This window comes from Amycolatopsis kentuckyensis (assembly GCF_041679295.1).
Classification (GTDB): domain Bacteria; phylum Actinomycetota; class Actinomycetes; order Mycobacteriales; family Pseudonocardiaceae; genus Amycolatopsis; species Amycolatopsis kentuckyensis_A.
On sequence record NZ_JBGDMD010000007.1, the window covers coordinates 170,420 to 398,745 of the forward strand.

General features: G+C 71.8%; 207 protein-coding genes and 1 pseudogene (1 of these 208 cut by a window edge). 102 read left to right on the top strand and 106 right to left on the bottom strand.

What is annotated here, in order from left to right:
- Positions 1-692 carry the 3' portion of an ATP-dependent DNA ligase gene (locus ACERZO_RS29675; protein WP_372668069.1) on the top strand. It extends 388 nt beyond the left edge of the window, so only the last 692 of its 1,080 coding nucleotides appear in the window; its start codon lies off the left edge, out of view; its stop codon occupies positions 690-692.
- 69 nt (positions 693-761) lie between these two features.
- Positions 762-2,309 carry an alpha/beta hydrolase gene (locus ACERZO_RS29680; RefSeq protein WP_372668070.1) on the top strand — a complete coding sequence of 516 codons (1,548 nt, stop codon included), beginning with the start codon at positions 762-764 and terminating at the stop codon, positions 2,307-2,309.
- Positions 2,310-2,360: 51 nt separating this feature from the next.
- Here ACERZO_RS29680 and ACERZO_RS29685 read toward each other — a convergent pair whose 3' ends face one another.
- The gene (locus ACERZO_RS29685; protein ID WP_372668071.1) at positions 2,361-2,603 is read right to left on the bottom strand and encodes a DUF2630 family protein; all 243 of its coding nucleotides are present in this window, start codon (positions 2,601-2,603) and stop codon (positions 2,361-2,363) included.
- A gap of 84 nt (positions 2,604-2,687) precedes the next feature.
- Here ACERZO_RS29685 and trxA point away from each other — a divergent pair, with 84 nt between their 5' ends.
- Entirely contained in the window at positions 2,688-3,059 is a 372-nt protein-coding gene (gene trxA / locus ACERZO_RS29690) for a thioredoxin (protein WP_364446342.1), read from the top strand.
- A gap of 49 nt (positions 3,060-3,108) precedes the next feature.
- On the opposite strand, the gene ACERZO_RS29695 is transcribed toward trxA, so the two are convergent.
- Entirely contained in the window at positions 3,109-4,038 is a 930-nt protein-coding gene (locus ACERZO_RS29695) for a proline dehydrogenase family protein (RefSeq protein ID WP_372668072.1), read from the bottom strand.
- A gap of 14 nt (positions 4,039-4,052) precedes the next feature.
- Entirely contained in the window at positions 4,053-5,681 is a 1,629-nt protein-coding gene (gene pruA / locus ACERZO_RS29700) for an L-glutamate gamma-semialdehyde dehydrogenase (RefSeq protein ID WP_372668074.1), read from the bottom strand.
- Positions 5,682-5,798: 117 nt separating this feature from the next.
- On the opposite strand from pruA, the gene ACERZO_RS29705 reads away from it, so the two are divergent.
- Both ACERZO_RS29705 and ACERZO_RS29710 read left to right on the top strand, forming a co-directional pair.
- Entirely contained in the window at positions 5,799-7,352 is a 1,554-nt protein-coding gene (locus tag ACERZO_RS29705) for a PucR family transcriptional regulator (RefSeq protein WP_372668076.1), read from the top strand.
- Between the two features lie 19 nt (positions 7,353-7,371).
- A complete protein-coding gene (locus tag ACERZO_RS29710; RefSeq protein WP_372668078.1) occupies positions 7,372-8,016 on the top strand; it encodes a maleylpyruvate isomerase N-terminal domain-containing protein in 645 nt (214 codons plus the stop codon).
- 30 nt (positions 8,017-8,046) lie between these two features.
- Here ACERZO_RS29710 and ACERZO_RS29715 read toward each other — a convergent pair whose 3' ends face one another.
- From ACERZO_RS29715 to ACERZO_RS29730, 4 genes are all read right to left on the bottom strand, one after another.
- Positions 8,047-8,262 (bottom strand): S1 RNA-binding domain-containing protein, encoded by a 216-nt coding sequence (locus ACERZO_RS29715; RefSeq protein ID WP_372668080.1) that lies wholly within the window; start codon positions 8,260-8,262, stop codon positions 8,047-8,049.
- Positions 8,263-8,476: 214 nt separating this feature from the next.
- The gene (locus ACERZO_RS29720) at positions 8,477-9,442 is read right to left on the bottom strand and encodes an MsnO8 family LLM class oxidoreductase (RefSeq protein WP_372668082.1); all 966 of its coding nucleotides are present in this window, start codon (positions 9,440-9,442) and stop codon (positions 8,477-8,479) included.
- Between the two features lie 48 nt (positions 9,443-9,490).
- Positions 9,491-9,883 (bottom strand): DUF6221 family protein, encoded by a 393-nt coding sequence (locus tag ACERZO_RS29725; RefSeq protein WP_003068867.1) that lies wholly within the window; start codon positions 9,881-9,883, stop codon positions 9,491-9,493.
- Positions 9,884-10,124: 241 nt separating this feature from the next.
- Complete coding sequence (locus tag ACERZO_RS29730; protein ID WP_372668084.1) at positions 10,125-11,144, bottom strand: DNA polymerase domain-containing protein; 1,020 nt, start codon at positions 11,142-11,144, stop codon at positions 10,125-10,127.
- A gap of 313 nt (positions 11,145-11,457) precedes the next feature.
- On the opposite strand from ACERZO_RS29730, the gene ACERZO_RS29735 reads away from it, so the two are divergent.
- The 8 genes from ACERZO_RS29735 (at position 11,458) to ACERZO_RS29770 (ending at position 17,801) form a co-directional block, all read left to right on the top strand.
- Entirely contained in the window at positions 11,458-12,171 is a 714-nt protein-coding gene (locus ACERZO_RS29735; RefSeq protein WP_372668086.1) for a TVP38/TMEM64 family protein, read from the top strand.
- Between the two features lie 114 nt (positions 12,172-12,285).
- The gene (locus ACERZO_RS29740) at positions 12,286-13,893 is read left to right on the top strand and encodes a serine/threonine-protein kinase (protein WP_372668088.1); all 1,608 of its coding nucleotides are present in this window, start codon (positions 12,286-12,288) and stop codon (positions 13,891-13,893) included.
- Positions 13,894-13,946: 53 nt separating this feature from the next.
- The gene (locus ACERZO_RS29745) at positions 13,947-14,252 is read left to right on the top strand and encodes a hypothetical protein (protein WP_372668090.1); all 306 of its coding nucleotides are present in this window, start codon (positions 13,947-13,949) and stop codon (positions 14,250-14,252) included.
- A 19-nt stretch (positions 14,253-14,271) separates the two neighbouring features.
- Positions 14,272-14,694: a peptide-methionine (R)-S-oxide reductase MsrB gene (gene msrB, locus ACERZO_RS29750; RefSeq protein ID WP_372668092.1), complete on the top strand. Its 423-nt coding sequence runs from the start codon at positions 14,272-14,274 to the stop codon at positions 14,692-14,694.
- An 89-nt stretch (positions 14,695-14,783) separates the two neighbouring features.
- On the top strand, positions 14,784-15,692 hold the full coding sequence (locus ACERZO_RS29755; protein ID WP_372668094.1) for a TIGR04222 domain-containing membrane protein: 909 nt from the start codon (positions 14,784-14,786) through the stop codon (positions 15,690-15,692).
- 66 nt (positions 15,693-15,758) lie between these two features.
- Positions 15,759-16,673 carry a TIGR04222 domain-containing membrane protein gene (locus tag ACERZO_RS29760; protein WP_372668096.1) on the top strand — a complete coding sequence of 305 codons (915 nt, stop codon included), beginning with the start codon at positions 15,759-15,761 and terminating at the stop codon, positions 16,671-16,673.
- A complete protein-coding gene (locus tag ACERZO_RS29765) occupies positions 16,666-17,466 on the top strand; it encodes a DUF692 domain-containing protein (RefSeq protein ID WP_372668098.1) in 801 nt (266 codons plus the stop codon). Before ACERZO_RS29760 ends, ACERZO_RS29765 begins: the two co-directional genes overlap by 8 nt.
- Positions 17,463-17,801, top strand: coding sequence for a hypothetical protein (locus tag ACERZO_RS29770; protein ID WP_372668100.1), 339 nt, complete (start codon positions 17,463-17,465; stop codon positions 17,799-17,801). Before ACERZO_RS29765 ends, ACERZO_RS29770 begins: the two co-directional genes overlap by 4 nt.
- 167 nt (positions 17,802-17,968) lie before the next feature.
- On the opposite strand, the gene ACERZO_RS29775 is transcribed toward ACERZO_RS29770, so the two are convergent.
- Genes ACERZO_RS29775 through hemE form a run of 4 tightly spaced genes read right to left on the bottom strand, consistent with a single transcriptional unit; the run spans position 17,969 to position 22,526 of the window.
- Positions 17,969-19,309, bottom strand: coding sequence for a CoA transferase (locus ACERZO_RS29775; RefSeq protein ID WP_372668102.1), 1,341 nt, complete (start codon positions 19,307-19,309; stop codon positions 17,969-17,971).
- Positions 19,309-20,001 carry a hydrogen peroxide-dependent heme synthase gene (hemQ, locus tag ACERZO_RS29780; RefSeq protein WP_372668104.1) on the bottom strand — a complete coding sequence of 231 codons (693 nt, stop codon included), beginning with the start codon at positions 19,999-20,001 and terminating at the stop codon, positions 19,309-19,311. The genes ACERZO_RS29775 and hemQ overlap by 1 nt, the downstream gene beginning before the upstream one ends.
- A 57-nt stretch (positions 20,002-20,058) precedes the next feature.
- A complete protein-coding gene (gene hemG / locus ACERZO_RS29785; RefSeq protein WP_372668106.1) occupies positions 20,059-21,459 on the bottom strand; it encodes a protoporphyrinogen oxidase in 1,401 nt (466 codons plus the stop codon).
- Positions 21,456-22,526 (bottom strand): uroporphyrinogen decarboxylase, encoded by a 1,071-nt coding sequence (hemE, locus tag ACERZO_RS29790; RefSeq protein WP_372668108.1) that lies wholly within the window; start codon positions 22,524-22,526, stop codon positions 21,456-21,458. Before hemE ends, hemG begins: the two co-directional genes overlap by 4 nt.
- Positions 22,527-22,614: 88 nt before the next feature.
- Between hemE and ACERZO_RS29795 the strand changes: the two genes are divergently transcribed.
- The 4 genes from ACERZO_RS29795 to ACERZO_RS29810 all read left to right on the top strand — a co-directional run bounded on the left by ACERZO_RS29795 (position 22,615) and on the right by ACERZO_RS29810 (position 27,210).
- Positions 22,615-23,178: a DUF3000 domain-containing protein gene (locus tag ACERZO_RS29795; RefSeq protein WP_372668110.1), complete on the top strand. Its 564-nt coding sequence runs from the start codon at positions 22,615-22,617 to the stop codon at positions 23,176-23,178.
- A gap of 724 nt (positions 23,179-23,902) precedes the next feature.
- Complete coding sequence (locus ACERZO_RS29800) at positions 23,903-24,619, top strand: response regulator (protein ID WP_033261886.1); 717 nt, start codon at positions 23,903-23,905, stop codon at positions 24,617-24,619.
- 98 nt (positions 24,620-24,717) lie between these two features.
- Positions 24,718-25,941 (top strand): HRDC domain-containing protein, encoded by a 1,224-nt coding sequence (locus ACERZO_RS29805; protein ID WP_372668968.1) that lies wholly within the window; start codon positions 24,718-24,720, stop codon positions 25,939-25,941.
- A gap of 111 nt (positions 25,942-26,052) precedes the next feature.
- A complete protein-coding gene (locus ACERZO_RS29810) occupies positions 26,053-27,210 on the top strand; it encodes a toll/interleukin-1 receptor domain-containing protein (protein WP_372668112.1) in 1,158 nt (385 codons plus the stop codon).
- Here ACERZO_RS29810 and ACERZO_RS29815 read toward each other — a convergent pair.
- Complete coding sequence (locus ACERZO_RS29815) at positions 27,207-27,872, bottom strand: TetR/AcrR family transcriptional regulator (RefSeq protein WP_372668114.1); 666 nt, start codon at positions 27,870-27,872, stop codon at positions 27,207-27,209. The genes ACERZO_RS29810 and ACERZO_RS29815 overlap by 4 nt on opposite strands.
- A gap of 181 nt (positions 27,873-28,053) precedes the next feature.
- Between ACERZO_RS29815 and ACERZO_RS29820 the strand changes: the two genes are divergently transcribed.
- The 9 genes from ACERZO_RS29820 (at position 28,054) to ACERZO_RS29860 (ending at position 41,521) form a co-directional block, all read left to right on the top strand.
- On the top strand, positions 28,054-29,523 hold the full coding sequence (locus ACERZO_RS29820; protein WP_372668116.1) for an amino acid permease: 1,470 nt from the start codon (positions 28,054-28,056) through the stop codon (positions 29,521-29,523).
- A gap of 12 nt (positions 29,524-29,535) precedes the next feature.
- A complete protein-coding gene (locus ACERZO_RS29825; protein ID WP_372668118.1) occupies positions 29,536-30,369 on the top strand; it encodes an urea amidolyase associated protein UAAP1 in 834 nt (277 codons plus the stop codon).
- A complete protein-coding gene (locus tag ACERZO_RS29830) occupies positions 30,366-31,001 on the top strand; it encodes an urea amidolyase associated protein UAAP2 (protein ID WP_372668120.1) in 636 nt (211 codons plus the stop codon). Before ACERZO_RS29825 ends, ACERZO_RS29830 begins: the two co-directional genes overlap by 4 nt.
- Positions 30,998-34,525, top strand: coding sequence for an urea carboxylase (uca, locus tag ACERZO_RS29835; RefSeq protein WP_372668123.1), 3,528 nt, complete (start codon positions 30,998-31,000; stop codon positions 34,523-34,525). The genes ACERZO_RS29830 and uca overlap by 4 nt, the downstream gene beginning before the upstream one ends.
- Positions 34,522-36,111 carry an allophanate hydrolase gene (locus ACERZO_RS29840; RefSeq protein WP_372668125.1) on the top strand — a complete coding sequence of 530 codons (1,590 nt, stop codon included), beginning with the start codon at positions 34,522-34,524 and terminating at the stop codon, positions 36,109-36,111. Before uca ends, ACERZO_RS29840 begins: the two co-directional genes overlap by 4 nt.
- 40 nt (positions 36,112-36,151) lie before the next feature.
- Positions 36,152-37,402 (top strand): hypothetical protein, encoded by a 1,251-nt coding sequence (locus ACERZO_RS29845; protein ID WP_372668127.1) that lies wholly within the window; start codon positions 36,152-36,154, stop codon positions 37,400-37,402.
- A gap of 59 nt (positions 37,403-37,461) precedes the next feature.
- Positions 37,462-38,091 carry a DUF998 domain-containing protein gene (locus ACERZO_RS29850; RefSeq protein WP_372668129.1) on the top strand — a complete coding sequence of 210 codons (630 nt, stop codon included), beginning with the start codon at positions 37,462-37,464 and terminating at the stop codon, positions 38,089-38,091.
- Between the two features lie 128 nt (positions 38,092-38,219).
- A complete protein-coding gene (locus tag ACERZO_RS29855; protein WP_372668970.1) occupies positions 38,220-39,410 on the top strand; it encodes a thiolase family protein in 1,191 nt (396 codons plus the stop codon).
- The gene (locus tag ACERZO_RS29860; protein ID WP_372668131.1) at positions 39,410-41,521 is read left to right on the top strand and encodes a 3-hydroxyacyl-CoA dehydrogenase NAD-binding domain-containing protein; all 2,112 of its coding nucleotides are present in this window, start codon (positions 39,410-39,412) and stop codon (positions 41,519-41,521) included. The genes ACERZO_RS29855 and ACERZO_RS29860 overlap by 1 nt, the downstream gene beginning before the upstream one ends.
- Here ACERZO_RS29860 and ACERZO_RS29865 read toward each other — a convergent pair.
- Positions 41,518-41,946, bottom strand: coding sequence for a hypothetical protein (locus ACERZO_RS29865; RefSeq protein WP_372668133.1), 429 nt, complete (start codon positions 41,944-41,946; stop codon positions 41,518-41,520). The two genes, ACERZO_RS29860 and ACERZO_RS29865, sit on opposite strands and share 4 nt — an antisense overlap.
- Positions 41,947-42,015: 69 nt before the next feature.
- Here ACERZO_RS29865 and ACERZO_RS29870 point away from each other — a divergent pair, with 69 nt between their 5' ends.
- Together ACERZO_RS29870 and ACERZO_RS29875 are read left to right on the top strand one after the other, a co-directional pair.
- Entirely contained in the window at positions 42,016-43,542 is a 1,527-nt protein-coding gene (locus ACERZO_RS29870) for a twin-arginine translocation signal domain-containing protein (protein ID WP_372668135.1), read from the top strand.
- Entirely contained in the window at positions 43,536-44,597 is a 1,062-nt protein-coding gene (locus tag ACERZO_RS29875) for an alpha/beta hydrolase (protein WP_372668137.1), read from the top strand. The genes ACERZO_RS29870 and ACERZO_RS29875 overlap by 7 nt, the downstream gene beginning before the upstream one ends.
- A 4-nt stretch (positions 44,598-44,601) precedes the next feature.
- Here ACERZO_RS29875 and ACERZO_RS29880 read toward each other — a convergent pair whose 3' ends face one another.
- Genes ACERZO_RS29880 through ACERZO_RS29890 form a run of 3 tightly spaced genes read right to left on the bottom strand, consistent with a single transcriptional unit; the run spans position 44,602 to position 47,941 of the window.
- Positions 44,602-45,726 carry a sensor histidine kinase gene (locus ACERZO_RS29880; RefSeq protein WP_372668139.1) on the bottom strand — a complete coding sequence of 375 codons (1,125 nt, stop codon included), beginning with the start codon at positions 45,724-45,726 and terminating at the stop codon, positions 44,602-44,604.
- Positions 45,723-46,400: a response regulator transcription factor gene (locus ACERZO_RS29885; protein ID WP_372668141.1), complete on the bottom strand. Its 678-nt coding sequence runs from the start codon at positions 46,398-46,400 to the stop codon at positions 45,723-45,725. Before ACERZO_RS29885 ends, ACERZO_RS29880 begins: the two co-directional genes overlap by 4 nt.
- 35 nt (positions 46,401-46,435) lie before the next feature.
- Entirely contained in the window at positions 46,436-47,941 is a 1,506-nt protein-coding gene (locus ACERZO_RS29890) for a PucR family transcriptional regulator (protein WP_372668143.1), read from the bottom strand.
- A gap of 97 nt (positions 47,942-48,038) precedes the next feature.
- On the opposite strand from ACERZO_RS29890, the gene ACERZO_RS29895 reads away from it, so the two are divergent.
- The 5 genes from ACERZO_RS29895 to ACERZO_RS29915 are packed head-to-tail and all read left to right on the top strand — an operon-like array spanning position 48,039 to position 54,861.
- Positions 48,039-49,484: a sodium:solute symporter gene (locus tag ACERZO_RS29895; RefSeq protein ID WP_372668145.1), complete on the top strand. Its 1,446-nt coding sequence runs from the start codon at positions 48,039-48,041 to the stop codon at positions 49,482-49,484.
- Complete coding sequence (speB, locus tag ACERZO_RS29900) at positions 49,477-50,421, top strand: agmatinase (protein ID WP_372668147.1); 945 nt, start codon at positions 49,477-49,479, stop codon at positions 50,419-50,421. The genes ACERZO_RS29895 and speB overlap by 8 nt, the downstream gene beginning before the upstream one ends.
- Complete coding sequence (locus ACERZO_RS29905) at positions 50,418-52,061, top strand: thiamine pyrophosphate-binding protein (protein WP_372668149.1); 1,644 nt, start codon at positions 50,418-50,420, stop codon at positions 52,059-52,061. The genes speB and ACERZO_RS29905 overlap by 4 nt, the downstream gene beginning before the upstream one ends.
- Complete coding sequence (locus ACERZO_RS29910) at positions 52,058-53,416, top strand: aminobutyraldehyde dehydrogenase (RefSeq protein WP_372668151.1); 1,359 nt, start codon at positions 52,058-52,060, stop codon at positions 53,414-53,416. Before ACERZO_RS29905 ends, ACERZO_RS29910 begins: the two co-directional genes overlap by 4 nt.
- A complete protein-coding gene (locus tag ACERZO_RS29915; protein WP_372668153.1) occupies positions 53,413-54,861 on the top strand; it encodes a purine-cytosine permease family protein in 1,449 nt (482 codons plus the stop codon). Before ACERZO_RS29910 ends, ACERZO_RS29915 begins: the two co-directional genes overlap by 4 nt.
- Positions 54,862-55,032: 171 nt before the next feature.
- Here the strand turns inward: ACERZO_RS29915 and dxs are convergent, their stop codons facing one another.
- Positions 55,033-56,949: a 1-deoxy-D-xylulose-5-phosphate synthase gene (gene dxs, locus ACERZO_RS29920; protein WP_372668155.1), complete on the bottom strand. Its 1,917-nt coding sequence runs from the start codon at positions 56,947-56,949 to the stop codon at positions 55,033-55,035.
- Positions 56,950-57,134: 185 nt separating this feature from the next.
- Here dxs and ACERZO_RS29925 point away from each other — a divergent pair, with 185 nt between their 5' ends.
- Together ACERZO_RS29925 and ACERZO_RS29930 are read left to right on the top strand one after the other, a co-directional pair.
- Positions 57,135-58,604, top strand: coding sequence for an aldehyde dehydrogenase family protein (locus ACERZO_RS29925; RefSeq protein WP_372668157.1), 1,470 nt, complete (start codon positions 57,135-57,137; stop codon positions 58,602-58,604).
- A gap of 84 nt (positions 58,605-58,688) precedes the next feature.
- On the top strand, positions 58,689-59,111 hold the full coding sequence (locus ACERZO_RS29930) for a hypothetical protein (protein WP_372668158.1): 423 nt from the start codon (positions 58,689-58,691) through the stop codon (positions 59,109-59,111).
- A gap of 405 nt (positions 59,112-59,516) precedes the next feature.
- Here ACERZO_RS29930 and ACERZO_RS29935 read toward each other — a convergent pair whose 3' ends face one another.
- From ACERZO_RS29935 to ACERZO_RS29945, 3 genes are read right to left on the bottom strand one after another with little or no spacing between them, the layout of a single operon-like run.
- Complete coding sequence (locus ACERZO_RS29935) at positions 59,517-60,074, bottom strand: TIGR03086 family metal-binding protein (protein WP_372668160.1); 558 nt, start codon at positions 60,072-60,074, stop codon at positions 59,517-59,519.
- A 33-nt stretch (positions 60,075-60,107) separates the two neighbouring features.
- Positions 60,108-61,295, bottom strand: coding sequence for a class I SAM-dependent RNA methyltransferase (locus tag ACERZO_RS29940; RefSeq protein WP_372668162.1), 1,188 nt, complete (start codon positions 61,293-61,295; stop codon positions 60,108-60,110).
- On the bottom strand, positions 61,292-63,325 hold the full coding sequence (locus ACERZO_RS29945; RefSeq protein WP_372668164.1) for an APC family permease: 2,034 nt from the start codon (positions 63,323-63,325) through the stop codon (positions 61,292-61,294). Before ACERZO_RS29945 ends, ACERZO_RS29940 begins: the two co-directional genes overlap by 4 nt.
- A gap of 93 nt (positions 63,326-63,418) precedes the next feature.
- On the opposite strand from ACERZO_RS29945, the gene ACERZO_RS29950 reads away from it, so the two are divergent.
- Both ACERZO_RS29950 and ACERZO_RS29955 read left to right on the top strand, forming a co-directional pair.
- A complete protein-coding gene (locus ACERZO_RS29950) occupies positions 63,419-64,084 on the top strand; it encodes a potassium channel family protein (protein ID WP_372668166.1) in 666 nt (221 codons plus the stop codon).
- Positions 64,081-64,737: a potassium channel family protein gene (locus ACERZO_RS29955; protein ID WP_372668168.1), complete on the top strand. Its 657-nt coding sequence runs from the start codon at positions 64,081-64,083 to the stop codon at positions 64,735-64,737. The genes ACERZO_RS29950 and ACERZO_RS29955 overlap by 4 nt, the downstream gene beginning before the upstream one ends.
- A gap of 724 nt (positions 64,738-65,461) precedes the next feature.
- On the opposite strand, the gene ACERZO_RS29960 is transcribed toward ACERZO_RS29955, so the two are convergent.
- Both ACERZO_RS29960 and ACERZO_RS29965 read right to left on the bottom strand, forming a co-directional pair.
- Positions 65,462-66,184, bottom strand: coding sequence for a DUF3159 domain-containing protein (locus ACERZO_RS29960; RefSeq protein WP_372668170.1), 723 nt, complete (start codon positions 66,182-66,184; stop codon positions 65,462-65,464).
- A gap of 9 nt (positions 66,185-66,193) precedes the next feature.
- On the bottom strand, positions 66,194-66,574 hold the full coding sequence (locus ACERZO_RS29965; RefSeq protein ID WP_072480405.1) for an OB-fold nucleic acid binding domain-containing protein: 381 nt from the start codon (positions 66,572-66,574) through the stop codon (positions 66,194-66,196).
- Positions 66,575-66,709: 135 nt separating this feature from the next.
- On the opposite strand from ACERZO_RS29965, the gene ACERZO_RS29970 reads away from it, so the two are divergent.
- Positions 66,710-67,393, top strand: coding sequence for an alpha/beta fold hydrolase (locus ACERZO_RS29970; RefSeq protein WP_372668972.1), 684 nt, complete (start codon positions 66,710-66,712; stop codon positions 67,391-67,393).
- Positions 67,394-67,436: 43 nt separating this feature from the next.
- Here the strand turns inward: ACERZO_RS29970 and ACERZO_RS29975 are convergent, their stop codons facing one another.
- Together ACERZO_RS29975 and dut are read right to left on the bottom strand one after the other, a co-directional pair.
- On the bottom strand, positions 67,437-68,099 hold the full coding sequence (locus ACERZO_RS29975; protein WP_372668172.1) for a DUF3710 domain-containing protein: 663 nt from the start codon (positions 68,097-68,099) through the stop codon (positions 67,437-67,439).
- Positions 68,099-68,602 carry a dUTP diphosphatase gene (gene dut / locus ACERZO_RS29980; protein WP_372668174.1) on the bottom strand — a complete coding sequence of 168 codons (504 nt, stop codon included), beginning with the start codon at positions 68,600-68,602 and terminating at the stop codon, positions 68,099-68,101. The genes ACERZO_RS29975 and dut overlap by 1 nt, the downstream gene beginning before the upstream one ends.
- A gap of 24 nt (positions 68,603-68,626) precedes the next feature.
- On the opposite strand from dut, the gene ACERZO_RS29985 reads away from it, so the two are divergent.
- Positions 68,627-69,109 (top strand): DUF3093 domain-containing protein, encoded by a 483-nt coding sequence (locus ACERZO_RS29985; protein WP_364446236.1) that lies wholly within the window; start codon positions 68,627-68,629, stop codon positions 69,107-69,109.
- Between the two features lie 150 nt (positions 69,110-69,259).
- On the opposite strand, the gene ACERZO_RS29990 is transcribed toward ACERZO_RS29985, so the two are convergent.
- Complete coding sequence (locus tag ACERZO_RS29990) at positions 69,260-69,568, bottom strand: DUF4193 domain-containing protein (protein WP_013224476.1); 309 nt, start codon at positions 69,566-69,568, stop codon at positions 69,260-69,262.
- Positions 69,569-70,085: 517 nt separating this feature from the next.
- Here ACERZO_RS29990 and cei point away from each other — a divergent pair.
- On the top strand, positions 70,086-70,769 hold the full coding sequence (cei, locus tag ACERZO_RS29995; protein WP_372668176.1) for an envelope integrity protein Cei: 684 nt from the start codon (positions 70,086-70,088) through the stop codon (positions 70,767-70,769).
- 345 nt (positions 70,770-71,114) lie between these two features.
- Here cei and ACERZO_RS30000 read toward each other — a convergent pair whose 3' ends face one another.
- Complete coding sequence (locus ACERZO_RS30000) at positions 71,115-71,933, bottom strand: inositol monophosphatase family protein (protein WP_372668178.1); 819 nt, start codon at positions 71,931-71,933, stop codon at positions 71,115-71,117.
- 64 nt (positions 71,934-71,997) lie between these two features.
- On the opposite strand from ACERZO_RS30000, the gene ppgK reads away from it, so the two are divergent.
- Together ppgK and ACERZO_RS30010 are read left to right on the top strand one after the other, a co-directional pair.
- On the top strand, positions 71,998-72,765 hold the full coding sequence (gene ppgK, locus ACERZO_RS30005; protein WP_372668973.1) for a polyphosphate--glucose phosphotransferase: 768 nt from the start codon (positions 71,998-72,000) through the stop codon (positions 72,763-72,765).
- A 185-nt stretch (positions 72,766-72,950) separates the two neighbouring features.
- Positions 72,951-74,357 carry an RNA polymerase sigma factor gene (locus ACERZO_RS30010; RefSeq protein WP_372668180.1) on the top strand — a complete coding sequence of 469 codons (1,407 nt, stop codon included), beginning with the start codon at positions 72,951-72,953 and terminating at the stop codon, positions 74,355-74,357.
- A gap of 66 nt (positions 74,358-74,423) precedes the next feature.
- On the opposite strand, the gene ACERZO_RS30015 is transcribed toward ACERZO_RS30010, so the two are convergent.
- The 12 genes from ACERZO_RS30015 to ACERZO_RS30070 form a co-directional block, all read right to left on the bottom strand.
- Entirely contained in the window at positions 74,424-74,816 is a 393-nt protein-coding gene (locus tag ACERZO_RS30015; RefSeq protein WP_372668181.1) for a hypothetical protein, read from the bottom strand.
- A 251-nt stretch (positions 74,817-75,067) separates the two neighbouring features.
- Positions 75,068-77,302, bottom strand: coding sequence for a 1,4-alpha-glucan branching protein GlgB (gene glgB, locus ACERZO_RS30020; RefSeq protein ID WP_372668183.1), 2,235 nt, complete (start codon positions 77,300-77,302; stop codon positions 75,068-75,070).
- A gap of 4 nt (positions 77,303-77,306) precedes the next feature.
- The gene (locus tag ACERZO_RS30025; RefSeq protein WP_372668185.1) at positions 77,307-78,680 is read right to left on the bottom strand and encodes a maltokinase N-terminal cap-like domain-containing protein; all 1,374 of its coding nucleotides are present in this window, start codon (positions 78,678-78,680) and stop codon (positions 77,307-77,309) included.
- 5 nt (positions 78,681-78,685) lie between these two features.
- Positions 78,686-80,494: a maltose alpha-D-glucosyltransferase gene (gene treS, locus ACERZO_RS30030; protein WP_372668187.1), complete on the bottom strand. Its 1,809-nt coding sequence runs from the start codon at positions 80,492-80,494 to the stop codon at positions 78,686-78,688.
- 38 nt (positions 80,495-80,532) lie between these two features.
- Complete coding sequence (locus tag ACERZO_RS30035; RefSeq protein ID WP_372668189.1) at positions 80,533-82,515, bottom strand: maltotransferase domain-containing protein; 1,983 nt, start codon at positions 82,513-82,515, stop codon at positions 80,533-80,535.
- 328 nt (positions 82,516-82,843) lie between these two features.
- Positions 82,844-84,991 carry a glycogen debranching protein GlgX gene (gene glgX, locus ACERZO_RS30040; RefSeq protein ID WP_372668191.1) on the bottom strand — a complete coding sequence of 716 codons (2,148 nt, stop codon included), beginning with the start codon at positions 84,989-84,991 and terminating at the stop codon, positions 82,844-82,846.
- Positions 84,992-85,043: 52 nt separating this feature from the next.
- Positions 85,044-86,765 carry a malto-oligosyltrehalose trehalohydrolase gene (gene treZ / locus ACERZO_RS30045; RefSeq protein WP_372668193.1) on the bottom strand — a complete coding sequence of 574 codons (1,722 nt, stop codon included), beginning with the start codon at positions 86,763-86,765 and terminating at the stop codon, positions 85,044-85,046.
- Positions 86,762-89,038: a malto-oligosyltrehalose synthase gene (gene treY, locus ACERZO_RS30050; protein WP_372668194.1), complete on the bottom strand. Its 2,277-nt coding sequence runs from the start codon at positions 89,036-89,038 to the stop codon at positions 86,762-86,764. Before treY ends, treZ begins: the two co-directional genes overlap by 4 nt.
- Positions 89,035-91,161, bottom strand: a complete 2,127-nt coding sequence (glgX, locus tag ACERZO_RS30055) for a glycogen debranching protein GlgX (protein ID WP_372668196.1) — start codon at positions 91,159-91,161, stop codon at positions 89,035-89,037. The genes treY and glgX (ACERZO_RS30055) overlap by 4 nt, the downstream gene beginning before the upstream one ends.
- Before the next feature lie 93 nt (positions 91,162-91,254).
- A complete protein-coding gene (malQ, locus tag ACERZO_RS30060) occupies positions 91,255-93,216 on the bottom strand; it encodes a 4-alpha-glucanotransferase (protein WP_372668198.1) in 1,962 nt (653 codons plus the stop codon).
- A 92-nt stretch (positions 93,217-93,308) separates the two neighbouring features.
- Positions 93,309-93,509, bottom strand: coding sequence for a hypothetical protein (locus ACERZO_RS30065; RefSeq protein ID WP_372668200.1), 201 nt, complete (start codon positions 93,507-93,509; stop codon positions 93,309-93,311).
- On the bottom strand, positions 93,506-94,078 hold the full coding sequence (locus tag ACERZO_RS30070) for a hypothetical protein (protein WP_372668202.1): 573 nt from the start codon (positions 94,076-94,078) through the stop codon (positions 93,506-93,508). The genes ACERZO_RS30065 and ACERZO_RS30070 overlap by 4 nt, the downstream gene beginning before the upstream one ends.
- A 109-nt stretch (positions 94,079-94,187) precedes the next feature.
- On the opposite strand from ACERZO_RS30070, the gene ACERZO_RS30075 reads away from it, so the two are divergent.
- From ACERZO_RS30075 to ACERZO_RS30090, 4 genes are all read left to right on the top strand, one after another.
- Positions 94,188-95,360, top strand: coding sequence for a histidine kinase (locus ACERZO_RS30075; RefSeq protein ID WP_372668203.1), 1,173 nt, complete (start codon positions 94,188-94,190; stop codon positions 95,358-95,360).
- Between the two features lie 185 nt (positions 95,361-95,545).
- Positions 95,546-95,668, top strand: a complete 123-nt coding sequence (locus tag ACERZO_RS30080) for a hypothetical protein (RefSeq protein WP_372668205.1) — start codon at positions 95,546-95,548, stop codon at positions 95,666-95,668.
- A complete protein-coding gene (locus ACERZO_RS30085; protein ID WP_372668207.1) occupies positions 95,665-96,330 on the top strand; it encodes a response regulator in 666 nt (221 codons plus the stop codon). Before ACERZO_RS30080 ends, ACERZO_RS30085 begins: the two co-directional genes overlap by 4 nt.
- A 41-nt stretch (positions 96,331-96,371) precedes the next feature.
- Positions 96,372-97,811, top strand: coding sequence for an APC family permease (locus tag ACERZO_RS30090; protein ID WP_372668975.1), 1,440 nt, complete (start codon positions 96,372-96,374; stop codon positions 97,809-97,811).
- Here ACERZO_RS30090 and ACERZO_RS30095 read toward each other — a convergent pair.
- The 3 genes from ACERZO_RS30095 to ACERZO_RS30105 form a co-directional block, all read right to left on the bottom strand.
- Entirely contained in the window at positions 97,789-98,571 is a 783-nt protein-coding gene (locus ACERZO_RS30095; protein ID WP_372668209.1) for a DUF6885 family protein, read from the bottom strand. The two genes, ACERZO_RS30090 and ACERZO_RS30095, sit on opposite strands and share 23 nt — an antisense overlap.
- 31 nt (positions 98,572-98,602) lie before the next feature.
- Positions 98,603-99,955, bottom strand: coding sequence for a glutamine synthetase (locus ACERZO_RS30100; protein ID WP_372668211.1), 1,353 nt, complete (start codon positions 99,953-99,955; stop codon positions 98,603-98,605).
- Positions 99,956-100,235: 280 nt separating this feature from the next.
- Positions 100,236-101,042, bottom strand: coding sequence for an EamA family transporter (locus tag ACERZO_RS30105; RefSeq protein WP_372668213.1), 807 nt, complete (start codon positions 101,040-101,042; stop codon positions 100,236-100,238).
- Between the two features lie 341 nt (positions 101,043-101,383).
- On the opposite strand from ACERZO_RS30105, the gene ACERZO_RS30110 reads away from it, so the two are divergent.
- Positions 101,384-101,563: a DUF7455 domain-containing protein gene (locus tag ACERZO_RS30110; protein WP_086862682.1), complete on the top strand. Its 180-nt coding sequence runs from the start codon at positions 101,384-101,386 to the stop codon at positions 101,561-101,563.
- Between the two features lie 130 nt (positions 101,564-101,693).
- On the opposite strand, the gene ACERZO_RS30115 is transcribed toward ACERZO_RS30110, so the two are convergent.
- The 5 genes from ACERZO_RS30115 to ACERZO_RS30135 form a co-directional block, all read right to left on the bottom strand.
- On the bottom strand, positions 101,694-102,875 hold the full coding sequence (locus ACERZO_RS30115; protein WP_372668215.1) for an ROK family protein: 1,182 nt from the start codon (positions 102,873-102,875) through the stop codon (positions 101,694-101,696).
- Positions 102,876-102,886: 11 nt separating this feature from the next.
- Positions 102,887-104,353 (bottom strand): sugar ABC transporter permease, encoded by a 1,467-nt coding sequence (locus tag ACERZO_RS30120; RefSeq protein WP_372668217.1) that lies wholly within the window; start codon positions 104,351-104,353, stop codon positions 102,887-102,889.
- A gap of 20 nt (positions 104,354-104,373) precedes the next feature.
- Positions 104,374-105,147 carry an ATP-binding cassette domain-containing protein gene (locus tag ACERZO_RS30125; protein ID WP_160698781.1) on the bottom strand — a complete coding sequence of 258 codons (774 nt, stop codon included), beginning with the start codon at positions 105,145-105,147 and terminating at the stop codon, positions 104,374-104,376.
- Positions 105,148-105,237: 90 nt separating this feature from the next.
- Positions 105,238-106,377, bottom strand: a complete 1,140-nt coding sequence (locus ACERZO_RS30130; protein ID WP_372668219.1) for a sugar ABC transporter substrate-binding protein — start codon at positions 106,375-106,377, stop codon at positions 105,238-105,240.
- Positions 106,378-107,084: 707 nt separating this feature from the next.
- Positions 107,085-108,821: a DEAD/DEAH box helicase gene (locus ACERZO_RS30135; RefSeq protein WP_372668221.1), complete on the bottom strand. Its 1,737-nt coding sequence runs from the start codon at positions 108,819-108,821 to the stop codon at positions 107,085-107,087.
- A 213-nt stretch (positions 108,822-109,034) separates the two neighbouring features.
- Between ACERZO_RS30135 and ACERZO_RS30140 the strand changes: the two genes are divergently transcribed.
- Together ACERZO_RS30140 and ACERZO_RS30145 are read left to right on the top strand one after the other, a co-directional pair.
- Positions 109,035-110,180, top strand: coding sequence for a YihY/virulence factor BrkB family protein (locus ACERZO_RS30140; RefSeq protein WP_372668223.1), 1,146 nt, complete (start codon positions 109,035-109,037; stop codon positions 110,178-110,180).
- Positions 110,181-110,268: 88 nt separating this feature from the next.
- Positions 110,269-113,409 (top strand): efflux RND transporter permease subunit, encoded by a 3,141-nt coding sequence (locus ACERZO_RS30145; RefSeq protein WP_372668225.1) that lies wholly within the window; start codon positions 110,269-110,271, stop codon positions 113,407-113,409.
- A gap of 52 nt (positions 113,410-113,461) precedes the next feature.
- Here the strand turns inward: ACERZO_RS30145 and ACERZO_RS30150 are convergent, their stop codons facing one another.
- Positions 113,462-114,298, bottom strand: coding sequence for a hypothetical protein (locus ACERZO_RS30150; protein WP_372668227.1), 837 nt, complete (start codon positions 114,296-114,298; stop codon positions 113,462-113,464).
- Between the two features lie 166 nt (positions 114,299-114,464).
- On the bottom strand, positions 114,465-114,707 hold the full coding sequence (locus ACERZO_RS30155) for a DUF3039 domain-containing protein (protein WP_167379801.1): 243 nt from the start codon (positions 114,705-114,707) through the stop codon (positions 114,465-114,467).
- Positions 114,708-114,765: 58 nt separating this feature from the next.
- On the opposite strand from ACERZO_RS30155, the gene ACERZO_RS30160 reads away from it, so the two are divergent.
- The 5 genes from ACERZO_RS30160 to ACERZO_RS30180 are packed head-to-tail and all read left to right on the top strand — an operon-like array spanning position 114,766 to position 118,443.
- A complete protein-coding gene (locus tag ACERZO_RS30160) occupies positions 114,766-115,554 on the top strand; it encodes a sporulation protein (protein ID WP_372668229.1) in 789 nt (262 codons plus the stop codon).
- The gene (locus tag ACERZO_RS30165) at positions 115,554-116,045 is read left to right on the top strand and encodes a pyridoxamine 5'-phosphate oxidase family protein (protein ID WP_372668231.1); all 492 of its coding nucleotides are present in this window, start codon (positions 115,554-115,556) and stop codon (positions 116,043-116,045) included. The genes ACERZO_RS30160 and ACERZO_RS30165 overlap by 1 nt, the downstream gene beginning before the upstream one ends.
- Positions 116,042-116,659 (top strand): HD domain-containing protein, encoded by a 618-nt coding sequence (locus ACERZO_RS30170; protein ID WP_372668233.1) that lies wholly within the window; start codon positions 116,042-116,044, stop codon positions 116,657-116,659. Before ACERZO_RS30165 ends, ACERZO_RS30170 begins: the two co-directional genes overlap by 4 nt.
- Positions 116,660-116,668: 9 nt before the next feature.
- Positions 116,669-117,574 carry a pseudouridine-5'-phosphate glycosidase gene (locus ACERZO_RS30175; RefSeq protein ID WP_372668235.1) on the top strand — a complete coding sequence of 302 codons (906 nt, stop codon included), beginning with the start codon at positions 116,669-116,671 and terminating at the stop codon, positions 117,572-117,574.
- Complete coding sequence (locus tag ACERZO_RS30180) at positions 117,571-118,443, top strand: carbohydrate kinase family protein (RefSeq protein WP_372668237.1); 873 nt, start codon at positions 117,571-117,573, stop codon at positions 118,441-118,443. The genes ACERZO_RS30175 and ACERZO_RS30180 overlap by 4 nt, the downstream gene beginning before the upstream one ends.
- Before the next feature lie 3 nt (positions 118,444-118,446).
- Here the strand turns inward: ACERZO_RS30180 and ACERZO_RS30185 are convergent, their stop codons facing one another.
- Positions 118,447-118,761, bottom strand: coding sequence for a DUF3099 domain-containing protein (locus ACERZO_RS30185; RefSeq protein WP_372668238.1), 315 nt, complete (start codon positions 118,759-118,761; stop codon positions 118,447-118,449).
- Positions 118,762-118,798: 37 nt separating this feature from the next.
- Positions 118,799-120,064, bottom strand: a complete 1,266-nt coding sequence (locus ACERZO_RS30190) for an amidohydrolase (RefSeq protein ID WP_372668240.1) — start codon at positions 120,062-120,064, stop codon at positions 118,799-118,801.
- A gap of 28 nt (positions 120,065-120,092) precedes the next feature.
- Between ACERZO_RS30190 and ACERZO_RS30195 the strand changes: the two genes are divergently transcribed.
- From ACERZO_RS30195 to ACERZO_RS30210, 4 genes are all read left to right on the top strand, one after another.
- Entirely contained in the window at positions 120,093-121,595 is a 1,503-nt protein-coding gene (locus tag ACERZO_RS30195; protein WP_372668242.1) for a DUF7782 domain-containing protein, read from the top strand.
- Positions 121,592-122,017: a D-aminoacyl-tRNA deacylase gene (dtd, locus tag ACERZO_RS30200; protein WP_372668244.1), complete on the top strand. Its 426-nt coding sequence runs from the start codon at positions 121,592-121,594 to the stop codon at positions 122,015-122,017. The genes ACERZO_RS30195 and dtd overlap by 4 nt, the downstream gene beginning before the upstream one ends.
- A gap of 289 nt (positions 122,018-122,306) precedes the next feature.
- Positions 122,307-123,341, top strand: a complete 1,035-nt coding sequence (locus ACERZO_RS30205; protein WP_086681614.1) for a sigma-70 family RNA polymerase sigma factor — start codon at positions 122,307-122,309, stop codon at positions 123,339-123,341.
- A gap of 705 nt (positions 123,342-124,046) precedes the next feature.
- Positions 124,047-125,708: a fumarate hydratase gene (locus tag ACERZO_RS30210; protein ID WP_372668246.1), complete on the top strand. Its 1,662-nt coding sequence runs from the start codon at positions 124,047-124,049 to the stop codon at positions 125,706-125,708.
- A 57-nt stretch (positions 125,709-125,765) separates the two neighbouring features.
- Here the strand turns inward: ACERZO_RS30210 and ACERZO_RS30215 are convergent, their stop codons facing one another.
- From ACERZO_RS30215 to ACERZO_RS30275, 13 genes are all read right to left on the bottom strand, one after another.
- Positions 125,766-126,446: a hypothetical protein gene (locus tag ACERZO_RS30215; RefSeq protein ID WP_372668247.1), complete on the bottom strand. Its 681-nt coding sequence runs from the start codon at positions 126,444-126,446 to the stop codon at positions 125,766-125,768.
- A 229-nt stretch (positions 126,447-126,675) separates the two neighbouring features.
- Entirely contained in the window at positions 126,676-128,079 is a 1,404-nt protein-coding gene (locus ACERZO_RS30220; RefSeq protein WP_372668249.1) for an MFS transporter, read from the bottom strand.
- Between the two features lie 66 nt (positions 128,080-128,145).
- Positions 128,146-128,583, bottom strand: a complete 438-nt coding sequence (locus tag ACERZO_RS30225) for an SRPBCC family protein (RefSeq protein ID WP_372668251.1) — start codon at positions 128,581-128,583, stop codon at positions 128,146-128,148.
- A 23-nt stretch (positions 128,584-128,606) separates the two neighbouring features.
- The gene (locus tag ACERZO_RS30230; protein ID WP_372668253.1) at positions 128,607-129,104 is read right to left on the bottom strand and encodes a hypothetical protein; all 498 of its coding nucleotides are present in this window, start codon (positions 129,102-129,104) and stop codon (positions 128,607-128,609) included.
- A gap of 161 nt (positions 129,105-129,265) precedes the next feature.
- Positions 129,266-129,754, bottom strand: a complete 489-nt coding sequence (locus ACERZO_RS30235) for a hypothetical protein (RefSeq protein WP_372668255.1) — start codon at positions 129,752-129,754, stop codon at positions 129,266-129,268.
- Between the two features lie 36 nt (positions 129,755-129,790).
- Positions 129,791-130,588 carry an ABC transporter permease gene (locus ACERZO_RS30240; protein ID WP_372668256.1) on the bottom strand — a complete coding sequence of 266 codons (798 nt, stop codon included), beginning with the start codon at positions 130,586-130,588 and terminating at the stop codon, positions 129,791-129,793.
- Positions 130,566-131,414 carry a 2-aminoethylphosphonate ABC transporter permease subunit gene (locus tag ACERZO_RS30245; RefSeq protein ID WP_372668258.1) on the bottom strand — a complete coding sequence of 283 codons (849 nt, stop codon included), beginning with the start codon at positions 131,412-131,414 and terminating at the stop codon, positions 130,566-130,568. The genes ACERZO_RS30240 and ACERZO_RS30245 overlap by 23 nt, the downstream gene beginning before the upstream one ends.
- On the bottom strand, positions 131,411-132,460 hold the full coding sequence (locus tag ACERZO_RS30250) for an ABC transporter ATP-binding protein (RefSeq protein WP_372668260.1): 1,050 nt from the start codon (positions 132,458-132,460) through the stop codon (positions 131,411-131,413). The genes ACERZO_RS30245 and ACERZO_RS30250 overlap by 4 nt, the downstream gene beginning before the upstream one ends.
- A complete protein-coding gene (locus tag ACERZO_RS30255; protein ID WP_372668262.1) occupies positions 132,457-133,464 on the bottom strand; it encodes a 2-aminoethylphosphonate ABC transporter substrate-binding protein in 1,008 nt (335 codons plus the stop codon). Before ACERZO_RS30255 ends, ACERZO_RS30250 begins: the two co-directional genes overlap by 4 nt.
- Complete coding sequence (locus ACERZO_RS30260; protein WP_372668264.1) at positions 133,461-134,126, bottom strand: phosphonatase-like hydrolase; 666 nt, start codon at positions 134,124-134,126, stop codon at positions 133,461-133,463. The genes ACERZO_RS30255 and ACERZO_RS30260 overlap by 4 nt, the downstream gene beginning before the upstream one ends.
- The gene (locus tag ACERZO_RS30265; RefSeq protein ID WP_372668265.1) at positions 134,123-135,235 is read right to left on the bottom strand and encodes a TIGR03364 family FAD-dependent oxidoreductase; all 1,113 of its coding nucleotides are present in this window, start codon (positions 135,233-135,235) and stop codon (positions 134,123-134,125) included. The genes ACERZO_RS30260 and ACERZO_RS30265 overlap by 4 nt, the downstream gene beginning before the upstream one ends.
- Before the next feature lie 472 nt (positions 135,236-135,707).
- Positions 135,708-136,088 carry a DoxX family protein gene (locus tag ACERZO_RS30270; protein WP_372668267.1) on the bottom strand — a complete coding sequence of 127 codons (381 nt, stop codon included), beginning with the start codon at positions 136,086-136,088 and terminating at the stop codon, positions 135,708-135,710.
- A 58-nt stretch (positions 136,089-136,146) separates the two neighbouring features.
- Positions 136,147-136,920 carry a GntR family transcriptional regulator gene (locus ACERZO_RS30275; protein ID WP_372668269.1) on the bottom strand — a complete coding sequence of 258 codons (774 nt, stop codon included), beginning with the start codon at positions 136,918-136,920 and terminating at the stop codon, positions 136,147-136,149.
- A gap of 80 nt (positions 136,921-137,000) precedes the next feature.
- Between ACERZO_RS30275 and ACERZO_RS30280 the strand changes: the two genes are divergently transcribed.
- Both ACERZO_RS30280 and ACERZO_RS30285 read left to right on the top strand, forming a co-directional pair.
- Entirely contained in the window at positions 137,001-138,212 is a 1,212-nt protein-coding gene (locus ACERZO_RS30280; RefSeq protein ID WP_372668271.1) for an APC family permease, read from the top strand.
- 126 nt (positions 138,213-138,338) lie between these two features.
- Complete coding sequence (locus ACERZO_RS30285; RefSeq protein ID WP_372668273.1) at positions 138,339-139,139, top strand: S1 family peptidase; 801 nt, start codon at positions 138,339-138,341, stop codon at positions 139,137-139,139.
- Positions 139,140-139,181: 42 nt separating this feature from the next.
- Here the strand turns inward: ACERZO_RS30285 and ACERZO_RS30290 are convergent, their stop codons facing one another.
- Positions 139,182-140,282, bottom strand: a complete 1,101-nt coding sequence (locus tag ACERZO_RS30290) for an NAD(P)H-dependent flavin oxidoreductase (protein ID WP_372668275.1) — start codon at positions 140,280-140,282, stop codon at positions 139,182-139,184.
- A gap of 13 nt (positions 140,283-140,295) precedes the next feature.
- Positions 140,296-141,912, bottom strand: coding sequence for an acyl-CoA synthetase (locus tag ACERZO_RS30295; protein ID WP_372668277.1), 1,617 nt, complete (start codon positions 141,910-141,912; stop codon positions 140,296-140,298).
- A 61-nt stretch (positions 141,913-141,973) separates the two neighbouring features.
- Here ACERZO_RS30295 and ACERZO_RS30300 point away from each other — a divergent pair, with 61 nt between their 5' ends.
- The 5 genes from ACERZO_RS30300 to ACERZO_RS30320 all read left to right on the top strand — a co-directional run bounded on the left by ACERZO_RS30300 (position 141,974) and on the right by ACERZO_RS30320 (position 146,629).
- Positions 141,974-142,762, top strand: a complete 789-nt coding sequence (locus ACERZO_RS30300) for a crotonase/enoyl-CoA hydratase family protein (protein WP_372668279.1) — start codon at positions 141,974-141,976, stop codon at positions 142,760-142,762.
- Between the two features lie 75 nt (positions 142,763-142,837).
- Positions 142,838-143,821 carry a Zn-ribbon domain-containing OB-fold protein gene (locus ACERZO_RS30305; protein ID WP_372668281.1) on the top strand — a complete coding sequence of 328 codons (984 nt, stop codon included), beginning with the start codon at positions 142,838-142,840 and terminating at the stop codon, positions 143,819-143,821.
- A 7-nt stretch (positions 143,822-143,828) separates the two neighbouring features.
- Positions 143,829-144,842: a thiolase domain-containing protein gene (locus tag ACERZO_RS30310; RefSeq protein ID WP_372668283.1), complete on the top strand. Its 1,014-nt coding sequence runs from the start codon at positions 143,829-143,831 to the stop codon at positions 144,840-144,842.
- Positions 144,839-146,002 carry a thiolase domain-containing protein gene (locus tag ACERZO_RS30315; protein WP_372668285.1) on the top strand — a complete coding sequence of 388 codons (1,164 nt, stop codon included), beginning with the start codon at positions 144,839-144,841 and terminating at the stop codon, positions 146,000-146,002. Before ACERZO_RS30310 ends, ACERZO_RS30315 begins: the two co-directional genes overlap by 4 nt.
- A 15-nt stretch (positions 146,003-146,017) precedes the next feature.
- A complete protein-coding gene (locus tag ACERZO_RS30320) occupies positions 146,018-146,629 on the top strand; it encodes a TetR/AcrR family transcriptional regulator (RefSeq protein ID WP_372668287.1) in 612 nt (203 codons plus the stop codon).
- On the opposite strand, the gene ACERZO_RS30325 is transcribed toward ACERZO_RS30320, so the two are convergent.
- Together ACERZO_RS30325 and ACERZO_RS30330 are read right to left on the bottom strand one after the other, a co-directional pair.
- Positions 146,604-147,623, bottom strand: coding sequence for a YhjD/YihY/BrkB family envelope integrity protein (locus ACERZO_RS30325; protein ID WP_372668289.1), 1,020 nt, complete (start codon positions 147,621-147,623; stop codon positions 146,604-146,606). The two genes, ACERZO_RS30320 and ACERZO_RS30325, sit on opposite strands and share 26 nt — an antisense overlap.
- Positions 147,624-147,679: 56 nt before the next feature.
- On the bottom strand, positions 147,680-148,471 hold the full coding sequence (locus ACERZO_RS30330; RefSeq protein WP_372668291.1) for a transglutaminase-like domain-containing protein: 792 nt from the start codon (positions 148,469-148,471) through the stop codon (positions 147,680-147,682).
- A gap of 216 nt (positions 148,472-148,687) precedes the next feature.
- On the opposite strand from ACERZO_RS30330, the gene ACERZO_RS30335 reads away from it, so the two are divergent.
- Entirely contained in the window at positions 148,688-149,038 is a 351-nt protein-coding gene (locus ACERZO_RS30335; protein ID WP_372668293.1) for a dienelactone hydrolase family protein, read from the top strand.
- Here ACERZO_RS30335 and ACERZO_RS30340 read toward each other — a convergent pair.
- Positions 149,010-150,236: a cytochrome P450 gene (locus ACERZO_RS30340; RefSeq protein WP_372668295.1), complete on the bottom strand. Its 1,227-nt coding sequence runs from the start codon at positions 150,234-150,236 to the stop codon at positions 149,010-149,012. The two genes, ACERZO_RS30335 and ACERZO_RS30340, sit on opposite strands and share 29 nt — an antisense overlap.
- A 233-nt stretch (positions 150,237-150,469) precedes the next feature.
- Between ACERZO_RS30340 and ACERZO_RS30345 the strand changes: the two genes are divergently transcribed.
- Positions 150,470-151,627 carry a steroid 3-ketoacyl-CoA thiolase gene (locus ACERZO_RS30345; RefSeq protein WP_372668297.1) on the top strand — a complete coding sequence of 386 codons (1,158 nt, stop codon included), beginning with the start codon at positions 150,470-150,472 and terminating at the stop codon, positions 151,625-151,627.
- Between the two features lie 43 nt (positions 151,628-151,670).
- Entirely contained in the window at positions 151,671-152,468 is a 798-nt protein-coding gene (locus ACERZO_RS30350) for an alpha/beta fold hydrolase (protein ID WP_372668299.1), read from the top strand.
- A 144-nt stretch (positions 152,469-152,612) separates the two neighbouring features.
- On the opposite strand, the gene ACERZO_RS30355 is transcribed toward ACERZO_RS30350, so the two are convergent.
- The 4 genes from ACERZO_RS30355 to ACERZO_RS30370 are packed head-to-tail and all read right to left on the bottom strand — an operon-like array spanning position 152,613 to position 156,620.
- The gene (locus tag ACERZO_RS30355; protein ID WP_372668301.1) at positions 152,613-153,815 is read right to left on the bottom strand and encodes a metal-dependent hydrolase family protein; all 1,203 of its coding nucleotides are present in this window, start codon (positions 153,813-153,815) and stop codon (positions 152,613-152,615) included.
- A complete protein-coding gene (locus tag ACERZO_RS30360) occupies positions 153,812-155,227 on the bottom strand; it encodes a sodium:solute symporter family protein (RefSeq protein ID WP_372668303.1) in 1,416 nt (471 codons plus the stop codon). Before ACERZO_RS30360 ends, ACERZO_RS30355 begins: the two co-directional genes overlap by 4 nt.
- Positions 155,224-155,421, bottom strand: coding sequence for a hypothetical protein (locus tag ACERZO_RS30365; protein WP_372668305.1), 198 nt, complete (start codon positions 155,419-155,421; stop codon positions 155,224-155,226). The genes ACERZO_RS30360 and ACERZO_RS30365 overlap by 4 nt, the downstream gene beginning before the upstream one ends.
- A 5-nt stretch (positions 155,422-155,426) precedes the next feature.
- Positions 155,427-156,620 carry a M20 metallopeptidase family protein gene (locus ACERZO_RS30370; RefSeq protein ID WP_372668307.1) on the bottom strand — a complete coding sequence of 398 codons (1,194 nt, stop codon included), beginning with the start codon at positions 156,618-156,620 and terminating at the stop codon, positions 155,427-155,429.
- A gap of 86 nt (positions 156,621-156,706) precedes the next feature.
- On the opposite strand from ACERZO_RS30370, the gene ACERZO_RS30375 reads away from it, so the two are divergent.
- Positions 156,707-157,753, top strand: coding sequence for an Lrp/AsnC family transcriptional regulator (locus ACERZO_RS30375; RefSeq protein WP_372668308.1), 1,047 nt, complete (start codon positions 156,707-156,709; stop codon positions 157,751-157,753).
- A 663-nt stretch (positions 157,754-158,416) separates the two neighbouring features.
- Here ACERZO_RS30375 and ACERZO_RS30380 read toward each other — a convergent pair.
- The 4 genes from ACERZO_RS30380 to ACERZO_RS30395 all read right to left on the bottom strand — a co-directional run bounded on the left by ACERZO_RS30380 (position 158,417) and on the right by ACERZO_RS30395 (position 162,553).
- Complete coding sequence (locus ACERZO_RS30380; RefSeq protein WP_372668310.1) at positions 158,417-159,337, bottom strand: SCO0930 family lipoprotein; 921 nt, start codon at positions 159,335-159,337, stop codon at positions 158,417-158,419.
- Between the two features lie 43 nt (positions 159,338-159,380).
- Positions 159,381-160,868, bottom strand: a complete 1,488-nt coding sequence (locus ACERZO_RS30385; RefSeq protein WP_372668312.1) for a DUF1996 domain-containing protein — start codon at positions 160,866-160,868, stop codon at positions 159,381-159,383.
- A gap of 325 nt (positions 160,869-161,193) precedes the next feature.
- Entirely contained in the window at positions 161,194-161,985 is a 792-nt protein-coding gene (locus ACERZO_RS30390; protein ID WP_372668314.1) for a zf-HC2 domain-containing protein, read from the bottom strand.
- Positions 161,986-161,992: 7 nt separating this feature from the next.
- Positions 161,993-162,553 (bottom strand): sigma-70 family RNA polymerase sigma factor, encoded by a 561-nt coding sequence (locus ACERZO_RS30395; RefSeq protein ID WP_364446058.1) that lies wholly within the window; start codon positions 162,551-162,553, stop codon positions 161,993-161,995.
- A 265-nt stretch (positions 162,554-162,818) separates the two neighbouring features.
- Here ACERZO_RS30395 and ACERZO_RS30400 point away from each other — a divergent pair, with 265 nt between their 5' ends.
- From ACERZO_RS30400 to ACERZO_RS30420, 5 genes are read left to right on the top strand one after another with little or no spacing between them, the layout of a single operon-like run.
- Positions 162,819-163,379: a hypothetical protein gene (locus tag ACERZO_RS30400; RefSeq protein ID WP_372668316.1), complete on the top strand. Its 561-nt coding sequence runs from the start codon at positions 162,819-162,821 to the stop codon at positions 163,377-163,379.
- Entirely contained in the window at positions 163,363-164,148 is a 786-nt protein-coding gene (locus ACERZO_RS30405) for a DUF4142 domain-containing protein (protein ID WP_372668318.1), read from the top strand. The genes ACERZO_RS30400 and ACERZO_RS30405 overlap by 17 nt, the downstream gene beginning before the upstream one ends.
- Positions 164,141-164,758: a ferric reductase-like transmembrane domain-containing protein gene (locus ACERZO_RS30410; protein ID WP_372668320.1), complete on the top strand. Its 618-nt coding sequence runs from the start codon at positions 164,141-164,143 to the stop codon at positions 164,756-164,758. Before ACERZO_RS30405 ends, ACERZO_RS30410 begins: the two co-directional genes overlap by 8 nt.
- A gap of 1 nt (position 164,759) precedes the next feature.
- Positions 164,760-164,990: a ferredoxin gene (locus ACERZO_RS30415; protein ID WP_310974825.1), complete on the top strand. Its 231-nt coding sequence runs from the start codon at positions 164,760-164,762 to the stop codon at positions 164,988-164,990.
- Entirely contained in the window at positions 164,983-166,422 is a 1,440-nt protein-coding gene (locus tag ACERZO_RS30420) for an NAD(P)/FAD-dependent oxidoreductase (protein ID WP_372668322.1), read from the top strand. The genes ACERZO_RS30415 and ACERZO_RS30420 overlap by 8 nt, the downstream gene beginning before the upstream one ends.
- Positions 166,423-166,843: 421 nt before the next feature.
- Here ACERZO_RS30420 and ACERZO_RS30425 read toward each other — a convergent pair whose 3' ends face one another.
- Positions 166,844-168,178, bottom strand: coding sequence for an MFS transporter (locus ACERZO_RS30425; RefSeq protein WP_372668977.1), 1,335 nt, complete (start codon positions 168,176-168,178; stop codon positions 166,844-166,846).
- A gap of 114 nt (positions 168,179-168,292) precedes the next feature.
- Here ACERZO_RS30425 and ACERZO_RS30430 point away from each other — a divergent pair, with 114 nt between their 5' ends.
- The 9 genes from ACERZO_RS30430 (at position 168,293) to ACERZO_RS30470 (ending at position 176,475) form a co-directional block, all read left to right on the top strand.
- On the top strand, positions 168,293-169,177 hold the full coding sequence (locus ACERZO_RS30430) for a LysR family transcriptional regulator (protein WP_372668323.1): 885 nt from the start codon (positions 168,293-168,295) through the stop codon (positions 169,175-169,177).
- 130 nt (positions 169,178-169,307) lie between these two features.
- Entirely contained in the window at positions 169,308-169,751 is a 444-nt protein-coding gene (locus tag ACERZO_RS30435) for a helix-turn-helix transcriptional regulator (protein ID WP_372668325.1), read from the top strand.
- 10 nt (positions 169,752-169,761) lie between these two features.
- Entirely contained in the window at positions 169,762-170,172 is a 411-nt protein-coding gene (locus ACERZO_RS30440) for a VOC family protein (protein WP_372668327.1), read from the top strand.
- Positions 170,173-170,219: 47 nt separating this feature from the next.
- Positions 170,220-171,407, top strand: coding sequence for an MFS transporter (locus tag ACERZO_RS30445; protein WP_372668328.1), 1,188 nt, complete (start codon positions 170,220-170,222; stop codon positions 171,405-171,407).
- Complete coding sequence (locus ACERZO_RS30450) at positions 171,392-171,631, top strand: AraC family transcriptional regulator (protein WP_372668330.1); 240 nt, start codon at positions 171,392-171,394, stop codon at positions 171,629-171,631. The genes ACERZO_RS30445 and ACERZO_RS30450 overlap by 16 nt, the downstream gene beginning before the upstream one ends.
- The gene (locus ACERZO_RS30455) at positions 171,628-173,985 is read left to right on the top strand and encodes an ATP-binding cassette domain-containing protein (RefSeq protein ID WP_372668332.1); all 2,358 of its coding nucleotides are present in this window, start codon (positions 171,628-171,630) and stop codon (positions 173,983-173,985) included. The genes ACERZO_RS30450 and ACERZO_RS30455 overlap by 4 nt, the downstream gene beginning before the upstream one ends.
- A 151-nt stretch (positions 173,986-174,136) precedes the next feature.
- Positions 174,137-175,153: a fatty acid desaturase family protein gene (locus ACERZO_RS30460; protein ID WP_372668333.1), complete on the top strand. Its 1,017-nt coding sequence runs from the start codon at positions 174,137-174,139 to the stop codon at positions 175,151-175,153.
- Positions 175,154-175,162: 9 nt separating this feature from the next.
- A complete protein-coding gene (locus ACERZO_RS30465) occupies positions 175,163-176,224 on the top strand; it encodes an MBL fold metallo-hydrolase (RefSeq protein ID WP_372668335.1) in 1,062 nt (353 codons plus the stop codon).
- Complete coding sequence (locus tag ACERZO_RS30470; RefSeq protein WP_372668337.1) at positions 176,221-176,475, top strand: Smr/MutS family protein; 255 nt, start codon at positions 176,221-176,223, stop codon at positions 176,473-176,475. The genes ACERZO_RS30465 and ACERZO_RS30470 overlap by 4 nt, the downstream gene beginning before the upstream one ends.
- Positions 176,476-176,477: 2 nt before the next feature.
- Here the strand turns inward: ACERZO_RS30470 and ACERZO_RS30475 are convergent, their stop codons facing one another.
- The 8 genes from ACERZO_RS30475 to ACERZO_RS30510 all read right to left on the bottom strand — a co-directional run bounded on the left by ACERZO_RS30475 (position 176,478) and on the right by ACERZO_RS30510 (position 184,243).
- Positions 176,478-177,221 carry a hypothetical protein gene (locus ACERZO_RS30475; RefSeq protein WP_372668339.1) on the bottom strand — a complete coding sequence of 248 codons (744 nt, stop codon included), beginning with the start codon at positions 177,219-177,221 and terminating at the stop codon, positions 176,478-176,480.
- Positions 177,222-177,326: 105 nt separating this feature from the next.
- A complete protein-coding gene (locus tag ACERZO_RS30480) occupies positions 177,327-177,926 on the bottom strand; it encodes an Rv1733c family protein (RefSeq protein WP_372668341.1) in 600 nt (199 codons plus the stop codon).
- Positions 177,927-178,048: 122 nt separating this feature from the next.
- A complete protein-coding gene (locus ACERZO_RS30485) occupies positions 178,049-179,095 on the bottom strand; it encodes a hypothetical protein (RefSeq protein WP_372668343.1) in 1,047 nt (348 codons plus the stop codon).
- A gap of 59 nt (positions 179,096-179,154) precedes the next feature.
- The gene (hsaB, locus tag ACERZO_RS30490; protein ID WP_372668345.1) at positions 179,155-179,694 is read right to left on the bottom strand and encodes a 3-hydroxy-9,10-secoandrosta-1,3,5(10)-triene-9,17-dione monooxygenase reductase subunit; all 540 of its coding nucleotides are present in this window, start codon (positions 179,692-179,694) and stop codon (positions 179,155-179,157) included.
- Complete coding sequence (gene hsaC / locus ACERZO_RS30495; RefSeq protein WP_372668347.1) at positions 179,691-180,602, bottom strand: iron-dependent extradiol dioxygenase HsaC; 912 nt, start codon at positions 180,600-180,602, stop codon at positions 179,691-179,693. Before hsaC ends, hsaB begins: the two co-directional genes overlap by 4 nt.
- Entirely contained in the window at positions 180,602-181,447 is an 846-nt protein-coding gene (gene hsaD / locus ACERZO_RS30500; protein WP_372668348.1) for a 4,5:9,10-diseco-3-hydroxy-5,9,17-trioxoandrosta-1(10),2-diene-4-oate hydrolase, read from the bottom strand. The genes hsaC and hsaD overlap by 1 nt, the downstream gene beginning before the upstream one ends.
- Positions 181,447-182,610: a 3-hydroxy-9,10-secoandrosta-1,3,5(10)-triene-9,17-dione monooxygenase oxygenase subunit gene (gene hsaA, locus ACERZO_RS30505; RefSeq protein ID WP_372668350.1), complete on the bottom strand. Its 1,164-nt coding sequence runs from the start codon at positions 182,608-182,610 to the stop codon at positions 181,447-181,449. Before hsaA ends, hsaD begins: the two co-directional genes overlap by 1 nt.
- Positions 182,611-182,644: 34 nt before the next feature.
- The gene (locus ACERZO_RS30510; protein WP_372668352.1) at positions 182,645-184,243 is read right to left on the bottom strand and encodes an FAD-binding protein; all 1,599 of its coding nucleotides are present in this window, start codon (positions 184,241-184,243) and stop codon (positions 182,645-182,647) included.
- Positions 184,244-184,342: 99 nt separating this feature from the next.
- On the opposite strand from ACERZO_RS30510, the gene kstD reads away from it, so the two are divergent.
- From kstD to ACERZO_RS30540, 6 genes are read left to right on the top strand one after another with little or no spacing between them, the layout of a single operon-like run.
- Positions 184,343-186,007, top strand: a complete 1,665-nt coding sequence (gene kstD, locus ACERZO_RS30515; protein ID WP_372668354.1) for a 3-oxosteroid 1-dehydrogenase — start codon at positions 184,343-184,345, stop codon at positions 186,005-186,007.
- Positions 186,004-187,140: a Rieske 2Fe-2S domain-containing protein gene (locus tag ACERZO_RS30520; RefSeq protein WP_372668356.1), complete on the top strand. Its 1,137-nt coding sequence runs from the start codon at positions 186,004-186,006 to the stop codon at positions 187,138-187,140. The genes kstD and ACERZO_RS30520 overlap by 4 nt, the downstream gene beginning before the upstream one ends.
- A complete protein-coding gene (locus ACERZO_RS30525; RefSeq protein WP_086674992.1) occupies positions 187,137-187,394 on the top strand; it encodes a hypothetical protein in 258 nt (85 codons plus the stop codon). The genes ACERZO_RS30520 and ACERZO_RS30525 overlap by 4 nt, the downstream gene beginning before the upstream one ends.
- Positions 187,387-188,418, top strand: coding sequence for a 2Fe-2S iron-sulfur cluster-binding protein (locus ACERZO_RS30530; protein ID WP_372668358.1), 1,032 nt, complete (start codon positions 187,387-187,389; stop codon positions 188,416-188,418). The genes ACERZO_RS30525 and ACERZO_RS30530 overlap by 8 nt, the downstream gene beginning before the upstream one ends.
- A 10-nt stretch (positions 188,419-188,428) precedes the next feature.
- Complete coding sequence (locus ACERZO_RS30535) at positions 188,429-189,277, top strand: MaoC/PaaZ C-terminal domain-containing protein (protein WP_372668360.1); 849 nt, start codon at positions 188,429-188,431, stop codon at positions 189,275-189,277.
- A gap of 34 nt (positions 189,278-189,311) precedes the next feature.
- The gene (locus ACERZO_RS30540; protein ID WP_372668362.1) at positions 189,312-189,782 is read left to right on the top strand and encodes a riboflavin kinase; all 471 of its coding nucleotides are present in this window, start codon (positions 189,312-189,314) and stop codon (positions 189,780-189,782) included.
- A 522-nt stretch (positions 189,783-190,304) separates the two neighbouring features.
- Here ACERZO_RS30540 and ACERZO_RS30545 read toward each other — a convergent pair.
- The 6 genes and pseudogenes from ACERZO_RS30545 to ACERZO_RS30570 all read right to left on the bottom strand — a co-directional run.
- Positions 190,305-190,790, bottom strand: a pseudogene (locus tag ACERZO_RS30545) (DUF5134 domain-containing protein); the annotation flags it as partial.
- A 155-nt stretch (positions 190,791-190,945) separates the two neighbouring features.
- Positions 190,946-192,118 carry a lipid-transfer protein gene (locus ACERZO_RS30550; protein ID WP_372668364.1) on the bottom strand — a complete coding sequence of 391 codons (1,173 nt, stop codon included), beginning with the start codon at positions 192,116-192,118 and terminating at the stop codon, positions 190,946-190,948.
- On the bottom strand, positions 192,115-192,501 hold the full coding sequence (locus ACERZO_RS30555) for a MaoC family dehydratase (protein ID WP_372668366.1): 387 nt from the start codon (positions 192,499-192,501) through the stop codon (positions 192,115-192,117). The genes ACERZO_RS30550 and ACERZO_RS30555 overlap by 4 nt, the downstream gene beginning before the upstream one ends.
- A complete protein-coding gene (locus ACERZO_RS30560; RefSeq protein WP_372668367.1) occupies positions 192,498-193,409 on the bottom strand; it encodes a bifunctional MaoC family dehydratase N-terminal/OB-fold nucleic acid binding domain-containing protein in 912 nt (303 codons plus the stop codon). Before ACERZO_RS30560 ends, ACERZO_RS30555 begins: the two co-directional genes overlap by 4 nt.
- Positions 193,406-194,560 carry an acyl-CoA dehydrogenase family protein gene (locus ACERZO_RS30565; RefSeq protein WP_372668369.1) on the bottom strand — a complete coding sequence of 385 codons (1,155 nt, stop codon included), beginning with the start codon at positions 194,558-194,560 and terminating at the stop codon, positions 193,406-193,408. Before ACERZO_RS30565 ends, ACERZO_RS30560 begins: the two co-directional genes overlap by 4 nt.
- Positions 194,561-194,564: 4 nt before the next feature.
- Positions 194,565-195,614 carry an acyl-CoA dehydrogenase family protein gene (locus ACERZO_RS30570; RefSeq protein WP_372668371.1) on the bottom strand — a complete coding sequence of 350 codons (1,050 nt, stop codon included), beginning with the start codon at positions 195,612-195,614 and terminating at the stop codon, positions 194,565-194,567.
- Between the two features lie 90 nt (positions 195,615-195,704).
- Here ACERZO_RS30570 and ACERZO_RS30575 point away from each other — a divergent pair, with 90 nt between their 5' ends.
- Both ACERZO_RS30575 and ACERZO_RS30580 read left to right on the top strand, forming a co-directional pair.
- Positions 195,705-196,556 carry an alpha/beta fold hydrolase gene (locus ACERZO_RS30575; RefSeq protein WP_372668372.1) on the top strand — a complete coding sequence of 284 codons (852 nt, stop codon included), beginning with the start codon at positions 195,705-195,707 and terminating at the stop codon, positions 196,554-196,556.
- A 13-nt stretch (positions 196,557-196,569) separates the two neighbouring features.
- Complete coding sequence (locus ACERZO_RS30580; protein ID WP_372668374.1) at positions 196,570-197,067, top strand: nitroreductase family deazaflavin-dependent oxidoreductase; 498 nt, start codon at positions 196,570-196,572, stop codon at positions 197,065-197,067.
- On the opposite strand, the gene ACERZO_RS30585 is transcribed toward ACERZO_RS30580, so the two are convergent.
- On the bottom strand, positions 197,051-198,436 hold the full coding sequence (locus tag ACERZO_RS30585) for a WS/DGAT/MGAT family O-acyltransferase (RefSeq protein WP_372668376.1): 1,386 nt from the start codon (positions 198,434-198,436) through the stop codon (positions 197,051-197,053). The two genes, ACERZO_RS30580 and ACERZO_RS30585, sit on opposite strands and share 17 nt — an antisense overlap.
- 65 nt (positions 198,437-198,501) lie before the next feature.
- Between ACERZO_RS30585 and ACERZO_RS30590 the strand changes: the two genes are divergently transcribed.
- Positions 198,502-199,737, top strand: coding sequence for an alpha/beta hydrolase (locus ACERZO_RS30590; RefSeq protein WP_372668377.1), 1,236 nt, complete (start codon positions 198,502-198,504; stop codon positions 199,735-199,737).
- 20 nt (positions 199,738-199,757) lie between these two features.
- Here ACERZO_RS30590 and ACERZO_RS30595 read toward each other — a convergent pair whose 3' ends face one another.
- From ACERZO_RS30595 to ACERZO_RS30605, 3 genes are all read right to left on the bottom strand, one after another.
- On the bottom strand, positions 199,758-200,918 hold the full coding sequence (locus ACERZO_RS30595) for an SWIM zinc finger family protein (protein ID WP_372668379.1): 1,161 nt from the start codon (positions 200,916-200,918) through the stop codon (positions 199,758-199,760).
- Positions 200,918-204,016, bottom strand: coding sequence for a DEAD/DEAH box helicase (locus ACERZO_RS30600; RefSeq protein ID WP_372668381.1), 3,099 nt, complete (start codon positions 204,014-204,016; stop codon positions 200,918-200,920). Before ACERZO_RS30600 ends, ACERZO_RS30595 begins: the two co-directional genes overlap by 1 nt.
- An 86-nt stretch (positions 204,017-204,102) precedes the next feature.
- Positions 204,103-206,148, bottom strand: a complete 2,046-nt coding sequence (locus tag ACERZO_RS30605; RefSeq protein WP_372668383.1) for an acyl-CoA dehydrogenase family protein — start codon at positions 206,146-206,148, stop codon at positions 204,103-204,105.
- A 250-nt stretch (positions 206,149-206,398) separates the two neighbouring features.
- Here ACERZO_RS30605 and kstR point away from each other — a divergent pair, with 250 nt between their 5' ends.
- On the top strand, positions 206,399-207,019 hold the full coding sequence (gene kstR / locus ACERZO_RS30610; RefSeq protein WP_091389771.1) for a cholesterol catabolism transcriptional regulator KstR: 621 nt from the start codon (positions 206,399-206,401) through the stop codon (positions 207,017-207,019).
- Entirely contained in the window at positions 207,016-207,708 is a 693-nt protein-coding gene (locus tag ACERZO_RS30615) for a maleylpyruvate isomerase family mycothiol-dependent enzyme (RefSeq protein WP_372668385.1), read from the top strand. The genes kstR and ACERZO_RS30615 overlap by 4 nt, the downstream gene beginning before the upstream one ends.
- Here the strand turns inward: ACERZO_RS30615 and ACERZO_RS30620 are convergent.
- Positions 207,662-208,492 (bottom strand): LLM class F420-dependent oxidoreductase, encoded by an 831-nt coding sequence (locus ACERZO_RS30620; protein ID WP_372668387.1) that lies wholly within the window; start codon positions 208,490-208,492, stop codon positions 207,662-207,664. The two genes, ACERZO_RS30615 and ACERZO_RS30620, sit on opposite strands and share 47 nt — an antisense overlap.
- Positions 208,493-208,568: 76 nt before the next feature.
- Here ACERZO_RS30620 and ACERZO_RS30625 point away from each other — a divergent pair, with 76 nt between their 5' ends.
- On the top strand, positions 208,569-209,252 hold the full coding sequence (locus tag ACERZO_RS30625) for a class I SAM-dependent methyltransferase (protein WP_372668389.1): 684 nt from the start codon (positions 208,569-208,571) through the stop codon (positions 209,250-209,252).
- Here ACERZO_RS30625 and icmF read toward each other — a convergent pair.
- Positions 209,249-212,482, bottom strand: coding sequence for a fused isobutyryl-CoA mutase/GTPase IcmF (icmF, locus tag ACERZO_RS30630; protein WP_372668391.1), 3,234 nt, complete (start codon positions 212,480-212,482; stop codon positions 209,249-209,251). The genes ACERZO_RS30625 and icmF overlap by 4 nt on opposite strands.
- A 140-nt stretch (positions 212,483-212,622) precedes the next feature.
- On the opposite strand from icmF, the gene ACERZO_RS30635 reads away from it, so the two are divergent.
- The 4 genes from ACERZO_RS30635 to ACERZO_RS30650 all read left to right on the top strand — a co-directional run bounded on the left by ACERZO_RS30635 (position 212,623) and on the right by ACERZO_RS30650 (position 214,646).
- Entirely contained in the window at positions 212,623-212,949 is a 327-nt protein-coding gene (locus ACERZO_RS30635) for an ArsR/SmtB family transcription factor (protein ID WP_372668979.1), read from the top strand.
- Positions 212,942-213,373: an SRPBCC family protein gene (locus ACERZO_RS30640; RefSeq protein WP_372668393.1), complete on the top strand. Its 432-nt coding sequence runs from the start codon at positions 212,942-212,944 to the stop codon at positions 213,371-213,373. The genes ACERZO_RS30635 and ACERZO_RS30640 overlap by 8 nt, the downstream gene beginning before the upstream one ends.
- Complete coding sequence (locus ACERZO_RS30645) at positions 213,370-214,020, top strand: DUF899 domain-containing protein (RefSeq protein ID WP_372668395.1); 651 nt, start codon at positions 213,370-213,372, stop codon at positions 214,018-214,020. The genes ACERZO_RS30640 and ACERZO_RS30645 overlap by 4 nt, the downstream gene beginning before the upstream one ends.
- Before the next feature lie 65 nt (positions 214,021-214,085).
- Positions 214,086-214,646, top strand: coding sequence for a dihydrofolate reductase family protein (locus tag ACERZO_RS30650; RefSeq protein WP_372668397.1), 561 nt, complete (start codon positions 214,086-214,088; stop codon positions 214,644-214,646).
- 40 nt (positions 214,647-214,686) lie between these two features.
- Here the strand turns inward: ACERZO_RS30650 and ACERZO_RS30655 are convergent, their stop codons facing one another.
- From ACERZO_RS30655 to ACERZO_RS30670, 4 genes are read right to left on the bottom strand one after another with little or no spacing between them, the layout of a single operon-like run.
- Positions 214,687-215,250, bottom strand: coding sequence for a GTP-binding protein (locus tag ACERZO_RS30655; protein ID WP_091389756.1), 564 nt, complete (start codon positions 215,248-215,250; stop codon positions 214,687-214,689).
- Positions 215,251-215,278: 28 nt separating this feature from the next.
- Positions 215,279-215,995: a DUF742 domain-containing protein gene (locus ACERZO_RS30660; protein WP_372668399.1), complete on the bottom strand. Its 717-nt coding sequence runs from the start codon at positions 215,993-215,995 to the stop codon at positions 215,279-215,281.
- A gap of 7 nt (positions 215,996-216,002) precedes the next feature.
- Entirely contained in the window at positions 216,003-216,455 is a 453-nt protein-coding gene (locus tag ACERZO_RS30665; RefSeq protein WP_372668400.1) for a roadblock/LC7 domain-containing protein, read from the bottom strand.
- Positions 216,452-220,750 (bottom strand): sensor histidine kinase, encoded by a 4,299-nt coding sequence (locus ACERZO_RS30670; protein WP_372668981.1) that lies wholly within the window; start codon positions 220,748-220,750, stop codon positions 216,452-216,454. Before ACERZO_RS30670 ends, ACERZO_RS30665 begins: the two co-directional genes overlap by 4 nt.
- 1,003 nt (positions 220,751-221,753) lie before the next feature.
- Here ACERZO_RS30670 and ACERZO_RS30675 point away from each other — a divergent pair.
- Both ACERZO_RS30675 and ACERZO_RS30680 read left to right on the top strand, forming a co-directional pair.
- Positions 221,754-222,191: a DUF485 domain-containing protein gene (locus ACERZO_RS30675; RefSeq protein ID WP_372668402.1), complete on the top strand. Its 438-nt coding sequence runs from the start codon at positions 221,754-221,756 to the stop codon at positions 222,189-222,191.
- Positions 222,188-223,780: a solute symporter family protein gene (locus ACERZO_RS30680; RefSeq protein WP_372668403.1), complete on the top strand. Its 1,593-nt coding sequence runs from the start codon at positions 222,188-222,190 to the stop codon at positions 223,778-223,780. Before ACERZO_RS30675 ends, ACERZO_RS30680 begins: the two co-directional genes overlap by 4 nt.
- A 19-nt stretch (positions 223,781-223,799) precedes the next feature.
- On the opposite strand, the gene ACERZO_RS30685 is transcribed toward ACERZO_RS30680, so the two are convergent.
- Positions 223,800-224,360, bottom strand: coding sequence for a TetR/AcrR family transcriptional regulator (locus ACERZO_RS30685; RefSeq protein WP_372668405.1), 561 nt, complete (start codon positions 224,358-224,360; stop codon positions 223,800-223,802).
- 135 nt (positions 224,361-224,495) lie between these two features.
- Between ACERZO_RS30685 and ACERZO_RS30690 the strand changes: the two genes are divergently transcribed.
- The gene (locus ACERZO_RS30690) at positions 224,496-225,920 is read left to right on the top strand and encodes an MFS transporter (RefSeq protein WP_372668407.1); all 1,425 of its coding nucleotides are present in this window, start codon (positions 224,496-224,498) and stop codon (positions 225,918-225,920) included.
- Here ACERZO_RS30690 and ACERZO_RS30695 read toward each other — a convergent pair.
- From ACERZO_RS30695 to ACERZO_RS30710, 4 genes are all read right to left on the bottom strand, one after another.
- Positions 225,898-226,242 carry a DUF3817 domain-containing protein gene (locus ACERZO_RS30695; RefSeq protein ID WP_372668409.1) on the bottom strand — a complete coding sequence of 115 codons (345 nt, stop codon included), beginning with the start codon at positions 226,240-226,242 and terminating at the stop codon, positions 225,898-225,900. The two genes, ACERZO_RS30690 and ACERZO_RS30695, sit on opposite strands and share 23 nt — an antisense overlap.
- Before the next feature lie 13 nt (positions 226,243-226,255).
- Positions 226,256-226,648, bottom strand: a complete 393-nt coding sequence (locus ACERZO_RS30700) for a hypothetical protein (protein ID WP_372668411.1) — start codon at positions 226,646-226,648, stop codon at positions 226,256-226,258.
- Between the two features lie 65 nt (positions 226,649-226,713).
- The gene (locus ACERZO_RS30705; protein ID WP_372668412.1) at positions 226,714-227,622 is read right to left on the bottom strand and encodes a lytic transglycosylase domain-containing protein; all 909 of its coding nucleotides are present in this window, start codon (positions 227,620-227,622) and stop codon (positions 226,714-226,716) included.
- A 123-nt stretch (positions 227,623-227,745) separates the two neighbouring features.
- Positions 227,746-228,228 (bottom strand): helix-turn-helix transcriptional regulator, encoded by a 483-nt coding sequence (locus tag ACERZO_RS30710; protein WP_372668414.1) that lies wholly within the window; start codon positions 228,226-228,228, stop codon positions 227,746-227,748.
- Between the last annotated feature and the right edge of the window lie 98 nt (positions 228,229-228,326).

The following is a 228,326-nucleotide window of genomic DNA, read 5'->3' on the forward strand; positions in this document are numbered from 1 at the left end:
TCGACGAGCCGACGTCGGCGCGGCGCGACCGGCTCGTCGAGCTGGCCGGCGACGCCTTCCCGCTGACGCCGGCGACCACCGACCCGGACACCGCGCGGCACTGGTTCGAGCTCTTCGAGGGCGCGGGCCTCGACGGCGTCATCGGCAAGCCCCTCGACGAGCCGTACACGCCCGGCAAGCGCGTGATGGTCAAGTACAAGCACCTGCGCACCGCGGACTGCGTCCTCGCCGGACTGCGCTGGCACGTCGACGGCGGCCCCGGCGACCTGGTCGGGAGTTTTCTGCTGGGCCTGTTCGACGACGCCGGTGTGCTGCACCACGTCGGCACGGTCGGGTCGTTCCCGAAGGACCGCCGTCGCGAACTCGCCGAGGAACTGGCGCCCCTGGTCACCGACGGCGAAGACCACCCGTGGGGCGGCCGCGCGACCGGCGAGGCCCAGCGGATCCCCGGCGGGGTCACGCGCTGGCGCGCCACCGAACACGAATGGGTGCCGCTGCGGCCCGAGCGGGTCGTCGAAGTGGCCTACGAGAACACCGAAGGCGGGATGCCGTCGCGCTTCCGGCACAACGCGCGGTTCAAGCGCTGGCGGCCCGACCGCGAACCCGCGTCGTGCGACTACAGCCAGCTCGAGGAGCCCGCGCGCTACGACCTCGACGCCGTGTTCCGCGGCCAGGTCGTGCGGACCCGCTAACCCGCGTCCCACACCGGCCGTGCGAAGCTCGGCACCACCCTGCCTGTGATCTACGTGAGGACCTCGCCCGTGCGCCGCCGCCGTACCCGTCTCCTGGTCGCGCTGCTCGCCCTGGCCTCCGCCGCGGGCTGCGCCGCGGGGCCGTCGGTCCGCCCGGCGCTGGTCGAGAACGACGGCAAGACGACCACGGCGGCGCCCACCGGCACCCCGCCGGTGCCGCTGCCCCCGCTGGCCGAGCCGCAGTCGCCGTCGCTGCGGTGGGCCGACTGCGACGACGACACCCGGCAGCGGATCGGCACCCCGCCGGTGCCCGACAACCTGCACTTCACCTGCGCCCGGGTCACCACGCCGCTCGACGCGCCCGGCGAGGCCCGGCGGTCGGTGGTGCGGCTGCTGGCGCTGAAGGTCGGCACCGGGCCGATCCCGCTGGTCGTGGTCAACGACGTCGACGGCGACCCGGGCACGGTGTACGCCGCGCGGCTGGCCGCGACGCTGCCGCCGGCGTTCCTGGCGAAGTTCTCGCTGATCGGCCTGGACCGCCGCGGCACCGGGCTCTCGGCCCCCGTCCAGTGCGTGCCGCCGGACATCCGGCACGACCTGATCGACGCCGACCCGGGCCAGGGCGACCTGCAGGACGTCCTGGACGCGGCGCGCAAGGCCGGTCAGCAGTGCGCGATCGAGCTGGACGACTCCCAGACCGCGCTGGACAGCTGGCGCGGCGCGGGCGACCTGGAGGAGCTGCGCAAGGCGCTGGGCTCGGACCGGCTCAACGCGCTCGGCCGCGGCGACGGCTCGAAGCTGCTGTCCGAGTACGCGGTGCGCTTCCCGGGCCAGGTCGGCCGGATGGTGCTCGACGGCGTCCCCGACCCGGGCCCGGACACGGCGGCGGTGCTCGACGCGGTCGCCGCCGGCGCCCAGACGACGTTGGACGCGTTCGCCGCGGACTGCGCGGCCCGCAAGTGCGCCCTCGGCGATCCGAAGGCGGCCCTGACGGCGCTCACCCAGCAGCTGCGGGCCGCGCCCCCGATGACCGAGGACGCCGTCGCGTTCGGGCCGGGAGTGGCGATGTACGCGGTCTATGCGGGGCTTTCGCAGCGCTCGCGCTGGCCGGAGCTGGCCGACGCGATCACGGCGGCGCGCGGCGGCAACATCACCCCGCTGGCGGCGTTCGCGGCGCCGGTGCTGCACGACACGCGCGCGCAGCCCTCCCGCCTCGACGCGACGATCGCGACCCGCTGCAACGACAGCCAGACGCGGCTCTCGGCCGACCAGCTCGACCAGGTCGCGGCCGGGATGCGGACGAAGTACCCCCAGTTCGGCACGGTCGTCGCGCAGCAGCTGGCGTGGTGCGGGCCGTGGCCGGTCCGCACCGAGCCGCTGCCCCCGGCGGGCGCGACGGGAGCCCCGCCGATCCTGGTGACGGCCACGGCGGCCGACCCGCTGACCCCGCAGGTGGGCAGCACCCGGGCAGCCGACCAGATGCCGACGGCGGTGACGCTCACGTGGCAGGGCGCGGGCCACGGCGCGGTGGGCACGTCCCCGTGCGTCACGGAGGCGGCGCGGGCGTTCCTGGTGGACGGCAAGGTCCCGGTGGACGGCACCCTCTGCCCCGCCTGACCCCTCGTGAGTGGGAAACAGTGTTCCAACCCTGTTTCCCACTCACGAGCGTCACTGGCGGTAGGACTCCACCTCGGAGACCGGGCGGGCCTGCGCGTCGTCCGGGTTCTCGTGGAACTCCGACTTCGCGCGGCGCTGGCGGAGCAGGTCCCAGCACTGGTCGAGCTGCTGCTCGACCGCGGTGAGGCGGTCCTTGTCGCCGCCGCTCAGCCCCACGCCGACCGAGCGCGACCGGAGTTCGTGCTCCTCCGCGATCAGCTCGTCGATCCGGCCCAGGATTTCGCCGTCGGCCATGTGTCCTCCTCTTCACGGGTGCTCGGGTGCAGACGCTACCCCGGACCCGGGAATTCCCGCCGGGCCCACGTCGTTGACCAGGGCATGAGCACCGTTGAGCTGACCGCCGAGAACTTCGACCAGACGGTTAACGACCACGAGTTCGTCCTGATCGACTTCTGGGCGAGCTGGTGCGGGCCGTGCCGCCAGTTCGCGCCGGTCTACGAGAAGGCGTCCGAGAAGCACGACGACATCGTGTTCGCGAGCGTCGACACCGAAGCGCAGCAGCAGCTCGCCGCCGCGTTCGACGTCCGCTCCATCCCGACGCTGGCCATCATCCGCGACAAGACGCTGATCTACGCCCAGCCCGGCGCGCTGCCCGAGCCCGCCCTCGAAGAGCTCATCAAGCAGGCTCGCGAGGTCGACATGGCCGAGGTCAAGCGCAAGGCCGCCGAAGCCGAGGCCGAACAGGCCTGACCACCACCACACGCGAAGGCCGCCCCCTCGGGGGCGGCCTTCGCGTGTCTCAGGAGCGAGTCGCGAGCCCGCGCAGGAAGAACGCCAGGTTCGCCGGCCGCTCGGCCAGCCGCCGCATGAAGTAGCCGTACCACTCGTCGCCGTAGGGGACGTAGACGCGCATGCGCGCGCCCGAGGCCGCGATCCGCGCCTGCTCCTCCGGCCGGATGCCGTAGAGCATCTGGAACTCGTGGTCGTCGTCCTTCCGGCCGTTCTCCTCGGCCAGCGCGGCGGCGATCCCGATCATCCGCGGGTCGTGCGACGCGACCATCGGGTAGCCCTGACCGGCCATCAGGACGCGCAGGCAGCGGACGTAGGACTTGTCCACTTCGGACTTCTCCTGGAACGCCACCGGCTCCGGCTCGGCGTACGCGCCCTTGCACAGCCGCACGCGCGAGCCCGGGCCGGACAGCTCCCGGCAGTCCTGCTCGGTGCGTCGCAGGTACGCCTGCAGCACCGCGCCCACCCACGGGTACTCGCCACGCAGCTCGCGCAGGATGCCGAGCGTCGAGTCCGTGGTGGTGTGGTCCTCCATGTCGAGCGTCACGGTGGCGCCGACCGCCTCGGCCGCCGCGCAGATCTTCCGCGCGTTCTCCAAGGCGACGTCCTCGCCGTTCGACGGCAGGAACTGGCCCACCGCCGACAGCTTCACCGAGACGTCGGCGCCCTCGGCCAGCCCTTCCGCGGCCAGCGCCGACAACACGGCTTCGTAGGCCGCGACGGTCGCCGCCGCCTGCGCGGCGTCGGTCGTGTCCTCGCCGAGGTGGTCGAGGGTGATCCGCCGGCCGTCCGCGGCCAGTTCCCGGGCCACGCGGACGGCGTCGGCGGTCTCGGACCCGGCCACGAACCGGCGCACCACGGACCGCGTGGCGGGCACGGCCTCCACGAGCCGCCGGATGCCCTTCGAGCGGGCGGCGGCGAGCAACGGGGCACGCAACATGACGGTCTCCCCTCTCAGCCCTGGTGCGGGTAGCGCACGGAGGTCGGCGGCACGAACGTCTCCTTGATGGAGCGGGGGCTCGTCCAGCGCTGCAGGTTGAAGATCGAGCCGGCCTTGTCGTTGGTGCCCGAGGCCCGCGCGCCGCCGAACGGCTGCTGGCCGACGACGGCACCGGTCGGCTTGTCGTTGACGTAGAAGTTGCCGGCGGCGAACCGCAGCGCCTCGGCCGCCTTCGCCACGGCCCCGCGGTCGTTGGCGATGATCGCGCCGGTCAGCGCGTACGCCGCCGTCTCATCGACGAGCTTGAGGACGGCGTCGAAGTCGCCGTCCTCGTAGACGTGCACCGAGAGGATCGGGCCGAAGTATTCGGTCGAGAAGATCTCGTGCTTCGGGTTGTCCGAGACGAGGATCGTCGGCTTGACGAAGTACCCGACGCTGTCGTCGGCAGTGCCGCCGGTCAGGACCTCGACCGAGGCGTCGTTCTTCACGCTCTCGAAGAGGTTGGTGTGCTTCGCGAACGCACGAGCGTCGATGACCGCGCCGCCGAAGTGCGACAGGTCGGTGACGTCGCCGTAGGACAGCGCCTCGGTCTCGGAGACCAGGCCGTCCTTCAGCTGGTTCCAGACGCTGCGCGGGATGTAGGCGCGCGAAGCGGCGGAGCACTTCTGGCCCTGGTATTCGAAGGCGCCGCGGACCAGCGCGGTGCGCAGGACGTCGACGTCGGCCGACGGGTGCGCGAGCACGAAGTCCTTGCCGCCGGTCTCGCCGACCAGCCGCGGGTACGAGCGGTAGCCCGCGATGTTCGCGCCGACCGTGGCCCAGAGGTGCTGGAACGTCGCGGTCGAGCCGGTGAAGTGGATGCCGGCCAGGTCGCGGTGGGTCAGGGCGACCTCGGAGACGGCCTTGCCGTCGCCCGGCAGCAGGTTGATGACGCCCGGCGGCATACCGGCCTCTTCGAGCAGCCGCATGGTCAGGTGCGCGGCGAACGACTGCGTCGGCGACGGCTTCCAGAGGACCGTGTTGCCCATCAGCGCGGGCGCGGTCGGCAGGTTGCCGGCGATCGCGGTGAAGTTGAACGGCGTGATCGCGTAGACGAAGCCTTCCAGCGGGCGGTGCTCCATCCGGTTCCACACGCCCGGCGAGCTGACCGGCTGCTCGGCGAGGACGCGGCGGCCGAACTCGACGTTGAAGCGCCAGAAGTCGGCGAGCTCGCAGGCGGAGTCGATCTCGGCCTGGGTCGCGGTCTTGGACTGGCCGAGCATGGTGGCGGCGTTGAGGGTGGCGCGCCACTTGCCGGTGAGCAGGTCGGCGGCGCGCAGCAGGATGGCGGCGCGGTCGTCGTAGGACAGCGCGCGCCACTCGGGCGCGGCCTTCGCGGCGGCCGCGATGGCGTCGGTGGCGTCCTGCCGGGTGGCGCTGTGGATGGTGCCCAGGACGTGCTGGTGGTTGTGCGGCTGGACGACGTCGATCTTCTCGCCGCCGCCGGGACGCTGCTCGCCCCCGACGGTGACCGTGAGGTCGACGGGTTCCGCCTGGCCCAGCCGCTTGAGCGCACCCTCGAGTTCGGCGCGCTCAGCGCTGCCCGGCGCGTACGTGAGCACCGGCTCGTTCTTCGGGGCGGGGGTCTGGGTCACGGCGTCCACGGCGGCTCCTCTGCTTTACGTCCTGATGCCCCGAACGGTAACCCCGGACACGTCGTGGCGGCTTGTCCGAGCGGCTAAAATCGCTCGTATGATCTTGGCCGATCGAATAACCCCGTCGTGACCTCCCTGCGCCACGTCCTGGCGACGCTCGGCGAGCCGCTCGTCGAGGTCGTCGTGGCCCCGCACGGGCTCGGCGTCCCGGTCGCCGACGTCGTGATCCTCGACCCCGAGGACCCCCTGGAAGCCTCCCCCGGCGACCTCGTGCTGGTGATCGGCGCGCGCGGCCGGGCGGCGGCCCCGGCGATCCGCGCGGCCGGGCGCGGCGGGGCGGCCGCGGTGGCGGTCAAGGGCGCGACGGGCGCCGACGTCGCCGCCGACGCGGGCGTCGCGCTGCTGACGGTCGGTGCGGAGGCGCGCTGGGAGCAGGTGGAGTCGCTGGCCCGCGGGGTCGTCGACGCGGCCCGCGCGGGTGGTGAAGCGGCCAGCGGCGAGGTCCTCGGCGACCTGTTCGCCCTGGCCCAGACCATCGCGACGCTCACCGGTGGCCTGGTCAGCATCGAGGACACGGCCAACCGCGTCCTCGCGTATTCGCGGGCGGGCGACGAGGTCGACGAGCTGCGGCGGCTGTCGATCCTCGGCCGCGAAGGCCCGGAACGCTACCTGGCGATGCTGCGCGAATGGGGCGTCTACCAGCGGCTGCGCGCCGGCGAGGGCATCGTCCGGATCGACGAGCGGCCCGAGCTGGGCATCCGCCGGCGCATCGCGGCCGGCATCCACGCGGGCAAGCAGCCGCTCGGCACGATCTGGGTCCAGGAAGGCGCCCAGCCGCTCACCGAACGCGCCGAGACGGCCCTGCTCGGCGCCAGCCGAGCTCTGGCACCGCAGCTGATCCGCGCCCGCACACTCCCGAGCCCGGAGCTGCGCCTGCGGGAGGACCTCCTCGCGAGCCTCCTGGAAGGGCGGCTGGACGCGGAGTCCGTCGCGGACGACATCGGCGCGGACCCCGCACGGCCCGCTCAGGTGCTGGCGTTCTCGCTGGACCGGTCGGACCACCGGCAGCTGCGGCGTGCGGAACTGGTCCACCTGATCGCCGTGCACACGGCGGCCTACCGGCGCAGCGCGCTGGTGAGCGTGATCGGCGGCCGCGTCTACGCGCTGCTGCCGGACCTGCCCGAGCACTCGGACGCGGCGGTGCTGGCGCTGGCGCGCGAGATCACCGGTACCGCGCGCCGCCACCTGGACGTCCCGGTCCGGGCGGCGCTGGGCGGCGTCGTGCCGCGCCTGTCCGACGCGGCCGCGTCCCGGGGCGACGCCGACCGCGTCCTGGCGGCGATGGCCCGCGGGCACTGGGCCGCCGACGTCGCCTCGCTGGCCGACGTCCGCGCCGAAGTCCTGCTGTCGGAGGTGCTGGCGTTCCTGGGCGGGCAGCCCCGCATCCGCGACCCGCGGCTGGTTTCGCTCGTGGAGCACGACACCGAGCACGGCGGCATCCTGGTCCCGGCGGTCCTGGCCTGGCTCGACGCGTTCGGCGACGTCCGCGCGGCGGCGCGGGTGCTGAACATCCACCCGAACACCGTCCGGTACCGCGTCCGGCGGGCGGCCGAAGTGTCCGGAGTGGACTTCGACGACCCCGCCCAGCGGATCCTTACTCAGCTGCAGCTGAGGCTGTGATCCTGCTAGCTTCGCCGGCGTGGATCTCTTCTCGCGCACGTGGGCGGCGTTGCGGGCCGCGGTCGCCGCGCTTCCCGGCTCGTCGTTCGCCGAGCCGTCGGGCTGCCGGGGGTGGCTGGTCCGGGACCTGGTGTGCCACCTGGTGATCGACGCGCAGGACGTGCTGATCACGCTGGTGACCCCGACCTCGTCGGCGGTGACGCACGACGCGGTGACGTACTGGGCGGTCGCCTCCGAGCTGCCGTCGGGCGACGACCCGCTGGACGCCCTGATCGTCCGCCTGGCGGCGGCGTACGAGGACCCGGCGCTGCTGAAGTTCCACTTGGCCGACGTGGGCGCGGCGGCGGGCCGCGCGGCCGACCTGGCGGACCCGGGGATGCGGATCTCGACGCAGGACATGGTCCTGACCGCGGGCGACTACCTGTCGGCGTACGTGCTGGAGTGGACGCTGCACCACCTCGACCTGCCTGCTGCCGCGCCCCCGCCTCCCGAGGGTTTGGCGCGAGCGCGCGAGCTGGTCGAGCAGATCGCGGGGACGGCGTTCCCGGCGGCGTTCTCGGACACGGACGTGCTGCTGGTGGCGACGGGCCGCCGCGCACCCACGGACGCCGAGCGCGCTTCGCTGGGCGACTTGGCCGGGCGGCTGCCGTTCGTGCTCGGGTGAGGCAGGGCGCCCTGCCTCACCCGGCTCACGTCACGCCTTCACCAGGCTGAACCGGCGGCGTTCCACGTCGATGCGGTCGATGCGGACGCGCACCCGGCTGCCCGGTCCGGGGGCGGCGTCGGTCACCAGGAGCCCTTGCCGGCCGTGGACGTCGACGAACGCGCCGAACGGGACCACCCGGGCCACGACGCCGTCGAGCACCCCGCCCTCGGCGTGGGCCGCGACGAACTCTTTCCAGTCGGACATGCGATTCACCTCCTTCCCGCGCACGTTCCGATGCCGGAAGACGTGCGGGAGGCGGCGGGCCACGGGCCCGCCCGGAGGTCAGGGTTCAGCCGGGAACCCCGTCTGCGCACGGCTCGAGGCCGACCCGGCAGTCACCCGGAAACCGTAGCGCCGGAGCACGGAATTGCGCCAGCGGTAATTCTCTTTCCCGATCTCCGGCTATCGGGAAATCGACTCACGCAAGCGCGTGAAGATCGGCCAACCGCGCGAGAGAATCCAGCCGCGCGGATTGGTCGTGGGCGGCCGTCGTCACCAAAACCTCGTCGGCTCCCGCGGCGTCGATCAATGCGCCGAGGCGGTCCTCGACTTCGGCCGGCGTGCCGGAAATCTGGCCGTCCAGGGTCTCTTCGAGGCGCCGGCGCTCGCGGTCGGTCATCGGCAGCGCCAGGACCTCCGCGGGCGGCGACAGCGGCGGGAAGACACCGTGGGAGCGCGAATACACCGTCGCCCAGGCTTCCGACACGAGCAGGCGGCGCGCGTCGGCCGCCGAGTCCGCCACGGCGACCGCCGAGGACACCACGACGTACGGCTCGCTCGCCCACGCGCCGGGCCGGAAGCCGTCCCGATAGCGCGTCACGGCTTCGGCGAGCGCGCGTTCGCCGCGAACGGGCGCGATCACCAGCGGCAGGCCGAGCTCGGCGGCGAGGTCGGCGCCGGACCCGGTGGCCAGCAGGAACGGCGGCACGCGCAGCCCCTCGGCCGGGTAGGCGTGGACGCCGGGGTGCTCGCCCGCGAAGAACCCGAGCAGTTCCCGCACCTGGGCGCCGAAGCCGTCGGCGGCCTCCTTGCCGTGGCCGAGCGCGTCGCGGACGCCGGCGGTGAAGCCGACCGACCGGCCCAGCCCCATGTCGATCCGCCCGGGGTACAGCGCTTCCAGCACGCCGAACTGCTCGGCGACGACCAACGGCCGGTGGTTCGGCAGCATGACGCCCCCGGTGCCGACGCGGATCCGGCTCGTGGCGCTCGCGACGGCGGCGGCCAGCACGGTCGGCGCGGACCCGGCGACCCCGGGCACGCCGTGGTGTTCGGAAACCCAGAACCGGTGGTAGCCCAGCCGTTCGACGTCGGCGGCGAAGGCGACGGTGTCCCGCAGGGCCCGCGCGGTGCCGCCGTCCCGCCGCACGGGCGAGCGATCGAGCACGGAAAACCTCACGCCGGGTGCAACGCCCGCCGTGCGCCGGGATTCCCGTCAGGGACGCCAGCGCTCGCTGTACTCCGGGTGGTCGGCGTAGGGCAGGGCCAGCAGGCGCAGGGTGAGGCACCAGTTGGAGCCGGCCTCGTCGGCGGGCACGTGGCAGGTCTCACACCAGTATTCGCTGCCGTAGAGCGGAAACCCCGGGACCTTCTCCGACACGGTGGTGCGGTGGGCGAGCAGGATCCGCCGCGTGGCTTCGATCTCGTTGATCATCTGGTTGACGACATCGAGCTCGAGATCGGTCAGCCCGCGGATCTTCTGCTCGACGGCGACCTTGGTCTCGCCGCGGTTCATCGCCTCGCCGGCCTTCGCCTTGTTGACGGCCTGCATGATCAACGCCTGCCGCGCGCCGACGCGCGCGGCGAGGAATGCGATCAGGTCGTCCACGAAGGGCCTCCCTAGAACTCGCCCCTGGACTTGTCGCCGGAGGATCGTCGATTCGGGACCGCACGTTACGCCGATCGTGCCGGTGGTCGAGACCACCGAGGACGCTGTACGACATTTGTGACCCGAAAGGCGACAGCGGGCAGCGGGGTGATCACTCCCCGTTTTCCGCGGTGACGTTCCGATTGGTTTCCGGCCCCCGGAAGTGGCGCGGAGCACCGTTGTGGCGCCGCGCACAAACAGCTCAAGCTTCGGGTCTCGCCTTGCTGGGCTGGACCCGCTTGGGCTCCCCCGGCATCTTGGGGTAGTCCGGCGGGTACGGCATGTCCCCCAGCCCGTGGTCGGTCAGGTCCCGCTCGTACCACTCCAGCGCCGTCTCCAGGCCGAATGCCTCGGCGTCCATCCCCGCGTGCAGGTCGCCGTGGGCCTCCAGAAACGCCGGGATCGTCAGCACGTCGAAGTCGTCCGCGTCGACCTCCGGCAGCAAGTCCCACGTCAGCGGCGTCGACACCGTCGCCCTCGGGGTGCCGCGGACCGACCAGCTGGAGGCCACCGTCCGGTCGCGGGCGGCCTGGTTGTAGTCCAGGAACACGCGCCCTTCGCGCTCCTCCTTCCACCACGCGATCGTCGCCTTGTCCGGGATGCGCCGCGAGACCTCGCGGCCCAGCGCGATCACCGCGTGGCGGACCTCGACGAAGTCCCACTCCGGGCGGATCCGGACCAGCACGTGGACCCCGCGGCCGCCGGACGTCTTCGGGTAGCTCGTCAGCCCCGCGTCCGCCAGCACCTCGCGGACCACCAGCGCCACCTCGACCGCGTCCGCGAAGCCGGCGCGGTCCGGCGGGTCGACGTCGATGCGCAGCTCGTCCGGGTGGTCGACGTCGGGACGGCGGACCGGCCACGGGTGGAAGTCGAACGTCCCCAGGTTGGCCGCCCACGCGAACACCGCAGGCTCGGTCGGGCACACCTCGGCCGCCTTGCGGCCCGACGGGAACGTGATCTCGGCCGTCTCCAGCCACGCCGGCGCGCCCTTGGGCACGCGCTTGGCGTAGAACCACTCGCCCTCGACGCCGTCGACGTACCGCTTCAGCGTCGTCGGCCGCTCGCCGATCGCGCGCAGCAGCGGCCCGCCGACCGTGATGTAGTGCTCGACGACCTGCCGCTTGGTGATGCCGCGCTGGGGGAAGTACACCTTGTCCGGGCTCGAGACGCGGACGGTGCGCCCGCCCACCTCGTACTCGACCGGGTCACCGTGCTTGGGCATGCGGCCACGCTAGCGGTGATCCGGCACCGCGGCGCCCGCGAAACGGCCCGCCCGGCTGTCTTGAATGAGTCATTCAGGGCGCCGGAGGTCTTGAATGACTCATTCAAGACACGCGGCGAGGGTGGCGAGAGGCCGGGGTCGGCGCAGCGGAAACGGCCGGAGCCCGGGAAAGACACGCGGCGAGGGCCCGGGATGGGGGCGGCGGGATGCTCGGGCGGGCCGGCGAGCCCCACCAGTCCGGCCTTGGGAGCGGCGAGAGCCCGAGCGGACCGGCCCCGAGGGAGCCACCGACCCGGCCGGTAGGCTGGAGCGGGTGTCCGGCCGCACCAAGCTGATCGTCGCGCTCGCCGTCGTCGCCCTCTTCGTGGCCGCCGCGGTGCTGTTGCCGATCCCCGGTCCCGCCGAGCTGCGCGCCTGGGCCGCCGCCACCGGGCCCGCCACCCCGCTCGTCCTCTTCGCCGCCTACTCGCTGCTCACCGTCGCGCCGATCCCGCGCACGGTCTTCAACCTCGCCGCCGGCCTGCTGGTCGGCACCGCCGCCGGGATCGCCATCGGCCTGGCCGCCACCACCGTCGCGGCCGGTCTCTCCTTCGGGCTGGCGCGGCTGCTCGGCCGGGACCTGGTCACCCGGCACCTGCACCGGTCGGCCGTGCGGACCGTCAACGACCGGCTCTCCGGCGGCGGCGTCCTCGCGATCACCTCGCTGCGGCTGATCCCGGTCGTGCCGTTCGCGCCCTTCAGCTACCTCTGCGGGGTGTCCTCGGTGCGGCTCGTCCCCTACCTGGCCGGTACGCTGCTCGGAAGCGTGCCCGGCACCGTCGCCGTGGTCGTCCTCGGCGACGCCCTGACCGGCGACACGCCGCCCGCGCTGCTCGCCTGCTACGGCGTGTTCGCGCTGGCCGGGGCGATCGGGCTGGTCAAGGTGTTCAAGAAGCGGGCACCGGCCGAACCGGGTCCGCCGGACCTGCTGGCTGACGCGAACAGCACAGGGCCGACCGCTACACTCGATCGGGTGCGCGAAGCGTAAACGCGCTGAGCAGGGCCACCATCACCGGGAATTTCGTCAGGAGCAGCCGCCATCGACACCGGTCAGCTGATCGCGGGGCACTACCGCCTCGTCGAGCACATTGGTAGCGGTGCCATGGGAGTCGTGTGGCGCGCGACCGACGTGCGCCTCGAGCGCACCGTCGCGATCAAGCAGATCCTCCCCCAGCCGGGCGTCTCCGAGACCGAACGCGACAACATGCGCCAGCGCGCCATGCGCGAGGCGAAGAACGCGGCCCGGTTCCAGCACCCGAACGCGATCGTCGTGTTCGACATCGCCGAGCACAACGGCGACCCGTGCCTGGTGATGGAGTACCTCGACGGGCCCAGCCTCTCCACGATCCTGTCCGAGGAAGGCACGCTCCCGCTCGGGCGCGTCGCCCGGATCGGCGAGCAGGTCGCGTCCGCGCTGGTGGCCGCGCACCGCGCCGGGATCGTCCACCGCGACGTCAAGCCCGGCAACATCCTCATCGACGAGACCGGCACCGCGAAGATCACCGACTTCGGCATCTCGCGCGCGGCGGGCGACATGACGCTCACCGCCACCGGCCTCATCGGCGGCACCCCCGCCTACCTGGCGCCCGAACTGGCCCGCGGCGCCGACCCGGTGCCCAGCTCCGACGTCTTCGCCCTCGGCGCGACCCTCTACCAGGCGATCGAGGGCACCACGCCGTACGGCAACACGACCAACCAGCTCGCGCTGCTCTACGCGGCCGCGAACGGCCAGATCAACCCGCCGGTGCAGGCGGGCGCGGCCACCGCGCTGCTGATGAGCCTGCTGCGCAGCGAGCCGGGCGAGCGGCCCAGCATGGCCGAGGCGCGCGAGCGGCTGGCCGCGCTGGCCCGCACCGAGCCGGGCGGCATGTCGGCGTCGCCGCCGCTGCTGTCGGGTGGCGGGGGCCGCAAGCCCGCCGCGCCCGCCGACGGCGGCGAGCGCCCGCCGTGGCAGCGCACCGACCAGAAGGCGCCGTCGTCGCCGCCGGTCGGCACGCCGGTGCCCGCGAACAAGGCGTCGAACCCGCCGCGCCCGACCGCGGCGTTCATGCCGATGCGCTCGCCCGCCGCGCCGCCGAACACGCCGCCCAGACCGATGCCCGCGGCCGCGCCGACGGCCAGGGCACCCCAGTACTCGTCGAACGCCCCGAAGCCGGACAACAAGCGCAAGTACGCGCTGCTGGCCGGGGGAGGCGCCGCGGTCGTCGTGGTCGCGGTCATCGTCTTCCTGGTGCTGAACTCGGGCAGCGGCGGCGGCACGGGCGGCAGCACGAACGCCCAGTCGCCGGGCAACCAGCCGACCGCGGGGCAGAGTTCGCCCGGGACGACCGGTTCCAGCAGCAACTCGAACGTCACGGCCAAGCTGGGCCAGACGCCCACCGAAAGCCGGGTCAGCAACTTCAGCTCGGCCGGCAAGATGGTCATCGACTACTTCGGCGACCCGGCCGCCCACTGGAACCAGCTCACCCCCGCGGCCCAGCAGGTCTACGGCAGCGAGCAGAAGTACCAGGAGTACTGGGCCGAGAACAAGGGCAACATCGGTCAGGTGAACACCGCGCACGCCGACTCGGGCGGCAACGAAAGCGACGGCTCGCTGATCATGAACGTCAACGTCGCGGGTGGCCGCCACGCCTACCGGCTGGTCATCGTCGGCGGCCAGACCCTGATCGACGCGAGCACGAAGCTCGACGGCAGCACGTCGGGCTACTGAGACTTAACGCGCCGCTGGTGGGTTCGCGGGCACCGATGGCCTACCGTGGAGGTATGGCCGACGACGGAGCTGCGCTGCCGGGCCAGAATCCTCGCTTCCACGAGGACCTGGTCGGCCTGGACCCGTACGACCCCGAGGCGCGCGCGTTCGCCGAGCACCTCGACCGGATCGAACGTTCCGGGCCGAACTACACCATCGAAGCCGCGCTGGACGGCGTGGCCGACTTCGCCGACTCCAGCAACCGCCTCGGCGGGCTGCGTTACTGGGTGTCGGCGCTCATCGTCGTGCTCATCGTGCTCGGCGTGATCGTGGCCGCATGGGACATCGTCGTGCACGCCCTCGCGTGGCTCGCGGCGTAACGTGGATCGGGTGAAAGGTATGAAACCCGTTGTCGGCGCGACCCCGCGCGTCGTGAAGTCCGAGCAGGAGTGGCGGGCGCAGCTCAGCCCCGACGAGTACGCCGTGCTCCGCCAAGCGGGGACCGAGCGGCCCTTCACCGGCGAGTACACCGACACGAAGACCACCGGCGTCTACGAGTGCCGCGCGTGCGGTGCCGAGCTCTTCCGCAGCGACACGAAGTTCGAGAGTCACTGCGGCTGGCCGTCGTTCTTCGACCCGGCCGACTCCGACGCCGTGCTGCTGCGCGAGGACCGCACCATGGGCATGAAGCGGATCGAGGTGCTCTGCGGCTCGTGCCACAGCCACCTCGGGCACGTCTTCGAGGGCGAGGGCTACCCGACCCCGACCGACCAGCGGTACTGCATCAACTCGATTTCGCTGAAACTGGTACCCGAGCAGTAAAAGACCGCAGCCTAAATCCTCCTTAAGCCGACAACCCGCCGCCCTTCCTCGAACGTAGTCTCCGCACACGGACGAGGGAGGGCGGACTCATGACCGACACCTGGGGCATTCCCGGACCGGCGTTCGCGGGCCTCTACCTGGGCCTGCTGCTCCTGCCCGCGCTGTCGGCCGCGATCCGGCTCGGCGCCCTGCGGCACGGCCGCGACGGCGGCGCGCCCGAGCGGGCCGAAGAGCTGGCGGTCCTGACCGGCGGACGGCGGCGCTTCGGCGAGTACGTCGTCGCGAGCCTGCTGGACCAGCAGATCGTCCGGCTGTCGGGCAGCGGCTGGCTGAGCCGCGTCAAGGGCGCCGCGGCCGATCCCGTGGGCCGCGAAGCCCTGAGCAGGATCGGCAAGCACGGCTCGTCGGTCGAGCGGGTGTGCGACGCGGTCGCCGAGCACCGGACCGCACTCGAGCTCGAGACCGGGCTGGTCGGCCGCGGGCTGCTCGCCGACCCGCGGAAAGTGCGCGCGACCTGGGTCGCCACGGCCGCGGCGTACTGGCTCGTCCTCGTCATCGGCGTGGTCCGGCTGATCGCCGGGTCGAGCACCGGGCACCCGGTGGGGATCCTGCTGGGCCTGCTCGCGGTGGGCACGGCCGTCGCGATCGCCGTCACCGTCAAGGCGCGCCACCGGCCGCAGGTCAAGGCCACCTCCGCTGGCAAGGCGGCCGCCGAAGCGGCCCGCGCGGCCGGGACGCTCACGACCGGTCCGGCCGGGGCGGTCGCCGCGTACGGGCTGAGCGGTCACCCCGACAAGGACATCCGGCAGGCCGCCACCCAGGCCGCGCGGCACGCGGCCGCGCGGGCGTCCAGCCGTCGCACCCGCTTCGCCGGCGCCGGCGGCGGCGTCGCCGTCGGCTACTGGGGCGGCAGCTCGTGCAGCAGCGGCAGCAGCTCCTGCGGTGGCGGTGGGGGCGGCGGCTGCGGAGGGGGTGGCGGCGGGGGCTGCGGCGGTTGAAACGCCGACGCGACCAGCCGCGTCTCACAGCTACGGTAACCGCAACTCACTGAGGGGAGACGGGCGATGGACGACCCGTGGGGCATCTCCGGACCGGATTTCGTGGTCCTCTACATCGGACTGCTCGTCGCCGTGCTGCTCGTCCGGGTCGTCGTGGCCGGGGTCGTCGCGAGCCGGGCGCTGCGGGCGAACACCGAGCGGCCCGGCCCGCCGCCGACCGTCTACCAGCTCGCGTTCCTCGCCGGCGGCCCCGACCGGGCCGTGGACGCGGCGATCGCGGCGCTGGTGGAGCGCGGCCAGCTGCGGGTCAACAGCTACAAGCAGGTCAGCCAGGCCGGGACGCGGCCGTCCGAACCGCTGGAGCAGGCGGTCTTCGACGCGGCGCAGCTGAAGACGACGGCGACGCTGCGGGCGTACGGCCGGCAGTCGGCGGCGATGCGCGCTCTGGAAGACGGCCTCGACCAGCGGGGTCTGCTGGCGTCGGCGACGGCGAAGCGCCAGTCCCGGACGTTCGGGCTCGTGCTGCAGCTGGCCGTCCTGGTGCTCGGCGTGGCGCGGCTGGTCAACGGCATCTCGCTGGGCCGCCCCGTCGGGATCCTGGTGTTCCTGGTGCTGGTCGCGGCCGTGCTGACGATCGTGGCGGCGGTCCGGCGGTCCAAGACCGGGCCGCGGCAGCCCTCGGCGGCGGGGCACCGCGTGCTCGGCCAGGCCCGGGCCGCGTCGAGCGGTCCGCTGCCGGCGGGGATGCTGGCGGGCGGGGTGCTGCTCGGCGGCGCCGCGGCGGCGGTCGCCCTCGGCGGCTGGGCGATGTACCCGGACGAGGAGCTGAGCGCGGCGCTGACCCCGCCGGTGACGTCCTTCGGCGGCGGCGGTTCGTCCGGTGGGTCCTCGTGCAGCAGCGGGTCGTCGTGCTCCAGCTCGTCGTGCAGCAGCGGGTCGTCGTGCGGTTCTTCGTGCGGTGGGGGTGGCTGCGGTGGGTGAGCTCGGCATCGGGATCGGCTGGCGGCACGAGCTGGACCTGTCGATCGCCCGGCTGCCCGGCGTCGACTGGGTGGAGGTGGTCGCCGAGAACCTGCACGCCGACCACCTCCCGGAGACGCTCGTGGCGTTGCGCCGGCGCGGGCTGCCGGTGCTGCCGCACGCGGTTTCGCTGTCGCTGGGCGGGGCCGAGCCGCTCGACACCGGGCGCGTCCAGCACCTCGCGGAGATCGCGCGGGCCGTGGACGCGCCGCTGGTGAGCGACCACGTGTGCTTCGTCCGCGCGGGCGGGCTCGACTCGGGTCACCTGATGCCGCTCCCCCGCACGCGCGAGGCACTGGACGTGCTGGTGGCGAACGTCCGCCTCGCGCAGTCCATTGTGGACGTCCCGTTCGCGCTGGAGAACATCGCGGCGGTGCTGGACTGGCCGGACAACGAGCTGACCGAGGAGCAGTTCCTCACCGAGCTGACCGAGCGCACGGACTGCCGGCTGATCATCGACGTCGCGAACCTGTACGCGAACGCGCGCAACATCGGCACGGACCCGGTCGCGTTCCTCGACGGGATCCCGTGGGAGCGCCTGGCGTACGTGCACATGGCGGGCGGCATCGAGCGCGACGGCGTCTACCACGACACGCACGCGCACCCGGTGCTGCCGGAGGTGCTGGCGCTGCTGGCGGAACTGCGCCGCCGGACGGACCCGCCGGGAGTGCTGCTGGAGCGCGACGACGACTACCCGACGGACGAGGAGCTGGCTGCGGAGCTGGCAGCGCTGCGCGCGGCGGTGACGGGGTGAGCCGCGAGGACTTGGCGGCGCGGCAGGCGGAGTTGCTGCAGGCGTTGCTGGCGTCCGGCCCGGCACCGGCGGGCTTCGACGCCGCGCGCTTGCGGGTGGAGGCGAACGTGTTGCGCCGCAAGCACGGGCGGGTGCTGGCGCACCAGCGGCCGGAGGTGGCGGAGGCGCTCGGGGACCGGTTCGGGCCGTTGTTCGCGGCGTTCAACGCTGCCCGGCCGAAGCGGGACACCGAGCGGTCGGGGGCGTACGCGGACGAGTTCGTGACGTGGCTGATCGCGGGTGGGTATCTGCCGAAACCGAAGCGGGGCTTGGTGTCCCGCCTCCGACGCCGGTAGTCCACAGGCCGGCGGCGGGCTTGATGTCCCGCCCTCAGCGCCGCTGGTCCACAGGCCGGCCGCCTTGTGGACAACCATGCTCGGCGCGGCGTTTCCGTCGGCCACCACCGGTAAACTGGATGCGGGGGCACCCCCGGGAAGGGCGGGCCGCGCCCGGCCGCCGCTCGCTAAGGGGTCCAGGTCGGTTTGTCGACTCCCGGCAGCCGCGTCCCGAAGTCCCAGTGCGGCTGGGCTCCCGGCAACCCGCCCGCCATCCGGACCCTCGTCAACCGGCCGTACCCGCTGTCGGCCTCCTCCAGCAGGTCGCCGAAATCGACCGACGCACCGGCAGGATCCTTGCGGCCCAGGGAATCCAGCCACCGGCCCGTCCCGGCCAGGGACAACCGGACCCGCCACGTGCCGCCGTCGGTCAGCTGGCGGCGCAGCGCCGTCATGATCGCCGCCGCCGCGAGCCAGCCCGTTGTGTGGTCCAGCGCCTGGACCGGCAACGGCGAAGGCCCCTCCGCGCCGAAAGCCATGCCGTTCGACATCTGGACCAGGCTGTCGAACCCGCGCCGGCGCGCCCACGGCCCTTCCCAGCCGTACGCGCTCAGGTCCGCGATCACCAATCCGGGCCGCAGCGAAGCCAGCTCGGACGCACCGAAGCCGATCCGCTCCAGCGCGCCCGGGCGGAACGACTGGAGCAGCACGTCCGCGCGGCTGATCAGCTTCTTCAGCCGCGCCCGCCCGCCTTCGGTGTCGAGCGCGACGAACGCCGAACGCTTGCCTTGGCCCGTGTCGCGCACCAGCGCCTCGACCCGCGGGAGGTGCGCCGCGCCGACGTGCAGCACGTCGGCGCCGTGGGCCGCCAGCACCCGGCCGGCCACCGGGCCCGCCAGCACGTGCGTCAGCTCCAGCACCCGGACCCCGCCCAGCGGCCGGTCCGAGTAGAACAACGTCCGCTTGGGCGCCTCCCCCACCGGCGAAGCCGAAACCAGCGGCAGCGAAGCCACGGCCGCCCCTTGGGGATGCACAGCCCAGTCCGATGGTGACCGCAGCTCGGCGGCCGCTCCCCCGGCGGACACGACGGCGTGCTCGATCTCGCGCGCGCTCCGCCCGGCGACCGCCTTCGCGACCGCCTCCCGGCTGCCGGGCACGCCGAGGCCCCAGCACACCGCCGCTTCGTGCTTCGGGTAGTTGCAGTGCAGGCGGACCCAGCCGTCGGCCGCGCGGTAGTTGCCCGACAGCGGCGCCCACATCGAGTCGGCGCCGGCGCCGTCCACGCGCAGCAGCTGCTCGCTGTGGAACGCCGCCGCCGCGTGGCGCGTGTCCGCCGTGACGACGCCGGGGTCGATCTCCCGCGCCCGAAGCATTTCGCCGGCGGCCAGCGTCGCCGCGGCGATCGACGCCGTCGCGGCCGCCGCGACCCGGTACGGGCCGGGCAGCACGTCTTCGGTGCCGGTCAGCTCGAAGGGGCCCGGCCGTGACTCGGTGAGGGCGTGCCAGACGCCCTCCACTGCCTCGCGCACTACGGCAGCGCCGCGACGAGCTCGGCCGGCGGCACGCGCGTGCCCGTGTAGAACGGGACCTCTTCGCGGACGTGCAGCCGCGCCTCGGTGCCGCGCAGGTGGCGCATCAGGTCGACGATCCGGTGCAGCTCGTCGGCCTCGAACGCGAGGATCCACTCGTAGTCGCCCAGCGCGAACGACGCGACGGTGTTGGCGCGGACGTCCGGGTAGTCGCGGGCTTCCTTGCCGTGGTCGGCCAGCATCTTGCGGCGGTCGGCGTCCGGCAGCAGGTACCACTCGTAGGACCGCACGAACGGGTACACGCAGATGTACTTGCGCGCCTCTTCGCCCGCGAGGAACGCGGGGATGTGGCTCTTGTTGAACTCGGCCGGCCGGTGCAGCGCGGTCTGGCTCCAGACCGGCGTCGACGCGCGGCCGAGCGGGGTCCGCCGGAAACCGGAGTAGGCGGCCTGGACCTGCTCGATCTCCTCGGCGTGCCACCAGATCATGTAGTCGGCGTCGGCGCGCAGGCCCGAGAGGTCGTAGACACCCCGGACGACGACGCCCTTGGCCTCCAGGCCGTCGAGGTACTCGGTCGTCTCGCGACCGGCCGCCCCGCGGTCCTCACCCAGCCGGCCGGGCTCGATCCGGAAGACCGACCAGGTGGTGTAGCGGATGGTGTCGTTGAGCTCGTTGTAGTTGACCCGCGCCATGGTTCCATCCTGTCACCGCGGCCCGCCGGACGCTGCCACGGGGCCGGGTGAGCGCACTCACGCGGAAAGGTGCGTCGCGATCCGGTGCGCCGCCGCCTCGGCCGTCGCGACGCAGGCCGGCAGCCCGACGCCGTGCAGGGTCGCTCCCGCCACCGCCAGCCCCGGGATCTCCGCGACGGCCTTCTCGATCCGCTCGACGCGCTCGAGGTGGCCCGTGCCGTACTGCGGCAGGCCGCCGCCCCAGCGCGTCACCAGGGTCTCGATCGGCGCCGCCGTCACGCCCGTCAGCCGCGCGAGGTCGTCGCGGACCACTCGGACCAGCTCGACGTCGTCGGCCTGCAACGCGCCCAGCTCGCCGAACCGGCCCACCGAACCGCGGACCAGCACCGGTCCCGAGCCGAAGTGCGCCCACTTGCGCGAAGAGAACGTGAACGCCTTCGCCGCGTACGGCACGCCCGAAGCGTCCCGTTCGCCCTGGCCGATCAGGATTCCCGACGCGTCGGGCAGCGCCGTGCCGGGCGGGAGCGCCAGCGCCACGACCGCCATCGACGCCAGTTCGACCTCGCCGAACGCCGCCGACGCCGCGGGGACCAGGTCGGCCAGCAGCCGCCGGGCCGAGGGCGCCGGGACCGCGAGCAGCACCGCGTCGGCCTCGACCGTGTTGTCCGCGGGCGCGTGCGCGGTCGGGTTCGCGCCGATCCGCAGCCGCCAGCCCGGGCCGTGGCGTTCGATGTCGCACACCGGCAGCCCGGTCCGCAGCTCGGCGCCGGACAGCTCGGTCAGCCGGTCGATCACCGTGCCCAGGCCGCCCGGGACCGTGCCGAACACCGGCGCCGTCCCCGGCGAAGCGGGCAACTGCGCCTTGGCCGCCGCCGTCAGCGAACCGGCGCCCGCGGCCACCGCCGCGGCCAGGCCGGGCATGGTCGCGCGCAGGCCGAGGCCGTCCGCGCCGCCCGCGTAGACGCCGCCGAGCAGCGGGTCGACGAGCCGGTCGACCAGCTCGTCGCCGAACCGCTCGCGCAGCAGCGGCCCGAGCGGCAGGTCGCCGCTCGGCAGCCGCAGCTCGGGCAGCGACGGCTCGGCCTCGACGGCCCGCCGTCCGGCCTCCGACAGCACTCCGGCCACCGACTCGGCCGAGGCCGGGACGCCCATGACCGTGCCCGGCGGCAGGCCGGTGACGCTGCCGCCGGCGTGGATCTTCGCGCGCGCCTTGGTCGGGTTCACGACGTCGAGCCCGAGCTCGCGGACCAGCGCGAGCATCTCGGGACGGCGGACGAGGAACGCCTCCGCGCCGACGTCGTACGGGACACCGGCCAGCTCGGCCGTGCGCAGCTTGCCGCCCGGCGTCTTCGTCTTCTCGAACACGACGATCTCGGCGCTCTCGCCGAGCAGGCGCCGCAGGCGGTACGCCGCGGTCAGCCCGGAGACGCCGCCGCCGACGACCGCGACGCGCTTCACAGCTCGTGCACCAGCCCGACCACGCGGGTCAGCACGTCCGGGTCGACGCCCGGCAGCACGCCGTGGCCCAGGTTGAAGATGTGGCCGTCGGCTGCCTTGCCCTCTTCGACGATCCGGCGGACCTCGGCTTCGAGCACCGGCCAGGACGCGTGCAGCAGCGCCGGGTCGAGGTTGCCCTGCACCACGGCGTGCCCGCCCAGCCGGCGGACGGCTTCGTCCAGCGGGATGCGCCAGTCGACGCCGACGACGTCCGCCCCGGCGTCGCGCATCGCGGGCAGCAGCTCGCCGGTGCCGACGCCGAAGTGGATGCGCGGCACGCCGTACGCGGCGACGCCTTCGAGGACCCGCGCCGAGTGCGGCAGGACGAACCGGCGGTAGTCCCGCTCGGACAGCGCGCCGGCCCAGGAGTCGAACAGCTGGACCGCGTCGACGCCGGCATCGAGCTGCGCGCGCAGGAAGGTCAGCGCGATGTCGGCCAGCCGCCCGGCCAGCTCGTGCCAGACCTCCGGCGCGGAGTGCATCAGCGCCTTGGTGTGCTCGTGGTTGCGGCTCGGCCCGCCCTCGATGAGGTAGCTGGCCAGCGTGAACGGCGCGCCGGCGAAGCCGATCAGCGGCGTCTCACCGAGCCGCTCGACCAGCAGTTTCACGCCCTCGGCGACCTGCGAGACCTGCTCGGTGGCCAGCTCGGGCAGCGCCTTGACGGCGGCGAGGTCGCGCACCGGCGCCGCGACCACCGGGCCGGTGCCGGGGACGATGTCGATGTCGACGCCCGCGGCCTTCAGCGGCACGACGATGTCGCTGAAGAGGATGGCCGCGTCGACGCCGTGCCGGCGGACCGGCTGCAGCGTGATCTCGGCGAGCATCTCGGGGTCGAAACAGGCGTCCAGCATCGGCACGCCTTCGCGCAGCGCGCGGTACTCGGGCAGCGAGCGGCCCGCCTGGCGCATGAACCAGACGGGGGTGCGGGCCGGGCGTTCGCCGCGCGCGGCGGCCAGGAACGGGGCTTCGGGCAGCTCGCGGCGGCCGGACGGGGCGGCTTGCTGCGGCAGGGGCGTGGTCGGTGACATCGCCGTCAATCGTGCCACGAGCCCGCCGACGCCCTTCTCTCGGCGCGCCTGCGCCTGCAACAGGGCGTGCCCGCCCTAAAGTCGAAGCGTGACCGCGATGACACCAGTGCCCGAACTCTTCCGCGAAGCAGTTTCGGCGCTGCAGTCCGTCCGGCCCCGCCGGGAGGTGCTGCTGGAGCCGATGCGCCCGCCGCAGCGGCTCGCGCCGTGGTCGTACGCGGTCAGCTGCGAGGTCTCCGGCCCCGCGGACGTGCTGGCCTCGGGCCGGCTGGTCCTGCTGCACGACCCGGACGGCCAGGACGGCTGGGACGGCGTCCTGCGGCTCGTCATGTACGTGCGCGCGGAGCTGGACCGCGAACTGGCGACCGACCCGTTCCTGCCGCAGGTCGGCTGGTCGTGGCTGACCGACGCACTGGAGGTGTCGGGCGCGAGCTGGACGGCGCTGGGCGGCACGGTCACGGAGACGTCTTCGGCCCGCTTCGGCGACATCTCCGGTCCGGCGCGGACCGACGACCTGGAGCTGCGGGCGTCCTGGACCCCGGCCGACGCCGCGCTGCTGCCGCACGGGCAGGCGTTCTGCCAGGTGATGGCCAGCGTCGTGGGCCTGCCGCCGGTCGGCGTGACGCTCTTCGGGCAGCGCCAGAGCTCCTGACGCGCGGCGTCCGGGCGATCGTCGGCAACGAATCGGCAACGACGGGTCGGCGCCGTCCGGTCCGTCAGGAGCCCCTTGTACGGATGTGAGCAAATCTCACGTCCACTGAACGCCGTTCACCCCCGAACGGCCGCCTGAAGCGCCCCCGGACGGGCGAAACCACTCAGACCGGCACCCGGACCCTCCGTGTTCCCCCGAACGTCCCTGAGGCCGTTTCACGTCTCCTCGATAGTGACTGCCCGCGGTCACGCACCGCAACAAGATCAACTTGGCATCAAGGTGCCGGAGATCGCCCACCGGCGCCACGGACAGTCACCGGAACGCCCTCCCGCAAGGGCTGCCGGAGCCGGGTCACGGAGTTGATCATGCCCCGGCCGGGGCCGCTTTCCGACCCCCGGAGACCCCCATCCGGACCCCCGTCACTAGGCGCACCGGCAGCTGCACACCTCATCTGCACGGCCATTTGGACGCCGGTAACTTCTTAGCATCGTGTTCGCTGGGCTATCCGTTAACAACCGGCCGTGTACTAGCCCGATCGTGTTACTACGAACCCACTGAGTGACTGTTCGTTTGAGATAGATACCCATTCGATCCCCCCGCAACGGCCTCAGGGCGGCTACAGTGCCTTCGACGACACCACTTTCGGTCTAAAGCTGGCGCGGCTGAACGGCCGAAGGTCCCGGTGCCGGTCGGGGGGCACGACCGACTCCAGGGAGGTAGTGACGTGGCTACCGTCGGCATTTCTCAGGCCGTCCGATCCACGCCAGCCGGCGCGTTGCCGGCGAGCATGGTTCCGCACCCGCGGGAAGAGCTCTTTTCGGTACTGGTGGTCGACGACCACCCGCTGTTGAGGGAGGCAATCGCAGCAAGACTCGCACAGATGGGTGCGGGGACCGTCCACGAAGCCGCCACGGTGGCCGAGGCGAGGGCGCGAGCACAGGCCACCGGGCCTTGTGACCTGGCGATCCTCGATCTCGGACTGCCGGACGGCAGCGGCATCGAGCTGGTTACGGAACTTCGTAGCCACGGCTGGCCGCGCGTGGTCGTACTCGCATCCTCGGACGACCCGTACGCGGTCCGCTCGGCCTTCCAGGCCGGGGCCCAGGCGTACCTGCTGAAGTCCGCGTCGCCGGTCGTCGTGACCGACGGCGTGCGGCGCGTGCTCGAAGGCGGCGTCTACGCCGACCCGAGCGTGGCTCCGGTGCTCGCCACCGGGACCCGTGTCGCGGGCACCGACAACACCCCGCGCGAGCTGTCCGCTCGTGAGGTGGAGGTGCTCCAGCTGGTCGCCGACGGGCAGTCCAACAAGGAGATCGGCGAAGAGCTTTCGCTCTCCGCTCTCACCGTCAAGTCCCACCTGTCCCGGATCGGGCGCAAGCTCGGCACGGGCGACCGGGCCCAGATGGTGGCGCTGGCCATGCGGGCCGGCGTGATCCGCTGACGCAAGCGAACAGCCCTGCGGGGCGGGCAGACCAGGCGCGGTATGCCCGTCCCGTAGGGTCGTCGGTTATGGGAAGTGCAGAGGCCGAGGACACCGGGATGGAGATCGAGTCCACGGGCGGCCCTGTGCTGCTACGCGAACCCGCCGAGGGCACGCCCCCGGTGATCACGGATCCGGACGCGCTCGCCGAAGCGTGCGCGAGACTCGCCGCGGGCACCGGCGCGGTCGCCGTCGACACCGAACGCGCGTCCGGCTACCGGTACTGGCCCAAGGCCTACCTCGTGCAGCTGCGCCGCGAGGGTTCCGGCACGGTGCTGATCGACCCGATCGCCCTGGCCGACGACCTCCAGCCGCTGCGCGACGTCCTCAACGACCTGGAGTGGGTGCTGCACGCCGCCTCCCAGGACCTCCCCTGCCTCGCCGAGCTGGACCTGCGCCCGGCGGCGCTGTTCGACACCGAGCTGGCCGGCCGGCTGGCGGGCTACGAACGCGTGGCGCTGGGAACGCTCGTCGAGCTGCTGCTCGGCTACACCCTCGAGAAGGGGCACAGCGCGGCGGACTGGTCGAAGCGGCCGCTGCCGGTCGACTGGCTCAACTACGCGGCCCTCGACGTCGAGCTGCTCGTCCAGCTGCGCGAAAAGCTGGAAGCGGAGCTGGGCGCCCAGGGCAAGCTGGAGTGGGCGCAGCAGGAGTTCGAAAACGTCCGCCTGGCCCCGCCTCCCGCGCCGCGGGCCGAGCCGTGGCGCCGGACGTCGGGCGTGCACAAGATCCGCAACCCGCGCGGGCTGGCGGCGGTCCGCGAGCTGTGGCAGGCCCGCGACGAACTGGCCCGCAAGCGCGACCGCGCCCCGAGCCGGATCCTCCCCGACAGCGCGATCATCAACGCGGTGACGGCCGACCCGAAGACGGTCGAGGAGCTGCAGGCGCTCCCCGTGTTCAGCGGCCGGGTCCAGCGCAAGTACACGGCGAGCTGGCTGCGGCACCTGCAGGCGGCCCGGGCGTTGCCGGCGAGTGAGCTGCCGTCGCCGTCGCAGCCGACGGACGGCCCGCCCCCGGTGAACCGCTGGGCGGACAAGGACCCGGACGCGGCGGCCCGGCTGTCGGCGGCCCGGGCGGGGCTGGCGGCGATCGCGGAGGACCGCCGGCTGCCGGTGGAGAACCTGCTGCTGCCGGACCTCGTGCGGCGCACATGCTGGCGCCCGCCCGCGGAGACCGACGAGGAGTCGGTGGCGTCGGTGCTCCGCGCGGGCGGGGCCCGGCCGTGGCAGATCGAGCTGACGGTGACGGCGCTGAGCAAGGCGCTGCAGACGACGGCGTCCTGAACGGACAATTCCCGGACAGTTCCGGCAGCACCGCCGAAACCGCTCCGCGCCGGCTCATCGGCTCCCCTATGCTGCGCCGCGCAATGCCGCGACACCGCCGAAGGTGACTCGATGACCGATTTCATGTCCGATCAGCCCGCCGTGCAGTGCTTTCTCAGCTTCACGCACGAAGACGACAGCTTTCTCAATTTCGTCACGCCGCTGAAGAGCTCGCTGGAAAAGTTCTGCGCGTCCGCGCACGGCCGCAAGATCGAAGTTTTCGTGGACCGCGAGAGCATCGGGTGGGGCGAGGACTGGCGGACGAAGATCCAGGACGGGCTCAACGCCGCGATGGTGTTCATCCCGGCCATCTCGATGAACTACTTCTACGAGAGCAGCGCCTGCCGGGAAGAGCTGACCGCCTTCTACGCCAAGGCGAACGAGCTCGGGCTCACCCAGCTGATCCTGCCGCTGATCGTGCTGGGGCACGAGCTGATCACCGACCAGAGCGACGACGCCAACATCCGGATCATCGAAAAGCTCCAGTACGTCGACATCAAGCAGGCCGTGCTCGCCGGGGCCGGCACCGCCGAATGGCGGCGGACCATGGACCTGGTCGCCGACCGGTTGATCAAGGCGATCCGCTCCGCGGAAGCGACCCTGGAAAAGCTCAAGAACTGCGATCAGCTGCTGCTCGACGGGTTCGCTTCCGAAAAAGACGGACCGGGCTTGCCGGAATACAACGAAAACCTCACCAAGATCGGAGACCTGCTGGAACGGCAGTTCGACGCGATCAGCCGATCACTGGACGACCTGGCCGACGAAATGCGCCAGGTGACCGGCGACGTGGCCGGCATGGCCCCCGACGCCATCAAGGCGCGGGTGGTGCGGGCCGCCGACACGATCAAGCCGATGGCGGTCACCATCCAGCAGGTCGGCACCGACTTCGAAGCCACCGTCGCCGAAACCGACTCGACGATCCGCTCGTACATGCGCCTGATGGACTCGCACATGACCCCGGAGCTGTTCGACCGGGCCCACCGGGAGTACGACGAGTTCGTCGAGATGCTCAACGGCCTGCTGCAGCTGGACCTCCGGATCACCGAGTTCCTCACGCAGATCCGCCCGCTCGAAGCCATCAACGCCCCCCTGCGAGCGGCGATCCGGCCGCTGCGCGTCGGCGCCCAGTCGATCCAGCTGGGCACACGCACCATGCGGGAGCTGTCGCGGATCATCAGCGACCTGCTCATCGGCCGCCCCGCACATCCCCCGCAGGGCGTCCTGCACTAACCGGCGAGCGTCGCCAGCAAAGTGTGGGCCTCGGCGCGCAGCTCGTCCGTCGGCTCCGGCGCCCCCACCAGCCGGACCACCCCGTCGGCCCCTTCCCGCACGTGGGCCTCGACGTCCAGCTCCGGGTCGTCGCGGCGGATCACCGCGATGCTCTCCACCAGGCCGAACACCAGGTCCGTCCGGATCGCCACCGCCTCCGGCGCGACCCCGGCTGCCGCCACCAAGCTCCCGTACGCCGCCTTCAGCTCCGCCCGCTCCGCGCGGAAGCGGGCCAGGTTGGGCGAGGCGACCTCCGGCAGCAGGTACAGCGCGCCCAGGTTGTGGCGGGCGCCGCCGAGCAGGCCGATGTCCGCGTACGCCAGCGCCCACAGCCGGACCGCCGCCGGGCCCGGGCCCGCGACGAGACGGCCGGCCAGGTCCAGCGACGGGCGGACCGTCTCGGCCAGCAGCGCCGCGAGGATGTCCTCCTTGGCCGGGAAGTGGTAGTAGAGCGACGCCTGGCGCAGGCCCGCGCGTTCGGCGATCGCGCGCGTCGTCGTCGCCGCGTAGCCGGCTCCCGTGAACAGCTCGCCCGCGGCGTCGAGCACCGCCTGCCGCGCGTCCGGCCGGTTCGCCGCCGCGCCGCTCGCTCTGGGCCTGCCGACCCCCGCCCCTTTGACCACGGCGGTGATCTTGCCAGGTCCGGCGCCCGCACACCCGCACCGAGGTGGGAGTTACACCCACATGTCGCCGTTGACGCCCCGTCGACCGGGACGTTAACGGGCCCCTAACGCGCCGGAGATCATCACGTCGTGCCGGAGACCTAATTTCTGTCAAGCGATCGAAACCAGGTCAGGAGCCCGCATGACACCACCCGACGAACTCGCCGCCTTCGGCTACCGCCAGGAGCTCCGCCGGTCGCTGGGCGGGTTCTCCGCCTTCGCCGCCGGCTTCTCCTTCGTCTCGATCCTCACGACCGTCTTCCAGCTCTTCGGCTTCGGCTACTCCTTCGGCGGCCCGCTCTTCTTCTGGACGTGGCCGGTCGTCCTCGCCGGCCAGCTGCTCGTGGCCCTGAACTTCGCCGAGCTCGCCGCGCGCTACCCGCTCGCCGGATCCGTGTACCAGTGGGCGAAACAGCTCACCCGCGGGTTCCTCGGCTGGCTCGCCGGCTGGATGATGCTGCTCGGCTGCGTCGTCGCGCTCGCGGCCGCCGCGATCGCGTTGCAGATCGTGCTGCCGTCGGTCTGGGACGGGTTCCAGCTCCTCGGCGGCGACCCGTCGGTGACGTCGCCGTCCGGCGCGGCCAACGCCGTGCTGCTCGGTGCCCTGCTGCTCGTCTTCACCACGCTCGTCAACGCCGGCGGCGTCCGGCTGATGGCGCGGATCAACGACGTCGGCGTCGCGGCCGAGCTGCTCGGGGTCGTCGTGCTCGTCACCGGGCTCGGGCTGTTCGCCGTCCGCGGCCCGCAGGTCGTGCTGCACGACGCCCCGGGCACGAGCGCCGGGATCGGTGGCGTGCTCGCTTCGGCGCTCATGGCGGCGTACGTGCTCTACGGCTTCGACACCGCCGCGTCGGTCGCGGAGGAAACGAAGAACGCGCGGAAGACGGCGCCGCGCGCGGTGCTGCGGGCCGTGCTCGTGTCCGGCATCGGCGGGCTGGCCGTCGTGGTCACCGCGCTGATGGCCGCGCCGAGCCTGACCGACGGGCAGCTCGCCGGCCACGGCCTGCCGTACGTGATCACCGCCGTCTTCGGCGACACCCTCGGCCGCGTCTTCCTCGCCGACGTCGCGATCGCCGTCGTCGTCTGCACCCTCACCATCCAGACCGGCACCGTCCGGCTGATCTACGCCATGGCCCGCGACGGCGCGCTCCCCGCGTCCGCCCGACTTTCGTCGGTCAATCCGCGCACCGGGACGCCGGTCGCGCCGGCCCTGCTCTCCGGCGGGCTCGCGATCGGGCTGCTGCTGCTCAACTTCGGCAACCCGACGCTGTTCAGCACGATCACCGGGACGTCCGTCGTGGTCGTCTACCTGGCGTACCTGCTGGTCACCGGCCCCTTGCTGGTCCAGCGGCTGCGCGGGAAGTTCCCCGCGGAACCCGGCCGGTTCTCCCTGGGCCGGTGGGGTGTGCCGCTGAACGGGGCAGCGGTCCTCTACGGGATCGCCATGATCGTCAACATCGCCTGGCCGCGCGCGGAGATCTACGACGTGACCGGTTCGGGCGCCCCCTGGATGCTCCTGTTCCCGATAGAGTTCGTCGGCGGCGCACTGGTGATCGGCTGGCTCTGCTGGCTGCGGCTGCGCCCCGCTCCCGCCCTCGAACCCGCGATCTGAGAGAGGACGTCCATGAGCACCACCGCCACCACCTACGGCGCCCGCGACCACGCCAGGGCCCAGGCCGGCACCGTGGTCGAAACGATGCCGTCGATCCCGGCGAGCACCTGGCCCGCTCCCCCGCCCGGGGTGGCACCCGAGGCGCTGACCTGGGCGGAGACCGTGGCCGGGGGCGGCTACACGCACAAGGTGCTGGCCCGCGGCACGCGGCTGCGGCTCACCGACGTCGAGGGCGACGCCTGCGCGCACCTGCTGCTGTTCAACGCCGAGGGGCCGTGGGAGCGGCTGAACGTGGCCGACACGGTGAAGGTGCAGTGGAACGCCTACCTCGGCGAGAAGGTGGCGCTGCTGTCGGACCAGGCGCGGGTGCTCGCGACGATCGTCGCGGACTCGAGCGGGCACCACGACGCCCTGTGCGGAACGTCCACTGTGGACGGCAACACCGAGCAGTACGGCGACGGCGCCCCGCAGGGACCCTCCCCCGCCGGGCTGCCGCTGTTCACGTTGGCGGCGGCCAAGAACGGCCTCGGGCCGCGGGACCTGCCGCCGAGCCTGGCGTTCTTCCAGGGCGTGCGGGTCCGGCCCGACGGCGGCCTCGAGTTCACCGGCTCCGCGGGCGCCGGCAAGTCCGTCGAGCTGCGGATCGAGATCCCGTCGATCGTGCTGCTCGCCAACGTGCCGCACCCGGTCGACCCGCGCCCGGACTACACCGTGACGAACCTCGAAGTCCTCGCCTGGCGCGACACACCGTCCACCCCGGACAGTCCGGAGTGGACGCACTCGCCGGAAGCGCAGCGCGCGTTCGAGAACACCGCCGACTACCTGACCGCACGGGGGATTGCATGAGCACGGCGTACGAGTCCCGGCTGGAGCTGACGTTCGACGTCGCCGCGCGCGCCCCGTTCTCGACCGTGCTGAAGCGCGGCAGCGAGCTGGCGATCGTCGACCTGGGCGGCAACCAGGCCGTCGACTTCCTCTGCTACGACGCGAACGACACGGCCAAGCGCTACAGCGCGGCGGCCACGATCGCCGCGCAGCGCAACATCTTCCTGACCACGGGCAGCGTCCTGCGCACCCAGGAAGGCGCGCCGCTGCTGACCGTCGTCGCCGACACCTGCGGCCGCCACGACACGCTCGGCGGCGCGTGCAGCAAGGAGTCCAACAGCCTCCGCTACGGCCAGCACACCCGCTACCAGCACGCCTGCGTCGAGAACTTCCTCATCGAGGGCGCCAAGTGGGGCCTCGGCAAGCGCGATCTGGTCAGCAACGTCAACTGGTACATGAACGTGCCGGTCGAAGAGGACGGCACGCTCGGCATCGTCGACGGGATCTCCGCGCCGGGCCTGGAAGTCCGGCTGCGCGCCGAGACCGACGTCCTCGTGCTCGTGTCGAACTGCCCGCAGATCAACAACCCCTGCAACGGGTTCGACCCGACGCCGGTCCGCATGTTCGTGACGTCCCCCGGAGGCGGCGAGTGAGGCTGCTCGTCGCCAACCGCGGCGAGATCGCGGTCCGGATCCTGCGCACCGCGAGGGAACTGGGTCTCGAGACCGTCGCGGTGTACTCCGACGCCGACCGCCTCGCCCCGCACGTGCGGCTCGCCGACCGGGCCGTGCGGCTCGGCCCGGCACCCGCCGCCGAAAGCTACCTGCGGGCCGGCGCCCTCGTCCGGGCGGCCCTCGACACCAGCTGCGACGCCGTCCACCCCGGCTACGGCTTCCTGTCCGAGGACGCGGCGTTCGCGCGGGCCTGCGAAGAGGCCGGGCTCGCGTTCGCCGGCCCGGCGCCGGAGCACCTGGAGGTGTTCGGCAGCAAGCACACCGCGCGCGAGGCGGCGATCGCGGCCGGCGTGCCGCTGCTGGCCGGCACCGGCCTGCTGTCCGATGTGGACGAGGCACTGGCGCGGGCGGAGGACATCGGCTACCCGGTGATGCTCAAGGCGACCGGGGGCGGCGGCGGGATCGGCATGCGCGCCTGCGCGACGCCCGGGGAGCTGCGCGAGGCGTGGGACGGCGTCCGCAGCGTCGCGGCCAAGAGCTTCGCGAACACCGGCGTGTTCCTCGAACGGCTGGTGCGCCGCGCCCGGCACGTCGAGGTCCAGGTGTTCGGCGACGGCTTCGGCGAGGTGCTGGCCCTCGGTACGCGCGACTGCTCGCTGCAACGCCGCAACCAGAAGGTCGTCGAGGAGTGCCCGGCACCCGACCTGCCCGCCGCCGTCCGCAAGCAGCTCGTCGACTCCGCCGTCGCGCTGTGCTCGTCGGTGCGGTACCGCTCGGCGGGCACGGTCGAGTACGTCTACGACCCCGAGCGCGAAGAGGCGGCGTTCCTCGAGGTCAACACCCGGCTGCAGGTCGAGCACCCGGTCACCGAGGCGGTGTACGGCGTCGACCTAGTCGCCTGGATGCTGCGCCTGGCCCAGGGCGACCGCGCGATGTTCCGCGCGGTGCCGGTCGCGCGCGGGCACGCCGTGGAGGCCCGGGTGTACGCCGAGGACCCGAGCGCCGGGCACCGGCCGAGCGCGGGCCTCGTCACGCGGGTCACGCTGCCCGCGGGCGTCCGCGTGGACACCTGGGTCGAACCGGGCACCACCGTCACGACGCACTACGACCCGTTGCTGGCCAAGGTGATCTGCACCGGCACCGACCGCGACGACGCCCTCGCGGGCCTGCGGGAAGCGCTCGCCACGACCCGCGTCGACGGCGTCCGCACCAACCTCGGGCAGCTGCGGGCCGCGGCCGCCGACGCGGCGTTCGGCGCGGCGGCGCACGACACGTCCACTTTGGACGGCATCGAGGACGCCGAGCCCCGGATCGACGTCGTGCGCGGCGGGACGATGACCACCGTGCAGGACTGGCCGGGCCGCACCGGGTTCTGGCACGTCGGCGTGCCGCCGAGCGGCCCGATGGACGACCGCTCGCTGCGGCTGGGCAACCTCGCGCTCGGCAACCCCGAGGGCGCGCCGGGCCTGGAGTGCACTGTGGACGGCGTGACGCTGCGGTTCTCGCACGCCACCGAGGTGTGCGTCACCGGCGCACCCACGACCGTGCTGCTCGACGGCGCCGAAGTTCCGTTGTGGACCCCGGTCGAGGTGCCCGCCGGAAGCACGCTCGACGTCCGGGCGTGCACGGCCGGGCTGCGCAGCTACGTGCTCGTCCGCGGCGGCGTCGACGTGCCGGAGTTCCTCGGCAGCGCGGCGACGTTCACCCTGGGCAAGTTCGGCGGGCACGGCGGCCGGGCGCTGGCCGTGGGCGACGTCCTGCGGACCGGGCCCGAGCCCGCGGACCCGGTCGTCGGGCCGGTGGCCGACCGCCCGGACTTCGCGGCGCACTGGACGATCGGGGCGCTCGAAGGCCCGCACGCGGCACCGGAGTTCTTCACCCCCGAAGACGTCGACACGTTCTACGCCACCGACTGGCAGGTGCACTTCAACTCCGCCCGCACCGGCGTCCGGCTCGTCGGGCCGCGGCCCCAGTGGGCGCGGGCGGACGGCGGCGAGGCCGGCCTGCACCCGTCGAACATCCACGACACGCCGTACGCGATCGGCGCCGTCGACTACACCGGCGACCTGCCGATCCTGCTCGGCCCGGACGGGCCCAGCCTGGGCGGGTTCGTCTGCCCGGCGACGGTCGCGACCGGCGAGCGGTGGAAGCTCGGGCAGCTGCGGCCGGGTGACACCGTGCGGTTCGTGCCGATCGACACCGACCACGCGGCGGTGCTGCGGCGACGGCCCGCGACGGCGGTGACGTCCACTCGGGACACTCGCCACGACGACGGCGTCCTGGGCCGGCAGACGTCTGCCGGCGACGAGCCGTCGGTCACCTACCGCCGCAGCGGGGACGACAACCTGCTCGTCGAGTACGGCGAGATGACGCTCGACCTGGCGCTGCGGATGCGGGTGCACGCGCTCGCGGAACGGCTGGCGGCCGAAGGCGTGCCGGGGATCGTCGACCTGACCCCGGGTATCCGGTCGCTGCAGGTGCACGTCGACCCGGACGCGCTGCCCGTCGGCAAGGCGCTGGGGCTGGTGCGGGAGCTGGAACGGGACCTCCCGCCGACGCACGCGCTCGAGGTGCCGAGCCGCAGCGTCCGGTTGCCGCTGTCGTGGGACGACCCGGCGACGCGTGAGGCGATCGAGCGGTACATGACCGGCGTGCGCGACGACGCGCCGTGGTGCCCGTGGAACATCGAGTTCATCCGGCGCGTCAACGGCCTGGCAGGCGTGGACGACGTCTACCGCACGGTGTTCGACGCGGAGTACCTGGTGCTCGGCCTCGGCGACGTCTACCTCGGCGCGCCGGTCGCGACGCCGCTGGACCCGCGGCACCGGCTCGTCACGACGAAGTACAACCCGGCGCGGACGTGGACCGCGGAAAACTCCGTCGGCATCGGCGGCGCCTACCTCTGCATCTACGGCATGGAAGGCCCTGGCGGCTACCAGTTCGTCGGCCGGACCGTGCAGGTGTGGAACAGCTGGCACGGCGGCGAGCAGCCGTGGAACCTGCGGTTCTTCGACCGGATCTCCTGGTACCCGGTGTCGGCGGAAGAGCTCCTCGAGCTGCGGTCGCAGAGCTCGTCCGGGCAGCTGGCCCTCGACACCACCGACGGCACGTTCAAGCTGGCCGAGTACCAGAAGTTCCTGGCGGACAACGCCGACAGCATCGCCGGCTTCCGGGCGACGCAGGCGGCGGCGTTCGACGCGGAACGGCGGGCATGGGCCGCAGCGGGCGAGTTCGACCCGAAGCCGGAACCGGTGACGCGGCCGCCGAAGCGGGTCGAGGCCCCGCAGGGCGGGCACGTCGTCGAGGCGCCGTTCGCGGCGACGGTGTGGCGGGTGGACGTCACCGCGGGCGAGCGCGTCGAGGACGCGCAGTCGCTGGTGACGCTGGAAGCGATGAAGACGGAGGCGCGGATCCCCGCGCCGGCCGGCGGTGAGGTGGTCGAAGTGCTCGTGTCCCCCGGTGACCAGGTCGCCCCCGGAACACCGCTGGTGGTGCTCGGATGAGCCTCCTGGAACGAGTGCGGGCGGCGTACCGGCGGATCGAGCAGGTCGACCGCCCGGAGATCTGGATCGACCTCCGGCCGGAAGCCGAGGTGCTCGCCGAAGCCGCCGCGCTGGACGAGCGCGGGCTGCCGCTGTACGGGAAGCTCGTCGCGGTCAAGGGCAACATCGACGTCGCCGGGCTGCCGACGACCGCGGGGTGCCCGGCGTACGCGTACAAGCCCGAGGCCGACGCGCCGGTCGTCGCGCGGCTGCGGGCGGCCGGGGCGCTGGTGCTCGGCACGACCAACCTCGACCAGTTCGCGACCGGCCTGGTCGGGACGCGCAGCCCCTACGGCGCGGTCCGCAACGCCGTCGACCCGGCGTACGTGTCGGGCGGGTCCAGCTCGGGTTCGGCGGTGGCCGTCGCGCTGGGCATCGCCGATCTGGCGCTGGGCACGGACACCGCGGGCTCCGGGCGGGTGCCGGCGGCGTTCAACGGGATCGTCGGGCTCAAGCCGACGCCCGGGCTGCTGCCGACGGACGGGGTCGTCCCCGCGTGCGCGAGCATCGACTGCGTATCGCTGTTCGCGCGGACGGTCGAGGAGGCCACGTTCGCGCTGACCTGCCTGGCCGAGCCCGCGCAGGTCCACACGGGACGGTTCCGGCTGGGCGTACCGGCCGAGCTGGGCCCGTTGGCGCCGGGGTGGGCGGAGGCGTTCGAGGCGGCCGTCGAGGACTACGCCGCCGCCGGCGCCGAAGTGACCACTGTGGACACCACGCCGTTCCTGGAGGCGGCGGAACTGTTGTACGGCGGCGCGTTCGTGGCCGAGCGGTACACGGCGGTCGGCGAGTTCCTGGACGCGCACCCGGCCGACGTCGACCCGGTGGTGCACGGCATCATCACCGGCGCCCGCGACATCCCGGCGCACCGGCTGTTCGCGGACCAGGCGAAACTGGCCGGCCTGCGGGCGGAAGCGCTGGCGACGCTGGCCGGTGTCGACGCGCTGCTGTTCCCGACGACGACCGAGCACCCGACGCTCGCGGAGGTCGCCGCGGACCCGGTCGCGGTCAACGCACGGCTGGGCCGGTTCACCAACTCGACCAACCTGTTCGGGCTGTCGGCGTTGGCCGTCCCGGCGGCCACGGTGGCCGGCCGCCCGTTCGGCGTGATGCTGGTCGGCGCCCCGCACGACGACCTGAAGCTGGCGGCATCGGCGGGGTTGCGCGGTTCGCGCGTCCCGATCGTGGTGGTCGGCGCACACCTGCGCGGGCAGCCGCTGAACCACGAGCTGACGTCGCGGGGCGGGCGGTTCGTGTCCGCCGTGTCGACTTCGGCGTCGTACCGGTTGTTCGCGTTGGACACGGTGCCGCCGAAGCCGGGGCTGGTGCGGGTCGCGGCCGGCGGAGTCGCGATCGCGGCGGAGGTGTGGGACCTGCCGGTGCGCGGGTTCGGCGAGTTCGTCTCCCGGATCCCCGCCCCGCTGGCGATCGGCAAGGTGGAGCTGGCCGACGGCTCGCGCGTGTCCGGCTTCCTGTGCGAACCGGCGGCAACCGAGGACGCGGAAGACATCTCGTCGAAGGGCGGCTGGCTGGCGCACCTCGGATAATCGCGTGCGCGCCGGATGCCGCGCGTCGCACACTGAAGCCGTGAACACCCTGCCTTGCGGCCATCCGGGCCGCATCGGCACCTTGCGCCTCTGCCCGCACCTGGCTGTCGAAGCACCTCCCCCGTCCACCCGTCACCTGACCGGCGCCGGCACGCACTACGACCTGGTGTGCGCCCGGTGCACGCCGGCCGCGCTGGTCGAAGTCTGCGAGAGCTGCGCCGATCGGGCGGATCAGCAGAGCTTCCCCTCGGGCTGGCACGGCGAGCCCGAAATCCTGGTGCGGGACCGGGAACTCCCGGGCGGCATCGTGACCCGCGACTGCCCCGTCGTGCCCCTGAACGACCGTTGCCTCGCCCCGGTGCCCGGCGGCTGGCTCGCCCTCACCGAAGAAGGCTTCGTCCGGATCGACGACGAGCAGCACTGGTTCGTCGGGCCGGTCGAGCTGCCCGAAGAGACTTGCGAAGACGTGCGTGCCTTCCCCGACCGGCCGCGCCGCGGCCTGCACACTTCGCGCGACGGCCGGTTCGCGGCCGTCGTCTCGGACTACGGCCGGTTCGCCAGGGTCGTCGATCTGCACGAGTGGGTCACCGTGGTCGACCTCGACCGCGACCGGGTCGACAACGAGTTCACCCGGTACCCGCTGGCCTTCCTCGGCGAGGGCGACACCACGAAGGTCGTCGCGGGCACCGACTGGAACCGGCTCGACGTGTTCACGCTGCCCGGCGGCGACCTGCTGACCGGCCGGGAAACCGCGGCGCCGGACCGCGGGGAGCCGGAACCCGAGCACTACCTCGACTACTTCCAGGGCGCGCTCCACGTGAGCCCGTCCGAGCGATCACTGGTCGTGGACGGCTGGGTCTGGATGCCCGTGGGCTCGCCGTCGGTGGTCGACCTGACCACCTGGCTCGGCGGCGATGTCCACGCGGCCGAGACGGGCCGGCACCTGACTCCCGGCCGCAGCAACGACTGGGACCAGCCGATTGCGTGGCTCGACGACACCACGGTCGCCATCCAGCGCATGGGAGCCTCTTACGACCGGATGCTCGACGGAGTCGAGCTTTACGACGCCGGGACCGGCCGCCGCACCGGAATGTTCGCCGGTCCGAAGGGCCCGATGTGGGCCCACGGCGGTCTGCTGTACGTCGCCGTCGAAGCCGGGCTCGAGGTCTGGGACCCCGCCGACGGCGCCCGGATCGGGCTCCTCGAAGGTTTCGCGCCGATCGCCCACCACGACGGCGCCTTCGCCGAACTCCGTAACGATCAGCTGAGGATCTGGGCACCCGTCGGATAACGACGCTCCTCCCGGGGCACGAAACCGCCGATGACCTCGGTGAGACCCCGGAGGCGGCGATGACCACGGCAACCCGATCCCCGCAGAGCACGCTCGTCCACTCGTACCTGTTCCTCCGCCGCGCGATCGGCCTGATCGGGCTGGCGCTGCCCGTCGTCCTGATCTTCGGCAAGCAGCTGGCCCAGGGCGGCGACCTGATCGGGTCGCTCAGCGGCTACTACTACACCGACCTGCGCGACGTCTTCGTCGGCGCGATGTGCGCCGTCGGGGTGTTCCTGCTCGCCTACTACGGGCACGACTTCGTCGACAACGTCGCCAGCAGCGTGGCCGGCCTCGGCGCGATCGGGCTCGCGCTGTTCCCGGCGGCGCCGGACCACGACGTCACGGCGTGGGACCGCACCTCGGGCGTGCTGCACCTGACGTTCGCCGCGGTGTTCTTCCTGATGCTGGCCTACTTCTGCCTGCGTCTGTTCCCCCACGACGGCGAACAGCCCCGGGGCACCGGGATCGTCTACCGCGGGTGCGGCGCGGTGATCCTGGCCGCGCTGGTGCTGATCGCCCTGACGAGCTGGCTGCGGCTCGTGCCGGAGTGGCACCCGGCGTTGTGGCTGGAGAGCGTCGCGGTGTGGGCGTTCGGTGTGGCGTGGCTGCTGAAGGGGCAGACGTTGACGCCCAAGAGTGTGCCGTAGCCCACTCGACCGGGCCACTACCCTGGTTACCGGCGGGTAACAAGGGCTATCGTGCGGCTATCACCGTCTACCTCCATGGAGCATTCGTGGCCGCACCAGCAACGCCGCTCGCGCCGAACGCGCGGGGCGTGCGAAACGTCGCCTTCGTCGAGGGGGTACGGACCCCCTTCGGCAAGGCCGGCGACAAGGGCATCTACGCCGGGACCCGCGCCGACGACCTCGTCGTCAACGCCATCCGTGAGCTGCTGCGGCGGCACCCCGAACTGCCGCCCGAGCGCGTCGACGAGGTGGCCATCGCCGCCACCACGCAGATCGGCGACCAGGGCCTGACCATCGGCCGCACCGCGGCGCTGCTCGCCGGCCTGCCGAAGTCCGTCCCGGGCTTCGCCATCGACCGCATGTGCGCCGGCGCGATGACCGCCGTCACCAGCGTCGCGTCCGGCATCGGCTTCGGCGCCTACGACATCGCCATCGCCGGCGGCGTCGAGCACATGGGCCGCCACCCGATGGGCGAGGGCGTCGACCCGAACCCGCGGATCATCGCCGACAAGCTCGTCGACCCGACCGCGCTCGTCATGGGCCAGACCGCCGAGAACCTGCACGACCGGTTCCCCGCGATCACCAAGCAGCGCACCGACGCCTACGCCGCGCGCAGCCAGGAGCGCTACGCCGAAGCCGTCAAGACCGGCAAGATCGGCCCCGAGCTGGTTCCGGTCGCCACCCGGTCCAAGGAGCTGGGCTGGGGTCTGGCCACCGAGGACGAGCCGCCCCGTCCGGGCACCACGCTCGAAACCCTCGCCGGGCTGAAGACGCCGTTCCGCCCGCACGGCCGGATCACCGCGGGCAACGCGGCCGGCCTGAACGACGGCGCGACCGCGTCGATCCTCGCCGACGAGGACACCGCCCGCGAGCTGGGCCTGCCGGTCGCGATGCGGCTGGTCGGCTACTCCTTCGCCGGCGTCGAGCCGGAGGTCATGGGCATCGGCCCGGTGCCGGCCACCGAGAAGCTGTTCAAGCGCACCGGCCTGTCCATCGACGACATCGGCCTGTTCGAGATCAACGAGGCCTTCGCCGTGCAGGTGCTGGCCTTCCTCGACCACTTCGGCATCGACGACGAAGACCCGCGCGTCAACCAGTGGGGCGGCGCGATCGCGTGCGGCCACCCGCTCGCATCGTCCGGCGTCCGGCTCATGACGCAGCTGGCCCGCCAGTTCGCCGAGCGGCCCGACGTGCAGTACGGCATGACCACGATGTGCATCGGCATCGGTATGGGCGGCACCGTGATCTGGGAGAACCCGGCGTTCGAGGGGGCGAAGTAATGACTTTCACCGCTGAAGAAGCGAAGGCCGCCTTCCCGGACGAGGTCGTCACGAACGCCGTGACGCGGCTGGTGAAGGTGCCCGGGCTCGAGAAGCCCGTCGCGCTCATCACGCTCGACAACGGCCACGACCACACCCGGCCGAACACCTTCGGCCCCCAAGGTCTGGTGAGCCTCAACGCGGCTATCGATGATGCTTTCGCCGCCGAGCCGGCCGCGATCGCCGTCACCGGCAAGCCGTTCATCTTCGCCGTCGGCGCGGACCTTTCGGGCGTCGAGTCCGTGAGCGACCCGAAGCTGGCGCGCGAGATCGCCCAGACCGGGCACGACGTGTTCCGCCGCCTGACCGAGTCGAAGATCCCGACGTTCGGGTTCGTCAACGGCGCGGTCATGGGCGGCGGCCTGGAGCTGGCGCTCTCGTGCCACTACCGGACGCTGTCGGAGAACACCGCCGCCATCGCGTTCCCCGAGGTCTTCCTCGGCCTGTTCCCGGGCTGGGGCGGCACGCAGCTGCTGCCGAACCTCATCGGCGCCGACGCCGCCGTCACGGTGATCATCGAGAACGCTTTGGCGCAGAACAAGATGCTCAACGTCAAGCAGACGGCGGAGCTCGGCATCGTCGACGCCGTCTTCGGCTCGGCCGACTACCTCGAGCAGTCGCTGCTGTGGCTGGCCCGCGTGGTGAACGGCGAGATCAGGCCGGAACGCCGTGAAATCGACCGCGGCTCCGGCTGGGACGCCGCCATCGCCCGCGCCAAGTCCCTTGTGGACGGTCGCACGCACGGCGCGTCGCCGGGCGCGACCAAGGCCGTCGAGCTGCTGGAGCTGGCGCGCGAGAACGACCTCGACCGCGGCTACGCCGCCGAGACCGACAGCCTCGCCGAGCTGTTGATGTCCGACGTCCTGCGCGCCGGGCTGTACTCGTTCAACCTGGTCAACAAGCGCGCCAAGCGCCCGGCCGGCGCGCCCGACAAGTCGTTGGCCCGCAAGGTGAACAAGGTCGGCATCGTCGGCGCCGGCCTGATGGCCAGCCAGCTCGCGCTGCTGTTCGTGCGCCGCCTCAAGGTGCCGGTCGTGCTGACCGACGTCGACCAGGAGCGCGTCGACAAGGGCGTCGGCTACGTCCACGCCGAGATCGACAAGCTGCTGGGCAAGAAGCGCGTCTCCCCGGACGGCGCGAACCGGCTCAAGGCGCTGGTCTCCGGCTCGCTCGACAAGGCCGCCTTCGCCGACGCCGACTTCGTCATCGAAGCCGTCTTCGAGGAGCTGGGCGTCAAGCAGCAGGTGTTCGCCGAGCTGGAGCAGCACGTCAAGCCCGAGGCGATCCTGGCGACGAACACCTCGTCGCTGTCGATCACCGCGATGGCGTCGAAGCTGCAGCACCCCGAGCGTGTGGTCGGCTTCCACTTCTTCAACCCGGTCGCCGTGCTGCCGCTGCTGGAGATCGTCCGCGGCGAGCGGACCGACGACGCTTCGCTGGCGACGGCGTTCTCAGTCGGCAAGCAGCTGAAGAAGTCGAGCGTGCTGGTGAAGGACGCGTCGGCGTTCGTCGTCAACCGGCTCCTGCTGCGCTTCCTCGGCGAGGTGCTGGTCACCGTCGACGAGGGCACGCCGTTCGACGTCGCAGACAAGGCACTGGAGCCGCTGGGCTTGCCGATGACGCCGCTGACGCTGATGCAGCTCGTCGGCCCGGCCATCGCGCTGCACGTCGGCGAGACGCTGCACGAGGCCTTCCCGGACCGGTTCACCGTCTCCGAGAACCTCGCGAAGTTCGTCAAGGCGGGCAAGAAGGGCGTCTGGGTCTGGGATGCCCAGGGCAACCAGTCCGCGGACCCCGAGGTCGTCGAGCTCTGGACGCAGGGCGACAAACCGTCCACTTCGGAGCAGGTGCGCGACCGGGCGCTCTCGGCCATCGCCGAGGAGATCCGGATCATGCTCGACGAGGGCGTGGTCGCCGAGGCGCAGGACATCGACCTGTGCCTGATCCTCGGTGCGGGCTGGCCGTTCTGGAACGGCGGCATCACGCCGTACCTGGACCGCTCCGGCGTCTCCGAGCGCGTGAACGGCAAGCCGTTCCTCGCCCCGGGCGTCGCCTCGGTTCCGGCGCGCTAGTACTCGCCCTCCCTAGGGCACTTCGGCGGCGGCGCAGTGAGTTTCAGCTGCGCCGCCGTCGCGTCGGAGTCGATGACCGTCACCCGCTCGGCCTTGCGGAAACGCGTGTGCAGCTCCTGCGCCCAGGCCTTCAGGTCGGTGCCCGCGACGGCGAGCAGCGAGACCGACGGCGAGTCCACGAACACCCGCCGCGCCTTCGGATCGTCGCGAAGGGACGGCAGCGCCGCCCGCAGCTCGGCGTCGGTGCGGAAGACCACGACGACGGCCGCGCACAGCGTGTGGCCGGCCAGCGGCGCGGGGTTCGTGTCCACCGGCAGCTCGGGCGGCCGGACCAGCGCGGCGACGTAGAAGGCCAGTCCCGCGCCCGCGGCCAAGGCCAGCGCGACGGCCGGGGCGACCACGCGGACCAGCGGCTTCTCCTCCACGCCCGAGATCACAGCACACGTTGGCCGCCGGGACACCGCCCGTTCACCCCGGCGGCTTAACGTCCGCGCGTGACCACCGACAGACGCCGGTTCCTCAAGGGCGCCGGGCTCGCGGCCGCCGCCGCGGGAATCCCCCTCTCCGCTCCCGACGTCGACGTGAGCCGGGTGTGCGGCCGCTACCAGTGGCTGGTGGGCGACCACCACACGCACAGCCAGTACTCCTACGACGCGATGTACCGGATCGACCAGATCGCCCGCGGCGGACGGGCGCACGGCGCCGACTGGATCGTCTTCACCGACCACGGGCACGCCGAGCACGAGAAGGTGTCGGTCGAGCCGACCGAGGCCGACTTCCTCGCCGCCCGGCGGAAGTACCCGGACCTGCTGCTGTGGCACGGCATGGAGTGGAACGTCCCGGGCGCCGAGCACGCGACCGTGTTCTTCCAGGCCGGTTCGGAGCAGGCGGCCAAGCTGCGCGAGTTCGAGCGGACCTTCGACTGGCGGCTGACGAACTCCGAGGCGTCGAGCCCGGCGAACGAGGCCCTCGCGCTGCGGGCGTTGCGCTGGCTCGCCGACGAAGAACGCGCACGGCGGATCCACGCGCCCGTGGTGCTGATCAACCACCCGCTGCGCAACGGCCGCGTCGCCCCGCACGAGCTGCGCGCCTACCGCGACGCCGCGCCGGACATCGTGATCGGCATGGAGGGTGCGCCCGGCGCGCAGGCCGACGGCTTCCCGAAGCCGCTCGGGAACGGCGGCGCGCGCGGCGGCTACGCCAACAGCGCCGGCCCGAACTCCTGGCCGGGCTTCCCGGCCGAGGCGTACCGGACGTACGGCGGCTGGGACTGGGCGACGGCGAAGGTCGGCGGCCTGTGGGACTCGCTGCTCGCCGAGGGCAAGCCGTGGTGGGTCACCACCAACTCCGACTCGCACTACAACCGCGGCGACACGCTGGTCCGCCCCGACGTGCCGGGTGACTGGTACGACACGCACGGCAAGTTCCCCGACCCCATCGACACCGGCTCCCCGCAGCTGCTCGCGCCGTACGCGGACTTCTACCCCGGGGAGTTCAGCCGCACGTACGTCGGCGTCACGCGGCGAAGCCTCGAAGGCGTCCTGGAGGGCCTGCGGGCCGGGCGGGTCTGGGGCGGACACGGCGGGCTGGTCCAGTCCCTTGAAGTCGGCGCGTACGGCGGTGGGGCCGCGGTGACGCTGGGCGGGCGGCTGCGGGTGCGACGGGGTTCGGACGTCACGCTGGTGCTCTCGGCCCGGCTGGCGTCGCGACCCAACGGCGGCGGCTCGGTGCCGCGGCTGGCGCGCCTCGACGTCATCGCGGGCCCGGTCACCGGTCCGGTGGCCGATCCGGACACGATGACGGCGCCGGGCACCCGGGTCGTCGAGTCGTTCGAGCCCCGGTGGGCGCCCGGGAGGCAGGTGGTGTTCCGGCACACCTTCCGGAACGTGCGCGCGCCGTTCTACGCGCGGGTCCGCGGGACGAACGGCGACGGTGAGCCCACTTCGGACACGATCGGGCAGGCGAACCCGTTCGAGGACTTGTGGATGTACGCGAACCCGATTTTCGTGGACGTGTGCTGAACGGGAGAGTGCTGCTCGTCCGGTCGATCATGACCGGGTTGCGGTGGCTGCTGAGCTTGCCTTCGCCGGTGCTGCGCGTCCTCGCGGGCCGGCCGGTGGTCGTCGACGGGCGGCAGCCGGTGCCGACCGCGCGGATGCTGATGCGGGTGTCGCGGTTCGCGCCGTTCGACGCGCCGCACCAGAACGGCAGCCTGCCGCGGGCGCGGGCGGAGCTGAACCTGGCGGGGGCGCTGGCCGGCGCCGGGATCTGCCCGGGCGTCCGGACGCGGGACCGGTCGTGGCCCGGACCCGGCGGTCCGCTGCCGCTGCGGTGCTACGAACCGGCCGGGCTCCCGGCGCCCGGGCCGGCGATCGTGTACTTCCACGGCGGCGGGTTCGTGCTCGGCAGCCTGGACACGCACGAGGGCGCGTGCCGGCTGCTGGCCGAGGAGGCCGGGGTGCGGGTGGTGTCGATCGGCTACCGGCTGGCGCCGGAACACCCGTTCCCGGCGGCGGCTTCCGATGCCGTGGCGGCGTTCGCCTTCGTCCACGAGCACGCGGCGGAGTTCGGCATCGACCCGGCGCGGCTCGCGGTGGGCGGCGACAGCAGCGGCGGCAACCTGGCGGCGGTGGTGGCCCACGCGGCGGCCCGCGGCGAGCTGCCCCGGCCGGCGTTCAGCCTGCTGCTGACCCCGGCGACGGACGCGATAGGGTCGTCGGAGTCGCACCGGCAGTTCGGCTCGGGCTTCCGGCTGGACCGGGACGAGTGGGCTTGGTACCGCGAGCAGTACGTGCGGGATCCGGCGCTGTACCCGGACCCGCGAGCGTCGGTGCTGTACGACGACGCCCTCGAGGGCCTGCCGCCGACGTACGTGGCAACGTGCGGTTTCGACCTGCTTCGCGACGAAGGCGAGGCCTACGCCGCCCGGCTGGCTTCCGCCGGAGTCCCGTTGGTGCACCGCCGGCACGAGGGCCAGCTGCACGGCTTCGCGAACCGGGTGGGCATCGACCCGGACGCCCGCGCGGCCATGGTCCACGCGGCCGGGGTGCTCCGCGCCGGTCTCGCCCTCGGCTGAGCACCTACCGGACGGGGAGGTGGACCGTCACCCCGAGGCCGCCGCCCACGATCGGTTCCGCCGTCACGCTTCCGCCGTGCGCCGCCACCGCCGCCCGCACGATCGACAGCCCCAGCCCGGCACCCGACCGGGCCGTCCGCGCCACCCCGGCCCGGCGGAACGGCTCGAACAACTCGGCCACCGTCGCCGGATCGACCAGGCCACCCGACGACCGCACCCGCAGCGTCGACCACTGCGGCCCCGGCTGCGTCACGACCTCCAGCCAGCCGCCCTCGACGTTGTGGCGGACGCCGTTCTCCAGGAGGTTGCCCGCGATCCGTTCCAGCAGCGCCGGGTCGCCGAACGCGGGTGCCGGCACCACCGCGAACGTCGCCCGGATCCCGCGTTTTTCGGCTTCGAGCCGGACCGCGCGCCAGGCGCGGTCGACGACCACCGCCAGGTCGACCGGCTCGCGGACGCCCAGCCCGGCGCCGTCGGTGCGGGCCAGCAGCAGCAGCGAGTTCACCAGCTGACCGGCGCGTTCGGTGGCGTCACGGACCACCCCGCCCATCCGGCGCAGCTCGGCTTCGTCGGCGTCGTCGTCGGCGAGGGTGACGTCGAGTTCGGTGCGGATCACCGCCAACGGCGTCCGCAGCTCATGGCTCGCGTTGGCGACGAAGTGGCGTTGCGCGTCGAAGGCGGCCTGGAGCCGGTCGAGCATGTCGTCGAACGTCTCCGCCAGCACGGCCAGCTCGTCGCGCGGGCGCACCGCGCCGATCCGCTCCCCCAGCGACTCGACCGACAGCCGCCGCGCGGTGCCGGTGATCTCGCGCAGCGGCAGCAGGACGCGGGAGGTGAAGGTCCAGGCGAGGATCGCCGCGGCCGCCACCACCAGCAGGAACGCGATCGACCCGAACAGCAGCATCCGGTTGCGGGCGTGCACGCGCAGGTGCTCGGCGAGCGTCGAGGCGTCGACCGTGACGCCGTCGACGACCACCGTGCTGCCCGGCGGCATCTGCGGCACGGTGTCGAGCGAGTCCCGCACCAGCGTCCAGGCGAGCCAGAGCAGCAGCAGGCTGACGGCGGCGACCAGCACGGTCGCCAGCAGGGTGATCCGGGCGCGGAGGCTGCGGGTGCCCGGCAGGTTCACGCGCGCTGCGCGCCGGGTTCCGGCACCCGGTACCCCGATCCGACGACCGTCTCGATGATCCCCGGTTCGCCGAGCTTCTTGCGCAGCGTCATGACGGTGACCCGGACGGTCGTGGTGAAGGGGTCGGCGTTCTCGTCCCAGACGCGCTCGAGGAGTTCCTCGCTGCTGACCACGGATCCGGCGGCCTGCAGGAGCACCTCGAGGACGCCGAACTCCTTGCGCGTCAGTTCGACCGGCCCGCTCGCGCGCCGCACGGTCCGCTTGGCCGGGTCCAGCTCGACGTCCCCGGCGGTGAGCAGCGGCGGCGCGGCCGGCGTCGCCCGGCGGCCCAGCGCCCGCACGCGGGCGACCAGCTCGGGGAAGGCGAAGGGCTTGGCGAGGTAGTCGTCGGCGCCGAGGGACAGCCCTTCGACGCGGTCGGACACCGAGCTGCTCGCGGTGAGCATCAGCACCCGGGTGAGCTCCCCGGAGGCGACGATCTCCCGGCACAGCTCGTCCCCGGACATCCCGGGCAGATCCCGGTCCAGCAACACGACGTCATACCGCGTGACGGCGGCCTTCTCGTGCCCATCATCCCCGGTGAGCGCGACGTCCACCGCCATGCCTTCGCGGCGGAGGCCACGGGCGATCGCGTCGGCCAGGGGTTCTTCGTCCTCGACTACCAAAACTCGCACGAGCCCACAATCCCATATTTTCCTGAGAGTGCCCTTTAAGGACTTTGTGTGTCAGGTGTGGCCCAGCGCAGCGCGAACCACAGCCGCATGCGGATCTCGGGGTCCGCCAGGTCCACCGCCAACGCCTTCTCCACCTGCGCGATCCGATGCCGGACGCTGTTGCGGTGCACCCCCAGCTCCGCGGCCGTCGGCTCCCAGGCGCCGTGGTGGGCCAGCCACGTCCGCAGCGTCAGCACCAGCGATCGGTCGCCCGCGCGATCCAGCGCCAGCAATGGCTCCAGTGCCTTCGCAGCGAACCCCCGGGAAGCTCCCGGGTCCAGCAGCGCGTCGAAATCCAGCGGCGAACCTCCGGCCACGACCGGGCGGCCGAGCGCGAGCGCCCGCGCGAGCAGCAGCTCCACTTCCGCCGACGCGGCGGCCACCCGGGCAGCCGGCACCGGCGAGCCCACGGCCGCGAGCCAGCCGGCAGCGCGCAGATCCTCCAGCCGCGGGACCGAGCCGGCGACAGCCACGAACGCGGGCCCGGGCAGCACCGAGACCAACGGCGTGTCCAGCCGCGCGCGCAGCCAGTCCGGGCGTCGGGCCACCTCGTCGGGACCTCGCCGGAACGCCGCGCCCGCGACCAGCCGGACCACTTCCGACCCCAGCAGCGACCGGGCCGCGTCGCCCGGGGACACCCGGCCGAGCAGCAGGCCGGTGGCCGCCGCGCCCAGCTCGGCCGCGTCCGAGCCCGCGCGGCCGACCAGGCCCAGCAGGGCCGCGCCGACGGCGAGGATCGCCCGCTCGGCGCCGTCGAGCCGCCGGGACCGGCCGACGACCACCAGGTGCGACGCCGTGGCCTGCGGGTACACCGGCTGGACGACGACGAACCCGCCGCCGAGCTCGGTGGTCGCGCTCCGGATCCCGCTGCCCGCCCGCACGGTCGCCATCAGCTCCCGCACCTGCGGCGGCAACGGCGTGGGCGCGTCGTGCTCCGCCGCCAGCACGTCGCCGGCGCCGACCAGCGCGACCCAGGACCGCAGCGCCGCCGCCAGCGCCGACGTCAGCTCGCCGAGCCCGCCCCCTGCGGCGCGCGTGAGCGTCTCGCGCGCCGCCGTGATCCGCCGCTGGTCCCGCTGGCCGGCCTCGGTCAACGCCACCGAGACCGCGCGGTTCACCGCCAGGAACGGTGTCCGCGACGGCACCACCAGCAGCGGCAGCGCACGCCGTGCGCACGCCCGGCGCAGGGGTTCCGGCAGGGTCTCGTGCACCGTCGGGGTGAGCCCGAACCCCAGCGCCGTCACGCCGGCGTCGCGCAGCCCGCGCACGTACCGGTCGATCTGCTCCGGCAGGTTGACCCCGGCGGTGAGGATCAGCTCGCCGCCCAGCAGGTAGGGCGCGGGGTCCTGCAGCTCGCTCACGTGCGCCCAGCGCACCGGGGCGTCCAGCGCGCCCGGCCGCAGGGTTTCGGGGACGACGTCGAGCGCGAGCTCCCGGTTGCCGACCACGTCCCGTAACGGGACATTCACCTCCGTGGACAGCGAATCCGTGATCAGGGTCATTCCATCCCCACCGATGTCGACATGGGGATGAATCATCCCATGCCGAGAGGGTGGCGGGCGAACCTACGGTGACCCGAAACGACGTGAGGAGGACACCGTGACCGGCGACTACGCGGTGATCGCGCTGTACATCGCGGGCATGCTCGGGGTCGGCTGGTACGGCCTCCGGCTCGCGAAGACGAAGTCCGACTACCTGGTGGCGGGCCGGCGGCTGGGGTGGTTCATGTACTCCGGCACGATGTCGGCCGTCGTGCTCGGCGGCGCGTCGACCGTCGGCGGCGTCAAGCTCGGCTACACCTACGGCATCTCCGGCATGTGGCTGGTGGTCAGCATCGGCGTCGGCATCCTGGTGCTGCACGCGCTGTTCGCGCGGCGGCTGGTCCGGCTGAAGGTCTACACCGTCGGCGAGATGCTCGACCTGCGTTACGGCGGCCGCACCAGCGCGGTGTCCGGCGTCGTCATGTGGGGCTACACGCTGATGCTGACGGTCACCTCGACGCTGGCCTTCGCGACCATCTTCAAGGTGCTGTTCGACCTGCCGAACTGGGCCGGGATCGCGGTCGGCGGCTCGATCGTCGTCCTCTACTCGGTGCTCGGCGGCATGTGGTCGATCACGCTCACCGACATCGCCCAGTTCGTCATCAAGACCATCGGCATCCTGGCCATCCTGCTGCCGGTCGCGATCACCTCGGCCGGCGGCTTCGACGGGATGAGCGAGAAGCTCGACGCGAGCTTCTTCAGCTTCACCTCGATCGGCACCGACACGATCATCACCTACTTCGTCATCTACACCTTCGGCCTGCTCATCGGCCAGGACATCTGGCAGCGCGTGTTCACCGCCCGCACGCCGGCGATCGCGACGTCCGGCGGCATCACCTCCGGCGTCTACTGCCTGGTCTACGGCCTCGCCGGCGCCTTGATCGGCACCGCGGCCCACGCGCTGTACCCGGACATCGCCAGCGCGCAGGACGCGTTCGCGACGATCGTCGAGCGGCTGCTGCCGACCGGCGTCCGCGGCCTGGTCCTGGCCGCCGCGCTGTCGGCGATGATGTCGACGGCGAGCGGCGCGCTGATCGCCTGCTCCACCACCACGACGTCGGACCTGCTCACCAAGCTGGGCCTGAGGAAGGGCGGCGAAGTCAGCCGCAACCGGATCGCCACGCTGGTGCTCGGCCTGCTGGCCATCGGCATCGCGATGGTCGTCGACGACGTCGTCAACGCGCTCACCATCGCCTACGACATCCTGGTCGGCGGCCTGCTCGTCGCGATCGTCGGCGCGCTGTTCTGGAAGCGCGGCACGCGGCAGGGCGCGTACGCGTCGATGGTGGCCGGCACGCTCTCGGTGATCGCGTTCATGATCATCGACGGCGTGGACGCCAACACCCCGATCTACTGGGGCCTCGGCGCGAGCCTGGTCGTCTACCTCGCGGTCAGCCTCGCCACGCCCCGCACGTCCGAAACCATCCTCTCCGTCTGGACCCGCCGCCTGAGCGGCCAGGAAACCCCCATCGAGAACCGGGAACAGGAGCCCACCAGTGCCTAACATCGGACCCCTCGACTCGTCGCGCGTCCCCCGGTTCGCCGGCTTCGCGACCTTCGCGCGGCTGCCGCGGATCGACCAGGTCGAGCGCGCCGACGTCGCCGTCGTCGGGGTGCCCTTCGACTCCGGGGTGTCCTACCGGCCCGGCGCGCGCTTCGGCCCGGCGGCCGTCCGCGAAGCGAGCCGGCTGCTGCGGCCGTACCACCCGGAGCTGGACGTCTCGCCGTTCGCCGAAAAGCAGGTCGTCGACGCGGGCGACATCGCGGTCAACCCGTTCAACATCGGCGAAGCGATCGAGACGCTGCAGCAGGAAGCCGAAGCACTGCAGGCGGACGGGACGCGGCTGGTGACCGTCGGCGGCGACCACACCATCGCGCTGCCGCTGCTGCGCGCCGCGGCCAAGAAGCACGGACCCGTTGCCCTGCTGCACTTCGACGCGCACCTGGACACCTGGGACACCTACTTCGGCGAGCCGTACACCCACGGCACCCCGTTCCGGCGGGCGTCCGAGGAAGGGATCCTCGACACGAGCGCGCTGTCGCACGTCGGCACCCGCGGCCCGCTGTACGGCAAGCGCGACCTCGAAGAGGACCGCCGGCTGGGCTTCGGCATCGTCACTTCCGGCGACGTGCTGCGCCGCGGCGTCGCCGAGACCGTCGACGCGCTGCGCCAGCGGATCGGCGACCGGCCGCTGTACGTCTCGGTCGACATCGACGTCCTCGACCCGGCCCACGCGCCCGGCACCGGCACGCCGGAAGCGGGCGGGATGACCAGCCGCGAGCTCCTGGAGATCCTGCGCGGGCTGCGCGACCTCAACCTGGTCGGCGCGGACGTCGTCGAGCTGGCCCCGGCCTACGACCACGCCGAGATCACCGCCATCGCGGCCTCGCACGTCGCCTACGACCTGGTGAGCCTGCTGACCTTGGGGAAGGGCGAATGACCCGGATCGGCGGCGACGTCGTCGTCGAAACGCTGCGGGCGCTGGGCGCCGACACGGTGTTCGGCCTGCCCGGCCAGCACGCCCTGGGCCTGTTCGAGGCGCTGCGGCGCGCCGACGACCTGCGCGTGATCAGCGGCCGCGTCGAAAACAACCTCGCCTTCGCCGCCGACGGGCACGCTCGCGCGCGGCTCGCGGCGAACCCCGACGGGCCGGTGCCGGTGACGCCGCTGATCGTTTCGACGGGCCCGGGTGCGTTGCTGACGTTGGCTTCGCTGCAGGAATCCCGGGCGGCGTCGGTGCCGGTGCTCGGCATCTCGAGCCAGATCCCGGTCGCCGGGCTCGGCGGCGGGCGGCACGGCTACCTGCACGAGCTGCCCGACCAGCAGGCCAGCTTCCGTGACGTCGTGAAGTCGGTGCACGTCGTGCGGCGGGCGAGCCAGATCCCGTCGGCGTTGCGCGAGGCGTGGACGTCGGCGGCGACCGCGCCGTACGGCCCGGTGTGGGTCGAGATCCCCCAGGACGTGCTGCTCGGCCCGGCCGGGGTCCCGCCGATCACGTCGGTGTCGGCCGCTCCTCCTCCGCTGGAGCCCCTTCCGGAACTGGTCACCGCCGCCGCGGAGCTGCTGGGTGCGGCGGCGAATCCGGTGATCCTCGCCGGCGGCGGTGCTTTGCGGTCCGGCGCTTCGGCCGAGCTGAAGGCGCTGGCCGAGGCGTTGCGCGCGCCGGTGATCTCGACGTTCGGCGGCAAGGGCGTCTTCGGCTGGGACCACGAACTGTCCGGCCGGTCGTGGCTGGAGGACTGGCACACCACGGAGTTCCTCGCTTCCGCGGACGTCCTGCTCGTGCTCGGCTCGGGGCTGGGCGAGCTGTCCAGCAACTACCGCGAGTTCGCGCCGCGTGGCCGGGTGATCCAGGTCGAAGCCGATCTCGGCAAGCTGGAGTCGAACTACCCCGGCCTCGGCATCCACGCCGATGTCCGCCGCACGCTGCAGGCACTGCTGGAGTGGGTGCCGATGCGGTCGTCCGACGGCCGCGCCGAGAAAGCGGTCTCCGGACTGCTCGCGCGCGTGGAGTCGCGGTTGGCCGGCCAGGACCTGGCCACCGAACGGAAGCTGATCGACGACATCCGCGCGGCACTGCCCGAGGGGACGCAGACGTTCTGGGACATGACGATCGCCGCGTACTGGGCCTGGTCGGCGTGGAACCCCGAGGGCGCGCCGATCCACACGGCGCAGGGCGCGGGCGGGCTGGGCTACGGCCTGCCGGGCGCGCTCGGCGGCGCGGCCGCAGGCGGCCCGGCGCTCGCCGTGTCGGGTGACGGCGGCGCGATGTACGGCATCGCCGAACTGGCGACGGCGGTGCAGCACAACCTCGACGTCACGTGGCTGATCGTCGACGACGGCGGCTACGGCGTGCTGCGCGAGTACCTCACGGACGCGTTCGGCCAGACGACGGCCACCGAGCTGGCCCGCCCCGATTTCGTGGCGCTGGCTTCGTCCTTCGGCGTCCCCGCCCGTCTCTCCTCTTTGGACACCGTGGGCGCGGACCTCGCCGAAGCGCTGCGCACGCCGGGCCCGTCCGTCGTCGTCCTCCCCGCGTTGCTGAAGCTGTTCGCGCCGACCCACCTGGAGCAGGCATGACCCGCACGCTCGACCTGACCGACCCGGCGACCGGCGAGGTGGTCGGCACCAGCGCCGTCGCCTCGCAGTCCGATGTGGACAATGCCCTCGAAGCGGCCGCGCAAGCGTTTGCGACGTGGCGTCGCAGCACCCCGGCCCAGCGGCAGCTCGCCCTGCTGAAGATCGCCGACGCGCTCGAGGCACGGGCGTCGGAGTTCGCCGACCTCGAGGTGCGCGAGACCGGCAAGATCCGGTCGGTGGTGCTGGAAGAAGAGATCCCGGAGTGCGTGAGCGCGCTGCGGTTCTTCGCCGGCGCCGCGCGGCACCTGGAAGGCACCGCGGCCGGCGAATACGCGCCGGGCCACACGTCGGTGATCCGCCGCGAGCCGGTCGGCGTCTGCGCGCAGATCGCGCCGTGGAACTACCCGCTGATGATGGCGGTCTGGAAGATCGCGCCGGCGCTGGCCGCGGGCAACACGGTGGTGCTCAAGCCGGCCGAGACGACGCCGTCGACGGCCGTGCTGCTGGCTCGCGTCGCCGCGGAGTTCCTGCCGACGGGCGCGTTCACCGTGCTGACCGGCGACCGCGACACGGGCCGGGCGCTGGTCAAGCACCCGATCACCGCGCTCGTCTCGATCACCGGGTCGACCCGGGCGGGCATCGACGTCGCCACCGTCGCGGCGGCCGACCTCAAGCGCACGCACCTGGAGCTGGGCGGCAACGCGCCGCTGCTGGTCTTCCCGGACGCCGATGTGGCTTCGGCCACGGAGGGCATCGTGGGCGCCGCGTTCTACAACGCGGGTCAGGACTGCACCGCGGGCAGCCGGGTGCTGGTGCACGCGTCGATCCACGACGACTTCGTCGCTTCGCTCGCGAAGGCCGCTTCAGCACAGACACCGGGCGTCGACTTCGGGCCCTTGAACAGCGCTGCGCAGTTCTCCCGCGTCGAGGGCCTCATATCGCGGCTGCCGTCGCACGCGCGGATCGAGACCGGCGGTACGCGGTTCGGGTCGCAGGGGTTCTACTTCTCCCCCACGGTGATCTCGGGCGTGCGCCAGGACGACGAGATCGTCCAGGAGGAGATCTTCGGGCCGGTCATCACGGTCCAGTCCTTTTCGGACGAAGCCGCCGGTGTCGCACTGGCCAACGGTGTCCCGTATGGACTGGTGTCGTCGGTGTGGACCCGCGACCTCGGCGTCGCCGCGCGGGTGTCGGCCGAGCTGGACTTCGGGTGCGTGTGGGTCAACACGCACGGGCCGCTGGTCGCCGAGATGCCGCACGGCGGGTTCGGCCACTCCGGCCACGGCAAGGACCTTTCGGCGTACGCGTTCGCCGAGTACACGCGCGTCAAGCACGTCATGACGAGGTTCGCATGAGCGACAAGATCACCGAGGTCGAACAGCACGGCATCGCCCCGATCCCGCCGGACGAGCAGACGTCGAGGCCGCGCGACCTGTTCCGGATGGCGTTCGGCGGCGCGAACACGTTCGCCACGATCATCCTGGGCACGTTGCCGATCGCGTACGGCCTGAGCTTCCGCGACGCGGCACTGGCGACGGCGCTCGGCGTGGTCGTCGGCGGCCTGGTCCTGGCGCCGATGGCGTTGTTCGGTCCGCGGACGCGAACGAACAACGCGGTGTCGTCGGGCGCGCACTTCGGCGTGGTCGGCCGGTGCGTCGGCTCGTTCCTGTCGTTGCTGACGGCGATCACGTTCTTCGCGATCTCGGTGTGGGTGAGCGGCGACGCGGTGGCCGGCGCGGCGCAGCGGCTGTTCGGCTTCGACGGCGGCGCGGTGCTGCGCGGCGTCGCGTACGGCGTGATCGCGATCGCGACGCTGGTGGTCTGCATCTACGGCTACCGGTTCATGCTGCTGGTGAACCGGGTGGCGGTGGTCCTGGGCACGGCGATCATGCTGCTGGGAATCCTGGCCTACGGCGGCACGTTCGACCCGGGTTACGGGGGAACGGGAACGTACGCACTGGGCACGTTCTGGCCGACGTTCACCTTGGCGGCGCTGACGGCGTTGGCGAACCCGATTTCGTTCGGCGCGTTCCTCGGCGACTGGGCGCGGTACATCCCTTCTTCGTTCAGCAAGCGCTCTCTCCTGGCGGCGCCGTTCCTGGCCCAGGTGGCGACGTTGCTGCCGTTCGGTTTCGGCATAGCGACGGCAACGCTGGTGGCGGACCCGGCCGACTACATCACGGGCCTGACGGCGATTTCCCCGCTGTGGTACGCGATCCCGCTGATCGTGGTGGCGCTGATCGGCGGCCTGTCGACGGGCACGACATCGCTGTACGGGACGGGGCTGGACTTCAGTTCGATCTTCCCGAGGCTGTCCCGGGTGCAGGCGACGCTGCTGATCGGGACACTGAGCGTGGCGTTCATCTTCGTGGGCAATTTCGTGCTGGACATGGTGTCGAGCATCAACGCGTTCGCGACGCTGATCGTGCTGTGCACGTCGCCCTGGATGGTGATCATGATGATCGGCTTCGTCCAGCGCCGGGGTTTCTACGACGTCGACGACCTGCAGGTGTTCAACGAAGGGCGCCGCGGTGGCCGGTATTGGTTCGCCCGAGGGGTGAACTGGCGAGCGATGGCGGCGTGGATCCCGGCGACGACTTTGGGGTTGTTGTGCGCGAACACGCCGATGATCGCGGGACCGTTGCGGGACGTGGCGGGTGGCGTGGACATCAGCCTGCTGGTGACTTTGGCGACCGCGGCGGTGGCTTATCCGGTGCTAGTGAAGCTGTTCCCGGAACCGCCGGAGGTCTTCGCCTCGGCTCCGGTGCCGGTCACCGCCGCACTCCCCGCCGAGGCCTGACCACCGCCACACCCGAACCCCGCGGGGGCGCCCCCCGTTTTCCACTCTACCGGTGGGCACCGACAATTTCGGCACCCGAGATCCCGGCGCCGGCCCAGTGCGGGCCCCAAGCGCCCCAAGGCGGCCTTCGGTGCGTCAGACGCACCCAAGGCCGCCTTGGGGCGCTCTGGTCTAGCTGCGGTTGGCGTCCTTCTTCTCCGGCGCCGACGCCTCCGAAGACCCCAGGCGGGAAGCCCACTCCGTCACCCGGCGGGCCACGTCCTGGGCCGTCAAGCCGATCCGGCCCAGTACCTCGTCGCGGCTGCCCAGGTCGTGGAATGCCTGCGGGACCGCCAGATCACGCAGCGGCACGTCGCACTCGGCGTCGCGGAACATGGCCGCCAGTGCCGAGCCGAAGCCTCCGTGGCGGCCGCTGTCCTCCACCGTCACCACCAGCTTGTGCTGCGATGCCAGCGCCACCAGCTCGGCCGGAACCGGAAGCACCCACCGCGGATCGACGACGGTCACCCCGATCCCCTGGTCGGCAAGCCGGTCCGCGGCCGCAAGACCCAGCGTCGCGAACGGACCCACAGTCACCAGCAGGACGTCCGCACCCTCGGTCGGGCGGCGCAGCACGTCGACCGTGCCGATCCGCTCCACCGCCGTCACGTCCGTGCCGACCTTGCCCTTCGAGAAGCGCAGCGCCGTCGGGCCGTCGGACACCGCCACTGCCTCGCGCAGTTCCTCGCGCAGCGTCGCCGGGTCGCGCGGGGCCGCCACGCGCATGCCCGGGACCATGCCCAGCAGCGACAGGTCCCACATGCCGTGGTGGCTCGGGCCGTCCGGCCCGGTGATGCCGGCCCGGTCCAGCACCAGCGTCACCGGCTGGCGGTGCAGCGCCACGTCCATCAGCACCTGGTCGAACGCGCGGTTCAGGAACGTCGAGTAGATCGCGACCACCGGGTGCAGCCCGCCCATCGCGAGCCCGGCCGCCGACGTCACCGCGTGCTGCTCGGCGATGCCGACGTCGTACCAGCGGTCCGGGAACGCCTCGGCGAACTTGTCGAGCCCGGTCGAGCGCAGCATCGCCGCCGTGATCGCGACGACGTCCTCGCGCTCGGCGCCGATCTTCGCCAGCTCGTCGCCGAACACGCCGGTCCAGCTCGGGCCCTTCACCGGCGGCAGGCCGGTCTCCGGGTCGATCGGGTCGGTCTGGTGCATCTGGTCGTGCTCGTTGTTGACCGCGGGCGCGTAGCCGTGGCCCTTCTCGGTCACCACGTGCACGATCACCGCGCCGCCGAACGCCTTCGCGCTCTGCAGCGCCTTCTCCAGCGCCACCTGGTCGTGCCCGTCGACCGGGCCGAGGTACTTCAGGCCGAGGTCGGAGAACATCGCCTGCGGGCTCAGCGCGTCCTTCAGCCCGGCCTTCGCGGCGTGCAGCGCGGCGTAGATCGGCTTGCCGACGACCGGGGTGTGCTTGAGGATCTCGCGGCCGCCGTCGAGCAGGCGCTCGTAGCCCGGCTGCAGGCGCAGCGCGGCGAGGTGGTCGGCGAGGCCGCCGATGGTCGGCGAGTACGAGCGGCCGTTGTCGTTGATGACGATGACGACCGGGCGCTCGCGGTGCGCGGCGATGTTGTTGAGCGCTTCCCAGCACATGCCGCCGGTGAGCGCGCCGTCGCCGACGACGGCGATCGCGTGCCGCCCGGCACCGTCCAGGGCGAACGCCTTCGCCAGCCCGTCCACATAGGACAGACCGGACGACGCGTGGCTGCTTTCGACCCAGTCGTGCTCACTCTCCGCGCGCGACGGGTAACCCGTGACACCGCCGGTCTGCCGCAGCCGATCGAAGCCCTCCGCGCGGCCGGTGACGATCTTGTGGACGTAGGCCTGGTGCCCGACGTCCCAGACGATCGCGTCGCGCGGCGAGTCGAACACGCGGTGCAGCGCCAGCGTGAGCTCGACGACGCCGAGGTTCGGTCCCAGGTGGCCGCCGGCGCGGCGGACCTTGTCGACGAGGAAGTCCCGGATCTCGGCAGCCAGTTCGCCGAGGTCCTCGACACTCATGCGCTTCAGGTCCGCCGGTCCGTCCAAGGACTCCAGCAACGTCACTCGTCTCCACCTCACTTGATCGGCACGCCCCGCGTCCGGCCCAGTCTACGGAGACCCGCCAGGGTGGTTCCGCCCGCCGCGTCCGGCGTCACAGGCGGAGCGCGACCAGGCGTCATCACGCGGGGTGAACCTCGTCTCCGTCCGTCGCTGTGGCAGTCACGCCGCGTGGCCACGAGAATGGGGGCATGGCGGACTTCTTCATCGGCGGCGACTGGGTGGACGCGATCGACGGCGGGCGCCGGGAGATCCGCTGCCCGGCCGACGGCTCTCCGGTCGCGACGGTCGCCGAAGGCACCGCCAAGGACACCGAGGCCGCCATCGCGGCGGCCCGCCGGGCGTTCGACAATGGACCGTGGCCCGGCACCCCCGCCCACCTGCGCGGCGACCTGCTGCTGCGCACCGCGGACCTGCTGGACCGCGACGCGGAGGCGTTCGCCCGCGCGGAGTCGCTCGACACCGGCAAGCGGCTGGTCGAGAGCCGCTACGACATGGCCGACATCGCCGCGTGCCTGCGCTACTTCGGCAAGCTCGCGGCCCAGGACGCCGGACGCGTCGTCGACACCGGCAACCCGGACGCCATCAGCCGGATCGTGCACGAACCGGTCGGCGTCTGCGGGCTGATCACGCCGTGGAACTACCCGCTGCTGCAGACCGTGTGGAAGATCGCGCCGGCGCTGGCCGCGGGCAACACGTTCGTGCTCAAGCCCAGCGAGCTGACGCCGCACACCGCGATCCTGTTCATGAAGCTGCTCACCGAGGCGGGCCTGCCGCCCGGCGTCGCCAACCTCGTGCTCGGCGCGGGTGCCGAGGCCGGCGCGCCGCTGGCGTCCCACCCGGACGTCGACCTCGTGTCGTTCACCGGCGGGCTGGCGACCGGCCGGGTGATCGCCGCCGCGGCCGCCGCGACGGTCAAGAAAGTGGCCCTGGAGCTGGGCGGGAAGAACCCGAACGTGGTGTTCGCCGACGCCGATTTCGAGACGGCCGTCGACTACGCGCTGACGGCGGTGTTCCTGCACTCGGGCCAGGTGTGCTCGGCGGGCACGCGGCTGATCGTGCAACGCGAGTGGCACGACGACTTCGTCGCCGAGCTGGTGCGCCGGGCCGAGCGGATCCGCCTGGGCGGCCCGTTCGACCCCCAGGCGGAGACCGGGCCGCTGATCTCGGCGGCCCACCGGGAGAAGGTCGAGGCGTACGTGGCGGCGGCGCTGGCCGAAGGCGCGGTGCTGCGGACCGGCGGGCGACGGCCCGACGACCCGGCGCTGGCCGACGGCTTCTACTACCTTCCGACCATCCTGGACCAGGTCAAGCAGGGGACGTCGGCGGTGGTCGAGGAGTCCTTCGGGCCGGTGCTGACGGTCGAGACGTTCACGGACGAGGACGACGCCGTCCGGATCGCCAACGACACGCACTACGGCCTGGCCGGGGCGGTGTTCACGCAGGACGCGTCCCGGGCGCAGCGGGTCGCCGGGCGGCTGCGCCACGGGACGGTCTGGATCAACGACTTCCACCCGTACCTGCCGCAGGCCGAGTGGGGCGGGTACAAGCAGTCCGGCTTCGGCCGCGAGCTGGGGCCGACGGGCCTGGGCGAGTACACCGAGGTCAAGCACATCTACCAGAACCTCCGGCCGGCACCGCAGCGCTGGTTCGCCGGCTGAGCGGTCCTCCGATCGGGATCCCCCGAACGGCCCAGCGCGGAAAAGGTGATCGGAAAGCCGTTTCCGGCGAATTATGCTGCGTGCGTGACGCGTGCTTGGCGGGTTCCACGGGCGGTGGCGGCGGGGGTCGCCGGCCTCGGGGTGATCGCCGGGTTGACCCTGCGCACGGCGGACTACCCGGGGATGCTGCCCCCGGGCACGCCGGACCCCGAACTGGACCTGGGCCTGCGCCTGGTCTGCGCGGCGGCGGTCCTGATCACGGGCACGCTCGCGTACCTGACGGCCGCTCGCCGCCAGGACGAGCCCCTCGCGATGGCGTGCCTGCCGGGGCTGGTGGTGACCGGCGTGGTCCTGCGCCACCTGGTGGTGACGCTGCCGGGCGTGACCCGCATCCAGCCGGCGGCGCGCGTGGTGCCGGGCGCCGGGGCATGGGTGCTGCTGGTGTCGGGCATCGCGATGACGGCCGCCGGTCTGGCGGCGGCGTTCGCGGTGCGCCGGGCAAGCTGACGCCGGCCCTGCACGGCCGCGAACGGCGGGCGCCCGCCGTTCGCGGCCGCGGTGGGCCGTCGGGCTGCGGCCACGGCTGGCGGCAGCCGCGGCAGGCTGCGGCAGCAGTGGGTTTCGGGCGCAGCAGGCTGCGGCCACGGCGGGGCTGCAGCTGCGGCAGGCTGCAGGCTGCGGCCGCCATGGGTTGCAGCCACGGCGGATTGCGGCCACGACAGGCTGCAGCCACGGCGGATTGCGGCCACGACAGGCTGCGGCTGCGGTGGATTGCAGCCACGGCGGATTGCAGCCACGGAAGGCTACGGCCGCGGCAGGCGACAGTGCTTGGGCCGCGCGATGCTGCGGCCGCGGCACAGCGCAGCCGCAGTGAGTTCTCCAGCCGCCGTGATCCTTCGTCCGCCTCCCTCGTCAGGCGCTCACCGCCTTCCGGCCCAGGAACGCCGCCAGCCGGTCCGCCGCCGTGGCGCCCTCCGGAGCGTCCACCTCCGGCCCGAACGGCCCGCCCGGCTGCCGCGGCGTGTCACCGAACCGCGCCCGCCACTGCGCCAGCGCCCGCGACGCCAGTTCCGGCAGCAGATCCGTCGAAGCACCCGTCGCGTCGGCGATGTCCCAGCCGTGGACGACGTACTCGTTGACCCGCATGTGCACCAGGAACACCCCCGGCACTTCGCCGAGCGGAGTCGTCACCTTCCGCTCGGACAACCCGGGCGACGCCAGCACCGACCGGGCCGCCGCCACCGACGCCGCGAACGCCTCGACCGGCGCGGCACCCAGGTAGTCGCCGTCCGGGACCGGTGGGCCCATCCCCGCCCAGAACGCCACTTTCGCGTTGCCGTGCGCCAGGTGGTTCACCACCGCGCGCACGTCCCAGTCCGCGCACGCCGTGGGCGCGTCCCAAGCCGAGATGCCGGAAACCAGGCCGGTCACCGTGGAAGCCGCGAGGTCGAATTCGTCGAGCGGAGTCATGCGAGCAGTGTGCCGACCACCACCGACAAAAACTCAGGACAGCAGCGCCACGCACTCCACGTGGTGGGTCATCGGGAAGGCGTCGAACGCCCGCAGATCGGTCAGCGAGTACCCGTGCGTACCGAAGAACGCCAGGTCACGGGCCAGGGCCGCCGGGTCGCACGCCACGTAGACGACTCGATCGGGTGAACCCGCGACGATCGACTCCACCACCGCCTTGCCCGCGCCCTTGCGCGGCGGGTCCAGCACCACGACGTCGACCGGCTTCGCCGCCGACGCCAGCACGTGCTCGACGCGCCCGGCCTGCCAGGACACCTGGGGCAGGTCCGCCAGGTTCTTCTCGCCGTCGGTCACCGCGCGCCGCCCGGACTCGACCGCCAGCACCCGGCCCGCCGAGCCGACCTGCGCAGCCAGTACCGACGCGAACAGCCCGACGCCCGCGTAGAGGTCCCAGGCCGTGCCGCCGGCCGGGGCCTCGGCCCACTCCCCCACGACCGCCGCCAGCGTGGGCGCCGCGTCCGGGTGGACCTGCCAGAAACCGTGCGCGTCGAGGTGCCAGTCGCGGTCCGCGGCGTGCTGCACCGCCACCCCGCCGGCGAGCTGCCGCGCCCGGACCTTGCCGCGCGCGGTCGACAGCTCCCGCACGTGCACGGCGCCGTCGCCGTCGCTGGTGACCTCCAGCTCGCTGCCCGGCCGCCAGCGCCGCGCCAGGACGTCGTCGAGCGCGCCGGGCACGGCGATCGGGCAGTCGTCCAGGGGCACCACGCGGTGGCTGTGGTGCGCGCGCAGCCCCGCGCGCCCCTCCCGGTCGGCGACCAGCCGCACGCGGCTGCGCCAGTCCAGCGGCCCGCCCTTGAGGGCTTCGACGACGACCTCGCGTTCGATGCCGGCCAGCCGCTGCAGCTGCTCCGCCACCACCGCCGCCTTCAGCGAACGCTGGTAGCCGGGGTCGGCGTGCTGCCAGTCGCAGCCGCCGCACCCGCCGGGCACCGCGAGCGGGCACGGCGGCTCGACGCGGAACTCCGAGGCCGAGAGCACCTCGACGGCGTCGCCGCGGCAGAACGACCCGCCGTTGTCCTCGGTCACCTCGACGCGGACGCGCTCGCCCGGCAGCGCGTGCCGGACGAACACGACGCGGCCTTCGGCGCGGGCGACGCAGTGGCCGCCGTGCGCCACCGCGCCGACCTCCACCTCGAGGACCCGGCCCAGCCAGCTCGTCATTCGGCGGGCTCCTTGGGCTTCGGCGCCGCGGCCGGCTTGCCGTTGGGCGAGAAGCCGCGGCGGACGTCGCCGGCCGCGGGCCGCTCGGTCCGGACGCGCGCGGCCGCCTTGGCCGACGACTCGAGCTGCCACGGCACGCTCGCCACGATCACCCCGGACTGGAACAGCAGCCGGCCCTTGAGCCGCAGCGCGCTCTGGTTGTGCAGCACCTGCTCCCACCAGTGCCCGACCACGTACTCCGGGATGAACACCGTGACGACGTTGCGCGGGTTGTCGCCGCGCACCCGCTTCACGTAGTCGAGGACCGGCTTCGTGATCTCGCGGTAGGGCGACTCGACGACCTTCAGCGGCACCTTGAAGTTGTGCGCGTCCCATTCGGCGGTGAGCCGGCGGGTGTCCGCGTCGTCCACGTTGACCGTCACGGCCTCGAGGACGTCCGGGCGCATCGCCTTGGCGTAGGCCAGCGCGCGCAGCGTCGGCCGGTGCAGTTTGGACACCAGCACGATCGCGTGGTTGCGCGACGGCAGCACGGTCGGGGTGTCGCCGAGCTCCTTCAGCTCGTCGGCGACGCGGTCGTAGTGGCGCCGGATCGCCGTCATCAACGCGAAGATGGCCACCATCGCGGCGATCGCGATCCACGCGCCGAGCAGGAACTTGGTGATCAGCACGATCACCAGGACGGTCGCGGTCATGGTCAGGCCGATGGCGTTGACCGTCTGCGAGCGCCGCATCCGCCGCCGCTTCGCGGGGTCGGTTTCCTTGGCCAGCAACCGGTTCCAGTGCCGGATCATGCCGGCCTGGCTCACCGTGAACGACACGAACACGCCCACGATGTAGAGCTGGATGAGCCGGGTGACCTCGGCGTCGAACGCGATGATCAGGACCAGCGCGAACGCCGCCAGGAACAGGATCCCGTTGGAGAACGCGAGCCGGTCGCCGCGGGTGTGCAGCTGCCGCGGCAGGTAGCGGTCCTGCGCGAGGATCGAGCCCAGCACCGGGAAGCCGTTGAACGCGGTGTTCGCGGCCAGCAGCAGGATGATGCCGGTGGAGAAGGAGATGTAGTAGAACGCCGGCGGGAAGTCGGCGAACACGGCGTGCGCGATCTGCGCGACGATCGTCTTCTGCTCGTAGCCCGCGGGCGCGCCGGCGAGCTGGCGTGCCGGGTCCTCGGCGAACTTGACGTCGGTGATCGACGCGAGCGTGATGATGCCGACCAGCATGGTGACCGCGAGCAGGCCCATCATCAGCAGCGTCGTCGCCGCGTTCTTCGACTTGGGCTTCTGGAACGCCGGGACGCCGTTGCTGATCGCCTCGACCCCGGTCAGCGCCGCCGCGCCGGAGGAGAACGCCCGCAGCACCAGGAACGCGTACGCGACGCCCGCGAAGGTCCCCTCGGCGTTCAGCGTGAAGCCGGCGCTCTCGGCCTTCATCTCGGTGCCGGTGGCCGCCTGGACCAGGCCCCACGCGACCATGACCAGAATGCCCAGGATGAACCCGTACGTCGGGATCGCGAAGGCCTTCCCCGACTCCCGGATGCCGCGCAGGTTCAGCGACGTCAGCACGACCACGATGACGATCGAGGCCAGCACCTTGTGCTGCGCCACCCACGGCACCGCGGACCCGATGTTGGCCACACCGGACGAAGTGGACACCGCGACGGTCAGCACGTAGTCGACGAGCAGCGCGCTCGCCACGGTCAGCCCGAACTTGCCGCCCAGGTTGGTGTTGGCGACCTCGTAGTCGCCGCCGCCGCTCGGGTAGGCGTGCACGTTCTGCCGGTAGGACGCGACGACGACGAGCATGACCAGGGCGACCATGACGCCGATCCACGGCGCCAGCGCGTACGCCGAGAGACCCGCCACGCTCAGTGTCAGGAAGATCTCTTCGGGTGCATACGCCACGCTCGAGAGCGCGTCGGACGCGAAAATCGGCAGCGCGATGCGCTTGGGCAAGAGCGTGTGAGCGAGCCTGTCACTGCGGAACGGACGTCCGAGGACCAGGCGTTTCAGCACGGTCGGGAACTTCGACACCACGGAAGCGTAACCGTCGGGGTGCACGGTAGGTTCGGCGCTGGCATGTCGGGGTAGCAACGGACGGGTAACCGCCGAACGAGGAGGCAGGGCGTGCACGTGGTGATCATGGGGTGCGGCCGGGTAGGCGCGTCCCTGGCCGCTGCGCTGGAGCGGCTCGGCCACGAGGTGGCCGTCATCGACAAGAGCCAGCAGGCGTTCCGCCGGCTGGGCAGCGACTTCCACGGCCAGCAGGTCGTCGGCGTCGGGTTCGACCGCAAGGTGCTGATCGAAGCGGGGATCGAGCGGGCCGGCGCGTTCGCGGCGGTGTCCAGCGGCGACAATTCGAACATCATCTCGGCGCGGGTCGCGCGCGAGAACTTCAACATCGAGCACGTCGTCGCGCGGATCTACGACCACAAGCGCGCGGCCGTGTACGAGCGGCTGGGCATCCCGACGGTGGCGACGGTCCCGTGGACCACCGACCGGTTCCTGCGGACGCTGCTGCCGGACGGCGTGGCGTCGGCGTGGCGGGACCCGTCGGGCAACGTCGCGCTGCTGCAGCTGCCGCTGCACGAGGGCTGGGTCGGGCACTCGGTGAAGTCCCTGCAGGAGGCGTCCGGCGCGCGGGTGGCGTTCATCATGCGCTTCGGCACCCCGGTGCTGCCCGACAACAAGACCGTGGTCCAGGACGGCGACGACGTGTGGGTCGCCGCGCGCTCCGGCACCGTCAGCGACGTGACCAGCGTGGCCAACCGCGAACCGGAGGACGAGGCATGAGGGTCGCGATCGCCGGGGCGGGCGCGGTGGGGCGCTCCATCGCCAACGAGCTCATCGACGGCCGGCACCAGGTGATGCTCATCGAGCGGGAGGCCGACCAGTTCGAGCCGCACACCGTCGAGCAGGCCGACTGGGTGCTCGGGGACGCGTGCGAGGTGTCGATCCTGGAGGAGTCCGGCATCGAGCAGTGCGACGTGGTGATCGCCGCGACGGGCGACGACAAGGCGAACCTGGTCGTCTCGCTGCTGGCGAAGACGGAGTTCGCGGTCCGGCGCGTGGTGGCCCGGGTCAACAACCCGGCGAACGAGTGGCTGTTCACCGACGCGTGGGGCGTCGACGTGGCGGTCTCGACCCCGCGGATGCTGGCGGCGATGGTCGAGGAGGCGGTCAGCGTCGGCGACCTGGTCCGGTTGATGACGTTCCGGCAGAGCAACGCGAACCTGGTCGAGTTGACGTTGCCGGCGGAGACGCCGCTGGCCGGTAAGCCGGTGAGCGAGTTGACGTTGCCCCGGGACGCCGCTTTGGTGACGATCCTGCGGGGGGATCGGGTGATCGTGCCGCAGCCGGAGGATCCGCTCGAGCCGGGGGACGAGCTTTTGTTCGTCGCGACCGCGGATGTGGAGCCGGAGATTCGGACGGCTTTGGGGTACTGAGTTTGCGGCTTTTGGAGGCCCTCGGCTGGTGTGCCGGGGGCCTTCTCCGTGTCTGGTGGGGTCGCGAATGACGGCTTCGGGACCTCTGGCGCCGGTGATGGGCCGTTCGCTGGGTCGCCGGAACTGTCGGTGGCTGCCGGTAACGTGGAAACCGGGGGCGCCCCTACGCGCGCGGGTTGTCCCGCTTCGGGAGCCGTGACGTGCTGGCCCGGCGGGCCTGAACGACATGAATGAGTCATTCACGTCGTCGGACGAGGTCAAAGAGTCATTCACAGCATCGGAGCGCGCCTGCACCGGTCCGGTCGCCGACCGGAAGGTCTTGAATGAGTCATTCAGGTCGTCGGAGGTCCTGAATGACTCATTCAAGACAGCCGAGCGGGGCGGAACTCTGGCTTCGGAGCCTCGCCGAGATGCCCTGGACGGCCCCGTTCACGGCGCCGGGCGGCCGGCTTCGGGAGCCGTGACGTGCTGCCCGGCGGGCCTGAACGACATGAATGAGTCATTCATGTCGTCGGACGAGGTCAAAGAGTCATTCACGGCGTCTGAGCGCGCCCGCACCCACCCGACCGCCGGCCGGAAGGTCTTGAATGAGTCATTCAGGTCTTCAGAGGTCCTGAATGACTCATTCAAGACAGCGGAGCGAAGCGGAACTCCGGCTTCGGAGCCTCGCCGAGATGACATGAACGACCCGTTCAGGTCGTCGGTGGCCGGCCCGCGACCGGGGTCAGGCCTCGGGAGCCGCGTACTTCTCGCGCAGCCGGGCTTCGATCTCGGCGTCCGTCTCCGGCTTCGGCGCGGTCTCCTCCTGCGCCTTCAGCCGCTTGTCCGACCGCCGCACCGCCCACACCACCACCAGCAGCCCCAGCGCGTACAGCGGGTAGCCCATCGCGATCTTCGCGAACGCCAGCCAGCCGGTGTAGTCCTCCTGGTACAGCCACCGCTGCACCACGAACCGCGCGGCGAACACGAGCGCCAAAGCCAGCGTCGCGATGTCGTAGCCGTAGCGGGACGGCTTGTCCTTGCGCCACGCCTGGCCGGTGCCGTTCAGCACGTTCCACACCACGCCCGCGATCGGCCACCGCACCACCACCGACAGCACGAAGATGCCGCAATAGACCAAGCTCGCGTAGATCCCGAAGAGGAAGAACCCCTTCGCCGACCCCGTCCGGTACGCGATGAACGCCGCGATCGCGACGCCGAAGAACCCGGAGATCGCCGGCTGGAGGGGCTCCTTGCGGACCACCCGCAGCACGGTGATCGCCACCGCGCTGCCGACCGACGTCCAGATGGCCGCGGTCAGCCCGAAGAACGCGTTGGCCAGCACGAACACGATCACCGGCACCGAGGAGTAGATCAGGCCGGACACGCCGCCCATCTGCTCGAGCAGGGTCGGCTGCGGTTCGTCGCCGGAGTCGGTCTTCTTCTCGCTCGGGGCGGGTTCAGTCACGATGGGTGATCAACTCACTGGGCTCTGGAGCTCGTAATAGGGGTTGTACAGCACCTTCTGGCCGTCACGCTCGGCCATCCGGCCGCGCACCTTGATCGTCCGGCCAGGCTCGATGCCCGGAATCCGGCGGCGGCCGAGCCAGATTAGCGTCACGCCCTGTGTTCCGTCGAACAGCTCCGCCTCCAGCGTGGCGGCCTCGTTCGTCGGGCAGAGCTCCACGCTGCGGAGTCTCCCCATCACGGTGACCTCTTCGCCGGAACGGCAGTCGCAGGCCCGCTGCGCGCCCTCGGCGCCGGACCTCATGGACATCTCGTCGGCGTCGAGCTCGTCGACGTCGCTGGTCAGCTTGCGTACCAGCCGGCTGAAGTAGCCGCCGTCTTTGGCGGACATAGGTGCTCCTGTGCTCCGGGGCCCCCGACAAACTGCTTGCGGCCCGTGCGATTCCAGCGTACTGCGGTCCCCGCCAGGGAAACGCCTTTGCGCAAAGATCGCAACGTGACGTCCGCAATCAGAGTTCCCGCCGCGGTGCTGCTGCCCGGCACCGGCTCGGACGAGGTGTTCGTCCGGGCCGTCTTCGGCGGGCCGCTGCGCGCCCTCGGTGTCCCGCTCATCGCGCCACCGCCGCCACCCGGCGCGGCCCTCGCCGACGGCTACCTGGCCACCCTCGACGCGCTCGCGGACGAACACGGCGAACTGCTCGTAGGCGGCATTTCGTTCGGCGCCCACCTCGCCGCGGAGTGGGCGGTCGCCAACCCGGGGCGTTGCGGGGGCCTGCTGGCCGCCCTCCCGGCCTGGAACGGCGTCCCGGGCTCAGCACCCGCATCGCTCGCCGCAACGCTGTCCGCCGATCTGGTGGCCGGCTCCGGGGTCGACGTCGCGCTGGCGCAGACCGCGGGCAGCCCGGACTGGCTGCGGGCCGAACTCGACCGGGCGTGGCGCCGGCACGGCGCCGGCTTGGCCGACGGCCTGCGCGTCGCGGCGGGCCGGCCCTCCCCCACCCTCGGCGAACTCGCGGCGCTCGACGTCCCGGCCGGCATCGGCACGTGCACCGACGACCCGATCCACCCGACGAAAGTCGCATCGGAGTGGGCTCGCGCACTCCCCCGCGCCGTCCTCGGCGAGACGACGCTCACAGCGCTGGGCGCCGACCGCGAATCCCTCGGCCGCGCGACCGTCCTCGCCTTTCTGAGGGCCCTGGAAACGCACTGAGGGGCACCCGCGCGACCGCGCAGGTGCCCCTCACGGGACGTGCTCAGCCCTGTTGCTGCTGGGCCGCGATGTGCTCGGCGACCGCGTCGGGCAGCGTGATGGTGAGCGGGGTCCGGACCGGCATCGGCGCGTCGCCGCGGTCGACGATCGTGCGCCGCACGATCCCCCGCAGCACCTCGACCGCCGCCGCGGCCTCCGACTGCGGCCCGGCGATGACGCCGCGCAGCATCCAGCGCGGCCGGTCGACGCCGACGAAGCGCAGCGCGACGTCGCCGACGATGGCCGAGATCTCCAGGCCCCACACGCCGCGGCCGATGTTGACCTTCGCGCCGTCGGCCCGCAGCTGCTCGGCCAGCTCGGTGCTGACCTCGCGCCACAGCCCGCCCGAGCGCGGCGCGGCGTAGGCGCTGACCGTGATCTGGCCCTGCTCGGTGACGACGTGCACGGCGCGCACGCCCTGCGTCTCGGGGTCCATCTCGACCTGCACCTGGGAACCGTCCGGCACCGGCACCTTCACCGAGCCGAGGTCGATCCGCGGGACGCCGTCGTCCTCGAAGTCCGCGACGTCGAACGGGCCGTCGGAGACGTCCGAAAGCTCCGAGTCCTCGTCGTACGCCTCGTCCTCGATCGTGTCGTCGGCCTCGGGCGCGGCGTGCCGTCCGGCGGACCCGCCCTCGGTCCGCCGCTTGCGTCCGAAAATCCCCACTACTTCTCCGTTCCTTCCCCCGTGCCGGCGCTCGCGGCGAGCGCCGGTGCTCCCAGTGTGGCGTGTCCACCCGTGGAGCCGTAGCCTCCGTCGCCCCGCTCGGTCGTGTCGAGCTCGGCGACCTCGACGAACACCGCGTGCTCGACCCGCTGCACGACCAGCTGGGCGATGCGGTCGCCGCGCGCGAGCTCCACCGGGTGCCGCGGGTCGTGGTTGATCAGGCAGACCTTGATCTCCCCGCGGTAGCCCGCGTCGATCGTGCCCGGCGTGTTGACCACCGAGAGGCCGACCCGGGCGGCCAGGCCCGACCTGGGGTGGACGAAGCCCGCGTACCCGGGCGGGAGGGCGATGGCGACGCCGGTGCCGACGACGCCGCGTTCCCCGGGTTTCAGCACGATATCCGAGGTCGTGACGAGATCGGCGCCCGCGTCGCCCGGCCGGGCGTAGGCGGGCAGCGGGACATCCGGGTCGAGCCGGGAGAGGAGTACCTGAACGCTGGACACGGGCGGCGAGATTACTCTCTACCCGTGGGTGAATCTGCGAAGACGGCCGCGAGTGCCGCGGTCCGGCACTCCGAGCGGCTCTACGTCCCGTGGTGGGGCTGGCCGCTGCCGGTGCTGGGCGCGATCCTGCTCGCGGCCGAGGTCGACATGGGCTACCCGGGTGTCCGGGCGTGGCTGCCGTACGTGATCGCGCTGCCGGTCGTCGTCGGGCTGATGCTGTCGCTCGGCCGGTCCAAGGTCCGCGTCACCGGCGGTGACGAGCCGGAGCTGTGGGTCGGCGACGCGCACCTGCCGCTGCGGTACGCCGGCGAGGTCGAGATCTTCGACAAGGAGGCCAAGCGCAAGGCGCTGGGCCGCGACGGCGACCCCGCGGCCTACGTGCTGCACCGCGGCTGGGTGGGCCCGGTCGTGCGGATCCGGCTGACCGACCCGGCCGACCCGACGCCCTACTGGCTGTTCAGCACCCGCCACCCCGAGCGCGTCGCCGAGCTGGTCAAGGGCGCCTGACCCAAGCTCTGCCCCTCAGGACATGGGAAGGGGGCCGGCCTGCCGGCCGGCCCCCTTGTCCCCAGCGCGCTTCGAGCCTCCCCCTGGTGCCCTCGAGGCTCTCCGTCGCGTCTGTTCGTCCCCTGAACCCCTGTCCGAGATCCCGCGCGATCAGGCGCAGTCGCGGCAGATCAGGCGTCCGCCGTTGTCCTCGGCCAGCCGGCTGCGGTGGTGCACCAGGAAGCACACGGAGCAGGTGAACTCGTCCGCCTGCTTCGGCACCACCTTCACGGTCATGTCCTCACCGGAAAGCCCGGAGAGGTCGGCACCCGGCAGCTCGAAGTTCTCGGCGGTCGCGTCCTCGTCGACGTCGACGACGCCGGACTGGTTCTCGTTCCGCCGGGCCTTGAGCTCCTCCAACGAGTCTTCGGCCAGCTCGTCGGCTTCGCTGCGGCGCGGAGCGTCGTAGTCGGTAGCCATGTGTCCCTCACCCCTGCGATCAGCTTGTGTAGTCGTTTTCCCGGACCCCCGGGTGCGCCCGTGAGTCCGCCGTGCCGCTGGTCAACGTTCCAGGGCCCTCGTTTGTGCCCGACGGCCGAAGTGACCGAGGTCTCTTCTTTATGGGCCTCTTCCTGCGGCCGGAGCCCGGGAAGGGTAGCTCACGCCCGCGACGGTTCTGCAACGAGTCAGACATTGCCGGGGATTCGTCACCCGACAGGGGGAACCCGCAGGTAAGACGCGGTGTCGTCCATTCGGGTTGCCCGGGGGTGGAGAACTTCACCGCCGGCCCGTGTCCGCTTGCCCCGGCCGGCCCCGCCGTGGTGCGATCGCCGGACGGGGATCGGCCGCGGGCGGGGCACGCGGCGACGGGCGGGCACGGGCAATTCCGGCGGGGTGACCCGGGACGGTGCGCGCCGGCCGCAGCGCCTAGGCTGAGCGGCCACGACGGTGCCGGGTTCGCACCGGCCGGGTTCGGTGTTCGGGAAGGGACGGGCAGGTGGCGTCGGGGAACGGCATCGGGGACCGTGGGACGCGGCCGTATCGCAAGCACAAGCCGCTGCCGGCGCTGATCGTCATCGGCGTGCTCGCGCTCGGCGCGATCATCGTCTGGATCAACGCGGCGGTCGGCAAGGGCGACGTCGACGAGGCCGTGAAGTGCGACCCGCCCGCGAGCCCGCCGCCGGGGGTCACGTTCAGCTCGCTGCCCCACACCGCTCTCGACGACCGCGCGCCGGTGCCGCCGGACAAGGTCGCGGTGAAGGTGCTCAACGCGTCCAGCACGCGCGGCCAGGGCGGCATCGCCACCACCGCGCTCAAGGAGCTGGGGTTCACCGGAGCGGGTGAACCGGCGAACGACCCGGCGTACGAGGGCCGCGTGGCCAAGTGCCGCGGCCAGATCCGCTTCGGCGAGAACGGCAGCGCGGCGGCCCGGACGCTCAGCCTGGTCGTGCCGTGCGCCGAGCTGGTCCAGGACAACCGCAAGGACGCGAGCGTCGACCTGGTCACGGGCTCGCTGTTCGGCGACATCCGGCCGCGCGAGGAGGCGCGCCAGGTCCTCACCCAGCTCGCCGACTGGTCGAAGGCCCACCAGGGCGGCGGCTCGAACGAGCAGTCCGCGGGCGGGCAGGCCCCGGTCATCGACCAGACCCTGCTGGCGTCCGCCCGCGACGTCGCCTGCTGAGCGGCGCGACGTCGCCGGGTGAGCCGGTCCCTCGCGGGGCTGTCGCACGTGCGGCCGGTCTTCGGGCGGCTTCCCTGCTTGGCCGGGCGACGCAGCGCCGGCCTCCGGCCGGCCCGCGCCAGACCGGGCGCCCGCGCCGCGAGGTCGCCTGCTGAGCGAAGCACCACAACCCGCGCGCGTAGGGGCGCCCCCGGTTTTCACGTTACCGGTGGGCACCGACAGTTTCGGCCGCCTGACGCCCTGAATGACTCATTCAGGTCCTCGGAGGTCCTGAATGAGTCATTCAAGACCTCCCGGCCACCTCCCGCGCTCGGACCTCCGCGGCGCAGGGGCGCAGCGCTCGCCTCAGACCTCCGCTGCGCCGCAGTCGGCGATGACCTTCCGCAGCGGGTCCGCGATCGACGGCGCCGCCGCGTACGTCGCGTCCGCGCCCAGCTCCGGCGCCGAACCCGGGAGCAGCACCTCCGCGCCCGCCTCCGCCGCGATCAGGGCCCCCGCCGCCCAGTCCCAGCGGTGCAGCCCGTGCTCCACGTACGCGTCCAGCCAGCCCGCCGCCACCGCGCACAGGTCCAGCGACGCGGCACCGTTGCGCCGGATGTCGCGGACGCGGCCCAGCAGCTCCGCCGCGAAACGCGACTGGCGCGTCCGGCGCTCGGCCGAATAGGCGAAACCGGTTCCGACGAGCGTCAGCTCGAGCCGCGCCGGGGCCGACACCGCCAGGCGGCGGCCGTCCAGGAACGCGCCCTGGCCGCGCGCCGCCGACCAGACTCGCCCGCTCGCCGGCTCCACCACCGCGCCGGCCACCGATTCGCCGCCGATCTGCGCCGCCACCGACACCGCGAACCAGGGCAGGCCGTAGAGGAAGTTGACCGTTCCGTCGATCGGGTCGACAACCCAGGTCACGCCGTCGCCCGCGGCGCCGCCGCCCTCTTCGCCCAGCACCGGCTCCCCCGGCCTCAACGCGGCCAGCCGGTCCCGCACGAGCCGCTCGGACTCGTGGTCCACCGCGGTCACCACGTCGGTGTCCGCGGACTTGGTGCCGACGGCCACCGACCGGCCGCCCGCCATCCCCTCCCAGGCCTCGCGGACCAGCTCGGCGGCGTCCGTCGCGACCTGCACCGCGACGCTTTTCAGCAACGACTCGTCAACTCCCACGTCCGACATGTCACCACATCCGGTTAAAGTCTCCGAGGCAGGCTTCTGAATCGTGCGAGAAGGGACCACGTCCGTGGTGGAGGCGACCCGCCGAGGTTTCGGCATCGACATCGGCGGCAGCGGGATCAAGGGCGCCTTGGTCGACCTGGACAAGGGGCAGCTCATCGGCGACCGGATCCGGATCGAGACGCCGAAGCCGTCCACCCCGTCGGCGGTGGCGGACGTCGTGCACGACATCGTCACGCAGGCGGCCTGGGACGGCCCGGTCGGCGTGACGCTCCCGGCGGTCGTCAAGAAGGGCGTTGCGCACACCGCGGCCAACATCGACAAGCAGTGGATCGGCACCGACGCGGACGCCCTCTTCGCCAAGCGCCTCGGCCGCGGCGTCGACCAGGTCGCGATGCTCAACGACGCCGACGCGGCGGGCATGGCCGAGATCCGCTTCGGCGACCCGGTCGCGCGCACGGGCGTCACGGCGTTGCTCACCTTCGGCACCGGCATCGGCAGCGCGGTGTTCCAGGACGGCAAGCTCGTCCCGAACACCGAGTTCGGCCACCTGGAGATCGACGGCCACGACGCGGAGAAGCGCGCGGCCGCCTCCGTGAAGGACAACGAGGGGCTCTCCTACCCCGAATGGGCCAAGCGCGTGCACCGTTATCTGACCGTGCTCGAAAACCTGATCTGGCCCGACCTGTTCATCGTCGGCGGCGGGGTGAGCAAGAAGGCCGAGAAATGGGTGCCGCTGCTGGACATCCGCACTCCGGTGCTGGTCGCGACGCTGCAGAACAACGCCGGGATCGTGGGTGCCGCGGCGGCCGCCGCGGAGGGCATCCAGCACTGAATCCGGCCCGAAACCGGGCCGGAGGGTGATCGCTTCGCGACGCATGCGCGTACCGTCGTTACAATGGAACACGGCCCACGGCTGCGGAGGTCAAAACCGCAGGCCGAGGCGTGATCCCCGAATGTGAGGCAGCAGTGGCACCCGTGCCGTTGCTCGTCATGATCGACCGCTGCGAAAGGGCGTAAGTGGCAGCCGCAAGAACCGCAACCCGAGGCGGGACGAAGACCGCGACCGCAGCCGGCGAGCCGGCCGAAGAGGCAGCCACCGGGACGGCGAAGCCAGCGGCGCGCAAGACCACCACCGCCAAGAAAGCGCCGGCCAAGAAGGCTCCGGCGAAGAAGCCCGCGACCAAGGGCGCGAAGACCGAAGACGGCGAGCCGGACGGTCCCGGCGAGCTCGACGAGGCCGAACTCGACTCGCCCGACCTGTCGGACCTGGAAGAGGTCGAGGTCGACGTCGTCGACGAGACGGTCAACGACGAGCCGGACGCCGACTCGGCCGACGACGACGATGACGACGAGGAGTCGGACGAGGAGACCCCGGCGCAGCGCCGCCGGGGTGCCGCGGCCGACAAGGCCGCGGCCGCGAAGAGCTCCGACAACCCGGACTTCGTCTGGGACGAGGAGGAGTCCGAAGCGCTGCGTCAGGCGCGCAAGGACGCCGAGCTCACCGCGTCCGCCGACTCCGTCCGCGCCTACCTCAAGCAGATCGGCAAGGTCGCGCTGCTGAACGCGGAGGAGGAGGTGGAGCTGGCCAAGCGGATCGAGGCCGGGCTCTACGCCGCCGAGCGCGTGCGCACCGCCGAGGAGGAGGGCGAGAAGCTCGTCACCCAGATGCGCCGCGATCTCAAGTGGATCGTGCGTGACGGCGAGCGGGCGAAGAACCACCTGCTGGAGGCGAACCTCCGGCTCGTGGTGTCGCTGGCCAAGCGCTACACCGGCCGCGGCATGGCGTTCCTGGACCTGATCCAGGAGGGCAACCTCGGCCTGATCCGCGCGGTGGAGAAGTTCGACTACACCAAGGGCTACAAGTTCTCGACGTACGCCACGTGGTGGATCCGCCAGGCGATCACCCGCGCGATGGCCGACCAGGCGCGCACCATCCGCATCCCGGTGCACATGGTCGAGGTCATCAACAAGCTCGGCCGCATACAGCGCGAACTCCTGCAGGACCTCGGCCGCGAGCCGACGCCCGAGGAGCTCGCCAAGGAAATGGACATCTCCCCGGAGAAGGTCCTGGAGATCCAGCAGTACGCGCGTGAGCCGATCTCGCTGGACCAGACGATCGGCGACGAGGGCGACTCGCAGCTCGGTGACTTCATCGAGGACTCCGAAGCGGTCGTCGCGGTGGACGCGGTGTCGTTCACGCTGCTGCAGGACCAGCTCCAGTCGGTGCTGCAGACGCTGTCCGAGCGCGAGGCGGGCGTGGTCCGGCTGCGCTTCGGCCTCACGGACGGCCAGCCGCGCACGCTCGACGAGATCGGCCAGGTGTACGGGGTGACCCGCGAGCGCATCCGGCAGATCGAGTCGAAGACGATGTCGAAGCTGCGCCACCCGTCGCGGTCGCAGGTCCTGCGGGACTACCTGGACTGACGTTTCTTGGGACCCCGCCACCGAGATCTTCTCGGTGGCGGGGTTTTCTTGTGTCCACTGAGGACATCAGGGGACGGCGAGACCGCGCTCCCGCAGCGATTCCTCAACGCGCAGGCGTTCGATCTCACGGTCCATGCCCTCGGGCAGCTCGGCGAGCCGGTGCGGGACGCCCACCTGGCGGCACGCCTGGGTGAGCAGCTCGTCGTACGCCTGCCGGGTGCCGAGCCGCCGGGCGGCCGGAGTGCCGGACGGGTAACCGGCCAGCAGGCGGTGCACCCGGCGCAGGTCCGCGGCGACGCGCTCGATCGGCGGGCCTGCCGGCTGCGGCTGCGCGCGCTTCTCGCGGATCCGGTGGACCAGCTTGGGGACGCGCAGGGCGCACCAGAAGAGGACCGTGGGGGCGATGCAGACCACGGCGAAGAGGATCAGGTTCACGAGGACGCCGCCGGCGCCGGTCATGCACCGATGGTAAGCCCGCGCGAGGCGGCGAGCGGAATCTTTTACGCGCCGGGCGCACGGACGAGCAGCGGGCGAACCGGGGCAGGGCGCACTCTCGCGGGGCGGGGCGACGCAGCTCTGTCGCCGGGGCAGGGCGGCGCACCCTCGCGGGCCAGGCGGCGCGGCTCTGTCGCCGGAGCAGGGCGGCGCACTCTCGCGGGGCCAGGCCGGGGGCGGCACTTTCCCGTGAAAGTGCCGCCCCCGGCGGTGCCTCAAAGGAGCTCGGGAGTCTCCGGGACCACCAGCGTCTCGGCCGTCTCGGGGTTCTCCTCGACCAGCCACAGCACACCCGCGGGCGGCAGCTGGAGGACCGCCGACGCCGGCTGGCCGTGCCACGCGTCCTCCGTGGCCTCCACCGCGCCCAGGTTTCCGACGCCCGAACCGCCGTACGCCTCCGCGTCGGTGTTGACCACCTCGAGCCAGCGCCCCGCCGAGGGCAACCCCACCCGGTAGTCGTGGTGCGGGACCCCCGCGAAGTTAGCCACGCACGCCAGCCGCGAGCCGTCCGCGCCGATGCGCAGGAAGCTCAGCACGTTGCCGCTGGAGTCGTTCGCGTCGATCCAGCGGAAGCCGTCCGGTGACGTGTCCTGGCTGAACAACGCCGGCGTGGACCGGTAGATCGAGTTCAGCGACCGCAGCAGGTCCTGCACACCGCGGTGCAGCGGCTCGTCCAGCAGGTGCCAGTCCAGCGACCGCTGCTCCGACCACTCCGCGGGCTGGCCGAACTCGCCGCCCATGAACAGCAGCTGCTTGCCCGGGTGCGCCCACATGAACGCCAGCAGCGAGCGCAGCCCGGCCGCCTTGTTCCACGCGTCGCCCGGCATCCGGCCCCACAGGGATCCCTTGCCGTGCACCACTTCGTCGTGCGACAGCGGCAGCACGAAGTTCTCGCTCCACGCGTACACGAGCGAGAACGTCATCTCGTTGTGGTGGTACGCGCGGTGGATCGGCTCGTGCGACAGGTACCGGAGCGTGTCGTGCATCCAGCCCATGTTCCACTTGAAGCCGAATCCGAGCCCGCCCAGGTGGGTCGGCCGCGTGACGCCCGGCCACGCCGTCGACTCCTCGGCCACCATCACGATCCCGGGGTGTCGCTTGTAGACGGTCGCGTTCAGCTCCTGCAGGAACTTCACCGCGTCCAGGTTCTCGCGGCCGCCGTACTGGTTGGGCAGCCACTCCCCTTCGTTGCGGGAGTAGTCGAGGTAGAGCATCGAGGCGACGGCGTCGACGCGCAGGCCGTCGAGGTGGAACTCCTCGATCCAGTACAGCGCGTTCGCGACGAGGAAATTGCGGACCTCGTTGCGGCCGAAGTCGAACACGAGCGTGCCCCAGTCGGGCTGCTCCCCTCGCCGCGGGTCCGCGTGCTCGTACAGCGCCGTGCCGTCGAACTTGGCCAGCGCCCAGCTGTCCTTCGGGAAGTGCGCGGGCACCCAGTCGACGAGCACGCCGATCCCCCGCTGGTGCAGGCGGTCGACGAAGTAGCGGAAGTCGTCCGGGGAGCCGAAGCGGGACGTCGGCGCGTAGTACGACGTCACCTGGTAACCCCACGAGCCGCCGAACGGGTGCTCCGACACCGGCAGCAGCTCCACGTGCGTGAAGCCGGTCTCGACCAGGTAGTCGCCGAGCTGGTCGGCCAGCTCGCGGTAGTCGAGGCCGGGCCGCCACGAGCCGAGGTGGACTTCGTAGACGCTCATCGGCGCCGCGGACCAGTCGGTCGCCTCGCGCTGCGCGACCCAGACGTCGTCGGCCCAGATGTGCCCGGAGGTGGTGACGACCGACGCCGTCGCGGGCGGCTGCTCGGTGCCGAACGCCATCGGGTCGGCCTTCTCGTGCCAGTTCCCGTCGGCGCCGAGGATGCGGAACTTGTAGCAGGTGCCGACCCCGACGCCGGGGACGAACAGCTCCCAGATCCCGGACGAGCCGAGCGAGCGCATCGGGTGGCCGCGCCCGTCCCAGCCGTTGAAGTCGCCGATCACGCGGATGCCGCGGGCGTTCGGCGCCCACACCGCGAACGACGTCCCCTCGACGACGCCGTTCGGCGTCTCGTACGAGCGGACGTGCGCGCCGAGCGCCTCCCAGAGCCGCTCGTGCCGCCCTTCGCCGATCAGGTGCAGATCGAGCTCGCCGACCGTGGGCAGCCAGCGGTAGGGGTCGTCGGCGACGACGGTGTGCCCGTCGTACTCGACCTCGAGCCGGTAGTCGCCCGGGTGCTCCGGCACCGGGCCGGCGAACAGCGCGTCGATGACCGGCTCCAGCGGGTACCGGTGCTCGCCCGCGAGCAGCGTGACGCCCTTGGCGCCGGGCAGCAGCGCCCGGGCCGCGAAGCCCTTGCCCACCGCGTGCACGCCCAGCACCGAGTGCGGGTCGTGGTGGGAACCGGCGAGCAGCCGGTCGATGTCCGCGGCCGGCGGGGCCGCGGCCGGGAGGCCTTCCGGAACCGCGTTCACGGTGTCATCCCTCTCCGTCGGTGATCCGGGCGATCGAGGCGAGCGGCACGCCCAGCCAGTCCGGCCGGTTCGCGTGCTCGTAGCCCACTTCGTAGACCGCCTTGTCCAGTTCGAAGGCGCGCAGCAGCTCGCCCTGGTCGCGCGGGTCGGCCGCGACGGCGGCGTAGCCCTCGCAGAACGCCGCCCGGTTGCGGTCCGACCACTCCAGCGCGCGCTCGGCGAGCGCCGGCTCGTCCGGCTGGCCGACCAGCATCTGCTGGGCCGCGTAGTCGAACGACCTCAGCATGCCCGCCACGTCGCGCAACGGCGACCGCAGCGCGTGCCGCTCTTCGACCGGGGCCGCGGGCTCGCCCTCGAAGTCGATGAGCAGCCAGCCGGTGACCGTCCGCAGCACCTGGCCGAGGTGCAGGTCGCCGTGGATGTACTGCATGGTGACCGAGTCGGCGGGCTGCGCGCGCAGCTTCTCGAACGCCGCCCGCAGCGACGGGGCGTGCGCGGCCAGTTCGGGGACGCGGGCGGCAATCGTGTCGAGCCGGTCGAGCATCGCCTTCGCCGAGCGTTCCAGCTCGTCGGCGTCGACCGGTTCGGTGCCGAGCGCCTCGGCCAGGTCGGCGTGCACCTCGGCGACCGCGCGCCCGAGCCGCTCGGCCTCGCCGGCGAAGTCGCCGCCGACCTCCCCGGCGTGCAGCTCCGGCGCCGCCATCAGGTCGCGGACGCTGGTGGTGGCCATCGCCCAGCCGTCGACCGCGTCGGAGACGAACTGCTGGAGCATGCCGACCGTGGTCGGCTCCCCGTCGAGGTCGCCGGTGATCGAGCCGAGCACCTGCGCGATGTGCTTGCTGCCGACGCCCTGCAGCGCCCGGTGCAGCAGCAGGTCCTTGTTCTTGCCCGGCGTCAGCTTCCGGAACAGCTTGAGGATGTACTGCCCGCCGTAGACCAGGGAGGTGTTGCTCTGCTCCGACGTGATCGGCCGCGCGCGCAGGCCGGTGTCCAGTTCGACGCCCGGCTCGTGCTCGAAGACCAGCGAGCCGACCTGCTCTTCGCGGGCCATCAGGTCCAGCAGCACGCCGGTGACGTCGAGGTCGCCGGACGCCTCGTAGGCGTTGAGGTCGCCGACGGCGCCGATCCAGCTGGTCGACGCGATCTCCGGCGGGTGCGTCCGCCGGCCGACGAGCAGCTGGTACGGCTCGCGCCGGTCGTCCTGGGCGACCTCGACCACCACGTGCAGCAGCTGCGGGTCGCCTTCGACCAGCTCGGTCACCCCGAGCGGCCGGACGCCGGTCACCGGCCGGTCCTTGCCGGCGAACCAGCGCTGCTCCGGCAGCCAGCGCTTCAGGTCCTCGGTCAGGTCGTCGACCAGCTCACGCGGGTCGGACAAGGGACTCACCTCGCTTCGCCTTCGTCTCCCGAACTCGTCAGCTGGAACCAGTAGAAGCCGTGCCCCGGCAGCGTCAGCAGGTACGGCAGCTCCCCGATGCTGGGGAACCGCACGCCGCCGGTGAGCTCCACCGGCGTGCACCCGCGGTGCGCGGACAGATCCAGCTCCACCGGCTGCGGGAACCGGGAGAGGTTGTTCACGCAGAGCACGACGTCTTCGCCGCCGTCCGGGCGCCGCCACTGGCGCTTGTAGGCCAGCACGCTCGGGTTCGACCCGCCGAGGTCGATGAACTCGCCTTCGGCGAACGCGTGGTGCTGCTTGCGCACCTCGATCATCCGGCGGGTCCAGTTCAGCAGCGACGACGCGTTGTTCGACTGCGCCTCGACGTTCAGGCCCTGGTAGCCGTACACCGGGTCCATGATCACCGGCAGGTAGATCCGGCCGGGGTCGCAGGAGGAGAACCCGGCGTTGCGGTCCGGGGTCCACTGCATGGGGGTGCGCACCGCGTCGCGGTCACCGAGCCAGATGTTGTCTCCCATGCCGATCTCGTCACCGTAGTACAGAACGGGCGAGCCCGGCAGGGACAGCAGCATGGCGGTGAACAGCTCCTGCTGGTTGCGGTCGTTGTCCAGCAGCGGGGCCAGCCTGCGGCGGATGCCGATGTTGGCCTTCATGCGCGGGTCCTTGGCGTACTCCGCGTACATGTAGTCGCGCTCTTCGTCGGTGACCATCTCGAGGGTCAGCTCGTCGTGGTTGCGCAGGAAGATGCCCCACTGGGACCCGCTGGGGATGGTCGGGGTCTGGGTGAGGATCTCCGAGATCGGGAACCGGGACTCGCGGCGCACCGCCATGAAGATCCGCGGCATCAGCGGGAAGTGGAACGCCATGTGGCACTCGTCGCCGCCGACCGCCGGGTCGCCGAAGTACTCGACGACGTCCGAGGGCCACTGGTTGGCCTCGGCCAGCAGGATGCGGCCCGGGTACTCGTCGTCGACGACCTTGCGGCAGCGCTTGAGGAACTCGTGCGTGCGCGGCAGGTTCTCGCAGTTGGTGCCCTCCTGCTCGAACAGGTACGGCACGGCGTCGAGGCGGAACCCGTCGATGCCCAGGTCGAGCCAGAACCGCAGGGTGTCGATCATCGCGTTCTGGACGTCGGGATTCTCGAAGTTCAGGTCGGGCTGGTGGGAGAAGAACCGGTGCCAGTAGAACTGGCCGCGCACCGGGTCGTAGGTCCAGTTCGACGTCTCGGTGTCGACGAAGATGATCCGCGCGTCGGCGTAGCGGGAGTCGTCGTCGCTCCACACGTAGTAGTCGCCGTACGGGCCGTCGGGGTCGCTGCGGGACTGCTGGAACCACGGGTGCGCGTCCGAGGTGTGGTTGAGCACCAGGTCGGTGATCACCCGGATGCCGCGCCGGTGGGCCTCGTTGAGCAGGAAGACGAAGTCCTCGACGCTGCCGAACTCCGGCAGCACCGCGCGGAAGTCGCTGATGTCGTACCCGCCGTCGCGCAGCGGCGACGCGTAGAACGGCGGCAGCCACAGGCAGTCGATGCCGAGCCAGGCCAGGTAGTCCAGCCGGCCGGCCAGGCCTCTCAGGTCGCCGGTGCCGTCGCCGTTGGAGTCGGCGAACGCGCGCACCAGCACTTCGTAGAAGACCGCGCCTTTGAACCACTCCGGGTTGCTGGGCGCCTGCTGCGCCGAGCGGAAGTCGCCGGCCTGGGGTTCGACGAGCATCCCGTCCGCGGTGATCGCCTCACCGGTGTGCGGCACGCCTTCCAGCCCCAACGCCGCGTCGGGCCGGGCATCTTCGGCCATGAGCTCCACCTCGTCCCTCGAGTCCCTGTCCTTCCGCTTCAGCCGGCCAGCCGGCGTCTCACCGACACGACGTGCGCCACGGCCCGCCAGGGTTCGAGCCGGACGAAGTTCGCCTGACCCCAGTCCCAGGTGTCGCCGGTGACCTCGTCGTGCGCGATCAGCCGCTCGTGCGCTTCGAACCCGAGCGCCCCGGTGTCGAGCCAGAGCGTGCCCTCCTGGGGCCCGTACGGGTCGAGCGTCACGACGGTGACCACGGTGTCGCCGGTGGCCGGGTCCTGTTTGGAGTAGGCCAGCAGCGCGTCGTTGTCGACGTGGTGGAAGTGCAGGGTGCGCATCTGCTGCAGCGCCGGATGCGCGCGGCGGACGGCGTTCAGCTTCGCGATCCACGGCTCCAGCGAGCGGCCTTCTTCGAGGGCGCGCTCGAAGTCGCGCGGGCGCAGCTGGTACTTCTCGGAGTCGAGGTACTCCTCGCTGCCGTCGCGGACCGGGACGTGCTCGAACAGCTCGTACCCGGAGTAGACGCCCCACGTCGGCGAGATCGTCGCCGCGAGCGCCGCCCGCAGCGCGAACATGCCGGGGCCGCCGCGCTGCAGCGACTCGTGGAGGATGTCCGGGGTGTTGACGAACAGGTTCGGCCGGCCCTCGTTCCAGTGCTCGCGCAGGTCGATGGCGAAGTCGATCAGCTCCTGCTTGCCCGTCCGCCACGTGAAGTACGTGTAGCTCTGGGTGAAGCCGAGCCGGGCCAGGCCCCACAGCCGCGCCGGGCGGGTGAACGCCTCGGCCAGGAACAGGACGTCCGGGTGGGCGTCCTTGACCGACTGGATCAGCCAGGCCCAGAAGTCCGGCGGCTTGGTGTGCGGGTTGTCGACCCGGAAGATCTTGACCCCGTGGTCGATCCAGACGGTGATGACCCGCAGCATCTCTTCATAGACGGCCTTGGGGTCGTTGTCGAAGTTGATCGGGTAGATGTCCTGGTACTTCTTCGGCGGGTTCTCGGCGTAGGCGATCGAACCGTCCGGGCGGGTGGTGAAGAACTCCGGGTTCTTCAGGACCCACGGGTGGTCGGGCGCGGCCTGCAGCGCGAAGTCGAGCGCGACCTCCATGCCGAGCTCTTCGGACCGGGCGACGAAGGCGTCGAAGTCCTCGAAGGTGCCGAGGTCGGGGTGGATCGCGTCGTGCCCGCCCTCGTCGGCGCCGATGGCCCACGGCGAGCCGACGTCCTCGGGCTTCGCGTCGAGGGTGTTGTTGGGGCCCTTGCGGTTCACGCGGCCGATGGGGTGGATCGGCGGCAGGTAGACGACGTCGAAGCCCATCTTCGCGACCCGGTCGAGCGCGGCCGCGGCGGTGGTGAACGTGCCGTGCACCGGCTTGCCCTCGGCGTCGAGGCCGCCGGTGGACCGCGGGAACAGCTCGTACCAGGAGCCGAACGCGGCCCGGCGGCGATCGACCCAGACCTTGTGCGGCTTGCCCTTGGTGATCAGCTCCCGCACCGGGAACTCCCGCATGAGCTGGCGGATCTCGGGCGAGAGGGCGGGCCCGACGCGCTCGGCGAGGGCGCGCTCCTCGTCGCGCAACGCCGTCACCGCGCCGGTCAAAAGCGCTTTCTCGGCCCGGCGGTCCGGGCGGCGGGAGACGCGCTCCAGCAGCCGGGCGCCGTTCTCGAGGTCGTTCGCGAGGTCTTCGGGCCCCTGCCCGGCGGCGACCTTGACCTCGACGGCGTGCTCCCACGTCGCCCAGGGGTCGCCCCACGCGTCGATCCGGTAGGTCCACAGGCCGGTGGTGTCCGGGACGATCACCGCGGCGAACGAGTCGGGGTGATCCGGACCGCGCGGCACCATCCGCGTCTGGCGGGTCAGCCGGTCGCCGGGACCACGCCAGGCGACGGTCGCCGCGACGGCGTCGTGGCCTTCCCGCCAGACGGTCGCGGTGACCGGGATGTGTTCCCCCACAACGGCTTTGGCCGGATACCGGCCGCAGCTCACGCTGGGGGAGACGTCGTCGATGCCGAGCCGGCCGGTCATGGGCAACGCCCCTCGGTGTGTCGGTTGGACGCAGGCGACGCCAGTCTGCCTGACTCGATCAAGCGCCTGGGAGGCAGGGTTCTCTACGGTGTACCCACGCGGCGACGGACGAAACGCTTTCCCCGCAACGAATTTCCGGCGGATGACCGGGGCGTTAAGATCGCGTGCGCAAGCGGCCGGCCGACACGCGGACCCGAACGGCCAACACCCGTACCCGAATGGACGAACGCACCCGGCTGCGAGGTCTTGAATGAGTCATTCAGGACCTCCCACGACCTGAATGACTCATTCAAGACGCGCCGCGCCGGCCTCGCACCGGCGGTACGGGTCAGCGGCCGTCGGGCTGCGCCTCCGCGGCCAGGCGCGGGGCCCGCAGCAACAGCAACGAGCGCGACTGCAGCGTCACCCGGCTCTTGGCCTCCAGCGTCCCGGGGTTGGCCGGGCTGCCGTCGGCCGTGCTCGTGTCGAGCGTCGGCTTGAACGTCTCGCCGTACTCGCGGCCCGGCAGCACCACCTCGATCGGCTCGTCGCCCGCGTGCAGCCACAGCAGCCACGAGTGGTCGGGCACGAGCTCGCCGTCGCGGTTGCGGGCCTGGCTGTTCGAACCGTCGATCCACATGCCCAGCGTGTGCCGGTCCTCGAACCAGTCGGTCTCGCCGAACTCCTCGCCGTCCGGGCGGAACCAGACGAGGTCCGGCTGGCCGGTCGGCGTCGTGCGGCCTTCGAAGAACTCCGGCTGCCGCAGCGCCGGGCTGTTCGCCCGCAGCCGCACGACCCGGCGGGCGAAGGTCAACATGGCCTCGGCCTCGGGATCTTCCGGGGTCCAGTCCACCCAGGACGTCTCGTCGTCCAGGCAGTACGCGTTGTTGTTGCCGCCCTGGGTCCGCCAGAACTCGTCGCCCGCGGTGATCATCGGGGTGCCAGTGGACAGCAGCAGCGTCGCGAACATGTTCCGCACCTGCCGCGCGCGCAGGTCCCGGATTTCCGGGTCGGCCGTGTCGCCTTCGGCGCCGTGGTTCCACGAGCGGTTGTCGTTGCCGCCGTCGCGGTTGTCCTCGCCGTTGGCCTCGTTGTGCTTTTCGTTGTACGACACCAGGTCCCGCAGCGTGAAGCCGTCGTGGGCGGTGACGAAGTTGATCGACTGCCACGGCCGGCGCAGGTTGTGGTCGTACAGGTCCGACGAACCGGACAGCCGGTAGGCGAGGTCGCGGACGCCGGTCGCGCCGCGCCAGAAGTCACGCACGGTGTCGCGGTAGCGGCCGTTCCACTCCGCCCACTGGGCGCCGAAGCCGCCGACGCGGTAGCCCTCGCCGGTCGCGTCCCACGGCTCGGCGATGAGCTTGCAGCGCGAGAGCACCGGATCGGTGGTGATCGCGGTCAGCAGCGTCGACGCGGGGTCGAACGGGCCGCCGCGGGCCCGGCCGAGCGTGCTGGCCAGGTCGAACCGGAAGCCGTCGACGCCCAGCTCCTGGGTCCAGTACCGCAGCGAGTCGGTGACCAGCCGGACCACGGTCGGCGAGCCGGCCTCCAGGGTGTTTCCGCAGCCGGTGATGTCGGCCATGTGGCCACGCTCGGTGTGCAGGTAGTACACGGGCGCGTTCAGCCCGCGGAAGCTCAGCGTCGGCCCGTCCGGGCCGCCTTCGCAGGTGTGGTTGAACACGACGTCGACGATCACCTCGATGCCGGCCGCGTGCAGGGCGGCCACCATCAGCCGGAACTCCTCGACCTCGTGGCCGGGCTCGCTGGCGTAGGCCGCGTGCGGCGCGAAGAAGCCGAGCGGCGAGTACCCCCAGTAGTTGTGCCGCCCGGCCCGCACCAGCGACGGCTCGTCGAGGAACGAGTGCACCGGCAGCAGCTCCACCGACGTGACGCCGAGCCGGGTCAGGTACTCGATGGCGACCGGGTGGGCCAGGCCGAGGTAGGTGCCGCGCAGCGCCTCCGGGATGAACGGGTGCCGCTGGGTGAACCCCTTGACGTGCAGCTCGTAGATCACCGCCTCTTCGAACGGGACCTCCGGCTTGACGCCGGTGTCCGGCCCGCCGGGCGAGGACACCACCGACAGCGGCACGCTGCCCAGGGAGTCCACTGTGGACATCGGCCCGCGCTCGGGGTCGCCGGTGAAGCCCTGCGCCGCGGTCAGGTCGGTGAGGCCGCCGGTGATCTGCCGGGCGTACGGGTCGAGGAGCAGCTTGTGGGGGTTGCAGCGCAGGCCCCGGGCCGGGTCGTACGGGCCGTGGATCCGGTAGCCGTAGCGCTGCCCCGGCGTCACCCCGGGCACCAGGCCGTGCCAGACGCCGAACGTGCGCTCGGTGAGCGCGATCCGGCGTTCCGACCCGTCGGCGTCGATCAGGCACAGGTCGACCGCGTCCGCGACGGCGGAGGTGATCGCGAACCGGACCCCGCCCGCCTCGGGGTGGGCGCCGAGCGGGAACGGGCGTCCGGCGCGGACGTGCTGGGTCGACGGTCGTGTGGCCATTCCTGAATCGTCCCAGATCCGGCCCGGATGCCGCGCCCCTATACCGGGACGGTTACCGGGCCGCCGCCGTTCCGACGAGCACGAAGGTGTCCGGCGGCAGCTGCGCGGCACCCCCGTCCACAGTGGCGTCCGCCCAGGTCAGCAGGGTCGTCGTGGCCCGGAGCGGGAGCGTGACCGGGCCTTCGCCGACGTTGACGGCCAGCCGCAGCGCGCCGCGGTGCAGCACGAGCCAGGAGCCGTCCGGCGCGGCGTCGACGCGGACGTCGGCCGTCCAGGGGGCGGCCAGCTCGGGGTGCTCGCGGCGCAGCCGGATCAACGCGCGGTACAGGTCCAGCACCTCTCGGTGACCGGGCCGCTCGGGCTCGGCCCAGTCGAGCCGCGAGCGGTCGACCGTCGCCGGGTCCATCGGGTCGGGCACCTCGGACTCGCCCCAGCCGTGCCGGGCGAACTCGCGACGGCGGCCCGTGCGGACGGCTTCGGCCAGCTCCGGGTCCGGGAAGGACGCGAAGAACTGCCACGGCGTGCTCGCCGCCCACTCCTCCCCCATGAACACCATCGGCGTGAACGGCGAGCAGAACAGGATCGCCGCGCCGCAGGCCAGCCGGCCCGGGGACACGGTCGCGGACAGCCGGTCGCCGGTCGCGCGGTTGCCGATCTGGTCGTGGTTCTGCAGGTAGGCGAGGAAGCGGTGGCCGGGCACGGTCCGGGTGTCCACCGGACGGCCGTGGGTCCGCTCGCGGAACGACGACCAGGTGCCGGCGTGGAAGAACACCTCGCGCAGCACCCGTTCGACGGCGTCTTGCGCGGCGAAGTCCGCGTAGTAGCCGGACGTCTCGCCGGTGAGCTTGACGTGCAGCGCGTGGTGGAAGTCGTCCGACCACTGGGCGTGCAGGCCGTAGCCGCCGCGCTCGCGGGGCGTCACCAGGCGGGGGTCGTTCAGGTCGGACTCGGCGATCAGCGTCAGCGGCCGGTTCAGCGCCGCCGACAGCGCCTCGGTCTCGGTGGCGAGCTGTTCGAGCAGGTGGACCGCGCGCCGGTCGAGCAGCGCGTGCACCGCGTCCAGCCGCAGCGCGTCGACGTGGAAGTCGCGGAACCAGCTCAGCGCGTTGTCGATGACGTACCGGCGGACCTCGTCCGAGCCGGCGCCGTCGAGGTTGAGGCCGGGGCCCCAGTCGTTCTGCCCGGCGAAGTACGGCCCGAACTTGTCGAGGTAGGCCCCCGACGGCCCGAGGTGGTTGTAGACGACGTCGAGCACGACGGCCAGCCCGCGCGCGTGCGCCGCGTCGACGAACCGCTTGAAGCCGTCCGGCCCGCCGTAGGGCTCGTGGACCGCGCCCCAGAGCACGCCGTCGTAGCCCCAGCCCGCGGTGCCGTCGAAGGAGTTGACCGGCAGCAGCTCGACGTGGGTGATGCCGAGGTCGACGAGGTGGTCGAGCCGGTCGATCGCCGCGTCGAAGGTGCCGCCCTCGGTGAACGTCCCGACGTGCAGCTCGTAGAGGACGGCGCCGGGCAGCTGGCGGCCGTGCCACGCGTCGTCCGTCCACTCGAACTCGCCGTGGTCGTAGACGCGCGACTCCCGGTGGACGCCGTGGGGCTGCCACCGCGACCGCGGGTCGGGCAGCGGCTTCTCGTCGTCGTCCAGCAGGAAGGCGTAGTTGATGCCGTCGGCTTCGGCGTGCCACCAACCGCCGTCGCCGGCGGTCATCTCGTGCACGCCGGCGTCGACGCTCACCCGGACCCGCCCGGCGGACGGCGCCCACACGCTGAACCTCATGCGTCTCCTCGCACCAGCAACGCGACGGGGTACCGGTCGAACAACGTGGCCACGTCCGGGCTCGCGTCGCGGCCGGTCAGGACGTCGGTCCAGACGCCGTCGGGCAGCGGCAGCACGGTGCCGCGCCAGCCGCCGCCGGCCTCGAGGCCGATCGGCAGCCGGGTGACCGCCACGGCCAGGTCCGCGGACCGAGTGAAGGCCAGGATGTGCTCCGCCGCGGGCCCCTCGGCGCGCAGCGGCCGGTAGCCGCGGAACAGCGCCGGGTGCTCGCGGCGCAACCGCAGCGCCTTGTGCACGACCAGCAGCTTCGCCGCGCCGGACGCGTCGATCCCCGGCTGCTCGCCGTCGGCGACGCGCGCCAGGATCTCGCGGCGGACCGCGTAGTCGACCGGGCGGCGGTTGTCCGGGTCGACCAGCGAGAAGTCCCACAGCTCGGTGCCCTGGTAGACGTCCGGGACGCCGGGCGCGGTCAGCTGGACCAGCTTCTGCCCGAGCGAGTTCGCGTAGCCGGGCTTCTCGATCCGCGCGACGAACGCTTCGATGTCCGCCGCCAGCTCGGCGTCGCCCATGACGTCCGCCGGCCACGCGGCGACGTCGGCCTCGAACGTCTCGTCGTGGTCGGTCCAGCTGGTCCGGAGCTTGGCCTCCTTGGCCGCCTTGTCGAGGTAGTCCTGGAGGCGGCCCGGCTCGATCGGCCAGGTCGACACCAGCGTCTGCCAGGCCAGGAGGTTCAGCGCCGGCTCGGCGATCCCGCGGCGCACGGTCCACCGGCGGACGGCGTCGGCGAACTCGCCGGGCAGCTCCGCCAGCACGGCCATCCGCGCGCGGGTGTCCTCCGAGCGCTTGGTGTCGTGCGTGGTCAGCGTCGTCATCGCGGCCGGGTGCCCGGCCTCGCGCTCGGCCGCCAGGCGGTGGAACTCCTCGACGTCCAGGCCGAACCGGTCCGGGTTGCCGCCGACCTCGTTGAGCGCGGCGAAGCGGGTGTAGCGGTAGAACGTCGTGTCCTCGGTGCCCTTGGCCACGACCATGCCGGACGTCTGCTGCAGCCGGGTGGCCAGCTCGCCGTCCGGCTCGGCGCGGACCTGCGCGTCGAGCGCGTCCAGCACGCCGCCCAGGTCGGGGCGGGCCTCGCGGGCCCCGGCGATCGCGGCCGCCCAGTGCGTCTCGCCCTCGGGCAGGTAGGAGCGGTAGACGGGGAACGCGACCATGGTCTCGGCGACGGCGTCGCGCGCCGCGTCCTGGTCCACCCCGCGCAGCAGCGCCGCGATCCGCCGGACCTCGGCGACGAGGATGCGGTCGGTGACGAGCCGCCGGGCTTCGGCCTCGACGCGGTGGTAGCCGGTCTTCACGCCCAGTTCGGTGGCCAGCTCGGTGAACCCGGGCTCGCCCGCCGGGTCGACGAAGACGCCGGCGATCTCGCGCAGGGCGTCGTAGCCGGTGGTGCCGTCGACCGGCCAGCTCTGCGGCAGCGGCTCGCCCGGGTGCAGGATCTTCTCCGCGACGATCCACGCGTTCGGCGCGTTCTCCCGCAGCCGCCGGAAGTAGCCACCGGGATCGGCGAGGCCGTCCGGGTGGTCGACGCGCAGGCCGGTGACGTCGCCGTCGGCGACCCAGCGCAGCACTTCGCCGTGCGTCTCGGCGAACACCTTCGGGTCTTCGACGCGGACGGCGGCCAGGTTCGTGATGTCGAAGAACCGGCGGTAGCCCAGCTCCGCGTTGCCGCGGCGCCAGCCGATCAGGCGGTAGTGCTGGCGCTCGTGGACCTCCTGGGGCGTCCCGCCGCCGGTGCCGGGCGCGATCGGGAAGCGGTGGTCGTAGTAGGCGAGTTCGTCACCGTCGACCGTCAGCTCCGAGACAGCGTCGTCATCGCCGAGCACCGGCAGCAGCAGCGGACCGCGCTCCCAGTCGATGTCGAAGAACGACGCGTACTCCGAGTCGCGGCCGTGTTCGAGCACGTCCCACCAGAAGCGGTTCGCCTTCGGCACCTCGACCGACATGTGGTTCGGCACGATGTCGACCACGAAGCCGAGCCCGAGCTCCTTCAGCAGCGCGCTGAGCTCCTGCCGGGCCGACTCGCCGCCCAGCTCGGGCCGCGCGCGCGTCGGGTCGACGACGTCGTAGCCGTGGGTCGAACCGGGCGTGGCGTCCAGCACCGGCGACGCGTACAGCGCGCCGATGCCCAGGTCGCGCAGGTAACCGGCGATGCCGGCGGCGTCGCCGAACGGGAACTCCGGGCGCAGCTGCACCCGGTAGGTCGACTCCGGCACCGTCATTCGGACTCCGTCTCCGTCCGCTGCAGCACGATCAGGGACCGGGCGGGCAGGGTGAACTGGCCGCCCCCTTCGATGGACTTCGCGTCGCGGGGCTCGACCTCGCCGGTCGCGGTGTCGATGACGACCGTCCAGGCCTGGCCGTAGCCGTTGCCCGGGAGCTTGGCGTCGATGTCCTCGTAGTGCGCGTTGAACGCGAGCAGGAACGAGTCGTCCTCGACATGCATCCCGCGCGGGTCGAGGTCCGGGATGGCCTGGCCGTTGAGGAAGACGACGACCGCCTTGCCGAAGCCGTCGTCCCAGTTCTGCTCGGTCATCTCCTCGCCGGCCGGGGTGAACCAGGCGATGTCGCCGAGCTTGTCGCCCTTGCCGACCGGGCCGCCCTGGAAGAACCGGCGGCGGCGGAACACCGGGTGGCGGTGCCGGAACGCGCCCAGCCCGCCGGTGAACCGGACCAGGTCGGCGTGCTCGGTGGCCAGCTCCCAGTCCATCCAGGACAGTTCGGAGTCCTGGCAGTAGACGTTGTTGTTGCCCTGCTGGGTCCGGCCGAACTCGTCGCCGTGCAGGATCATCGGCACGCCCTGCGACAGCATCACCGTCGCCAGCATGTTGCGCTGCTGCCGCACGCGCAGCTCGTTGACCTCGGGGTCGTCGGTCTCGCCCTCGACCCCGCAGTTCCACGAGCGGTTGTCGTCGGCGCCGTCGCGGCCGTCCTCGCCGTTGGCCTCGTTGTGCTTTTCGTTGTAGGACACCAGGTCCCGCAGCGTGAAGCCGTCGTGGGCGGTGACGAAGTTGATCGACGCGAACGGGCGGCGGCCGTCGTCCTGGTAGAGGTCGGACGAGCCGGTGATCCGGCTCGCGAACTCGCCCAGTGTGGAGGGCTCGCCGCGCCAGAAGTCGCGGACGGTGTCGCGGTACTGCCCGTTCCACTCCGTCCACAGCGGCGGGAAGTTGCCGACCTGGTAGCCGCCGGGGCCGACGTCCCACGGCTCGGCGATCAGCTTCACCTGGCTCACGATCGGGTCCTGCTGCACGAGGTCGAAGAACGTCGACAGCCGGTCGACGTCGTAGAACTCGCGCGCCAGCGCCGAGGCGAGGTCGAAGCGGAAGCCGTCGACGTGCATCTCCGTCACCCAGTACCGCAGCGAGTCCATGATCAGCTGCAGGGTGTGCGGGTTGCGCACGTTGAGGGAGTTCCCGGTGCCGGTGTAGTCCATGTAGTACTCGGGCTCCCCCTCCACCAGCCGGTAGTAGGCCTCGTTGTCGATGCCCCGCATCGACAGCGTCGGCCCGAGGTGGTTGCCCTCGGCGGTGTGGTTGTAAACCACGTCGAGGATCACTTCGATGCCGGCCTCGTGGAAGGCCTTCACCATCCCCTTGAACTCCTGCACCTGGCCGCCCTCGCCGGGCATCGCGGCGTAGGAGTCGTGCGGGGCGAAGTAGCCGATCGTGTTGTAGCCCCAGTAGTTCGTGAGGCCCTTCTCCTCCAGCCCGTGGTCGGAGACGAACTGGTGCACCGGCAGCAGCTCCACCGCCGTCACGCCGAGCTTCTGCAGGTGCTCGACGACGGCGGGGTGCGCCATCCCGGCGTACGTGCCGCGCAGCGCCTCGGGCACGAACGGGTGGTTCACCGTCATGCCCTTGACGTGGGCTTCGTAGATGACCGTCTCGTTGTACGGCCGCTTCGGCAGGCGGTCGTTGCCCCAGTCGAAGAACGGGTTGGCGACCAGCGAGTAGGGCACCCGGCCGGCGGAGTCGGCGTCGTTGCGCTCCTCCGGGTTGGCGAACTGGTAGCCGAAGAGCGACTCGTCCCACTTCACGCCGTGCGAGACGGCCTTCGCGTACGGGTCGATGAGCAGCTTGTTCGGGTTGCACCGCAGGCCGCGGGCGGGGTCGTACGGGCCGTGCACGCGGAAGCCGTACCGCTGACCCGGGCCGACGTTGAGCAGGTAGCCGTGGTGGACGAAGCCGTCCACCTCTTCGAGCGCGTACCGCGTCTCCTCGCCCTCGGCGTCGAACAGGCACAGTTCGACCCGCTCGGCGACCTCGGAGAACAGGGCGAAGTTCGTCCCGACTCCGTCGTAGGTCGCGCCGAGCGGGTAGGGCGTTCCGGGCCAGGGCCGCACTGGGGTCTCCTCGAGCTTTCACAGGGTTGTACCGGGCGCGTCCGCGCACGCGGACGCGCATCACTCCGGGGGTCGTACGCCGTGGGGTACCCGTTACCCGGGCAACGGACGCGCTGCTGCCAGCGGCGCCACCGCGGCGCGCACCCCCTTCGCGGTGAAGAAGCCGTCGACGCTGACGGGAAGGGGAATCCGCCAGTTAGGGTACTGGTCGACCGTCCCGGGCAGATTCGGCTGCCGCACCTGGCCCGCGACGTCCGCCGGTGACGTCAGCACCAGCCGGGACGCGGCCCGCGCGAGGAGCCCGTGCAGGGCGACGACCATGTCGTCGTCCGGAATCCCTTCGCGGGCAAGGAGTTCCCGCAGAGCTTGCCGTTCGGCGGCGGCCGCTTCTTCCTCGGCTTCGACCCCGCGGTCCAGCAGGCCCAGCTCGGCCCGGACCCGGACGTGCTCGCCTTCCAGCCAGCCGGAGACCGTCGGCAGGTCGTGCGTCGAGATGCTGGCCATGGCTTCCGGGTCCCAGGTGTCCGGGCGAGTGAACGGCTTGCCCGGCGCGTCCCAGTCGCGTTCGAACCACAGCACGGCCGAGCTGAGCATGCCGCGCTCGTGCATGGTCTCGGTGACGGTCTCCTCGACCGTGCCGAGGTCCTCCCCCACGACGACCGCGCCGGCCCGGTGCGCCTCGAGCGCGAGCACGCCGACCATGGCCTCGGCGTCGTAGTGGACGTACGTGCCGCGGTGCGCGGGCTCGCCCGGCGGGATCCACCAGAGCCGCCAGAGCCCGGCGATGTGGTCGACGCGGATGCCGTCGGCGTACCGCAGCACGCCGCGGATGACGTCCCGGAACGGCGCGTACCCGGCCGCGGCGAGCTTGTCCGGCCGCCACGGCGGGAGGTTCCAGTCCTGGCCCTGCTGGTTGAAGGCGTCCGGCGGCGCGCCGACGCGGACGTCGGCGGCGAAGACGTCCCGCACCGCCCAAGTGTCGGCCCCGCCGGGGTGCACGCCGACCGGCAGGTCGTGCACGATCCCGACGGTCATCCCGGCCGCGCAGGCTTGTTTCCGGGCAGCTTCCAGCTGGATCCGGCAGAGGTGCTGCAGCCACGTGTGGAAGCCGACGCGCTCCTTCAGCTCCTCGCGGGCCTTCTCGACCTCGGGGCCGGCCGGGTCGCGCAGGGGCTCCGGCCAGTCCCGCCAGTCGGCGCCGTGCCGTTCGGCGAGGGCGCAGAAGAGGGCGAAGTCCAGCAGGTCGCGATCTTCGGGCAGCTCTTCGACGCGGTGCGGCCACAGCAGCTCCAGGGCGGCGCGTTTCGCCGTCCAGACCTTGTCGTAGTCGATGAGTTCGCCGTCTCGGTCCGGGACCAGCGACTCGACCGCCTCCCGCGTCGCCGCGTCGGCCCGCTCGAACGTCTCGGTGGCGGTGACGCGCAGGTAGATCGGGTTGGCGAAGCGCCGGCTCGCGGGCGAGTACGGCGACCGTTCGACCGGGTGGGCCGGGCTGAAGGCCTGCACGGGGTTGACCAGCAGGACGCCCGCGTCCAGCTCCGCGGCCGAGCGGGCGGCGAAGGTGGCGAGGTCCGCGTAGTCGCCGATGCCCCAGGAACCGGCCGAGTGCAGGGCGTAGAGCTGCAGCATCCAGCCCCAGGCGGGCGGGACGTCCGGCAGCTTCGCGGGCACGACGGCGAGCACGACGTCCTGGCCGTCGGTGACCACCCGGTGCCAGCCCAGCGGCAGGTCGGCGGGGATTTCGCCGGTGGTCCGACGCCGGCTGCCGTCTTCGAGCACGATCTCGGCGTCCCCGGGCAGCGGCCGGCCGGTGCCCTCCTTCAGCACGATCGTCGGCGGCAGCTCGTCGGGGGTCTGGGCCGCCAGTGCTTCGGCGATGGCGTCGGCGCTGGTGGCGTCGACCCCGAACTGCCCCAGCACGGCGGCGACGACGTCGTCGTCGACTTCGACCCATTCCTGGTCGGCGTTCTCGTACCGGGTGGCGACGCCGTGGCGGTCGGCGAGCTGGTGCAGGGCGCTGCGGGCGGGGATCTCGTCGGGCACGGGGACCAGCATTCCGGTGCGGGGCCGTTCCCGCCATCCGCACGCCCGCTTTCCGGGGGTCCGGGTGGCGGAGCCCCCCGGTCTCCGATCGACGCGGCACGACGTCACCCCCGCCCTCTTCGCCGCCGGGTCGCCACCAGCACCGCCGCGCCGGCCAGGACCATCACGACGCTGGCCGCGACGTGCAGCGACGCCGGCAGCAGGTGCAGCTGGACGAACCAGCTCGGCGAGCGGGCCTCCAGCAGCCGGTTGAGCAGGCCGCCGGCGCCCTGGACGACCAGCAGGATCCCGAGCAGCTCGATCACGACCGCACCTCCGCCTTGCCGGCCAGCTCCTGCCAGAGCGGGCCGGTGACGAACCAGATCGCCGTGACGGTGCCCAGCCGCGGGAACCAGGCCCACAACGGCCCGACCTGCTCCGGGGTGCCGATGGTGACGATCGCCGCCAGCAGGGCCACGGCCGCCAGCCCGCAGGCGAGCAGGCACTTGCCGAACTCGCGCCACTCGTGCCGCGCCTTCTCCTTTCCCCGCCGTTTGGGCGGCGGTGGCGGCCCGCCGGCGAACCGGTGGGCGAACTGCACGTCGGCCCACCGGACCATGCCGGGTCCGAAGACGACGCTGAACCCCAGGTACACGGCGGCCAGGCCGTGGGTGAAGTTCGCCTTCGCCCCACCGGCCAGGTCGGCCACGGTCGCCACCAGCACCACGACGTCGATCAGCGGCACCATGGCCAGCAGGATCGTGGAGGCGCGCCGGGCGCGCAGCAGGTACCGCACGGCGAGCCCGGCCGCGATCAGCACCCAGAACCCGATTTCGCCCGCCGCGATCACGGCGGCCGCCGGATTCTCCGCGAGGAACTTCCCGATCTCGTTCACGCTTCCAGGCTCGCGCCCGGACCGGCTCGGGCGCGTCGTCGGAAAGCACGACCGGGGGTCATCACTTCGTAGGACGCGCCGCGCTCACCCCGTGTGCTGGGATGGTCACATGTCCTTCCTCCGCCTCCGCTCACGGCCGGCGTGGCAGCAGGACGCGGTGATCGCGCTGGCCACGTGGGTGGCCGGCGTCCTGGTCTACGCGGCCGGCATCCACCGGCTGCTGACCGCGTACGACCACGCGCCCTTGTGGGTGCGGCTGCTCGAGCTGACCGCGTTGTGCGGTCTGGAGCTGCTGCGCCGGTGGGTGCCGGGCGCGCTGCTGCTGGCGACGGTGGTGCTGGCGGTGGACATCTGGCTGAGCCCGTCCCTGCCGGTGGTGATCATCTACACGGACTTCCTGTACGCGGCGACGCTCTACGGCTCGCGGCGCACGAGCCGGGTGATGATCGGCGTCGCGGCGCTGTCGGTGGTGACCGTGCTGGCCGGGGTGCTGCTGCTCGGCCAGGAGTGGCGCACGGCGGTGCTGGCCGCGGTGAGCACGCTGCCGTTCGTCCTGACACCGGTGTGGTGGGCGGCGAACGTCCGCCAGCAGCGCGACATCGCGGACACGGAGCGGGCGAACGCCGCGCAGCTGGCGAAGATCGCGGAGCTGGACCGCCGCGCGGCGGTGGCCGCCGAGCGCGGCCGGATGGCGCGCGACCTGCACGACGTGGTCGCCGGGCACCTCTCGGCCATCGCGATCCAGTCGGAAGCCGCGTTGTCGCTCTCGGACGCGAAGCTGGCGAGGAGGGTGCTGGAGTCGGTGCGGGAGAACAGTGTCAGCGCGCTGGCGGAGATGCGGGCGATGATCGGGCTGCTGAAGGCCGAGGGCGCGAGCGCGGAGACGACGGCGCCGGCCAGGTTGGCCGAACTCTCCAAGCTGGTCGAGTCGGCCCGGGCGAGTGGCCTGGAGGTGACGGTCGAGTCCACTGTGGACAAGCAGGTCCCGCTGCCGACGGCGGTCGACCTGACGGCGTATCGGATCGCCCAGGAGGCGCTGACGAACGCGGTGAAGCACGCCCCGGGCGGCCAGGTCGACGTGGACATCAGGCACTTCGACGGAGTGTTGGAGGTCCAGGTCCGCAACGAGGTCCACCACCCCCCGGCTCCGGCCGACGGCTCCGGAACGGGATTGCTGAACATGCGCGAGAGGGCGGACGCGGTGGGCGGCAGGCTGACGGCCGGCCCGTCGGGCGAAGGCTGGCTGGTCCGCGCGGAGCTCCCGGTGGGCCCGACCCGATGACGATCACCAATGTGGCGGCCAACAACCACGCCCGCCTCCGCCCCGAGCCCGCGGCAGGCCGAGGCCGGCTGGACCGCACCGGCCCGGCGACAACTCCGCACGCCGGTAGCCGACCCGCCCTGCCGGCGCCGGCTCCTCCACACGGAACCTCCGGCCGGCACCACCCGATGACCCTCACCGCACCCATGACCACCGTCGGCACCGCGGTCTGGCGGCAAACTCGCTGGCTCGCCACCGGCCCGTCCAGCGAGAACCGGCTGATCGGTACCGAACTCCTGGCAAGCCCCACCGAAGGCACCACCCGATGACCATCACCGTCCTCCTGGCCGACGACCACACCGCCATCCGCGACGGCCTGGCCATGATCCTGGACAACGCCGAGGGCGTCCGGGTCGTCGGCCAAGCCGCGGACGGCGCCGCCGCCGTGCGGCAAGCCCGTGCCCTCCGGCCCGACGTCACGCTCATGGATGTCCGCATGCCGGGCACCGACGGCATCACCGCCACCCGCCAGCTGCTCGCCGAAGGGCTGTCCGAAGTCCTCGTCCTCACCACCTTCGACCTCGACGAGTACGTCGACGGCGCCCTCCAGGCGGGCGCGGCCGGCTTCCTGCTCAAGTCGGTCGAGGCGCCCCGGCTGATCGAGGCCGTCAAGCGCGTGGCGGCCGGCGAAGGCGTGCTCGCCCCCGAGGTCACGCGGCGGCTGATCACCGCCTACGCCGCCGGGCGGGGGCCGGCGCCCGTCCCCCACGGCCTCGACACCCTCACCGACCGCGAACGCGAGGTGCTCGGCTGCCTCGGCGCCGGCCTGTCCAACGCCCAGATCGCCACCCGGCTGTACATCGGCGAGACGACGGTGAAGACGCACGTCTCCCGCGTCCTGACCAAACTGGACCTCCGCTCCCGCGTCCAGGCGGCGATCCTCGCCCAGGAGAACGGCCTGGCCGCCGCCGATCTGCGGGAACCCCCGTGACCTTCTAACTTCTCCTCATGGGTGTGCGGAGAACCTTGAACGTGGACGACGTCCTGAAGCGCCAGGAGTCCGGGGAGCTCAAGCGGCGGCTGCGCGGGCGCGACCTGGTCGGGTTCGGCGTCGGGATCATCATCGGCACCGGCATCTTCACCCTGGCGGGTGTCGAGGCGAAGACCCACGCCGGGCCGTCGGTGACGCTGTCGTTCGTGCTCGGCGCGGTCGTCGCCGGCCTCGCGGCGCTCTGCTACGCCGAGCTCGCCTCCAGCGTGCCGACCGCCGGGAGCGCCTACACCTACGCCTTCGCCACCCTCGGCGAGGTCTTCGCCTGGATCATCGGCTGGGACCTGCTGCTGGAGTTCGCGCTCGGCGCCGCCGTCGTGTCGCGCGGCTGGTCCGGCTACCTGGCCAACCTGCTCGGGCTGTCGCCGGAGTGGTTCGGCGAGGACGCGAAGGTCAACGTCGGCGCGGTGCTGATCATCGCCGTGCTGACCGTCGTCGCCGTGCTGGGCATCAAGGAGTCGGCCTGGCTGACCAACCTGCTCGTCTGCGTGAAGGTCGCCGTGTGCGTGCTGGTGCTGGCGGTCGGCCTGTTCTTCGTCAAGGGCGCCAACCTGACCCCGTTCATCCCGCCGGCCCAGCCGCCCGCGAACGGGTCGACGGTGCTGGAGCAGCCGATCGTCCAAGCCGCGCTCGGCCTGGAGCAGTCGGTCTACGGCATCGCCGGCATGGTCACCGCAGCCGCGATCGTGTTCTTCGCCTACACCGGTTTCGAAGCGCTCGCGAACCTCGGCGAGGAAACGCTCAACCCGCGCAAGGACCTCCGCGTCGGCATCCTCGGCGCGCTCGGCGTGTGCGCGCTGCTCTACATCGGCGTGTCGATCGTGCTGACCGGCATGATCCCGTTCACCGACATCGACACGGGCGCGCCGCTGGCCGACGCGTTCGACCGGGTCGGCCAGCACTGGGTCGGCGCGCTCATCTCGCTCGGCGCGGTGACCGGCCTGACGTCGGTGATGATGGTCGAGCTGGTGACGATCGGCCGCATCGGCTTCGCGATGGGCCGCGACGGCCTGCTGCCGAAGGCGCTCGGCACCGCGCACCCGAAGTGGGGCACCCCGCACCGGATGACCATCGGCGGCGCCGCGCTGATCGCGGTGCTGGCCGCGTTCATCCCGATCTCCGAGCTGGCCGACATGGTCAGCATCGGCGCGCTGTCGGCGATGATCATCGTGGCGGTGGCGGTCCCGGTGCTGCGCCGCCGCCGTCCCGACCTGGAGCGGCCGTTCTCCGTGCCGTTCTCGCCGGTGGTCCCGATCCTGGCGGCGCTGGCCTGCCTGTACCTGATGCTCAACCTGAACGTGCTGACCTGGATCCGGTTCGCCGTGTGGCTGCTGATCGGCCTGGCGATCTACTTCGCCTACGGCCGCAGGCATTCCCGCTTCGCGACCGAGGCGGAAGTCAGTCCCAGCAGGACGGACTGAGGCCGGCGACGCGGACCGCCTCGCGCGTCGCCGGTACCTGGTCCGCGTCGACGACCACCAGCACGCCCAGTCCGCCCAGCGCCGCCGTCATCCACTCGACGGGCTGGTCGTGGATCCCGTTGTCCCCGAAGGACGGATAAGTGTCCACAACGGACAACAACGTTCCTTCGGCGCCGATGCGGATGCCCGCCACGAGCACGAAGTGACCGCCGGGCGGGCGCCAGCGCGACGTCCACAGTGGTGGGACGCCGGTGTCGAGGTAGTCGAGCAGCGCGCGTTCCGGGGTGTCGTGGGCGCCGAGCTCGGCGGCGTCGATCCGGGCGATCACCGCGACGCGCGGGACGTCCCAGAGGCCGGCCAGCAGGTCGAAGAGCCGCTCGGTGGTCCACTCCCCCGTCGCCGGCACGGCCGCGAGGGCACCGCCGGACAACGCGCCGATCGCCGTGGCGAGCCCGGAAACCCGCGTTCCCGCGGCGGCCGGGTCGTCGACCTGCGGCACCGGCAGCCGGAAGCCCGGCCGCCCCACCTCGCCCGGCGGGCGCACGACGGGCCCCCGGACCGTGCCCGCGGCCACCGCGACGGCGTCCTGGTCGGGCACGTCGAACCCGGCCGCGCGCAGCGCCGCGAGGCCGCAGAACGCCGCGGCCAGGCCGTCTTTCTGGGGCAGCTCCGCCTGGGCCGCCGCGGCCAGCCGGGCGCCGCCCGGCAGCCACCGCACCCCGGACAGGTCGAGCTGCCCGCCGTCGATCCCCGAAGACATCGGTCCCCTCAGCGACTTCCTTTTCCGGTACTCAATAGCGCCACAGGTGTGCGGCGACGATCTCCTCGACGCTGCGCTCGGCCGCCCACGCCGCGTCGGACGCCCGGACCGCGCGGAAGGCGCCCAAGAGCTCTTCGCCGAGCACGCCGGCGATCCGGGGCGAGGCGAGCAGCGCGGCGTCCTGCTCGGCGGTGCCGGCCGGCAGCCGGCGCACGCCGCGCGTCTCGCGTTCGCCTTCGGTCCAGCCGCCGGGATCCTCGGCGATCGGCTCGGGCAGCGCGGCCGCGTCTTCGATGCCGGCCATCCCGGCGGCGAGCACGACGGCCAGCGCGAGGTAGGGGTTGGCGGAGGCGTCCGACGTCTTGAGCTCGACGTTCGCGTGGTCGGCGCCCAGCAGCGGCGAGCCCGGGACGTACCGCAGCGGTGCTTCGCGGTTCTCGACGCCCCAGAAGGCGTACGCGCCCGCGAAGTAGCCGGGGCGCAGCCGCAGGGTCGACGGGACGCTCGGCGCGGTGATCGCGGTCAGCGCCGGGAGGTCGCGCAGGAGGCCGGCGAGGTAGCCGCCGTCGTCCGGTTTGCCGTCGCCGCCGGTCTCGAGGAGGTTGCGGCCCTTGCGGCGGACGGAGGTGTGCAGGTGCCAGCCGTTGCCGGCGGCGCCGAGCCCGATCAGCGGCGCGAAGCTGGCGACGAGGCCGTGCGTGCGGGCGGCGGCGTGGATGGTCTGGCGGGCGAGGAGCTGGTCGTCGGCGGCGGAGACGGGATCGGTGGCGGCGAGCGAGAGCTCGAGCTGGGCGACGCCGTACTCGGCGTGCAGCTGGCCGATCCGCAGGCCGTTGGCGGCGAAGTCGTGCAGGAGGGCGGCGACGAAGCCGTCGAGCCCGACGAGGGCGTGCGGGCTGTAGGCGGGCCCGGGGTGCCCGGGGTTCTCGGTGATGCCGGCGCTGCCCGCGGGGGCGACGGCGAACTCGAGTTCGTAGCCGGCCCGGAACTCCAGCCCCCGCCGCGCGCCCTCGGCGACTTGCGCTTCGAGGACGGCCCGCTGGCAGTACGGCCAGGGCTCGCCGCTCTGGGTGACCTGCCGCACGGGTGCCCAGGCGAGCGCGGGCTGCCCGGCGAGCCGCCGCAGCCGCTCGACGACGGGCACGAGCCGGATGTCGCCACTCGGGGTGGCGAGCCCGCGGTGTGCGTAGGTGATGGCGTCGTGGCTGTCGAAGACGGCGAAGAGCGAGGTGGCCCCTACGCCCCGGGTAGCGGCCTCGGCAAGCCCGGCGACGGGCACGATCCGCGAGCGCGGGATGCCGTTGTTGTCCGCCCAGGCGAGGTGCACACCACCCACTCCGGCGGCCGCGAAGTCCTTCGCCGCCGCCGACGCCGCTTTGGTCATGGCACCCGCCTCCTCAGGCCCGAGCAGACCCCACCCATCCCGGGGGACGAGCCCCGCTTCAGCGTATCGGGAGGGTCCGACGAAAGGCGCGGGGAAAGGGGGTGGCGGGGCGGGGTAGTCCACATCACGGGCGGGCTGTGGACAACTCGCGGCCGCCAAGCCGATCCGGTCGCGGTCGCGACGGCCGTCCGGGCCGAGGCCGGCGGAGTCCTCGGCCACGACGCGGTGCTCGGGCCGGCGAAAGCGACCCCACAGAGCACACGACAGACGCCCGACCCACTCAACCCGGCGGCTCCGGCGCCGGCCCCACGGACTCGTCCCGGCTCCGCAACGCCACCCCCGCCACCACAGCCAACGTCCCGACGGCCTCCACCACCGAAGGCACCTGCCCCAGCAACACGAACCCCATCACCCCAGCGGTCACCGGCAGCAAAGCCAGCAACACCGCAAACCGCGCCTGTCCCAACCGCCGCAGAACGACCTGGTCCAGCGCGTACGGCACCACAGTCGACAGCACCCCCACCCCGACCCCCAGCAGCAGCATCCGTGGCGAAGACCACACCGACCCCGTCCCGAACGCCAACGGCGACAGCACCACCGTCGCCGCCGTGAAGCCGATCGCCAGGCTGTCCAAACCCGACGAAGACGACGAAGCCACCCTCTTGCCCAGCACGATGTACCCCGCCCACGCCGCCGCCGCGCCCAGGGCGAACAGCACCCCCAGGACCGACCCCGACAACTGGACATCCGCGATCGCCACCACGCCGCACGCCACCAGGACCACCGCCAGCACGTCCCGCAGCGAGCGCGTCCCGAACGCCGCCACCAGGACCGGGCCCGCGAACTCCATCGCCACCACCGTGCCCAGCGGGAGGCGGGCGATCGCCTCGTAGAAGAGCACGTTCATGCCCGCCGTCACCACGCCGAACGCGATCGCCAGCCACAGGCCGCGGCCGCGCCACGCCTCTCGCCCCGGGCGGCGCCACGCCAGCAGGACCACCGCCGCCCCGAGACAACGAAGCCACGCCACCCCCGCCGGGGTCGCGTGGCCGAAAAGGTCGACCGCGATGGCCGCGCCCGCGTACATGGAAATTCCGCTGAGAACGAACAAGAGCGGCGCGGGTACCCCGGAAAGCCTTCGGGGCGAAGTCACCGTACTCACCACCCCATGGTGCCTGACCACGGAAAACGTAACTCTCCGGGTATTCGTCTCCTGCATTGCGGGACGCGGCTACGACATCCGGGGTAAATCGGCGTGACTCAGGTCCCACCGGCGCGGGAACACTTGCGAGCCGCGAAACGTCTGGAAGAGTGGAAGCACGAACACCGCGGAGCCGAAGGCGATCGCCGCCAGCGGCAGTGTTCCGAAGTGGGCGTAGCTGGATCGATGGCACCGGGCAACCGGTGCCGGGACGGAGGGAGACCCCCATGACAACGCCGACGCTCACCCGCCCCGAACTGACCGCCGCCGACCGCTGTGACCGGTGCGGAGCAGCAGCTCAGGTACGCGCTGTCCTCTCCGGAGGCGGCGAACTGCTCTTCTGCGGGCACCACGCCCGCGAGCACGAGGCCAAGCTCAAGGAACTGTCCGCCGACATCCAGCGGTAACCACGCAGACGCGAAAGGCGGCCGGTGCGCACAGGCACCGGCCGCCTTTCTGCATCTTGCACATTGCGTGTCCGATATCACGGTCCGGCCGCGAACCGCAGTGATTACGGACACGAAAGCGGACAGAAAATCAGACAGAATCCAGCACGACTTCGAACGCCACTTCCGCGGCACCCAACAGCTTCACGTCGGCCCCCAACGCGGAGCTGACGATCCGGGTACCGCCGACCGCACGGCTCACCAGGCTCCGCTGCCGCACCTCCGCGCCGACGTGCCGCAGGACCGCCTCCGGCAGCACTGTCAGCAGGTCGCCGAGGATCACCAGCTGCGGCCCGAGCAGGTTGACGACGTTGATCAGCCCCAGGGTCAGCCACTCGGCGAACTCCGCGAGCCGCGTCAGCGCCGCCTCCGGGTCGCGGCCCAGCTCGCGCAGCTCGAACAGGATCGCGCCGCGCGGCGTGTCCTCCGGCAGCCCGAGTGCCCGGCACAGCGCCGCTTCGCCGACCTCGGTCTCCCAGCAACCACTGCTGCCGCAGTAGCAGGGCCGGCCGTCCGGGCGGATCACCATGTGCCCGATCTCGCCGACGTAGCCCGAGCCGCCGCGCAGCGGCGAGCCCTCGGCGATGACACCGCCGCCGACCCCGACGTCCGCCGAGATGTACACGATGTCGGACGCCCCCCGGGCGGCCCCGCGCAGGTGCTCGGCGACCGCGCCGAACTCGGCGTCGTTGCCGACCAGGATCGGGATCTGCAGCACCGAGCCGAGCCGTTCGCCCAGGGCGACGTCGGTCCAGCGCAGGTTCGGGGCCTCGTGCACGTACCCGTCCGCCCGCCGGATGACGCCCGGCACCGACACCCCGGCCGCCACCGGGGTCACGTCGAGGTCGCCGGCCAGGATGGCCGTCGACTCGATGACGTGCGTGATGACCTCGTCCGGCTGGCCCATCCGGCCGCGCAGGTTCCAGCTGTTGCGGCCCAGGATCTGCCCGCCCAGCCCGACCAGCGCGATCGCGACGTGCTCGACCTGCAGGTCGACCGCGAGCACGACCGCCGCGTGCGGCTGGGGCAGGACCAGGAGCGAGGGGCGGCCCGCCCCTCGTCCCGGCCTCGGCACCTTCTCCTCGACGACGCCGGCTTCGGCGAGCCCGTCGACGAGGGTCTTGATCGTGCTCCGGTTGAGCCCCAGCTCCGCGGCCAGGGTCGCCCGGGTGCTCGGCCCGCCGACGTGCAGCAGGCGGAGCAGGGTCGTGCGGTTGTGCCGGCGCACCTCGTCCGGTCGTGCAACGGGTGTGCTGGTCACGGGTCTGATCATTCCATGCTGGTTCAGCGCGTCGACGCAGCCGCGCGGCGCCGCGACAGCGCGTCGACCGTGGCGGCGAGCAGCAGGACCAGACCGGTGACGATGTTGACCACCGCGGCCGGCTGCTTGAGCAGGCCCAGGCCGTTGATGACCACGGCGATCACCAGGCCACCGACGACGGCGTCGGCCACCCGGCCCTTGCCGCCGAACAGCGACGTGCCGCCGATGACAGCCGCGCCGACCGAGTACAGCAGCGTGTTGAGGCCACCGGACTGCGGGCTGACCGAGCCGACCTTCGACGCGGCGACGATGCCGCCGATGGCCGCGACCGCCGAGCCGATCACGAACACGCTCGCCCGGATCTTCGGCACGTCGATACCGGCGCGGCGGGCGGCTTCCTTGTTGCCGCCGACCGCGTACACGTACCGGCCGTACTTGGTCCGGTTGAGCACGTAGGTCCCGGCCACCAGCAGCGCCAGCATGATCGGGATGACGTACGGGACGCCCTCGATCGTGACGACCGACTTGTTCGGCGAGCGGTTGACCGTGAGCAGCCAGGTGCCCAGCGCCGACAGCACGACGAGCGCGCCGACCTTGATCATCACCAGCGCGGTCGGCTGGACGACCAGGCCGCGCTGGAGCCGCCGGAAGTGGCCGAGCAGCGTGATCACCGCGAAGCCGCCCGCGGCGACGAGGAAGAAGATCCAGCTGCCGAGGACGTTCAGGTTGCCGTTGGCGATCTTGTACAGGATGTCGGAGTTGGTGATGCCGATCGTGCCGCCCTCACCGATGAACTGCAGCAGGACACCCTGCCAGACGATGAACAGCGCCAGCGTCACGACGAAGGACGGCATGCCGATCTTCGACACGAGGAAGCCGGTGATGCAGCCGATCGCGGTGCCGACGCAGATGGCCAGCAGGATCTCCAGCCAGGCGTTGGCCGGGACGCCGATCGCGACGATCAGCAGGCCGACCAGCGACAGCGCGGCGCCGGCCCAGATCCGCTGGTAGGCCGAGAGCAGCATGGCCGCGGCGAGGACGGCGATGAACGTGATGAACACGCCGGAACCCATGGAGCCCAGCAGGTTGCCCGCGTGGACGTAGTGCAGGGCCATCACCGACGCGGCGGTGCCGGAGGCCACACCGGCGGCGAGGTCGATCTCGCCGAGCAGCAGCACGAAGACGATGCCCATCGCGATGATGATCACGCCCGCGCCCTGCGGGAAGACGTTGGCGATGTTGGCCAGCGTGAAGAAGTTGTCCGACAGCGCGCTGAACAGGACGACCAGCACGAGCAGGCCGAACAGCGACGGCAGCGAGCCGAGCTCGCCGGCCCGCAGCCGGGCGAAGTAGTCGCGGATGGCCTCGCCGGTTGACATCGATGTCGTGTCGATGCCGAAGTCGGTGATCGCCGCGGTGGGGTTCTGGGTCTGCGCGAGCGCTTCCGCGGCCGGGGTGTCGACCTCGTGCTTCGCAGGGGTTTCAGTCATTTCCGGTTCTTTCTTCCCGCTCACAGGACCACGGCTTCGGGCCGGGCCAGGCCGAGGTCACCGGAGCGACCCGCCGTGATCAGCTCCACGACCTGGCCGTGGGATACGTCCTTCGTGTGCACCTCGGCGACGAGGCGGCCGAGGTAGAGGACCGAGATGCGGTCGGCGACCTCGAAGACGTCGGCCATGTTGTGGCTGATCAGCACGACCCCCAGGCCCTGCTCGGCCAGGCGGCGGACGAGGTCCAGCACCTGCCGGGTCTGCGCGACACCGAGGGCGGCGGTCGGCTCGTCCAGGACGACGACCTTGCTGTTCCACAGGACCGACTTCGCGATGGCCACCGTCTGGCGCTGACCACCGGAGAGCGAGGAGACCGGGGTCCGGACCGACTTGACGGTCCGCACCGACAGGGAGGCCAGCGTCTCGCGAGCGGCCTTCTCCATGCTGGCTTCGTCCAGCTTCCAGCTGCTCCCGCGCTCGCGCCCGAGGAACATGTTCTGCACGATGTCGAGGTTGTCGGCGAGCGCGAGGTCCTGGTACACGACCTCGATGCCGAGGTCGGCAGCGTCCTTCGGACCCCGGATGTGGGCGTCCTGCCCGTTGAACCGCACGGCCCCCGAGTCGTACGGGTGGATGCCGGCGATGCACTTGACGAGGGTCGACTTGCCGGCGCCGTTGTCGCCGACCAGGGCGGTCACTTCGCCCGCACGCACGTCGAAGTCCACGTCGTGGAGGACGTGGACGGGGCCGAAGCTCTTGTTCAGGCCCTTGATCTCGAGAATGGGCTCACTCATGGATGGCATTTCTCCTGGGTGGGGACCGGGCCGGGACGCGCCGTCGGGGTGCGCGTCCCGGCCCGGCTGTTCATGGGTGGAGCGGGCCGGTCAGGAGATGCCGAGCGAGGTGCACTTGGCGGCGAGGTCGCCACCGCAGATCTCGGCGGCCTTCACGTAGCCCTGGGTGACGACGGTCTTGACGTCCTTCTCCAGGATCGTCGTCGGGGTGAGCAGCACGGACTTGATGTCGCGGTTGTTCTTCGGGTCGTGCAGCTTCGCCGTGGCGATCGCGTCCGCACCGGCCGTGTCACCCTTGGCGAGGGCGGCGGCCAGCTTGGCGGTGGCCTCGGCCTCTTCCTTGATCGGCTTGAAGACCGTCATGTACTGGTCGCCGCGCATGACCGCCATCAGGCCGTCGGCGGTGGCGTCCTGGCCGGTGACCGGGACCTTGCCGTTGAGGCCGTTCTTCTTGAGGATGGTGATGACCGCGCCGGCCAGGCCGTCGTTCGCCGCGACGACGCCGTCGACCTTGCCGGCGTTGGCCGTGAAGATCTGCTCGAACGTCGTGCCGCCGAGCTGGTTGTCCCAGTCGTTGATCGGCTGCTTCTGGATCCGCCTGAGCGTGCCGGCCGAGGCCAGCGGGTCGAGGACGGAGTCCTGGCCCTTGGTGAACAGCGTGGCGTTGTTGTCGGTCGGGGCGCCCTCGATCTGGACGAAACCCGCGCCGGGCTTGGACTTCAGCGCGTCCGCCATGGCCTGGCCCTGCAGCTGGCCGACCTTCTCGTTGTCGAACGAGACGTAGTAGTCGGCGGAGCCGCCGAGGCTCGGGCGGTCGTAGTCGATGACCGGGATGCCCGCGGTCTTGGCCTTGGCCTCGACCGCCGCACCGACGGCCGGGTCGCCGGGGGCGATGACCAGGACCTTGACGCCGGAGCTGATGAAGCCGTCGGCCAGCGTCGAGAACTTCTGGTTGTCGCCCTGGGCGTTCTGGACGTCGACCTCGAAGCCCTGCGCCGTCAGCGCGGCCGTCAGCATCGGCTTGTCGAAGGCCTCCCAGCGCGCCGAGGTGGCGGTCTCCGGGAGGATGACGCCGACCTTGCCGCTGGCACCGCCACCGGCGGCCGGCGCGGACGAGGAGGCGGAGTTGCTCCCCGTGCCCCCGCTGTCTGAACTGTTGGCACCGCAAGCGGTCAGCACCAGGCCGGTGCTCACCGTGGCGGCGAGGAGGGTAAGGGTTCTGCTGCGCATCCTCGTTCCTTCCGGATCCAAGCATTGGTGACGAGCGGGCCGTCGACGTCGTCTCGGGCCCTGCGGGGCGGTGATCCGGAGGGTCCCGGCGCACCGTCGCGCATATGTTGTGGGCGACAACATATGCCGCTGAGCGGCTGCGGGGAAGATAGCTGGATCGATTAAATGACACCAATTGGACACGGTTCGGCAACACGGGCCGAACCTCGCCCGGAAAGAGCAGTTCCGCTGACGATGTGATCGCCGGCACTCACGCTCTGTTACATCCAGGTTTCTTGACGGCTTGAAGGTACTCCGCCGGGGTGCTCTGAGCGAGATCCGCCGCGAAGTGGTGGTGAACCCACGTGACGGGCCGCTGATTGGTCGCCGACTTGCGAACTTCGGAGCGGGCGGTGCCCGGAAGGGCAACAAGTCGGGGATGCGCGGGCAAACGAAGGGTGACGGAGAGGGTACGGAGAGTCACAGGATGGCTGGTACTTACCAGGAACAGACGGTGACGGTGGAGTTCAGCCGGCTGGGCGACCGCCGGTGGGCTGGCGGAGCCCTCTCAACCGGGCACGCGGGCGGGCGGTCCGCGGCTCAGGTGAGGTCCGGTCCGGAGCGTCCCAAGGCCACATTGGTTGCGTCTGACGCACCGAAGGCCGCCTTGGGTGCGTCTGACGCACCGAAGGCCACATTGGGGCGCTTGCCCGGCGGGGGAACCGCGGCTACCAGGACCGCAGCGTCACGATCCGCTCTTCCAGCTGCTCGACAGTCGCCATGGCAGTCACCGGGCCGCCGCACACCCGGCGCAGCTCGTTGTGGATCGCGCCGTGCGGCTTCTTCGTGCGGTGGTGGTACATGCCCACCAGCGCGTTCAGCTCTTTCCGCAGCGCACCCAGCCGCTCGCTCACCGACTGGGGACGCGCCGGCGGGGGCGGGGCCTCCTCCTTGGCCGGCTTGCGGCGCTTCTCGTCCGCGACCTGCTCTTCCTGGCGCTTCCGCAGCAGCGCGCGGACCTGGTCCGGCTCCAGCAACCCCGGCAGGCCCAGGTACTCCTGCTCCTCGTCGGAGCCCGAAAACACCGCCGTGCCGAACGAGTTGCCGTCGTAGATGACCTGGTCGAGCTCGGCCGAGGCGCCCAGGGAGGTGAACGCCTTCTCCTCCTCGCCCGGCTCGTCCTCGGTGCGGTTGGCCTGGGCCAGGAGCTCGTCCTCCCAGCCCTCCTTCTCGCGGTGCGGCTTGCCCAGCACGTGGTCGCGCTGCGCCTCCAGCTCGCTCGCCAGCTCAAGCAGCACCGGCACCGACGGCAGGAACACGCTCGCCGTCTCGCCCTTCTTGCGGGCGCGCACGTACCGGCCGATCGCCTGGGCGAAGAACAGCGGTGTCGACGCGCTCGTCGCGTACACGCCGACGCCCAGCCTCGGGACGTCGACGCCCTCCGAGACCATGCGGACCGCCACGATCCAGCGCTCGTTCGTCTCGGAGAACTCCTTGATCCGGCCCGACGCCTTCGGGTCGTCCGAGAGCACCAGCGTCGGCATCTCGCCCGAGATGCGCTCCAGGATCTTCGCGTACGCGCGCGCCGACTCCTGGTCCGTCGCGATCACCAGGCCGCCCGCGTCCGGCACGTGCTGGCGGACCTGCGACAACCTCGTGTCGGCCGCCTGCAGCACCGCCGGGATCCACTCGCCCGCCGGGTCGAGCGCCGTGCGCCACGCCCGGGCGTTCTGCTCCGCCGTCAGCGGCTCGCCGAGCCGCGCGGTGAACTCCTCCCCCGCGCTCGTGCGCCAGGAGGCTTCACCCGAGTACGCGAGGAAGACGACCGGCCGGACCACGCCGTCGGCCAGCGCGTCCGCGTAGCCGTACGAATGGTCGGCCTTGCTGCGCTGGAACCCGCCCGCGTCCGGCTCGTACGTGACGAACGGGATGGCCGAGTCGTCGGACCGGAACGGCGTCCCGGTCAGCGACAGGCGCCGCACGGCCGGGGTGAACGCCTCGCGGATCGCGTCCCCCCAGGACTTCGCGTCGCCGCCGTGGTGGATCTCGTCGAGGATCACCAGCGTCTTGCGGTTCTCCGTGCGCACCCGGTGCAGCGTCGGGTGCGCCGCGACCTGCGCGTACGTCAGCGCGACGCCGTTGTAGTCCGACGACGTGACGCCGGTGGTGTTGCGGAAGTTCGAGTCGATGGCGATGCCGGCCGCCGCGGCCGAGGCCGCCCACTGGTGCTTGAGGTGCTCGGTCGGGGTCACGATGGTGACCGCCTCGATCGTGCGGTCGCTCAGCAGCTCCGCGGCGATCCGCAGGCCGAACACCGTCTTGCCGGCGCCGGGTGTCGCCACCGCGAGGAAGTCCTTCGGCTTCTGCGTCAGGTACTTGGTGAGCGCCCGCCGCTGCCACGCCCGCAGCGGGCGCGCGGTCGAGTCCTTCTCCGCGGGAGGCGCCCCGAGCTGCGTCTCCGTCATGCCGGTCCTCCCCCTCGCTCATGCCTTTGACGTGCGAAAACCCTCACTGTGGTACCGACTGCTGTGTCGGCGACTGCGGTGAGGGCACTGGACCGAGTCTACCGGCCGGGTCCGACAGTTCCGGGCACCGGCACGGGTGATGTCCCCCGACACGCCCGGCCGCAGGGGGTGTGACGAGCCAAATCAGCACCGATGGACCATGCTGGACACGTCATGGGTGAGGTGCAGCCGTCCGCAGCGACGAAGGTGGCCCGCAAGGGGCCGTGGCGGCTCGTCACGCGCACGTTCGCCAAGGCCTGGGAAGGCAACATCTTCTCCGAGGCCGCCGAAGCGGCCTTCTGGCAGACGCTCTCCCTGCCGCCGCTGCTGCTCGGGCTGCTGGGCAGCCTCGGCTTCGTCGGCGAGTGGTTCGGCCAGGACGTCGTCGCCGCGGTGCACGACCGCATCATCGGCTTCTGCCGGACCGTGTTCAGCCAGAACGCCGTGCACGACATCATCGAGCCGACCGTGAACAGCATCCTCACCGTCGGCAAGGGCGAGATCGTCTCGGTCGGCTTCCTGATCTCGCTGTGGGCGGGTTCGTCGGCGATGTCGTCCTTCGTGGACGCGATCACCGTCGCGCACGACCAGTACGGCGTCCGCAACGACGTCTGGCAGCGGATCTTCGCGCTGCTGCTCTACCTGTGCGGCCTGGTCATCCTGGTCGTCGGGCTGCCGCTGCTGGCGATCGGCCCGGACCTGCTGCCGGAGTTCTTCCCGGCCGACTGGCGTCCGACCGTGGCGTCGTGGGTGAGCGCGCTGTACTTCCCGACGCTCGGGGTGATGATCACCCTCGCCCTGACCACGCTGTACAAGCTGGCCCTGCCGCGGAAGCTGCCGTGGCACCGCGGGCTGCCGGGCGCGGTGCTCGCGATGGTCGTGTTCCTGCTCTCCTCGGTCGGCCTGCGCATCTACCTGAACTGGATCACCAAGACCGGCTACACCTACGGCGCGCTCGCCGCGCCGATCGCCTTCCTGCTGCTGATGTTCTTCATCGGCCTGGCCGTCGTCGGCGGCGCCTACTTCAACAGCGCGATCCAGGAGCTGTGGCCGGCCAAGGCGACCCGGCGGCAGCGGCGCAAGTGGCGGCGGCTGGAGATGGAACGCGCTTCCGAGCGGCTGCGCTCCGAAGAGGGCCGCAAGCTGTGGGAGCGCACGACGACGCCGCTCAAGCGCCCGCGCGCCGAAGACGTCTCCCCCAACGGCGACGCACCGTCCGAAGAGGACGAACCGTCACCGAGCGCACCCGAGCCGGCACCCAGCGCACCTCAGGGTCGCGTCTCCTCCCAGGGGACGACCCGGAATCCACCCCCAGACTGAGTCGCTCCTCAGGTCGGACATGGCACGCTTCCCCCGTCACTGACGCAGACGTCGGTCGTCGCGTCATTCCCTAGGGGGTTCCCGAGTCATGTCCGTGCTGGCCAGACTGAGCCTGCGCAACCGAAGCCTGATCGGCCTGCTCGCGCTGGTGGTCGTCGGCTTCGGCGCTTTCGCGCTGCCGCAGCTCAAGCAGCAGCTGTTCCCGTCGCTGCAGTTCCCGCAGGCCCAGATCGTCACCTCCTACGCCGGCGCGTCGCCGGACGCGGTCGACCGGCAGGTCAGCGAGCCCCTCGAAGGGGCGCTGCAGGGCCTGAAAGGCCTGGAGGAGATCAATTCGACGTCGTCGGACGGCGTTTCGCGGGTCGTCGCGCAGTTCGAGTTCGGCACCGACCTCGACGCCGCGGTCTCGCAGATCCAGCAGGCGGTGAACCAGGTCCGGCCGCGGCTGCCGCAGAACTCCGAGCCGTCGGTGTCCGCCGGCAGCACCGACGACCTGCCGGTCGTGCTGGTCGCCGCGGGCACCGCCGGTGACCCGCAGCAGCTCGCGCCCGCGCTGACCGACCAGGTCGCGCCGGAGCTGCGCAAGATCGACGGCGTCCGCACGGTGACCGTCACCGGCGTGCAGCAGCCGCGCGTCACGATCACGCTCGACTACGCGAAGCTGGCCGCCGCCGGCGTCGACCCGGCGTCGATCGCGACCACGCTGCAGACCGCCGGCGCCGCCGTGCCGGCCGGCACGCTGACCGAAGGCGGCAAGACGCTGAGCGTCCAGGTCGGCGGCGGGCAGACCACTGTGGACACCCTCCGAAACCTGTACCTGACCCCGGGTGCCACCGCCCGGCCGGGCGCGCCGGCGCGGGGGCCGGTGAAGCTGGGCGACGTCGCCGACGTCCAGGCCGGCTTCGCGCCGCCCACGTCGATCACGCGCACCAACGGGAAGCCGAGCCTCGGCCTCTCGATCACCATGGTGGACAACGGGAACGCCGTCGCGATCTCCGACGCCGTCCGCGACAAGCTGCCGGACCTGGCGAAGAAGACCGGCTCCGAGATGAGCGTCGTGTTCGACCAGGGCACGCCGGTGAAGGACGCGATCAGCGGCCTGACCACCGAAGGCCTGCTGGGCCTGGCGTTCGCCGTCCTCGTCATCCTGCTGTTCCTGCTGTCGGTGCGCTCGACGCTGGTGACCGCGGTGTCGATCCCGCTGTCGGTGGTGGTCGCGCTGATCGCGCTGTGGACCGGCGATCTGTCGCTCAACCTGCTCACCCTCGGCGCGCTGACCATCGCGATCGGCCGGGTGGTCGACGACTCGATCGTCGTGCTGGAGAACATCAAGCGGCACCTGGGTTACGGCGAGGAAAAGCAGCGGGCGGTGCTCGACGGCGTCCGCGAGGTGGCCGGCGCGGTGACGTCGTCCACGCTGACGACCGTCGCGGTGTTCCTGCCGATCGCGTTCGTCGGCGGGTTCGTCGGCGAGCTGTTCTCGCCGTTCGCGATCACCGTCACGGTGGCGCTGCTGGCTTCGCTGCTCGTCTCGCTGACCGTGGTTCCCGTGCTGGCGTACTGGTTCCTGAAGCGGCCGGAGGTCCCGGCGGACGCCATCGAAGCCGAGCGGGCGCGCGAAGCCGCCGTCGAGAAGGAGCGCCGCAGCTTCCTGCAGCGCGCGTACCTGCCGGTGATCCGGTTCGCGACCAAGCGGCGGCTGACCGTCGTCCTGCTGGCGCTGCTGATCTTCGCCGGCACGGTCGGGCTCGCGACGCGGCTCAACACGAACTTCCTCGACCAGTCCGGCGGCACCACGCTGAACATGACGCAGAAGCTGCCCGCGGGCACGAGCGTCGAGGCGAAGGAGAAGGCGGCGACGGCGGTCGAGCAGGCCCTCGCGGCGGAGCCCGCGGTGCAGACGTACCAGGTCAGCATCGGCGGGGGCGGCACGTTCGGCTTCGGCGGCGGGACCAACACGAGCATCTCGGTCACCGTCGCGAAGGACACCGACCTCGACGCGCTGTCGGACCGGCTGCGCTCGAAGCTGACCTCGCGGCCGGAGCTGGGCGAGATCAAGGTCGGCGCGGACGCGTCCGGGTTCAACTCCGACCAGGTCTCGGTGACGGTGACCGCGCCGTCGGAGGCCGCGCTCAAGCCCGCGTCCGACCAGGTCGTGCGGGCGCTGGGCGGGGTGGCCGGGCTGACCGAGGTGTCCAGTGACCTGGCCGTCGGTTCGCCGCGGGTGCAGGTCGAGGTGGACGACGCCGCGGCCGCCGCGCGCGGGCTGTCGGCGAGCACCATCGGCCAGGTCGCCAACCAGGCGATCGCCGGCCGGACGGTGACGCAGCTGCCGGTCGACGGCCAGCGCACGGACATCGTGCTGCGCGCCGGCACCGCTCCGGTGACGGTGGACCAGGTGAAGGGCCTGCCGATCCCGGGGCCGGCGGGAGTCGTCCGGCTCGACGAGGTCGCGAAGGTGTCCACTGTGGACGGCCCGGCGTCGGTGCACCGCACCGGCGGCGACCTCAGCACCACGGTGACGGCCAAGAACACCGGCGACGACCTGACCAAGACGACCGCGGACATCAAGTCCGAACTGGACGGACTGACGTTCACCGGCGGCGCGTCGTACTCGCTCGGCGGCGTGAGCCAGGACCAGCAGGAGGCGTTCTCCAACCTGTTCCTGGCGCTGCTGGCGGCGATCGCGATCGTGTTCCTGATCATGGTCGCGACGTTCCGCAGCCTGATCCAGCCGCTGATCCTGCTGGTGTCGATCCCGTTCGCGGCGACCGGCGCGATCGGGCTGCTGCTCGCCACCGGCACCGCGCTCGGCCTGCCGGCGCTGATCGGGATGCTGATGCTGGTCGGGATCGTGGTGACGAACGCGATCGTGCTGATCGACCTGATCAACCAGTACCGGGCGGAAGGCATGAGCGTCACCGACGCGGTCACCGAGGGCGGCCGGCGCCGGCTGCGCCCGATCCTGATGACCGCGGCGGCGACGATCTTCGCGCTCGTCCCGATGGCGCTGGGCATCACGGGTCAGGGCGGCTTCATCGGCCAGCCCCTGGCGATCGTGGTGATCGGCGGCCTGGTCAGCTCGACGCTGCTGACGCTGGTACTGGTCCCGACGCTCTACACGATGGTCGAGACCCGCAAGGAACGGCGCCGCGCGCGTCGCGAAGCCAAGCGGACTCCGGCGAAGGCCCCGGAGTCGGAGTCCCTGGACCCGGCCCCGACCGCCTGAATCACGCCCGAAGGCCCGGCACTTCCTCGTGGAAGTGCCGGGCCTTCGGCGTTCACTGCTTGAAGCGGTAGGTCATCGAGTCGAAGAGGATGCAGATGCTCGGCGACATGACGATCACCCGCAGCGTGTTGTCCCGCTCGTCGAAGTCGATGCCCTCGACCTCGAAGTTCCCGCTGCAGCCGCTGCGCAACGGCAACTGCCCCAGCGACGTCACGTGCCCGGTGACGTCGGAGCCGTTCAGCGCCGAAGCCAGGTCCACCTGCAGCAGCGGCTTCGTCGTGCCGAAGAGGCTGCCGTCGGGGTCGTCGGACGCGCAGAGCAGGCGGGTCGCCGTCTGGAAGTCGCAGCCCTGGACGTCGCGGACCGGGTGGTCGAGGCGGATCGCCGAGGCGTACGGCAGGTTCTGCGCCGGGTCGGTCGCCACCACGCCGGGCATCGGGTGGACCAGGAGCCGGTCCATGGTGCCCCACTCCCCCGCCACCAGCCAGCGCGCGTCGGGCGACACCGCGGCGAAGGAGTTGTTGTTCGCTTCCCACGACTCGAGGGCGTGCTGGTAGTTCTTCCAGGAGCCATCCGGGGCCTGGACGCGGAAGAGCTTCGCGCCGCGGTCGTCACGCTGGTAGGGCTCGACGTACCAGCCCTGGGCCGACCCCGGGTCGCCGACGTGGTTCCAGCCCTGCGAGTTGAGGTCCGCCGGGATGGTGCCGATCCCGGTGTAGCGGATGGTGGTGCCCGAGGGGCGGACGATCGTGGCGAGCCCCTGGCTCTCGTCGAGGGCGCGCGCGGAGTCCCGGCCCACCTCCGACCAGCCGGTGACGGCCTGGGCCAGTGCGGGTGCGAACGCGGTCAGCAGGGCGGCGACGGCGAGGACGATCCCGGTTCTGCGCATGTGCGACTCCGGTGGGTGAGGGAACCTGGCGTCCTGGATCTACCAGGTGACCCACCCCGCGCACACCCGTCTTATGAAGGGTTTTCACGTTTGTTCGGCGATCTGTCCCTTTCCGGACAGCCTTCGACCCCGGCGGACGACGTCAGCCGGGGTCCGGGCGCCGGGGTCACTCCCCCGGGCGCAGCCCGTCGAAGATCTCCTTGCAGGCCGGGCAGACCGGCGACCCGGGCTTCGGCGACTTCGTCACCGGGAAGACCTCGCCGCAGAGCGCCACCACGTGATTGCCCATGACCGCGCTCTCGGCGATCTTGTTCTTCTTCACGTAGTGGAACATCTTCGGGGTGTCGTCGTCGGTGGTGTCCGTGCCCTCGGGCGTGGTTTCCGGCTTCGTCAGCGTCTCGGTGCTCACCCGTCCATTGTGCCCGAGACCCCACGCGAGGGGTCCCCGGCCTGGCAGGATCCACGGCATGTTCCAGAAGGTGCTCGCGACGTTCGGCTCGGGCGGGGCGAAGATCGACGCCCGCCTGCTCGACCGGACCGCAACCCCCGGCCGGCCCCTGCACGGCGAGGTCCTGCTGGCCGGCGGCGACGTCGACCAGGAGATCAAGGGTCTCGCGGTGACGCTGCTGGCCCGCGTCCAGGTCCCCGGCGCGGACCAGACCGAAGACCTCCCCTTCGGCACCCAGCACCTGGTCGGGAAGGAGGTCATCCGGGCGGGGCAGCAGGTGCGCGTCCCGTTCGAGGTGCCGCTGCCCTGGGAGACGCCGGTGACCAGCGTCTACGGCAAGCCGCTCACCGGCATGGCGGTCGGCGTCCGCGCCGAGCTCGACCTGGCGACGTCGGTGTCCGACCCGTTCGACGCCGACGCCGTCGCGATCGAGCCCCTCCCGGCGCAGAAACGCGTCCTCGACGCCCTGAGCCGCATCGGCTTCACCTTCCGCGAGGCGATCCTCGAGCAGGGCCGGATCAACGGCGCCCAGCAGCAGCTGCCGTTCTTCCAGGAGGTCCGCTTCACGCCTTCGCCGCGCTTCGCGAGCGTGTTCTCGCAGCTCGCGGTGACGTTCCTGGCCTCGTCGAGCCGCACCGACGTCGTCCTGGAAGTCACCAAGCGGGTCCGGGTGAGCAAGACGGGCGGCTTCGGCGGCCGCGGGCAGGACTTCCTCGGGATGTTCACCATGAAGCCGGACGTGAACTGGGAGAAGCAGCTCGACGACTGGCTCGACCAGGTCGCCCGGCCGCGGGGGATCTTCGACTGATGGACGGACCCCGCGCCGGCCGGCCGCACATGCCGGGCTACGGCCTCACGGCCGGGCCCGCCGGGCTGCTGCCCTGGTCGTGGGCGGAGACGCGGCTGCGGGAGTCGCACGGCTTCTGGCTGGCGACGGTCACCCCGGCCGGGCGCCCGCACCTGATGCCGGTCTGGGCCGTGTGGACCGGCGAGGTGCTGTGGTTCTCCTCGTCCCGGCGGTCGGTGAAGGCACGCAACATCGCCGCGGGCTCGGAGGTGTCGATCGCCACGGATGACCCGTACGAGCCCGTCGTCGTCGAGGGCGTCGCCGAGATCGTCACCGACCCGGCGGCGCTGCGGGAGTTCCTGGCCGTGATGAATGCGAAGTACGCGACGGCGTACGGCGAAGACTTCCTCGATCCCACCGCCAACGCGTCGATGCGGCTGCGCCCGGAGAAGGCGTTCGGCCTGCGGGAGAAGGACTTCACCGGCACGCCGACGCGCTGGACGTTCCCGTGAAGTGGGCCGAAGCGGTCGGCGTCCTCGGCGGCACCTCCGGCACCTGGCCGGAACTCCGGGCCCGCTACGGCGAACCCCACCGCCGCTACCACACGCTCGCCCACGCGGCCGCCGTCGTCCGCGACTCCGCCTGGCTGGCCGGCGATCTCGACCCCACCGAACGCGCGGTGCTCGCCGTCGCCGCCTGGGCGCACGACGTCGTCTACGACGCGAACCCCGGCGAAGACGAACGCGCCAGCGCGCGATGGGCCCGCGAAGCGCTGGACGGGGTCGCCGAAGCCCACCAGACGCGCGTCGAAGACCTGATCCTCACGACGATCGAGCACGACGCCCCGCCCGACGACCACCTCGCCACCGCGCTCCTCGACGCCGACCTCGCCATCCTCGGCGCGCCGAAGGAGCTGTACGCCGTGTACGCCCGAGGCGTGCGCGAGGAGTACGCGAAGTACCCCGACGACGTCTGGCGCGAAGGCCGCATCGCCGTCCTCGAAGGCATGCTCGCCCGGCAGCTCTACCGCAGCGAAGCCGCGCGGACACGCTGGGCGAGCGCCGCCGAAACCAATCTCGCCGCCGAGCTGACCCACTGGCGCGGCGAGGGGACCGATCACCGATGATGGTCCCTCGTGACCACCCCACTCAACCTGCACGAAGAGGTCGCCTCGGCGCTGCGTGACGGGCACCCCGTCGTCGCGCTGGAGAGCACCATCCTGTCCCACGGCCTGCCGCCCGGCCGCAACCTCGACGTCGCCCGCCGCCTCGAGCGCGTCGTGCGCGACGGCGGTGCCGTCCCGGCCACCATCGCCGTGCTCGACGGCCGCGTCGTCGTCGGCCTGTCCCCCGCCGAGCTCGAGCGCGTCTGCGCGCCGGACGCCGGCCTCGACAAGCTCTCGCTGCGCGACCTCGGCCCGGCCGTCGGCCTCGGCCGCTCGGGCGCGACGACCGTCGCGAGCACGTCGGCGCTGGCCGCCGCGGCCGGCATCGGGATGTTCGCCACCGGCGGGCTCGGCGGCGTGCACGTCGGCGCCGCGCAGTCCTGGGACGTCTCGGCCGACCTCGGTGTGCTCGCGAAGGTGCCGACCGTCGTCGTCTGCTCCGGGGTCAAGTCGGTCCTCGACATCCCCGCCACGCTCGAAGTGCTGGAGACGAACTCGGTGCCGGTGCTGGGCTACCGCACCGACGACTTCCCGGCGTTCTACCTGCGCTCGTCCGGCCACGCCGTCGGCTGGCGGGTCGACGACCCGAAGCAGGCCGCCGCCGTGGTCGCCGCGCACCGCGCGTACGCGGGTTCCGGTGTCCTGCTGGCGAACCCGATCCCCGAAGCGTCCGAAATGGACAGAGCGCTGCACGACCGGCTGCTCGCCGAAGGCCTCGCCCTGGTCGCCGAGCGGGGCGTGCACGGCGCCGACGTCACCCCGGTGCTGCTGGAGCACTTCCACACCGCCAGCGGCGGCGTGAGCATCGACGCCAACGAAGCCCTCGTGCTCAACAACGCGAAGCTCGCCGCCGAAGTCGCGGTGGCGCTGGCATGAGTGCAATCGTGGTGGTCGGCGACGCGGCCCTGGACGTGATCGCCCGGCACGACAAGCCGCTCCCGCACGGCGGCGACGCCCGTGCGAAGATCCGCTTCACCGGCGGCGGCTCGGGCGCCAACACGGCGCTGTGGCTGCGCCACCTCGGGTCGGAGACGACGCTGCTCGCCCGGATCGGCGACGACCCGGGCGGCCGGCTGATCCGCGCGGAGCTGGAGGCGGCGGGCGTGCGGTGCGCGTTCGCCGTCGACCCCGAGGCGCCGACGTGCTGCGTCGTGGTCATGGTCGACGGTTCCGGACAGCGCAGCATGCTCGCCGACCGCGGCGCGAACCAGCGCTTCGCGCCCGAAGACGTCACGCCCGAGGCCCTGTCCGGCGCTCGGCATCTCCACTTGTCGGGGTACGTGCTGCTCGACCCGCCGTCGCGCGCGGCCGGGCTGGCCGCGCTGGCCGCCGCTCGCGAAGCGGGTCTGACGACGTCGGTCGACCCGCAGGCGGCCGCGCACATCACCGACCCGGCGGCGTTCCTCGACGACGTCCGCGGCGTCGACCTGCTGATGCCGAACACCGAGGAACTGGTGGCGCTGACCGGCTCGGCGGACCCGGTGTCGGCGAAGGAACTGCTCGGCACGGTCGGCGCGGTCGTGGTGACGGCCGGGCTGGACGGCGCGAGCTGGGTCGACGCGGACGGCGTGACGAGCGTCCCGGCGGTCGAGGCCGACTGCATCGACTCGACCGGCGCGGGCGACGCGTTCGACGCCGGCGTGCTCACCGGCTGGCTGGCCGGGGAGTCCACTGTGGACGTCCTGCGGCACGGGACGCGGCTGGGCGCGCTGGCCGTCGGGAAGGTGGGCCCGCAGCCGGTCTGACGATCAGCCGTCGATGACGCGGTGGCTGGTGCCTTCGATCGCCTTCGCCTCGCGCTGGTAGGTCGAGACGTTCTCGGACTTGCGGGGCGGGCGGTCGTTGGCGATCAGCACCGCGATCCACGGCAGCGGCACCGAGATCGCGAGGAACCCCAGCGCCAGCCACCACGTGTGGTAGGTCAGCCCGGCGAGGATCAAGCACGGGATCCGGCAGGCCATCATGATCACGTACTTGCGCTTGCGGGCGGCGAACTGCTCTTCGTACGACGGGGCCGCCCCGGTGATCAGCACCGGGTCCGAGTCCTTGGCGGGCGTGGTCACTGCACCACCTCCGCGTCCATCGTCCCACCTGTTCCGGTCATCCGACACCTGGGTGGGACAACCGGCTCAACGCGGCGGTGACGAGGGTCTCGATGCCCGTGCGCAGCGTCGGGTGCAGCACCGGGGCGAAGCGCGGCGAGTGGTTGGACGGGACGTCGCGCTCGAACCGGCCCTCGGTCATCGCCGTGATGACCGTCTGCGGGTCGAAGCCGCCGACCAGCCAGAACACCGACGGCACGCCGGCCGCGCGGCCGAACTCGCTGAAGTCCTCGCTGCCGGTGACCAGCGGCGCCGGCAGCACGACGTCGGCGCCGAAGTGGCCGCGGAAGACCTCGGTGAGCGCGTCGTTGGCGGCTTCGTCGTTCTCGGTGATCGGGTAGGAGCCGGACCGGACGATCTCCGGCGGCTTCGGCGCGCCGGCCGTCGCCGCCTCGCCGTTGACGATCCTTTCCACCGCGGCGAGCACGCGCTCGCGAACGGCCTGGTCGAACGACCGGACGTTCACTTCGAGCACGGCGTCGTCGGCGATCACGTTGCTCGCCGTGCCCACGTGCAGCGAGCCGACGGTGACGACGGCGGAGTCGGTGGCCGCGATCTCGCGCGAGACGATCGTCTGCAGCTTCAGCACCACGGACGCGGCCAGTACGGCCGGGTCGACGGTCGTCTCCGGGCGCGAGCCGTGCCCGCCGCGGCCGTGCAGGGTGATGCGCAGCGTGTCGGTCGCGGCCATGATCACGCCGGGCCGGGTGAGCACCCAGCCCGCCGGGCCGGGCACCAGGTGCTGGCCGAACACGACGTCGGGCGTCCCGGCGCGGTCGAAGAGGCCGTCGCGGACCATCCGCACCGCGCCCCCCGCGCCCTCCTCCCCCGGCTGGAAGACCACCTGCAGCGTGCCGGACCAGGTGTCGCGGCCCTTCGCGAGCAGCGCGGCGGCGCCGGAGAGCCAGGTGGCGTGCATGTCGTGCCCGCACGCGTGCATGACCGGGACGTCCTTGCCGTGCTCGTCCGTGCTGCGGGCGGTGCTCGCGTACGACAGCCCGGTCTTCTCCTCGACCGGCAGCGCGTCGATGTCGGCGCGCAGCAGGACCGTCGGGCCCTCGCCGTTGCGCAGCACGCCCAGCACCCCGGTGCCGGCGATGCCGGTGTGCACCTCGTAGCCGTCGCGCTCGAGCCGCCGGGCCAGCTCGGCCGCCGTCCGGGTCTCGGCGAAGGACAGCTCGGGGTGCCGGTGGAGGTCGATGTACAGCGCTTCGAGCTCGGGCAGCGCCGCGTCGAGCGGGGCGAGGACGCGTTCAAGGGTCACGGGGGCCATCGTGGCAGCATTACCCACCGTGAGCACGCGAAGCGTACTGCCCGACCTGTCCGACGACGTCTGCGCGCGGCTGCGCGAGGCCTTCCGGCGCACCTCCTACGACGCCGACGGCGTGGTGGCCGCCCTCGGCGGGGCCGCCCACGCGGCGCTGGGCCGCGGCGAGCCGGTGCCCGCCGAGCGCGCGAGCCGGGACGCGGGCGACCTGGGCACGCTGATCCGGCTGTTCCTGCTGGGCGGCACCGAGCCGGAGACCGCGGTCAAGGCCGCGTTCGCGCCGCTCTCGCCGGAGGACGCGGTCGCCGCCGGGGTGCTGAGCGCGGTCCAGGAGGGCTACCGCGCCGCGCTGGACATCCGGCCGCACGGCGACGACGAAGGCTCCTGGTGGGTCGTGTCCGACCTCGACGCCGACGTGCTCGGCACCACCGTGCCCGAGGACCACGTGCTCGGCGTCGGCCACGCGTCGCTGTCGCTGATCCGCGCGACCAGCCGCCGCCCGGTCGGCACGCTGCTCGACCTGGGCACCGGCAACGGCGTCCAGGCCCTGCACGCGACCCGGCACGCCCAGCGCGTGACCGCCACGGACGTCTCCGAGCGGGCGCTGGCCCTGGCCGCGGCGACGTTCCGGCTGAACGAGCTGGACGTCGAGCTGGTGCGCGGCGAGTGGTTCGCGCCGGTCGCGCGGCGGAAGTTCGACCAGGTCGTCTGCAACCCGCCGTTCGTGGTCGGCCCGGCCCGCGTCGACTACACCTACCGCGACTCCGGCCTGGCCGGCGACGACGCGAGCGCGCTGGTCGTCCGGCAGCTGCCCGGCTTCCTCAACGAAGGCGGCGTGGGCCAGCTGCTCGCCTCGTGGGTGCACACCGGCACCGAGGACTGGGCCGACCGGGTGAGCCGCTGGCTGCCCGCCGAGACCGACGCGTGGTTCGTCCAGCGCGACGTCGCCGACCCGGCGCTCTACGTCGGCACCTGGCTGCGGGACGCGGGCCTCGACCCGCGCTCGCCGGAAGGCCGGGCGAAGGCGGCGGCGTGGCTCGACTGGTTCGCGGCGAACGACGTCCGGGGCATCGGCTTCGGCTTCGTCACCTTGCGGCGCGCGTCCGGGCGGACACCGACCGTCGTCTGCGAGGACCTCCGGCAGGCCTACGACGACCCGCTGGGCCCGGAAGCGGCCGGCTGGCTGGACCGCGTCGAATGGCTGCGCGAATCGGGTGAATCATTGCTCGATGTCCGTTTTGTGGTGCCCGACACGGTTTTGCTGGAAAGCGTCGAGGAACCCGGCGACGAGGGCTGGACGACGCAGATCCGCCGCCTGCACCGCACCGACGGGCCCGGCTGGCAGCACGAGGTCGACGACCTGGCCGCACGGCTCCTGGCGGGCTGCCGCGGCGCGCTGCCGTTGGAGGACCTGATCGAGCTCCTCGCGTTCTCGCAAGGACTCGACGCTTCGGAGCTCGCTGCCACCGCGTTGCCCGTCGTCCGCGAGCTCGTCCGGCACGGGATGCTCGTCCCGGCGGGCCGGTGAGGGCCGTCGCGGCCCGGGTCGCACGGGCGGACGTGACCGTCGACGGCGAGGTCGTCGGCGCGATCGACGGACCGGGTTTGCTTGTGCTGCTGGGAATCCACGTCGACGACGACGCGGCGAAGGCCGCCGTGATGGCGCGCAAATTGCACGAGCTGCGCGTGCTTCGCGACGAGGAATCATGCGCCACGGCGAATGCGCCGCTGCTCGTGGTGAGCCAGTTCACGCTCTACGGCGACACGAAGAAAGGGCGCCGGCCGTCGTGGACGCGGGCCGCCCGGCCGGAGGTCGCGGAGCCGTTGGTGGACGCCGTCGTGGCCGAGCTGCGCGGCCGCGGCGCCACCGTCGCGACGGGGCGTTTCGGGGCGATGATGGCGGTCTCGAGCGTCAACGACGGTCCGTTCACGGTTCTCGTAGAGGTCTAGACCACAGCATCCCGGTTCACATCCTGACCCGATTCACATCGGATTCTCAGGTTCCCCGGTCACGGAACGTTCTCAGCAAAAGCTCAGCAATGGTCGAGCAACCGGAGCGCGCCGGCAGCCGTCTCCTTTTCAGGCGAGCCGGGAACGTTTTGGAAACCCGGAGCGTTGTGCCAGATGTCCAGCCAAGCCGGCCGGACCGGCGTACCGGGTTCCACAGGCCCCGGTCCGCGGGTACGCACCCGGTGGGACGACCGCAGCAGCACGTTCAGCCCGTGACCGGGGAGGCAGAATGTCAGTCCAGACTCTCGAACGCGAGTCGCGCGGGATTCGCGAGCGCATCCCGGCTCAGGTGTCCGAGGAGCCGTCGTCGCTGAGCGTGGGGGCGCTCACCGACGCCGATCTCGACGCCCAGAGCCCCGCCGCCGACCTCGTCCGCGTCTACCTCAACGGCATCGGCAAGACGGCCCTGCTGTCCGCGGCCGACGAGGTCGAGCTCGCCAAGCGCATCGAAGCCGGCGTCTTCGCCCAGCACATGCTGGACACCGGGGAGAACCTCACCCCGAAGCGCCGCAAGGAGCTGTCCGCGCTGGTCCGCGACGGGCACGTGGCCAAGAACCACCTGCTGGAGGCCAACCTCCGCCTGGTGGTCTCGCTGGCCAAGCGCTACACCGGCCGGGGGATGCCGCTGCTCGACCTGATCCAGGAGGGGAACCTGGGTCTGATCCGCGCGGTGGAGAAGTTCGACTACTCCAAGGGGTTCAAGTTCTCGACCTACGCGACCTGGTGGATCCGCCAGGCCATCACCAGGGGGATGGCCGACCAGGGCCGCACCATCCGGCTCCCGGTCCACCTGGTGGAACAGGTCAACAAGCTGGCCCGCATCAAGCGCGACCTGCACCAGCAGCTCGGGCGCGACGCGACGAACGACGAGCTGGCGGCCGAGTCCGGCATCCCGGCGCACAAGATCTCCGACCTGCTCGACCACTCGCGTGACCCGGTAAGCCTGGACATGCCGGTCGGCACCGAGGAGGACGCCCCGCTGGGCGACTTCATCGAGGACTCCGAGGCGACGGACGCGGAGAGCGCCGTGATCTCGGGCCTGCTGCAGGACGACCTGCGCCGCGTACTGGCGACGCTGGACGACCGCGAGCAGCACGTGATCCGCCTGCGCTACGGCCTCGACGACGGCCAGCCGCGCACGCTCGACCAGATCGGCAAGCACTTCGGGCTCTCCCGCGAGCGCGTCCGCCAGATCGAGCGCGAGGTCATGTCGAAGCTCCGCCAGGGCGAGCGAGCCGACCGCCTCCGCGCGTACGCCAGCTGATCGCTTCAAGTGAAGGGGCGGGTGCACTCTGCACCCGCCCCTTTCGCATGTCTTCGACCAGCGGTTCCGCGATTAGCGAGGCACCCGGCGGAAAATCCTTCACGAAATCGGGTTTCGCCCCCGACAGGCCTGGGTAGCAACCCTCCGCCGGTACCCGTTCGGCAGCGTTGACTTATGACCTTCGTCACGCCAGCCTCGAAGCACCGGCACAGACCTCGCGACCGGATGTGCACGCATCCGGAAGCTTTCCCCGGGAGGTCGGGTCCGTCGGGGTGGACCCGGCCTCCCGACCACTTCCGCAACGCGACGCGAACGCAAGCCGCCGACACATCCGAACGCAAGCCGGCGGCAGCACATCCGAACGCAAGCCGGCAACACAACCAGCACCCCACCAGCCAGACCGCCCCGCAACCCCGATCCGAAGCCAGAACACGGCCGGCGGTGCCGGGTCAAGGCATCTTTCCCGCCTTGACGCGGTACTGCCGGCCGTAGTCACAATCGGGCTCCGGGGTTGTGGGACACCAAGCCGCGGCGTGGGGACACCAAGCCAGGGTCGTGGGGACACCAAGCCCGGGGCGATGGAGGCCGAACGCAGAACTGCACAGAACCGCGTGGGGTGGCCCACAGTGACCGGGTGCTTATATCCGGTGCCCGAACAGCCCCCGTAGGGTGGACCGATCCCGGAGCTGGCAAAGGAGCCTGGCAGTGCCGTCCACCACCACGTTTCAGCACACCGAAGTCCTCCCGCTGGGCAAGGACACCACCACCGAGTACCGGCTGGTCACCGACGAGGGCGTCGAGACGGTCGAAGCCGCCGGGCGGAAGTTCCTGAAGATCGCCCCGGAAGCGCTCACCACGCTCGCCCGCACCGCGATCACCGACATCCAGCACCTGTTGCGTACGTCACACTTGAAGCAGCTCAAAGCCATCGTCGACGACCCCGAAGCGAGTGGCAACGACCGTTTCGTCGCCATGGACCTGCTGCGCAACGCCGCCATCTCGGCCGGCGGGGTCCTCCCCATGTGCCAGGACACCGGGACCGCCATCGTCATCGGCAAGCGCGGCGAAGGCGTCCTCACCGGCGGGGACGACGAGCGCGCCCTGTCGCAGGGCATCTTCGACGCCTACCAGCAGCTGAACCTGCGCTACTCGCAGATGGCGCCGGTCAACTTCTGGGACGAGCGCAACACCGGCACCAACCTCCCGGCGCAGATCGAGCTCTACCACAAGGACGGCCAGGACGACCCGGCCTACGAGTTCCTCTTCATGGCCAAGGGCGGCGGCAGCGCCAACAAGACGTTCCTCTACCAGGAAACGAAAGCCGTCCTGAACCCGAAGCGGCTCGCGCGCTTCCTCGACGAGAAGCTGCGCAGCCTCGGCACCGCAGCCTGCCCGCCGTACCACCTGGCGATCGTCGTCGGCGGGATGTCGGCCGAGTTCAACCTGAAGGTCGCGAAGCTCGCCTCCGCGCGCTACCTCGACAACCTGCCCGCCGAGGGCTCCGAGCTCGGCCACGCCTTCCGCGACCAGGACCTCGAGCAGCAGGTGCTGGAGATGACCCGGCAGTTCGGCATCGGCGCGCAGTTCGGCGGCAAGTACTTCTGCCACGACGTCCGCGTCATCCGGCTCCCCCGCCACGGCGCCAGCTGCCCGGTCGGTATCGCCGTGAGCTGCTCCGCCGACCGCCAGGCCAAGGCGAAGATCACCGCCGACGGCGTCTTCATCGAGCAGCTCGAGCGCGATCCCGCGCAGTTCCTCCCCGATGTCACCGAGGAAGACCTCTCCGACGACGTCGTGAGCGTCGACCTCAACCGGCCGATGGCGGAGATCCGCGCGCAGCTCTCGCAGCTGCCCGTCAAGACGCGGCTTTCGCTCACCGGACCGCTGGTCGTCGCCCGCGACATCGCGCACGCGAAGATCGCCGAGCGCCTCGACGCCGGCGAGGAGATGCCGGACTACCTGAAGAACCACCCGGTCTACTACGCCGGCCCGGCGAAGACGCCGGAGGGCTACGCGTCGGGCTCGTTCGGCCCGACCACCGCCGGGCGGATGGACTCCTACGTCGAGCAGTTCCAGGCCGCCGGCGGCTCGCTCGTCATGCTGGCCAAGGGAAACCGGTCGAAGCAGGTCACGAACGCGTGCCAGTCGCACGGCGGGTTCTACCTCGGTTCGATCGGCGGCCCGGCGGCGCGGCTCGCGCAGGACTGCATCAAGAAGGTCGACGTCCTCGAGTACGCCGAGCTCGGCATGGAAGCCGTCTGGAAGATCGAGGTCGAGGACTTCCCGGCCTTCATCGTCATCGACGACAAGGGCAACGACTTCTTCGCCAGCACCGGCGACCCGGTGCTGCAGATCAGCTTCCGCTAGGGCATGGGGGAAGGGGACACCGGCCCGCCGCCGGTGCCCCCTTTCTTCCCTGCTCCCTCAGCCGACGCGCTCGATCCGCGCGCGCCGGATGAGGAACTTTCCGGGTTCCCGAACCTGTTCGAAGGCCGCGTCGTTGAGCAGCGTGCAGCTGCCCGACACCGACGTGACCTCCACTGTCGTGGACTTCGAGTTGTCCAGGTTGGTCACCTTCAGCTTGGTCCCCGCGGGGAACTGGTTGCTGGACGCGGCCGGCGCACCGGCTTCGCCCGAGAGCGTCACGGTCGAACCCGGGCAGACGACTTCGCCGACGGCGCCGGTGTCCACTCCGGACTGACCCTGCTGCTGGTTCTGGTTCTGCTGCTGGTTCTGCTGGGCCGGCGCCTGTTGCGCCGGCGCCTGCTGGGCCGGGGCCTGCGCGGCCTGGCCGGCACCCGCGGTGACGTTCGCCGTGCAGCCGGCGACCTGCCGCCGTTGCTGGATCAGGTCGACGACCGCCTGCCGGTTGGCGATCCGCGCGGCCGACTGCGCGTCCGGGTTCGCCTGCTGGCCCGCGATGAAGGTCAGGTTGTTCTGCAGGGCGGTGTCGAGTCCCCCGCAGTTCTCCTTGGGCGCCTCGGCCGCGTTGCCCGCGGGACTGCTCAGCGCGATGGCCGCCGCGGTGATGCCGGAAACACCCAGCAACGCGGCCAGACCGACGGTCGCCTGCTTGCGGTGCCGACCACTGCTCAACCGGGGCATGGGCCCCTCCTCTCTGATCACCACCTCACCCTTGGATACGGCTCGGTAACACGGGCGGTTCACCGGATTCGCCGGAAGTTTTTCGACAACTTCGAGAGAGGATTGGGAGAGGTGGTCCGGACCACCGGGATCGGAGGTGGCCGCGACCTGCGGACGCGGGCGAGGATCGCGCCGCGGGGCGCGAGTGGTTCGGACCATGCTCAGTGCACCGGCGGCGACCCGCGCCCGGTCACGCCACCGGTGCGCCGTCGTGGTCCGGGTTGGCCACGCGGGCCGCCGTCGCCAGCGCCCAGCGCCCGGTCGTCACCAGCCCCAGCACGAACACCAGCACCCCACACCCCGCGACGATCGCCCACACCGCGTGGCCCGTTCCCGGCGGCGTCCCCACGTCCGCCGCGACCACCGCGCCGATCACCGCCACCCCCAGCGACGTCCCCACCTGGCGGCTCGTGGACGCCACCGCCGCCGCCAGGCCCGCCTGCTCGCGCGGCATCCCGGACACGGCCGCGTTCGTGATCGGCGCGTTGAGCAGGCCGTAGCCGATGCCGAAGCACACGTACCCCGTCACCACCCACGCGATCGACGTCGCCGGGCCGATGCCCGCCAGCACCACGCCGGACGCCGCGATCCCCGCGCCGGCCACCAGCAGCGGCAGCCGCGGGCCGCGGGCGCCGGTCAGGCGGCCCGACAACGGCGCACCCACCGCGGTCAGCACTGCCATCGGCAACGTCAGCAACCCCGCGTGCAGCACCGAAAACCCGCGCGTCTCCTGCAGGTACAGCGTGGTCAGGAACAAGAACCCGGACAGCGCCGCGAACCCGGCGATCGCCGTGAGCGTCGCGCCCGAGAACGGCACGCTGCGGAAGAACCTCAGCTCCAGCAACGGATCCCGGCGCCGTCGCTCGTACGGCAGCAGCACCGCCAGCGCCGCCGCGGCGATCACGAAGCAGCCCACCATCACCGGCGCGCCCGAACCACGGCCTTCGATGATCCCGTACGTCAGCGACGCCAGCAGCACGATCACCAGCAGCTGCCCGATCGGGTCCAGCCGCCTCGGCCGCGGGGCGCGCGATTCCGGGACGAACACCGCCGTCAGCACGATCGCGGCGATGCCGACCGGGACGTTGATCCAGAAGATCGAGCGCCAGCCCGCCCAGTCGACGAGCACGCCGCCGAGCACCGGGCCGACCGCCAGGCTCAGCCCGTTCACCCCCGCCCAGACGCCGATCGCGCGGGTGCGGTCGCCGGGCTCGGTGAAGACGTTCGCGACGATGGACAGCGCGACCGGGTTGAGCATCGACCCGCCGATCGCCTGCAGCGCGCGGAACGCGACCAGCAGCCCGATGCTCGGCGCGATCCCGCACAGCAGCGACCCGAGGCTGAACAGCGCCAGGCCGGTCTGGAACGTCCGGCGCCGCCCGATCCGGTCCGCGGTCGAGCCGGACAGCATGAGCAGGCTCGCCAGCACCAGCGTGTACGCGTCGATCGTCCACTGCAGACTGGAGACCGACGCGCCCAGCTCGCGGCGGATCGAGGGCAGCGCGAGGTTCACGATCGTGTTGTCGAGCCCGACGATGAACAGGCTCAGGCAGCAGGTGGCCAGGACCACCCGCCGGCGCACCGGCTGCGGCACCGCACTCCCCAACTAGTTGCACGAACAATATTAAGCACTGTACAACTAATTTCGGGCGGCTCCGAGTCAGGCCGGGAACAGCTCCCCGAGCCGCGCGAGGGTCTTCTCGATGCCCTCGGCGTTCTTTCGCGGGAACGGACTGAGGGTGATCGCGAGCGGGAACTTCGCCGTCGACCAGTCGAACGTCTCGGTGACCTCGGTGCGGCCGTCGTCGAGGGGCTCGAGGCGCCAGCGCCAGCGGTGCCCGTTGAAGTGCCGCCAGGCGATGAGCCGGCCCTCTTCGAACTCGACGACGGTGTTGAGGATCTTGTACGGGGCGCCGATCTTCATGTCCATGCCGAACCGCGCGCCGAGCGTGAGCCGGTCCGGGCCGCCGGACTGGGCGGCCCGGACCGTGCCGGATCCGTCGATGAGCGGGTGCTGGGCCGGATCGGCGAGCAGCCCGAAGATCTTCTCGGGCGGCGCGGCGACGATCGCGGTGCGTGAGACCTGGCGGCTTCCCATCACCCGAGCCTAGGCCAGGGTGATCACTTCGGCGGCGTGGTCTTCAGCACGACGGTGCGCTGGTCCAGCGGCGCGGCCAGCGCGACCGAGATCACCGGGTACCGGATGTCCATGGTGCACATCTGGCCGGTCTGGGCCTTGGTCTCGCTCAGGTTGACCACGACGTGGTCGCCCGCCTGCTCGGTCGCCTCGCCGAGGGCGTGGCCGCAGCCGCCCTCCTGGGCGCGGATGTTGAGGATGGTGCCGCCGTTGGCCGTCCACACCTCGTGCGGGTAGCCGCCGGGCAGCGCCGAGGCGTCGACCTTGGCCGGCGGGACGGGCGTGCTCCCCTCGGGCACGGTGAGCCGGGGTTTGCCCGGCGGGTTGGCCGACGGCGACGTCGGCAGCACCGACTCGGTCGGCGTCGTCGAAACGCTCCCGGTGGGCGCGGCGGAGTCACCCCCGGCAGCGGGCTGGCTGGTGGGCATGGCCTGGCCGGCGCAGGCCGTCGCCATCAGCAGGAACGCGCCTGTCCCGACCACTTTCGCTAAGTACCTCATGACCCGAAGACGGAACGGGCGGTGCCGGGGGTTGCACGGAAGATCGACTGGTTGGTGCTTTTTCCACGAACCGGCCCCGGACGTGGTCTGGGAGGGCGACCCGGGCATCCCGGGGCGGCCCTCCCAGCGTCTGCGGGAACTCCTCAGCCCTGGCGGAGCACCACCGTGCGCGTGCCGAGCGGTTCGGCGAGGGTCAGCGGGATGCTGACCTCCTTGATGTAGTCCGGGCACATCTGGCCCTTCTTCGCCGCGATGACCGAGACCAGCACGACGACCTGCTGCGGCGTCTGGTCACCGACGTGCGCGGCGACGCGGCGGCAGCCGCCCTCCTCCGCCTGGAGGATCACCGTCTTGCCGTCGAGGCTGCGGGTCAGGCTCCGGGGGTAGCCCTCGGGCAGCCCGCGGGCGTCGACCTGGGACTCCGCGATCACGTCGTCGCCCGGGGCGATGCCCTGCGTCGGCCGCCCGACGGTCTGCGACGGCGGCGGCGCGACCGTCGGCGAACCCGGCACCGGCGATGCCGACGTCGTGGGCGTCTCCGGTCCGGTGCTGCCCGGAGCGCCCGCGGTACCCGCCGCCCCGCACGCCGTCAGCGTGAGGAGCAGCAGGACCGTACCCAGCAGTGTGCGCATACCTCCAGGACGGAGCGGACGCCCGATCGGTTGCACCTACCGGTGCGCCGCCCGCCCGCGGACCAGTCCCAGCAGCACGACCCCCGCCAGGGTGACGCCGAGCAGCACGACCGTCGCCGCCGAGGCGAGGAACACCTGGCCGCGGTCGGTCAGCGCGAAGATGCTCGCCGGGAGCGTCCGCCAGTCCGGCGGGTACAGCATCATCGTCGCGCCCAGCTCGCCCATCGACATCGCCAGTGCGAGGCTCGCCGACGCCGTCATCGCCGGGAGCAGCACCGGGACGCGCACCCGCAGCAGCACCCGCACCGGCGACGCCCCGAGCGACGCCGCCGCCCGCGCGAGCAGCGGGTCGACGCGGGCGAGCGCCGCCGAGACCGTGCTGTAGGCGAACGGCAGCAGGATGAGCAGGTGCCCGAGCAGCACGATCCAGCGCGTCCCGTTGAACGCCAGCGGCGGCCGGCTGAACGCCACCAGCAGCGCCAGCCCCAGCACCACCGACGGCACTGCGATCGGCAGGTGGAACAGCGTGTCGGCGAGCTGCCGCAGCCGTCGCGGCGCGGTCTCGGCCGCCAGCGCCGCGCCCGTGCCGAGCAGGACGGCCGCCGCGCCCGCGATGACGCCGGTCTGGAGGCTCACCGACAGGCTCGCGAACGTCTCCCCCGACAACGCGTCGGCGTAATGGCGGAACGTCGGGGCGCCCGGCAGCACGCCCGTCCAGTGCCCGGCGAACGACGCGAGCACGATCATCACCAGCGGCGCCGCCACGACGACGGCGAACACCACGCCGAACACCAGCCACAGCAGCACCTTGCTACGCCGCGTCCACAGCAGCACCGCGACCCCTTCCGGACAGGACCCGGTAACTTCCGTACAGCAGCAGTGAAATCGCGACGTCGACCAGCGCGACGACGCTCGCCGCCGGGAAGTCGAACGTGACGATCGCCTTGCCGTACACCAGCATCGGCAGTGTCGTGACGCCTTTCGCGCCGAGGAACAGCACGATGCCGAACTCGTTGAGCGCGAGCAGGAGCGTCAGGCAGGCCCCCGACGCCAGCGACGGCAGCGCCGCGGGCAGCACGACCCGCCACAGCACCCGGCCCGGGCGCGCGCCGAGCGACGCCGCGACGTCCAGGTGCACGCCCGGGACCTGGCCGAACGCCGCCAGCGCCGGCCGCATGACGAACGGCGTGTAGAACGTGATCTCGGCGAGCAGCACGCCCCACGGCGAGTAGAGGAAGCCGCCGGCGCCGAAGACGCCCGCGCTCCCGTACAGGAAGGTGAAGGCCAGCGCGATGAGGAACGACGGGAACGCGAGCACGGTGTCGACCAAACGCGACAGCGTCCTCGCGCCCGGGAACGGGACGAACGCGATCACCAGCGCGAGGAACGTCCCGAGCAGCACGCAGCCGGTCGTGGCGCCCAGCGCGAGCAGCACGGTCTGCCACGCGGCGTCGCGGAACTCCGCCGAGCCGAGCACCTCGGCCCAGACGCCGAGGCCGAACCCGCGGTCCGTGGTCAGCGACTGCCCGGCCACCAGGACCAGCGGGTAGCCGAAGAACACCGCGACGACCACCAGCGGCGGCAGGATCCACAGCGAACCCCGTGAGTGGTAATTCGGGTTAGAACCCTGTTTCACACTCACGAGGGCCGTCGCGGTCATGTGCCGACCCCGACCAGCGGGCAGCCGTCCGGGATCGACACGCCGACCGCCGACCCGACGGAGAACGCCTCGGGCACCTCGGCCCGGATCGTCTCGCCGGTCGCCAGGACCAGGTCGAGCCGGTAGCCGGTGCCGCGCCACTGCACGGCCCGGACCAGCGCCGGGAGCGTGTCCGCGCCGGGTTCGCCGACGCCGACGCGGTGCGGGCGGACGCCGAGCGCGACCGGGCCTGGGCCGAGGGCGCCGGTCGGCTCGGCGGTCAGCACGCGGCCGCCGAGCCGGACCGTCGCCGGCGTCCCGTCGCGGACGAGGTCGACCGGGATGAGGTTGGCCGCGCCGAGGAAGCTCGCGGTGAACTCCGAGGCCGGCCGCCGGTAGAGCTGTTCGCACGGCCCGGTTTCGACCAGCCGCGAGTCGCGCATGACGGCGATCCGGTCGGCCAGTGCGAGGGCCTCGCCCTGGTCGTGGGTGACGTAGACGAGCGTGGTGTCCGGGAGCTCGGCGCGCAGCCGCAGCAGTTCGGCGAGCATGTCCTCGCGCAGGGCGGCGTCCAAAGCGGACAGCGGCTCGTCGAGCAGCAGTACGGCCGGCCGGATGGCCAGCGCCCGGGCGAGCGCGACGCGCTGCTGCTGGCCGCCGGACAGCTCGCGCGGGAACCGGCGGGCGTACTTGCCCATGCCGACGAGGTCGAGGACTTCGGCGACCCACCGGGCGGCTTCGCCGCGCGGGGTCCGGCGCGCTTTCAGCCCGAACGCGACGTTGGCGTCGACGCGCAGGTGCGGGAACAGCGCGTAGCTCTGCACGACGACGCCGAGGCCGCGCCGGTGCGGCGGCCGGTCGGTGACGTCCTCGCCGCCGAGGAACACCCGGCCCGCGCTGGGCCGGACGAAGCCGGCCAGGGCCTTGAGCGCCGTCGACTTGCCGGACCCGGACGGCCCGAGCAGCGCCAGGGTCTCGCCGCGGCCGACCGTCAGGTCGAGGGCGTCCAGCGCGGTCGTGCGTCCGAAGTGGACGGACACGCCGCGCCACTCGACGGCCGGGGTCATCGGCCGACGGCCTTCTTGTACGCGGCCAGGTCGGCGTCGAGCTTGCCGAGGACGGCCGTCCAGTCCGGGTGCCAGATCTCGACGCCGTCGAGCGCGGCCTTGATCTTCGCGGCGTTCGCCCCGGTGGCCGTGACGTCGGCGCGGGCCGGGATGCCGTACGCGTCGGCGGCCTTCCCCTGGACCTCCGGCGAGAACAGGAAGTCGAGGAGCTTCTTCGCGTCGTCGGCGTGCGGCGCGTTCGTCACCAGCCCGGCGTAGTAAGGCAGCGCGAACGTCGAGCGCTTGCCTTGGGCATCGGCCGGGAAGAAGACGTCGAAGCCGCCGCTCTTGGCGATCTCGGCGAGGTTCATCTGGACATCGCCGTTGGCCACCAGCAGTTCGCCCTTGGCCACCTTCGGCTGCAGCTTGCCGGTGGACGACGACGGCCCGGCGTTGTTCGCCTCCAGCTTGCCGAGGTAGTCCAGCGCGCCCTGCTCGCCGAGGACGTGCTGCAGCTGCAGGAGGACGGCGGTGCCGTCACCGGCCTCGCCGGGCGTCGAGTACTGGACCTTGCCCTTGAGCTTCGGGTCGAGCAGGTCGTCCCAGGTCTTGGCGGTGGATCCGGGGTTGCGGATGAAGCTGAGGTAGTTGTCCATCACGGCGAAGTAGCGGCCCTGCGGGTCCTTTTCGGACACCTTCTCGGCGCCCGGCGGGGAGTACGGCTGCAGGAGGTTGGCGACGCGCTGGATGAACGGCGGGAGCGTGACGAGGACGTCGGCCTGGGTGTTGGCCTTTTCCTTTTCGACACGGGAGGCGACTTCGCCGGACCCGGCCGTCACGGCCTGGACGGTGATGCCGGTCTGCTGCTTGAACTCGGCGAAGCGGGCGGTGTACCAGTCTTCCAGTCCGTCCACTGTGTACACGGTGACGGTCTTGCCGCCGGCGTTCGCGGCGCCGGTACCCCCGCAGGCGGACAGGACGGCGGTCAGCGCCACCGCGAGCACGGTGGCCAGGGTCTTCTTCATTTCGATCCTTCGAGCAGGGTGGGGAGGTCACGGACGGAGTCGAGCACGTGGGTGGCTTCGAAGAGGTCTTCGCGGCGGCCGGCGCCGGTGAGGACACCGGCGACGATCGACGCGCCGGCCCGGCGTCCACAAAGGACGTCGGATGCGGTGTCACCGGCGACGGCGACCCGGCGCACGTCGGTGATCTCGAGCCGCAGGGCGGCGGCGAGGACCAGGTCGGGGAACGGGCGGCCGCGGACGCCGTCGCCGGGCGCGAGCGCGAGGTCGGCCAGGTCGCGCCAGCCGAGCGCGTCGAGGATGGCCTGCTGGGTGGCGGGCGCGAAGCCGGTGGTGAAGGCGACTTTGACGCCGTCCTCGCGCAGGCCGCGGATGACGTCTTCGGCGCCGGGGATCGGCTTGCACTCCCCCGCGCGCACGAGGTCGCCGTACGCGGCTTCGAACGCGGAATTGGCTTGCTGGGCCGGGGTTTCTTCGTGCAGCAGAGCCCGGAAGACGGTGATCTTCGACTGGCCCATGGTGTCGACGACGTACCGCAGCATGTCGTCGTGCTTTTCGCCGGGCACGCCGACGGTCTCGATGGCTTCGGTGAAGGCCTTGACGACGAGGCCGTCGTCGGCGACGGTCGTGCCGGCCATGTCGAGCACGACGAGTTCGGGGGTCACAGGTCCAGCTCCTCGGCGGTGTCTTCGGCGATGGCGGGGGCGCAGGTCATGCCGCGGCCACCCGGCCCGGTGACCAGGAAGGCGTTGCCGGCGACGCGGGCGCGGTGCACGATCCGGCCGGGGTCGGCCGTCTGCACGTAGACGCCGGCCCAGCGACGGCGGATCCGCGGCAGCGGACGGCCGAGCAGCGCGCCGGCGACGGTTTCGAGGTGCTCGTAGGGATCCTCGGTGACGTCGAAGGCGAAGGGCTCGTCGTACTCGTGGGTGTCGCCGATGGTGAGGGAGCCGTCGAGCCGCTGGACGAGCAGGAGCTGCATCCGGTGCGCCCGCGCGGTTTCGGCCTGCGGCTGCGTGTTTTCGAGGGTGTCGAGGGCTTCGCCGCGGTAGGCGGGGTAGTAGCGGAAGCTGTCGCCGTCGGCGACGCTCGTGGTGAGCTCTTCGCCGAGGGGTTCGGTCTGGGCCATCTGCAGCCGGACTTTTCTCACCGGCGTTTCCCCGGCGAGTTCCCGGACGAGCCCGCCGTTCCGGGCGCCGGTGCAGAAGAGGACGAGGTCGCCGTCGTGGCGCTCACCGTGGTCGTCGACGACGCCGGTGCCGGTGAGGTGACGGACTTCCCGGCCGGGGCACCAGGTGTAGCGGCCGGTTTTCGCGAGTGCTCCCCGCAGGGCCGGCTGGGCGGTGCGCGGTTCGACGGCGGCGTCACGTTCGCACCAGAGGGCGCCTCGGAAGTCGCCCCCGAGAGCCGGGTTGAGCTTTTTCGTTTCGGCGGCGTCGAGCAGCCGGCAGCCGCGTTCGGTGCCGGCTTCGGCGGCTTCCTCGGCGACCGCGAGTTCGGCTTCGGTCCGGGCGACGGTCAGCGAGCCGTTGGCGCGGAAGCCGAGGGCGGGGACGCGCTCGCCGATCCGTTCCCAGAGGTGCCGGGCCCGCAGCGCGGTCGCGAGTTCGGCCCCGGCGGCCCGGCCGCCGACCCAGACGAGGCCGAAGTTGCGGACGGACGCGCCCCGGGCCTCGGGTTCGCGTTCGAGCTGGACGACGTCGTGGCCGCGCTCGACGGCCTGCCAGGCGTGCAGCGTGCCGAGCACGCCACCGCCCACGATGAGGATTCGCACGCGGCCCACGCTGTCGGCCGCGCGCCAACAGTCGCTGGCCCCTCGGCGAACGCGGAGTGAAGCGCCCTCGAATATTGGACCGAATGAGTTACCGTCCCGTTATCTCTGGCGGCCGAAGACACCTCACCGGGAGAGCTTCGGGGGCGCGCGAATGTCTTGAATGACTCATTCATGTCGTCGGACGACATGAATGAGTCATTCAAGACACCCAGGTCGGCTGCCCGGCGTCGGGCGTGAGGCGGCGGCGCCGGGCCGGACTTCAGCGAGCTGGCCTCGATGGGTTGCCACCCCGGCGAGCAGACGAGGCGGTCCAGCCAGGGCACGCCAGCCCGGGCACGCCAGCCCGGGCACGCCAGCCCGGGCGCGGCGGCCCGGGCGCGGCGGCCCGGGCGTGGCGGCCAAGGCGCGGCAGCCCGCGGTCGGTCCTCGAAAGCGTGCGGCGAGCGAGGTTCCGGGCCGCGCGGCGGCGAAGTCACAGGCGGCCGACCGCCACGAATACGCACACCGCCAGGATTAGCGCGTTCACCCCGACGTTCCGCCACTCGGCCGCCTTGGTCTGCACGACCGCGAGCCGGGCGTGCATTGCCATCGCGCCCACCATCACCACCGCCAGCCCGACCGCCGCCCAGCCGGTCAGCTCCGGTGCGACCCCGACGAGCACCGGCAGGACCAGCCCCACCACCGCGATCAGCTCACAGGTCGCGGTGAACCGGACCACCGGCAGCGGGTACGCCGCCGCGCCCGTCTGGCCGGTTTCGAGCATCCGCTGCCGCGACATCGTCGCCTTCAACGCGCCCGATACGGCGAAAATCGCCGCCAGCAGCACCTGGCCCACCCACAGTGCGATGTTCATGACGTCCTCCCGTTCGGTTGTGCGGGAGGAACGAGACCGCCGGCGGAAGTGTGACGCGTCAGGCGCGGCCCAGGCGGGTCATGAAGCTCAGCCGGTCACCCCGGTACAGCGACCGCACGCGCTCGAACGGCGCCCCGTCCGGGCCCCACGAAATCCGGTGCATCAGCAGCATCGGCAGCGCCGGGTTCGTCCCGATCAGCAATGCCTCGCGCGGTGTCGCCAGCACCGTCTCGACGCGCTCCTCGGCGCCGTCGAACACCACGCCGAGCTGCTCGCTCAAGCATGCGTACAGCGACTGCTCGGGGTTGAACACCTCCAGCAGCGTCGGGAACCGCTCCGCCAGGAGATATGTCGACTCCAGCCCGACGCGCTCCTCGTCGGCCAGCAGCACGCGCTCGATGTGGATCACCTCGGCGTCCGAAGTGACCTGCAGGTCCGCCGCCAGCGCGCTGCCCGCCACGCGCCGCTCGAGGGTGATCACCGTGCGGCCCGGCCGGATCCCCTGGCGGCGCAGCCCTTCGGTGTAGCTCACCAGGGCCAGCGGCTGCACCAGCTTCGGGCCGGCGACGAACGTCCCGCTCCCCTGCCGCCGGCTCAGCCTGCCCTCGAGCACCAGTTCGCCGACCGCCTGCCGTACCGTCGCCCTCGACACTTCGAACCGTTCGCACAGTTCCCGTTCCGTGGGCAGCACCGAACCTTCCCCCAGTTCCGCGATCACCGCCAGCAGCTCGACCTTGACCGCGTAGTAGCGCGGGACACGGCCGTGCTCGGGAATCCCGTCGAGCACGGGACCGTCGGCGGACAGGCGGGAATGGCGTGAAGGGGCGGGCACGGAATCGACCCTATTCGTTTCCCGGTGCGCCGTGGTTCGCTGTGGCGCGTAACACGGCCGTCACACGGAGGATCACCCGGATGCGCTCGACCCCGCTGGCCCGCAGGCTGGGCCTCGCCGACGCCGTTTTCCTGGGCCTGGGCTCGATGATCGGCGCCGGCGTCTTCGCCGCGTTCGCCCCGGCGGCGCGGGCCGCGGGGGCCGGCTTGCTCATCGCGTTGGTCGTCGCGGCCGTCGTCGCCTACTGCAATGCGATGTCTTCGGCCCGGCTCGCCGCGCTTTATCCCGAATCCGGCGGCACCTACGTTTACGGCCGGGAAAGGCTCGGTGAATTCTGGGGTTACCTGGCCGGCTGGGGATTCGTCACCGGGAAGACGGCCAGCTGCGCCGCGATGACGCTGACCGTCGTCGCCTACGCGGCGCCCGGCCTCGGGCAGCCGTGGCGCGGCCTCCTCGCCGTCGCCGTCGTGGGCGCGCTCACCACGGTCAACTACTTCGGTGTGCACCGCTCCGCGCTGGCGACCCGGGTGATCGTGTCGTGCACCCTGCTCGTGCTCACCGCCGCCGCGGTCACGATGGCCACCGGGCCGGCCGCGGGCGGCCCGCTCGTCGCCTGGCCCGGCACCGGCGGCGTCCTCGAGGCGGCCGGGCTGCTCTTCTTCGCCTTCGCCGGGTACGCGCGGCTCGCGACGCTCGGCGAGGAAGTCCGCGACCCGGCCCGGACCATCCCGCGCGCGATCCCGCTGGCGCTGGGGCTCACCCTCGTCGTCTACGCGGCCCTGGCGATCCTGCTGCTCGTCCGCCTCGGCCCGGCCGAGCTCGCCGCGAGCCCCGACCCGATCGCGGCCGCCGTGCCGGGGTGGCTCGCCCCGGTCGTCCGGGCCGGCGCGGCGCTGGCGGCACTCGGCTCGCTGCTCGCGCTCATTCTCGGCGTCTCGCGCACGACACTGGCGATGAGCCGCGACGGCCACCTCCCCCGGTTCCTCGCCGCCGTGCACCCCAAGTACGACGTGCCGCACCGCGCCGAACTCGCCGTCGGGCTCGTCGTCGCCGTGCTCGCCGCGTTCCTCGACCTGCGCGCCGCGATCGGCTTCTCGTCCTTCGCCGTCTTGACGTACTACGCGGTCGCCAACGCCGCCGCGCTCACGCTGAAGGGGAAGACGCGGGCCGTCCTGGGCCTGGCCGGGTGCGTCGTGCTGGCCTTCAGCCTGCCGCTGCCTTCGGTGCTCTCCGGCTGCGTCGCGTTGTTGCTGGGCGCTTCGGCCTACGGCGTTCGTCGGATCCGACGGTGAGAAATCACCCAACCGCCCGAAAGATCCGAAGAAAGTCGGTTGTCCGGGTGTGTGAGCACCTGGTGTAGTCGTGGGGCCGCTGACGGCAACCGGCTTCCACTGTGGACACTGGAAGGACTGATCCCCTTGGCTCCCAAGCGCTGGTTCACCCTGCTCAGAAACGCCACCACCGCACTGGCCGCGGTCGCCGCGGCCGCGTCGTTCGCCACCCCGGCGATCGCCGCGCAGCCGCCGTCCACCGACGTCGTCGGCGGCACCCGGGCCGCCCAGGGCGAATTCCCGTTCATGGTGCGGCTGTCCATGGGCTGCGGCGGCGCGCTCTACACCAACCAGATCGTGCTGACCGCCGCCCACTGCGTCAGCCGGACGGGTTCGAACACCTCGATCACCGCGACGGTGGGCGTGGTCGACCTGCAGAGCACGAGCGCCAAGAAGATCAAGTCGACCTACGTCTACCAGTCCCCCACCTACGGCACCTCGACCGGCGGTGACTGGGCGCTGATCAAGCTGGCCAGCCCGGTGAGCGGGCTCTCGACGCTGCCGATCGCGACGACGTCGACGTACAACACCGGCACCTTCACGGTCGCCGGCTGGGGCGCCGCGACCGAGGGCGGCTCGCAGCAGCGGTACCTGCTCAAGGCGTCGGTCCCGTTCGTGTCCGACTCCACCTGCGCCGCGCAGGGCGGCAGCTACCCCGACCTCATCCCGAGCGCCGAGATCTGCGCGGGCAACCTGACCTCCGGCGGCGTCGACACGTGCCAGGGCGACTCCGGCGGCCCGATGTTCCGCCGCGACGCCAACAACGCGTGGATCCAGGTCGGCATCACCAGCTGGGGTGACGGCTGCGCCCGGCCGCACGCCCCCGGCGTCTACACCGAGGTGAGCACGTTCGCGTCGAAGATCGCCGCGGCCGCCGCCGGTCTGTAACCGCTTCCGCGAAGAGGGGGCCCGCCGCGGCGGGCCCCCTCTTCAGCGTGTTTTGTCCAAACGCGACAGTGCTTCTTCGTAACCGTTCACCAGATCCGCGACGACGTCGGCGACCGGCCGCACCGCGTTCATCCGGCCGACGATCTGCCCCACCGGCATCGACACCACGCTCGGGTCGTTCGCCGCGTGGATCCGGTTGTGGGCGTGGGAAACCAGCAGGTTCTGCAGCGGCATCGGCAACGGCTCGGGCGCGTCCGCCGCGGCCCACGCCTCGGTCCACCGGGTCTTGAGCAGCCGCGCGGGCTTTCCGGTGTAGATCCGGGTCCGCACCGTGTCCGACGAGCTCGCGCCGACGAGCGCCTGCTGCATCGCCACCGACTCGCCCATCGTCTGCAGGTACTCCTGCGTGGCCAGCCACATCGAACCCATCCAGACGCCGGACGCCCCGAGCGCGAGCGCCGCGGCCACCTGCCGGCCGGAACCGATCCCGCCGGCGGCGAGCACCGGGACGTCGACGGCGTCGACGATCTCCGGCACCAGCACCATGGACGCGATCTCGCCGGTGTGCCCACCGGCTTCGTAGCCTTGGGCGACCACGAAGTCGACGCCGTTCTCGACGTGCCGGACCGCGTGCTCGGCCTTGCCGGCGAGCGCCGCCACCGGGACACCGCGATCGTGGCACTGGGCGATGACGTCCGCCGGCGGCGAGCCGAGCGCGTTGGCGATCAGCTTGATCGGGTGGTTCAGCGCGACCTCGACGTGCGAGCGGGCGACCGAGTGCAGCCAGCCGAGCACGCCCGCGCGCTCGTCGGTGTCGTCCGGCAGCGGCGGCACCGAAAGGTCGCGCAGCACCTTGTCGACGAACGCGCGGTGCCCCTCCGGGATGTGCTTCGAGAGGTCGACTTGCGTGCCTTCGGCCGGGATCTTCGCCGGCATCACGATGTCGACGCCGTAGGGCTTGCCGCCGGTGTTCTCGTCCATCCAGGTCAGCACCCGGTCGAGCTCGGCGGCGTCGTTGAACCGGACGCAGCCGAGCACGCCGAGCCCGCCGGCGCGGCTGAGCGCCGCGGCGACGTGCTCCGAGGGCGTGAACCCGATGATCGGCAGGTCGATGCCGAGCCGGTCGCACAGGGGTGTCCGCACTTGCGATGTCCTCTCAGACGGGCTGGGCCGTGGCCGGTTCGTGCTCGGCCGCGTAGCGCTGGGCCCACGGGTAGTCCGGCTTGCCGCTGGGCGACCGGCCGATCTCGCCGGCCAGCCAGATCGTGCGCGGCACCTTGTACCCGGCGATCTCGCCGCGGACGTGCTCCTCCAGCGTCGCGAGGTCCGGCGAAGCGCCCTCGCGCAGCTGGACGACGGCGGCGACGCGCTGGCCGAGCCGGTCGTCCGGGACGCCGATGACGAGCGCGTCGAAGACGTCGGGGTGCGACTTCAGCGCCCCTTCGACCTCTTCCGGGTAGACCTTCTCGCCGCCGGTGTTGACGCACTGGGAGCCGCGGCCGAGCAGCGTGACGGTGCCGTCCTCCTCGTAGCGGGCGTAGTCGCCCGGCACGACGTACCGGACGCCGCCGACCTCGACGAAGATCTTCTTGCTCTTCTCGGGATCGCCGTAGTAGCCGAGCGGGACGTGCCCGCGCCGGGCGATCAGGCCGACCGCACCGGGCGCCTGGTCGACGAGCTTGCCGTCGTCGTCGACCAGGATCGCGTCCTTGCCGAAGCTGACCCGCGGGCCGGCGCTGTGGTCGGAGCCCTTGGCGACCATGCCGATCCCGGTGAAGCCGCTTTCCGACGAGCCGATCGCGTCGGTGATGACGGCGTTCGGCACGAGTTCGACGAACTCCTGCTTCACCGACTGCGAGAACAGCGCGGCGTGGCTGGAGACGGCGACGAGCGACGAAGCGTCGTAGTCGCCCTCGCGGAACGCCTCGATCAGCGGCCGGGCCATCGCGTCACCGACGATCGTGAGCACTTGGACCTTGTGCTCCTGCACGGCCTTCCAGATGTCGTGGGCGTCGAAGCGCGGCACGAAGACCACCGGGCTGCCGGTGAACAGCGCGCCGAACGCGGCCCATTGCGCGGCGCCGTGGATGAGCGGCGCGGCGGGCAGCCGGGTCAGGCTGCCGGCCTTGCCCTGCTCGGCGAGCGTCCACTCGTCCGGGATGTACTCGCCGGTGACGAAGTTGATACCGCCGCCGAGCGCGCGCCAGACGTCCTCCTGGCGCCAGAGCACGCCCTTCGGGTAGCCCGTGGTGCCGCCGGTGTAGAGGATGTAGAGGTCGTCGTTGCTTCGTTCCTCGAAGTCGCGCTCCGGGCTTTGCGCCGCGAGCGCGGCCTCGTAGTCGACGCCGCCGTAGCTCTCGTAGTCGCCGTCGCTGCCGTCGTCGATCACGACAACGTGTTTCAGTTTCGGCGTCTCGGGCAGGGCGGCGGCGACCTTGCCTGCGTAGCTTCTCTCGTGCACGAGCGCGACGAGCTCGGCGTCGGTGAAGAGGTAGACGAGCTCGCCGTGGACGTAGCGGTAGTTGACGTTGACGGCGATCGCGCGCAGCTTGTACGCCGCGATCATCGCCTCCAAGGCCTCGATCGAGTTGCGGGAATAGACCCCGATGTGGGACCCGCGTCCCACGCCGTGCGCGGCGAGGTGGTGGGCGAGCCGGTTGGCCCGCGCCTCCAGTTCGGCGAAGGTGACCCGCCGGTCGCCGCACACGACCGCGACGCGCTCCGGCACGGCGTCGACGGCGTGCTCCAGAAGATCCGCGATGTTGAGTGCCACGCCCTCAAAGTAGAACATGTTATCGTTCTGGGCAATGGCACTGCTCCTTCAGGAGGTTTCCGTGGGTGAACCGCACGCGCTGGTCTCACAGGAGGGCCAGACCCTCGTCGTCACGATGAACCGGCCCGAGGCCCGCAACGCGATCACCGGCGAGATGATGTCGATCATGGTCGACGCGTGGGACCGGGTCGACGCGGACGACTCGATCCGCAGCTGCGTCCTGACCGGCGCGGGCGGCGCGTTCTGCGCGGGCGCGGACCTGAAGTCGATGACCCGGAACTCGCCGTCGGAGTCGTTCGCGTCGGGCAAGTTCGACCCGTCGCGGATCCCCGGACTCCTGAAGGGCCGCCGGTTGACGAAACCCCTGATCGCGGCGGTCGAGGGGCCGGCGATCGCGGGCGGGACGGAGATCCTCCAGGGGACGGACATCCGGGTGGCGGGCGAGTCGGCCCGCTTCGGGGTGTCGGAGGCGCGGTGGGGACTGTTCCCGATGGGCGGCTCGGCGGTGCGGCTGCCGCGTCAGATCCCGTACACGGTGGCCGCGGACATCCTGCTGACCGGACGGCACCTGTCCGCTTCGGAGGCGTTGGCGATCGGGTTGATCGGGCACGTGGTGCCGGACGGAACCGCGCTGGAGAAGGCCTTGGAGCTGGCCGCGCTGGTGAACGCGAACGGGCCGGTCGCGGTGCGGGCGATCCTGCGGACGATCCGAGACACCGAGGGTCTCCACGAGGAGGAGGCCTTCAAGCTGGACTCGCAGTACGGCATCGAGGTGTTCGCTTCGGAGGACGCCAAGGAGGGGCCGCGGGCGTTCAGCGAGAAGCGCAAACCGGACTTCAATGGCCGCTGACATAGAACGCGTTCCATCGATATCCGACCGCACCGCGGAGGAACCTTGTCGACAGAACAAGAACATGTTTCACTCATGGACGTGACCGAGACACCACTGGCGGCACCCCTCAACGTCGGCTTCGACTACACGCGCTCGACCGGGCCCGTTCTGGGCCGGTTCGTCACCTCCCTGCGCGAACGGCGGATCGAAGGCGTCCGGGGCAGTGACGGCCGCGTGCACGTTCCGCCCGTCGAGTACGACCCGCTCACCGCCGAACAGCTCGGCGAGTTCGTCCCCGTGGCCGAGGAGGGCACCGTCGTCTCGTGGTCGTGGTGCCCCCAACCCCTCGACGGGCAGCCACTGAACCGGCCCTTCGCCTGGGCGCTCGTCAAGCTCGACGGCGCCGACACCGCCATGCTCCACGCCGTCGACGCCGGCTCGCCCGGGAACATCCACAGTGGACAGCGCGTCCGCGTGAAGTGGGCCGACGAGACCGTCGGGCACATCCGGGACATCGCCTACTTCCTGCCCGCGGACGCCGAGGACACGACGCCGACCGAGCCCGCTCCCCCGGTCGCCGAGCGCGAAGAAGGCGCTCCGGTCAGCGTCGTCATCACCCCCGTGCACCTGAAGTACACGCACTCCGCCTCCCCCGAGGAGAGCCGGTACCTGCGCGGCCTCGCCGAAGGGAAGCTCATCGGCCAGCGCTGTCCCAAGTGCGAGAAGGTCTACATCCCGCCGCGCGGTGCGTGCCCGACCGACGGCGTGCCCACCACCGACGAGGTCGAACTGCCCGACACCGGCATCGTCACCACCTTCTGCATCGTCAACGTCCCCTTCCTCGGCCAGCGCCTCAAGCCGCCGTACGTCGCCGCGTACATCCTGCTCGACGGCGCCGACATCGCCTTCCTGCACCTCGTCCTCGGCTGCGACGCCCAGGACGTCAAGATGGGCATGCGCGTGCGCGCCGCGTGGAAACCGCGCGACGAGTGGTGGACGTCGCTGGAGAACATCAGCCACTTCGAGCCGACCGGCGAGCCGGACGCGGCCTACGAAACCTTCGCCCACCACCTGTGAGGTCCTGATGCCAGACGTCGCGATCGCGGGCTTCGCGAAGGCCCCCAACGTCCGCGAGACCCCGGGCACCACCAACGGCGTGGAAATGCTCGTTCCGATCTTCGCCGAGGTATTCGAAAAGACCGGGCTGTCCAAACAGGACATCGGCTTCTGGTGCTCCGGCTCGTCGGACTACCTGGCCGGGCGCGCCTTCTCGTTCATCGCCGCCGTCGACGCGATCGGCGCGTTCCCGCCGATCCACGAGTCGCACGTCGAGATGGACGCCGCCTGGGCGCTCTACGAAGCGTGGCTGAAGATCAAGATGGGCGAGGTCGAGACCGCGCTCGTCTACGGCTTCGGCAAGTCCAGTGCCGGGCAGCTGCGCCGGGTGCTCGCCCTGCAGCTCGACCCCTACGTGGTCACGCCGCTGTGGCCGGACTCGGTCTCGATCGCCGGGATCCAGGCTCGGATGGGCCTCGAAGCCGGGCTCTGGTCCGAAAAGGACCTCGCCGAGGTCGCCGCGCGCGGCACGGGCAAGGACGTCGCCGAGCTGCTCGACACGCCGTACTACGCGGACCCGTTGCGCCGGCACGACATCGCGCCGATCACCGACGGCGCGGCGGTCATCGTGCTGTCCACTGTGGAGCGCGCACGCGACATCGTCGACCGGCCCGCCGTGATCCAGGGCATCGAGCACCGCGTCGACTCCCCCGTCCTCGGCGCCCGCGACCTCACGCGCAGCCCGTCCACCGAGTCCGCGGCGAGCGCCCTGGACCTCGACGGCGCCGACCTCGCCGAGCTGCACGCGCCGTTCACGCACCAGGAACTGATCCTGCGGACCGCGCTGAAGCTCGACGACACCGTGAAGATCAACCCGTCGGGCGGGGCGCTGGCCGCCAACCCGATGTTCTCCGCCGGCCTCGCCCGCATCGGCGAGGCGGCGGCCCGGATCCACAGCGGCGAATCCCGCAAGGCCGTGGCGCACGCGACGAGCGGCCCGGTCCTGCAACAGAACCTGGTGACCGTGCTGGAGGCCCGATGACCAAGCAGCTCACCGCCGTGCTCGGCACCGGCCAGACGCACCACCGCGCCAAGCGCCAGGACGTCTCGATGCCGGGCCTGCTGCGCGAAGCGATCGACCGCGCGATGACCGACGCCCAGGTCGAGTGGGCCGACATCGACGCCGTCGTGCTCGGCAAGGCACCGGACCTGTTCGAGGGCGTCATGATGCCCGAACTGTTCCTCGCCGACGCGCTGGGCGCGACCGGCAAACCGCTGCTGCGCGTGCACACCGCGGGCTCGGTCGGCGGGTCGACGGCGCTGGTCGCCGCGTCGCTGATCCAGTCCGGCGTCCACCGCCGCGTGCTGACCGTGGCGTACGAGAAGCAGTCCGAGTCGAACGCGATGTGGGGCCTGTCGATCCTGCCGCCGTTCCAGATGCCCGTCGGCGCCGGCGCGGGCGGCTACTTCGCGCCGCACGTGCGCTCCTACATCCGCCGTTCGGGCGCGCCCGAGCACGTCGGCGCGATCGTCGCGGCCAAGGACCGCCGCAACGGCGCCCTCAACCCGTACGCGCACCTGCAGCAGGCCGACATCACCGTCGAGTCGGTGCAGAAGTCGCAGATGCTGTGGGACCCGATCCGCTACGACGAGACGTGCCCGTCGTCCGACGGCGCGTGCGCGATGGTGCTCGGCGACGAGGCCGCCGGGGACGCCGTCGAGGGCGGCGCCGCCTGGATCCACGCGACGGCGATGCGCACCGAGCCGACGACGTTCGCCGGCCGCGACCAGGTCAACCCCCAGGCCGGGCGCGACGCCGCGGCCGCGCTGTGGGCCGAAGCCGGGATCAAGGACCCGATGTCCGAAGTGGACGTCGCCGAAATCTACGTGCCCTTCTCGTGGTTCGAGCCGATGTGGCTGGAGAACCTCGGGTTCGCACCCGAAGGCGAAGGCTGGAAGGTCACCGAGGCCGGCGAGACGGCGATCGGCGGCCGGCTGCCGTGCAACCCGTCCGGCGGGGTGCTCTCGTCCAACCCGATCGGCGCGTCCGGCATGCTCCGCTTCTCCGAAGCCGCGAAGCAGGTGATGGGCCGGGCCGGGGACTACCAGGTCGACGGCGCGCGGATCGGGCTCGGGCACGCCTACGGCGGCGGGTCGCAGTACTTCTCGATGTGGGTGGTCGGCGCCGACAAGCCGCGTTGATACGCTCGACCCACCATGCCCAGACTCGCCGACCACGAGCAACGCCGCCGCCAGATCGCCGAAGCGGTCTGGCGGATCGCCAGCACGCGCGGGCTCGAAGACGTGTCGCTGCGGAAGGTCGCTGCCGAAGCCGGCGTCTCGCTGCGGCTGGTCCAGTACTACTTCGGGACGCGGGACGACCTGCTGCTCGGGGCGCTGGAAATCCTCAACGCCGACGCCGGGGAGAGCATCCGCGCGGAGCTCGGCCCCGAGGAGGACGCGGCGCCGCGCGAGGTGCTGCGGGCCATGCTCGTCGGGATGCTGCCGGTCGGCGACGAGCGCCGCACGCGCTACCTCGTGCACCTCGCCTACTTCGTCCGGTCCCTTTCGGACCCCGGGCTCGCGTCGGCGTTCAGCGCCGCGCCGCCCGAGCTGGAACGGCTGACCGCGGACCTGCTGGCGTGGGGCCGCGACCGCGGGGAGGTCGCCCCGGATCTCGAGCTGATGCCGGAGGCGGAGCTGCTCCTGTCGAGCGTCGACGGCCTGCAGACCAGCATCATCCTGGGCCAGCGGACGCCCGAGGCGGCGGTCGCGCTGATCGACCACCAGCTCGACCGGCTCTTCAGCCTCGCGAACGTCGCCACCTGAGCGCCAGCAGCGTCCCGACGACCCCGGTCACGACCCCGACGGTGGCCGGCACCGCGACCGGCGGGTCCACCACGACCACCGGGTTCAGCACCACGGGCGCCGGCGGCTGGACCGGCTTCGGCGGCGCGTCGGAGCCGGTCGCGGTCCACGCCGTCACGTAGACGAGCAGGCGCGCGACCAGCGAGATGAAGAAGATCAGGCCGATGACCGAGCCGAACGCGATGCCGGTCGGCGAGTCGCCGATCAGCCGCAGGTAGAAGCCCCCGGCCAGCTTGAGCACCTCGAACCCGACGGCCAGGGCGATCGCGCCGCGCACCGCGCTGCGCACGCCCACCTTCTGCCGCGGCAGCCGCGTGAGCACCCACAGGAACACCAGCCAGTCGGCGGCCAGGGACAGCGGGACCGAGGACGCCGAGACGAGCTGGTGGCCCCAGCTCGTGTCGTCCAGCCCGGCCAGCCGCAGCAGGTAGCTGCCGAGCGCGGTGCCGGAGATGGTGAGCGTGAACGACACGAGCAGCGCGGCGCTGAGACCGAGCAGCGCGAGCAGGTCGACGGCGATGAGCCGCGGCAGCGACTGGTCGGACCGGTTCTGCCCCCACAGCGCCGTGAGCGAGTCCCGCAGCGCGTTCATCCAGTTCCAGCCGGAGTAGAGGCCGATGGCCAGACCGAACACCCCGACACTCGTGCGCTGCTCGACGAAGCCGGTGAGCAGCTCGGTGGCCTTGTCGCCGAGCCCGCCGGGCAGCGTCGACACGATCGCGTGAACCATCGTGTCGAGCAGGTGCGGCTGGCTGGCCAGCACGAACCCGGCGACCGACGACGCGACCATCAGCAGCGGCACCAGCGACAGCAGGCTGAAGTAGGTGATCGAGGCGACGTAGTGGTAGCCGCCGCAGTCGATGTAGCGGTTGGTCGCGCGGGCGATGTGGTCCAGCCAGCGGTACCGGGCGCGGGCCCGGGCCCAGGGGCTCGGGGCCTTGGGGGAACTCTTCACTGACACTGTCTACCCAGCCGGAGGCCACTTCGCGCAGGCAACACGCGGTCGGACCATCAGCTCAGGACGACGAGCCCGGTGCCGTCGTCCACCGGGAGGGCGGCGTCCGTCGTCGCGAAGACCGTGCTGCCGAGGAAGTCGAGCTCGCAGCCGAGGGTGGCGAGGAAGGACGTGTCCGCGGCGTCGCGCCCGGTGGAGATCCGCAGCATGGTCTGCCGCGGCGCGAGGCGGGTGGCGTCGAAGACGTACCAGTGGCCGTCGATCGCGGCCTCGAAGACGGCGTGGAAGTCCATCGGGGAGAGCCCGGGCGCGTAGACGCCGACGTAGCGGGCGGGGATGTCGAGGAACCGGCAGAGCGTGACGCAGACGTGCGCGAAGTCGCGGCAGACGCCTTCGCCGGCCAGCAGCGTGTCGATGGCGTCGTCGGTGGGGCGGCTCGATCCGACCACATAGGACAGTCGCTCGTGGACGTTCCGGACGATGGCGTCGACCCTCGCCTTGGTGTCCTTCGCTTTGACAGCGGCAGGAGGGACGAGCCCGGCGACGCGGTCGGAGGGGCAGTACCGGCTCGGCCGGGTGAAGACGGCGACGTCGGCGAGCGTGACGGGCTCGGGTTCGGGGTCGGTCAGCGCGCGTTCGGCGCGGTAGGTGACGCGGTGTTCGCCTTCGGGCAGCGTGAAGACCTCGGCGCGGGTGCCGTGGTCGAACTCGGCGAGCTCGCTGTCCCCGTGCCAGGAAACGATGAGCTCTTCGGTGTCGGCGTGCGCGGCGGCGACCGAGATCGCGGCGCGCCCGGGTTCGGTGACGCGGATCGAGAACTCGACGTCGACGGTCGCTCGCGGGGCCATCGCCTCATGATGTCATGGTCCGGTGACCACCATCGCGCTCTTCCACTCGGTGCTGGGGCTGCGGCCCGTCGAACTCGCCTTCGCCGACCGGCTGCGGGAGGCCGGACGGCGCCGGCCCTCGACGAGGGTTTCGCGCTGAAGGACGCCGTCGGCTGGGAGACCATCACCCGGCGAGCTCGTGAGGCCCTGCGCGACCTTCCCGCGGAGACCGTCCTCGTGGGCGTGTCGATGGGGGCGGGCGTCGTCCAGGAGGTGCTGCCCGGCCGCCCGCACACGGCCGGCGTCGTGCTGCTGCACGCCCTGGGAGCGCTGCCCGCCGGGATCCGCGCCGGCCTGCCGGTGCAGGTGCACGTCGCCGACCCCGACCCGATCGCGCCCCCGGCGCAGGTCGCGGCGTGGTGTGCCGCCGCGGCCCGGGCGAGCGCCGACGCGGAGGTGTTCCGCTACCCCGGCCTCGGCCACTTCTACACCGACTCCGGCGGCCCCGAGTACGACGAACCCGCCGCCGGGCTCACCCGGCGGCGGGTCCTCGGGTTCCTCAGGCGTACCGCACCGGGTAGTGCTTGATCCCGTTCAACCAGCTGGACCGCAGCCGCACCGGGGGCGCCGCCTCGGTGATGGCCGGCATCACGTCCGCGATCGCGTTGAAGATCAAGTCGATCTCCAAGCGGGCCAGGTTCGCGCCGATGCAGTAGTGCGACCCCGTGCCGCCGAAGCCCACGTGCGGGTTGTCCTCGCGGAGGACGTCGAACTTCTCCGGGTCTTCGAAAACCTCGTGGTCGAAGTTGGCCGAACTGTAGAACATCCCGACGCGGTCGCCCTTGCGGATCCGCGCGCCGCCCAGCTCGGTGTCACGGGTGGCCGTGCGCTGGAACGCGACCACCGGGGTGGCCCAGCGGACGATCTCGTCCGGCGCGGTCTTCGGCCGCTGCTCCTTGAACAGCTCCCACTGGTCGCGGTGGTCCATGAACGCCTTCATGCCGTGGCTGATCGCGTTGCGCGTCGTCTCGTTGCCGGCGACCGCGAGCAGGATGACGAAGAAGCCGAACTCGTCGGAGCCGAGCGCTTCGCCGTCGACATCGGCGTGGATCAGCTTCGTGACGATGTCGTCCATCGGGCACTTGCGCCGGTCCTCGGCCATGTTCCAGGCGTAGCCGATGAGCTGCGCGGACGCCTCGAGGGGCTCGACCTCGTATTCGGGGTCGTCGTAGGCGACCATCTGGTTCGACCAGTCGAAGATCTTGAGCCGGTCTTCTTGGGGGATGCCGATCAGCTCGGCGATCGCCTGCAGCGGCAGCTCACAGGCGACGTCGGTGACGAAGTCTCCCGACCCCTTCTTGCGCGCTTCCGAGACGATCCGCTCGGCGCGGTCGCGCAGGGTGTCCTCGAGCTTCGCGATGGACCGCGGGGTGAAGCCCTTCGACACGATCCGCCGCAGCTTCGTGTGTTGCGGGGCGTCCATGTTGAGCAGTACCAGGCGGTTCGCGTTGAGGTTGTCCTCGGTCATGCTCTCGTCGAAGCGGATGATCGCGGTCTTCTCGCTCGACGAGTACAGCGTGCTGTCGCGGGACACCTCCTTGACGTCCGCGTGGCGCGAGACGACCCAGTAGCCGTCGTCGCGGAAGCCCGCGGTGTTGTGCTTCTGGGGGTTCCACCACACGGGGGCGGTCCGCCGGAGCTCGGCGAACTCGTCCACGGGCAGCCGTTGGGCGTAGAGGTCCGGGTCCGTGAAGTCGAAACCGGCGGGGATGAGCGGAGCGGCCACGGTGCCTCCCACGTTTCGCCTTTGAAACACGTTCTAACGGCGATTAGAGCATACGGTGTTAACTTACGGAAGACCGTTCAGTGAAACCCGTTAACTTGACCGATGAGGCCAGGTGAGCGAGCGCTCACTCGCCGAAGATCAAGATCCGGCCGATCCTGGGGCCGCTTGCCTCAAACGATAACTTGTTCTAGTTTTCTGACTACAGGACAGAGTTTCCCGACGAAAGGGACGACATGGGCGTGCCGGTCATCGTCGAAGCCGTGCGGACCCCGATCGGCAAGCGGGGCGGGCTGCTGGCCGGCCTGCACGCGGCCGAACTGCTGGGTGCGGCGCAGCTGGCCCTCCTCGACCGCGCCGGGATCGATCCCGCGCTGGTCGAGCAGCTGATCGGCGGCTGCGTCACGCAGGCGGGCGAGCAGTCCAACAACGTGACGCGCACGGCGTGGCTGCACGCGGGCCTCCCGGAGACGGCGGGCGCGACGACGATCGACGCCCAGTGCGGCTCGGCCCAGCAGGCGACCCACCTGGTCGCCGGCCTGATCGCCGCGGACGCCATCGAGGTCGGCGTCGCGTGCGGGGTCGAGGCGATGAGCCGGGTGCCGCTGGGCACCAACCGGGCCGGCGCGTCGCCGCGGCCGTCGTCGTGGTCGATCGACCTGCCCGACCAGTACGGCGCGGCGGAGCGGATCGCGGTCCGGCGCGGGCTGACGCGCGCCGACGTCGACAGTTTCGGCGCTTTGTCGCAACAGAAAGCCGCGGCGGCGTGGGAAGCGGGACATTTCGACCGCGAAGTGGTGCCGGTGAAGGCACCGGTGTTGTCCGGAGACGGTTCGCTCACCGGCGAAACGCGGCTGGTGGGCCGTGACCAGGGCTTGCGCGAGACGACGGTCGAGGGCTTGGCGCGGCTGAAGCCGGTGGTCGAGGACGGGATCCACACGGCGGGGACGTCGTCGCAGATCTCCGACGGCGCGGCGGCGCTGCTGCTGATGGACTCTTCGCGGGCGTCGGAGCTGGGACTGCGTCCTCGGGCACGGATCGTGGCGCAGGCGCTGGTGGGCGCGGAGCCGTACTACCACCTGGACGGCCCCATCCGCGCGACGGAACGGGTGCTCGCTCGCACCGGGATGACGGTGGGTGACGTGGACCTGTTCGAGGTGAACGAGGCGTTCGCGTCGGTGGCGTTGTCGTGGCAGCAGGTCCTTTCCCCGGATCCGGCGCGGGTGAACGTCAACGGCGGCGCGATCGCGCTGGGGCACCCGGTGGGCAGCACGGGCGCGAGGCTGCTGACAACGGCGTTGCACGAGCTGGAGCGCCGCGACGCGGCAACGGCGTTGGTGACGATGTGCGCCGGCGGAGCGTTGGCGACGGCGACGGTCATCGAACGGCTCTAGCCCCCGGCTTCCGCGCCGTCCGGCTTGTGCTTGACTTCGGTGCATGATCTCGGAAAGCCGTTGCCCGGTGGAGAACGGTGAGCTCCTGGTCCGCCGCGGCGGCGAGGGTCCGGCACTGCTGCTCATCCCGGGCGGCACCGGGTCGGGTGACTCCTACCGCGCGCTGGCGAAGCCGCTGTACGCGGACTACACGGTGATCACGTACGACCGGCGCGGCCACTTCGGCAGCACGGATGCGACGACGGGCCCGGTCCCGGTGTCGTTGCAGGCGGACGACGCGCGGGCGGTGCTGGACCACATCGGTCTCGGCCCGGCCATGGTGTTCGGCACGAGCGCGGGCGCGCTGATCGGGCTGGACCTGGTGGCCCGGTTCCCGTCGAGCGTGACGACGTTGGTGGCGCACGAGCCCCCGGCGGTCCACCTGATGCCGGACGCGGGCGCGTGGCTGGAGGCGGCGGCGGAGCAGGTCCGGCTGGCCAGGTCGGGCGAGCTGATGACGGCGGTGACCCGCTTCGCCGACGCGATCGCCGGTGCGGCGCTGCCGGATTTGCCGAACCTGCGGCTGCCACACGAGGCTGACTGGATCCGGTTGTTCGACCGGGAGCTGACGGAGTTCTTCGACTACCTGCCGGATTTGCGAGCGTTGCGCAAGGCGAGCACGGAGATCGTGCCGGCGGCGGGCGAAGGCAGCCGGGGGCGGTACCACTACCAGCCGGCGAAAATTTTGGCTTTGGAGCTGGGGTTGCCGTTCACGGAGATGCCGGGGGCGCATCTGGCTCCGCAGCGGAACCCGGGGAAGTTCGCGGCGGCGTTGAAGGAACTGCTGAGCCCGGAGCTCTGACCGGGCCAGGCAGGACCCCGCCCTTCCCGCTCACCGCGGACATCGACGCCGCCTACCGCACCAAATACGCCGGCGGCGGCACCGACGACATAGCGACGGCCGAGGCCGCGGCGACCACCCTGCGGCTCGACCCACGCTAGCGCGTCAGACCACCCGAACCCCGTCCTTCCACACCTCCCGGATGTTCCCAGCCAACCCCGGAAAGTCATACGGATCCCCGGAAACCACAACCAAGTCCGCCCGCAACCCGGCCTCCAGCCGACCCAACTCCCCGTCCAACCCCATCAACCGCGCAGCCGACGAAGTGGTCGCCTCCAGGACGTCCCCCGGGGTCATCCCGCACGCCGCCATCAACGCCAGTTCCTCCAGGTTCGTCCCGTGCGGGCCCACCCCGCTGTCCGTCCCCATCGCGATCCGGACCCCCGCCGCGTACGCGCGACGGACCGAATCCCGGTGCACCTCGACGACCTCGCGCGCCTTCGCCACCACCGCGGCAGGCAAATCCACCCCCGCGTCCGCCGCGCGGACCACGTTCACCGGGGCGATCAACGTCGGGACCAGCCACGTCCCGTGGCCCAGCATCAGCTCGATCGCCTCGTCGTCCAGGTAGATGCCGTGCTCGATCGACCGCACCCCGGCGCGGACCGCGTTCTTGATGCCCGCCGCGCCCTGGGCGTGGGCCATCACCGGGCGGCCCTGGGCCGCCGCCTCCGCTACCAGGACCTCCAGCTCCTCCGGGGTGTACTGCGAGTGGCGCGGGTCGTCGCGCGGGGACAGCACTCCGCCCGTCGTGCACACCTTCAGCACGTCCGCGCCCGCTCGCAGCAGCGTGCGCGCGACCCGGCGCATCTCGTCGGGGCCGTCGGCCGTCGCGTCCGGGCGGCCCGGGTGCGGGACCAGCAGCGGGACGCACAGACCCGAGGGGTTCCAGCTGTCTCCGTGGCCGCCCGTCTGGCTGATCAGCCCGATCGAAATCTGCAGCCGCGGGCCCGGGATCAGGCCGTCGTCGACCGCCTGCTTGATGCCGAGGTCGGCGCCCGACGCGTCGCGGACCGTCGTGATGCCCAGCCCGAGCGTCGCCCACAGGTTCCGCGCTGCCTCGTAGAACTGGTACGAGAACGGCTTCTGCACGCGCGCCAGCAACCCGATGTCCGACACCGTCACGTGCACGTGGCAGTCGAACAGCCCCGGCAGCAGCACCGCGCCCGCACAGTCGACGCCCTCGTCGCCGTCCAGGTCCGTGCCGACGTCGACGATCCGGCCGTGCTCGACCACGACGTCGGCCGGCGCCGGGTCCGCGCCCGTGCCGTCGAACACCGAGCCGCCGGTGAAAACCGTGCGCGTCACGCCGCCTCCACGAGTGCAGTCCTGCGCGGCGCCACCGCCGCGGCCGCGGCGAGGACGACGACGTTGACGCCGAGCCCGACCAGGCCCACGTTGACCGTGCCGACGAGCTGGGTGTCCACAAAGGTCAGCCAGACGACCACCAGCTCGCCCGCGACCAGCCCGGCGAACACCGGGCCCTTGCCGACCGGCACCCGCTTCAAGAAGCCCAGCAGGTTGGCCGGGGCCAGCTGGACCGACCCCGAATAGGTGAGCAACAGCAGGTTGGCGAGCAGGTCGGGCCGGAAGATGCCGAGCACGAGGGCAAGAGTACTCGCGAGCACAACCGTGCCGTGGTTGATCCAGAACTGCTTGCGGCCACTGCGGACGCGGACTATGTTGCGCGCCACCAGCGACGAGATGCCGATCAGGATCCCGGCCGCCGGGACCATCGCGGTGGCCGTCGCGGCGACCACGATGACGCCGGTCACCCAGGTCGGCAAAGCGTCCTTCGACAGCGTCAGCAATACGCCGTTCGGGTCACTCCTCTTCGGCACCACGATGATCGCGGCGAACCCCACGATCATCGGCAGCAGCAGGCACAGCTCGTAGATCGGCATCCAGGTGTAGTTGCGGCGCAGCACCTTCGGGTCCCGCGCGGACATCAGCGCCGGCCACGAGTGCGGCAGCGTCATCAGCCCGACGCCGATCGCGCTGACCAGCATGCTCGTGACGAACCACACGTGGTCGTTGGCTCCACTGTGGACGATCAGCTTCTCCGGGTGCAGCTGCTCGATCTTGTGGAACACCCCGCCGATCCCGCCGGCGAAGTGCGTCGGCACGGCGATGATCAGCACCACCAGCGCGACCAGCATGATCCCGTCCTTGAAGTAGGACGTCGCCGCGACGCCGCGCAGCCCGGCCCACAGCACGAACGCGACCACCAGCACGCTGCCGGTGACCATGCTCAACGTGCCGGAAGCGCTGTCGCCGGTGACCAGCCGGACGATCAGGCCGAGCCCGGTGATCTGCAGCTGCAGGTACGGCAGCACGAAGATCACGCCGAGCACCGCGGACAGCGTCCCGAGCGCCCGGCTGGCGTAGCGGTCCTCGAGGAAGTCGCCCTGGGTGAGGTAGCCGCGCTCCTTGCCCATCGTCCAGAGCCGTTTCGCGAGGAAGAACAGCACGACGTAGGCGATCGGCACGTACGGCAGCGCGTACATCGCCGCAACGCCGCCCGAAAACGCGAGGCCGGCCATGCCGAGGAAGGTGAAAGTGGTGAACACCTCCCCCGCCTGCAGGAACCACATGGTGAGCGCGCCGAAGCGGCGGCCGCCGACGGTCCACTCGGCCAGGTCGGCGACGGGCTTGCGCCGGCCGACGAAGCCGAGGACGCCGATCAGGACGATGCCGGCGAGGGTGAAGGCGAGGATCACGACTCGTCCTCCCGGCCCCGCAGCAAGCGTTCGGACAGCAGCAGCGCCGGGGTGAACATGAGGCACCAGAACGCGCCCCACACGATCATCCGCGGCAGCCCGAGCCAGAGCCCGGTGGTGTTGACGGACGGCAGGAACGGCATCAGGACCAGCGCGACGACCGGGAGCACCGGGGGCCAGTGGTAGCTGCGCACGCGCGTCACCCCGCCAGCAGCCCGAGCCGGCGGACGGCGAGCTCGGCCAGCAGCGCCGCGCCGTCGCCGAGGACGCTGTCGTCGAAGCGGGCACGCGGAGAATGGTTGTCCGGCGCGGATTCCGGGTCCGTCGGGCAGGCGCCCAGGAACAAGTACGCGCCGGGAACGCGTTCGAGCACGCGGGAGAAGTCCTCCGAGCCGGTGATCGGATCGGCCATCTCGGTGAACCGCTCTTCGCCGAAGACGTCACGGATCGTGTCGGCGACGAAGTCGTACGCCGCGGCGTCGTTGACCGTCGCCGGGTACTCCGGCTCGTAGGTGACTTCGATGTCGAGCCCGTGCGCCTGGGCGATGCCGCGGCAGACCTGGACGGCGCGCTCCCCCACCCGGGCCGCGACCTCCGGCGAGAACGACCGCAGCGTCGCCTCGAACTTCGCGTCGTCCGGGATGATGTTGCGCCGGGTGCCGGCGTGGAACTGGCCGACCGTGACCACCACGGGGTCGAAGACGTCGAAGGTGCGCGTCACCATCGTCTGCAGCGCGGTCACCATCTCGCAGGCCGCGGGGATCGGGTCGCGCGCGTCGTGCGGCGACGAGCCGTGGCCGCCGTCGCCGAGCACGCGGACTTCGAGGGCGCCCGAGGCCGCCATCAGCGTGCCGGGCCGGGCGACGAAGTGGCCCTTCGCGTAGCTGGCCGCCGAAACGTGCAGGCCGTACGCGGCGTCGACGTGCTTGCCGGACGCCGTCAGGACGCCTTCCTCGATCATGTGGCCGGCGCCGTCCCAGCCTTCTTCGCCGGGCTGGAACATGAACACCACGTCACCGGCGAGTTCTTCGCGGCGGGCAGCGAGCAGGCGGGCCGCGCCGACCAGGCCCGCGGTGTGCAGGTCGTGGCCGCAGGCGTGCATGGCGCCGTCGAGGGTGGAGCTGAACTCCTCGCCGCTGTTTTCGGTCACCGGGAGGGCGTCCATGTCGCCGCGCAGGAGGACGGTTCCGCCGGGTTTGTCGCCGCGGAGGACTCCTGTGATCGACGAGAGGTTCTTGCCGAGACTCAGTTCGAGCGGCAGGCCGTCCAGGGCGGTGAGTACCCGCTCCTGGGTGCGCGGGAGGTGCAGGCCGATCTCCGGGATGCGGTGCAGGTCGCGGCGCAGGGCGACCAGGTCGTCGAGCAGGTCAGCGGCGTCGGAGCGCAGGGTCATCCGCAGATCATGCAAGTGTCGAGCACAATGGCCGCAGAAATTCCCCGAAACCACCGCTGTGAGAGCCGATGAGCGAAGAATCCGCCATGTTGACCGAGCAAGATCTCAAACTGGTCGACGCGCTGCAGGCGGCGCCGCGGGCGTCGTGGTCGACGCTCGGCCGCGCGCTCGGCCTGGGCGCGGTGACCGCCGCCCGGCATTGGGACACGCTGGTCGAGCGCGGCGACGCGTGGCTCACCGCGTACGTCGGCGGCGAGCTGAGCGCGCGGCTGACCTTGGCGTTCGTCGAGGTCGAGTGCGCGCCCGGGACCGCGCTGCCCGTGGCGGCCGCGCTGGCCGCGGACCCGCACGTGGCGACCGTCGAGTACGTGGCCGGGCCGTGCGACCTGCTCGCCCACGTCGTCGCGCCGACCCTGCGCGAGCTGGGCGCGCACGTGCTGGACCGGGTGGCGGCGGTGCCCGGGGTGACGCGGGTGCGGACGGTGCTGTCACCGCGGATGTTCACCGAAGGCAGCCGGTGGCGGGTGCGGGCGATCTCGCCGGGACAGCGGGAGGCGCTGTCGGCGAAGCCGGCGAAGAACCGCGCGCCGCTGCGGTTCGACGACGCGGACCGCGCGCTGATCCTGGCGCTCGGGGTGGACGCGCGGGCGTCGGCGGCTTCCTTGGCGGCCGAGCTCGGCGTCGGCGCGACGACGGTCCGGCGCCGGCTGGACGCGTTGCTGGCCCGGGGCGCGATCCGCGTCCGGTGCGAGATCGCGCGGTCGGTGTCGCCGGCACCGGTCACGGTGACGCTGTGGCTGAACGTGCCGCCGGACAAGCTGGAGACGACCGCGCGGTCGCTGGCGATGCTGCCCGAGGTGCGGATGTGCGCGGCGCTGACCGGGACGGCGAACCTGATGCTGGTGGTGTGGCTGCCTTCGCAGCACGACACGCTGGGGCTGGAGGCGGTGCTGGCGGCGAAGCTGCCGTGGCTGGAGGTGGTCGCCCGCGCGGTGACGCTGCGGAACGTGAAGCTGATGGGCCGCCTGCTCGACGCGGCGGGCCGCGGCGTGGGGCGGGTGCCGCTGGACTTCTGGGCCGCGGTCCCCGTGCCGGAGCACGGGGACCGCAGCGTGGGCCGGTCCGGGGGATGAGGGGGGTGAGGTGGAGGGAAGCATCCACCGGACCGGGGTTCGAGGGGCGGGCCGCGGGGGTTGCCGTGTAGTGAATGACTCATTCATGTCACGTGGCGACATGAATGAGTCATTCACGTCGGCCGCGCTGTGCTCGAGTGCGGTGGCTTCGGGGCGCGGGCTTCGGTGAGCAGTTCCGGCCCGCCGCTCGCGGGGCGGGCGCCGGGCCGGGGAAGTTCGGGAGCGGGTTTCCGCTGATCGGAGCCCGTCGCTCACGTGAGCGGGGCGGGTCTCGCCGGGGCGGATCGGATCCGACCTGGTCGGAGCCCGCGGCCTGGGTGATCGAGGCCGGGCTGGACTCGTGGGCGGTGCGGGGAGGAGTTCCGGCGCGGTGGACTCGGGGGGTGAGGTGGAGGGAAGAACGTCCACCGGCCGGAACTCGCGGGGCGGGACTGCTCCCGCCGTCTTCCTCCTTCGCTGATCCGGCGGACCGGATCGGTGGGGGGTGAGGAATCCCGGCCCGGGGGACTAGGGGGGTGAGGTGGAGGGAAGCGTCCACCCGGGCCGGGGCTCGGGGCGCGGGACGGGGGTCCCGCGGTTCTTACGGGGTGGTGCGACCGGCCCGGCGGACTGGGGGGGTGAGGTGGAGGGAAATGTCCGCCGGGCCGGGGTTCGTGGGGCGGGTCAGTACCCGCCGGTCGTTGCTGTCGCGGTGTCCGGCCGGCGCGACGGGTCCACTCTGCAGCCACTGGGTTCCATGGCATACCACGTGTTCCCGGCGCCGTGGCCGGTCGCCTCGCCGGGCGCGCCGTCCTTGGCGTAGGTGTAGACCGGCCAGCCGCCGACCGTCACCTGCTGGCGGCCATCGGCCCGGGAGATCCGGCCGACCAGCCCGGTGTCGATGTCCTGGGCGACCGTGATCCGGCCGTCCACCAGCAGCGGCGGCCACGTCTTCGCGCACGCGCCGTCGCAAGTGGACTGTCCGGAGTCCTTGCCGTCCTTGGTGAACAGGTAGAGCGTGCGGCCGGCCTGGTCGGTCAGGACCGGGCCGAGGCCGCCGATTCCGGTGGTGCCGAGGGTGGTCGGGGCGCTCGCCGCCGCCTTCTCCCCCGCCGGTGTGATCGCCGCCCAGTCCGCGCTGACGTTCTGGCCGAGCGCGACGCCGGCGCCGGTGTCCTTGGCGTAGGTGTACACCGGCCAGCCGGCGACGGTCACCTGCTTGCGGCCGTCGGGCCGGGTGACCAGGCCGGTGAGCCGGGCGTCCACCCCCGCCGCGAGCGCCGGGGAATCCGAAAGCAGCGGTGGCCACGCCTGCGCGCAGGTGTCGGCGCAAGCGGCCCGGGACGGCTTCGCGGAATCCTTGGCGTAGCGGTAGAGCGTGTGGCCCGCGGCGTCGGCGAGGACCGCGCCGAGACCCTCCACTGTGGACGTGACCAGCTGGGCCTGCACCCCGGAGCTCGCCTGAACCGTGCTCGCCGAGAGCTGCTGCTGCGCGGCCGGCTGGACCGCGCCGGACGTGGCGTACGGGTTGGTCCCGCACGCCGCGACCAGCGCGAGACCGGCGACGGCGACCACGGCAGCGGCACTCGGACGAGCACGGTTCATCGGACGTTCTCCCTCCTGGTGCGGAGTGACCTGACTGGCGAAGCTATTCCGCGCAGGCCTTGCCGGAGTTGATGCAGTTGACCAGGCGGCCCATGATCTTGCGGCTCATCACGTTCGCGAAGTCGTCGTGATCGGACCGCGGGTTGTGCTTCTCCTGGGCGAAGGCGTCCACTTTGTACTGGCCCTTCTGCTGGACGTCCTGCGGGACGTCGTAGACCAGCGTCACCTGCAGCTGCGGCACGTTCTTGAAGCCCTGCGGGCACTTGCCCTGCTGGTTCGCAAACACGATGTGCGTGCGGTGGTTGGCGCTGTCGGTGTTCTTGCCGTCCCAGCAGTTCGGGAAGGCGTGGATGCGCTCGACCTTGCTGCCGGCCGGGCAGATCGGGTAGAGGTCGGTCAGCCGGTCCTCGAACCCGGTGCAGGTCCAGCTGGGCCGGGCGTTGGCCGGGCCGTTGGTGCTCTGCTTGGCGTCACCGTAGAGGACGCGCAGGCCGAGCGGCATCGCGACGACGTTCTGCGCGCCACCACTAATGAACTTCAGCGTCGCGGACTCCGGTTCGATGATCTCGCCGTCGTTGTCGCCGACTTCTTCGTTCTCGCCCTGCGGTCCGCCGAGCTCCTCGGCCGGCGGTGCGGCGGCGGAGCTGCTCTGGTTCTGGCCGCCGTTCTGGCCACCGTTGTTCTTGCCGCCGCGACGGCGGTCCTGGGCCTGCTGCTGGTCCTGCTGGTTCTGACCGTCCTGCTGCGCGTTCTGGTCCTGGCCGTCCTGCTGCTGGGCGTTCTGGTCACCGCCGCGGCCCGCGCCGCCACCGGTGTTGCGCCGCTTCTGCTGCTGGCCGTCCTGGTTCTGCTGGTCCTGCGCGTTCTGACCCTGCTGGTCCTGGGCGTTCTGGTCCTGCTGGTCCTGGTTCTGCGCGTCCTGGTCCTGGGCGTCCTGCTGGCCCTGCCCGGCGTCCTGCGCGTCCTGGGCGTCCTCGGCGCTCTGGTCCTGCTGGACGTCGCCGGTCTTGCCCTGCTGCTTCTGCTGGGCCTGCTGGTTCTCGCTCTCGTTGGCCGCGTCGTCTTCGCGGTCGATGCGGATCACGGGCCAGAAGTACGCCGACTTGTCACCGTTCTTGCAGGTGGTGTCGCCGGCGAGGAGGCTCTTGAGGTTGGAGTCGGCGTCGGTGGTCACGTTGCCGACGTAGTCGTGCAGGTGCTGGGCACCGTTCTTGATCCCGGGCTGGGCGATGAAGTTGTCCGGGTTGTGGTGCGCGCCGTCCGCGTTCGTTCCACAGTCGACGGTGAAGGAACCCTGCGCGCCCTTCTTCTGCAAGGCCGCGTTGACGTTGTTGCCGGCGGGAACCTTGTTGATGTCGATGAAGAACGACGGGTCGGCGGGGTCCGCGCTGGCCTCGCCCGTGCGGCCCGCGGTGACCGCGACGGCGAGTGCGCCGACGGCGATCGCCAGGCCGATCGCGCCCATGGCGATCTTGGTACGGCGGGCGACGCGATGCTTGCCCGTCACGGGGGACCGAGAATTCCGGGCCATAGACTAGTTCACCTCGTTCGTTATTCCGGGCACGCCGATTACCGCGGTGCCCGGGCAAGAACTACCGTTGGTTTGCGGTCGAGATCGCACGGAACCTGCGGGGATGCTGGTGGTTCCGGCTGTCGGGATGCATCGGGGGATGCATTGGGGGATACGGACGCCGACGCGGCGAGGTTCAAAAGCGACCAGCCCGTTATCTGTTCGTTATCAAGCGGAACGCAACCGGACGCCATTCACCCAGGTCAAAGCGGTGCACAGGAAAAAAGAAGACGGTGAACCGCGGCGCGGACTCAGCCGTGGTTCAGACCAGAAGGGGAAAAAGGCGTCAGCGCTGCACGACGACGAGCACCGAGCCGTCGTCGCCGCGGACCTCGAAGCGGCTGATCTGCTCCACCGCGAGCGAAGTGGAACCCTGCAGCCGCAACGGGTCCGGTGAGCCGGGGATGCCGAACCCCTTGGGCGGCACCGACCAGCCGGACACGACGCGGTCGTCGCCGGTCGTCGAGATGGCGACCAGCTGGCACTTGAGCGGTCCGACGATCCCGCGCAGCTCGAGGTCGACGCGGCTGCCCCACTCCACCGGGGACACCGTGACGACGGCGCTCACGGCCGACCCGCCGCTGCCGCGGCCGTAGGTCTGCCCGCCACCGGGCTGGCTCGGCGCACCGGCGGACGGGGGTGGCACGGACGTCGCCAGGACGCTCGTCGCCGGCGGAGGCTGCTTGCTGGTGGGCGCGGCGAGGGAAGCGGGGGGAACGGCGTCGGCCGGCCGGACCGCGAGGGTCACCAGCGGGCCCGCGATCACCGCGGCGGCGGCCGCGGCGCCGGCGAGGATGCCGATCCGCTTGCGCCGGCGGCGCTTGACGGCGGCCTCTTCCATCAGGCCGCGCAGCACGCGGGGCCCGGGCGCGAGGGTGCGCGGGCCGGGCGCCGGCATCGGCGGCTCCGGCCAGCTGCGCTTGACCAGGTCGAGGACGTCCGGCAGCTGGTAGAGCTCGATCAGGTCGAGCTGGCAGTGCGGGCAGTTCATCAGGTGGGCTTCGAACTGGGTGCTCTCGGCCTCGCTGAGGACGCCGAGCACGTACGCGGCGACGTCGGTGTGTGCGGACCCGGCCACCCTCAGTTCACCCCCGCTCCCGCAGGGCCCGGCGCAGGGCGCGGACGGCGTGGTGGATGCGGGACTTGATGGTGCCCGGCGGCACGCCGAGGGTCGCCGCGACCTCGTTCACGGTGCGATCGCGCAGGTAGGTCTGCTGGATGGCTTCCCGCTGCTCGGGCGAAAGGCCCTGCAGCGCCTCGTAAACGATCATGGCGGCGAGCGTCCGGTCCGATTCGTCGGACACCGCGATCGCGTCGGATTCGATCTCCTCGAGCTCCTGGGGACGGACACTGCGGCTGCGCCAGCCGTCGATGACGGTGCGCCGGGCGACGGTGAACAACCACGCGCGCAGCATCTCCGGCTGGCGGTCGAGCTTGTCCGCGTTCCGCCACGCCTTGATCAGGGTCTCCTGCACGACGTCTTCGGCCCACTGCCGGTCGTGGCCGGTCAGCCGCAGCGCGAACGCCATGAGGGACCCGCCGAACTCCTGGTAAAGCGCCTTCGCCAAGTCATCGGAGGCGTCGCTGCGCTCGACGACGACTTCCTGATCTTGAACGGGTCTCAGCGCTCGGGTGTGCCGTCCCACGCGGGACATCCTGGTGGGCCGAAGGGGCTACGTCCAGTACCAAACGGACCCGAAACTTTTTTGAACCGTTTCCGGACCGTGTCCGTATCCCCTACCGAAGACCCCGACAAAGGCGTTGTCCCCCGCAACGCTCCGCATCCACTCCGGACCGAATGTCCACTGTGGATCCTTCGCGCGCATTTTCGCCTCACCCCAGGCTACTGCGCGTAGTCATGCCCTCGGAGGAGCAGTGATACGCATTCCCCGTACGGTGGTCCCCGCCACCGTGTGCCTCACCGCACTCGCCCTGCTCACCGCCTGTACCGCCGGCGCGGCCACCACCTCGGGCGGTTACGCCGCCGGTGGCGGCGCCGGGATGCAGATGCCCGGTATGCAGCAGCAGGCCCCGATCATCGCGATGCCGCAACCGATCACGGCCAACCCCAACGACCCGATGAAGAGCCAGCTCAGGGGCGCGAAGACGTTCGACCTCGGCCTGATGCTCGTCGACGGGACCGGGTACACGATCTACCGCTACGACCGCGACTCCACGAACCCGCCGCAGTCGAACTGCAACGACGCCTGCGCGACCAAGTGGATCCCGGTCAAGGCGGGCGGCCCGGCGCCGATCGACGTCGACCGGTCGCTGATCGGCCAGCTCACCCGCGACGACGGCACCCAGCAGGCCACCCTCGCGGGCTGGCCGCTGTACCACTTCACCGGCGACAGCGAGCCCGCCGACACGTCCGGCCAGGGCGCGGACCAGGCGTGGTACCCGATCGCGCCGGACGGCACCAAGATCACGCTGACCCAGGACCAGTGGAGGGAAAATGCTTTCGGCGTCTGAGCTCGTGGGACTGGAGTCCCCCGTCGAACGTTCCCGCCCGCTGGTCCGGATCCTGTTCGTGCTGGTCGCGGTGCTGACGCTGCTCGCGTCGGTGTCCCCGGCCTCGACCGCCCAGACCACCGCGGTCTCGCCCGAAGACGCCGTGCTGCTCACCAAGGTCCGCCAGGCGGGCCTGTGGGAGATGCCCTCGGGCATGATGGCGATGCAGAAGGGCAGCCCGAAGGTCCAGGCGGTCGGCTTCGCGATCATGATGGACCACGGCCGCCTCGACGTCGCCACGCGCGCGCTTTCGCAGAAGCTGAACTCGCCGGTGCCCGACCAGCCCTCGGCCGAGCAGATGGGCTGGCTCGCCGAAGAGATGGCGGCGCCTCCCGGGGCGTCGTTCGACAGCGTCTTCGCCAACCGCTTGCGCGCGGCGCACGGCCAGGTCTTCGCGATCCTCGCGCAGCTGCGCGCCGGCACCCGCAACGACGACGTGCGGGCGTTCGCGACCGTCGGCAACCAGGCCGTCATGCGGCACATGACGATGCTCGAGAGCACCGGCATGGTCGACTACACCGCGCTGCCGACACCGGCCGTCTCCACCACCGCCGCGCCCGTCGGGCAGCCGCTCGGCCTCGACACGTCCCAGATCGCCGTGGTGGGAGCGCTGTTCCTCCTGGTCGGCGGCGGCCTGTTCTACGTGCTGCGCCAGATCAAGGGCAACCGCGGCCGCGCCCGGGCGTCCCGCCGGCCGGCCACCGTCAGAACCGGGGGTAGCCATGGTTGAGACCTGGCACGACGCGACGCTCTTCCTCACCCAGCAGTTCCAGCCGAAGACGGACCCGGCGGCCCGCGGCCTCGCGGCCTTCGCCGCCCGGGCGTCCTACGCGGCGATGATGCTGACGCTCACCTGGGGCGTGCTCACCGCCACCGGCTGGGTGCGCTCGGTCACCGGCCGCAAGGCGCTGCGCAGCTCGCACATGGTGCTGGCCACCGGCACGCTGATCTTCGGCGGCATCCACGCGCTGGGCTTCTTCTACCTGACGATCCAGCCGTACAGCCTGCAGTACCTCTTCCTCCCCTTCCTGTCGGGCCAGGAGACCCGGCACAGCATCGGCATCGTCGGCTTCGAGGTCATGCTCGCCATCGCGCTGACCGCCGGCCTGCAGCGGTTCACCTCCTACCGCCGCTGGCTGTGGCTGCACCGCTGCGCGTACCCGGCGGTCGCGCTGACCGCGCTGCACGCGTGGTTCGGCTCGATCGCCAACGGCCACCTCGCGGTCGTCTGGCTGGGCGGCATCACGCTGCTCATCCCGGCGGTCACGGTGTCGCTGCTGCGCTTCATGCCCGCGCGGACCCTCGAACGCATCGGCCTCGTGGAAGAGCAGGTGGCCTGACATGCCCTTCCGCCTACCCGGAAACGGACCCCGGATCAGCGTCGACAACGACCGCTGCGAGCTCTACGGCATCTGCGCCATGGAGGCACCGGACGTGTTCGACCTCGGCCAGGACGGCCGGCTGCGCTTCCACACGCGGCTGCTCGACGAAACCACCATGGAACAGGCGAAGATGGCCGCCCGCTGCTGCCCGATGCAGGCGGTCGTGATGAGAGGGGACCTCGATGGCTGACGGCGACCGGATCGTCATCGTCGGCGCGGGCGTCGCCGGGCTGCGTGCCGCGGAACGCCTGCGCGAACAGAAGTTCGACGGCGAGATCGTCCTGATCGGCGACGAAGCCCGCCGGCCCTACCACCGGCCGATGGTCTCCAAGGCACTGGTGATGGGCACCGAACGGCCCAGCGACGTAGGCCTTTCGCACTACCTGCCGGACCTCGACGTGCACTGGCGCCTCGGCGCGCGCGTGACGCACCTCGACACCACCGAGCGGGTCGTGCACCTGCCCGGCGGCGAGTCCCTCTGGTACGACGGCCTGATCGCCGCGACCGGCGTCTACCCGCGGCACCTGCCCGGGTCCCCGCGGCACGACCCGCGGGTGCGGATCCTGCGCACGGTCGAGGATTCGATGGCCGTGCGGCGCTGCCTGCACGCCAGCAAGAAGCCGGCCGTCGTGATCGGCGCCGGCCTCATCGGCAACGAGTTCGCGGCGAGCATGCGGCACATCGGCCGGGACGTCACCCTGGTCGGGCACGCGAAAGCGCCGTTGCACCGCTTCGGCGACCGCGTCTCGAGCGGCATCGTCGAGGCGCACCACGAGCACCGCGCGAAGCTGGCGATGAAGAGCGAAGTGCGGCACTGGATCAGCACGAAGGACACCGTCGGGCTGCACCTGACGAACAACCAGCTGCTGGTCGCCAGCGTCGTCGTGCTCGCCATCGGCAGCGTCCCGTCGGTCGACTGGATGCGCGGCTCCGGCCTCGACATCAGCGACGGCGTGCTCTGCGACGCGAAGCTGTTCGCCGAGGGCGCCTCCGACGTCGTCATCGCCGGCGACATCGCGCGCTGGCCGAACCTGCGGTTCGACGAGACCCCGCGGCGGGTCGAGCACTGGATCAACGCCGTCGAATCGGCCCGGCACGCGGCGGACAACCTGCTGATGGGCCAGTCGAGCGCGAAGCCGTTCACCCCGCTCCCCCGCGCGTGGTCGACGCTGTACGACACGCGGCTGCAGATGTGCGGGATGCCGTCGCTGGCCGAGGACACCGTGACGCTGGCCGACGGCATCACCGGCTTCATCCGCGACGGGCAGCTCGTCGGCATCTCCGCGTGGGACAAGCCCCGGGCGATGCTGGACTGGATGGCCGAGCTCGACCGCCGGCTGCCCGCGCCCGACTACGTCCCGGAGCCGGAGCCCGCTCCCGCCCCGGAGGTCGCGGAGGTCCCCACGGTCGATCCGGCGATCGCCGCGCTGGCGGCCGACGTGCCGACGGAGTTCGACAGCGGCTTCGACCACCAGGCCTTCGAGCGCGAGTTCGAAAGCGAGTTCGCCAACGACATCCCCACGACGGCGTTCCCCGCGCTGGCGGCCCCGCCCACCACGGCGTTCGCCGCCCAGCCCGGAGCCGCGGCGCCGCCGACCATGGCCATCCCGATGGGGAGGTAGTGAAGCCGGGACGTGGCTGCGCGCGGCGGCCATCGTCCCTTCGCCGGTCACCACGCCCCCTCCGCGGCTGGGCGGTGTGGTGACCGGCCCCCACGTCACACGCGGGCTCCGGCATCCGGAGCCCCGGAAAGAAAGCGTCCCCCTGCCCGCCTCGCGTTTCGTGAACCGAGCGTCCGGCGGGCCAGGAGAGGGCCATCCCGAGGGAACCCGACGCCCCCGGGGTGGCCTTCTTCCGGCGCACCGGGCGGGGGCCCGGGGTCGAGCGCCGCGGTGGTCTCGCACCGCCACGGCGTGCACGTCCGTACCGGCCCTTCCCGGGGGAAGGGTATGCCGCCGGGAAGGCCGGTCCGGGCGCAAGTCGGGTTCGGGGTTGCACCGGCGAAGGCCGTCTCGAGGGAAACGGGAACCCTCGAGACGGCCTTCACCTCGTCCGCCACCAGGACTCCCCCACGACCAGCGCGCCGAGCACCAGGACCGTCACGCCGACCACGCGCAACCCGGTGTCCGCGCCGGCGACGAACGCGGTGACTTCGTCGGACCCGCGGCTCGTCGCGGACATGACCGTGCCGATGACGGCGACGCCGAGCGCGCTGCCGAACTCGCGGGTGGTGGCCTGCAACCCGGTGCCGACGCCCGCCTGCTCGGGCGGCAGCGAACCGGTGATGACGCCCGACAGCGTGGGCAGCGCCAGGGTCACGCCGATCCCGGTCACGACGAGCCACGCCGCGTAGGCCGCGTACGGCGTTTGAGCGTCGCTTGTGGACAGACCGAGCAGGCCGCCGCCGACGAACGCGAAGGCGAGCGCGACCGTGGCGTCCAAGCCGATGCGCCGGGTCAGCAGGCCGACGTGCCGGCCGCCGAGGATGATCGGCACGGTCAGCGGGACGATGCCGAGCCCGGTCGCCGGCACCCCGAACCCCTTGGCGTACTGCAGGAACGACGCGTTGACGTAGAACAGCGCGAACATGCCGAAGAAGACCGTCGTCAGGCCGAGGCAGGCGCTGCGCAGGCCCGGGATCCGGAACAGCCGCGGGTCCAGGAGCGGGTGCTCGGCTTTCAGTTCCCGCAGCGTCCAGGCCGTGAACAGCACCGCGGCGCCGGCGAACCCGGTCACGACGACCGCGCTCCCCCAGCCCGCCTCCGGGCCCTGGACGATGCCGACGAGCAAAGCGACCGACCCGCCGACGAGCAGCAGCGCGGACCCGGGGTCGAGCCGGCGGTCGTGGCGCGAGGACAGCGGCGCGATCCGCGCCACCAGCGCGGCTTCGGCGAGCGCGATCGGCACGGCGGCGGCGAACAGCCAGCGCCACGACCCGGCCGCGAGGACCAGGCCGCCGCCGACGTTGCCGAGGACGCCGCCGATCCCGGTCATCGACGCCCAGACGGCGATGGTCGAGGCCTTCTTCTCCGATGGGACGGCGTGGAGCAGGACGGCGAGCGAGTTCGGCAGCACCGCGGCGGCCCCGACGCCGGTGAGCGCGCGGCCGGCGAGCAGGAGGACGACGTCCGGGGCCAGTGCCGACAGCAGCGCGCCCGCGGCGAACAGCCCGAGCCCGGCCAGCAGGACGCCCTTGCGGCCGTACCGGTCGCCCGCGGCGCCGCCGGGGATCACCAGGCAGGCGAACACGAGGACGTAGGTGTCGACGATCCAGACCAGCGTCGACGCGGAGGGGTGCAGCTCGCTCGCGGCGAGCATCGGGACGGCGAGGTTGACGGCGGCGACCATGCCGACGACGAGCGCGACGCAGGCGCACATCAGCGTCAGCAGGCCGCCGGTTCGGTGCTTGAGGTGCATGCGGCCGACGGTATGAAGGGGCTCGGGTGTTGTGCCACGCAACTTTGGCAAGGTTGCCTTGCGTACGCTGCAACCATGGCGGACCAGCTGGACCTGAACCTGCTGCGGGTGTTCGACGCGCTGCTGCGGGAAGGGAGCGTGACGGCGGCGGCCGAGCGCCTCCACCTGTCGATCCCGGCGGCGAGCCGCGCACTGGGCCGGCTGCGGCGGGCGATGGGCGACCCGATCCTGGTGCGCGCGGGCCGCGGGATGGCGCCGACGCCGTTCGCGCTCCGGACGGCACCGCGGGTGCGCTCGCTGCTGGAGGAAGCGGCGTCGCTGGTCAACGTGGACTTCTCGGTCGCGGGCCTGGAGCGGACGTTCACGATCCGCATCAACGACGGCGTGGCGGCGACCCTGGCGACGGCGGCGGTCGAGGCCACGGCGGCGATCGCCCCGGGCGTCACGCTGCGCTTCGTCGCGGAGGGCACCGAGAGCACGGAGGCACTGCGCGACGGCTCGGTCGACCTCGACATCGGCGCGGGCGACGTCCCGGCACCGGACATCCGGACGGCGGTGCTGTACCGCGAACGGCTGGTCGGCATCGTGCGCGCGGACAGCCCGCTGGGCCGCCGCCCCACGCTGGCGCAGCTGTGCCGCCACCCGCACGTGTCGGCATCCCGCCGCGGCCGGGCGCGCGGGCCGCTGGACGAAGTCTTGGCGGCGGCGGGCCTGCGGCGTCACGTGGCGGCGGTGGTGCCGACATCCGCACTGGCGCTGCTGCTGGTGGCGTCGAGCGCGCACGTCGGGCTGGTCCCGGAGCGGCTGGCCGAGCAGCACGGCCCGGCGCTGGGCCTGCGCCGGTTCCCGATCCCGGCGGAGCTGCCGGAGGTGGAGGTGAGCTTGTTCTGGCACGCGCGCCTCGACGCGGACCCCGCGCAGCGCTGGCTGCGCGACACGATCCGCGCCGCGCTCGGCTGACCGACCGACCTCGCCCGATGTCTTGAATGAGTCATTCAGGACGCCGGCGGTCTTGAATGACTCATTCAAGACGTTTCGGGAGCGGCCGAAGCGTGCCGCGGGGGCCGTCCGGTGTGGCACGATCGTCGGCGTGAGCAGCACGTCCGCCTCCGAGCAGTACCTGCGCGACCTCGCGCTGCTGCGCCGCGTCAAGGACCGGATCGACCGGGAGTACGCGCAGCCGCTCGACGTGGAGGCGCTCGCCAAGGGCGTGAGCATGTCCGCCGGCCACCTCAGCCGCCAGTTCCGCAAAGCCTACGGAGAGTCACCGTATTCGTACCTCATGACGCGGCGGATCGAACGCGCGATGGCGCTGCTGCGCAAGGGCGAGCTGAGCGTCACCGAGGTCTGCTTCACCGTCGGCTTCTCGTCGCTGGGCACCTTCAGCACCCGGTTCGCCGAGCTGGTCGGCGTGCCGCCGAGCGTCTACCGCGAAGAGCAGGCCCAGGCCACCTTGGGCATGCCGCCGTGCGTGGCCAAACAGGTCACCAGACCGATCAGGAATCGAGAAGCGCGGCCCTCGGCCGCCACCTAGGGTGACGACCATGGACGTCACCATTCACTCGAGCTTCCTCCCGCACACCGACCCGGAAGCCTCCCTCGCCTTCTACCGCGACCTGCTCGGCTTCGAGGTCCGGATGAACGTCAAGTACGGCGACCTGGCCTGGATCACGGTGGGCCCGCCGAACCAGCCCGACACCGCGATCGTGCTGGCGCCGGCGACCGCGACGCCCGGCCTCACCGACGACGAGCGCCGCACCATCAACGAGATGATGGCCAAGGGCACCTACGCCGGCATCAACCTCGCCACCAAGGACCTCGACGCCCTCTTCGCGAAGCTCGAAGCGGGCAACGCCGAGGTCGTCCAGGAGCCGGTCGAGCAGCCCTACGGCGTCCGCGACTGCTCCTTCCGCGACCCCGCCGGGAACCTCCTGCGCATCCAGGAGCTCCGCTGACCGAGGTCGCGGCCCGGTCCTACCGCGAGGTCCTGCGCGACCGGCGCGTGGCCGGGCTGCTGCTGGGGGACCTGCTGGCCAACGTCGGCACCGGGATGATCATCGTCGCGATGCCCGTGCAGACGCTGTCGCTGCACGGGAGCGTCCCGAAGGCGATCGCGATCGGGCTGGTCGAGGCCGCGCCGTTCGTGCTGTCGACCGTCCTCGCGCTGGCCATCGGGCTGGGCCGGGTGCGCGTCCCGCCGCGCACCCTCCTGGTCGCCGACTGCGTGCTGCGGTCGGCCACCTTCGCCGCGCTCGGCGTCCTGGCCGTGACCGGGCGGCTCACGCTGCCCGTCCTGATCGCCGGGCTGCTCTTCGGCGCGACGGGCAAGCTGGCCGGGTCGAGCGGCCGCCGGCTCCTGGCGACGTCGGCGGCGGGCGAGGCCGGGCGGTTCTCGGTCAACGGCCTGCTCGGCCTGAACACGACGTTCGCGCTCTACATCGCCGGGCCGGTGCTGGGCGGGCTGGTCGTGGCGACGGCGGGCGCGGGCTACGCGCTCTTCTTCGACGCGGCCGGCGCGCTGGTGCTGCTGGCGGCCACGCTCCTTTTCGTTCCCCGCGCGGCCGAGGACCGGGACGCCCTGCGCGAGCCGAAGACGTCCGGCTGGCGGATCCTGCGGCGCCGCCCGGTCGCCGCGCGGCTGCTGGTCGTCGAGTTCTTCTTCAACTTCCTGTACATGCCCATCGAAGTGGCGCTCCCGCTGTACGTGAGCGGGACGCTGCACGCCGGCGCGTCCGGCCTGGGGCTGCTGTGGGGCGCGCTCGGGGTCGGCGCGTTCCTCGGCGCCGCGCTGGTCGGCCGGCTGCGGAACCTGCCGCAGCGGCCGCTGCTGGTCGCGATCATCGGGCTGTGGGCGCTGTGCCCGATCGCGCTCGCGTTCGCCGGGAACCTGACGCTCGCGCTGGTCGTCTTCGGCCTGGGCGGCCTGGTGTACGCGCCGTTCACGCCGGTCGCCTACAGCTTCCTGCAGTCGGGGCTCGCGCCGGGCGAACAACACCAGGTCGTCACGCTGTGGACGACCGGCGCCACCGTGGCCGCACCGCTGGGCCTGGCCCTCGGCGGCCCGCTGATCGAGCTGGCCGGCAGCACCGGCGGGCTCGTGCTGTCCGGGGTGCTGACCCTGCTGCTGCTCCCGATCGCGGCCCGCGCCGTGCTCACCCGAGAAAGGGAACCGATATGTGTCTCGGCCTGACCGCCGCCGCCCGTGAGCACTTCCGCGAACTGGCGCTGCTGCGCCGCGTCCGCGACCGCATCGGCCGCGAAGGGACCGTCGACCTCGACGCGCTCGCCCGCGACGCCGGCATGACGACCGAACACCTGCTCCGCCGGTTCGAGCTCGCCTACGGGCAACAACCGCACGCTTACCAGCGGACCGCCCGCACCCCCACCTCCGACCGAGTCCTGGAGACCCGATGACCAAGCACGTCGCCGACAGCCACGACCTGATCCGCGTCCACGGCGCGCGCGTGAACAACCTCAAGGACGTGCACGTCGAGCTGCCGAAGAGACGGCTGACGGTGTTCACCGGGGTTTCCGGCTCCGGCAAGAGCTCGCTGGTGTTCAGCACGATCGCCGCGGAGTCGCAGCGGCTGATCAACGAGACCTACAGCACCTTCGTGCAGGGGTTCATGCCGACGCTGGCCCGCCCCGACGTCGACGTGCTCGACGGGATCACCACCGCGATCATCGTCGACCAGGAGCGGATGGGCGCCAACCCGCATTCCACGGTGGGTACGGCCACCGACGCCAACGCGATGCTGCGCATCCTCTTCAGCCGGCTCGGGCAGCCGCACATCGGTTCGCCGCAGGCGTTCTCGTTCAACGTCGCCTCGATCAGCGGCGCCGGCGCGGTCACCATCGAGAAGGCCGGGCGGCAGATCAAGGAGCGACGCAGCTTCAGCATCACCGGCGGCATGTGCCCGCGCTGCGAGGGCCGCGGCAAGGTCAACGACATCGACCTGACCGCGCTGTTCGACGAGGACAAGTCGCTCAACGAAGGTGCGATCACGATCCCGGGCTACAGCATGGAGGGCTGGTACGGCCGCATCTTCCGCGGCTCCGGCTTCTTCGACCCGGACAAGCCGATCAAGAAGTACACCAAGAAGCAGTTCAACGACCTCGTCTACAAGGAACCGACCAAGATCAAGGTCGAGGGCATCAACCTGACGTACTCGGGGCTGGTGCCGGCGATCCAGAAGTCCTTCCTGGCCAAGGACGTCGACGCGATGCAGCCGCACATCCGCGCGTTCGTCGAGCGGGCCGTCACGTTCACGACGTGCCCGGACTGCGACGGCACGCGGCTGTCCGAAGAGGCCCGGTCGTCGAAGATCGACGGGATCAGCATCGCCGACGCGTGCGCGATGCAGATCAGCGACCTCGCCGCGTGGGTGGGGAAGCTGGCCGAGCCGTCGGTCGCGCCGCTGCTGGACGCGTTGCGGCGCACGCTCGACTCGTTCGTCGAGATCGGCCTCGGCTACCTCTCGCTCGACCGTCCATCCGGGACGCTTTCGGGCGGGGAAGCCCAGCGCACCAAGATGATCCGGCACCTGGGGTCGTCGCTCACCGACGTCACCTACGTCTTCGACGAGCCGACGATCGGCCTCCACCCGCACGACATCCGGCGCATGAACGACCTGCTGCTGCAGCTGCGGGACAAGGGCAACACGGTGCTGGTCGTCGAGCACAAGCCGGAGGCGATCGCGATCGCCGACCACGTCGTCGACCTCGGCCCGCACGCCGGTTCGGCCGGCGGCGAGGTCGTGTTCGAGGGCACGGTGGCCGGTCTGCGCAAGAGCAGGACGCTGACCGGGCGGCACCTGGACGACCGGGCGGCGCTGAAGTCGTCGGTGCGCTCGCCGTCGGGTTTCCTGGAGGTGCGCGGGGCTTCGACGCACAACCTGAAGGACGTCGACGTCGACGTCCCGCTCGGTGTGCTGGTGGTCGTGACCGGGGTGGCGGGCTCGGGCAAGAGCTCGCTGATCCACGGCTCGGTGTCCGGCGGCGAGGGTGTCGTGACGGTCGACCAGACCGGGATCCGCGGCTCGCGCCGCAGCAACCCGGCGACGTACACGGGCTTGCTGGAGCCGATCCGCAAGGCGTTCGCCAAGGCCAACGGCGTCAAGCCGGCGCTGTTCAGCGCGAACTCCGAGGGCGCGTGCCCGAACTGCAACGGCGCGGGCGTCGTCTACACCGACCTGGGGATCATGGCCGGCACCGCGACACCGTGCGAGGTGTGCGAGGGCAAGCGGTTCAACGCCGACGTGCTGGAGTACACCTTCGGCGGCCGGGACATCAGCGAGGTGCTCGGGATGTCGGTGGCTTCGGCGAAGGACTTCTTCTCGTCCGGCGACGCCGCATTGCCGGCGGCGCACAAGATCCTGACGCACCTGTCCGACGTCGGCCTGGGGTACCTGACGCTCGGCCAGCCGCTCACGACGTTGTCGGGCGGCGAGCGCCAGCGGATCAAGCTGGCGACGCACATGGCGGAGAAGGGCGGGGTGTACGTCCTCGACGAGCCGACGGCGGGCCTGCACCTGGCCGACGTCGAGCAGCTGCTGGGCCTGCTGGACCGGCTGGTGGAGTCGGGCAAGTCGGTGATCGTCATCGAGCACCACCAGGCGGTGATGGCCCACGCGGACTGGATCATCGACCTCGGCCCCGGAGCCGGCCACGACGGTGGCCGGGTGGTGTTCGAGGGGACGCCGGCGGAGCTGGTGAAGGCGCGGAAGAAGACGCTGACCGGCGAGCACCTCGCGGAGTACGTCGCGTGACCCCTCGTGAGTGGGAAACAGTGTTCCAACCCTGTTTCCCACTCACGACCGGCCGGGCGTATACCAGAAGGCGGGGTAGGGCGGGCCCCCGGAATGTGCCGGGGGCGCTCCGGGTTCCGGGCGGGGCCCCCTACCGCGAACACTCGGGTGCGTGACCACGACAGAGATCAGCACCGGCAGCGACTTCGCCCGGCTGAGCCACCGCATCTCCGCCGCCGGCCTGATGGTGCGGCGGCCCGGCTACTACACCGCCCGGTTCGCCGTCGTCGGCGGGTTGTTCGCGGCCGGCTGGGTCGCCTTCGCGCTGCTCGGGAACTCGTGGTGGCAGCTGGCCGTCGCCGCGTTCCAGGCCGTCATGTTCGCGCAGATCGCCCTGCTCTCGCACGACCTCGCGCACAAGCAGGTCTTCCGCCGCCGGCGGCCCACCGAGATCGCCGGGATGCTCGCCGGCAACCTCGGCATCGGGATGAGCTACGGCTGGTGGATGGACAAGCACACCCGCCACCACGCCAACCCCAACCACGAGGAGCTCGACCCGGACGTCGATCCCGACATCCTCGTGTGGTCGAAGGACCAGGCCCGCAACGCGAGCGGAGTCGCCCGGTTCATCGGGCGGTACCAGGCCTTCCTGTTCTTCCCGCTGCTGACGCTCGAAGGGCTCAACCTGCACGTGTCGGGGATCCGCGCGGTGCGCAAGCCGGGCCTGCGCCGCCGCGGTGTCGAAGCCGCGCTGCTCGCCACGCACTTCGTCGGCTACCTCACGGCGTTGTTCACGGTCCTCTCCCCCGGCATGGCGCTGCTGTTCTTCGCCGTCCACCAAGGACTCTGGGGTGTCTACATGGGATCGATCTTCGCGCCCAACCACAAGGGCATGCCGACGCTGACCGGGCGCCCCGAGCTCGACTTCCTCCGCAAGCAGGTCCTCACGTCCCGCAACGTCCGCGGCGGCGTCGTCACCGACGTGGCCCTCGGCGGCCTCAACTACCAGATCGAGCACCACCTCTTCCCGAGCATGCCGTCGCGGCACCTGCGGCTGGCGCAGCCGATCGTCCAGGGCTACTGCGCCGAGCTGGGCATCCCCTACCTGCAGACGAGCCTCGTCGAGTCCTACCGGCAGGCCCTCACCCACCTGCATGAAGCTGGGGCGCCTCTCAGGAACCGTTCGTAGACTCGGGGCATGAGGAAGACGATCGCGGCGCTTCGGGACCTGCCGGCGGCGTTCGGCGCGAAGGCCACCGGCGCGCGGGCCGAGCGGGTCCGCTCGTCGCCGCAGTTCGACGGCAAGGTGTTCCGCAACGCGGCGCCGCGGCTCCCGATGACCGCGGCGTCGATGCGGACGATCTTCCGCGAGATGTTCTTCGGGGAGCACCGCGAGCTGCGCAAACCCGCCGGGGCGGTGCCGCTGGTCGCGTCGGCGCCGGTCGAGGCGGCCGACGGCCTGCACCTGACCTGGTACGGCCACGCGTCGGCGCTGATCGAGCTGGACGGCGCCCGCGTGCTCCTCGACCCGGTGTGGAGCGACCGCGTGTCCCCCGCGGCGTTCGCCGGCCCGCGGCGGTTGCACGAGCCGCCGGTGGCGCTGTCGGACGTCGGCCGGGTCGACGCGGTGGTGATCTCGCACGACCACTACGACCACCTGGACCTGGCGACGGTCCGCTCGCTGGTGGCGTCGTCCCCGGCCCCGTTCCTCGTGCCGCTCGGCGTGGGGGCGCACCTGGAACGCTGGCACGTCCCGGCCGACCGGATCATCGAGCTGGACTGGCACGAAGAGGCGACGGTGGCGGGTGTCCGGTTCGTCGCGACCCCGGCCCAGCACTTCTCCGGCCGCGGCATCACGAACGACGACACGCTGTGGACGTCGTGGGCGCTGCTGGGCCCGGAGCACCGCGTGTTCTACAGCGGCGACACGGGCTACTTCGACGGGTTCGCCGCGATCGGCGAAGCGCACGGCCCGTTCGACGCGGCGCTGATCCAGATCGGCGCGTACGCCCCGCAGTGGCCGGACATCCACATGACGCCGGAGGAAGGCGTCGCGGCGGGCATCGACGTCCGGGCGAAACTGCTGGTCCCGGTGCACTGGGCGACGTTCCAGCTGGCGATGCACCCGTGGGGCGAGCCCGCGGACCGGGTGTGGCGCGAGGCGAAGGCGGCGGACCTGCCGCTGGCGATCCCCCGCCCGGGCGAGCGCATCGACGTGACGGCGCCCCCGGCGGTCGACGGCTGGTGGCAGGCGCTGTGAAGCTGAAGCTCGACCTCCACGACATCTACAACCGCGGCGGCGAGATCGACCGGGCGTTGCGCGGGATCATCGACGAGGCCGTCGCCAAGAAGGCACCGCTGGTCGAGATCATCCCTGGTAAGGGATCGGGTCAGCTGAAGAAGCACGTGCTGCGGTTCCTCGAGCGCAAGGACGTCAAGGCGCTCTACCACCGCGTCGAGAAGGACAAGGACAACTTCGGCAGGGTGTTCGTGCACTTCCGCTGGAAGTGACGTCAGCCGGCCTCGGGCTGCTCGGCAAGGCACTTGTCGATCGGTGTCGCGTTGGACCACAGATGGTCGTAGTAATGGTCGAAACAGTCACGTACGACTTCACGACTGCAGATCCCGATGCCGACGATCCGATCCGGTCCACTGGCATACGAGATGAAGACCTGCTCGTCGTCGAAGATCCCGACGCTGATCGCTCCCACATCGAGAGCGGCGTCATTCAGCACGCTGACGTTGTAGTGCCTCTTACTTGCCTGCGCTCGAACGACGTCGGCGAGCTCTTGCCGCAGGTGATCGATCATCGACGGGTTGTCCGAGTTGAGCAGCACCCGCCGGAAAACGTGCTCCGGTGAGCTGGCAGCCCACTTTCGGCACGCCTTGAAGTGCCGCTGCGCGGCGGCGTCGAGGGCGGTTGGGCTGGTCGGCCGGAAGTAGGTGACGTAGATCCGCCGCCGCGCGCTTTCGGTGGCTTTGCGGGTGGCCTCGTAGAAGCTGGTGCGATCGAAGTAAACCTTCACCCTCGCAGAGGACCGCTCGGGCAACCGCCGTTCGATTCGGGCGAGAATCGTCAACACGAACAAGAGAGCTGTGAGGATCAGCGGGCGCTCGAGCCGTTCCATCAGTCCCAGCTCACGGTTTATGAAGACCGCGACCACGTAAAACGCGACCAGTCCGCTGAGCGCCAGCTGCAGGAAGAGCAGAAATCCACGCCTGGCTCGGTACTCGATTTCGGTGGCCAGCCTCGACACTACGGCGCCCTCCAAGACGAACCGACAGAGCCACGGTAGACAATGTCGCACGCCGCCTTCGGAGCGTTACGAGAGTTCGACGCTCAGCACGTCGGGAAGCCCTCGTCAGAACCGGCTGTCGTGGCGGGCCTGGGCCCAGGCGCGGTCCCACGCCGATGCGTGGACGCGGCTCACCGTGAACCGGCCGATTCCGTACAAACCCGCCAGCGAACCCGTGATCGCCACCCACAGCAGGATCGCCGCGAAGATGCCGTCGGCCACCGATGTCGACGGTGACAGCGGCTCGTTCGTCAGCTCGCCGCGCTGGTCCAGCCACACCGGCACGTGCGTGCCCGCCGGGCTGCCCGCGTCGGCCAGGACGTCGCCCGTGTGGCGGGCTCCGCGCGCGTCGAACCACGCCGCCTGGACCGTCGTCTGGTCGGCCGGCGCGCCCGCGCCGTCGGTGCTGTACGGCTGGTTGGGCGCCGCGGCCAGGGACACCGCCGTCGCCGGGTGGCGGGTCGTGCGTTCCTGCTCGGCACGGGCGGTCTGCGCGGCGTAGGTCTCGGAGCCGAACGCCGCCGCGAACGGCAGCGCCAGCAGCGCGCCGGCGAAGACCAGCACCAGCAGGGCGGCTTCGACGCGGTCGCCGAACCTGGTCAGCGGGTTGCGGCCGGGGTGCAACCGGCGCCGGAACCGGGCGATCCGTCCGCTGGGCCCACGCATGCGCGACACACTCCTCCCAGGAAAAGCATCAACTGGGTACCAGTGTGCCCGCGAAGGCTCGGCTTACTCTCGTGAATGGGATGCGGCCCACCTGTGAACCCCTGCACAACCACCCGGTCGCGTTAACTCGCCGCGATCGCCGACCACAGCGCGTGAGCGATCTCGGGCCCGCAGACATCGGTGTGGCTGCGGACGAACCGGTCCGCCCGCAGGTTGTGCGGCACCCCCGGCTTCCAGTGGTAGGTCCCGCCCACCGGCACCAGCTCTCCGGCGTCGGCGATCCCCTGCGCGCCGGTGCGCCCGAGTGCGCCGAAGTGGCCGGGCGCGGCTTCGACGATCCGGGACGCGATCGCGAACGGAACGCCGGCGACGTCGTCGTGCGCGGAGTGCGTGACGATGATCGGCCCGGTCACGATCCCGTCGGCCACGATCCGGCGGAACGTGCCGGTGAAGGCGTGGTGCGAGAGGGTCGCCTGCAGCAGGGTCAGTGTCCCCACGGACGCGGCCGCGTTGGCCGCCGCCGTCACCAACCGGCCGCCGAAGCCGTGGCCGACGAGGTGGACCTTCGGCCCGGCGAGGCCGGCCAGCAGCGGCCCGAGGCCGCGGACGCCCACCGCACCCGCGCGCGCCTTCAGCTCGTAGTACGCGAGGAAGTCCAGCAAGCTCGTCGCGCCGAGGCGGTCCATCACCGTGCCGCCAGGGAGGGTGAACAGCTGCGTCGACGCGTCTTCGTGGTCGTCCGCGCCGCGGGCGGCGGCCGACAGCAGCGCCGCGGCGAACGCCGTGCGCGCGGTCGCGCGGGCGGTCAGCGCCGGGACGAGGTCGGCCGCGGCGTCGATCGTGAGCCGCTGCTCGGGGACCAGGTCCCGCAGCAGGTCCAGCCGCTCCGCCACCCCGCCCTCGGCGAGCTTGCGCGACGGCCACAGCACGCAGGCGAACGCGATCCGCCGGCCCGGCAGCCCACCCGAAACCGCGCGCAGCGACCCCGCCAGCGCCGAACAGAGCAGCCGCGCGACGAGGTGGTCGTCGTTCCAGCCGTGGGTCAGGACGACGAGGTCGGTGACCGCCGGGTCGGCCGCGAGCGCCCGCACGGCCGCGCCGCGGTCGCCGGCGAGCTCGCCGGTCCGGTCGAACTCCACCTCGGCGGCCGGGAAACCGGACAGCTGCACGGCGGTCCTCCTCGGGCGACGACTCCCGGGAAGTCGCCCGCGTCCCCGCGGCTGTTACGTCAGAGCCAGTCGTCCGGACGCGGCCACGGCATCAACGCCGACAGCGCGTCCTTCGCCGGCTCGGTGACCGCGTACCGGCCGCGGTGGAACAGCAGCGGCCGGGCGTCCGACGGCGCGCCCAGCGCGGTCACCCGGCCGATCACCACGTAGTGGTCGCCGGCTTCGTGGACGGCTTCCAGCTCGCAGTCGATCCACGTCAACGCGCCGTCGAGCAGCGGTGCTCCGGACGGCGCCGGCGTCCAGCCGACCCGGGCGAACTTGTCTTCGCCACGGGCGCCGAACACCGCGCTGACCTCCTGCTGGTCCTCGGCCAGCACGTTGACCGCGAACCGCCCCGCCGCGGCCAGCACCGGCCACGTCCGCGACGTGCGGGCCGGGCAGAACAGCACCAGCGGCGGGTCGAGCGACAACGCCGCGAACGACTGGCACGCGAACCCGGCGAGCGTGTCGCCGTCGCGGCCGGTGACCACCGTGACGCCGGTGCAGAAGTGCCCGAGCACGCTCCGGAAACCGGCCTGGTCGACCGCCACCGCCGTCATGCGCCCGGGGGCCGCGCGCCGACCGAGAAGTCGTGCCCCCACAGGGAAACCGCGGTGCTCTCGCGCGCGATCCAGTTGTCGTCGTCGACCTGCCGGCCCTCGCAGCCGAACTCGACGTCGAAACCGCCGGGGGTCTTCATGTAGAACGACAGCATCAGGTCGTTGACGTGCCGGCCGAGCGTCGCCGACATCGGCACCTTGCGCCGGATCGCGCGGTCGAGGCACAGGCCGACGTCGTCGGTGTTCTCCACTTCGACCATCAGGTGCACGATCCCGGACGGCGTCGGCATCGGCAGGAACGCCAGGCTGTGGTGACGCGGGTTGCAGCCGAAGAACCGCAGCCACGCGGGCGCGCCGTCGGCGGGCCGGCCGACCATCTGCGGCGGCAGGCGCATCGAGTCGCGCAACCGGAAGCCGAGGACATCCCGGTAGAACCGCAACGACGCCTCGTCGTCCTTTGTGGACAAGACGACGTGGCCGAGGCCCTGCTCGCCGGTGACGAACTTGTGGCCGTACGGGCTCACCACCCGCCGGTGCTGCAGCGCGACGCCGTGGAACACCTCCTGGGTGTTGCCGGACGGGTCGTCGAAGCTGATCAGCTCGTCGACGCGGCGGTCGGCGAGCTCTTCCGGCGTGCCTTCCTTGTACGGCACCGAAGCACTGTCCAACCGCGACCGGATCTCGGCGAGCTCGCCGGCGTTGGCCGCCTCCCAGCCGGTGACGGCCAGCCGGTCGGCCGGCCCGGGTGAGATGACCAGCCGCGCCGGGAAGTCGTCCATGCGCAGGTAAAGCGCGTCCGGGTCGGTGCCACTGCCTTCGACCATGCCGAGCACCTTGAGGCCGTACTCGCGCCAGGCCGCCATGTCGGTGGCTTCGACGCGGAGGTAGCCCAGTGACCGGATGCCCATCAGGAACTCCCGAGGAAGTCGAGGGCCAGCCGGTTGAACTCGTCGAACTTCTCCAGCTGGGCCCAGTGCCCGCAGCCGCCGAACACGTGCAGCTGCGCGCGCGGAATCGTCTTCAAGGCCACCAAAGCGCCGTCCAGCGGGTTGACGCGGTCTTCGCGGCCCCAGATCAAGAGTACGCGCTGGCGGAGGCGGTGGGCTTCGCGCCAGAGCATGCCTTCTTCGTAGGTTTCGGGGTGGGCGAACGATTTCCCCATCGCCCGCATCGCGGCCAGGGACTCCGGGGTGTTCGCCGCGGCGAAGCGTTCGTCGATCAGCTCGTCGGTGATCAGCGCCTGGTCGTGGACCATGATGCGCAGGAACGCTTCCATCCGCTCGCGGCTCGGTTTCGCGCCGAACTTGCCGAGGTTCTTGACGCCCTCGGTGGGGTCGGGCGCGAAGAGGTTGACGCTCAGCCCGCCGGGCCCCATCAGCACCAGCCGGCCGGCGCGCTTCCCGTGGTTCAGCGCGAACCGCACCGCGGCTCCGCCCCCGAGGGAGTTGCCGACGAAGTGCGCGCGTTCAATGCCGAGGGCGTCCATCAAGCCGGCGACCGCGTCCGCGCTGTACCGGAAGTACTGCGGGTGCTCGGTCGGCTTGTCGGACCGCCCGAACCCGGGCTGGTCGACGGCGATCGTCCGGTAGTGCTTGGCGAACTCCGGCAGGTTGCGCCCGAAGTTGCTCCACGCCGACGCGCCGGGCCCGCCGCCGTGCAGCAGGATCACCGTCTCGGCGTGCTCGGCGCCGGCTTCGTGGTAGTGCAGGTTCAGCGAACCCGCCTGGACGTACTTGCCTTCGGGTGCGGCCATCAGTACATCGCGTTCTCGACGGGGAGCCCGAAGACGCCGGTGCCGAACATGACGTACGCGCGCTCGGCGTCGTTGGCCGCGTGGACCCGGCCGGCGTGCGCGTCGCGCCAGAAGCGCTGGATCGGCGTGCCGCGCTGGATCGCGCGGCCGCCGGAGTTCTCGAAGAGCCGGTCGATGGCGGCGATCGCGCGTTCGGTGCCGCGCACCTGGTCGCGCCGGACGCGCAACCTGAGGTCCGAAGGCAGCCGCTCTTCGCGCTTGGCCAGCTCGTAGAGGTCTTCGATGTTGCGGGTCAGCTGCAGCCAGGCCGCGTCGATCTCGCTCGCCGCCTCGGCGATCCGGACCTTGGCGAACGGGTCCTCTTTGGACTGTTCACCGGCGTACGCGGCCCGCACGCGCTTGCGCTGGTGCTCGACGTGCGCGTCGTAGGCGCCTTGGGCCATGCCGATGATCGGCGCGGTGATCGTGGACGGGTGCACCGAGCCGTAGGGCAGCCGGTACAGCGGGCCGGGGTTGATCGCCTGGCCAGGCACCTTGCACTTCGACGTCGCGATGAAGCTCAGCGCGCGGTGCTGCGGGACGAAGACGTCCTCGACGACGATGTCGTTCGAACCGGTGCCGCGCAGGCCGACGGTGTCCCAGACGTCCACGATGGTGTAGTGGGCGATGGGCAGCAGGTACGTGCAGAAGTCGACCGGCTTGCCGTCCTTGAACGCGGGTCCCCCGAGCAGCACCCACGTGCAGTGGCCGGAGCCGGAGGAGAAGCTCCAGCGGCCGGACAGCCGGTAGCCGCCGTCGACGACCTCAGCCTTGCCCATCGGCGCGTACGACGAGGAGATCCGCACGTCCTCGTCCTCGCCCCAGACCTCCTGCTGCGCCTGCGCGTCGAACAGCGCCACGTGCCACGGGTGGACGCCGAGGATGGAGGCGACCCAGCCGGTGGACCCGCAGGCGCTCGCGATCAGCTTGACCGCGGTGTAGAAGCTCACCGGGTCGGATTCGAGGCCGCCGAACGGTTTCGGCTGCAGCATCTTGAAGAACCCGGTCTCCTGCAGGGCCTTGACGGACTCCTCGGGCACGTTCCGCGCGTCCTCGGTGTCCTGGGCCCGTTCCCGCAGGACCGGCAGGAGGTCCCGGACCCCGGCGATCACCTGCTCGCTCATGCGCAGTTCCTCTCTCTTGCTCGCTGCGCCAAGACTAGAACACGTTCTCGTTTTTGTCGAGAACGCCCTGCGCCAGGGCACTGTTGATCCCTGCCCTGCGGCCGGAAAACACGCAGTCGGCCAGGGACAACCCGCTCACGTAGGACCTGGAACAGATTCCCACCGCGGTGCGGCCGGCGGCGTACAGCCCGGGGATGGACTCCCCCGCCGCGCTCCGCACCGCGCCGGTGTCCTCGTCGACGACCAGGCCGCCGAGGGTCAGCATCGGCGTCGGGTACCCCAGGTTGGGCCGCACCGAGATGTCGATGAGCGAGAACGGCGGGTTCTCCAGCCGCCGCCGGAACTCGTCGGGCTTGCCGACCGGATCCGAAGCGCCGTGATAGGCCTCGACGCTCGCACGCAACCCCTGCGGATCGACGCCGGCCTTGCGCGCGGCCTCTTCGACCGTCGCGCCGATCACGCGGCCGCGCCGCAGCAGGTAGCGCAACTGGAGCCATTGGAACCACTGGCTTTGCTTCCGGCCGTCCCGTCGCGCCTCGGCGACGATCGGCGCGTCGACGAGCAGCCAGCCCTTGCTCTCGTGCTCTTCGATGAGCTTCTCGCCGACGGCGGCGCCGTACCGGGACTCGTCGATCACCCGCCGGCCCCCCGCGTCGACGATGATCCCGCCGAGGAACGCGCTGGGCGGCGTCACGAACCGCCACGCCGAGATCCGGCCCAGCTCGCCGGTCGCACCCCCGGCCTCGACGCCGAGCCGGATGCCCGACCCGTTGTCGGCGGACGTGCCGAGGGCGAGCCCGCCGCGGTACTTCGGTGCGTGTTCGCGCACCATCTCGCGGTTCGCGATGAACCCGCCGGCCGCGAGCACGACGCCGCGCCGGGCGGTGATCCGCAGCTCACGCCCGTGCGCGCGCTCGAAGCGTTCGACGCGCCGGTGCAGCGACTTGCGCAGCGAGGGCACGTAGATTCCGGGCTTGGCGGCGTACCGCGCGAGCCGCCGGTGCCGGGCTCGGACCCGCGCGGGCGCGTCGCTCAGCGAGTCGGCGACGAGCCCGGTGACGCGGCCGTCTTCCTGGATCAGGCTGCGGACGTGCGTTTGGGTCAGCACCCGGATCCCGCGCTCGCACACCGCCGCCGCGAGCCGGGTCATCAGCGTCTTTCCCGAGGTCCCGGGACCCTTGACGCGGTGACCGCGCGGGGCCGGCTTCGCCGCGTCGCGGAATCCGCCCGCGGCCTCGCTGCCGGAGTAGTACAGGTAGTGGTCGTCGCTGGGGTACGACGTCTTGTACGGGCAGAGGCTGCCTTCGAACGGCACGCCGTTGCCCTCCAGCCAGGTGATCATCTCGCGGCTGCCTTCGCAGAACCGCCGCAGCGTCGCTTCGGAGACGACGTCCCCGGCCTCGAGCCGCAGGTAGGCGTACATCGCGTCGACGGAGTCGTCGACGCCCGCGTCGAATTGCTGGGCGGTGCCGCCACCCGCGTAGACCACGCCGCCGCTGACCGCGCTCGCGCCGCCACCGGCGAACCGTTCGACGATGATGACCTCGGCGCCCGCGTCGGCCGCTTCGAGGGCGGCGCAGGCGCCGGCCGCCCCGAACCCCACGATGACCACGTCCGCGAAGAGCTCGTCCATGGTCGGTACCCTAGAACTGAAACACGTTCTCGTCTATGGTGACCGAAAGCGGCTCTCAACTGGTTACTCGTTACGTGGAACACGTTATAGTGAGGTGGCATGACGGAGCAGTTCGACGTCGTGGTCGTCGGCAGTGGCGCCGCCGGGATGACCGCCGCGCTGGCCGCGGCTCACCACGGGCTCAGCGTCGTCGTCCTCGAGAAGGCGGCCTGCTTCGGCGGCTCGACCGCCCGCTCCGGTGGCGGGGTCTGGCTGCCGGGCAACCACGCGCTGCGCGCCGCCGGGATCGACGAACCGCCCGAGCGGGCGCGCGAGTACCTGGCCTCGATCGTCGGCGACGTCGTCCCGGCCGTCCGGCGCGACACCTTCCTCGACCACGGCCCCGAAGTGCTGAAGTTCGTCTGCGACCACACCCCGCTGAAGTTCCGGTGGGTCCGCGACTACAGCGACTACCACCCCGAAGCCCCCGGCGGGCGGCCCGGCGGCCGGTCGGTCGAGCCGCGGGCCTTCGACGGCAAGCTGCTCGGCGCCGAGCTGGCCCACCTAGAACCGCCCTACAGCGCTCCCCCGCTCGGCGTGCCGATCACCCAGGCCGACTACCGCTGGCTGAGCCTGCTCGCGCGGCACCCGCGCGGCGCCGTCCGGATGCTGTCGCTCGGTGTCCAGTGGCTGGTCGGGAAGCTGCGCGGGCAGCGGCTGCTGAGCATGGGGCAAGCGCTTGCGGCCGGCCTGCGGGCGGGCCTGACCAGCGCGGGGGTCGACGTCCGGCTGACCACGCCGCTGGTCGACCTCCAGGTCGAAGGCGACCGCGTCACCGGCGTCGTCACCGCGGACGGCGTCGTCGAGGCCCGGCGCGGCGTGATCCTCGCCAGCGGCGGCTTCGAGCAGAACCTCGAGATGCGCGAGAAGTACCAGCGCGCGCCGATCGGCATCGACTGGACCGTCGGCGCGGCCGCCAACACCGGCGACGGCATCACCGCCGGCCTCAAGCTCGGCGCCGCCCTCGACCTGATGGACGACGCCTGGTGGGGGCCGTCGCTCCCGCTGACCGGCGGGCCGTGGTTCGCGCTCGCCGAGCGGTCGCGGCCGCGCTCGATCATGGTGGACGCCCGCGGCGAGCGGTTCGTCAACGAGTCCGCGCCGTACGTGGAGGCCGTGCACGCGATGTACGGCGCCGGCGACGGGCCCGGCGAGCACATCCCGACCTGGCTCGTGTTCGACCAGCGCTACAAGGACCGGTACATGTTCACCGGCGTCGGGCCGCGCCAGCCGCTGCCCGGCCGCTGGTTCAAGGCCGGGATCGCGGTGAAGTCGGGCTCGCTGGCCGGGCTGGCCGCGAAGATGGACGTCCCGGCTTCCGCGTTGGAGGCGACCGTCGAACGCTTCAACGGCTTCGCGCGCAACGGCGTCGACGAGGACTTCCAGCGCGGGGTCAGCAAGTACGACCACTACTACGGCGACCCGCGCAACAAACCCAACCCCAGCCTCGGCCCGCTGGACAAAGCGCCGTACTACGCGGTGAAGATCGTGCCGGGCGACCTCGGCACCAAGGGCGGGCTGCGGACCGACGAACAAGCACGAGTCCTGCGCGAAGACGGCTCGGTCGTGCCGGGCCTCTACGCCGCGGGCAACGTCAGCGCGGCCGTGATGGGCCGGACGTACGCCGGGCCCGGCGCGACCATCGGCCCGGCCATGGTGTTCGGCTACCTTGCGGCGACGCGGCTGGCGCACGAAGATCAAGGGACCACGGGAGGCGAGCGATGACGCAGGAGTCAGTACGCACGATCTACGCCGGTGAGCCGCCGACCCGGTTCGCGCGCGGCTGGCACTGCCTCGGCCTGGCCGAGCGGTTCCGCGACGGGAAACCCCACGCCATCACGGCGTTCGGCACGAAGCTCGTCGTGTTCGCCGACTCGAAGGGCGAGCTGAACGTCCTGGACGGCTACTGCCGGCACATGGGCGGGGACCTCACCCAGGGCAGCGTCAAGGGCGACGAAGTCGCGTGCCCGTTCCACGACTGGCGCTGGAACGGCAAGGGCAAGTGCGTCTCGATCCCCTACGCCAAGCGGGTTCCGCTGCGCGCGCGGACGCGGTCGTGGACGGTGTCGGAGCAGAACGGCCAGCTGATGGTATGGCACGACCCGGAAGGCAACCCGCCGCCGGCGGAACTGGCCATCCCGCGGATCGAAGCCGCCGACAGCGCCGAGTGGAGCAACTGGACCTGGGACGAGATCTTCATCGACGGCTCGAACTGCCGGGAGATCATCGACAACGTCGTCGACATGGCCCACTTCTTCTACATCCACTACGCCTACCCGACGTACTTCAAGAACGTCTTCGAAGGGCACATCGCGACGCAGTACCTCAACACCAAGGGCCGCCCGGACATGGGCATGGCGTCGAACTACGGCGGCGAGGACAACCTGCTGCGCTCGGAGGCGTCGTACTTCGGGCCGTCCTACATGATCAACAAGCTGGTGAACTCGTTCCAGGGCTACGAGATCGAGAGCGTGCTCATCAACTGCCACTACCCCGTGACGCCGACGTCGTTCGTGTTGCAGTACGGCATGAAGGTCAAGAAGCAGCACGGCCTCACCGACGAGCACGCGGACAAGATCGCGGCGAAGCTGGCCCGCGGGATCGGCGCCGGGTTCCTGCAGGACGTCGAGATCTGGAAGCACAAGACGCAGATCGACAACCCGCTGCTGTGCGAAGAGGACGGTCCCGTCTACCAGCTTCGCCGGTGGTACCAGCAGTTCTACGTCGACGCGGCCGACGTCACCGAGGACATGACCCGGCGCTTCGAGTTCGAAGTGGACACTTCGAAGGCCAACGAGGCGTGGGCGGCCGAGGTGGCGGAGAACCTGGCCCGGCAGAAGACCGAGGCGGAAGTGTGACCACCGCCGAGCAGACCGAGTTCCTGTCGGGCGGGCTGCGGCCGCACGAGTGCCGCAGCTGCGGGACGTGCGTGCTGGTGAAGAAGAACAGCATCCAGCACACGAGCATCCAGTGGACGTCCCGGCCCGCCGAGACGTGCCCGGTGTTCGCGGACGCGGACGGACCGTCGGCGCTGCTCGACACGTGCCCGAAGCTGGCGGACAGCATCGGCGACGCGGTCCGGGAGGGCTCGCTGGCGGTGGCCGATGGGTGAGCGGGTCTACACGCTGACCGTCGCCGACGTCGTCGTCGAGACGCCGGACGCGCGGTCGGTGGTCTTCGAGATCCCACCCGAGCACGCTGCGGCGTTTTCCTACACGGCCGGGCAGTTCTTGACGTTGAAGATCCCCAGCGACCGGACCGGTTCGGTGGCGCGGTGCTACTCGCTGTCGAGCGCGCCGCACGAGAACCGCGTGCAGGTGACGGTCAAGCGCACCGACGGCGGGTACGGGTCGAGCTGGGTGTGCTCGTCGCTCCGCCCGGGGATGACCGTGGACGTGCTGGCGCCGGCGGGGGTGTTCTGCCCGACGTCGGCGGACGAGGACTTCCTGCTCTTCGCCGGCGGCAGCGGCATCACGCCGGTGATGGCGATCCTCAAGACGGCGCTGGAAACCGGGTCCGGCCGGGTCGTGCTGGTTTACGCGAACCGGGACGAGAATTCGGTGATCTTCGCGGGCGAGCTGGCGTCGCTGGCGAAGCGGTACGGCGACCGGCTGGTCGTCGTGCACTGGCTGGAGAGCGTGCAGGGCTTGCCGGACGTCTCGCAGCTGCGTGGGCTGGCTTCGGCGTACACCTCGCACGAAGCTTTCCTGTGCGGGCCGGCACCGTTCATGGCCGCCGTGCGGGAGGCGCTCGGGCAGCTCGGCGTGCCGCGCGATCGGGTGCACGTCGAGAAGTTCACGTCGCTGACCGGGAACCCGTTCGAATCCAGTGCGCCGGAGCCCGAAGCCGAATCCGACGAAGCGCCCGCGTCGCTGACGGTGTCCCTGGACGGCGAGACGCGGTCGATGGCGTGGCCGCGGCAGCGGAAGCTCCTGGACCACCTGCTGGAGGCGGGCCTGGACGCGCCCTACTCGTGCCGCGAGGGACAATGCAGTGCGTGCGCGTGCCGGATCACCTCGGGTGAGGTGAAGATGCTGCACAACGAGGTCCTGGACGCCGAGGACATCGCGGACGGCATCGTGCTGGCCTGCCAGTCGCTGCCGGTCACCGACGACGTCTCGATCAGCTACGAATAGGAGCACCCGCGTGCCCATCGATCCCGCGGTCGCGATCGGCGCCGAGATCGGCGAGGTGAACTTCGCCTGGACGTCGTCGGACGTGCTGCTCTACCACCTCGCGCTGGGGGCCGGCCCGGACGAGCTGCGCTACACCTACGAGCAGGACCTGGTGGTGCTGCCGACGTTCGCGACGGTCGCGGCGAACCTGCGGGTGTTCGACCCGCCGGCGGTGTCGTTCCCCGGCGTCGAGATCGACCTGGCGAAGGTGCTGCACGGCAAGCAGGAGATCACCCTGCACCGGCCGATCCCGACGTCGGGCAAGGCGGTGGCCCGCTCGCGGATCGCCGACGTGTACGACAAGGGCAAGGCCGCGGTGGTGATCCAGGAGGTTTCGGTCACGTCGTCGTCGGGCGATCCACTGTGGACGGCCCGGTCGAGCATCTTCGCCCGCGGCGAGGGTGGTTTCGGCGGTTCGCGGGGGCCGTCGGACCGGATTTCGTTTCCTTCGACGGAGCCGGACTTCGTGTTCGAGACGCCGACGCTGCCGCAGCAGGCGCTGCTGTACCGGCTGTGCGGCGACCGGAACCCGCTGCACGCGGACCCGGCGTTCGCCCGGGCGGCCGGGTTCGACCGGCCGATCCTGCACGGGCTGTGCACGTACGGGATCGTGGCGCGGGTGCTGGTGAACGAGCTCCTCGACGGCGACCCGGCGCGGGTGGCGTCGTTCTCGACGAAGTTCGCCGGGGTGGTGTTCCCGGGCGAGACGCTCCGGACGCGGGTGTGGCGTTCGCCCGATCGGCTGCTGGTGACGACGTCGGCGGCGGAGCGCGACGACGCGCCGGTCCTGGCGGACACGGTGCTGGTGCCCACTTCGTGAGACCGTCCTGGCCGGAGCCCGCTACCGTGGAGGGGTGACTTCCGAATACTTCGTGGTGCGGGGAACGGTCGAGCACGGCGACGAGCGAGGCCGTGAGCTGGGCTTCCCCACGGCGAACATCGCCCTGCGCGACCAGGCCGGCTCGATCGGCGACGGAGTGTGGGCAGGCTGGGTACTTCGCGAGGACGGAACGAGCCTCCCGGCGGCGATCTCGGTCGGCCGCCGCCCGACGTACTACGGAGCGGACGGGTACCGGCTGCTGGAGGCCCACATACTGGACTTCTCGGGCGATTTGTACGACGAGACGCTCGTGGTGTGGCTGGGGTCGCATTTGCGGGAGCAACAGAAGTATTCGTCGGCGGAGGACTTGATCACGGCGCTGAAGAACGACATCGCGGCGGCAACCCAGTGGACGACGGCGCACCCGGCGGCTTCGCTCCCGGCGGCTTCGCTCCCGGCCGTCGGCGAGAGCCCGCTGGGCGAGGTCCGGCGCATCGAAGGCTGAGGTCCCCCCGCCGGTCCCGCGCACGCCAAGCGAAGGGCGCCTGCGGGAGATCCAGTTCGGCGAGCGAGCGGCCCCGGCAACGCCGGGCCGCCGTCTTGAATGACTCATTCAAGACATTTGGCCTCGTGCAGGCGGGCGTCCGCCGAGCGAGGTCGAGTTCCGCGAGCGGCCCGGCGCAGCCGGGCCGCAGTAGCCGCGCAGCCGGGCCGCAGTCGCCGGCCCTGGCCGGTCCCTGTAGTGAATGACTCATTCCTGTCGTCTGGCGACAGGAATGAGTCATTCATGTCATCCGGACCCCAGTCAGAGAGCCGCGGCCAGGAGCATGTAACCCATCCCCGCCCCCATCGCCGCCCGGCAGACCGCGCGCGAAGCCTGCCCGGCCCGCGCCGGCGCGACTCCGCCACCGGCGCCGGCAGCAGCGCTCGCCGCTACTCCGCCACCCGCAGCAGCGCTCGCCGCTACTCCGCCACCAGCAGCAGCGCTTGCCGCGACTCCGCCACCGGCAGCAGCGCTCGCCGCTACTCCGGCACCGGCTACCGCTTCGGGCACCGCCGCCACCGCACCGCGGACCACCCCCACCCCCGACCAGGCCGCGTCCACCACGAAATACCCCGCCGCGACCACCGCGACCACCGGCAACGCCAACCCCGAGTCCATTGTGGACATCGTCAGCCAAGGGCCGTGGTCCATGCCGCCGTGGGGCATCGCCGTCACCATGTAGAACATCGCCGCCGCCGAGAGTGCGTGGTCAGCGCAGCCTGATCGGTGCCCTCGCCACCACGCCGCCGCGAACCAGCCCGCCGTCAACGCCAGGACCGCCTGCCAGCCCGCCGCCGGGATCGGGCCGCCCGCCGGGGACAGCATCGCCACCATCGCCACCACCAGCAGCAGCTCCGCCAGGTCGCCGTGGCGGACCGCCGGGCCCAAGCGGGCGTAGTCGAGGCGGACCAGCCGCAGCACACACGGCAACGCCAGCGCCGCGAACGCCGCCGTCAGCGCCCAGCCCATCGTCAACCCGCGAACCGTGCGCCGGGCATCCGCAAGTCACACATCCGGGGCCTCACTCTGCGTCGTCGGGTGGTCATTCCACCGTGACACCCCGCCGAGGCACGCACCAGCCGTCAATGAGGTGAAGCCCGTTGACCCACAAGAGCGACGGCCGGCTACGCCCCGCTCGTCAGGACGAGCCCGCTGGTCGGCACCCCGGTCCCCGCCGTCACCAGCACCCGCGACGCGCCGGCGACCTGGTTGGCCGCCGTGCCGCGCAGCTGGCGGACGCCCTCGGCGATGCCGTTCATGCCGTGGATGTACGCCTCGCCGAGCTGCCCTCCGTGCGGGTTGAGCGGCAGCGCGCCGTCGAGTTCCAGCGTGCCGTCGGCGATGAAGTCCTTCGCCTCGCCGCGGCCGCAGAAACCCAGTTCCTCCAGCTGCATCAGCACGTACGGCGTGAAGTGGTCGTAGAGCACCGCGACGTCCACATCGGACGGTCCGAGCCCGGACTGAGCCCACAGCTGCCGCCCGACGACGCCCATCTCCGGCAGCGCGGCCAGGTCGTCGCGGTAGTAGCTGGTCATCACGTACTGGTCCGGCCCGCTCCCCTGCGCCGCCGCCGCGATCACCGCCGGCGGCTGCGCCAGCTCACGAGCCCGCGCAAGACTCGTCACGACCAGCGCGACCCCGCCGTCGCTCTCCTGGCAGCAGTCGAGCAGGTGCAGCGGCTCCGCCACCCAGCGCGACGCCTGGTGCTCCTCCAGGGTGATCGGCCGTTCGTGGAACCACGCGTTCGGGTTGGTCGCCGCGTGCTTGCGGTCGAGCACCGCGATCCGGCCGAAGTCCTCGCTCGTCGCGCCGTAGTCGTGCAGGTACCGCCGCGCCACCATGGCCACGGTGGCCGCCGGGGTCGCGATGCCCATCGGGTAGTGGAACGCGTTGTCCACACCGGACGAATTGACCTGCCCGGCCGCGGCCGACGACACCTGCCCGAACCGCATCCCCGAACGCTCGTTGAACGCCCGGTACGCGACGACGACGTCCGCGACGCCGGTCGCCACCGCCATCGCGGCCTGCTGCACGGTCGCCGCCGCCGCGCCGCCGCCGTAGTGGATGCGGCTGAAGAACTTCAGCTCCGGGATACCGAGTTCGCGCGCCACCGCGATCTCCGCGTTGCCGTCCATGGTGAACGACACCAGTCCGTCCACATCGGACGGCGTGAGACCCGCGTCCGCCAGTGCGTGCGAGATGCATTCGGCCGCCAGCCGCAGTTCGCTGCGCCCGGAGTCCTTCGAGAACTCCGTGGCGCCGATCCCCACGATGGCCGCCCGGCCCGAGAGCGTCACGGCAGCGTCACCTCCACCGTCCCGGCGACGTGCTCACCGATACTGTCCACTCCGGACACCGATACGACGACATCTTGGCCGGAAGCCGAAACCACCCGTCCGGTGAACGTCAGCGTGTCGTAGGCGTAGCAGGGAACACCGAGCCGGATCTTGATCGACCGGATCAGCGCATCCGGCCCGGCCCAGTCCGACACGAACCGCTGCACCAGGCCGGTGTCGGTGAGGATGTTGAGGAAGATGTCCTTCGAGCCGCGTTCGACCGCGGCGTCGCGGTCGTGGTGCACGTCCTGGAAGTCGCGGGTGGCCAGCGCCGTGCTCACGACGAACGTCGGCGTCGCCTCGATCGTCAGCGGCGGCAGCTCGGTCCCTTCGGTGACGGTCATCGGGCGACCTTCCACGCGGGCAGCGTCAGGTTTTCGTCGACCCGGACGAACGCCGCCACCACCGGAAGTCCGATGTGGACCTCTTCCGGCGCCGCGTCCAGCAGCTCGGCCATCACCCGGACTCCTTCTTCCAGTTCCACCAGGGCCACGACGAACGGCAGCTCCTTGCCCGGCACGGGCGGGTGGTGGTGCACGACGTAGGAGAACACGGTCCCGCGGCCGCTCGCGACGATGTAGTCCGGCTTCGCGTCGAGCGCGCCGTCCGGCGGCATCGGCCCCGGCGGGTGCCGCAGCGTCTCACCCCAGCGCTGGATCCGCAGTTCGCCCTGGCGGAGACCTTCCCAGAAGAACTCGGTGTCCTTGCTGATCACCGGGCGCAGCACCGGAGCCGGTGGCGGCTTCGGTGCGGGTGGCCGGAACTTCAGCACCCGGAACATCATCTCCGCGACGGCTTCCCCGTCGACGTACCAGGTCATCCGCGTGGTGACGAACCAGCCCTCGCCGAGCGCGGTCCTCTTCGGACCGACGACGTCCTCCAGCCGGGTCCGCGCCTCGACCTGCTCGCCCGGACGCAGGTAACGGTGATAGGTCTGCTCCGAGTTCGTCGCGACGACCGAGGTGAACCCGGCTTCGTCGAGCAACTCCATCATCAAACCCAGGGGGTCGTCGCTGCCCCGCGGGACGTTCAGGCCACCCATCGTCCACACCTGCGCCATCGCCGGCGGCGCGACGAGTCCCTTGTGGACGCTCCGGGCGGCGAACTCCGGGTCGGTGTAGACGGGGTTGGTGTCCCCGATCGCTTCGACCCAGTTGTTCACCATGGCCTGGTTCACGGGGTCGCGCGCCAGGCGCGGCGCGCACTCCCCGCGAGCCGCGATCTCCTCGGCGGTCGTCAAGATGTCGGTCATCGCGGCACCCTCGGCAGGCCCAGGCCGATCGAAGCGATCAGCTCCCGTTGGATTTCGCTGACCCCGCCACCGAAGGTCAGCACGATGTTGCGCTTGGCGCAGACGTCCAGCCACTCCGCCAGCTCGGCGGTGTCCGGATCGGCCAGGTCGCCGTGGCGTGCCACCAGTTCTTCGAGGTTCCGGCCGATCCGCTGGATGACCTCGGAGCTGAAGACCTTGGTCGCCGAGGCGTCCGCGACGGCCACTGGCGCGCTCGCGGAGGACACCGCGACCTGCCAGTTCAGCAGCTCGTTCACCCGCGTCACCGCCATGGCGTCGGCCAGCACGGCCCGGACGTCGGCGAGGTCGAGCAGGCCGTGGGCGGCGGCCCAGGCGCGCACGCGGTCGTACAGCCCGCCGATCCGCCCGGCCGGGCCGAGCATGACGCGCTCGTGGTTGAGCTGCGTCGTGATCAGCCGCCAGCCCTCGTTCTCCTTGCCCACCAAGCGGTTCACCGGCACGCGAACGTCCGAATAGTACGTCGCGTTGACGTGGTGGGCGCCGTCGCAGGTGATGATCGGCGTCCACGAATAGCCGGGATCGCTCGTATCCAGGATGAGGATCGAGATGCCCTTGTGCCGCGGCGCGTCGGGCGCGGTCCGGACGGCGAGCCAGATGTAGTCGGCGTCGTGGCCGCCGGTGGTGAAGATCTTCTGGCCGTTGACGACGTAGTCGTCGCCGTCGCGCACCGCGGTCGTCCGCAGCGCCGCGAGGTCGGTGCCCGCTTCCGGTTCGGTGTACCCGATCGCGAAGTGGATTTCCCCGGCCAGGATCTTGGGGAGGAAGAAGGCTTTCTGCTCGTCGGTGCCGAACTGCTGCAGCGTCGGCCCGACGGTCTGCAGCGTCACCGACGGCAGCTGGACGTCGGCGCGCACGGCCTCGTCGACGAACAAGTGCTGTTCGATCTCGCCGAAGCCCTGCCCGCCGTACTCGACCGGCCAGCCGACGCCGAGCCGGCCGTCGCGGCCCATCCGGCGGACGATCTCGCGGAACACCGGCCCGTGCCGCTCGCGACGCATCGCCTGGCGTTCTTCGGGGCTGATCAGCCCGGCGAAGTACGCGCGCAGTTCGGCGCGCAGGTCCTTCTGCGCCGCGGTCAGTTCGACGTGCATCCGCTCACCCCGCCACTCGTTCGCCGAGCTTGCCGAGCCGGTGCGCGGCGCCGCCGAGCGCCCGGCCGAGATCCTTGACCTGCGACGAATACCGGTGCAGCGGATAGGTTTCGTCGACGCCGACGCCGCCGTGCAGGTGGTGGCAGGTCGCGAGGGCCGCCGGCGCCTGCGTCGCGAGCCAGTACGCGGCGACGTCGAGTTCGGCGTCCGCCTCGAGGCCGGCCGCCAGCCGCCACACCGCGGACGTCACGGCCAGGTGGACGGTCCGCGCGGCCACGTAGACGTCGGCGATCTGGCCCGCCACCGCCTGGAAGGTCGCCAGCGGCCGGCCGAACTGCGTGCGCTCGCCCACGTGCTTCACCGTCAGGGCCAGTGCGCCGGCCAGGAGCCCGTCCCCGACCGCGAGCGCGCCGGCGAGCGCGAACCGGTGCAGCGCGGCGACGGCGCCGCGGTCGAACAGCAGGTCGGTCTCCTCGACGGCGACGTCGTCCAGGCGCACGGTGCACTCCGGCGTCCCCGCCGACGTGGGTGTCGGGACGAGCGTGACGCCGTCGGCGCCGCCGTCCACGAGGTAGACCGCGGTGCCGTGCGGCGTCGACACGGGCGTGAGGATCCGGGTCGCTTCGGCGGCATACGGAACGGCGGTCTTGACGCCGCTGAGCAGCCACTTCCCGCCGGCCGCCCGCGCGGTCGTGGCGGGCTCGCCGGCGAGCGGGGCGGACGGCTCGTTCAGGGCCGCGGTGAGCAGCGCCTCCCCCGCGGCGACCGGCGGGAGGAACTCCGCGCGCTGTGCCGGGGTGCCGAGCGTCTCGATCGGCAGGACGCCCAGGGCCAGCGTGGCGTAGGCGGGCACCGGCGCGGCGGCGCGGCCGACTTCGGTGAGGACCTGCGCGACCTCGGCGACACCCAGGCCGTCGCCCTCCAGGTCCGGGGGCAGCGCGAGGGCCAGCAGGCCCGAAGACGCGAGCGCGCGCCAGGGATCCTCTTCCGCACCGAGCACTTTGGCGGCGAGGGCGGCGATCTCCGTCTGCGTATCGTCAAGGGTGAAGTCCACGCCCGTCCCTCCGGGTTCGGCGCAATACTGAAACCTGTTCTAGTCTTAACCGGAAAGGGTCGGTACGGCAACCCCCGGCGGAGGACCTGGATGGCGGTGACCGAACGCGGCGGCGCGCGCCGCCGGTTGATCACCGTGCCGCCGACCGCCGGCGTGCCCGACCCGGTCCCGCTCGACCTGCCGGGGCGCGGCCGGACCGTCGTCACCGACGTCGGGCCGCGCGACGCGCCCGCGTTCGTCCTGCTGCACTCGGTGGCCTGCACGGGCCTGCTGACCTGGTATCCCGCCCTCGACCGGCTGGCGCGCGACCACCGCGTCGTCGTGTTCGACCAGCGCTGGCACGGCCGCGGCATCCGGTCGCCGGAGTTCCGGCTCGCCGACTGCGCCGAGGACGTCGTCGCCGTCGCGGACGCGCTCGGCATCGGCCGGTTCGCGCTCGCCGGGTACTCGATGGGCGGGATGGTGGCCCAGCTGGTCGCCCGCGCGGAACCAGAACGTGTTACCGGATTGGTCCTCTGCTCGACCGCGAGCAACTTCCGCCGCGGGCTGCGCCAGCGCGTCGCCCTCGACGTGTTCGGCCGGACGCTGCGGCAGCTGCGCGAGCGCGTCAAGCTCCCGGTGGCGCCCGGGGCACCGCCGCGGCGCGTCGAGGACTACCGGTGGGGCCTGCGGGAGTTCCGGTCGACCACGCCGTGGGAGATCGCAGTCGCCGTCGACGAGATCGGCCGGTTCGACTCGACGCCGTGGCTGCCGGCGCTGCGGCTGCCCGCGGCCGTCGTCGTGACCACGAAGGACCGGTTCATCTCCCCCGACCACCAGCGGTCGCTGGCCCGCCGGATCCCGGGCGCGGCGACGTACGAGGTCGCGGCCGGGCACGCCGCCTGCGTCCTGGCCGCCGACCGCTGGGTGCCCGCTCTGCTCGCCGCCGTCCACTCCCTGTGAGGAAGGAACCCCGATGGGACGCTTCAGCCTGCCCGACGAGAAACCCGGCGGCCTCGACTCGCCCGTGACGGCCAAAGTCATGAAGTACGGCGCGAAAGCGCAGGTGGCGGTCTTCCGGCTGACCGGCGGGCGCGTCGGTAGCACGTGGCGGGTCGGCGCCGGCTTCCGCAAGCCGGTGCCGACGCTGCTGCTGGAGCACCGCGGGCGCAAGTCCGGCCGGCTGTTCACCACGCCGCTGCTGTACCTGCGCTCCGGCGAGGACGTCGTCATCGTCGGTTCGCAGGGCGGCCTGCCGAAGCACCCGCAGTGGTACCGCAACCTGCTGGCGCACCCCGAAACCCGCATCCACCTCAAAGGACGGCGGAACGTCGACGTCACGGCGCGCGTGGCCGGTCCGGACGAACGCGCGGTCCTGTGGCCGCGGCTGGTCGAGCTCTATGCCGACTTCGCGAAGTACCAGGCGTGGACCGACCGGGAGATCCCGGTCGTCGTCCTCAGCCCGCGGCCTTGAGCAGCTCGGCCAGTGCGTCCGGGAGCGCGTCGGCCAGCGGCCAGAGGTCCTTGACGAGCTCCCGCGCGCCGAGCAGGCCGACGTGCACCTTGCCGGCGTTGGACAGCACCGTGACGTTCAGCCCGGCGCCGTGGAAGACCGGGCCGAGCGGGTAGAAGCCGGTGATCCGCGCGCCGAGCAGGTAGAGCGGCATCGGCGGGCCGGGCACGTTGGAGACGACCAGGTTGTGCACCACCGGGTGCTTTTCGGCCAGGCGCAGCGCCGAGTACGCGCGCACGGCGAGGCCGAACATCGTGGCCGCGGAGAACTGCGCCCAGTCCTGCAGCATGTCGGCGTCGATGTCGTGGTGGTGATCCTTGGACAGCCGGTTGGCCTCGGCCAGGAAGAACACGCGCGCGGCCGGGTCGTCGAGGTGCGTCGGCAGCGAGGCGAAGAACGCCGACACCTTGTTGCTGCCGTGGTCGCGTTCGGTCCGGTCGTGCACCGAGACCGGGACGGTCGCGACCAGCGGGTCTTCGGGCAGTTCGCCGCGCCCTTCGAGGAAGTCGCGCAGCGCCCCGGCGACGAGGGCGAGCACGACGTCGTTCACCGTGACGCCGAACGCGTTCTTGACCGCCTTGACGTCGTCGAGGTCGAGCTGGGCGAAGGCGACGCAGCGGTGGCCGGTGATCGTGCCGTTCAGCGACGTCCGCGGCGCGGTGAAGGGGACCGGCATCCCCTTGCCGCGCAACGCTTTGCCGAGCCAGCGCGGGACGAGCCCGAGCAGGTCGGGCAGCAGCCGGGCGACCTCGGCGGGGCGCCGGGCGATGCTCTCGACGCCGGTGCGGAGCAGCTGCACCGGCGACGGCAGCGCGGGGTTGCGGGGCGCCTCGACGTCCGGCATCGGCGCGTCGGGCTCGAGCCCGGCCAGGTAGGTGATCAGGCTGGCGCCGCTCACGCCGTCGACGCTCGCGTGGTGCATCTTCAGCAGCACCGCGAGCTGGCCGTCGGCCAGGCCTTCGATGACGTACAGCTGCCAGAGCGGGTGCGCGCGGTCGAGCTGCTGGCCGGCGATGTGCGCGCAGAGCTCGGCCAGTTCGGCGCGGTCGCCGGGGGCCGGGACGCCGATGCGGTGCACGTGGTGGTCGAGGTCGAAGTCCTCGTCTTCGATCCACACGGGATGCCCGACGTTCCAGACCGGATTGTGCAGTTTGCGGCGGAACGCCGGGATCACCCGGACCCGCCGGTCCAGTTCGTCCTTCAGCTTGGCGAAGGTGTAGCCGCCGGGGACGGTCGAGCCGTCGAGGACGAGCAGCCCGCAGACGTGCAGGACCTGGGACGACGTCTCGAGGTACAGGAAGCTCGCGTCGAGGCCGCTCAGTCTCTGCATGGCGATCAGCGTAAGCCACTTCCGACGCGCGGCGCGTCACCCTACTCGCCGGTATCATCACGCTGGTGCAGCCGAATTTCCTGATCCGTCGCGCGGTCCAGCTCGGCCTCACGGCGAACGCGCTCCGGCCGTTGCGAGCCCGCTCCACGACGATCCCGGCGTTCTTCGCGGGGTGGCTCACCAGCGAGCTGGCGCCCCAGTTCCTGGCGCTCACGGCGGCGGATTCGCTGGCCCACGTGGCCCGCCACGGCGTCCGCGACCGGTCGACGCAGGCGGGGCTCGCGATGGCGGCGGCGTCCGCGGCCGGCCTCGCCGCGCTGGTCCGGACGGGCCACGGCGCCCGCGAGGAGATCGAGTCGGCGCTGACCGAGGCGCTGGGCGAGGACTACGCGCAGGAGCTGGGCCGCTCGGACCTCGGGCTGCCGTGGGGCGAGCTGGCGCTGCCGTTCCGGATGGGCGCGCCGGACGTGCGCGTCGACCGCAACATCGCGTACGCCCCGGGCGGGAAGCGGTTCCTGCTGGACGTGTACCGCCCTGCTGAGCCGGTGACGGGTGCCCCGGTGCTGCTGCAGGTCCACGGCGGTGCGTGGGTGATCGGCAACAAGGAGGAGCAGGGCCGGCCGCTGATGCGCTACCTGGCCCGCCGCGGCTGGGTGTGCGTGGCGATCAACTACCCGCTGTCGCCGACGCACCGCTGGCCGGCGCACATCGTGGCGGCGAAGCAGGCGCTGGCGTGGATCCGGTCTTCGATCTCCGACTACGGAGGCGACCCCGGCTTCGTCGCCGTGACGGGCGGTTCGGCGGGCGGGCACTTGTCGGCGTTGCTGGCGTTGTCCCAGAACGACCCGGCGCTGCAGCCGTCGTTCGAGGACGTGGACACGAGTGTTCAGGCGTGCGTACCGCACTACGGGGTGTACGACTTCGCGGCGACGTCGGGATCGCGGGCGAGCCAGTACCGGTTGGAGAGCCTGATCGCGCGTCGCGTGTTCGCGGCGGATCGGGATCCGGTCCGGCATTTGGACGACTACGTGGCGGCGTCGCCGTTGGACCGGATTTCTTCCGAGGCACCACCGTTTTTCGTGATCCACGGACGGGACGATTCGCTGGTGCCGGTGCGCGAGGCGCGCGAGTTCGTGCGGCGGTTGCGGGAGAAGTCGCGTCAGCCGGTGGCTTATGCCGAGTTGGCGGGGGCGCAGCACGCGTTCGACGTGTTCACTTCGGTGCGTTCGGCCCACGTCGTCCGGGGAGTGGCGCGGTTCTTGGATTTCACCTACAACGCTTGGAAAGCCGAGAACCGGTAGAAGCCGACTTCGCCCGCCGATCAGTAGGCCAGGTCGACCGGGCTTGCCGATGGCGGGCCGTCGAGGCGCCATTCCGTGCCCGCCCGGATGAAGCGGTACCAGCGGGCGTCACGGCCGTAGCGCAGCTGTAGCTCTCCTTGCGTTAGGCGGTTGCGCCACACCTTCGGCTTTCCCGGCAGACCCGCGTCGGTCAGGACTGCCTGGGCTTCGGCCAATGGGCCTGGGCCCGGTTGCCACGTCTCGCGCACGACCGCCAAGCCCGCGCGGCCGGCTTCGCGCCACGCCTCCGCCCAGAGGACCAGATCTCGCGCCGGCACCTCGGCCGCGGTGGCCAGCGCGGTGAAGTCCGAGCCGGAGCGGCTCGCCGCCCGGCGGGCAAGGTCCTCCTCGAACGTCAGCTGGGTTGCCGTCGCGCCGGTGACCAGGAGGTCGCGGGCCAGCGAGGCCGCGTCCGCCGCCAGGCCGGAGAGCGCCGCCGCCGTCCAGCCGGTGCTCGGGGGTGGGTCGAGGTCCAGGACCGCCGGTGGCCCGGCCATCCGCGGCGGTGGGGGCAACGCCGGGATCGCGCCCGGACGGCGTGCGTAGGCCGCGCGGGGTGTCAGACCCTCGTCGACGCGCTTCGGCAGCTTGGGTTTCTCGCCGCGCGCCGGGGAGCGGCGGGCCCGCAGCTCGGCCAGGACGTCGGCCCGCGGGCGGCCGCGCAGCAGGAACAGCGTGAACGGGTCGCGGTCCACCTCGTCGGCGACCAGGTAGTACACCGCGGCGACGTGCTTGCACGGGTTCGCCGAGTCCGGGCACGAGCACCGCGGCCGCAGGTCGCCCGGGCCGGGCAGCAGGTCGGCGCCCGCCTCGCGCGCCTGCTCGGCCAGGGCGGCCGGCAGTTCGCCGTCGAGCAACGCGGCCGCGTGGCCGAGCTGGGTGCCGACCACGCCGAGCAGGGTGTCCCACTCGCCGTCGGTGAAGGTGCGCATCGTGATGGTCACCTTGTACGGCTGCGGCCGGCTGCCGCGCACGCGCGCCGTCATCTCGCCGGCGCCGAAGTGCAGCTCGCTGACCGTGCCCTTGCGCGCGTACGTCCGCCCGCGCGGCAGCCGGTTCGGGTCGAGCTTGGCGCGTTGCTCCAGGGCGTCGACCCAGGCGCGGCCCCACCACGTCGTGCCGAAATTGCGCCGCGGCGGCATCACCCGCTCCCGAGGCGGACGAGGTCGGCGAGCTCGTCGTCGGAGAGTTCGGTGATCCAGTCCTCCCCCGCGCCGACGATCGACTCCGCCAGCCCGCGCTTCTTTTCCAGCACCTGCGCGATCCGCTCTTCGAGGGTGCCCTCGGCGATCAGCCGGTGCACCTGGACCGGCCGGTCCTGGCCGATGCGGTACGCGCGGTCGGTGGCCTGGTCCTCGACCGCCGGGTTCCACCAGCGGTCGTAGTGGATGACGTGGGTCGCGCGGGTCAGGTTGAGCCCGACGCCGCCCGCCTTGAGCGAGAGCAGGAAGACCGGGATTTCGCCGGCCTGGAACCGGTCGACCATGTCCTGGCGTTTCGCGGGCGAGCTTTCGCCGGAGAGCAGCTCGGTGGGCAGGCCGCGTTCGCTGAGGCGGCGTTCGAGGAGCCGGCAGAGCTGGACGTACTGGCTGAAGACGAGGACGCTCTCGCCCTCGTCGAGGATGACGTCCACCAGTTCTTCGAACGCGGCGAGCTTGCCGGACCGGCCGGTGAGCGCGCCGTGCGGTTCCTTGAGGAACTGCGCGGGGTGGTTGCAGATCTGCTTGAGCTCGGTGAGCAGCTGCAGGACCTGCCCGCGCCGTTTGATGCCCTGCGTCTCGCGGATTTCGGCCAGGTTTTCGCGGACGACGGCTTCGTAGAGCGTGGTCTGCTCGGCGGTGAGCGGGACGAACCGGTCGGTCTCGGTCTTGGGCGGCAGTTCCGGGGCGATGTCCGGGTCGGACTTGCGCCGCCGCAGCAGGAACGGCCGCACGGTGGCGGCGAGCCGTTCGGTGACGGCCTTGTCCCGGTCACGTTCGATCGGGCGCGCGACCGTGCGGCGGAAGCGGTCGAGCGGGCCGAGCAGGCCGGGGGTGGTCCAGTCCACAATGGACCACAGTTCGGTGAGCCGGTTTTCGACGGGGGTGCCGGTGAGGGCGACCTTGGCGCGGGCGGGGATCTTGCGGAGCTCCTTGGCGGTGGCGGAGAGCGGGTTCTTGACGTGCTGCGCTTCATCGGCGGCGACGAGCCCCCAGTCCACTTCGGACAGTGTCTCGCGGTCGCGCCGGAGAACACCGTAGGTGGCGAGGACGACCTCGTGGGGGGCGAGGTCGTCGAGGTGGCGGCTGCCGCCGTGGAACCGGCGGACGGGGATGTCGGGGGCGAAGCGGGCGAACTCGCGCTCCCAGTTGCCGAGGAGGGAGGTCGGGCAGAGCACGAGAGTGGGGCCGGCGGTGGTCGGGGTGGCAGTGGGGTCGGCTTCGGTGGAGCCGGGATGGCTGCCGGCGCGCGGCTCGGCAAGCCCCGCCGCGGCTTCGACACGGCGAAGTTGGCCATCGACTCCAGGCTCGGCAAGGCCTGCAGCGCCGGGATGGCCGGCGGTGGTCGGGGTGGTAGTGGGGTCGGCCTCGGCGGGGGCTTCGGTGGAGCCGGGGTGGCTGCCGGCGCGGAGGTCGGCGGGGCTCGAAGCGGCTTCGGCCAGTGGAGGACGGCCGCTGCCGGCAGCCCCGGGATCGGCCGAGCCGGGGTGGCTGCCCAAGCTGGGCTCAGCCGCCTCCAGCGGGCCGGGGTGGCCGCCGGCCCCAAGCTCAGCCGCCAGGGCTCGGCGGTGCAGGTGCAGCGCGATCAGCTGGATCGTCTTGCCCAGACCCATGTCGTCGGCCAGGCACGCGCCCAACCCGAGGCCCGTCATCGTGGCCAGCCACGCCACCCCCGCCTGCTGGTACGGCCGCAACGTCGCCCTCAGCCCCGGCGGTGGGGCCACCTCGGCCGTAGCCCGGTCGCGGATCCGGGCCACCAGGTCACCCAGCACCGGCGGGGCCGTGAACTCCACGCGCTCGCCGTCGAGTTCCAGCTCGCCCGTCAACGCCGCCGCCAGGGCCTCGCCCGCCTCCAGCTTGCGTGCGCGCCCGCGGACCTTGGCCAGCAGCTGCGGATCCACCCGCACCCACTGCCCGCGCAACCGGACCAACGGCCGCTTCGCTTCGGCCAGCGCCGCGACCTCGGATGGCGTCAGCTGCTCGCCGCCCAGACTGAGCTGCCAACGGAACTCCAGCAGGCTCCGCAGCGCGAACTCCGCCTCCGTCACGCTCGCCGGGGCCTGGGTCGCGCTCGCCTTCGCCTTCACCTCGCCCGCGAACAGGCCCTTCGACCACAGCACCTCGATGCCCGCGCCGCCCAGGTCGCGGGCGCCGTCGGTGAGGAGGTCGACCACCTCGTCGTCGGACAGCTCCAACGACGCCGGCGCCGGCTGGGACAGCACCCGCTCCAGGGGCGCCCACGCCCGCGCGCCGCGGCGGAGGCCCAGCAGCAGCTGCGTCTCCACCTGGTCGCCGAGGCGGCTCAGCACCGCGTCCGGGGCGTCCCACAGCGTCGAGGCCTCCACCACCAAGCTCGGCTCCGCCATGCTCCGGACCGCCAGCACCCCGGCGAACGATTCGTCGTCCAGGCCCTCGACCCGCAGCAGCACCTGGACACCCCGCGGTTCACGGGCCTCCAGCTCGGCCAGCCAAGCCGCGCCGTCCGGGCCGAGCAGGGCCGGTTCGCGGGCCGCGAACGCCGGGTCGCCCGCGCCGACCGGGGCCGCCGGGCTGCGGGCCAGCAGGTCGGCCGTCGCGTCCCAGAGCGCGCGGACCAGGGAATCCGGTGAGTGCAGGCGGATGCGTTTCAGCCCCGTCAACGGCAGCGCGTACGCCTCCGGTGGCAACGCACCGGCCAAGCCGCGCAGCAGCTCCTCGTCGGCCGCGTCCAACGGGCCGATCCGCCACGCCGCCGCCCCGGCCGGGGAGACGGCGGGCCGCAGCCGGCCGCGCGCGACGAGGTTCACCCCCGCGTTGACCGCCGCCGACCACGCCGCGACCGCCGGGCTCGCCTCCTCCCCCACCGACAGGAGCCGGGGCAGGGCGCGCTCGAGCGGCACCAGCTCCGCCTCGACCTTCGTCCGCGCGAACCGGGCGCCCCGGGGCAGCACGAGCTCGATCGTGGTCCCGCCGGCCACGTCGTCGCCCCACAAGGCCAGCACGCCTTCCCGCGGGGGATCCGCGGGAAGGTAGGTGGCCCGGGTGTCTGCGCTGAACTCCACGACGGCAACGCTAGAACACACCCCCGACAGTTTCGGCCCGGAGGGCACGAACGGTCCTTTCGCGCCCTCCGAAGCTCACCCGGAACTCACCGCGGCAGGCCCAGGAGCCGTTCCGCCGTCAACGACCGCAGCACCTGCGTAGTCCCGCCCGCGATGGACAGGCACCGCGTCAGCAGGAACTCGTGCTGCGCCGCGCCCCCCGCGACCAGCGCCCCCGCCCCCGCCAGCTCCAGCGCGAACTCCGCGACCTCCTGCCGGTGCGAAACCCCGAGCAGCTTCCGCACGCTCGACTCCGCGCCCGGGTCCTGCCCCTCCAGCCGGCGCAGGGCCGCCCGCAGGTCGAGCACGGATCCGGCGACCCCCTCGGCCACCAGCGAACCGAGCCGGTCCAACGCGACGTCGTCCAGCGCCGACGCGTCCACAGTGGACACCAGTGACCGGACGCTCTCCCCCACCGCCGACCCGCTCCCGAGCGCCACCCGCTCGTTGGCCAGCGTCGTGCGCGCCAGCCGCCACCCACCACCGGGAGCACCGACGACGTCGGCGTCCGGGACGAACACGTCGTCGAGGAACACCTCGTTGAACACCGCCTCGCCGGTGATCTCCCGCAGTGGCCGCGTGGTGATACCCGAAGCGCGCATGTCGACCAGGAAGTACGTGATCCCCTGGTGCCTGGGCGCGGCCGGGTCCGTGCGCGCCAGGCAGATGCCCCAGTCGGCCTCCCGCGCCAGCGACGTCCACACCTTCTGCCCGGTCAGCCGCCAGCCGCCGTCGACGCGCCGCGCCGCCGTCCGCAGCGACGCCAGGTCCGATCCCGCGCCGGGCTCGCTGAACAGCTGGCACCACGTGAGTTCGCCCCGCAGCGTCGGCCGGGCGAACCGGTCGCGCTGCTCGTCGCTGCCGTGTTCGAGGATCGTCGGGACCGCCCACGCCCCGATCACCAGGTCCGGGCGGTGGACGCCGGCCGCGGCGAGCGCGCCGTCGATCCGCAGCTGCGCCGCGGCGTCGGCACCGCGGCCGTAGGGGGCGGGCCAGTGCGGCGTCAGCAGCCCGGCGTCCGCCAAAGCGACCCGTTGCGACGCCACCGGCAGCGCCGCGATCCGCGCCACCTCCTCGGCCAGCGAAGGGTCTTCGCCGACGTCGACGCCCAAAGTGCGTTCGGTCCCGGCGAGAGCCAGCGAAGCCGCCTGACGCCGCCACGGACCCGCACCCCCGAGCCATTGCCGCAGCGCGACGGCCCGGCGCAGGTAGAGGTGCGCGTCGTGCTCCCACGTGAAGCCGATCCCGCCGAGCACCTGGATGCAGTCCTTGGCGTTGGCGACGGCCGCGTCCAAGGCGACGGCGGCCGCGCTCGCCACCGACAGCGGGTGCTGTCCGGACGCCGCTTCCCAGGCCAGCGCTTCGGCCGCTTCGGCGCGGCAGAGCATCTCCGCGCACAGGTGCTTGATCGCCTGGAACCCGCCGATCGCCTGGCCGAACTGCTCGCGGACCTTGGCGTACTCGACCGCGACGGTCAGGCACCGCCGCGCCACACCCGCCGCCTCGGCGGAAGCCAGCGTGGCCGCCAACGGAAGCACCGGCGGCAGGGTCAGGACCTCGGCATCGACCCCGGAGAGCCGGATCCGCGCCAGCGGACGCGAGAAGTCGAACGGGGAGAGGGGTTCGACCGTCACCCCGGGCGTCCCGGGCGCGAGCAGCACGTGCCCGTCGTCGACCGGCACGAGCAGCCAGGACTCCGTAGAGGCGCCGGGCACGGGCCCGCTGACGCCGTCCTCGAGCGGGTCCAGCAGCACGGCGATCGTGGCTTCCCCCTCGGCGACGGCTTCGAGGAGTTCCTTCGCCGACGGGATCTCCGCCAGCAGGAGGCCACCCAAGGCCGTGCCGAGCACCGGACCGGGAACGAGTTCTTCCGCCGCCGCGGCCAGGCCGGCGGCCAGATCGGCGACACTCCCCTCGGCACCGCCCACCGCGGCCGGCAGGGCGACGCCGAAGAGGCCGAGCCCGGCGAACCCGGCCGGCAGACCGGCCCCGGTTTCCGCCGCGCGCACCGCCTCTCGCGGGTGGTGGGCGGCGGACCAGGCGTGGATCGCCTCGGCCAGCGCGGCCTGTTCCTCGGTGAGCGCGACCGCCATGGGGCCTCCTCGCGGGACGGGACTGTGTCAGCTCTTGCCGATCCGGGCGGCAGTCACGGCGGAACGGGTGCCGGGGAGCGGGCGGGCTCCGGCCCCGTCTCCGCCTGCTTCCGACCGAATCGGCAAGACTACTCGCGAGTGTAGAACGTGTTACAGTTTTTCGGCCAGTGGGTCAATTGTTGAACGTTTCGCCAGGCGAGGTACGCTACGTCGTGAACTGAAACAAGTTCCGGAGAACGGGGGAACACCGATGCCCGGCAAGACCAAGGCGCGCGGCAACGGCATGAGCGCGATCGGGGCCGACGAACTCGGCTCCGCCGCCCAGCGCGACCGCCGTCGCCGGATCATCGACGCCACCCTCGCCCTGGCCTCGAAGGGCGGTTACGACGCCGTCCAGATGCGCGCCGTCGCCGAAAAGGCCGACGTCGCCCTCGGCACGCTCTACCGGTACTTCCCGTCGAAGATCCACCTGCTCGTCTCCGGCCTCGCCCGCGAGTTCGAGCGCGCGCAGGAGAAGCTGGAGCGGCAGGCGATCCCCGGCGAGACGCCGGCCGAGCGGCTGATGTTCGTGCTCGGCCGCAACACCCGGCTGATGCAGCGCGACCCGCACCTGACCGAGGCGATGGTGCGGGCGTTCATGTTCGCCGACACCTCCGCCGCGGCTGAGGTCGAGCAGGTCGGGCGGCTGATGGAGAACATGTTCGCCCAGGCCATGGGCATCTCCGAGCCGACCGAGGCCGACCGCGACATCTTCCACGTCGTCGCGGACGTCTGGATGGCGAACCTGGTGGCCTGGGTGACGCGCCGCGCGTCGGCCGCCGACGTCGCCAACCGCCTCGAGCTGTCGGTCCACCTCCTGCTCGACAAGTGATTCCGGCGCCGGCGGTCGCCGAGGCGCACAGCCGGCTGCACCGCGCGCTGGAACCGCTGACCGACGAGCAGGTCGTCGAGCCGTCACCGTTGCCCGGCTGGACGCGCGGCCACGTGCTCGCCCACGTCACCGACGCCGGGCGAGCGCTCGCCGACCTGGTCGAGAACGCGCTGCGCGGGGTGCTCGTCCCGCTCTACGACCCGAAGACGCACGACCGGGACGGCATCATCGAGGCGACCGCCGGCCGGTCCGCCGAAGAGCACCGGCGGGCCCTGCTCCGCCACTGCGTCCGCCTCGAAGACGCCTGGGCCCGGGTGACCGACTGGGACCAGCGCGTCAACTACCGCGACGGCAAGCTCTCCAGCACCGTCTTCACCCGCTGGCGCGAAGTCTGGGTCCACGCCGTCGACCTCGACGTCGGCATCGGCTTCGCCGACTGGCCCGCCGACTTCTGCGGCCACGCCGTGGACTTCCTCGCCGACCGGCTGCCGGCCGGCGTCACGCTCCGCGCCGGCGACCGCCGGTGGGGCTCCGGCGATCGCGAAGTCACCGGGTCCGTGCGCGACCTCGCGGCGTGGCTGTCCGGCCGGGGCACCGGCGACGGTCTCACCGGCGACCGGCCGGAACTGGGCCCGTGGCCGGTCAGCGGTGCGCGGAGGCCACCTTCGCCAGCTCGTCGAGCGCCTTGAGCGTCTCCGCTTCCGGCAGCGTGTCGAGCAGGAACGTGTACCGCTCGACGCCGGCGTCGCGGAAACCGTCGATCACCTTCGGCGTCGTCGGTCCGCCGAACACCGCGAACTGGACGTCTTCGCGACCCTGATCGGCCAGCCAGCCCCGGACGCGCTGCGCCTCCTGGTACTTCGTGTAGCCGCGAAGCAGCCAGCCGTCGCCGTACTTGGCGAGCCGGTTCAGCGCCGCTTCGCTCTCGCCGCCGATGTAGATCGGCACGTGCGGCTTCTGCACCGGCTTCGGCCAGCTGAAGAGCGGGTCGAGGTCGATGTGCTCGCCGTGGAACTCGGCCTCGTCCTTCGTCCAGATCTCCTTGAGCGCGGCCAGCTGCTCGTCGATCAGCGCGCCGCGGGTCTTGGGGTCGGTGCCGTGGTTGCGCATCTCTTCGCGGTTCCAGCCGACGCCGACGCCGAACAGCACGCGGCCGTCGGAGACCAGGTCCAGGGAGGCGACCTCCTTGGCGGTGTGGATCAGGTCGCGCTGCGGCAGCAACGCGATCCCGGTGCCGAGCAGCAGCTCCGACGTCGCCACCGCCGCCGCGCTGAGCGCCACGAACGGGTCGAGCGTGCGGTAGTACACGCGCGGCAGGTCGCCCCCGCCGGGGTAAGGGCTTTCCCGGCTGGCGGGGATGTGCGAATGCTCGGCCAGGAACAGCGAGTCGAAGCCGCGCTCCTCCAGGGCCGCGCCCAGCACGTCCGGCCGGATGCCTTCGTCGGTCACGAACGTCGAAATCCCGAATTTCATACTCAACGACTACCACCGGCTTGACACGAGGTGCAGGATGAAGTGATCTCATCATACGTTGAATAAGGGGGCAGTCATGGACGTGCAGGACGTCGACTTCGAAGAGCTGTACCGGGGCGCCACCCCGATGGGCCGCAAGATGCCGTGGGACCTCGGCGGCCCGCAGCCGGCGGTCGTCGCGCTGGCCGACGCCGGCGAGTTCACCGGTGAGGTGCTCGACATCGGCTGCGGCCTCGGCGACAACTCGGCGTTCCTCGCCTCGCGCGGCCTGCGGGTCACCGGGCTGGACGGCGCGCCGTCGGCCATCGAGCAAGCCCGGACGCGCGCGCCGGGCGTCACCTTCGCGGTGGCCGACGCGACCACGCTCGAAGGCTACGAAGACCGCTTCGACACGGTCCTCGACAGCGCGCTGTACCACTGCCTGTCCGAGGACGACCGTCGTCGCTACCTCGCCGCGCTGACCCGCGCGGCCCGGCCGGGCGCGACGCTGCACCTCTTCGCCTTCTCCCCGGAAATCCCGGACGGCTTCCCGGCGCCGTACCTGATCACCGAGGCCAACCTGCGGGAGACGGTCGGGAAGGACTGGACGATCGAACGCCTCGAGCCGACCCGCTACACGACGTCGATGACGCCGGAGGAGCTGCGGCAGAGCGTCCGGGCGATCCTGGACCAGGACCCGGCCGAGCTGGACCGCCTGGGCACCGACGACGACGGCCGGGTGCTGGTTCCCGTTTGGCAGCTGAAGGCGGTCCGCCGCTAGACGTTACGCCGGTACTGGCCGCCCACCTCGAAGAACGCCTCCGTGATCTGACCGAGCGTGCACACCCGCGCGGCGTCCATCAGCACCCCGAACAGGTTGCCGCCGCGGGTGGCCGCTTCGCGCAGGGCCTTCAGGGCCTGCTGGGCCTCCTCGTGGTGGCGGTGCTGGAAGTCCGCGAGGCGGTCCAGCTGGGACTTCTTCTCGTCCTCCGTGGCCCGCGCGAGCTCGACCTCGACCTCGTCCTCCCCCGAGCGCGGGTTGCGGAACGTGTTGACGCCGATGATCGGCAGCGAGCCGTCGTGCTTCTTGCGCTCGTACAGGATCGACTCGTCCTGGATCTTGCCGCGCTGGTAGCCCGTCTCCATCGCGCCGAGGACGCCGCCGCGCTCGCTGATCCGGTCGAACTCGGCCAGCACGGCCTCCTCGACCAGGTCGGTCAGCTCGTCGATGACGAACGAGCCCTGCAGCGGGTTCTCGTTCTTCGACAGGCCCCACTCCTTGTTGATGATCATCTGGATGGCCATCGCGCGGCGCACCGACGACTCCGACGGCGTCGTGATCGCCTCGTCGAACGCGTTGGTGTGCAAGGAGTTCGCGTTGTCGTACAGCGCGCACAGCGCCTGCAGCGTCGTGCGGATGTCGTTGAAGCTCATCTCCTGCGCGTGCAGCGAGCGCCCGGACGTCTGCACGTGGTACTTGAGCTTCTGCGACCGCTCGTTCGCGCCGTAGCGCTCGCGCATGGCCACGGCCCAGATCCGCCGCGCCACCCGGCCGAGCACCGAGTACTCCGCGTCCATGCCGTTGGAGAAGAAGAACGACAGGTTCGGCGCGAAGTCGTCGATGTCCATGCCCCGCGCGAGGTACGACTCGACGTAGGTGAAGCCGTTGGACAGCGTGAAGGCGAGCTGCGAGATCGGGTTCGCCCCGGCCTCGGCGATGTGGTAGCCCGAAATGGACACCGAGTAGAAGTTGCGGACGCCGTGCTCGATGAACCACTCCTGGATGTCGGCCATCATCCGGAGGCTGAACTCGGTGGAGAAGATGCAGGTGTTCTGGCCCTGGTCCTCCTTGAGGATGTCGGCCTGCACCGTGCCTCGGACGTTCTTCAAAGCCCACTCGCGCAGCTCGGCGGCCTCGGCGTCGGACGGCTCGCGGCCGTGCTCCTCGCGGAAGCCGGAGAGCTTCTGGTCGATCGCGGTGTTGAGGAAGAAGGCCAGGATCGTCGGCGCCGGGCCGTTGATCGTCATCGACACCGACGTGTTCGGCGCGGTCAGGTCGAAGCCGTCGTAGAGGACCTTCATGTCCTCGAGCGACGCGATCGACACGCCGGACGTACCGACCTTGCCGTAGATGTCCGGCCGCGTGTCGGGGTCGTGGCCGTAGAGGGTCACGGAGTCGAACGCCGTCGAGAGCCGCTTCGCCTCGGAGTCGGCCGAGAGCAGCTTGAACCGGCGGTTGGTGCGGAACGCGTCGCCCTCGCCGGCGAACATCCGCGCCGGGTCCTCGCCCTCGCGCTTGAACGGGAACACACCGGCCGTGTACGGGAAGTAGCCCGGCAGGTTCTCGCGGCGCAGGAACGACAGCAGCTCGCCGGACTCGGCGTACCGCGGCAGCGCCACGCGCGGGATCCGGTTGCCGGACAGCGTGTCGCGCCACAGCTGCGTACGCAGCTCCTTGTCGCGGATCTTGACGACCAGCTCGTCCTGGCGGTACTCCTCGGCGAGCGAGCGGAACCGTTCGAGGAGCTTTGTCGACTCGCCGTCCACATCGGACTCGGCCGCGGCGAGCAGCCCGTCCAGTGCGTCGGTCGAGGCGTCCACCTTGGACAGTTCGGCACGCGCCAGCGCCAGTGCCTCGCGCTTGCGGACCGCGGCGACCTGTGCTTGCGTCTTCGCGTGGTAACCGCGCACGGTCTCGGAAATCTCGGCCAGGTAGCGGGACCGGTTGCCGGGGATGATCGTCGACGCGTCCGTCGACACCTTGCCCTCGACCTTCGGCAGCGTGCCGGCCGAGACGGTCAGGCCGCGCTCGGCGAGCATGCCGCGCAGGTGCTGGTACAGCGCGGTGACGCCGTCGTCGTTGAACTTCGCCGCGCTCGTGCCGTACACCGGCATGTCCTCGGGGCCCTGCGAGAAGGCCTCGCGGTTGCGCACCAGCTGGCGCGCGACGTCGCGGCGGGCGTCCTCGGCGCCGCGGCGCTCGAACTTGTTGATCGCGACGACGTCGGCGAAGTCGAGCATGTCGATCTTCTCCAGCTGCGACGCGGCGCCGAACTCCGGCGTCATCACGTACAGCGACTCGTCCACGAAGTCGACGATGCCGGCGTCGCCCTGGCCGATGCCCGGCGTCTCGACGATCACCAGGTCGTACCCGGCGGCCTTGCAGGCCAGGATCGACTCGCTCAGCCCGGCCGGGATCTCCCCCGACGTCGTGCGGGTGGCCAGCGAGCGGAAGTAGACCGGCGAGCCGTCGAGGCAGTTCATCCGGATGCGGTCGCCGAGCAGCGCGCCACCGCCCTTGCGCCGCGACGGGTCGACGGCGAGCACCGCGATCCGCAGCTTGTCCTCCTGGTCGAGGCGGAAGCGGCGGATCAGCTCGTCGGTGAGCGACGACTTGCCCGAGCCGCCGGTGCCGGTGATGCCGAGCACCGGTACCTCGCGCTTGCCCGCGGCCTCGGTGATGCCGCTCAGCAGGTCGCCGGGCAACTGCTCGGCCTGCAGCTGGGTGATGACGCGGGAGAGCGAGGCGACGTCGCCGGAGAGCACCTTGTCCAGCGCGGGGGCTTCGGCCGCGAGGTCGGTGTCGCAGGCCTTGATCATCATGTTGATCATGCCCGGCAGGCCCATCTCGTAGCCGTCTTCGGGCGAGAAGATGCGGGCGACGCCGCGCGAGTGCAGCAGCTCGATCTCCTCGCGCACGATCACCCCGCCCCCGCCGCCGAAGACCTTGATGTGACCGGCGCCGCGCTCGCGCAGCAGCTCCACCAGGTAGGAGAAGTACTCGACGTGCCCGCCCTGGTAAGCCGAGATGGCAACACCCTGGACGTCCTCGGCGATGGCCGCGGTGGCGACCTCGTCGACCGACCGGTTGTGGCCGAGGTGGACGACCTCCGCGCCCTGAGACTGCAGGATCCGCCGCATGATGTTGATCGACGCGTCATGACCGTCGAAAAGGCTCGACGCCGTGACGAACCGGACGGGGTGCACGGGGCGGTACAGCTCGCTGCTCATCCCTCCAAAATACTTTGACTTCCTACTATTGGAAACCCGAGGACCCGTGACGCGGCTCTCAGGGGCCCCCAGGCGAACTTGACAGTCCCCTGTTCGGCGCTATGTTTAACGAGTCCGTTAATTAACAAGGTGCTGAAATGATGACTGACCAGCTGAGCCGCACGTTCTCCGCCCTGGCCGACCCGACCCGGCGCGCCATCCTCGCCCGGCTTTCGGCCGGCGAGGCGACGGTGAACGAGCTCGCCGAACCGTTCACGATGAGCCTGCCCGCCGTCTCGCGGCACCTGAAGGTGCTCGAACAGGCCGGGCTGATCACCCGCGGCCGCACGCGTCAGTGGCGGCCCTGCCGGCTGGAGGCGAAACCCCTGGCAGACGTCGCCGACTGGGTCGCGACCTACCGGCAGTTCTGGGAGGGCGGCTTCGACCGCCTCGAGGACCACCTGAGGAGGCTGACCGGCGATGCCTGAGCTCACCATCACCCGCGTCTTCGACGCCCCGCGCGAGCTCGTCTACGCCGCCTGGACCGAACCGGACCAGGTCGCGAGCTGGTTCGGTCCGCAGGGCTTCACCTGCTCCGCCGTGACCGTCGACCCGCGCCCCGGCGGCCGCTGGCGGGCCTGCATCCACTCCCCCGAGGGCGAGGACCTGTGGATGCACGGCGTCTACCGCGAGGTCAGCGCCCCGGAACGGCTCGCGTTCACCTTCGCCTGGGAAGCACAGGAGCTGGAGACGCTCGTGACGATCGGCTTCACCGACCTCGAGGGCAAGACCGAGATGACGTTCACCCAGACCGGCTTCCCGACCGTGGCCGAACGCGACGACCACGAGGAGGGCTGGCTCTCCAGCTTCGAGGACCTGACCGGCCACATCCGAGGAAAGGACGCCCGATGACCGCCACGCTGCCCGAGATCGTCTCGCCGGAGGACTGGCAGGCCGCGCGCGACGCGCTGCTGGCCCGCGAGAAGGCCCACATGAAGGCGGCCGACCACCTCGCCGCCGAGCGCCGCCGACTGCCGATGGTCCGCTTCGACGCGAAGTACCAGTTCGAGAGCGCGGACGGGCCGGTCAGCCTGCTCGACCTGTTCGACGGCCGCCGCCAGCTGATCGTCTACCACTTCATGCTGCACCCCGGCGACGAGGCGGGCTGCCCCGGCTGCTCCCTGCTCGTCGACAACATGCCGCACCTGGCCCACCTGCACGCGCGCGACGTCACGTTGAAGATCGTCGCGCCGGCGACGCTGCCGGAGATCGAGCGGTACCGGACGCGGATGGGCTGGGACGTGCCGTGGGTGTCCGCGCACGGCACCGGCTTCACCGAGGACTGCGGGGTCGGAATGGGCTTCGGCGTCAGCGTGTTCCTGCGCGACGGCGACGACGTCTACCGGACGTACTTCACCTCCGGCCGCGGCGGCGAGATGTTCCTGGCCTCGCACCGCTACCTCGACATCACGCCGCTGGGCCGCCAGGAGAACTGGGAAGAGGACAGCCACGGCGACGACGCGCCGAGCTCCTGGTGGCGCCGCCACGACGAATACTGAAACCCGTGTCCGGTCCGCGCCCGCGGCTCCGACCTCGCGGTGACACCCACCGAGGAGGAGCGGAAATGCGCGAGATCGTCTACATGGTCCACACGTCGCTCGACGGCTGCGTCGAGGGCCCGGACGGCGAGTTCGACTGGCCGGTCATGGGACCGGAGCTGTCCGGGCACTCGCGGGAGATGTCCGCCCGCTGCGGCGAGTTCGCCTACGGGCGGAAGGTCTGGGACATGATGGCCGCGTTCTGGCCGGTCGCCGAGACGGTCTCCGACGACCCGCACGACGTCGCGTTCGCGCCCGTGTGGCGGGAAACGCCGAAGACCGTGTTCTCGCGGACGCTGGAGAAGGCGGACTGGAACACGCGGGTCGTCGGGGGCGCGCTCCCCGAGGTCGTCGCGTCCCTGAAGGCCGAACCGGGCAAGGACGTGCTGCTCATGGGCGGCGCCGAGCTGGCGGCGGAACTGACGGCCCACGGCCTGATCGACGAGTACCTGGTGTTCGTCCACCCGGTCGTCCTGGGCGGCGCGAAACGCCCGTTCGCCGAAGGCACCGCGCGGCTCGGGCTCGAGCTGGTCGAGTCGCGCGTGTTCGACGACCGGGTGGTGCTGCTGCGCTTCCGGCACGCGTGAGCCGGGCCGGGCCCGGGGGCTCCCCCGGGCCCTGGCGGCGTCAGCGGGACTTGGCCGCCCGCAGCGCGATCCACTGGCGCATCGCGTACTCGACCAGCGTGATCAGCGTCTGCTTCGTCGACTCGCGGTCCCGGGCGTCGCAGCGGACGATCGGGATGTTCGGGTCGATCGACAGCGCCTCGCGCACGTCGTTGATGTCGTGCTCCAGCACGCCGTCGAACGTGTTGACGCCGACGATGTACGGCAGGCCGCGGTCCTCGAAGAAGTCGATCGGGGCGAACGAGTCGGCCAGCCGGCGCGTGTCGGCCAGCACCACCGCGCCGATCGCGCCGCGAACCAGGTCGTCCCACATGAACCAGAACCGCTGCTGCCCGGGCGTGCCGAACAGGTAGAGGATCAGGTCCGCGTCCAGCGACACCCGGCCGAAGTCCATCGCCACCGTGGTCGTCGACTTGCTCGGGGTGTGGTCGAGGTTGTCGACGCCGACGCTGGCGTCGGTCATCATCGCCTCGGTGGTGAGCGGCACGATCTCCGACACCGACCCGACGAAGGTCGTCTTCCCCGCACCGAAGCCGCCCGCCACCACGATCTTGGCGGATGTCATGGTCGGGGGCGCGGTGTCCCGCGGTGCCTTAAAGCCGACGGAGTCCACTCAAAACCCTTTCCATCAACACCAGATGTGCCTCGGCGCCGTCATTGCCCGTTATCGTCTTGTGCACCGTGACCAGCCCCGCGTCGGCCGCGTCGCTGATCAGCACCCGGGCCACCCCCAGCGGCACCCGCAGGGCCGACACGATCTCGGCGACCGAACGGGGGGTCCGGCACTCTTCCATGATCGAGATGCACTCGATCTGCTCCGCGGCCACCTCGGGGAAGCCACCGGTGGCAGCGTAGTCCCTCGCGGAGATCAGTGTCTCCAGCTCCAGGGCGTAGTTCGCCCGGGTGCGGCCGCCGGTCAAAGCGTAGGGCCGGACGATCGCCGTCAGGTCCTCGGGCGCGGGCGGCTGCTCGAACACCGCGGGCATGACGAACTCGCCGCTGGGCGGGCCGGGGTCGAACAGCCCACCCGGCCTGGGACTGTCCCCGTCGGTACTGCCGGGGGGCGAGACTAAAGAGGTCACACGATCTCCTTGGTCGGCCGACGGCGCGGGCGCCGGCGGTTCCGCGGCCGCGTGCGCACCGGCGGCCGGGGGTGGCGGGGACTCCTTGCTCTTCTTGCGCTTCCGGCGGGCACGGCCGGAATCCAGGGTGAACCCGTTCAGGACGTCGGCGAACGTGCCGTCGTCCCGTCGCCCGGCGGGGTAGTACCCCTCGGGAGGCTCGCCGTCGAATCCGGACCCCGTGCTCATCGCGCCATCATCCCACCGGTTGGCCGATCAGCGACCCCCCGGAGCCCTGAAGCTGGGCGCGCAGTTCCGGGGTGAGGATCTGACCGACGCGGTCGACGAGCATGGTCATCTCGTAGGCGACCTGCCCGATGTCGCAGTTGGGGGCGGCGAGCACGGCGAGGCAGGACCCGTCGCTGATCGACATCAGCACCATGATCCCGAGCTCCATCTCGACGACGGTCTCGTTGACCGCCCCGGCCTCGAAGCACCGGGCGGCGCCCTGGGTGAGGCTGACCAGGCCGGAGGCGACCGCGGCGAGCTGGTCGGCCCGGTCGAGCGGGAGCCGGTTCGACGCGGTCAGCAGCAGGCCGTCCGCCGAGACGACCACGGCGTGCGCCACGCCGGGCACGCGCTCCGCGAAGTCGTTCACCAGCCAGCCGAACTGGTTCTGCGTCGGCTGCGCACTACTCGGCGAGGTCATTCACCCTCCAGTGTCTCGTGGTTGGTCTCGGTCGCCCGAGCGGTGCGGTGGCGCCCGCGCTCGATGCCCTGCTGGAAGCTGCGCAGGCGGCCGCGCACGTCGTGTGCGTCCCGTTGTGGTCGGGGGGCCGTGGCCCCGGTGGGCGGTCCGGCGCTGCCCGGGAGCAGCTGCTCCCCGCGACGGCGCCGGGGCAATCCTGCCGAAGTGAACGTGGCGGGTGTCGACTGGGACACCGCTTGCACCGCCCGCCAGCCGTCATCGGTCCCGAAGTTCCACTCGGCGGTGGCCTCTTCGTGCCGGGGAGCCGGGGTTTCGGGCGCTCCGCCCCGGCGGGAGGGGAGAGTGGACGGCGGTGCGGCGGGACGGGCAGCGGTCTCGGGGGCGGGCAGCTGTCCCGACTCCTGGAAGACGGTGGGCTGGTTCGCCTGCTGGGGTGCGGGCTCGTGGAAGCCCGTGGGCTGGTTCGCCTGCTGGGGTGCGGGCTCGTGGAAGCCCGTGGGCTGGTTCGCCTGCTGGGGTGCCGGCTCGTGGAAACCCGTGGGCTGGTCCGCCTGCTGGGGTGCGGGCTCGTGGAAGCCCGTGGGTTGGTTCGCCTGCTGGGGTGCCGGCTCGTGGAAACCCGTGGGCTGGTTCGCCTGCTGGGGTGCCGGCTCGTGGAACGCCGTGGGCTGGTCGGCCTCGCCGCCCGGCGCCTGCTGCTCCGGAGCTGCCTCCTGGAAGACCGAGGGCTGGGCCGGCTGCTCGCCGGGCACCGGCCGCGGCTGACGGCTCGGCAGCCGGCCGGCTTCCCGAGCGCCCGGCTCGCTTTCCGGCGCGGCCGAGGTCGGGCGGTCACCGGGCTGTCCGGGCTGGTGGAGGGCGTTCGGCTGCGCCGCGGCACCCTGCCGGCCCCGCTGCGGGAGCCCGTTCGGCGCGGCCGCCGGGCGGCCCTGTTGCGGCAGGGCGCCCGACTGGAAGCCCTGCGCGAACGACTGTTGAGCCGCGGTCCCGGCCTGTCCCGAACCCGGCTGGGCGGGATTGCCGGGCTGCGCAGGAGCACCGGACTGAGCGCCGGTCCCGGCCTGCGCCGGGGCGCCTGCCTGCGGCTGAGCACCCGCCTGAGCCGCAGTCCCAGCCTGTCCCGGGGCACCTGCCTGCGGCTGAGCACCCGCCTGAGCCGCAGTCCCAGCCTGCGCCGGGGCACCTGCCTGCGGCTGAGCACCAGACTGAGCGCCGGTCCCAGCCTGTCCCGACGCGCCTGGCTGCGGCTGAGCACCAGACTGAGCCGCAGTCCCGGCCTGCGCCGAAACTCCGGGCTGAGCCGCATCCCCCGGCTGCGCCGGGACACCCGGCTGAACCGCAGTCCCGCCCTGCCCTGAAACCCCGCGCCGAGCCGCATCGCCCGGCTGGGCCGGAGCACCGGGCTGTGCCGGAGCACCGGGCTGGGAAGCATTTCCGCCCTGCGCCGGAGCACCAGCCTGAGCCGCGGTCGTCGCGCCCGGTTGGCCGGCTGTCTGCGCCGCCTGGCGGGCCTGCTGGCGTCCCCGCGTCACGCCCTGCTGGAAGCTGCTCAACCTCCCCCGCACGTCCGCCGGGTCGCGGACCGGGAGGTCCGATCGCGGCGGGGCCGGGGCGGGGACCGCCCGTGCCGGCGTTGCGCTGCCCGGCAGCAGTTGCTCGCCGCGCCTACGGCGGGGCAGGCCCTTCTCCGTGAACGCCGTCGGTTCCGACTTCGTGACCGCCTGGACCGTGCGGAAGTTCTCGTCGCTCGCGAAGTCCCAGCTGCGGACCTCTTCCGCCGCGACGGGGGGCGCTTCCTCCTCAGCCGGCTCTTCCGGCGCGGCAGCCGCCGGCTTGTCCTCGCGGAACCACGCCGACAGCATCTCGTCGAAGATCGGCGTCGTCTCCGAAGGGTCGGGCGCGGGCGCCGGGGTGGGCTCCGGCTTCGCGGTCGCCTGGCGCCACCAGTCGCTCAACGTCGTTTCGTTGGCGGAGAACAGGTCCTTGCCCGACGGCAGGTCACCCGCCCGCGGCGGGTCCGGTACCGGCAGCACCGCCGGCAACGTCGGACGCGGCGGCGGGACGTCGTCGTCCTTCGGCAGCGGGGCGAACAGGTCGGTCCCCGAGATCTCCAGGTCCGACGGCGGGCGTTCGACCGGTCCGTGGCCGTTCGCCAGCCCGGCGAGGTCGCTCGCCGACGGCCAGCGCTCCTCCCCCATCGCCGGCTGCTGCGGGACCACCGGCCGCGGCCGGGAATGGCCGTTGACCTGGCGGCGCGGCAGCTGGCTGCCGGCCGCGGGACTCGCCGGGTGCTGCTGCAGGGCGCCGATCGGGCCGGTCAGCGGGCCGTCGGTCACCGGCATCACCAGGTCCGGCGGGACGACGACCGTCGCGCGGACGCCGACGATGTCCTTGCCGCCGTGCAGCGACACGCCGATCCGGTGCCGGCTGGCCAGCCGGCCGACGACGAACAGGCCCATCCGGCGCGAGGTGGCCAGGTCGACCGACCCCGCCTCGGTCAGCCGGGTGTTCGCCTCGGCGACCTCGGCCTCGTTCATGCCGATGCCCTTGTCGAGGATGTCGACGTTGAGCGAGCCGTCCTCGCCCAGCCGCGAAGCGACGGTCACCGACGTCTCCGGCGCGGAGAACGCCGTCGCGTTGTCCAGCAGCTCGGCGACCAGGCGCATCAGGTCGCTCGCGGCGTACCCGACGATCCGGGCCGGGGGCGGCGGCTGCACCTGGACCCGCTGGTACTGCTCGATCTCCGAGACCGCGGCGCGCAGCATGTCGGTGGTGCCGACCGGCTTGCCGGACCGGCGGCCCGGCTCGGCGCCGGAGAGCACCATCAGGTTCTCGTTGTTGCGCCGCATCCGGGTGGCGAGGTGGTCGAGCTGGAACAGCGTCGCGAGCTGGTCGGCGTCCTCTTCGTCGCGCTCCAGCTGCTCGATCAGCTGCAGCTGCCGCTGCACCAGGCTCTGGCTGCGCCGCGACAGGTTGACGAAGACGCTGCCGAAGCCGGTGCGCATCGCGGCCTGCTCGGTCGCCAGCCGCAGCGCCTGGTGGTGCACCTTGTCGAAGGCCCGCGCCACCTCGCCGACCTCGTCGTCGGTCCGCACCGGCACCGGCACGATGTCCGTGCCCTGCGCGCGGCCCTCCTGGATGTTGCGGACCGCTTCGGGCAGCGCGGTCTCGGCGACGTCGAGGGCGCTGCGCCGCAACGCCTTCAGCGAGCGCAGCAGCTGGCGGGTGATGAGGAAGACGACCGCGACGGCGAGCACCATGGCGGCGAACAGCAGCACCGCGAGCAGGCCCGCACCGCTGCTGGCGTCGTCGACCAGCTGCGCCGACGTCGCCGAGGCCGACGCGCCGAGCCGGTCGGCGACCTGGCTGATCTCCGTCCGCATCGCCGTCGACGCGGCGTTCCAGTCGGCCGCCGACAGGGCGCGGAAGGCGTCGTCGACGGCGTTGGGCTGCGCGTTCAGCACGGACTCGACCATCCGGGCCCGGCTCTGCGCCTGCTTGCCTTCGGCGATCGCCGCGAAGTCGCGCTGCAGCGTGTCGCCCGCCGCGGACCGGAAGTCGACGAGCCGGTCGGCCAGCCGCAGCTCGGCGGCACGCAGCGTGGCCAGCTCGCTCGGCGTCAATGCGGCGCGCGCGATGCCGTAGGAGACCATCGCCTGGCTGAGCGACACCTGCTCGCCGGCGACGAGCAGCTCGTGCAACCCGGCGGGCGTGCCGCCGAGGGTGCCGTCGCCCTCGCCCGCGGTGGCCGCGGTGTCGAGGCTGATCAGCGACCCGGTGATGCCCGAGTAGGCGGTGACGGCCTGGGCCGGGTCGAGCTGGCCGCCGTCGACCTGGCGGCGGAGGAAGCCCAGGTTGTTGACCTGCGCGGTGGCCGCGCCGGCGGCCCCGGCGACACCCGGCTCGGCGTCGGCCGCGCGGGCCTGGGCCGCGGTGAACGGCCCGGTCGCGGCGTCGGTGGCCTTGCGGGCCGCGGCCAGCTCGGGCGTGCCGCCGACGGTGCCCTCGGTCAGCATCGCCGCGGTGACCGTGCGCTCCTGCTGCAGCGCGCCGGTGAGCGCGCGGGTCTGGCCGCCGAGCGCGACGAGCCGGTCGAGCCGCTGGTACTCGTCCGAGCGGCCGACCTGGCCCGCGATCGTCGTGACGCCGAGGACCAGCGCGAGGACGATGGGGACGACGGTGACGGCCGAGAGCTTGACGGGCAGGCTCCAGTCGCGCCAGCGCACGAGGGCGCGCCAGGCGTCCTTCCCCTTGGACCGCCGGGGCGCTCGGCCGAGCAGCTCCCCCACGGGCACCTGACCTTCTCCTGCAACGGTCACGTGAGTGACTCCCTGTCCGGCGTCATGGATCCGCGTCGGCGGCGCGGCGTCCCGGCTCGCGGCGGGCGTGCGGACGGATGTGCCGCCCGCGCCCTGCCGCGTCCCCGGTGCCCTCGCTCGTCCCCGGCCAACCGGCCACCTGCGCGCGGGCACCGTCCCGAAGTCCCGTGCAAGGGACTGTGCACGTGCACGCCGCAAGTTGCGTTCTGCACGGTGGTCGAGATCAACTTTATCGGTGCCAATCGATCGCTGTGGTCAGCTGGGCCAAAGAATCGTACCCCCGATGCCCGGCCGGTCAATTTTGTTCCCCGCTCGGGCGCTGACCTGCGAAAAGTGCTTTCCGGGCCGGGAACTGCCCTCGACATTCGACCTCACTGCCCCCGAAGAGGGAATTCCGGTTACCGGACGCGTCTCACCCGGGCATCCGGCCGTCACCCGATTAGCCCATGCAGGGGAGCATGGTACCTCGGACGATCTACACTCAGTACCCCCATCGGGTGGGTCAAGTCTCAAGATGTGCCCGATGTTGTGGCGTTCCGCGTCAACACACCCCGACCTGGTGATTTCTTTCGAGACCGAGCGCTGACCAGTGGATCTTCCCCGCCACGCCCACGCGCGAGCGACACTCTCCGGCGCGATGACCCTCACTTCCGCCACGCTGTGTGATCAATTTGGACGATCATCCAGGATGGTTAACCCGTTCGCCGCAGTGTAGGCCGGATGCGACAACGGCCGGTCACAATTCTTTTCATCATGACGGGTGATCTGCCCGTGATCTTGCCGCGAACGGGGATTCGACGCTTTCGACGAGAAATCGAATACCACCTCTTCCCGGGCCCGTACATCGACCGGCCGCCTCCGATGTCCGCCGGACGGCCTAGTTACGATGTTCGCCTCGCAGTCCGCAAGGGCGGCCCGGCACCCTGCCAGCAGGCGTTCGCCGGCCCGCCACCACGGAGGCACCCTGCCGGAGGCACCCATGTACGACGTCGCGCGTCCCGCGGCGGGCAACCCGATGGAGGAGACCGGCCAGATGCCGGCCCTGTTCACCGGGGACCGCCCGTCCGGCGCCCAGCACCGACGACCCGCTCCCCCGACGGGTCCCGACTACGCCGGGATCCAGGCCAGCCCCGAGTTCGTCTCGCTGCGGCGGCGGTTCCGGGCCTTCGTCTTCCCGATGAGCTTCGCCTTCTTCGCCTGGTACATGACGTACGTGCTGCTCGCCGCGTACGCCCACGACTTCATGAGCCGCAAGGTGTTCGGCCAGGTCAACGTCGGCATCCTGCTCGGCATCGGCCAGTTCGCCAGCACCGCCCTGGTCACCTGGCTCTACCTCCGCTACGCGCGCCGCCAGGTCGACCCGCGCGTCGCCGAGCTGCGGGCCCGCGCGGGCCTGCCGGAAGGGACCCGCCGATGACCGCGCTCGCCGCCGAGGGCACCCCGGCCAGCGACCCCCTCGTCAACACGGTCGTGTTCGCCCTGTTCGTGGCGATCACGCTGTACGTCGTCTACCGGGCCAGCTCCCGGAACTCCTCGACGGCCGACTACTACGCCGCGGGCAGCGCGTTCACCGGCCGCCAGAACGGCATCGCGCTGTCGGGCGACTTCCTGTCGGCGGCGTCGTTCCTCGGCATCGCCGGCGCCATCGCGATGCACGGCTACGACGGCTTCCTCTACTCGATCGGCTTCCTCGTCGCCTGGCTCGTGGACCTGCTGCTGATCGCCGAGCTGCTGCGCAACACCGGCCGGTTCACGATGGGCGACGTCCTCAGCTTCCGGATGAAGCAGCGCCCGGTCCGCGCGGCGGCGGCGACGTCGACGCTGGTGATCTCCTTCTTCTACATGCTGGCGCAGATGGCCGGCGCCGGCGGCCTGGTCGCGCTGCTGCTGAACGTCCACTCGAAGCTCGGCCAGGCGCTGGTGATCGGCGTCGTCGGGCTGGTCATGGTGCTGTACGTGCTGGTCGGCGGGATGAAGGGCACCACGTGGGTGCAGATCATCAAGGCGACCATCCTGCTGCTGTGCGGCGCGCTGCTGACGGTGTTCCTGTTCGGCAAGTTCGGCTTCTCGTTCTCGAACCTGCTCTCTTCGGCGGCGGAGAACAGCCCGCTCGGCGACAAGCTCCTCGAGCCGGGCGGCTCGTACGGCAAGAACGGCACCACCAAGCTCGACTTCGTGTCGCTGGCGCTGGCGCTGGTGCTCGGCGCGGCGGCGCTGCCGCACGTGCTGATGCGCTTCTACACGGTGCCGAACTCCCGCGAGGCGCGGCGAAGCGTCGTCTGGGCGACGGCGTGCATGTTCCTCTTCTACCTGTGCACGCTGGTGATCGGCTTCGGGGCGGCGGCGCTGGTCGGCGCTGACGAGATCAAGGCCGCCCCCGGCGGCGAGAACTCGGCGGCCCCGCTGCTGGCCCTGCACGTCGGTGGGACGCTGCTGCTCGGCATCATCGCCGCGGTCGCCTTCGCGACGATCCTCGCGGTCGTGGCCGGGCTGACGATCACCGCGTCGGCGTCCTTCGCCCACGACGTCTACGCGAACATCTTCAAGCAGGGCAAGGCCGAACCGGCGGACGAGGTCCGCGTGGCGCGGCTGACCGCGATCGTGGTCGGGGCGCTGGCCATCGTCGGCGGCGTGCTGGCGAACGGGCAGAACATCGCGTTCCTGGTGGCGCTGGCGTTCGCGGTGGCGGCGTCGGCGAACCTCTCGACGCTGCTGTACTCCCTGTTCTGGAAGCGGTTCAACACCACCGGCACGCTGTGGGGCATCTACGGCGGCCTGATCGCGTGCCTGCTGCTGGTGCTGTTCTCGCCGGTCGTCTCCGGCTCGCCGGACTCGATCTTCAAGGGCATCGACTTCGCCTGGTTCCCGCTGAAGAACCCGGGCCTGGTGTCGATCCCGTTCTCGTTCCTCTGCGGGTTCGTCGGCACCCTCGTCGGCAAGCCGAAGGCGGACGCGGACAAGCACGCGGAGATGGAGGTCCGGTCCCTCACCGGGATCGGCAGCTAGCCACCCTGGACGGCCTGCGTCACGCGCGCAGGCCGTCCAGGATCACGTCCAATACGCGCTTCCCGTCTTCCGGGCTGCAGTTGCGCACCGCCATCCCGGCGCCGTGCCCCAGCCGGAGCACGTCGGGCCCCGCGACGTCCGGCCGGATCAGCCCGGCGGCGCCGTCGACCAGCACCCCGACCGCCTCGCGCAGCCGGACCTGGCAGTATTGGAAGGTCTCCGAGCCCGAGTCGATCGACTCCTTGAGGATCGTGGCGAGCTTGTGCCGCTCCACGACCCAGGTCACCTGCTCCCCCAGCCAGGCCTCGAGGGCCTCCCACGGCGGCAGCTCGTCGTGCAGGACGTACGCGCGGTCGGCGAGCACCTCGATCTCGTCGCGGTAGACCGCTTCGAACAGCTTCTCCCGTGTCGGGAAGTGCCGGTACAGGGTGCCCGCGCCGACGCCCGCCTTCTTCGCGATGTCGTCGAGCGGCACGTCGGCCCCCTGCGCGGTGAAGAGGTCCTTCGCCGTCGCGACGATGCGTTCGTAGTTGCGCTTCGCGTCCGCCCGCATCGGACGCTCCGAGTCCGCACCCGGCATCCCGGCCTCCTCGCCACTCAACCGGAGAGATTCTCCGAATTCACTTGCGCATCCGGAGACGCTCTCCATATTATCGGATCGCACCCAAGCGGAGAAGATCTCCGCTTCTTCTCTTACTCCTCGGGGGAGTATCTCTTGTCCCAGCAAACGATCCATCGTGCGGTCGAGCCTGCCCCGGCCCGCCGCAGCGGGCTGGTCCTCGCGATCATCCTGACCTGCCAGCTCATGCTCATCCTCGACGCGACCGTGATGAACGTCGCGCTCCCGCGCATCCAGGCCGACCTGGGGTTCACCCCCACCGGGCTGTCCTGGGTGATGACGGCCTACAGCCTCGTCTTCGGCGGCCTGCTGCTGCTCGGCGGCCGGGCGGGCGACCTCTTCGGCCGGCGCCGGATGTTCGTCGCGGGCACCGCCCTGTTCACCCTCGCGTCCCTGGCCGGCGGCCTCGCCGACTCGGCCGCGCTGCTCATCGCCGCCCGCGTCCTGCAGGGCGTCGGCGCCGCGATGGCAGGCCCGAGCACCTTGGCGCTGGTCACGACGACGTTCACCGAAGCCAAGGCCCGCGTCCGCGCGCTGTCCCTGTTCTCCGCGATGTCCAGCGGCGGGTTCGCCATCGGCCTGATCGTCGGCGGCCTGCTCACCGAGTGGATCTCGTGGCGCGCGGCGCTGTTCATCAACGTGCCGTTCGGCCTGGCGATCGTGCTGCTGGCCCCGCGGTTCGTGCCGGAGCCCGAACGCCGGCGGGCCCACCTCGACCTGCCCGGCGCGATCACCGGCACCCTCGGCGTCGGCTCGCTCGTGTTCGCCTTCACCCACGCCGCGTCCGACGGCTGGGGCAACCCGGTGACGCTCGGCTCGCTCGCCGGCGGCCTCGCGCTGCTGGCCGGGTTCGTCGCCATCGAGGCCCGCACGGCGATGCCGCTGGTCCCGCTGCGGCTGTTCGCCGACCGCAACCGCAGCGCGGCCTACGTCAACTTCTTCCTCGGGCCGATGGCGATGATGTCGATGTTCTTCTTCCTCACCCAGTTCATGCAGGACATCCGGCACTTCGCCGCGCTGGCCACGGGGTTCGCGTTCCTGCCGATGGCGGCGCTGATCTTCACGATGAGCCGGCTCGTGCCGCGGCTGCTCCCGCGCTACGGACCGAAGCCCCTCTCCGTCACGGGGTCGCTGCTGATGCTCACCGGGGTTCTCTGGCTGGCGATGCTCACCACGGACAGCGCGTACTTCCCGGCGCTGCTCGGGCCGCTGCTGCTGATGGGCCTCGGCGGCGGGCTGGCGTTCGCGCCGCTCAACGTGATCGTGATGGCCACGGTGCCGGCCGAGGACGCCGGCGCCGCGGGCGGCGTGCTGCAGACGATGCAGCAGGTCGGCAGCACGCTGGGCCTCGGCGTGCTGATCACGGTGTTCGGCTCGGTGACCCGGTCGTCGGGCGCGACGGGCAACCAGCTCGTCGTCGACGGGATGACGTCGGCGTTCGCGACGGCCGCGGTGTTCGCCGCGGGCACGGTCCTGGTGGCGCTGACGTTCCGGCGGGTTACAGCTTCTGCCCGGCCTTGACCTTGTGCGTCACCCGGCGCTCGACGAGGAACGAGACGAACGGGACGCAGCCGGCGAGCAGCACCAGCACGGTGCCCTTGATCGACCAGCGGGCCTTGATCGCCAGGTCGATGGTCAGCACCAGGTAGATCATGTAGAGGACGCCGTGGATCGGCGAGTACACCGCGGACGGCGTCGGGTTGTCGAAGCCGTACCGCAGCACCATCACGAAGCACAGGCCGAGCAGGCCGACGCCGGTGACGTAGGCGGCGGTGCGGAACCGGAGCAGGGGGCCGGTGAGCGGCACCGCGGTCTGTGCGGCGCCTTCGGTGCTGGTGGTCATCGGGTCGTCCTTCTCACTCTGCGGCCTGCTGGTCGCGGGCGTTCAGCTCGCGTAGGTACCGGTTGTACGCGGCCAGCTCTTCGTCCTCGTCCGTCGGCTGCACGTCGGGGCGGGGACGGGGAGCGGGCACCTCGGCGACGGGGGCCGGCTTTTCGTCCGCGGTGCCGTCGGCTTCGGCCTTCAGCCGGAGCTTGCGGATCCGCCAGAACATGAAGGCCGGGAACAGCCCGAACAGCGGCCACTGCAGGACGTAGCCGAGGTTCTGGAAGGTGCCGTTCGCGGAGGTGAAGCGGTCCCACTGCCACCAGGCGAGCCCGCAGCAGACGAGCAGGCTCACCAGGCAGGTCGCGATGATCGCGATCCGCCGCCCCCAGGGGGACGCGACCGGTGGCGGGGAAGCTGGCACGCTTCGAAAGTAGCACTGGGCGGCTGAGGGGCGGCGGCCGAGGCGCGACCGGGGTGGCCCGGCTCTCAGCCCTGCTTGCGGATCGACTGGGCCGCCTTCGCGTACCCGTCCGCCAGCCCGAACACCTTCTGCGCGTACTCGGTCGAGTTGTTGTACGAGAGGATCCCGGCCCACCACCCGCTCGGGCTCGCCATGTCCCGCCCGCCCGCACACAGGTAACGAGCCGCCGCCAAGGCCGCGTCGTCGATCTGCTGGGGGTCGCCGAGGCCGTCGCCGTTGCCGTCCGAAGCCCACTTGCGCCAAGTACTGGGGATGAACTGCATCGGGCCGACCGCGCGGTCCACCCCCGGGTCGCCGTCGTAGCGGCCGCCGTCGGTGTCGCCGATCGCCTGGACGCCCGCCGAGCCGTCGAGCGGGACGCCGATGATCGGCTTGGACGGGCGGCCGTCCGCACCCAGGACCGCGCCCGCGTATTGGCCGTGGTTGGACTCGATGCGGCCGATGCCGGCCAGCGTGGCCCACGAGATCTTGCACTTCGGCTGGTCCGCGCGCATCGCCAGCTCCGCGTTGCCGTACGCCTGCAACGCCCGCGCCGGGACGCCGGACGCCGCCGCCACCTGGCTCGCCCACTGCGACAGCGTCGCCGGGCCCGTGCTGCGGGCCTGCTGGGGAGAGGTCTGCTGCTCGGCCCCGCCCGCGACGGCACCGCCGGCCGGCGCGACCGACCCCGGCCGGACGTCGGCCGCCTTGACCTGCAGGGCGGGGATTTCGGTGGTGAGGGGGCTCGCCTCCGGCGTCGACGCGCGGGTCACGAGCCAGATCCCGCCGCCGGCCACGGCCAGCACGGCGAGGACCACGACCAGCCGGGTGAGCACGGCGACGCCGGACGAGCGCGGCGCCGGCGCGGCGGGGGCGACTTCCTCGACGCAACCGTCGATCGGGTCGTCCTCGGTCTTTCCGCTACTCGTGCGCACGAAACTCCGGTCCTCCAGCGTGGTGTCGACGAACTGTCAACGAGCCCGCGCAGGTTAGCGTTACGCGGGTCGTCGCCATCGTCTCACCGCACCGGTTCACCCGGCCGAGTGGAAAACGTCTCGTCAGGCGGACTTCTGCTGCCGCGCGAGCCGCGCGACGCACCAGGCCGGGGCACTGCCGCGGCGCAGGTGCTGCAGGACGGTCATCGGCCCGAGCCGGCGGCTCAGGTCGGACGGCGCGAGCCCGGCCGCCCGGTAGTCCAGCGCCCGCTGGTCGAGCGGGCTGATGCCGGCGTTCCACCACTCCTCGGCCTCGGCGACGCCGCCGACCATCTGCCACCAGCCCGCGGCGGCCGTGAGGAGCTCTTCGGGCACGTCCGGCAGCCTGCTGCGCATGGCGGCGAGGTAGCCGGGGTCGGCCGACTCGACGGGAACGAACCGGGACTGCCCGGTCCGGGCGCGCTGGCCGGGAATGCCCGGGGCCTGCGGCGGCGCGTCGGCCAGCCACGCGGACGCGATGCGGTCGACCTCCTGCTCTTCGGGGGTCTGCTCGCGCTCGGCTGCCCACTGCCGGATCAGCGCGTCCACTCCGGGATCTCCGGTCATCCCTGCCTCCTTGTAGGTCCCCGACGGACAGGCCCTGACGCCTGTCCCACGCGGTGGTGCCGCACGCACCAACCTGCACCTTGCTGAGTGGAAACTGC

Coding starts and splice junctions, on each gene's coding strand:
- ACERZO_RS30530 (WP_372668358.1), top strand. CDS start 187,387: ATGGGTGAGCGGGTCTACACGCTGACCGTCGCCGACGTCGTCGTCGAG.
- ACERZO_RS30620 (WP_372668387.1), bottom strand. CDS start 208,492: ATGAAATTCGGGATTTCGACGTTCGTGACCGACGAAGGCATCCGGCCG.
- ACERZO_RS30635 (WP_372668979.1), top strand. CDS start 212,623: ATGACTGACCAGCTGAGCCGCACGTTCTCCGCCCTGGCCGACCCGACC.
- ACERZO_RS30565 (WP_372668369.1), bottom strand. CDS start 194,560: ATGCACGTCGAACTGACCGCGGCGCAGAAGGACCTGCGCGCCGAACTG.
- ACERZO_RS30245 (WP_372668258.1), bottom strand. CDS start 131,414: ATGACCGCGACGGCCCTCGTGAGTGTGAAACAGGGTTCTAACCCGAAT.
- ACERZO_RS29915 (WP_372668153.1), top strand. CDS start 53,413: ATGAGCGACAAGATCACCGAGGTCGAACAGCACGGCATCGCCCCGATC.
- ACERZO_RS29755 (WP_372668094.1), top strand. CDS start 14,784: ATGACCGACACCTGGGGCATTCCCGGACCGGCGTTCGCGGGCCTCTAC.
- ACERZO_RS29745 (WP_372668090.1), top strand. CDS start 13,947: ATGGCCGACGACGGAGCTGCGCTGCCGGGCCAGAATCCTCGCTTCCAC.
- ACERZO_RS30685 (WP_372668405.1), bottom strand. CDS start 224,360: ATGCCGGGTGCGGACTCGGAGCGTCCGATGCGGGCGGACGCGAAGCGC.
- ACERZO_RS30145 (WP_372668225.1), top strand. CDS start 110,269: ATGTCCGTGCTGGCCAGACTGAGCCTGCGCAACCGAAGCCTGATCGGC.
- trxA (WP_364446342.1), top strand. CDS start 2,688: ATGAGCACCGTTGAGCTGACCGCCGAGAACTTCGACCAGACGGTTAAC.
- ACERZO_RS30450 (WP_372668330.1), top strand. CDS start 171,392: ATGTGTCTCGGCCTGACCGCCGCCGCCCGTGAGCACTTCCGCGAACTG.
- ACERZO_RS30380 (WP_372668310.1), bottom strand. CDS start 159,337: ATGAACCGTGCTCGTCCGAGTGCCGCTGCCGTGGTCGCCGTCGCCGGT.
- ACERZO_RS30440 (WP_372668327.1), top strand. CDS start 169,762: ATGGACGTCACCATTCACTCGAGCTTCCTCCCGCACACCGACCCGGAA.
- ACERZO_RS29760 (WP_372668096.1), top strand. CDS start 15,759: ATGGACGACCCGTGGGGCATCTCCGGACCGGATTTCGTGGTCCTCTAC.
- ACERZO_RS29695 (WP_372668072.1), bottom strand. CDS start 4,038: ATGTTGCGTGCCCCGTTGCTCGCCGCCGCCCGCTCGAAGGGCATCCGG.
- ACERZO_RS29740 (WP_372668088.1), top strand. CDS start 12,286: ATGGGAGTCGTGTGGCGCGCGACCGACGTGCGCCTCGAGCGCACCGTC.
- ACERZO_RS30650 (WP_372668397.1), top strand. CDS start 214,086: ATGCGCGAGATCGTCTACATGGTCCACACGTCGCTCGACGGCTGCGTC.
- hsaD (WP_372668348.1), bottom strand. CDS start 181,447: ATGGCCGCACCCGAAGGCAAGTACGTCCAGGCGGGTTCGCTGAACCTG.
- ACERZO_RS29860 (WP_372668131.1), top strand. CDS start 39,410: ATGACTTTCACCGCTGAAGAAGCGAAGGCCGCCTTCCCGGACGAGGTC.
- ACERZO_RS29910 (WP_372668151.1), top strand. CDS start 52,058: ATGACCCGCACGCTCGACCTGACCGACCCGGCGACCGGCGAGGTGGTC.
- icmF (WP_372668391.1), bottom strand. CDS start 212,482: ATGAGCAGCGAGCTGTACCGCCCCGTGCACCCCGTCCGGTTCGTCACG.
- ACERZO_RS30255 (WP_372668262.1), bottom strand. CDS start 133,464: ATGAAGAAGACCCTGGCCACCGTGCTCGCGGTGGCGCTGACCGCCGTC.
- ACERZO_RS29850 (WP_372668129.1), top strand. CDS start 37,462: ATGACCACGGCAACCCGATCCCCGCAGAGCACGCTCGTCCACTCGTAC.
- ACERZO_RS29990 (WP_013224476.1), bottom strand. CDS start 69,568: ATGGCTACCGACTACGACGCTCCGCGCCGCAGCGAAGCCGACGAGCTG.
- kstR (WP_091389771.1), top strand. CDS start 206,399: ATGCCCGGCAAGACCAAGGCGCGCGGCAACGGCATGAGCGCGATCGGG.
- ACERZO_RS30085 (WP_372668207.1), top strand. CDS start 95,665: ATGACCATCACCGTCCTCCTGGCCGACGACCACACCGCCATCCGCGAC.
- kstD (WP_372668354.1), top strand. CDS start 184,343: ATGACGGAGCAGTTCGACGTCGTGGTCGTCGGCAGTGGCGCCGCCGGG.
- ACERZO_RS30015 (WP_372668181.1), bottom strand. CDS start 74,816: ATGACCGGCGCCGGCGGCGTCCTCGTGAACCTGATCCTCTTCGCCGTG.
- ACERZO_RS30595 (WP_372668379.1), bottom strand. CDS start 200,918: ATGCCGCCGCGGCGCAATTTCGGCACGACGTGGTGGGGCCGCGCCTGG.
- ACERZO_RS30665 (WP_372668400.1), bottom strand. CDS start 216,455: ATGACCTCGCCGAGTAGTGCGCAGCCGACGCAGAACCAGTTCGGCTGG.
- ACERZO_RS30510 (WP_372668352.1), bottom strand. CDS start 184,243: ATGGACGAGCTCTTCGCGGACGTGGTCATCGTGGGGTTCGGGGCGGCC.
- ACERZO_RS30415 (WP_310974825.1), top strand. CDS start 164,760: ATGCCCTTCCGCCTACCCGGAAACGGACCCCGGATCAGCGTCGACAAC.
- ACERZO_RS30280 (WP_372668271.1), top strand. CDS start 137,001: ATGCGCTCGACCCCGCTGGCCCGCAGGCTGGGCCTCGCCGACGCCGTT.
- ACERZO_RS30605 (WP_372668383.1), bottom strand. CDS start 206,148: ATGGCGGTCGCGCTCACCGAGGAACAGGCCGCGCTGGCCGAGGCGATC.
- ACERZO_RS30385 (WP_372668312.1), bottom strand. CDS start 160,868: ATGGCCCGGAATTCTCGGTCCCCCGTGACGGGCAAGCATCGCGTCGCC.
- ACERZO_RS30215 (WP_372668247.1), bottom strand. CDS start 126,446: ATGCCCCGGTTGAGCAGTGGTCGGCACCGCAAGCAGGCGACCGTCGGT.
- ACERZO_RS30660 (WP_372668399.1), bottom strand. CDS start 215,995: ATGAGCACGGGGTCCGGATTCGACGGCGAGCCTCCCGAGGGGTACTAC.
- ACERZO_RS29830 (WP_372668120.1), top strand. CDS start 30,366: ATGAGCACGGCGTACGAGTCCCGGCTGGAGCTGACGTTCGACGTCGCC.
- ACERZO_RS30180 (WP_372668237.1), top strand. CDS start 117,571: ATGAGTGCAATCGTGGTGGTCGGCGACGCGGCCCTGGACGTGATCGCC.
- ACERZO_RS30675 (WP_372668402.1), top strand. CDS start 221,754: ATGTACGACGTCGCGCGTCCCGCGGCGGGCAACCCGATGGAGGAGACC.
- ACERZO_RS30330 (WP_372668291.1), bottom strand. CDS start 148,471: ATGGCCCCGCGAGCGACCGTCGACGTCGAGTTCTCGATCCGCGTCACC.
- ACERZO_RS30480 (WP_372668341.1), bottom strand. CDS start 177,926: ATGCGTGGGCCCAGCGGACGGATCGCCCGGTTCCGGCGCCGGTTGCAC.
- ACERZO_RS30425 (WP_372668977.1), bottom strand. CDS start 168,178: ATGTGCGCCTGCGTCGCGCTCGTCGTCGGCATGGTCGCCGCCGTCAAC.
- ACERZO_RS30160 (WP_372668229.1), top strand. CDS start 114,766: ATGTTCCAGAAGGTGCTCGCGACGTTCGGCTCGGGCGGGGCGAAGATC.
- ACERZO_RS30695 (WP_372668409.1), bottom strand. CDS start 226,242: ATGACCACCAGCACCGAAGGCGCCGCACAGACCGCGGTGCCGCTCACC.
- hsaB (WP_372668345.1), bottom strand. CDS start 179,694: ATGACGGCGGTGGCGGTCGACCAGGCCGGTTTCCGGAGCGTGCTCGGG.
- ACERZO_RS30420 (WP_372668322.1), top strand. CDS start 164,983: ATGGCTGACGGCGACCGGATCGTCATCGTCGGCGCGGGCGTCGCCGGG.
- ACERZO_RS29940 (WP_372668162.1), bottom strand. CDS start 61,295: ATGACGAGCTGGCTGGGCCGGGTCCTCGAGGTGGAGGTCGGCGCGGTG.
- ACERZO_RS30120 (WP_372668217.1), bottom strand. CDS start 104,353: ATGACTGAAACCCCTGCGAAGCACGAGGTCGACACCCCGGCCGCGGAA.
- ACERZO_RS30625 (WP_372668389.1), top strand. CDS start 208,569: ATGGACGTGCAGGACGTCGACTTCGAAGAGCTGTACCGGGGCGCCACC.
- ACERZO_RS29840 (WP_372668125.1), top strand. CDS start 34,522: ATGAGCCTCCTGGAACGAGTGCGGGCGGCGTACCGGCGGATCGAGCAG.
- ACERZO_RS30150 (WP_372668227.1), bottom strand. CDS start 114,298: ATGCGCAGAACCGGGATCGTCCTCGCCGTCGCCGCCCTGCTGACCGCG.
- ACERZO_RS30270 (WP_372668267.1), bottom strand. CDS start 136,088: ATGAACATCGCACTGTGGGTGGGCCAGGTGCTGCTGGCGGCGATTTTC.
- ACERZO_RS30640 (WP_372668393.1), top strand. CDS start 212,942: ATGCCTGAGCTCACCATCACCCGCGTCTTCGACGCCCCGCGCGAGCTC.
- malQ (WP_372668198.1), bottom strand. CDS start 93,216: ATGCTGGTCCCCGTGCCCGACGAGATCCCCGCCCGCAGCGCCCTGCAC.
- ACERZO_RS30165 (WP_372668231.1), top strand. CDS start 115,554: ATGGACGGACCCCGCGCCGGCCGGCCGCACATGCCGGGCTACGGCCTC.
- ACERZO_RS29935 (WP_372668160.1), bottom strand. CDS start 60,074: ATGACTCCGCTCGACGAATTCGACCTCGCGGCTTCCACGGTGACCGGC.
- ACERZO_RS30315 (WP_372668285.1), top strand. CDS start 144,839: ATGACCAAGCAGCTCACCGCCGTGCTCGGCACCGGCCAGACGCACCAC.
- ACERZO_RS29965 (WP_072480405.1), bottom strand. CDS start 66,574: ATGTCCGCCAAAGACGGCGGCTACTTCAGCCGGCTGGTACGCAAGCTG.
- hsaA (WP_372668350.1), bottom strand. CDS start 182,610: ATGAGCGAGCAGGTGATCGCCGGGGTCCGGGACCTCCTGCCGGTCCTG.
- ACERZO_RS30645 (WP_372668395.1), top strand. CDS start 213,370: ATGACCGCCACGCTGCCCGAGATCGTCTCGCCGGAGGACTGGCAGGCC.
- ACERZO_RS30455 (WP_372668332.1), top strand. CDS start 171,628: ATGACCAAGCACGTCGCCGACAGCCACGACCTGATCCGCGTCCACGGC.
- ACERZO_RS30305 (WP_372668281.1), top strand. CDS start 142,838: ATGGACGTGACCGAGACACCACTGGCGGCACCCCTCAACGTCGGCTTC.
- ACERZO_RS30345 (WP_372668297.1), top strand. CDS start 150,470: ATGGGCGTGCCGGTCATCGTCGAAGCCGTGCGGACCCCGATCGGCAAG.
- ACERZO_RS30580 (WP_372668374.1), top strand. CDS start 196,570: ATGGGACGCTTCAGCCTGCCCGACGAGAAACCCGGCGGCCTCGACTCG.
- ACERZO_RS30405 (WP_372668318.1), top strand. CDS start 163,363: ATGCTTTCGGCGTCTGAGCTCGTGGGACTGGAGTCCCCCGTCGAACGT.
- ACERZO_RS30585 (WP_372668376.1), bottom strand. CDS start 198,436: ATGCAGAGACTGAGCGGCCTCGACGCGAGCTTCCTGTACCTCGAGACG.
- hemQ (WP_372668104.1), bottom strand. CDS start 20,001: ATGGCGCGGGTCAACTACAACGAGCTCAACGACACCATCCGCTACACC.
- ACERZO_RS29905 (WP_372668149.1), top strand. CDS start 50,418: ATGACCCGGATCGGCGGCGACGTCGTCGTCGAAACGCTGCGGGCGCTG.
- ACERZO_RS30520 (WP_372668356.1), top strand. CDS start 186,004: ATGACGCAGGAGTCAGTACGCACGATCTACGCCGGTGAGCCGCCGACC.
- ACERZO_RS29730 (WP_372668084.1), bottom strand. CDS start 11,144: ATGCCCAAGCACGGTGACCCGGTCGAGTACGAGGTGGGCGGGCGCACC.
- ACERZO_RS30235 (WP_372668255.1), bottom strand. CDS start 129,754: ATGCGCACACTGCTGGGTACGGTCCTGCTGCTCCTCACGCTGACGGCG.
- ACERZO_RS30555 (WP_372668366.1), bottom strand. CDS start 192,501: ATGACCGTCACCGAAGGGACCGAGCTGCCGCCGCTGACGATCGAGGCG.
- ACERZO_RS30105 (WP_372668213.1), bottom strand. CDS start 101,042: ATGTACGCGGGCGCGGCCATCGCGGTCGACCTTTTCGGCCACGCGACC.
- ACERZO_RS30375 (WP_372668308.1), top strand. CDS start 156,707: ATGTTGACCGAGCAAGATCTCAAACTGGTCGACGCGCTGCAGGCGGCG.
- ACERZO_RS30370 (WP_372668307.1), bottom strand. CDS start 156,620: ATGACCCTGCGCTCCGACGCCGCTGACCTGCTCGACGACCTGGTCGCC.
- ACERZO_RS29810 (WP_372668112.1), top strand. CDS start 26,053: ATGACCGATTTCATGTCCGATCAGCCCGCCGTGCAGTGCTTTCTCAGC.
- ACERZO_RS30135 (WP_372668221.1), bottom strand. CDS start 108,821: ATGACGGAGACGCAGCTCGGGGCGCCTCCCGCGGAGAAGGACTCGACC.
- hemE (WP_372668108.1), bottom strand. CDS start 22,526: ATGTCACCGACCACGCCCCTGCCGCAGCAAGCCGCCCCGTCCGGCCGC.
- ACERZO_RS29715 (WP_372668080.1), bottom strand. CDS start 8,262: ATGTCCGACTGGAAAGAGTTCGTCGCGGCCCACGCCGAGGGCGGGGTG.
- ACERZO_RS30080 (WP_372668205.1), top strand. CDS start 95,546: ATGACCACCGTCGGCACCGCGGTCTGGCGGCAAACTCGCTGGCTCGCC.
- treY (WP_372668194.1), bottom strand. CDS start 89,038: ATGACGGTGCCGGAGTCGACCTACCGGGTGCAGCTGCGCCCGGAGTTC.
- ACERZO_RS30035 (WP_372668189.1), bottom strand. CDS start 82,515: ATGACCGGCCGGCTCGGCATCGACGACGTCTCCCCCAGCGTGAGCTGC.
- ACERZO_RS30130 (WP_372668219.1), bottom strand. CDS start 106,377: ATGCGCAGCAGAACCCTTACCCTCCTCGCCGCCACGGTGAGCACCGGC.
- ACERZO_RS30250 (WP_372668260.1), bottom strand. CDS start 132,460: ATGACCCCGGCCGTCGAGTGGCGCGGCGTGTCCGTCCACTTCGGACGC.
- ACERZO_RS30110 (WP_086862682.1), top strand. CDS start 101,384: ATGACAACGCCGACGCTCACCCGCCCCGAACTGACCGCCGCCGACCGC.
- ACERZO_RS30320 (WP_372668287.1), top strand. CDS start 146,018: ATGCCCAGACTCGCCGACCACGAGCAACGCCGCCGCCAGATCGCCGAA.
- treZ (WP_372668193.1), bottom strand. CDS start 86,765: ATGAGGTTCAGCGTGTGGGCGCCGTCCGCCGGGCGGGTCCGGGTGAGC.
- ACERZO_RS30410 (WP_372668320.1), top strand. CDS start 164,141: ATGGTTGAGACCTGGCACGACGCGACGCTCTTCCTCACCCAGCAGTTC.
- ACERZO_RS30350 (WP_372668299.1), top strand. CDS start 151,671: ATGATCTCGGAAAGCCGTTGCCCGGTGGAGAACGGTGAGCTCCTGGTC.
- ACERZO_RS30125 (WP_160698781.1), bottom strand. CDS start 105,147: ATGAGTGAGCCCATTCTCGAGATCAAGGGCCTGAACAAGAGCTTCGGC.
- ACERZO_RS30310 (WP_372668283.1), top strand. CDS start 143,829: ATGCCAGACGTCGCGATCGCGGGCTTCGCGAAGGCCCCCAACGTCCGC.
- glgX (WP_372668191.1), bottom strand. CDS start 84,991: ATGGCCACACGACCGTCGACCCAGCACGTCCGCGCCGGACGCCCGTTC.
- ACERZO_RS29955 (WP_372668168.1), top strand. CDS start 64,081: ATGAGGGTCGCGATCGCCGGGGCGGGCGCGGTGGGGCGCTCCATCGCC.
- ACERZO_RS30465 (WP_372668335.1), top strand. CDS start 175,163: ATGAGGAAGACGATCGCGGCGCTTCGGGACCTGCCGGCGGCGTTCGGC.
- ACERZO_RS30680 (WP_372668403.1), top strand. CDS start 222,188: ATGACCGCGCTCGCCGCCGAGGGCACCCCGGCCAGCGACCCCCTCGTC.
- ACERZO_RS30075 (WP_372668203.1), top strand. CDS start 94,188: ATGTCCTTCCTCCGCCTCCGCTCACGGCCGGCGTGGCAGCAGGACGCG.
- treS (WP_372668187.1), bottom strand. CDS start 80,494: ATGGCCGAAGATGCCCGGCCCGACGCGGCGTTGGGGCTGGAAGGCGTG.
- ACERZO_RS29925 (WP_372668157.1), top strand. CDS start 57,135: ATGGCGGACTTCTTCATCGGCGGCGACTGGGTGGACGCGATCGACGGC.
- ACERZO_RS30115 (WP_372668215.1), bottom strand. CDS start 102,875: ATGATCAGACCCGTGACCAGCACACCCGTTGCACGACCGGACGAGGTG.
- ACERZO_RS30000 (WP_372668178.1), bottom strand. CDS start 71,933: ATGTCGGACGTGGGAGTTGACGAGTCGTTGCTGAAAAGCGTCGCGGTG.
- ACERZO_RS30205 (WP_086681614.1), top strand. CDS start 122,307: ATGTCAGTCCAGACTCTCGAACGCGAGTCGCGCGGGATTCGCGAGCGC.
- ACERZO_RS30225 (WP_372668251.1), bottom strand. CDS start 128,583: ATGGGAAGCCGCCAGGTCTCACGCACCGCGATCGTCGCCGCGCCGCCC.
- ACERZO_RS30710 (WP_372668414.1), bottom strand. CDS start 228,228: ATGACCGGAGATCCCGGAGTGGACGCGCTGATCCGGCAGTGGGCAGCC.
- ACERZO_RS30560 (WP_372668367.1), bottom strand. CDS start 193,409: ATGACCGACATCTTGACGACCGCCGAGGAGATCGCGGCTCGCGGGGAG.
- ACERZO_RS29825 (WP_372668118.1), top strand. CDS start 29,536: ATGAGCACCACCGCCACCACCTACGGCGCCCGCGACCACGCCAGGGCC.
- msrB (WP_372668092.1), top strand. CDS start 14,272: ATGAAACCCGTTGTCGGCGCGACCCCGCGCGTCGTGAAGTCCGAGCAG.
- ACERZO_RS30655 (WP_091389756.1), bottom strand. CDS start 215,250: ATGACATCCGCCAAGATCGTGGTGGCGGGCGGCTTCGGTGCGGGGAAG.
- hsaC (WP_372668347.1), bottom strand. CDS start 180,602: ATGGGCATCCGGTCACTGGGCTACCTCCGCGTCGAAGCCACCGACATG.
- ACERZO_RS29820 (WP_372668116.1), top strand. CDS start 28,054: ATGACACCACCCGACGAACTCGCCGCCTTCGGCTACCGCCAGGAGCTC.
- ACERZO_RS30140 (WP_372668223.1), top strand. CDS start 109,035: ATGGGTGAGGTGCAGCCGTCCGCAGCGACGAAGGTGGCCCGCAAGGGG.
- ACERZO_RS29805 (WP_372668968.1), top strand. CDS start 24,718: ATGGAGATCGAGTCCACGGGCGGCCCTGTGCTGCTACGCGAACCCGCC.
- ACERZO_RS29890 (WP_372668143.1), bottom strand. CDS start 47,941: ATGACCCTGATCACGGATTCGCTGTCCACGGAGGTGAATGTCCCGTTA.
- ACERZO_RS30100 (WP_372668211.1), bottom strand. CDS start 99,955: ATGACCAAAGCGGCGTCGGCGGCGGCGAAGGACTTCGCGGCCGCCGGA.
- ACERZO_RS29685 (WP_372668071.1), bottom strand. CDS start 2,603: ATGGCCGACGGCGAAATCCTGGGCCGGATCGACGAGCTGATCGCGGAG.
- ACERZO_RS30430 (WP_372668323.1), top strand. CDS start 168,293: ATGGCGGACCAGCTGGACCTGAACCTGCTGCGGGTGTTCGACGCGCTG.
- ACERZO_RS30095 (WP_372668209.1), bottom strand. CDS start 98,571: ATGTCTTCGGGGATCGACGGCGGGCAGCTCGACCTGTCCGGGGTGCGG.
- ACERZO_RS30575 (WP_372668372.1), top strand. CDS start 195,705: ATGGCGGTGACCGAACGCGGCGGCGCGCGCCGCCGGTTGATCACCGTG.